At 41.0% G+C, this 230686-nt stretch carries 224 protein-coding genes, 17 tRNA genes, 3 rRNA genes and 1 pseudogene (2 of these 245 cut by a window edge); 81 read left to right on the top strand and 164 right to left on the bottom strand.

All coding sequences use genetic code 11. The annotated features are described in order from the left end of the window. Both NST09_RS05490 and NST09_RS05485 read left to right on the top strand, forming a co-directional pair. Nucleotides 1–470, top strand: partial view of a hypothetical protein gene (locus tag NST09_RS05490; RefSeq protein ID WP_008348558.1) — the 3' portion only. The gene continues 466 nt to the left of window position 1, outside the view; 470 of the gene's 936 nt are visible here — the last part of the coding sequence; its start codon lies beyond the left edge, outside the window; it ends in the stop codon at nt 468–470. Nucleotides 471–567: 97 nt separating this feature from the next. Beyond that, entirely contained in the window at nt 568–1425 is an 858-nt protein-coding gene (locus tag NST09_RS05485) for a GNAT family N-acetyltransferase (protein WP_342493417.1), read from the top strand. A gap of 45 nt (nt 1426–1470) precedes the next feature. Here the strand turns inward: NST09_RS05485 and NST09_RS05480 are convergent, their stop codons facing one another. From NST09_RS05480 to NST09_RS05455, 6 genes are read right to left on the bottom strand one after another with little or no spacing between them, the layout of a single operon-like run. Beyond that, nucleotides 1471–3285: an IucA/IucC family siderophore biosynthesis protein gene (locus tag NST09_RS05480; protein ID WP_017366993.1), complete on the bottom strand. Its 1815-nt coding sequence runs from the start codon at nt 3283–3285 to the stop codon at nt 1471–1473. A 13-nt stretch (nt 3286–3298) separates the two neighbouring features. Then, a complete protein-coding gene (locus NST09_RS05475) occupies nt 3299–4648 on the bottom strand; it encodes a lysine N(6)-hydroxylase/L-ornithine N(5)-oxygenase family protein (RefSeq protein ID WP_047945522.1) in 1350 nt (449 codons plus the stop codon). Further along, nucleotides 4623–5177 (bottom strand): GNAT family N-acetyltransferase, encoded by a 555-nt coding sequence (locus NST09_RS05470; protein ID WP_007499091.1) that lies wholly within the window; start codon nt 5175–5177, stop codon nt 4623–4625. The genes NST09_RS05475 and NST09_RS05470 overlap by 26 nt, the downstream gene beginning before the upstream one ends. Further along, complete coding sequence (locus tag NST09_RS05465; RefSeq protein WP_272755147.1) at nt 5174–6955, bottom strand: IucA/IucC family protein; 1782 nt, start codon at nt 6953–6955, stop codon at nt 5174–5176. Before NST09_RS05465 ends, NST09_RS05470 begins: the two co-directional genes overlap by 4 nt. Continuing rightward, nucleotides 6952–8448 carry an aspartate aminotransferase family protein gene (locus NST09_RS05460; RefSeq protein WP_224559549.1) on the bottom strand — a complete coding sequence of 499 codons (1497 nt, stop codon included), beginning with the start codon at nt 8446–8448 and terminating at the stop codon, nt 6952–6954. Before NST09_RS05460 ends, NST09_RS05465 begins: the two co-directional genes overlap by 4 nt. Continuing rightward, nucleotides 8435–9781: an aspartate aminotransferase family protein gene (locus NST09_RS05455; RefSeq protein WP_035392469.1), complete on the bottom strand. Its 1347-nt coding sequence runs from the start codon at nt 9779–9781 to the stop codon at nt 8435–8437. Before NST09_RS05455 ends, NST09_RS05460 begins: the two co-directional genes overlap by 14 nt. A 386-nt stretch (nt 9782–10167) precedes the next feature. Between NST09_RS05455 and NST09_RS05450 the strand changes: the two genes are divergently transcribed. Beyond that, a complete protein-coding gene (locus NST09_RS05450) occupies nt 10168–10716 on the top strand; it encodes a serine acetyltransferase (RefSeq protein WP_025207122.1) in 549 nt (182 codons plus the stop codon). A gap of 167 nt (nt 10717–10883) precedes the next feature. Here the strand turns inward: NST09_RS05450 and NST09_RS05445 are convergent, their stop codons facing one another. The 3 genes from NST09_RS05445 to NST09_RS05435 all read right to left on the bottom strand — a co-directional run bounded on the left by NST09_RS05445 (nt 10884) and on the right by NST09_RS05435 (nt 12664). Further along, a complete protein-coding gene (locus NST09_RS05445; RefSeq protein WP_017360202.1) occupies nt 10884–11159 on the bottom strand; it encodes a hypothetical protein in 276 nt (91 codons plus the stop codon). 63 nt (nt 11160–11222) lie between these two features. Continuing rightward, nucleotides 11223–11783: a GNAT family protein gene (locus NST09_RS05440; RefSeq protein ID WP_283931286.1), complete on the bottom strand. Its 561-nt coding sequence runs from the start codon at nt 11781–11783 to the stop codon at nt 11223–11225. A 14-nt stretch (nt 11784–11797) separates the two neighbouring features. After that, nucleotides 11798–12664, bottom strand: a complete 867-nt coding sequence (locus tag NST09_RS05435; protein WP_342493416.1) for an AraC family transcriptional regulator — start codon at nt 12662–12664, stop codon at nt 11798–11800. 113 nt (nt 12665–12777) lie between these two features. Between NST09_RS05435 and NST09_RS05430 the strand changes: the two genes are divergently transcribed. Next, nucleotides 12778–14154, top strand: coding sequence for an MATE family efflux transporter (locus tag NST09_RS05430; protein WP_060832222.1), 1377 nt, complete (start codon nt 12778–12780; stop codon nt 14152–14154). A 245-nt stretch (nt 14155–14399) separates the two neighbouring features. On the opposite strand, the gene NST09_RS05425 is transcribed toward NST09_RS05430, so the two are convergent. The 4 genes from NST09_RS05425 to asnB all read right to left on the bottom strand — a co-directional run bounded on the left by NST09_RS05425 (nt 14400) and on the right by asnB (nt 20210). Next, nucleotides 14400–15239 (bottom strand): phytoene/squalene synthase family protein, encoded by an 840-nt coding sequence (locus tag NST09_RS05425; protein WP_017360206.1) that lies wholly within the window; start codon nt 15237–15239, stop codon nt 14400–14402. Further along, nucleotides 15232–16707 (bottom strand): phytoene desaturase family protein, encoded by a 1476-nt coding sequence (crtI, locus tag NST09_RS05420; RefSeq protein WP_046343140.1) that lies wholly within the window; start codon nt 16705–16707, stop codon nt 15232–15234. The genes NST09_RS05425 and crtI (NST09_RS05420) overlap by 8 nt, the downstream gene beginning before the upstream one ends. Beyond that, nucleotides 16704–18221, bottom strand: coding sequence for a phytoene desaturase family protein (crtI, locus tag NST09_RS05415; protein ID WP_058213991.1), 1518 nt, complete (start codon nt 18219–18221; stop codon nt 16704–16706). Before crtI (NST09_RS05415) ends, crtI (NST09_RS05420) begins: the two co-directional genes overlap by 4 nt. A gap of 147 nt (nt 18222–18368) precedes the next feature. After that, nucleotides 18369–20210 (bottom strand): asparagine synthase (glutamine-hydrolyzing), encoded by a 1842-nt coding sequence (gene asnB, locus NST09_RS05410; RefSeq protein ID WP_024720029.1) that lies wholly within the window; start codon nt 20208–20210, stop codon nt 18369–18371. A 156-nt stretch (nt 20211–20366) separates the two neighbouring features. On the opposite strand from asnB, the gene NST09_RS05405 reads away from it, so the two are divergent. Beyond that, nucleotides 20367–20894 (top strand): DUF2777 family protein, encoded by a 528-nt coding sequence (locus tag NST09_RS05405; protein WP_320285294.1) that lies wholly within the window; start codon nt 20367–20369, stop codon nt 20892–20894. A 38-nt stretch (nt 20895–20932) separates the two neighbouring features. Here the strand turns inward: NST09_RS05405 and NST09_RS05400 are convergent, their stop codons facing one another. The 3 genes from NST09_RS05400 to NST09_RS05390 all read right to left on the bottom strand — a co-directional run bounded on the left by NST09_RS05400 (nt 20933) and on the right by NST09_RS05390 (nt 22643). Continuing rightward, nucleotides 20933–21301, bottom strand: a complete 369-nt coding sequence (locus NST09_RS05400; protein WP_007499115.1) for a YisL family protein — start codon at nt 21299–21301, stop codon at nt 20933–20935. 91 nt (nt 21302–21392) lie between these two features. After that, nucleotides 21393–22298: a fumarylacetoacetate hydrolase family protein gene (locus NST09_RS05395; protein WP_035392480.1), complete on the bottom strand. Its 906-nt coding sequence runs from the start codon at nt 22296–22298 to the stop codon at nt 21393–21395. 18 nt (nt 22299–22316) lie between these two features. After that, complete coding sequence (locus NST09_RS05390) at nt 22317–22643, bottom strand: hypothetical protein (protein WP_171465163.1); 327 nt, start codon at nt 22641–22643, stop codon at nt 22317–22319. A 510-nt stretch (nt 22644–23153) separates the two neighbouring features. Between NST09_RS05390 and NST09_RS05385 the strand changes: the two genes are divergently transcribed. The 8 genes from NST09_RS05385 to NST09_RS05350 all read left to right on the top strand — a co-directional run bounded on the left by NST09_RS05385 (nt 23154) and on the right by NST09_RS05350 (nt 26623). Further along, nucleotides 23154–24248 carry a CotH kinase family protein gene (locus NST09_RS05385; RefSeq protein ID WP_217608970.1) on the top strand — a complete coding sequence of 365 codons (1095 nt, stop codon included), beginning with the start codon at nt 23154–23156 and terminating at the stop codon, nt 24246–24248. A gap of 122 nt (nt 24249–24370) precedes the next feature. Beyond that, nucleotides 24371–24532 carry an aspartyl-phosphate phosphatase Spo0E family protein gene (locus tag NST09_RS05380; RefSeq protein ID WP_008348605.1) on the top strand — a complete coding sequence of 54 codons (162 nt, stop codon included), beginning with the start codon at nt 24371–24373 and terminating at the stop codon, nt 24530–24532. A gap of 127 nt (nt 24533–24659) precedes the next feature. Continuing rightward, nucleotides 24660–24881 (top strand): spore germination protein, encoded by a 222-nt coding sequence (locus NST09_RS05375; RefSeq protein ID WP_003211745.1) that lies wholly within the window; start codon nt 24660–24662, stop codon nt 24879–24881. Between the two features lie 14 nt (nt 24882–24895). Continuing rightward, the gene (locus NST09_RS05370; RefSeq protein ID WP_017366980.1) at nt 24896–25129 is read left to right on the top strand and encodes a spore germination protein GerPB; all 234 of its coding nucleotides are present in this window, start codon (nt 24896–24898) and stop codon (nt 25127–25129) included. 31 nt (nt 25130–25160) lie between these two features. Further along, the gene (locus tag NST09_RS05365) at nt 25161–25775 is read left to right on the top strand and encodes a spore germination protein GerPC (RefSeq protein WP_017366979.1); all 615 of its coding nucleotides are present in this window, start codon (nt 25161–25163) and stop codon (nt 25773–25775) included. Continuing rightward, entirely contained in the window at nt 25772–25948 is a 177-nt protein-coding gene (locus tag NST09_RS05360) for a germination protein GerPD (protein WP_003210893.1), read from the top strand. Before NST09_RS05365 ends, NST09_RS05360 begins: the two co-directional genes overlap by 4 nt. Further along, on the top strand, nt 25948–26382 hold the full coding sequence (locus tag NST09_RS05355; protein ID WP_025207112.1) for a spore germination protein GerPE: 435 nt from the start codon (nt 25948–25950) through the stop codon (nt 26380–26382). The genes NST09_RS05360 and NST09_RS05355 overlap by 1 nt, the downstream gene beginning before the upstream one ends. Before the next feature lie 22 nt (nt 26383–26404). Continuing rightward, nucleotides 26405–26623: a spore germination protein gene (locus NST09_RS05350; protein WP_003211468.1), complete on the top strand. Its 219-nt coding sequence runs from the start codon at nt 26405–26407 to the stop codon at nt 26621–26623. Nucleotides 26624–26670: 47 nt separating this feature from the next. Here NST09_RS05350 and NST09_RS05345 read toward each other — a convergent pair whose 3' ends face one another. Genes NST09_RS05345 through addB form a run of 5 tightly spaced genes read right to left on the bottom strand, consistent with a single transcriptional unit; the run spans nt 26671 to nt 38772 of the window. Further along, nucleotides 26671–26970 carry a hypothetical protein gene (locus NST09_RS05345; RefSeq protein ID WP_017360217.1) on the bottom strand — a complete coding sequence of 100 codons (300 nt, stop codon included), beginning with the start codon at nt 26968–26970 and terminating at the stop codon, nt 26671–26673. 17 nt (nt 26971–26987) lie between these two features. Further along, a complete protein-coding gene (gene sbcC, locus NST09_RS05340; RefSeq protein ID WP_017360218.1) occupies nt 26988–30383 on the bottom strand; it encodes an exonuclease subunit SbcC in 3396 nt (1131 codons plus the stop codon). Beyond that, nucleotides 30380–31555 carry an exonuclease subunit SbcD gene (gene sbcD / locus NST09_RS05335; protein ID WP_007499123.1) on the bottom strand — a complete coding sequence of 392 codons (1176 nt, stop codon included), beginning with the start codon at nt 31553–31555 and terminating at the stop codon, nt 30380–30382. The genes sbcC and sbcD overlap by 4 nt, the downstream gene beginning before the upstream one ends. A gap of 25 nt (nt 31556–31580) precedes the next feature. After that, on the bottom strand, nt 31581–35285 hold the full coding sequence (gene addA, locus NST09_RS05330; protein ID WP_342493415.1) for a helicase-exonuclease AddAB subunit AddA: 3705 nt from the start codon (nt 35283–35285) through the stop codon (nt 31581–31583). After that, nucleotides 35263–38772, bottom strand: coding sequence for a helicase-exonuclease AddAB subunit AddB (addB, locus tag NST09_RS05325; protein ID WP_255836053.1), 3510 nt, complete (start codon nt 38770–38772; stop codon nt 35263–35265). The genes addA and addB overlap by 23 nt, the downstream gene beginning before the upstream one ends. 166 nt (nt 38773–38938) lie before the next feature. On the opposite strand from addB, the gene NST09_RS05320 reads away from it, so the two are divergent. Then, a complete protein-coding gene (locus tag NST09_RS05320) occupies nt 38939–39385 on the top strand; it encodes a ferritin-like domain-containing protein (RefSeq protein ID WP_007499129.1) in 447 nt (148 codons plus the stop codon). Nucleotides 39386–39577: 192 nt separating this feature from the next. Here the strand turns inward: NST09_RS05320 and NST09_RS05315 are convergent, their stop codons facing one another. Genes NST09_RS05315 through NST09_RS05305 form a run of 3 tightly spaced genes read right to left on the bottom strand, consistent with a single transcriptional unit; the run spans nt 39578 to nt 41300 of the window. Beyond that, nucleotides 39578–39988, bottom strand: a complete 411-nt coding sequence (locus NST09_RS05315) for a DoxX family protein (protein ID WP_008348626.1) — start codon at nt 39986–39988, stop codon at nt 39578–39580. A gap of 57 nt (nt 39989–40045) precedes the next feature. Next, the gene (locus NST09_RS05310) at nt 40046–40885 is read right to left on the bottom strand and encodes a M56 family metallopeptidase (RefSeq protein WP_025207106.1); all 840 of its coding nucleotides are present in this window, start codon (nt 40883–40885) and stop codon (nt 40046–40048) included. Continuing rightward, the gene (locus NST09_RS05305) at nt 40878–41300 is read right to left on the bottom strand and encodes a BlaI/MecI/CopY family transcriptional regulator (RefSeq protein ID WP_007499135.1); all 423 of its coding nucleotides are present in this window, start codon (nt 41298–41300) and stop codon (nt 40878–40880) included. The genes NST09_RS05310 and NST09_RS05305 overlap by 8 nt, the downstream gene beginning before the upstream one ends. 274 nt (nt 41301–41574) lie before the next feature. Here NST09_RS05305 and NST09_RS05300 point away from each other — a divergent pair, with 274 nt between their 5' ends. Further along, nucleotides 41575–42717: an AbrB family transcriptional regulator gene (locus tag NST09_RS05300; protein WP_019743342.1), complete on the top strand. Its 1143-nt coding sequence runs from the start codon at nt 41575–41577 to the stop codon at nt 42715–42717. Nucleotides 42718–42752: 35 nt separating this feature from the next. On the opposite strand, the gene lepB (NST09_RS05295) is transcribed toward NST09_RS05300, so the two are convergent. Together lepB (NST09_RS05295) and NST09_RS05290 are read right to left on the bottom strand one after the other, a co-directional pair. Next, nucleotides 42753–43265 (bottom strand): signal peptidase I, encoded by a 513-nt coding sequence (gene lepB, locus NST09_RS05295; RefSeq protein ID WP_007499139.1) that lies wholly within the window; start codon nt 43263–43265, stop codon nt 42753–42755. After that, nucleotides 43265–43882: a TVP38/TMEM64 family protein gene (locus NST09_RS05290; protein WP_017366969.1), complete on the bottom strand. Its 618-nt coding sequence runs from the start codon at nt 43880–43882 to the stop codon at nt 43265–43267. Before NST09_RS05290 ends, lepB (NST09_RS05295) begins: the two co-directional genes overlap by 1 nt. A 159-nt stretch (nt 43883–44041) precedes the next feature. On the opposite strand from NST09_RS05290, the gene NST09_RS05285 reads away from it, so the two are divergent. Together NST09_RS05285 and NST09_RS05280 are read left to right on the top strand one after the other, a co-directional pair. Continuing rightward, the gene (locus tag NST09_RS05285) at nt 44042–44404 is read left to right on the top strand and encodes a hypothetical protein (protein WP_017360224.1); all 363 of its coding nucleotides are present in this window, start codon (nt 44042–44044) and stop codon (nt 44402–44404) included. Between the two features lie 86 nt (nt 44405–44490). Further along, nucleotides 44491–44925 (top strand): hypothetical protein, encoded by a 435-nt coding sequence (locus NST09_RS05280; protein ID WP_057079729.1) that lies wholly within the window; start codon nt 44491–44493, stop codon nt 44923–44925. 35 nt (nt 44926–44960) lie between these two features. On the opposite strand, the gene NST09_RS05275 is transcribed toward NST09_RS05280, so the two are convergent. The 7 genes from NST09_RS05275 to NST09_RS05245 all read right to left on the bottom strand — a co-directional run bounded on the left by NST09_RS05275 (nt 44961) and on the right by NST09_RS05245 (nt 51335). After that, entirely contained in the window at nt 44961–45917 is a 957-nt protein-coding gene (locus tag NST09_RS05275; protein WP_007499147.1) for an LCP family protein, read from the bottom strand. A 139-nt stretch (nt 45918–46056) separates the two neighbouring features. Beyond that, nucleotides 46057–47001, bottom strand: coding sequence for a siderophore ABC transporter substrate-binding protein (locus NST09_RS05270; protein ID WP_342493414.1), 945 nt, complete (start codon nt 46999–47001; stop codon nt 46057–46059). 22 nt (nt 47002–47023) lie between these two features. Next, on the bottom strand, nt 47024–47782 hold the full coding sequence (locus NST09_RS05265; RefSeq protein WP_048002567.1) for an ATP-binding cassette domain-containing protein: 759 nt from the start codon (nt 47780–47782) through the stop codon (nt 47024–47026). Continuing rightward, nucleotides 47773–48723 carry an iron chelate uptake ABC transporter family permease subunit gene (locus tag NST09_RS05260; RefSeq protein WP_017366965.1) on the bottom strand — a complete coding sequence of 317 codons (951 nt, stop codon included), beginning with the start codon at nt 48721–48723 and terminating at the stop codon, nt 47773–47775. Before NST09_RS05260 ends, NST09_RS05265 begins: the two co-directional genes overlap by 10 nt. Further along, nucleotides 48716–49666, bottom strand: a complete 951-nt coding sequence (locus NST09_RS05255; RefSeq protein ID WP_017366964.1) for an ABC transporter permease — start codon at nt 49664–49666, stop codon at nt 48716–48718. Before NST09_RS05255 ends, NST09_RS05260 begins: the two co-directional genes overlap by 8 nt. 158 nt (nt 49667–49824) lie before the next feature. Then, nucleotides 49825–50103: a barstar family protein gene (locus tag NST09_RS05250; RefSeq protein ID WP_249670297.1), complete on the bottom strand. Its 279-nt coding sequence runs from the start codon at nt 50101–50103 to the stop codon at nt 49825–49827. A 62-nt stretch (nt 50104–50165) separates the two neighbouring features. Continuing rightward, nucleotides 50166–51335, bottom strand: coding sequence for an MFS transporter (locus NST09_RS05245; protein WP_342493413.1), 1170 nt, complete (start codon nt 51333–51335; stop codon nt 50166–50168). Between the two features lie 143 nt (nt 51336–51478). Between NST09_RS05245 and NST09_RS05240 the strand changes: the two genes are divergently transcribed. Further along, nucleotides 51479–52918 (top strand): PLP-dependent aminotransferase family protein, encoded by a 1440-nt coding sequence (locus NST09_RS05240; RefSeq protein WP_181566834.1) that lies wholly within the window; start codon nt 51479–51481, stop codon nt 52916–52918. Nucleotides 52919–52948: 30 nt separating this feature from the next. Here the strand turns inward: NST09_RS05240 and NST09_RS05235 are convergent, their stop codons facing one another. The 3 genes from NST09_RS05235 to NST09_RS05225 all read right to left on the bottom strand — a co-directional run bounded on the left by NST09_RS05235 (nt 52949) and on the right by NST09_RS05225 (nt 55560). Beyond that, complete coding sequence (locus NST09_RS05235) at nt 52949–53431, bottom strand: hypothetical protein (protein WP_046343108.1); 483 nt, start codon at nt 53429–53431, stop codon at nt 52949–52951. Nucleotides 53432–53732: 301 nt separating this feature from the next. After that, nucleotides 53733–54839: an alanine racemase gene (locus NST09_RS05230; RefSeq protein WP_342493412.1), complete on the bottom strand. Its 1107-nt coding sequence runs from the start codon at nt 54837–54839 to the stop codon at nt 53733–53735. Nucleotides 54840–54981: 142 nt separating this feature from the next. Continuing rightward, nucleotides 54982–55560, bottom strand: coding sequence for a competence protein ComK (locus tag NST09_RS05225; RefSeq protein WP_017366958.1), 579 nt, complete (start codon nt 55558–55560; stop codon nt 54982–54984). Between the two features lie 289 nt (nt 55561–55849). On the opposite strand from NST09_RS05225, the gene NST09_RS05220 reads away from it, so the two are divergent. After that, nucleotides 55850–56086 (top strand): IDEAL domain-containing protein, encoded by a 237-nt coding sequence (locus NST09_RS05220; RefSeq protein ID WP_008348804.1) that lies wholly within the window; start codon nt 55850–55852, stop codon nt 56084–56086. Between the two features lie 58 nt (nt 56087–56144). Here the strand turns inward: NST09_RS05220 and NST09_RS05215 are convergent, their stop codons facing one another. Beyond that, nucleotides 56145–57005, bottom strand: coding sequence for an SDR family oxidoreductase (locus tag NST09_RS05215; protein ID WP_268362542.1), 861 nt, complete (start codon nt 57003–57005; stop codon nt 56145–56147). 142 nt (nt 57006–57147) lie between these two features. On the opposite strand from NST09_RS05215, the gene NST09_RS05210 reads away from it, so the two are divergent. The 4 genes from NST09_RS05210 to NST09_RS05195 all read left to right on the top strand — a co-directional run bounded on the left by NST09_RS05210 (nt 57148) and on the right by NST09_RS05195 (nt 62245). Then, nucleotides 57148–58680 (top strand): FAD-dependent oxidoreductase, encoded by a 1533-nt coding sequence (locus NST09_RS05210; RefSeq protein WP_342493411.1) that lies wholly within the window; start codon nt 57148–57150, stop codon nt 58678–58680. Nucleotides 58681–58771: 91 nt separating this feature from the next. Continuing rightward, the gene (locus tag NST09_RS05205; protein ID WP_035700157.1) at nt 58772–60067 is read left to right on the top strand and encodes a globin-coupled sensor protein; all 1296 of its coding nucleotides are present in this window, start codon (nt 58772–58774) and stop codon (nt 60065–60067) included. 61 nt (nt 60068–60128) lie between these two features. Next, nucleotides 60129–60713, top strand: a complete 585-nt coding sequence (locus NST09_RS05200) for a histidine phosphatase family protein (RefSeq protein WP_007497198.1) — start codon at nt 60129–60131, stop codon at nt 60711–60713. Between the two features lie 386 nt (nt 60714–61099). Continuing rightward, complete coding sequence (locus tag NST09_RS05195) at nt 61100–62245, top strand: S8 family peptidase (RefSeq protein WP_008348814.1); 1146 nt, start codon at nt 61100–61102, stop codon at nt 62243–62245. A gap of 46 nt (nt 62246–62291) precedes the next feature. Here the strand turns inward: NST09_RS05195 and NST09_RS05190 are convergent, their stop codons facing one another. After that, the gene (locus NST09_RS05190; protein WP_342493410.1) at nt 62292–63593 is read right to left on the bottom strand and encodes a M48 family metallopeptidase; all 1302 of its coding nucleotides are present in this window, start codon (nt 63591–63593) and stop codon (nt 62292–62294) included. Between the two features lie 177 nt (nt 63594–63770). Here NST09_RS05190 and NST09_RS05185 point away from each other — a divergent pair, with 177 nt between their 5' ends. Continuing rightward, nucleotides 63771–64187, top strand: coding sequence for a hypothetical protein (locus tag NST09_RS05185; RefSeq protein WP_007497192.1), 417 nt, complete (start codon nt 63771–63773; stop codon nt 64185–64187). Between the two features lie 15 nt (nt 64188–64202). Here NST09_RS05185 and NST09_RS05180 read toward each other — a convergent pair whose 3' ends face one another. The 3 genes from NST09_RS05180 to NST09_RS05170 all read right to left on the bottom strand — a co-directional run bounded on the left by NST09_RS05180 (nt 64203) and on the right by NST09_RS05170 (nt 67664). Further along, a complete protein-coding gene (locus NST09_RS05180; protein WP_342493409.1) occupies nt 64203–65756 on the bottom strand; it encodes a fatty acid--CoA ligase family protein in 1554 nt (517 codons plus the stop codon). A gap of 172 nt (nt 65757–65928) precedes the next feature. Beyond that, the gene (locus NST09_RS05175; RefSeq protein ID WP_008348846.1) at nt 65929–66918 is read right to left on the bottom strand and encodes a lipoate--protein ligase; all 990 of its coding nucleotides are present in this window, start codon (nt 66916–66918) and stop codon (nt 65929–65931) included. 2 nt (nt 66919–66920) lie between these two features. Beyond that, the gene (locus NST09_RS05170; protein WP_057079741.1) at nt 66921–67664 is read right to left on the bottom strand and encodes an MBL fold metallo-hydrolase; all 744 of its coding nucleotides are present in this window, start codon (nt 67662–67664) and stop codon (nt 66921–66923) included. A gap of 155 nt (nt 67665–67819) precedes the next feature. On the opposite strand from NST09_RS05170, the gene yhfH reads away from it, so the two are divergent. Continuing rightward, on the top strand, nt 67820–67957 hold the full coding sequence (yhfH, locus tag NST09_RS05165; RefSeq protein ID WP_008359029.1) for a protein YhfH: 138 nt from the start codon (nt 67820–67822) through the stop codon (nt 67955–67957). Nucleotides 67958–68296: 339 nt separating this feature from the next. Then, nucleotides 68297–69586: a cation:dicarboxylase symporter family transporter gene (locus NST09_RS05160; RefSeq protein WP_008348850.1), complete on the top strand. Its 1290-nt coding sequence runs from the start codon at nt 68297–68299 to the stop codon at nt 69584–69586. 32 nt (nt 69587–69618) lie between these two features. Here NST09_RS05160 and NST09_RS05155 read toward each other — a convergent pair whose 3' ends face one another. The 7 genes from NST09_RS05155 to NST09_RS05125 form a co-directional block, all read right to left on the bottom strand. Continuing rightward, nucleotides 69619–70668: a M42 family metallopeptidase gene (locus NST09_RS05155; RefSeq protein WP_116306665.1), complete on the bottom strand. Its 1050-nt coding sequence runs from the start codon at nt 70666–70668 to the stop codon at nt 69619–69621. Nucleotides 70669–70811: 143 nt separating this feature from the next. Next, nucleotides 70812–73121 carry a YhgE/Pip domain-containing protein gene (locus tag NST09_RS05150; protein WP_048002573.1) on the bottom strand — a complete coding sequence of 770 codons (2310 nt, stop codon included), beginning with the start codon at nt 73119–73121 and terminating at the stop codon, nt 70812–70814. Nucleotides 73122–73185: 64 nt separating this feature from the next. Further along, nucleotides 73186–73764 (bottom strand): TetR/AcrR family transcriptional regulator, encoded by a 579-nt coding sequence (locus NST09_RS05145; protein WP_057079743.1) that lies wholly within the window; start codon nt 73762–73764, stop codon nt 73186–73188. 175 nt (nt 73765–73939) lie between these two features. Next, a complete protein-coding gene (gene hemY / locus NST09_RS05140) occupies nt 73940–75352 on the bottom strand; it encodes a protoporphyrinogen oxidase (RefSeq protein WP_342493408.1) in 1413 nt (470 codons plus the stop codon). Nucleotides 75353–75374: 22 nt separating this feature from the next. Further along, nucleotides 75375–76313 carry a ferrochelatase gene (gene hemH, locus NST09_RS05135; protein WP_017366949.1) on the bottom strand — a complete coding sequence of 313 codons (939 nt, stop codon included), beginning with the start codon at nt 76311–76313 and terminating at the stop codon, nt 75375–75377. A 32-nt stretch (nt 76314–76345) separates the two neighbouring features. Next, nucleotides 76346–77404: a uroporphyrinogen decarboxylase gene (hemE, locus tag NST09_RS05130; RefSeq protein WP_008348864.1), complete on the bottom strand. Its 1059-nt coding sequence runs from the start codon at nt 77402–77404 to the stop codon at nt 76346–76348. 124 nt (nt 77405–77528) lie between these two features. Beyond that, nucleotides 77529–79664 (bottom strand): transglycosylase domain-containing protein, encoded by a 2136-nt coding sequence (locus NST09_RS05125; RefSeq protein WP_065460077.1) that lies wholly within the window; start codon nt 79662–79664, stop codon nt 77529–77531. 127 nt (nt 79665–79791) lie between these two features. Here NST09_RS05125 and NST09_RS05120 point away from each other — a divergent pair, with 127 nt between their 5' ends. Further along, nucleotides 79792–80277 (top strand): antibiotic biosynthesis monooxygenase, encoded by a 486-nt coding sequence (locus NST09_RS05120; protein WP_125589131.1) that lies wholly within the window; start codon nt 79792–79794, stop codon nt 80275–80277. 495 nt (nt 80278–80772) lie between these two features. Next, entirely contained in the window at nt 80773–81960 is a 1188-nt protein-coding gene (locus NST09_RS05115) for a M20 family metallopeptidase (protein ID WP_056705108.1), read from the top strand. Between the two features lie 29 nt (nt 81961–81989). Here NST09_RS05115 and NST09_RS05110 read toward each other — a convergent pair whose 3' ends face one another. Genes NST09_RS05110 through NST09_RS05100 form a run of 3 tightly spaced genes read right to left on the bottom strand, consistent with a single transcriptional unit; the run spans nt 81990 to nt 84697 of the window. Next, nucleotides 81990–82697 carry an EcsC family protein gene (locus NST09_RS05110; protein WP_008348873.1) on the bottom strand — a complete coding sequence of 236 codons (708 nt, stop codon included), beginning with the start codon at nt 82695–82697 and terminating at the stop codon, nt 81990–81992. Nucleotides 82698–82743: 46 nt separating this feature from the next. Continuing rightward, entirely contained in the window at nt 82744–83964 is a 1221-nt protein-coding gene (locus NST09_RS05105) for an ABC transporter permease (RefSeq protein ID WP_017360312.1), read from the bottom strand. Then, nucleotides 83957–84697: an ABC transporter ATP-binding protein gene (locus tag NST09_RS05100; protein WP_008348877.1), complete on the bottom strand. Its 741-nt coding sequence runs from the start codon at nt 84695–84697 to the stop codon at nt 83957–83959. Before NST09_RS05100 ends, NST09_RS05105 begins: the two co-directional genes overlap by 8 nt. A gap of 487 nt (nt 84698–85184) precedes the next feature. Here NST09_RS05100 and NST09_RS05095 point away from each other — a divergent pair, with 487 nt between their 5' ends. The 3 genes from NST09_RS05095 to NST09_RS05085 all read left to right on the top strand — a co-directional run bounded on the left by NST09_RS05095 (nt 85185) and on the right by NST09_RS05085 (nt 87495). Further along, nucleotides 85185–85613, top strand: coding sequence for an HIT family protein (locus NST09_RS05095; protein WP_008348883.1), 429 nt, complete (start codon nt 85185–85187; stop codon nt 85611–85613). A gap of 158 nt (nt 85614–85771) precedes the next feature. Then, nucleotides 85772–86851 carry a 3-phosphoserine/phosphohydroxythreonine transaminase gene (gene serC, locus NST09_RS05090; RefSeq protein ID WP_007497164.1) on the top strand — a complete coding sequence of 360 codons (1080 nt, stop codon included), beginning with the start codon at nt 85772–85774 and terminating at the stop codon, nt 86849–86851. Between the two features lie 125 nt (nt 86852–86976). Then, nucleotides 86977–87495, top strand: coding sequence for a tryptophan transporter (locus tag NST09_RS05085; protein ID WP_017360314.1), 519 nt, complete (start codon nt 86977–86979; stop codon nt 87493–87495). A 254-nt stretch (nt 87496–87749) separates the two neighbouring features. Here the strand turns inward: NST09_RS05085 and NST09_RS05080 are convergent, their stop codons facing one another. Then, nucleotides 87750–87941, bottom strand: coding sequence for a hypothetical protein (locus NST09_RS05080; RefSeq protein ID WP_008348888.1), 192 nt, complete (start codon nt 87939–87941; stop codon nt 87750–87752). Between the two features lie 128 nt (nt 87942–88069). Here NST09_RS05080 and NST09_RS05075 point away from each other — a divergent pair, with 128 nt between their 5' ends. Together NST09_RS05075 and NST09_RS05070 are read left to right on the top strand one after the other, a co-directional pair. Next, entirely contained in the window at nt 88070–88426 is a 357-nt protein-coding gene (locus tag NST09_RS05075; RefSeq protein WP_007497160.1) for a YtxH domain-containing protein, read from the top strand. Between the two features lie 187 nt (nt 88427–88613). After that, a complete protein-coding gene (locus NST09_RS05070; RefSeq protein ID WP_008348891.1) occupies nt 88614–89228 on the top strand; it encodes an HTH-type transcriptional regulator Hpr in 615 nt (204 codons plus the stop codon). Here the strand turns inward: NST09_RS05070 and NST09_RS05065 are convergent. Further along, nucleotides 89206–89550 carry a YhaI family protein gene (locus tag NST09_RS05065; RefSeq protein ID WP_048002577.1) on the bottom strand — a complete coding sequence of 115 codons (345 nt, stop codon included), beginning with the start codon at nt 89548–89550 and terminating at the stop codon, nt 89206–89208. The genes NST09_RS05070 and NST09_RS05065 overlap by 23 nt on opposite strands. A 234-nt stretch (nt 89551–89784) precedes the next feature. Here NST09_RS05065 and NST09_RS05060 point away from each other — a divergent pair, with 234 nt between their 5' ends. After that, nucleotides 89785–90303 carry a DUF3267 domain-containing protein gene (locus tag NST09_RS05060; protein WP_007497155.1) on the top strand — a complete coding sequence of 173 codons (519 nt, stop codon included), beginning with the start codon at nt 89785–89787 and terminating at the stop codon, nt 90301–90303. Between the two features lie 82 nt (nt 90304–90385). Then, nucleotides 90386–90571, top strand: coding sequence for a hypothetical protein (locus NST09_RS05055; protein ID WP_072368131.1), 186 nt, complete (start codon nt 90386–90388; stop codon nt 90569–90571). 53 nt (nt 90572–90624) lie between these two features. Here the strand turns inward: NST09_RS05055 and NST09_RS05050 are convergent, their stop codons facing one another. Together NST09_RS05050 and NST09_RS05045 are read right to left on the bottom strand one after the other, a co-directional pair. Further along, nucleotides 90625–90714 carry a YjcZ family sporulation protein gene (locus tag NST09_RS05050; RefSeq protein WP_017360317.1) on the bottom strand — a complete coding sequence of 30 codons (90 nt, stop codon included), beginning with the start codon at nt 90712–90714 and terminating at the stop codon, nt 90625–90627. Between the two features lie 145 nt (nt 90715–90859). Then, nucleotides 90860–90946 carry a YjcZ family sporulation protein gene (locus tag NST09_RS05045; protein WP_008361129.1) on the bottom strand — a complete coding sequence of 29 codons (87 nt, stop codon included), beginning with the start codon at nt 90944–90946 and terminating at the stop codon, nt 90860–90862. 161 nt (nt 90947–91107) lie between these two features. On the opposite strand from NST09_RS05045, the gene NST09_RS05040 reads away from it, so the two are divergent. Further along, on the top strand, nt 91108–91983 hold the full coding sequence (locus tag NST09_RS05040; protein WP_007497153.1) for a peptidylprolyl isomerase: 876 nt from the start codon (nt 91108–91110) through the stop codon (nt 91981–91983). Nucleotides 91984–92037: 54 nt separating this feature from the next. Here the strand turns inward: NST09_RS05040 and NST09_RS05035 are convergent, their stop codons facing one another. From NST09_RS05035 to NST09_RS05020, 4 genes are all read right to left on the bottom strand, one after another. Beyond that, entirely contained in the window at nt 92038–92268 is a 231-nt protein-coding gene (locus tag NST09_RS05035; protein WP_017360318.1) for a sporulation YhaL family protein, read from the bottom strand. 108 nt (nt 92269–92376) lie between these two features. Beyond that, complete coding sequence (gene yhaM, locus NST09_RS05030) at nt 92377–93330, bottom strand: 3'-5' exoribonuclease YhaM (RefSeq protein ID WP_007497151.1); 954 nt, start codon at nt 93328–93330, stop codon at nt 92377–92379. 62 nt (nt 93331–93392) lie between these two features. Next, nucleotides 93393–96179, bottom strand: a complete 2787-nt coding sequence (locus NST09_RS05025; RefSeq protein ID WP_252224904.1) for an AAA family ATPase — start codon at nt 96177–96179, stop codon at nt 93393–93395. A 16-nt stretch (nt 96180–96195) separates the two neighbouring features. Beyond that, nucleotides 96196–97410: a DNA repair exonuclease gene (locus NST09_RS05020; protein ID WP_342493407.1), complete on the bottom strand. Its 1215-nt coding sequence runs from the start codon at nt 97408–97410 to the stop codon at nt 96196–96198. A gap of 173 nt (nt 97411–97583) precedes the next feature. Between NST09_RS05020 and NST09_RS05015 the strand changes: the two genes are divergently transcribed. Continuing rightward, nucleotides 97584–97772, top strand: coding sequence for a YhzD family protein (locus NST09_RS05015; protein ID WP_008348907.1), 189 nt, complete (start codon nt 97584–97586; stop codon nt 97770–97772). Nucleotides 97773–97807: 35 nt separating this feature from the next. Here the strand turns inward: NST09_RS05015 and NST09_RS05010 are convergent, their stop codons facing one another. Further along, the gene (locus tag NST09_RS05010; RefSeq protein WP_080688154.1) at nt 97808–98623 is read right to left on the bottom strand and encodes an enoyl-CoA hydratase; all 816 of its coding nucleotides are present in this window, start codon (nt 98621–98623) and stop codon (nt 97808–97810) included. A 135-nt stretch (nt 98624–98758) separates the two neighbouring features. On the opposite strand from NST09_RS05010, the gene NST09_RS05005 reads away from it, so the two are divergent. The 3 genes from NST09_RS05005 to NST09_RS04995 all read left to right on the top strand — a co-directional run bounded on the left by NST09_RS05005 (nt 98759) and on the right by NST09_RS04995 (nt 100874). After that, nucleotides 98759–99085, top strand: a complete 327-nt coding sequence (locus NST09_RS05005) for a hypothetical protein (RefSeq protein ID WP_025207030.1) — start codon at nt 98759–98761, stop codon at nt 99083–99085. Nucleotides 99086–99149: 64 nt separating this feature from the next. After that, nucleotides 99150–99647 (top strand): cation:proton antiporter regulatory subunit, encoded by a 498-nt coding sequence (locus tag NST09_RS05000; RefSeq protein WP_008348915.1) that lies wholly within the window; start codon nt 99150–99152, stop codon nt 99645–99647. 3 nt (nt 99648–99650) lie between these two features. Beyond that, nucleotides 99651–100874, top strand: coding sequence for a cation:proton antiporter (locus NST09_RS04995; RefSeq protein WP_007497140.1), 1224 nt, complete (start codon nt 99651–99653; stop codon nt 100872–100874). Nucleotides 100875–100911: 37 nt separating this feature from the next. Here NST09_RS04995 and NST09_RS04990 read toward each other — a convergent pair whose 3' ends face one another. The 5 genes from NST09_RS04990 to NST09_RS04970 all read right to left on the bottom strand — a co-directional run bounded on the left by NST09_RS04990 (nt 100912) and on the right by NST09_RS04970 (nt 106800). Next, nucleotides 100912–102186 (bottom strand): SidA/IucD/PvdA family monooxygenase, encoded by a 1275-nt coding sequence (locus NST09_RS04990; RefSeq protein ID WP_342493406.1) that lies wholly within the window; start codon nt 102184–102186, stop codon nt 100912–100914. Between the two features lie 75 nt (nt 102187–102261). Then, complete coding sequence (locus NST09_RS04985) at nt 102262–103761, bottom strand: coproporphyrinogen III oxidase (RefSeq protein WP_125589150.1); 1500 nt, start codon at nt 103759–103761, stop codon at nt 102262–102264. A gap of 113 nt (nt 103762–103874) precedes the next feature. Next, nucleotides 103875–104741, bottom strand: a complete 867-nt coding sequence (locus NST09_RS04980; RefSeq protein ID WP_008348923.1) for a Cof-type HAD-IIB family hydrolase — start codon at nt 104739–104741, stop codon at nt 103875–103877. 446 nt (nt 104742–105187) lie between these two features. Then, nucleotides 105188–105544, bottom strand: a complete 357-nt coding sequence (locus NST09_RS04975; RefSeq protein ID WP_007497132.1) for a YlbF family regulator — start codon at nt 105542–105544, stop codon at nt 105188–105190. A gap of 122 nt (nt 105545–105666) precedes the next feature. After that, nucleotides 105667–106800 (bottom strand): DUF445 family protein, encoded by a 1134-nt coding sequence (locus NST09_RS04970; RefSeq protein WP_060832210.1) that lies wholly within the window; start codon nt 106798–106800, stop codon nt 105667–105669. 214 nt (nt 106801–107014) lie between these two features. On the opposite strand from NST09_RS04970, the gene NST09_RS04965 reads away from it, so the two are divergent. From NST09_RS04965 to NST09_RS04935, 7 genes are all read left to right on the top strand, one after another. After that, nucleotides 107015–108121, top strand: a complete 1107-nt coding sequence (locus tag NST09_RS04965) for a YheC/YheD family protein (RefSeq protein WP_035703445.1) — start codon at nt 107015–107017, stop codon at nt 108119–108121. Further along, complete coding sequence (locus NST09_RS04960; protein ID WP_342493405.1) at nt 108078–109436, top strand: YheC/YheD family protein; 1359 nt, start codon at nt 108078–108080, stop codon at nt 109434–109436. Before NST09_RS04965 ends, NST09_RS04960 begins: the two co-directional genes overlap by 44 nt. A 145-nt stretch (nt 109437–109581) precedes the next feature. Then, nucleotides 109582–109791, top strand: a complete 210-nt coding sequence (locus tag NST09_RS04955) for a YheE family protein (protein WP_008348933.1) — start codon at nt 109582–109584, stop codon at nt 109789–109791. 20 nt (nt 109792–109811) lie between these two features. After that, a complete protein-coding gene (locus tag NST09_RS04950; RefSeq protein ID WP_342493404.1) occupies nt 109812–110687 on the top strand; it encodes a helix-turn-helix domain-containing protein in 876 nt (291 codons plus the stop codon). 138 nt (nt 110688–110825) lie between these two features. Continuing rightward, nucleotides 110826–111932 (top strand): sn-glycerol-3-phosphate ABC transporter ATP-binding protein UgpC, encoded by a 1107-nt coding sequence (ugpC, locus tag NST09_RS04945; RefSeq protein ID WP_008348937.1) that lies wholly within the window; start codon nt 110826–110828, stop codon nt 111930–111932. A gap of 226 nt (nt 111933–112158) precedes the next feature. After that, on the top strand, nt 112159–112362 hold the full coding sequence (locus NST09_RS04940) for an alpha/beta-type small acid-soluble spore protein (RefSeq protein WP_008348940.1): 204 nt from the start codon (nt 112159–112161) through the stop codon (nt 112360–112362). Between the two features lie 284 nt (nt 112363–112646). Beyond that, nucleotides 112647–113264 (top strand): NAD(P)H-binding protein, encoded by a 618-nt coding sequence (locus NST09_RS04935; protein WP_116306658.1) that lies wholly within the window; start codon nt 112647–112649, stop codon nt 113262–113264. Nucleotides 113265–113375: 111 nt separating this feature from the next. Here NST09_RS04935 and NST09_RS04930 read toward each other — a convergent pair whose 3' ends face one another. The 3 genes from NST09_RS04930 to NST09_RS04920 all read right to left on the bottom strand — a co-directional run bounded on the left by NST09_RS04930 (nt 113376) and on the right by NST09_RS04920 (nt 118051). Beyond that, a complete protein-coding gene (locus NST09_RS04930) occupies nt 113376–114029 on the bottom strand; it encodes a hypothetical protein (RefSeq protein ID WP_035392539.1) in 654 nt (217 codons plus the stop codon). Between the two features lie 252 nt (nt 114030–114281). Beyond that, complete coding sequence (locus NST09_RS04925) at nt 114282–116297, bottom strand: ABC transporter ATP-binding protein (RefSeq protein WP_342493403.1); 2016 nt, start codon at nt 116295–116297, stop codon at nt 114282–114284. After that, on the bottom strand, nt 116294–118051 hold the full coding sequence (locus tag NST09_RS04920; protein ID WP_081114745.1) for an ABC transporter transmembrane domain-containing protein: 1758 nt from the start codon (nt 118049–118051) through the stop codon (nt 116294–116296). The genes NST09_RS04925 and NST09_RS04920 overlap by 4 nt, the downstream gene beginning before the upstream one ends. Nucleotides 118052–118610: 559 nt before the next feature. Between NST09_RS04920 and NST09_RS04915 the strand changes: the two genes are divergently transcribed. Next, entirely contained in the window at nt 118611–119117 is a 507-nt protein-coding gene (locus tag NST09_RS04915) for a universal stress protein (RefSeq protein WP_008348950.1), read from the top strand. 205 nt (nt 119118–119322) lie between these two features. Here NST09_RS04915 and dat read toward each other — a convergent pair whose 3' ends face one another. After that, nucleotides 119323–120177 carry a D-amino-acid transaminase gene (dat, locus tag NST09_RS04910; protein WP_342493402.1) on the bottom strand — a complete coding sequence of 285 codons (855 nt, stop codon included), beginning with the start codon at nt 120175–120177 and terminating at the stop codon, nt 119323–119325. A gap of 295 nt (nt 120178–120472) precedes the next feature. Here dat and NST09_RS04905 point away from each other — a divergent pair, with 295 nt between their 5' ends. Beyond that, nucleotides 120473–121327: a polysaccharide deacetylase family protein gene (locus tag NST09_RS04905; protein ID WP_342493401.1), complete on the top strand. Its 855-nt coding sequence runs from the start codon at nt 120473–120475 to the stop codon at nt 121325–121327. A gap of 38 nt (nt 121328–121365) precedes the next feature. Here NST09_RS04905 and NST09_RS04900 read toward each other — a convergent pair whose 3' ends face one another. The 3 genes from NST09_RS04900 to NST09_RS04890 all read right to left on the bottom strand — a co-directional run bounded on the left by NST09_RS04900 (nt 121366) and on the right by NST09_RS04890 (nt 123481). Then, the gene (locus NST09_RS04900; RefSeq protein WP_342493400.1) at nt 121366–122112 is read right to left on the bottom strand and encodes an NAD-dependent protein deacylase; all 747 of its coding nucleotides are present in this window, start codon (nt 122110–122112) and stop codon (nt 121366–121368) included. A 14-nt stretch (nt 122113–122126) separates the two neighbouring features. After that, entirely contained in the window at nt 122127–123215 is a 1089-nt protein-coding gene (locus tag NST09_RS04895; protein WP_017360337.1) for a mechanosensitive ion channel family protein, read from the bottom strand. Between the two features lie 164 nt (nt 123216–123379). Further along, complete coding sequence (locus NST09_RS04890; RefSeq protein ID WP_017360338.1) at nt 123380–123481, bottom strand: YhdX family protein; 102 nt, start codon at nt 123479–123481, stop codon at nt 123380–123382. A gap of 306 nt (nt 123482–123787) precedes the next feature. On the opposite strand from NST09_RS04890, the gene NST09_RS04885 reads away from it, so the two are divergent. The 3 genes from NST09_RS04885 to NST09_RS04875 are packed head-to-tail and all read left to right on the top strand — an operon-like array spanning nt 123788 to nt 125271. After that, on the top strand, nt 123788–124504 hold the full coding sequence (locus tag NST09_RS04885; protein WP_061418539.1) for a glycerophosphodiester phosphodiesterase family protein: 717 nt from the start codon (nt 123788–123790) through the stop codon (nt 124502–124504). Next, nucleotides 124504–124905: a fluoride efflux transporter CrcB gene (gene crcB, locus NST09_RS04880; RefSeq protein WP_342493399.1), complete on the top strand. Its 402-nt coding sequence runs from the start codon at nt 124504–124506 to the stop codon at nt 124903–124905. The genes NST09_RS04885 and crcB overlap by 1 nt, the downstream gene beginning before the upstream one ends. Then, nucleotides 124906–125271 (top strand): CrcB family protein, encoded by a 366-nt coding sequence (locus tag NST09_RS04875; protein WP_007497111.1) that lies wholly within the window; start codon nt 124906–124908, stop codon nt 125269–125271. On the opposite strand, the gene NST09_RS04870 is transcribed toward NST09_RS04875, so the two are convergent. Next, nucleotides 125268–125660, bottom strand: a complete 393-nt coding sequence (locus NST09_RS04870; protein WP_024719967.1) for a hypothetical protein — start codon at nt 125658–125660, stop codon at nt 125268–125270. The genes NST09_RS04875 and NST09_RS04870 overlap by 4 nt on opposite strands. A gap of 89 nt (nt 125661–125749) precedes the next feature. Then, a complete protein-coding gene (locus NST09_RS04865) occupies nt 125750–127132 on the bottom strand; it encodes a hemolysin family protein (RefSeq protein WP_017360343.1) in 1383 nt (460 codons plus the stop codon). A gap of 335 nt (nt 127133–127467) precedes the next feature. Between NST09_RS04865 and NST09_RS04860 the strand changes: the two genes are divergently transcribed. Beyond that, a complete protein-coding gene (locus NST09_RS04860) occupies nt 127468–127908 on the top strand; it encodes a MerR family transcriptional regulator (RefSeq protein WP_076821966.1) in 441 nt (146 codons plus the stop codon). Nucleotides 127909–127966: 58 nt separating this feature from the next. Then, nucleotides 127967–129298, top strand: coding sequence for a hemolysin family protein (locus NST09_RS04855; protein WP_007497105.1), 1332 nt, complete (start codon nt 127967–127969; stop codon nt 129296–129298). A gap of 39 nt (nt 129299–129337) precedes the next feature. On the opposite strand, the gene NST09_RS04850 is transcribed toward NST09_RS04855, so the two are convergent. Further along, on the bottom strand, nt 129338–129940 hold the full coding sequence (locus NST09_RS04850; RefSeq protein WP_017360344.1) for a 1-acyl-sn-glycerol-3-phosphate acyltransferase: 603 nt from the start codon (nt 129938–129940) through the stop codon (nt 129338–129340). A gap of 385 nt (nt 129941–130325) precedes the next feature. On the opposite strand from NST09_RS04850, the gene NST09_RS04845 reads away from it, so the two are divergent. The 3 genes from NST09_RS04845 to NST09_RS04835 are packed head-to-tail and all read left to right on the top strand — an operon-like array spanning nt 130326 to nt 132146. After that, nucleotides 130326–130817 carry a sigma-70 family RNA polymerase sigma factor gene (locus tag NST09_RS04845; protein WP_008348979.1) on the top strand — a complete coding sequence of 164 codons (492 nt, stop codon included), beginning with the start codon at nt 130326–130328 and terminating at the stop codon, nt 130815–130817. After that, nucleotides 130810–131868, top strand: a complete 1059-nt coding sequence (locus tag NST09_RS04840) for an anti-sigma factor (RefSeq protein WP_017366923.1) — start codon at nt 130810–130812, stop codon at nt 131866–131868. The genes NST09_RS04845 and NST09_RS04840 overlap by 8 nt, the downstream gene beginning before the upstream one ends. After that, the gene (locus tag NST09_RS04835) at nt 131856–132146 is read left to right on the top strand and encodes a hypothetical protein (RefSeq protein ID WP_008348984.1); all 291 of its coding nucleotides are present in this window, start codon (nt 131856–131858) and stop codon (nt 132144–132146) included. Before NST09_RS04840 ends, NST09_RS04835 begins: the two co-directional genes overlap by 13 nt. A 244-nt stretch (nt 132147–132390) precedes the next feature. Here the strand turns inward: NST09_RS04835 and NST09_RS04830 are convergent, their stop codons facing one another. Next, nucleotides 132391–133791, bottom strand: coding sequence for an amino acid permease (locus NST09_RS04830; RefSeq protein ID WP_008348986.1), 1401 nt, complete (start codon nt 133789–133791; stop codon nt 132391–132393). Nucleotides 133792–134247: 456 nt separating this feature from the next. After that, complete coding sequence (locus NST09_RS04825; protein ID WP_008348987.1) at nt 134248–135078, bottom strand: C40 family peptidase; 831 nt, start codon at nt 135076–135078, stop codon at nt 134248–134250. A 354-nt stretch (nt 135079–135432) separates the two neighbouring features. Here NST09_RS04825 and NST09_RS04820 point away from each other — a divergent pair, with 354 nt between their 5' ends. Further along, entirely contained in the window at nt 135433–136797 is a 1365-nt protein-coding gene (locus tag NST09_RS04820; protein ID WP_342493398.1) for an alkaline phosphatase, read from the top strand. Nucleotides 136798–136847: 50 nt separating this feature from the next. On the opposite strand, the gene NST09_RS04815 is transcribed toward NST09_RS04820, so the two are convergent. Beyond that, nucleotides 136848–138263: a SpoVR family protein gene (locus tag NST09_RS04815; protein ID WP_035703425.1), complete on the bottom strand. Its 1416-nt coding sequence runs from the start codon at nt 138261–138263 to the stop codon at nt 136848–136850. A gap of 76 nt (nt 138264–138339) precedes the next feature. Then, complete coding sequence (locus NST09_RS04810; protein WP_342493397.1) at nt 138340–139539, bottom strand: globin domain-containing protein; 1200 nt, start codon at nt 139537–139539, stop codon at nt 138340–138342. Nucleotides 139540–139722: 183 nt separating this feature from the next. Between NST09_RS04810 and NST09_RS04805 the strand changes: the two genes are divergently transcribed. Together NST09_RS04805 and NST09_RS04800 are read left to right on the top strand one after the other, a co-directional pair. Next, nucleotides 139723–140154, top strand: coding sequence for an Rrf2 family transcriptional regulator (locus tag NST09_RS04805; protein WP_041507532.1), 432 nt, complete (start codon nt 139723–139725; stop codon nt 140152–140154). A gap of 160 nt (nt 140155–140314) precedes the next feature. Continuing rightward, nucleotides 140315–141790 carry a catalase gene (locus NST09_RS04800; protein ID WP_041091807.1) on the top strand — a complete coding sequence of 492 codons (1476 nt, stop codon included), beginning with the start codon at nt 140315–140317 and terminating at the stop codon, nt 141788–141790. Between the two features lie 45 nt (nt 141791–141835). Here the strand turns inward: NST09_RS04800 and NST09_RS04795 are convergent, their stop codons facing one another. Next, the gene (locus NST09_RS04795; RefSeq protein ID WP_234932512.1) at nt 141836–142099 is read right to left on the bottom strand and encodes a YqzG/YhdC family protein; all 264 of its coding nucleotides are present in this window, start codon (nt 142097–142099) and stop codon (nt 141836–141838) included. Nucleotides 142100–142347: 248 nt separating this feature from the next. On the opposite strand from NST09_RS04795, the gene NST09_RS04790 reads away from it, so the two are divergent. Further along, on the top strand, nt 142348–142596 hold the full coding sequence (locus tag NST09_RS04790; protein ID WP_008349000.1) for a YhdB family protein: 249 nt from the start codon (nt 142348–142350) through the stop codon (nt 142594–142596). A 35-nt stretch (nt 142597–142631) separates the two neighbouring features. On the opposite strand, the gene NST09_RS04785 is transcribed toward NST09_RS04790, so the two are convergent. The 12 genes from NST09_RS04785 to NST09_RS04730 all read right to left on the bottom strand — a co-directional run bounded on the left by NST09_RS04785 (nt 142632) and on the right by NST09_RS04730 (nt 157286). Then, nucleotides 142632–143516: a GNAT family N-acetyltransferase gene (locus NST09_RS04785; RefSeq protein ID WP_017360351.1), complete on the bottom strand. Its 885-nt coding sequence runs from the start codon at nt 143514–143516 to the stop codon at nt 142632–142634. A 254-nt stretch (nt 143517–143770) separates the two neighbouring features. Next, the gene (locus NST09_RS04780; RefSeq protein ID WP_017360352.1) at nt 143771–144421 is read right to left on the bottom strand and encodes a response regulator transcription factor; all 651 of its coding nucleotides are present in this window, start codon (nt 144419–144421) and stop codon (nt 143771–143773) included. Next, complete coding sequence (locus NST09_RS04775; RefSeq protein WP_108611632.1) at nt 144418–145563, bottom strand: GAF domain-containing sensor histidine kinase; 1146 nt, start codon at nt 145561–145563, stop codon at nt 144418–144420. Before NST09_RS04775 ends, NST09_RS04780 begins: the two co-directional genes overlap by 4 nt. A 150-nt stretch (nt 145564–145713) precedes the next feature. Continuing rightward, nucleotides 145714–147459: a phospho-sugar mutase gene (locus NST09_RS04770; RefSeq protein WP_008349007.1), complete on the bottom strand. Its 1746-nt coding sequence runs from the start codon at nt 147457–147459 to the stop codon at nt 145714–145716. A gap of 144 nt (nt 147460–147603) precedes the next feature. Next, a complete protein-coding gene (gene glpD, locus NST09_RS04765) occupies nt 147604–149265 on the bottom strand; it encodes a glycerol-3-phosphate dehydrogenase (RefSeq protein WP_342493396.1) in 1662 nt (553 codons plus the stop codon). Nucleotides 149266–149404: 139 nt separating this feature from the next. Continuing rightward, a complete protein-coding gene (gene glpK / locus NST09_RS04760; RefSeq protein ID WP_007497075.1) occupies nt 149405–150901 on the bottom strand; it encodes a glycerol kinase GlpK in 1497 nt (498 codons plus the stop codon). 15 nt (nt 150902–150916) lie between these two features. Beyond that, nucleotides 150917–151732, bottom strand: coding sequence for an MIP/aquaporin family protein (locus NST09_RS04755; protein WP_008349011.1), 816 nt, complete (start codon nt 151730–151732; stop codon nt 150917–150919). Nucleotides 151733–151947: 215 nt separating this feature from the next. Next, nucleotides 151948–152505: a glycerol-3-phosphate responsive antiterminator gene (locus tag NST09_RS04750; RefSeq protein WP_008349014.1), complete on the bottom strand. Its 558-nt coding sequence runs from the start codon at nt 152503–152505 to the stop codon at nt 151948–151950. A 163-nt stretch (nt 152506–152668) separates the two neighbouring features. Continuing rightward, complete coding sequence (locus NST09_RS04745) at nt 152669–154006, bottom strand: aspartate aminotransferase family protein (protein WP_331832673.1); 1338 nt, start codon at nt 154004–154006, stop codon at nt 152669–152671. Nucleotides 154007–154247: 241 nt separating this feature from the next. Continuing rightward, entirely contained in the window at nt 154248–155840 is a 1593-nt protein-coding gene (locus tag NST09_RS04740; RefSeq protein ID WP_342493395.1) for a PucR family transcriptional regulator ligand-binding domain-containing protein, read from the bottom strand. A 28-nt stretch (nt 155841–155868) separates the two neighbouring features. Further along, nucleotides 155869–156786: an AEC family transporter gene (locus tag NST09_RS04735; RefSeq protein ID WP_007497064.1), complete on the bottom strand. Its 918-nt coding sequence runs from the start codon at nt 156784–156786 to the stop codon at nt 155869–155871. Between the two features lie 83 nt (nt 156787–156869). Further along, nucleotides 156870–157286, bottom strand: coding sequence for a VOC family protein (locus NST09_RS04730; protein ID WP_008349030.1), 417 nt, complete (start codon nt 157284–157286; stop codon nt 156870–156872). Nucleotides 157287–157452: 166 nt separating this feature from the next. On the opposite strand from NST09_RS04730, the gene NST09_RS04725 reads away from it, so the two are divergent. Beyond that, complete coding sequence (locus tag NST09_RS04725) at nt 157453–157869, top strand: hypothetical protein (protein WP_007497062.1); 417 nt, start codon at nt 157453–157455, stop codon at nt 157867–157869. A gap of 45 nt (nt 157870–157914) precedes the next feature. Here NST09_RS04725 and NST09_RS04720 read toward each other — a convergent pair whose 3' ends face one another. The 3 genes from NST09_RS04720 to NST09_RS04710 all read right to left on the bottom strand — a co-directional run bounded on the left by NST09_RS04720 (nt 157915) and on the right by NST09_RS04710 (nt 160782). Beyond that, nucleotides 157915–159453 (bottom strand): bifunctional GNAT family N-acetyltransferase/carbon-nitrogen hydrolase family protein, encoded by a 1539-nt coding sequence (locus NST09_RS04720; protein ID WP_268450293.1) that lies wholly within the window; start codon nt 159451–159453, stop codon nt 157915–157917. A gap of 14 nt (nt 159454–159467) precedes the next feature. Beyond that, the gene (locus tag NST09_RS04715; RefSeq protein WP_008349038.1) at nt 159468–160133 is read right to left on the bottom strand and encodes an HAD family hydrolase; all 666 of its coding nucleotides are present in this window, start codon (nt 160131–160133) and stop codon (nt 159468–159470) included. 307 nt (nt 160134–160440) lie between these two features. After that, nucleotides 160441–160782 carry a DUF5365 family protein gene (locus tag NST09_RS04710; protein WP_035392580.1) on the bottom strand — a complete coding sequence of 114 codons (342 nt, stop codon included), beginning with the start codon at nt 160780–160782 and terminating at the stop codon, nt 160441–160443. Nucleotides 160783–160890: 108 nt separating this feature from the next. Here NST09_RS04710 and NST09_RS04705 point away from each other — a divergent pair, with 108 nt between their 5' ends. After that, nucleotides 160891–161793 (top strand): RluA family pseudouridine synthase, encoded by a 903-nt coding sequence (locus tag NST09_RS04705; RefSeq protein WP_342493394.1) that lies wholly within the window; start codon nt 160891–160893, stop codon nt 161791–161793. A 34-nt stretch (nt 161794–161827) separates the two neighbouring features. Here NST09_RS04705 and NST09_RS04700 read toward each other — a convergent pair whose 3' ends face one another. The 3 genes from NST09_RS04700 to NST09_RS04690 form a co-directional block, all read right to left on the bottom strand. Continuing rightward, entirely contained in the window at nt 161828–162394 is a 567-nt protein-coding gene (locus NST09_RS04700; RefSeq protein WP_342493393.1) for a class D sortase, read from the bottom strand. Between the two features lie 32 nt (nt 162395–162426). After that, entirely contained in the window at nt 162427–165333 is a 2907-nt protein-coding gene (locus tag NST09_RS04695; RefSeq protein WP_342493392.1) for a 5'-nucleotidase C-terminal domain-containing protein, read from the bottom strand. 82 nt (nt 165334–165415) lie between these two features. Further along, entirely contained in the window at nt 165416–168778 is a 3363-nt protein-coding gene (locus NST09_RS04690; RefSeq protein ID WP_342493391.1) for a CheR family methyltransferase, read from the bottom strand. A gap of 144 nt (nt 168779–168922) precedes the next feature. On the opposite strand from NST09_RS04690, the gene NST09_RS04685 reads away from it, so the two are divergent. Beyond that, on the top strand, nt 168923–169567 hold the full coding sequence (locus NST09_RS04685; protein WP_057079769.1) for a spore coat protein: 645 nt from the start codon (nt 168923–168925) through the stop codon (nt 169565–169567). Nucleotides 169568–169596: 29 nt separating this feature from the next. On the opposite strand, the gene NST09_RS04680 is transcribed toward NST09_RS04685, so the two are convergent. Together NST09_RS04680 and NST09_RS04675 are read right to left on the bottom strand one after the other, a co-directional pair. Continuing rightward, nucleotides 169597–170472, bottom strand: coding sequence for a hypothetical protein (locus NST09_RS04680; protein WP_058213957.1), 876 nt, complete (start codon nt 170470–170472; stop codon nt 169597–169599). Between the two features lie 156 nt (nt 170473–170628). Continuing rightward, nucleotides 170629–171135 (bottom strand): YhcN/YlaJ family sporulation lipoprotein, encoded by a 507-nt coding sequence (locus NST09_RS04675; RefSeq protein WP_008349054.1) that lies wholly within the window; start codon nt 171133–171135, stop codon nt 170629–170631. Nucleotides 171136–171288: 153 nt separating this feature from the next. On the opposite strand from NST09_RS04675, the gene NST09_RS04670 reads away from it, so the two are divergent. Next, nucleotides 171289–171705, top strand: a complete 417-nt coding sequence (locus NST09_RS04670) for a spore coat protein (RefSeq protein WP_342493390.1) — start codon at nt 171289–171291, stop codon at nt 171703–171705. A 35-nt stretch (nt 171706–171740) separates the two neighbouring features. On the opposite strand, the gene NST09_RS04665 is transcribed toward NST09_RS04670, so the two are convergent. Further along, on the bottom strand, nt 171741–172121 hold the full coding sequence (locus tag NST09_RS04665; RefSeq protein ID WP_008349057.1) for a hypothetical protein: 381 nt from the start codon (nt 172119–172121) through the stop codon (nt 171741–171743). Nucleotides 172122–172215: 94 nt separating this feature from the next. On the opposite strand from NST09_RS04665, the gene NST09_RS04660 reads away from it, so the two are divergent. Then, nucleotides 172216–173307 carry a diguanylate cyclase gene (locus tag NST09_RS04660; RefSeq protein WP_148780299.1) on the top strand — a complete coding sequence of 364 codons (1092 nt, stop codon included), beginning with the start codon at nt 172216–172218 and terminating at the stop codon, nt 173305–173307. Between the two features lie 211 nt (nt 173308–173518). Beyond that, entirely contained in the window at nt 173519–173719 is a 201-nt protein-coding gene (gene cspB / locus NST09_RS04655) for a cold shock-like protein CspB (RefSeq protein ID WP_008349061.1), read from the top strand. A 111-nt stretch (nt 173720–173830) separates the two neighbouring features. Here cspB and NST09_RS04650 read toward each other — a convergent pair whose 3' ends face one another. The 9 genes from NST09_RS04650 to queG all read right to left on the bottom strand — a co-directional run bounded on the left by NST09_RS04650 (nt 173831) and on the right by queG (nt 183674). Further along, entirely contained in the window at nt 173831–174190 is a 360-nt protein-coding gene (locus NST09_RS04650; RefSeq protein ID WP_017360371.1) for a hypothetical protein, read from the bottom strand. A gap of 13 nt (nt 174191–174203) precedes the next feature. After that, the gene (locus tag NST09_RS04645; RefSeq protein ID WP_008358701.1) at nt 174204–174728 is read right to left on the bottom strand and encodes a flavodoxin family protein; all 525 of its coding nucleotides are present in this window, start codon (nt 174726–174728) and stop codon (nt 174204–174206) included. Nucleotides 174729–174745: 17 nt separating this feature from the next. Next, on the bottom strand, nt 174746–176365 hold the full coding sequence (locus NST09_RS04640) for a DHA2 family efflux MFS transporter permease subunit (protein ID WP_017360372.1): 1620 nt from the start codon (nt 176363–176365) through the stop codon (nt 174746–174748). Between the two features lie 39 nt (nt 176366–176404). Next, on the bottom strand, nt 176405–177037 hold the full coding sequence (locus NST09_RS04635; protein ID WP_007497037.1) for an HlyD family efflux transporter periplasmic adaptor subunit: 633 nt from the start codon (nt 177035–177037) through the stop codon (nt 176405–176407). A 365-nt stretch (nt 177038–177402) separates the two neighbouring features. Then, nucleotides 177403–178566: a sporulation protein YhbH gene (yhbH, locus tag NST09_RS04630; RefSeq protein ID WP_007497035.1), complete on the bottom strand. Its 1164-nt coding sequence runs from the start codon at nt 178564–178566 to the stop codon at nt 177403–177405. Between the two features lie 140 nt (nt 178567–178706). Further along, nucleotides 178707–180602 (bottom strand): PrkA family serine protein kinase, encoded by a 1896-nt coding sequence (locus tag NST09_RS04625; RefSeq protein ID WP_017360374.1) that lies wholly within the window; start codon nt 180600–180602, stop codon nt 178707–178709. A gap of 442 nt (nt 180603–181044) precedes the next feature. After that, the gene (gene trmL / locus NST09_RS04620; RefSeq protein WP_003211950.1) at nt 181045–181518 is read right to left on the bottom strand and encodes a tRNA (uridine(34)/cytosine(34)/5-carboxymethylaminomethyluridine(34)-2'-O)-methyltransferase TrmL; all 474 of its coding nucleotides are present in this window, start codon (nt 181516–181518) and stop codon (nt 181045–181047) included. Between the two features lie 43 nt (nt 181519–181561). Further along, entirely contained in the window at nt 181562–182464 is a 903-nt protein-coding gene (locus tag NST09_RS04615) for an amidase domain-containing protein (RefSeq protein WP_008349082.1), read from the bottom strand. A gap of 61 nt (nt 182465–182525) precedes the next feature. Further along, nucleotides 182526–183674 carry a tRNA epoxyqueuosine(34) reductase QueG gene (gene queG / locus NST09_RS04610; protein WP_026050065.1) on the bottom strand — a complete coding sequence of 383 codons (1149 nt, stop codon included), beginning with the start codon at nt 183672–183674 and terminating at the stop codon, nt 182526–182528. Nucleotides 183675–183757: 83 nt separating this feature from the next. Between queG and NST09_RS04605 the strand changes: the two genes are divergently transcribed. Beyond that, a complete protein-coding gene (locus tag NST09_RS04605) occupies nt 183758–184354 on the top strand; it encodes a hypothetical protein (RefSeq protein ID WP_116306631.1) in 597 nt (198 codons plus the stop codon). 96 nt (nt 184355–184450) lie between these two features. On the opposite strand, the gene NST09_RS04600 is transcribed toward NST09_RS04605, so the two are convergent. The 12 genes from NST09_RS04600 to NST09_RS04545 all read right to left on the bottom strand — a co-directional run bounded on the left by NST09_RS04600 (nt 184451) and on the right by NST09_RS04545 (nt 193718). Continuing rightward, nucleotides 184451–184524: transfer RNA gene (locus tag NST09_RS04600), tRNA-Gly, on the bottom strand. Nucleotides 184525–184651: 127 nt separating this feature from the next. Beyond that, nucleotides 184652–185332: a hypothetical protein gene (locus NST09_RS04595; protein ID WP_008349087.1), complete on the bottom strand. Its 681-nt coding sequence runs from the start codon at nt 185330–185332 to the stop codon at nt 184652–184654. Nucleotides 185333–185411: 79 nt separating this feature from the next. Next, nucleotides 185412–185693, bottom strand: coding sequence for a hypothetical protein (locus NST09_RS04590; protein WP_035392600.1), 282 nt, complete (start codon nt 185691–185693; stop codon nt 185412–185414). Next, nucleotides 185690–186595: a PqqD family peptide modification chaperone gene (locus tag NST09_RS04585; RefSeq protein ID WP_272511337.1), complete on the bottom strand. Its 906-nt coding sequence runs from the start codon at nt 186593–186595 to the stop codon at nt 185690–185692. Before NST09_RS04585 ends, NST09_RS04590 begins: the two co-directional genes overlap by 4 nt. Beyond that, nucleotides 186579–188045, bottom strand: coding sequence for a hypothetical protein (locus NST09_RS04580; protein ID WP_073415892.1), 1467 nt, complete (start codon nt 188043–188045; stop codon nt 186579–186581). The genes NST09_RS04585 and NST09_RS04580 overlap by 17 nt, the downstream gene beginning before the upstream one ends. Then, a complete protein-coding gene (locus NST09_RS04575; RefSeq protein ID WP_008349096.1) occupies nt 188023–188769 on the bottom strand; it encodes an ABC transporter ATP-binding protein in 747 nt (248 codons plus the stop codon). The genes NST09_RS04580 and NST09_RS04575 overlap by 23 nt, the downstream gene beginning before the upstream one ends. A 115-nt stretch (nt 188770–188884) precedes the next feature. Further along, nucleotides 188885–189097, bottom strand: a complete 213-nt coding sequence (locus tag NST09_RS04570) for a hypothetical protein (protein WP_003211695.1) — start codon at nt 189095–189097, stop codon at nt 188885–188887. Nucleotides 189098–189638: 541 nt separating this feature from the next. Further along, on the bottom strand, nt 189639–190781 hold the full coding sequence (gene ssuD, locus NST09_RS04565; protein WP_249670335.1) for an FMNH2-dependent alkanesulfonate monooxygenase: 1143 nt from the start codon (nt 190779–190781) through the stop codon (nt 189639–189641). 14 nt (nt 190782–190795) lie between these two features. Next, nucleotides 190796–191584: an ABC transporter permease gene (locus NST09_RS04560; RefSeq protein WP_224559741.1), complete on the bottom strand. Its 789-nt coding sequence runs from the start codon at nt 191582–191584 to the stop codon at nt 190796–190798. 44 nt (nt 191585–191628) lie between these two features. Beyond that, on the bottom strand, nt 191629–192618 hold the full coding sequence (locus NST09_RS04555) for an aliphatic sulfonate ABC transporter substrate-binding protein (protein ID WP_017360384.1): 990 nt from the start codon (nt 192616–192618) through the stop codon (nt 191629–191631). A gap of 14 nt (nt 192619–192632) precedes the next feature. Beyond that, on the bottom strand, nt 192633–193400 hold the full coding sequence (locus tag NST09_RS04550) for an ABC transporter ATP-binding protein (protein WP_202734618.1): 768 nt from the start codon (nt 193398–193400) through the stop codon (nt 192633–192635). Nucleotides 193401–193562: 162 nt separating this feature from the next. Then, nucleotides 193563–193718 carry an FbpB family small basic protein gene (locus tag NST09_RS04545; RefSeq protein WP_008349111.1) on the bottom strand — a complete coding sequence of 52 codons (156 nt, stop codon included), beginning with the start codon at nt 193716–193718 and terminating at the stop codon, nt 193563–193565. 265 nt (nt 193719–193983) lie between these two features. Between NST09_RS04545 and NST09_RS04540 the strand changes: the two genes are divergently transcribed. Next, nucleotides 193984–195276, top strand: coding sequence for a homocysteine synthase (locus NST09_RS04540; protein ID WP_008349114.1), 1293 nt, complete (start codon nt 193984–193986; stop codon nt 195274–195276). A gap of 42 nt (nt 195277–195318) precedes the next feature. On the opposite strand, the gene lepB (NST09_RS04535) is transcribed toward NST09_RS04540, so the two are convergent. Both lepB (NST09_RS04535) and NST09_RS04530 read right to left on the bottom strand, forming a co-directional pair. After that, on the bottom strand, nt 195319–195885 hold the full coding sequence (lepB, locus tag NST09_RS04535; RefSeq protein WP_017360387.1) for a signal peptidase I: 567 nt from the start codon (nt 195883–195885) through the stop codon (nt 195319–195321). 156 nt (nt 195886–196041) lie between these two features. Next, nucleotides 196042–197985 carry an LTA synthase family protein gene (locus tag NST09_RS04530; RefSeq protein ID WP_342493389.1) on the bottom strand — a complete coding sequence of 648 codons (1944 nt, stop codon included), beginning with the start codon at nt 197983–197985 and terminating at the stop codon, nt 196042–196044. 534 nt (nt 197986–198519) lie between these two features. Between NST09_RS04530 and NST09_RS04525 the strand changes: the two genes are divergently transcribed. The 5 genes from NST09_RS04525 (at nt 198520) to NST09_RS04505 (ending at nt 201314) form a co-directional block, all read left to right on the top strand. Further along, on the top strand, nt 198520–199323 hold the full coding sequence (locus NST09_RS04525) for a DUF2262 domain-containing protein (protein ID WP_342493388.1): 804 nt from the start codon (nt 198520–198522) through the stop codon (nt 199321–199323). A gap of 18 nt (nt 199324–199341) precedes the next feature. Then, on the top strand, nt 199342–200031 hold the full coding sequence (locus NST09_RS04520; protein ID WP_342493387.1) for a DUF1963 domain-containing protein: 690 nt from the start codon (nt 199342–199344) through the stop codon (nt 200029–200031). A 63-nt stretch (nt 200032–200094) separates the two neighbouring features. Continuing rightward, nucleotides 200095–200388: a hypothetical protein gene (locus NST09_RS04515; protein ID WP_024719925.1), complete on the top strand. Its 294-nt coding sequence runs from the start codon at nt 200095–200097 to the stop codon at nt 200386–200388. 117 nt (nt 200389–200505) lie between these two features. Next, nucleotides 200506–200697 carry a hypothetical protein gene (locus tag NST09_RS04510; protein ID WP_017360392.1) on the top strand — a complete coding sequence of 64 codons (192 nt, stop codon included), beginning with the start codon at nt 200506–200508 and terminating at the stop codon, nt 200695–200697. A gap of 71 nt (nt 200698–200768) precedes the next feature. Next, complete coding sequence (locus NST09_RS04505) at nt 200769–201314, top strand: histidine phosphatase family protein (protein ID WP_342493386.1); 546 nt, start codon at nt 200769–200771, stop codon at nt 201312–201314. Between the two features lie 42 nt (nt 201315–201356). On the opposite strand, the gene NST09_RS04500 is transcribed toward NST09_RS04505, so the two are convergent. The 25 genes from NST09_RS04500 to NST09_RS04380 all read right to left on the bottom strand — a co-directional run bounded on the left by NST09_RS04500 (nt 201357) and on the right by NST09_RS04380 (nt 212688). Further along, nucleotides 201357–202061, bottom strand: a complete 705-nt coding sequence (locus tag NST09_RS04500) for a hypothetical protein (RefSeq protein WP_342493385.1) — start codon at nt 202059–202061, stop codon at nt 201357–201359. A gap of 119 nt (nt 202062–202180) precedes the next feature. Beyond that, nucleotides 202181–202975 carry a phosphotransferase gene (locus NST09_RS04495; protein ID WP_138825426.1) on the bottom strand — a complete coding sequence of 265 codons (795 nt, stop codon included), beginning with the start codon at nt 202973–202975 and terminating at the stop codon, nt 202181–202183. Nucleotides 202976–203391: 416 nt separating this feature from the next. Then, nucleotides 203392–203817, bottom strand: coding sequence for a hypothetical protein (locus NST09_RS04490; protein ID WP_212339531.1), 426 nt, complete (start codon nt 203815–203817; stop codon nt 203392–203394). A gap of 363 nt (nt 203818–204180) precedes the next feature. Then, nucleotides 204181–204462 carry a transglutaminase family protein gene (locus NST09_RS04485; RefSeq protein ID WP_213406529.1) on the bottom strand — a complete coding sequence of 94 codons (282 nt, stop codon included), beginning with the start codon at nt 204460–204462 and terminating at the stop codon, nt 204181–204183. A gap of 27 nt (nt 204463–204489) precedes the next feature. Beyond that, nucleotides 204490–204960 carry a GNAT family N-acetyltransferase gene (locus tag NST09_RS04480; RefSeq protein WP_039962725.1) on the bottom strand — a complete coding sequence of 157 codons (471 nt, stop codon included), beginning with the start codon at nt 204958–204960 and terminating at the stop codon, nt 204490–204492. 158 nt (nt 204961–205118) lie between these two features. Next, nucleotides 205119–205200, bottom strand: a tRNA-Leu gene (locus NST09_RS04475). 38 nt (nt 205201–205238) lie between these two features. Continuing rightward, nucleotides 205239–205327, bottom strand: a tRNA-Leu gene (locus NST09_RS04470). A 14-nt stretch (nt 205328–205341) separates the two neighbouring features. Further along, nucleotides 205342–205412: transfer RNA gene (locus NST09_RS04465), tRNA-Cys, on the bottom strand. A 5-nt stretch (nt 205413–205417) separates the two neighbouring features. After that, nucleotides 205418–205492, bottom strand: a tRNA-Gly gene (locus NST09_RS04460). A gap of 7 nt (nt 205493–205499) precedes the next feature. Next, a tRNA-Gln gene (locus NST09_RS04455) sits at nt 205500–205571 on the bottom strand. A 9-nt stretch (nt 205572–205580) separates the two neighbouring features. Next, nucleotides 205581–205656: transfer RNA gene (locus NST09_RS04450), tRNA-His, on the bottom strand. A gap of 24 nt (nt 205657–205680) precedes the next feature. After that, nucleotides 205681–205754, bottom strand: a tRNA-Trp gene (locus NST09_RS04445). A 13-nt stretch (nt 205755–205767) separates the two neighbouring features. Next, a tRNA-Tyr gene (locus tag NST09_RS04440) sits at nt 205768–205852 on the bottom strand. A 15-nt stretch (nt 205853–205867) separates the two neighbouring features. Further along, nucleotides 205868–205940 (bottom strand) — tRNA-Thr (locus NST09_RS04435). 6 nt (nt 205941–205946) lie between these two features. Continuing rightward, nucleotides 205947–206022 (bottom strand) — tRNA-Phe (locus NST09_RS04430). A gap of 19 nt (nt 206023–206041) precedes the next feature. Further along, nucleotides 206042–206118: transfer RNA gene (locus NST09_RS04425), tRNA-Asp, on the bottom strand. A 14-nt stretch (nt 206119–206132) separates the two neighbouring features. Continuing rightward, a tRNA-Met gene (locus tag NST09_RS04420) sits at nt 206133–206209 on the bottom strand. A 15-nt stretch (nt 206210–206224) separates the two neighbouring features. Beyond that, a tRNA-Val gene (locus NST09_RS04415) sits at nt 206225–206300 on the bottom strand. A 32-nt stretch (nt 206301–206332) separates the two neighbouring features. Next, nucleotides 206333–206407, bottom strand: a tRNA-Glu gene (locus tag NST09_RS04410). 17 nt (nt 206408–206424) lie between these two features. Next, nucleotides 206425–206515, bottom strand: a tRNA-Ser gene (locus NST09_RS04405). Nucleotides 206516–206519: 4 nt separating this feature from the next. Further along, nucleotides 206520–206594 (bottom strand) — tRNA-Asn (locus NST09_RS04400). Between the two features lie 9 nt (nt 206595–206603). After that, nucleotides 206604–206719 (bottom strand): 5S ribosomal RNA (gene rrf, locus NST09_RS04395). 110 nt (nt 206720–206829) lie between these two features. Further along, nucleotides 206830–209760, bottom strand: a 23S ribosomal RNA gene (locus tag NST09_RS04390). Between the two features lie 182 nt (nt 209761–209942). After that, nucleotides 209943–211491: ribosomal RNA gene (locus tag NST09_RS04385) — 16S ribosomal RNA — on the bottom strand. The 16S, 23S and 5S rRNA genes sit together here with 16 tRNA genes alongside, the layout of an rRNA operon. A 318-nt stretch (nt 211492–211809) precedes the next feature. Further along, nucleotides 211810–212688, bottom strand: a complete 879-nt coding sequence (locus NST09_RS04380; RefSeq protein WP_017358856.1) for a nucleotidyltransferase-like protein — start codon at nt 212686–212688, stop codon at nt 211810–211812. A 189-nt stretch (nt 212689–212877) separates the two neighbouring features. On the opposite strand from NST09_RS04380, the gene NST09_RS04375 reads away from it, so the two are divergent. Beyond that, the gene (locus NST09_RS04375; protein ID WP_007496750.1) at nt 212878–213225 is read left to right on the top strand and encodes a YgzB family protein; all 348 of its coding nucleotides are present in this window, start codon (nt 212878–212880) and stop codon (nt 213223–213225) included. Between the two features lie 35 nt (nt 213226–213260). Here the strand turns inward: NST09_RS04375 and perR are convergent, their stop codons facing one another. Beyond that, the gene (gene perR, locus NST09_RS04370) at nt 213261–213698 is read right to left on the bottom strand and encodes a peroxide-responsive transcriptional repressor PerR (protein WP_003217782.1); all 438 of its coding nucleotides are present in this window, start codon (nt 213696–213698) and stop codon (nt 213261–213263) included. Nucleotides 213699–213857: 159 nt separating this feature from the next. Beyond that, complete coding sequence (bcp, locus tag NST09_RS04365) at nt 213858–214325, bottom strand: thioredoxin-dependent thiol peroxidase (RefSeq protein WP_007496746.1); 468 nt, start codon at nt 214323–214325, stop codon at nt 213858–213860. Nucleotides 214326–214454: 129 nt separating this feature from the next. Here bcp and NST09_RS04360 point away from each other — a divergent pair, with 129 nt between their 5' ends. Next, nucleotides 214455–215750 carry a glutamate-1-semialdehyde 2,1-aminomutase gene (locus tag NST09_RS04360; protein WP_342493384.1) on the top strand — a complete coding sequence of 432 codons (1296 nt, stop codon included), beginning with the start codon at nt 214455–214457 and terminating at the stop codon, nt 215748–215750. Between the two features lie 247 nt (nt 215751–215997). Further along, the gene (locus NST09_RS04355) at nt 215998–217071 is read left to right on the top strand and encodes an aromatic acid exporter family protein (protein ID WP_116307679.1); all 1074 of its coding nucleotides are present in this window, start codon (nt 215998–216000) and stop codon (nt 217069–217071) included. 29 nt (nt 217072–217100) lie between these two features. Here NST09_RS04355 and NST09_RS04350 read toward each other — a convergent pair whose 3' ends face one another. The 10 genes and pseudogenes from NST09_RS04350 to fabL form a co-directional block, all read right to left on the bottom strand. Next, nucleotides 217101–217997 carry an ABC transporter permease gene (locus tag NST09_RS04350; RefSeq protein WP_008341942.1) on the bottom strand — a complete coding sequence of 299 codons (897 nt, stop codon included), beginning with the start codon at nt 217995–217997 and terminating at the stop codon, nt 217101–217103. Nucleotides 217998–218015: 18 nt separating this feature from the next. Continuing rightward, nucleotides 218016–219017, bottom strand: coding sequence for an ABC transporter permease (locus tag NST09_RS04345; RefSeq protein WP_017358852.1), 1002 nt, complete (start codon nt 219015–219017; stop codon nt 218016–218018). Between the two features lie 61 nt (nt 219018–219078). Beyond that, on the bottom strand, nt 219079–220665 hold the full coding sequence (locus NST09_RS04340; RefSeq protein ID WP_096881158.1) for an ABC transporter substrate-binding protein: 1587 nt from the start codon (nt 220663–220665) through the stop codon (nt 219079–219081). Next, a complete protein-coding gene (locus NST09_RS04335; RefSeq protein ID WP_342493383.1) occupies nt 220640–221617 on the bottom strand; it encodes an ABC transporter ATP-binding protein in 978 nt (325 codons plus the stop codon). Before NST09_RS04335 ends, NST09_RS04340 begins: the two co-directional genes overlap by 26 nt. Then, complete coding sequence (locus tag NST09_RS04330) at nt 221586–222608, bottom strand: ABC transporter ATP-binding protein (RefSeq protein WP_342493382.1); 1023 nt, start codon at nt 222606–222608, stop codon at nt 221586–221588. The genes NST09_RS04335 and NST09_RS04330 overlap by 32 nt, the downstream gene beginning before the upstream one ends. Before the next feature lie 112 nt (nt 222609–222720). After that, entirely contained in the window at nt 222721–224463 is a 1743-nt protein-coding gene (locus NST09_RS04325) for an ABC transporter ATP-binding protein (RefSeq protein ID WP_041090773.1), read from the bottom strand. Between the two features lie 95 nt (nt 224464–224558). Then, a complete protein-coding gene (locus tag NST09_RS04320; protein WP_008341956.1) occupies nt 224559–225089 on the bottom strand; it encodes a DUF402 domain-containing protein in 531 nt (176 codons plus the stop codon). A 147-nt stretch (nt 225090–225236) separates the two neighbouring features. Continuing rightward, the gene (locus NST09_RS04315; RefSeq protein WP_035391255.1) at nt 225237–225497 is read right to left on the bottom strand and encodes a YgaB family protein; all 261 of its coding nucleotides are present in this window, start codon (nt 225495–225497) and stop codon (nt 225237–225239) included. Between the two features lie 174 nt (nt 225498–225671). After that, nucleotides 225672–225821: pseudogene (locus NST09_RS04310) on the bottom strand (gamma-type small acid-soluble spore protein); the annotation flags it as partial. A 75-nt stretch (nt 225822–225896) separates the two neighbouring features. After that, the gene (gene fabL, locus NST09_RS04305; protein ID WP_007496726.1) at nt 225897–226649 is read right to left on the bottom strand and encodes an enoyl-[acyl-carrier-protein] reductase FabL; all 753 of its coding nucleotides are present in this window, start codon (nt 226647–226649) and stop codon (nt 225897–225899) included. A gap of 81 nt (nt 226650–226730) precedes the next feature. Between fabL and NST09_RS04300 the strand changes: the two genes are divergently transcribed. Beyond that, nucleotides 226731–226955, top strand: a complete 225-nt coding sequence (locus NST09_RS04300) for a hypothetical protein (protein WP_008341962.1) — start codon at nt 226731–226733, stop codon at nt 226953–226955. On the opposite strand, the gene mutY is transcribed toward NST09_RS04300, so the two are convergent. Then, nucleotides 226942–228042 (bottom strand): A/G-specific adenine glycosylase, encoded by a 1101-nt coding sequence (mutY, locus tag NST09_RS04295; protein ID WP_212339201.1) that lies wholly within the window; start codon nt 228040–228042, stop codon nt 226942–226944. The genes NST09_RS04300 and mutY overlap by 14 nt on opposite strands. A gap of 191 nt (nt 228043–228233) precedes the next feature. On the opposite strand from mutY, the gene NST09_RS04290 reads away from it, so the two are divergent. Next, a complete protein-coding gene (locus tag NST09_RS04290) occupies nt 228234–229214 on the top strand; it encodes a metal-dependent hydrolase (RefSeq protein ID WP_035391259.1) in 981 nt (326 codons plus the stop codon). A 27-nt stretch (nt 229215–229241) separates the two neighbouring features. On the opposite strand, the gene rsoA is transcribed toward NST09_RS04290, so the two are convergent. Both rsoA and NST09_RS04280 read right to left on the bottom strand, forming a co-directional pair. Further along, entirely contained in the window at nt 229242–229463 is a 222-nt protein-coding gene (gene rsoA, locus NST09_RS04285; RefSeq protein ID WP_335357695.1) for a sigma-O factor regulator RsoA, read from the bottom strand. Beyond that, nucleotides 229411–230013 carry a sigma-70 family RNA polymerase sigma factor gene (locus tag NST09_RS04280; protein WP_035703760.1) on the bottom strand — a complete coding sequence of 201 codons (603 nt, stop codon included), beginning with the start codon at nt 230011–230013 and terminating at the stop codon, nt 229411–229413. The genes rsoA and NST09_RS04280 overlap by 53 nt, the downstream gene beginning before the upstream one ends. Before the next feature lie 166 nt (nt 230014–230179). Here NST09_RS04280 and NST09_RS04275 point away from each other — a divergent pair, with 166 nt between their 5' ends. Continuing rightward, the gene (locus NST09_RS04275) at nt 230180–230344 is read left to right on the top strand and encodes a YvrJ family protein (RefSeq protein ID WP_003217819.1); all 165 of its coding nucleotides are present in this window, start codon (nt 230180–230182) and stop codon (nt 230342–230344) included. A 94-nt stretch (nt 230345–230438) separates the two neighbouring features. Beyond that, nucleotides 230439–230686, top strand: the beginning of a protein-coding gene (locus NST09_RS04270) for an oxalate decarboxylase family bicupin (RefSeq protein ID WP_017358845.1). Its footprint extends 916 nt past the window's final position; 248 of the gene's 1164 nt are visible here — the first part of the coding sequence; the start codon lies at nt 230439–230441; its stop codon lies off the right edge, out of view.

Genomic DNA, 230686 nt, shown 5'->3' with positions numbered 1-230686 from the left:
TTAAACCAAAGCAATTATTAAATGAAGAGGACAACATGTATCGTATTGTCTTTGATAAAAGTATTGAAAAAGGCACAACCAAACGATATGGATCACCTGCCACATTGAATAGTTTCAATGAAGCCGGATCTCCCAATTCTTCTTTTGATTTAAGCAGCTTGCCGCAGGATGCCGTTGTCACTGGCCTGTCATTAGAAGCTGAAAAAGGTAGTACAAATGCATATAATTATGTATTCACGGTCTCTTCCTTAAAAGGTGGAACAGTGAACGTACCTTGGAACGGTCAAAAAGTTGACATCTCTTCTTATAAAACAAGTCAAGTGCCAGCAAAAGACCGCTTTTTTGTTTCTTTTAATGCAACCGAGGTTCCTCAATTAATCGGTGGACGGTTAATCAAAGTAGGCGTTGTCTCAATTAAGAACTTACAGCTCACCTTTGAATATGAATACAATCGTGACCTCAATTATTAAACTATACAAAAGGAAAAGGTGCTCCCTTTTCCTTTTTCTTATGCGTTCTTATGGTACGATACATGTAGAGAAATCATCGAAGAAGGAGTTGCGTGTATTGCCAAACGTTATTCAACGATCTTTAACACTTGATGACATACCAGATCTTGTCGCATTGTCAAAAGAGGTCGACTGGCCTGATTACAATGCGGAAGAGCTCACATCTCTTTTAACAAATGGACATTTTACCGGTTTTACAACAACTGACGGACAAGTCATTTCATGCGCAGGACTTTTTCAATATGACAGAGTGGCATCAATTGGAGCGGTCATTGTATCTGAGACACATCGAGGCCTCGGTCTTGCCCGTCAAATGATTGACACACTGCTTCGTCATAGTGATCCAAGTGTCCCTGTCGTTTTAACGGCTACCGTACAAGGACAGCCAGTTTATGAAAAAATCGGCTTTCAGACAGCCGGTTATATTCATACATACAAAGCACAAAAAACAAACCCTAGTGCGCTTCATCCGTCACATCAGATTCATCTTTTTCCCGCTGATGAAACGCACCTCCCGTCTATTGAAAGGCTGGATGAAAAAGGCGCAGGGACCAATCGATCAAACTTCTTAATAAAGCGAATGGAGCGAGCAGCATTTAAACTGATCGCAAAGGATGAACACCACGAAATCACCGGTTTCGCGTTTGGTGTGGAAACACCAGCTAATCTGATGATTGGCCCGCTTGCAGCAAACGATGAACAAACGGCGCTATCACTCATTCAATCACTTCTCACGTCTTATTCTGGCGCCTTTCGTTTAGATATGCAGGAAGAAACAGCTGAACGCCTGCATGCATCACTTGTAGAAGCAGGATTTACGAAAACAAACGTCGCACATTTTATGATGATTCGCGGGAACGAAAAGCAGAACGATCCTGCGCTTCTCTATTTCCTGGCCTCACAAGCATTTTCTTAAAAAATCAAAAAGCTGTAGACAGATGTTGTCTACAGCTTTTCTTATTTACTTTTCGCCTACGGATGAGAGAACTTGAGCGAGTGCATTTGTGACCTTGCCATGCTCTGATGCATGCGGCCGGTCATCTCCATCTCCATAGCCATAATCAATCATGCGATTACGGTTTAAGCAAAGCTTTGTCAGCTGAGGCTGGAATAGATCAAATAAAGCAAAACGATCTTTTAGCTGTGGAAATTGCTTTTGATACTGCTGAATTTCTTCTGCAAGCAAGCGCCAAAGCGTCGTTTCATCTAACAGATTGTGATTGTCTAACACGTTTGACACGTAACGAAGATTGCAAATAAACAGGCCCGTAAAAATAAATTGTACAAGACCCTCAGGCGGCTCACTACGCAGCACTTCCTTTAGATCTTCTTCTAATGAAGCCAATTCAGGCAGCGGTTGATCACTAATGTTCACATCATCAACAAAATCTTTGATCGCCAAACGATGCGGCTTATGATCTTTTAATACAAGAATTGTATTTTGTCCGTGCGGTGAAAACACCGTGCCATATTGATACATAAAGTGCAGAAGCGGCGGCATGACAACATGGAAGAATGACGCCATCCATTCTTTTGCTGACAGACCCGATTTTTCAATGAGCTGCTTCAGATAAGGCTCGCCTTCATGATCTTCATACGTCAGTGCCGCCAGCGTAACAGGGCTCTCCCCTTCATCTAAATACGTATAAATGCTTTCTCTAAAAATGACTCCAAGCATTTCAAGGTATTGATATGGCGCACCAGGTAGCTTGCTGTAATAAGGATGATCAACATTGATACTCGCATTCTCACCTGGTAAAATGACGCGGCATACATCGGACAAAAAGACGTCTTGATCCGCGATGCCTTTAATATGCGCTGTAATACGAGGAGCAATCACCGTACGTTCTGATGGGAGCCCCCGGTACACTAGCGTATTTAAAATACTCATTGGCAATTTAATATGATGCTTGCCTTTATTTGAGATGTTCGTAAAGGTTCTGATCGATTGCTGTGGAATATATTGATCCAGCCCTTCTCCTAAATACACAATACGGCGCATCGCTAAATCTTCGGGGAAATGTTGGATGATCATATGTGTCCACTGCCATTTATGAACAGGCATCATATAATAATCAGCCGCATTCAGCCCTTCATCCTTTAACACACGTTGGAATTGACGAATCGTGACTTCGTCTAATTCCTTGGCAATGATGTGCTCATAGTTCTCATGATCGACCGCATGGAAAGTCGCAAGCTCTCGGTGAACAGCAATCCAAGACAGCTGCACACATTCCTGCCTTTCAGGTGCATAGGCTAAGTAATCCTCGTAGCTGAACCCAATACGCCCTTTGTTATAGACGATCCACGGATGACCAGTCATCTCGCCTTCAATCCATGCGTAATCTGTATCCGTCAGCTCATCTGCACGAAGTGCTTTTTTCGACAGCAAATGAACATCAGCTAACAAGGTATGGTGAAGCTCTTTGATCAGATGGCCAGTTGTTTCAGAAGACATTGGGATGATCGGCTGAATGTCTAGTAAAAACACAATGGCACTAACATCCTTTGTCCACGTTCCGTCTTGACAGCACTCGATCGATTCAGCAATCGTATCAAAACTATCAAACAAACGAGGTTTTGCGAGATAACGATATTTCTTCTGTTCGTGAATGATTAATTCATATTGGGCGATGCCATCCTGATGATTTAGCTGAACGGGATGAAGCATATCCTCATACATATATTCGGACAGCATTTTTGCCACCATTCGCTGGTTTGCTTTTTTCCAAGCAGCAGGATTGACCGCTTTTTTCATTTCATCTTGTATACTCATCGGTTCATCCTCCTTACCCTTTGATTTCTTCAAATGTATTTGCGTGTTTATGTGTACCGAATGTCTGGAAAACATGCTTTTGATAAAGTGGATACACAGGTCGACGAGCCAGTTCATTGATAATGACACTGTTTCGGTACGCCCCTAGCCCTAAATCTGGTGCGCCTACTCCATGTGTATGAAGCTCTGCATTTTGTACAAAAATATCATTTTCACCTAATGTATTTGTTTTCAATCGATATTCACGTTCAACCTGGAAGCGTCCTTGATGATCCCACTGAATATGATGGGAAATCGGATCAATAAATGGCGGTAATACAGATTGATAGCCCGTTGCCAAAACGACAATGTCTGTCTCATGCGTAAAGGATTCCTCTTTGACCCATTGATTGCATGAAAGCGATAAGCCGTCCCTCGTTTCCTCAATCAAATTGACCTCCGTCATCGCCTGCAGCACGGTGTTCAGCTGCTCTCCGCAAGCAGAACGTTCATAAAGCAAGTGATAAATATCTCGGATCATCGCTGAGCTGATGCCTTTATACAGCAAATCTTGCTGCTTTAATAGCGCATCTTTTTTAGGCTGAGGAAGCTCATAAAAGAAATCAATATAGTCTGGAGAGAAATACTCAAGACCCAAATTTGAATATTCCATTGGGAAAAACCCTTTAGAGCGTGTAAACCAATGAATATCCTTCGCCTCATCGTCTGATAAAATGTCATAGAATACTTCTGCCGCACTTTGACCAGAACCGATGACCGTCACGGATTTTCCTTTAAAACAGCCTTCTTTCTTTCGTTTCAAGTAATCAGCAGAATGAAACACCCGATCCCCTAAAGCTGGCTGAAGAGATACTGGTACCGCAGGCTGTGTGCCGATACCTAAAACAAGATGCTTACTTTCAAACACCTCTACCGTTTGATCTTTCACATGACGGACATGCACTTCATATCGTTTTTCTCCAGCTTTTTCAACGATGGAGACAGATTCGACATTCATGCCAAATCGGCAAGAATCTAATTGATCCGCGACCCAGCGGCAATAATGACTATATTCCTTGCGCGGGATATGGAAGTCTTCTAGAAAGTAAAATGAATACAAACGGTTTTGTTCCTGCAAATAGTTGAGAAAGCTATATTTGCTTTTCACATCCGCCATACTGACAAGATCCGCTAAAAAGGGGACTTGAAGTGTAGTCCCTTCAATGAGCATACCTGGATGCCAGTGGAACGCTTCACTTCTTTCAAAAAACAAAGCGTCAATTTCATCTACTTCTTCAGATAATGCAGCAAGCCCTAGGTTAAATGGTCCAATACCAATCCCAATGACATCCACTACATTATTTTGCTTGTTGAACCGCGTCATGGTTATACTTCCTTTCAAATCGATCTCGATGACAAAACATCAAAAGACCTGTTTTATCTGGTAAAGTAACTGGTTTCACACGTTCGAATCCACACTTTTCAAAGACATGAATCATTTTTTCGTTCCGAATATCTGGCTCAGCCACGATTTTTTCTGTTCGTTTGTTCTGCTCAAACTGAAATGCTGTCATGGCTTGAAGCAGCGGAGCCGCAAATCCTTTCCCTACATAATCTGGCTCTCCAATTAACAGGTGAATGCCTTGATCATGCGGAGAAGGCTCATAGTACGATTCAATGATATCCCCTTTCACATTGTATGCTTCAAAATAGCTCATCGGCGTTCCATCAATGGTTCCTAAATAAAGGGTTTGATGCGGATCATGAATGGCCTGATAAAAGTGCTTTTCAAAAGCAGGAAATGGAATATTCAAATGCCAAAATGGGTGGACATACTCTTCTTGCATCCACTTGTGGACAAGCTGGACGTCCCGTTCATATTCAGCGCGAATGAACCCAATTCGATGCCTCATCCAATCAGCGCCTCCTTATGTAAAAAGAGCGGATTCAACACAGACGTGTACCTGGATTGAGTTTCTAAAGAACCCGTCAGCTCATCCATATCTTCAAACCGCGTGAGTAAGTTCGCTTTTGAAGGCAGCTCCTGTGACCGAAGAAGACTGTTCGTCAGCTCAGATGCACCATATGTCTCTTCATGCGCAAGCAGTGTGTCTCTAATCAGGGCTAATAAACCTTCTTCTTTTGCAAGCCCCTCTGTACCAAAACCATTCACAAGACCAAACAAATGATTAAAGAAGAAATAGTAACGCAGTCTCTCAACCGCTACATCGTCTGCACAAATGGTTTCACTTCTGACGCTTAAGTTTTGAACAAGCTTCGCAAGCTGATCCTTTTTCGATTCGCTATAATAGTAGCCTTGATTGTCACGATAATAGAATGTGTGCGGATATCCATTCTTTAGCTGTACGACAGCATTTTGCTGATGGGCTTCAAGGGCAAGACCATACGTTTCAAACAACCAAAGCATCGGCTCTAACGAAATCGATAAATATTGTGTGAACCAATCACGGCTGACATCTTCTGTTGATCTGCCTTCAGCGTCTGCTAATTCATGAATAATGCCTGAAAGCCTTGATTTTCCTCCGTATGCATGATCCTGACATAGCCCTGCAATTAAGCTTGCCCCTTTTTCATGATGCAAAAATGGATTTTGACGAATGACGACTTCAAAGCCAGATTCCGCCTCATCCCCTTGAATAGATAGATACGCAGGATCTTCAATCACACGGAATCCAGAGAATTTGTCATATAAAGAAACGCCTAATTCTGTTTTTAAGATACGAGACATCTCAACTCCGCGATCAAGTTCCTTTTGTTTGTTAACGCGTAAAGAGTTTGTGATCTTTACAGGGACAGAGAATTTGAGCATGTACGCAGAGTCTTTTTGATAGACCGTTCTAAAGGAAGATGTCGCTGTGTATTCAGACCCTAGTGGCCCTAAATACGTCAGCATCCCGTCCTCTATATAACGCTTGACGAACGCTTTCTCCATGACCACTTGGACTTGTAGCGGATGAATCGGAATCAGGACATATTCACCGCCTTCTGTTAACGTCGTCAGTCTCTCTTTTTCTTCCGGCATCTGGCGCATGAGCTCCTCAAACATGAGACTTGCCGCAGATTCTGAAAGAGAAGAATCCTGAAGCACAATTGACGGATGCGCTTTAAAGTAATGAAGCTGGAAAGAGCCTTTCAGCTCAGGAGAATAAATCGCTTCCTCCTCTTCTGTCATTCCTTGTCTGCTTTTTGGTGTAGGATGCGTTAAATGCCCAAGAAGAAGTGACTGCTCCGCTTCGATATATTCAAAATCAGCTGAAGAAAGAGCTGCTCGATCACTTTCTCTCTCTCTGATGAATCGTTCAATATTCCGGCAGCTTAAAATGATGCGAAGCATGAACTCATCCTCTGCATCTGTGCGGCCGTATTCAATGAGAAGTTCCTTTGAACATAAAGCAACAAGTGTGGTGTAATCGACGATCGTTCCCTGTTGCTCACTGCCTTGCGGGCGAAAGCGAACGGGAAAATCAAAGAGATGACGGCCTACAGGCGAAAAATATCGAATCGGAATGACAAGCTCAAGATCTTGTTTTGCTAATGCTGCTACAAATACAAGTGAGCCGTCTGCTTTTGTCTCTTTCTTTGCAGATCGATCAATTCCTGTTTCACGTAAAAAACAGTTTAAAAAACTTTGCATCGTTGCATTTTCAGCCATTTGTTTATATTGACTCAACGTAGTACCCTCCCGGATTGAATATGAGCGATCCCGATATCAACAATGTCAGAAAGGATTTCCTCAATATGTGTAATAGTCGTTCTCGGATTTAACAAAGTGAATTTTAAGCAAGTTTGACCATCGGCTACTGTTTTTGCTACGACAGCCGTTCCTGTTTGGAAAAGTGTGCGATGAATGATTTTATTGATGTCCTCTGCTTGATGATCATCTATAAAACGAAACACGACTGCATTGATTTCTGGATCAGGATTGATCACCTCAAGATGATCATTTTTCTCAATCAACGTAGCCACATCTTTCGCAAAATGGATGGTATGGTCAATGATACTTGCAAATCCTTCTTCTCCAATCATACGCAGAGAGAGAAGGAGTTTTAGCGCATCAAACCGGCGCGTCGTCTGAACAGATTTATTCACGAGATGCAGAATGCCTTCCAGTTCATCTTCCTTTGGATTGAGATAATCTGCATGGTAATCAATCAAACCAAAATGTCTTTTATCCTTTAGTAGAAATGCCCCGCAGGAGATCGGCTGATAAAATTGCTTATGAAAGTCGATCGTGATCGAATCAGCAAGCTCGATGCCATCTAATTTTCCTCGGAAGGTTTTGCTTAATACAAGCGCTCCTCCATAGGCAGCATCTGCATGAATCCACAAACCGAAAGGCTTCACCATGTCATATATGTCACGTACAGGATCAATACTGCCAAAATCAGTTGTCCCGCAAGTCGCCACGACTGCAAATGGAAGCAAATCCTGCTCCTTAAGCTCCATAAGCTTCTTCTGCAAATCATGCAGGTCCATTCGGTGATGTTCGTCTGTCTCAACTAACACAACAGCCTGTTCACCTAAACCTAGCTGAGATGCTGATTTTTTTACAGTGAAGTGGGCATTCTTGGAGCAAAGAATCCGCATACGATTTGCCTCGCTCGGCAACCCTTTCTGCTGTACATTCCATTGCCAAGTGTTTTCACAAAATGCATCTCTTGCTAAAAGCAGTCCCATGTAGTTAGATTGGGTTCCACCGCTCGTAAAGGTCCCATCTGCTCGTTCTCCATAAGAAAACTTTTCACATAACCACTTGAGGATTTCCTCCTCAACCAAAGATGCAATGCCGCTTTGATCAAAGGAATCCATTGATTGGTTAAAGGAACTTACGATCACCTCTGCTGCCAGAGCAGGGATAAGAGGTGGGCAATGCAAATGTGCCAGGCATTTAGGATGTGACACATCAACCAAATGCGGTAAAAGGTGATTTTTTATATCTTGAAAAACAGACTCAATGGATTCACCAGCCGGTTGAATCTGGAATAACGATTCGACATGAGTCGCTAATTTCCCAGGCAATATTCCGCTATACGGTCCTCTGCTTGTTTGCCACTCTGCCAGTAAGCTGTCGATGGATGTGTAGAGAGCCGCTTGGAAGGACTCCCTCCCAAGCTGGCTTTGTTGAATAAATAATGAATCGACAGATGGTTTAGTTGACTGCATCGTAAACTGCCTCTTTAAAAATCGTGATGACTTTTTCAAGCTGTTCTTCTGTCATGGTCAAAGGCGGTAAGAATCGAATCACACTTCCAAAACGGCCTCCTGTCTCCACAATTAAGCCTTTATCAAAACAATTCTTTTGAATGAGACTGGCTAGCTCTGGATTTGCTGGATAACTGCCGTCCACATCCTGTTTCTCATCTGGATTCACAACTTCAACACCAATCATTAATCCTCTTCCTCGCACATCACCGAGAGCAGGCACTTGTTTTTGAATGTCTTTTAGATTGGCCTGCATACGCTGACCAAGCGCTTCTACATGATCAAGCAGATTGGTTTCTTTTATATATTTAAGCGTAGCAGTTCCAGCTGCCATCGCCATTTGATTTCCTCTAAACGTGCCAATGTGTGCACCTGGATTCCATTGATCTAAGTCTTTGTCATAAATCACAACGGATAGCGGAAGGCTTCCCCCAATTGCTTTTGATAACACAATGACATCTGGCACAATACCAGCATGTTCAAAGGCAAACATCTTACCAGTTCGGCCGATGCCTGATTGAACCTCATCAATAATAAGTGGAATTCCTTTTTCTTTTGTGATTCGTCTCATTTCTTGTATCCATTCAATTGATGCCGGGATGGAGCCGCCCTCCCCTTGCACCGCTTCAAAGATCATGCCTGCTGGCGGGAGAATTCCACTCTCAGGATCATTTAATACACGCTCAATATAAGAACTGGAAATGCGATGTGAGTCTTTACCGCCGATTCCAAATGGGCAGCGGTATTCATATGGATAAGGCAGGAAGTGAACATCTGGCATTAATCCTTGTACTTTTTCTTTTGGCGATAAGTTGCCGCTTAATGACATCGTGCCATGTGTAGCACCATGATATGCTCCGTGGAATGATAGAATGGAACGATTTCCCGTCGCTGTCTTGACTAATTTAATTGCTGCTTCTATAGCATCACCACCAGTTGGTCCACAAAATTGAATTTTTGCTCTTTTTGCAAACTCTTCTGGCAAGTGAGAAAAAATCTCATTCACAAATTCTTCTTTAATCTCTGAAGTGATGTCCAGCGTATGCAACGGTCTTTTTTCATGAAGCATACGTTCAATAGCATCTATAACAACCGGGTGATTGTGACCAAGGGCAAGTGTTCCTGCACCTGCTAGGCAGTCATAAAATTCTCTACCATCTGCATCTGTCACGATCATACCTTCGGCTTTTTGCATGGCTAATGGGAACCGTCTCGGGTAAGACCTTGCATTAGATTCTCTTTGACTTTGCTGCTCTAAAAATTGCTGATTTTTAGAAACGGTTTTGATGGACATAATAAAACACTCCTCCAATTGATAAAGATTATCATTTTCATTTACTAGCCTAGAGGATGTAAGATACGAAAGTCAATTGTATTCAAAAAGATGATTCTAAAAGCATATGAATGCTATATTCTCTTTTTAACGAGTAATTTCGTGTATTTTTTACAAACATCTACAGCCATAAGGCGATGTAACGTTTGAGTATGAAAAATGTTGAAAAAAATTACAAATCAATTCTCCTGGTTCTTTTGCTCTATGCGTTGTAGCTCCCTTGTTTGATACGGGACGGCCGAATGAAATGAATGTAGTAAAACAAAAAATGAACGTCATTTTATCTTGATATAAATGGTTATAATGGTATAATTTCTCTGAAACGAAAGGGAATCGAGGGAGATCTGATGATTTTAACGAAGCATGACCTTCACCACTATTTGGCACAAGATCAGAAAGCACTTGCCATCAATCGAAAAAGACCAAAGTGGCTTGGGGATGATATTTGGAAATATCAAAGATATTTACGAAAATATGAGTACTATACGAATAGCGGTGCTACGTTACGCAAATGGTTTTATCGTTACTTACATAAAAAGAAAGGCATGCAGCTTGGCTTTGATATCCCAATTGGTGTATTTGGACCTGGGCTCAGAATCAACCATACTGGGCTGTTGATTGTAAACAAGCATGCCAAAATCGGCGCGTTTTGTGATATTCATCAAGGTGTGAATATCGGTCAAAACCATCATGAAAAAGATGTGCCCGTCATCGGAGATCATGTATGGATCGGCCCTGGCGCTAAACTGTTTGGAAACATTTATATTGCGAATCATATTTCCATCGGAGCAAATGCTGTAGTGAATCGCTCCTTTCATGAAGAGCAGATTGTCATTGCAGGTGTCCCTGCTCAAAAAATAAAAGAAAAAGCCCTTCTTTATGAAGGACTTACTTGATCAAAACAGTGAGCCACATGAGATAAAATAAGATGGTTAAACATGAGGATCATCCTGCCCGAGCCCACCACCTTTTATCCTTATGATGCTATGGCGCCATCAAACCATCAATCGGTAGCAACTTGAACTAAAAAAAATCACCTATGATGTATGTACAGCCGTACTCTCTAATTTGCGTTGGAGTACCCGAAGACCAGCATGAGAAAGTACAAGACAAAGACGAGGATGGCAATCGCATAGATGAAAACGGACACAACCAGTACTGTCCAGCCCAACCCTTTTCTTCCTGTTTGAATGAGATATATTCCAAGTGTGAAGAGCCCGAGTAAAAGGCCTAAGATGGCCCATAACCATTTATTTTTCCCGTGTTTTGGTGCATCAACGAATAGGTAGATTGCGACTAATATGGATACAAACCAACCTGTAATCCATTTCACATTCATCCGCCACCCTTCTTTTTCAATTTATTGAATCTTACTATACTTTTTTCCTAATCTTAAAAACAACTATTCAAATGAATGGTGCGGAAGGCTTTGCCATTCTTCTCTTAGCATCCCATACCGCATCGAATCATAATAATCCCCTTGATAGTAACGAACCTTACGCAGTCTTCCCTCAAGGATAAACCCGCATTTCTCTGCGCAACGCATCATGCGTTCATTTCCAGACCAGGTGGTCAGACCGATGCGTGGGATATCGATGTGTGAAAAGAGTTCATCGATCCATAGACGCAATGCCTTTGTTCCAACGCCCCCATTCCAAAAACGTGAGTCATAAATAAGAATCCCGCACTCCAGCCAGCGTGTGCGTTCATTCTCCCAATAATAAGAAACTGTGCCCTTTAATTCACCTCCGACATCAATGCCAAATAGTTTTGGCAGGACAGAATCATCCTGTAAATAGCGTTTTTTAAATGCAGCAAGCGATATGTCATGTTCAATAAAATACGGTGCATTCCACTTTCGATAGGCCTGGTCTGGGGCTTTAAACCTTAAATGCCATACCACTTCTAAATCGGTTTCGTCTAATGGACGTATGCTCACAATCTCTTCTTTTTTTCCTTTCATCTGTTCACGTTCCTTTACTTTGTCGTTCTTTTAGCAAGATGACGATACTCGATAGGCGTCATGCCTTCATTTTGCCGAAACAGCTTTGAAAAATAAGTAGGGTCATCAATGCCTACATGTTCTGCAATGAGAGCTATTTTTTCATTCGTTGAAGCAAGCAGGCTTTTGGCTTTTTCAATTTTGAGTCGATTGATGTACTGGCTCGGCGTCAGTCCGTACACGGTCTGCATGCACCTTGTCATGTAATCAGGATGATAATGGAGAATCTCTGCCAGCTTCTCCATCTGTAATTTTTGCGTAAAATGACGTTCAAGATAGTGAACCACTTCTGAAGCGACAGTCTCCTTTGCACTTGGAATATGAAATGCTTCTTTTTGTAACTGAATGAGCATTTCCTCAAATTGAAGCTGCTTTTTGAGCTGAAGTTCAGACGCATCATCATTTAAAGCGCGCATCGCTGAAAGATGCTTCTGTAGCACGCTTTCCCCTTTCACTTTTCCTTTTCGGGGCAGACGAAATTCATAGCTTGCTGCTTTTTCAAAAGTGGCTTGATTTTGCTTCATGTCAAACCAGTGTTCTCTCGGCCGATCTGTAAACTCAAATGAATCAATTGAAAAATGCAGCCACTCATAAAGTGTTTCTTCTTTGCATGGAAGATGTCCACCATGGGCAAGTCCCGGTGATAAGATGATATATTCTCCCTCTTTTACGTGATGAGGCACCTCGTCTTCTGTGATCCACAGTTCACCTTTCGTGACATAAAGAAGATCAAATACGGTGAAAATTCTGGAGATATGTCGTTCTCCTGGGTGGAATACACCTTTGCCTGAAGCAATATAGACTGGAAATGGCGGTACAGTAAATGTAATAAACGGACCCATATTCATCCCCTTATGAAGTCGGATTTCTCCAATAAGTTTCGGTTTCATCTCTTCTTATTATAGTCGATGCAAGGTACACTATAAATCGGATTTATACGAAAGAAGGTGATGTGATGAAACCACAAGCACTCACAATACAAAAGGTTCAAGCCAAAAGTGAAAAATCCCACCCTTCATTATTTGCATTAACTTGGCCTATTTTTATTGAAATCTCTTTATATATGCTGATGGGCAGCGCAGATACACTGATGCTCAGCCAGTATTCTGACAATAGTGTTGCCGCAGTAGGGGTAAGCAATCAGCTATTAAATCTATTGATTGTGATGTTCAGCTTCATTACGACTGGGACGACGATTGTCATTGCGCAGCTTTTAGGAGCGGGCCGCAAGCAGGAAGCGACCCTAGTTGCCTATGTATCACTAGGCACCAACTTCCTCATTAGCTTTGTGATCAGTCTTCTTATGTTTGTGTTAGCTGTGCCCATCCTGCATATCATGGGATTATCAAGCGAGCTCATGCCAGATGCAACCGTCTTTTTACAGATTGTCGGCCTGCTGTCTTTTATACAGGCGCTCATTATGACCTATAGTGCTATTTTAAAAAGCTATGGATTCACGAGAGATACGATGTATGTCACCATCGGTATGAATCTGTTAAACGTTGCTGGTAATTATTTGGTCATCTTTGGACCATTTGGCTTCCCTGTATTAGGTGTCATGGGTGTTGCTCTTTCCACATCATTTGCACGGTTGATCGGTCTAACAGCCATGATCCTCATTGTTCGACACCGCATTGGATTGCGGTTTTCATTCAAGCGAATGTTTTACATCCAGCGAACGCATTTAAAAAAACTGCTAAAAATCGGCATTCCTTCTGCTGGAGAACAGCTTTCTTATAATGGCTCTCAAATGATTATTACGCTGTTTATCACATTTATGGGCACGCAAGCACTGGCAGCAAAAGTCTATACCCAGAATTTGATGATGTTCATTATGTTATTTGGTGCCGCCATTAGCCAAGGAACGCAAATCTTAATTGGGCGCCTGATCGGGGCGAAAGAATTTGATGCGGCCTATCGAAGATGCATGAAAAGCTTATACTGGGCCATTGCCATCTCGCTTCTTTCTTCGACTGCTTTATCTTTATCATCGACGCATTTACTTACTTTTTTCACTAGCAACAGTGAGATCATTCAAATCGCGAGCGTCCTCCTCATATTGACGATTATTTTAGAGCCTGGACGTTCTTTTAATATGGTCATCATCAACTCCTTGCGGGCAGCTGGTGACGCGAAGTTTCCAGTCTATATGGCGATGATTTCAATGTGGGGCATCGGCCTTCCGATCGCTTATTTATTAGGCATTCAACTTGAAATGGGCCTGATCGGGGTTTGGATTTCTTTTATCGTAGATGAATGGATAAGAGGTATCTTCATGTATAGGCGGTGGCGTTCAAGAGTGTGGACGGAGTACCGGTTTACTTCCACATAAAAAGGACTGCGGGTGCAGTCCTTTCAGATTGTTGACAAAGGGCTAAAACGAACTTTATTTTAGCCCTTTGTCTTCTTTTCAGCGTGATAGAAAACCTTTGCAGCCCTAGGAAGGACGAGCATCGGCGCGGAGCGAATTTGACATTCGTGAGCACCGAAGCGCAGGACTGACACCGAATGCGAGGGTTTGTCTACACGCTGAAAGGGCTAAAACGAACTTTATTTTACCCCTTTGTCTTCTTTTCATTACGTAATATCTTCTAAAATAAGTGCTTTTTCTTGTGTTGAAATATATGACCGCTTCGTAAAGACGCGGTATTCGTTTTCTCTAGTTTTATCTAAAATAGCCTTATAAAAGTGAGCAGCTGCTTTCACTGGTATCCTTGAATAAAGTGGGAATTCATGGAGATGGTCAAAAAATTCCTCATAGTACGCCTCTGCCTCAAACGCAATATATTCCCATACATGCTGGAAGGCTTGATTAACGATCCCTTCTTGTAATTCTTGCTCTGTATACCCAAATTGATCCATGACTTGTTTTGGCAAATAAATGCGATTCCTTTCCGCCTTATCCTCACCAATGTCTCGAAGAATATTGGTCAACTGCATGCCAATCCCAAGGGAAATCGCGGCTTCTTTTAGCTGTTCTTTTTTACGCGGTGCAATGATCGGAAGCAGCATTAATCCAACTGTACTTGCGACATGATAGGAATAGATGAGCAGTTCATCTAACGTTTCATACCGGTGCTGCTCTAAATCCATCTCCTGTCCACGCAGCAGGTCACGGAATGGGGATTCATCCATACGAAACTGTTGAAATGTATACTCCAGCGCCACCCACATTGGATCATCACGATCTACTTCTCCTTGCAAGAAACGATCAAATGCCTCCTGAAAAGACGCCAGTTCTTCCTTTGGTGAAGGAGACTCATCTACAATGTCATCCGCTCTCCTACAAAAAGAATAAACAGCCCAAACAGCCTGTCTTTTCTTTTTAGGCAGCATGGAAAAGGCACGATAAAACGTTTTTGAATGGGTTTGAATGGTCTCTTCACATATTTTCAATGCTGTTTGCACATCAACCACTTAGCTTCACTTCCTTTCTGTTGTTCAGCTCTTTAAGCAGTACAGAAGCCATGAGCTTTGCACTTTGCATCACGATCGGTACCCCGCCGCCGGGATGGATGGAAGCACCTACCGCATATAGATTGTCTACATCTGCAACCTTTACTTGCGGGCGAAACACACCTGATTGAAACAAATTAGGAGCGAGTCCAAAGCTGCCGCCTTCAAACAATCCTTCTCGCATTGAATCATTCGGTGTTCTCACCTTTTGCCAGACAACCGCCTCTCGCAGTTGCGGAAAGCCTCTTTTCTCAAGACGCTCCACCATTTTATCCACAAAGTCTGTCTCTTGTTCCCAATTGATGTGATCTCCTGATGGAACAGGAATGAGCATATATAGTACACTGCTACCTTCTGGGGCAAGGGATGGATCGATGGTCGATGGATTAAACGTATAAAATGATGGATCTTGAGGTATCGTTTTCGTTTGGAACACCTCTCTCATATGCCGATCAAAGTGTTCTCCCATGAAAAATTGATGAACAGGTGCTTCATCGTATACTTTGTTTAACCCTAGATACACCATCACGCAGCCGGAGGATGGAACGTATTTACGCCGGTCTTGTTCACCTAAACCAAGCTGTTTTAACGCCGCTGGATAATCTCCGTTCATCACAAATGCATCAGCTGCTATGTGCTCATCATTTATTTTTGCCTTGACCACACGTTTCCCCTCAAACTCAAATTGTGCGACTTCTTCACTTTTTCTTATGTGTACACCCGTCTTTAAGAGCTGTCTCTCCAATATATCTACTAAACTCGCATATCCTCCTTTTAAATAGTAAATTCCGTGTGCGTGCTCACTATATGAAACAAGCGAATAAATGGCGGATGCTTCATACGGATTTCCTCCGACATAGAGGGTTTGAAGTGCATATGCATCTCGGAGGCGCTCATCTGAAAAATATTTTTTGAGAGAACTTTGAACGGTTCGATATGCTTTTAATTTCATTAAAATCTTCATGTTCGCTTTTGTAAAAAAGGTTCGTTTTTCATGAAATGATTTTTCTAGAAAAGCTTCCTGCCCTTCTTGAAACCGATCCGTCATTTCTTGCATAAATGTTAAATATCCTTGTTCTTCCTTTGGAAATACACGTTTGATTTCTTCTAGTTGTCGCCGTGTATCAGAGTATTTCGTATAGGAGGTTCCATCTTGATAGTGGATCGTATACAGCGGATCGAGCTGCAAGAGATCAAGAGATGTTTCATCAATGCCTACGTCATGTAAAATGCCTTTTAACATATCAGGAAGTAGGACAATGGTCGGACCTTCATCTACTTTATATCCTTTCTCACGTACAAAAGCAAGTCTCCCGCCGAGCCGTTCATTTTTTTCAACAAGGGTGACATCATGTCCAGCTTTTTTTAAATAGAGGGCTGAGATCATTCCGCCAATACCGCCGCCAGCAATCAATATATGTTTTTTCATGAGGCGCTCCCCTTTTCTTGATGTGGCACTCTTTTGTGCGTATGTTTCTCTTTTGCCAGAATCGCATTTGTCGTAATACGCGCTGATTCTAAAATGGTTGGCAATCCACTGCCTGGGTGGGTTCCTCCACCAACGAGCCAGCAGTGTTTCAACTCATCAAATTCATTATGCGGCCTGAGTACCATCATCTGCGTCAACTGATGACCCAGATTAAATGTAGCTCCTTCATATACATACAGCTCTTCTTCCCAATGCTTCGGCGTGATCATCCGCTCGACTTCAATATGCTGCCTGATATTCTTAAAGCCCGTTTTCCGCTCCAGTGTATCCAGCACAAGCTCTCTAAATTCTTCTTGATGCGCTTCCCAGTCAATACCGCTTTGATTATTGGCAACGGGTGCTAACACATAAAGAGCGGACTTGCCTTTTGGCGCAAGCGAATCATCTGTCACACTTGCATTTTGAATATAAATGGACGGATCATCCGGCAGCTCAAAGGTTTTCGTAATCTCTTTGACGAACTTCGCATAGTCATCGGAAAAAACGATGGTATGATGCGGCTCATCATATATCGTATCTAAACCTAGGTACAGCATAAAGGTGGAGCATGAGAATTTTTTCTTTTTCAGTTTCTTCTCGCTATATTTCTTTAAAAGACCCGGCTCTACAAGCTTTGTCATCACGTGTGCAAAATCACCATTTACGACGACCTCATCTGCCTGTATTTCTTCACCAGTTTCTAAGCGAATGCCCTTCACTTTCCTGCCTTCCGTCAGCAACTTGTCAACTCCAGTTGATAGATGAAGGGTAGCCCCAGATTCAACAGCTGCCTTTGCCATCGCTTCTGACAGCTGATTCACTCCGCCTTTCGGATGATAAACGCCTGTGTCATGCTCCATAAAGGAAAGAATTGAGAACGCTCCTGGGCATTCCCAAGGTGACATCCCTAAATATTTTGATTGGAATGTAAAGGCATATTTCACTGATTCATTTGAGAAATAATCCGACAGCACATCATATAAGCTTTTATTTAATGAGAGCTGTGGAAGTGCTTTGATGACTTTTGGACGCAAATAATGATGGAAACGATCCATTTTACTTTGTAGAATCGGCGTTAGGCGGTCCATTTTTCGTTTTGTATCATTCATAAAACGTACATACCCCTCGCCCTCACCAGGTGCAAAGGCTTCTAGCCGTTTGTACATTTCGTCTCGATCTCGAATCATATCAAGCTTCTCATCTTGAAAGATTAATCTATACATTTCTTTTAATTCAATCACATCTATATAATCATAGAGATTTTTACCGGCAAAGGTGAATAGTTCCTCTGCAATATGAATCATACTGAGAAAAGTAGGACCTGTATCAAACGTGAAATCACCAAGTTGAAACTTAGAGTTACGTCCGCCAACAAAGGACTGTTTTTCATATATATGAACATCATGTCCTTTGCTTTGCAACATCATAGCTGCTGCAAGTCCCCCTGGTCCTGCTCCGATCACAATGATTTTCATTATCCTTTTTCCTCCAAATTAATTCACTTTAAGTTAATTATACAAATTGAAGCGGTTAGATCAACTTTTGATGTGCTCTAAAAGTCTCATGTTATGTATCAAAAAAGCCGACTTCCTTTCAACAAGTGCAAGAAAGCCGACCCTTTGTTATGCTTCTATATCAATTCGATATGTTTCAAACCAATGATGAATCTGTGCCAAATGGGCAATGAGCTGTGGGCCTTTCATTAACTGACCATACCAAGGAACCTGGAAAGAAGCCCCTTCTGTTTCAATCAGCTGTTTTAATTGATGTGGATCTAAAAATTCATGAAGCACAGAATCCTTTTGCGCGAGACAATCTGTTAACATCTCTTTTACCGCCTGAGTATAAGCAGGATGATGTGTTTTCGGATAAGGGCTCTTCTTGCGATAAAGCACTTCATTCGGTAAAATTCCCTCTAATGCTTTTCTCAAAACCCCTTTTTCCCGATTTCCATACATTTTCATTTCCCAAGGAATATTCCATACATACTCAACAAGACGATGATCTGCGAATGGTACACGTACCTCAAGGCTCGCCCCCATGCTCATACGATCTTTTCGATCCAGCAGTGTTGTCATAAACCAAATCATATTTAAGTAAAAAAGTTCTCTTCGGGCTTTATCTACTCCAGTTTCCCCATCTAAAAGAGGGGTTTCTGCCACGGTTTCTTCATATTTGCTTTGCGCATATTCCTTCAGTGATAATTTCTTTTGCCATGAGTCTTGAAGAAGCTGAATGCGTGCTTCCGTTGATCTCATCCACGGAAATCCATTGGTTTCGCTTGCCATGTGAAACCATGGGTAACCTCCAAAAATTTCATCTGCACATTCACCTGATAAACCAACAACAAAATCCTTTTTAATTTCTCGGCAGAACCATAGTAAGGAAGAATCAATATCTGCCATCCCCGGCAAATCTCGTACTTCAACCGCTTCTTTCAAATAAGAAGCCAGCTCTTTTTGCCCGATGATACAGCTGTGATGATTCGTTTGAAACGCTTTGGTCATTCGATCAATCCACGGCCCGTCAGCATTGGGCTGGAATTGACTTGCTTCAAAGAATTGATCATTTCCGTCGTAATCAACGGAATACGTATGCAGCGGGGCTTTCCCTATTTTCTCAAAGTGCTTGGCGGCAATAGCTGTAATGGCACTAGAATCCACTCCACCCGATAAAAACGTACATACAGGCACATCAGAGACGAGCTGTCTTGTAACAGCATCCGTAAAGAGTTCCTTCACGTGCTGAGCGGTGTCATCAAGCGAATCTGTATGCTGCTTACTTTTGACATTCCAGTACCTCCACACACGCAAACCATCTTTTGAGAAGGTTAAAGCATGAGCAGGTCTCAGCTCTTTCACCCCTTTAAATACGCCTTGCCCTGGTGTTCTAGACGGCCCTAAACCAAAGATTTCTGATAACCCTTCATGATCGACTTTGGCTTTCATCTCAGGATGAGCCAGAAGTGCTTTGATTTCTGAGCCAAACAAAAAGGAATGATGACGTTCTGTATAGAAAAATGGCTTGACACCGAGCCGGTCTCTCGCTGCAAATAATAATTCACGCTCACTATCCCAAATGACAAATGCAAAAATTCCATTAAAATGGGTCACACACTCTTCCTTCCATTCTGTATAGGCGTGAAGAAGAACCTCTGTATCAGAATGCCCAAGAAAGCGGTGCCCCCTTTTGAATAATTCTTTTCGTATATCCTCTGTGTTATAGAGTTCTCCATTGTATACCACCGTATAATCATGGTGTTGATGGGTATATGTCATCGGCTGCTTTCCGCCTTCAACATCGACAACGGCTAACCGTTTATGGCCGAAAAGAACGTGCTCACTTTTCCACGTATTTGTATCATCCGGCCCTCGTTTAGATAATGTATCTGTCATTTGATTGATTACATGATCCTGTTGGATGAGCTGCTTTTTAAAGTCTGCCCAGCCTGTTATTCCACACATCATCATCAGCTCCCATCCGTTTTTCATCAAGTGTTCTCATTTAGCCTTTCTTAGTTTATGCATCGTCTCCTTGATAGTTGATTTGTCCTTTTTTCCTCCTGTGTATAGGACAAGCTTCATTTGGTAAGAAAAGAAAGAGGAAAGGAGGTTTTGCGAATGGAGAACCGCATGACATATCTTCAGCAAAACCACCCAAAATGGTGTAACGGGTACTTACTGATGGAAAACGGTCATTGTCTGATTGAAGACGAAGAAGGAGACATCATGCTGCCTGAAAGCCTTCAAAGTTCTATGATCTGTTTGAAAGAAAAGGATCGATGGACAAAAGGAGAATTGCTCGGGTCTGTCGTTCTTTGTGAGAATGGGAAGTTGATGGAGGTAAAAGGCGGTGAACGCATTCAATATACAGCGTCTCTTTCTAAAGGGTGGCTTGATTTGCTCATGTTCGTACCGGAAAGTGTCTTTTATCAGATCATTGACTATGTAGAACAGCTTGGCTTTTCCGTCTATGATTGTGTCTTCTCTTCCTTCCATCCTTCTCATCGCGTGTCTTTTTTTCAGTTTTCAGGAGACATGCAATCACTTGCCCTTCAATGCCACCATCATTCGGACGAAAATCAAGTTCACTTGGAATGGACGACGTCTGACGGTCACCGGCTGATGTCTCAGTTTGATCTCACATAAAAAGGGCACTGCTTTTGATAAGCAATGCCCTTTTTATCTTAAAAGATATGGAAACCGATCGGCAGACGTAAGCCGAGAAGAATGGTCACAATAGCAACCACAATAAAACCAATGAATACACCCGTCACCGATTTTCCTTTTTTCTTGCGTACAAGGACCATTTCCATGAAACCAATCACAAGAATACCAAGTATCATTTTTCCAACATACTCGCCCCCGTAACCCGGGATTTTCATTCCTGTGCGAACATACAGCTCTACGCCTGTTGCAATAATAATCAAGTAGAACAGTCGTACGATCATATGCACAATTTTAGCGCCTTTATCGTTTTTACCTGCTAATGCAAAGGCAACGAAAAATAAAATAATACCTAGCACCCACGCTGTAATATGTAAATGTGTTCCCATTTGTGATTTCCCCCTTTATCAGAACAATTACCTTCTCATCGTACCACGAAATAAGTCGAACACAAAGCGACAATCCTGTGTCAACACGCCTTTATTTGACGCGATTTGATAACGTCCCAATTGGTTCAATTGTTACTTCAACCTGATCGCCTGAGGCTAAAAATTTTGGCGGTTCAAAACCTTTGCCGACTCCAGAGGGTGTACCTGTTGCAATGATGTCTCCCGCTTCCAGCGTCATCCCTTTTGAAAGAGTTGACACAATGTCTTCAATTGGGAAGATCATTAATTCCGTACTGGCAGACTGACGAACCTCTCCGTTTACCTTTGTTTCTACATGGAGTGCTCCATGATCCTCGATCACTGACTTGTGAACAATATAAGGTCCCATTGGACAAGTTGTATCTAAGCTTTTTCCGATGAAAAATTGTTTGTGTTTTTTCTGCAAATCTCTTGCCGTTATATCATTTAAAATGGTGTAACCGAAAATGTAATCGTGGACCTCTTCAGGAGCAATATTCTTTCCTGTTTTGCCAATGACAATGGCAAGCTCCCCTTCGTAATCCAATTCACTTGTCACATCTTCATGTAGAAGAATGTCCGCTTCATGCCCTACAACAGAGGTAGGCGCCTTTGTAAAGATCATCACGTCTTTAGGAATATCTGCCGCACTTCCCATTTCCATGACGTGATCTTGATAGTTTTTCCCAACACACATGATGTTTTTCGTTGGTTTTGGAATCGGTGCATGGAGTGTCACGTCCAAAAGCGGATAGACATAAGAGCCGCGGTCTTCTTCTTTTTTCTCCGCCCAATCAAGAAGCTGTTTGACGTGTTCGACAAACTTGTCCCCCATGTTGATGCATTCAAATAAAGAGTTTGGCAATGTTTCTAGCTCAAATAGTTTTGCTTCTGCCTTTTTGACGTCCATCACCCATTCATCATCAATGACGACCCCGATAAACAATCTGTTATGTATCTCACCTGTAAAAAACTTCATGTTTTCCCCTCACAATCTTCATTTCACTACATTATGATGTCTCATTTTTATTTCTCTACGAAATAAAAAAAACCCTTTTTTATCATACTCTCTTTTAAAAAGGGTTTCAAAAATGAAGACCTGACATTTAGCGGTAGCGTCGATACTCCCACATATTCCCTTGATCCCATTTACGATCAACATTTCCTTGATGGCGGGAATGATGTTTTTTCTTTCCGCATCTTCGGCAAGAGTGACTCCGTTTATGGTGATGAGAACGTTTAGATCGATGGCTGCGGTGTGATTTGCGGCAGCTTTTCTTATGATGTGATCTGTGTTTGCTGCGGCATGATTTTTTTGGTTCACTCTTTTTGCTACGGCAAGACTTTTTGCTTTTATACGACTTTTTACTTTTGCATGGTTTCTCGCTCTTTACACTTTTCTTTGAGCAGCGACTTTTTTTAGAGCGATAGCTTTTATGGCTTTTTTTGCTGCGATGTGACTTACGGCAGCCTCCCCCACCAAAGAACCAGTGACGGCGATTTGAATGACGAGAACGAGATGATTTGTGCGAATGTCCCGATTCAGGTTCACGATCTAAGTGATGATCACGCCCCTCACTTCGAAGTGAATCAACTGCATGTTCAATATGCGAATGATCAAATGTGCTCACGAACAATTCCCCTCCCAATCTGTGCTCTGACAAAACAAACAGACAAAGCTGTTTATCTTCTCTGCTTTATGTTACGAGACTCGATAGACAAGTGTTCTTGGCGAATGCCTCTTTCTTAGAAAACTCCATGAATACCTACCAGCAGGTACAGGACATTCCTTCATTTTCATATAGTGGAGGAGATATAGGAGGGTGATGAACGCATGGACACAGAACCTTTAAAACAACTGGATATCTGGATTCATCCAAAAGATCTCATGGATTTAAAAAAGGACGTATGGAACGATGAACCCGTCGAGGCCATTCTGAAAACCGGCCAAACGAAGTCACATATTTATGCCTCATACCGAGGATCACACATCCGAAAGCTTAAGAAAAAATCCTATCAAATTGAATATCGAAAACCAAAGCAAAGACAGGGCGAATCCCTTTTTCACTTAAATGCAGAGTACAATGATCCTTCTTTCATTCGCAACAGGCTGTCTTTTTATTTCTTTGAACAAATGGGTGTGTTCAGCCCGTCCGCTTCTCATGTGTTTCTGACCATTAATGGAAGAAAAGAAGGCATATATTTAAAAATAGAATCTGTAGATGAGCTGTTCCTCCAAAAACGACAGCTGCATGGTGGCGGCATTTATTATGCTGTAGATGATGACGCCAATTTCTCTCTTTTAAGTTCATTTGATAAAAAGCCAAAAAAACATCTTCTTCTCGGTTATGAGAAAAAAACGGGAACTCCTGAACACGACAAGCAGCTGAGTGAATTTATTTACTTTTTGAACACCGCAAGGGACGACACGTTTGCAAATAAGATTGAGCAGTATCTTGATGTGACACAATATTTCCGCTGGCTCATTGGTGTCGTGTGTACCCAAAATTTTGATGGCTTTGTTCATAACTATGCCCTTTATGTGAATGATCAAGGAAGGTTTCAAGTAATGCCTTGGGATTATGATGCGACTTGGGGTCGTGATATTCACGGAGAAGAAATGGCGTTTGATTATATTCCAGTCAGCGGTTTCAATACATTAACCGCTAGATTACTAGACATCCCTGCATTTAAAATAGACTATTATGCCCTTTTCCAGCACGTACTAGATACACATTTTTTAGAAAAACGGCTTCTCCCCATCATTGAGACATGGCATGCTTCGATTGAGCAGCGAATTGGAGATGATCCATATACGAAAAACCGACAAGACATGCTGCGTTCAGAGCGAGAATTAATCCGACAGTATATCAACAAAAGACGACGTTATTTACAAACTGAGATTAAAAAAGAGACATCGCGCCTGTAAAGACACTTTCGAATTTTGTCACTTTAGTTCTCATATTGACGAAAGAGCTTTTTTTATAGAAAAATAGGGTATACTAACCATATCCTTCTATTTGATAAAAAATGTGAGAGTTGGCGTCCGTTATGATCAATTATGAAATTGAACAAAAAAGATTACATTTAATTGAGACCGCAAAAAAATTCGGAATGAATGCCGAAGAAACCATCAGGTGCAGTCAAGAGCTTGACACACTCTTAAATAAAGGCATCAAAACCACCTCTAAAGAATGCTCGAATAAAGGGTAAACCATACACTTCATTCCTCTCATCAAAGTTCTTCAAAAAGACAATCACATATTAAAAGACCCATCATAAGCTATGGTGAAACGCCCAAAAACGAAGTGCCCTATTTTTCTAAAGGATGTGCACCGCTATGCCGGCTATTGTTGGAGCCTTTAAAGTAAATGCCGTCGGAACGAGCGGAGTCGTTCATGTTGGAGACTGCATCACCATTTCTCCAAATAGTCAGGTTAAAACGTTTGCCGGCGCAGGCAGTTTTAACACTGGTGATCAATTACGCATTAGCAACTATAAAAGTGTGACAAATACGTATGATAGTGATGTCATTGATCAACCGCTTGTTGGTAACTTGTAAGGAGTGAGAATCCGTTGAACTTCTATATTAATCAAGCGATACAAATTAATTACTTACGTGTGGAGTCTGTGAGTAACTCATCCGTTCTGCAAATCGGAAGTGCTGGATCAATCAAGGCACTCTCCAATCTGTATAACACTGGAAGCTACGTAGAGTCAGCACCTGCCGCAGCAGGCACACAAGGAATTCAAGAATCTCAAGGCGCAAGCACAGCACCTTTTGTACCGCTTCAGTCACCAACAACATAAGTTCATCTGCAATCCCCGGAGGTGTATGCATATGTATGACTATCAAAACAACGCTTCACAATTGTATGGCATCATTCAAAAGCAAACACAGCAAATCATGATGCTTGAAAAAAGGCTTAACGAGCTTCAGCAGGAAATGCAAATGATCAAAGATAAACCGACAACAACGATTGAACGGATTGATTATCAATTTGATCAACTGAAAATCGAGCGGCTGGAAGGCACATTAAATATCGGCCTCAATCCATCTGATCCAAATAGTGTTCAAAATTTTGAAGTGGGCCAAACAACAACCCCGGGAATTGGAATGATGCAGCAAGAAATGGCTGATCAATCTTTCAATCAAACACGCCAGCTTGTCGATGCATTCTTAAATGAAGAAGCTCCACAGCTTCTTGAAGAACTAGAGCAGCGATACGAAGGCTCGCTTGATGAAAGCAACAAACACCATATCATTGAGGACATTCGAAAACAAATAGACAGCAGAATCAAATATTATGCGGGGCAGCTACCACAAAGGGAAGATATGACCCCGCTTCAACGTTCCGAGCAAATTGCTGAATATGTGAAACATGATGTCAAACGGGCAATCGAGCACTTTTTAGCCCATATTCCAAATGAAACGAAAGGAGAGGAAAACGGATGAATTTCACAGTCGTCAACCGCAACATCGAAACCGGAAGCATTAAAGTAGTTGGGGTATCGTCCTCTTCCCTATTTATTATCGGGGACACGGATCACGTACAACTGTCATCGATTTTCGATACACCGCCAGAATCATTAATTATTGGACCGTTTGTTCCTCTAGCCCCTCGATAATGATCAAGCGCACATCTCAAGTGAAGTTCTCGAAGGTGAATTCTGTCGGGATTTCAAGTGTTGTTCAAATTGGTGATACACAAGAGCTATGTCCGAACGTGAAGGTGTTAGCTGTTCAGCGAACCATTAGTTTGTTTTATGGAAATGAAGCTGAAAACCTAGATGCAAAAGAATTTGAAGTGTATTATGAGCCGATCCCATTGATGCTGCCAGAACGAGCGGTTAGAACGGCCTTTTATCATGAAAAGCCTCTCATTAAAGTGTCGTCCATTCATGTAGAAGGGGTCTCTTCCTCCTCTATCTATCAAATTGGCTCTACGTGCGGAATAAATGCCGTTGCGCGAGTGAAGCATATTCGAGAGTTATTTAGCAACAATGACGAACAGCCGCCAAACTCACAATTGGACCTACCTGCGCATATGATGGTGATATGACTTCGAATAAAGGATGTCGATTATGCCAGCAATTGTCGGACCCATTTACATTAACTCGATTTCTGGGGGCGTCGTAAACGTCGGTGACTCATTTTATCTTTCGCCTAAAAGTTCTTCAAAATCTGCTTTAGGCTCTGGAGCGGGGAATACCGGAGATTTCTTGATTTTAAATAATGGCATTAGCGCCACCAACTATGTGGATCCTGACTTAAATGATCAGAATATGGTAGGCAATGCATAAAGCGGCTCCTCTTCACTCATTTCATTTAGAGGAGCGCTTTTTTATGTTTATTTCTTTCTGCGTTGTCTTGATTTCTTTGTTTTGACCAGCTTGCTTGCCGGCTGCTTTCGAATCCATTTGATGTACGGAACAAGCTTTTCATCTTGTCTTAGTGCATCCAGCGTATTCAAACGTGCGGCAAGCTCCTGGTTTGTATAAAGAGCATGTACCTGTTTATGGCAAGGGATACACAGGAAGGCAGTCGGTAGAAAGGCCCCTCCCTCTTCTCTTGGCGTCAAGTGATGTTCCGTAAGGACGACCTCTTGTCTTCCGCACAGCTCACATAATCCAATCGTTTGCTTTGCCATCCTGAGATCACCTCACTTTACATTAATTCCATCGAGACTGTTGTTCCTTTCCCGCTTGGATCTGCTGGGTGGACAATCAGTTTCTTTGGCAGTCTCATCTTTAATTCTTCCACATGGCTAATCACACCAACGGCCAAATTTTGAGACTGTAGCTTCTCTAATGCTGTAATCACCGTATCTAACAAGTCTTGATCGAGCGTACCAAATCCTTCATCTAAGAAGAAGAATTGCAGCGGGAACTCACCTCTCAGCTGAATTTGTGCAGACAGAGCAAGGGCAAGTGCTAAAGACGTCAGGAAAGTTTCTCCCCCAGACAAGCTGGATACCGGACGTCTGACACCTCCATTGGCATCATCCCGCATCACAAAACCGCCCTCTGAATCGACTTCAATGGCATACCTTTGTCTTGTCAAAATCCCAAGACGATGAGAAGCATCACGGCTGACACTTTCTAGCTGTTCTTCTGCTAGGAACTCAACAAATGTATTCCCTTTAAACACAGTTTGAAGCTTATCCAGCCGGTCAATTTCTTGCTGCAGTTCTTCAAGGCGTTCATGAATGCTTGCAAAGCGCTGATGGTTTGCTTCAATCACTCGCAGATGCTCTTGTGCAGATCCACTCAGCGCTGTCGCTTCTTCAAGCGCTTTTTCCGCCGCTTCTTTTTTTAGTTGAATGTCTGTCCACTCGTCTTCATCCAGCGACTCACCTTTTAACAGTTCAGAAATTCGCTTTAAGTTTGCTGCACATTGCTTTCTTTTATCCTCAAATTCATCAATTTCCTGTTTGACTGTAAGACGTACAGATCGATCCATTAAAGCAGGTGCTATCTCCTGAGGATGAGCAAAAGGAGTAGATGCTGTTTCTTTTTGCCACGCTTTCTCAGCTTCTTGTTTTCGCCGCTTCGCCTCTTGGAGCTGACGTTCACTGCTTGAGAAATGGCTTTGTGCCTCACTAAATAATTGCTGTGCATGCTTAAATTGCTCGTACGATTGCTGTTCTTTTTCATTTAAATGAGCAAGAGATTGTTGAACTTCGTCCAGTTCATCAGAAAGAGAAGCGGCTTTTAAAGGATATCGCTGTAAATCTGTTTCATATTGATCGATCAGGTGTTGCTGGCTTCCCAGCTGATGCGCCAGCTTATCGAGTTCCTTCTCTAGATCGTATATGGCTGTTTGCAGATGCTCTTTTGCCTGCTGTTTTTCCTCTAGAAAAGAAATACTCTTCTCAATACGCTCTTGATAACCTTCCGCTTGTTGATCCTTTTCATCAATTTGTTGCTGCATTTCCTGCACTTGGTTGATTGTCAGGTGAGGAAAGGTCTGTTCAAATTGCGTCAGTTGTTCGGAAAGCTCAGATCGAAGCTCCTTGATCAGCATGTCTAGTTCTTGTATGCGCTGCTGCTCAAATGTCAGTTGATCTTTGACTTTGCTCATTTCTGCCGCTTGATCATAAGTGACGTCCATTAAACGAGCTCGTTTGCTTTCGATTGCTTGAATATCTTGTTTTACGCCTTTCCATTCTTGAATCAGCTGGTGCAAAGACTGCGGATTCTGTACTGCTTCTACTGCTGCAGCTACTTCAGAATCGGGGGCTTTTTGAGATAAAAAGGAGAACTGTTTAACTAATTGATTGGCATGCGTTTCAAGCAGCTGCTTTGCAGCAAACATGTCTCTAGCATATTCCTCTGCCAGCTTGAGCTCTTTATCCATTTTTACAATCCATTCATCAATTTGGGCAACCGTTTCTTCATGGACATTGTCTATCACAGCCTTTGGATCATGATGAATCGATCCACAAACAGGACATGGTTCACCGTCTACTAGCTCTGCCGCTAATTCTTTTCTTAATTCTGCCGATCTGACAACATCACGCTGTTTTAATTTTTCTTGTTTTTTGTCCTGCTCTTTATGACTCCATTCTGTAAGACCTCGTTCAAATTCACATACATAAAAATACAATTGCTCTATCGCTTGAAACGATTGATTTATTTTTTCATGATGATCTTTTTGCTGTTTTTGAAGCTTTTCATACGATTGTGTCGCCTGTGCTGAACGCTGTCTTAGCTCCTCAATCTTTTGTTCTTCCTTTTGAATGCTCACATTCATTCTTTGAACATTTTCACTGAAACGAAGTGCGTCTTGTACAAGTTTCCGCTCTTTGACAGAGACTTGTAATTGTTCCAGCTCATGCTTCAACTGTGTTTGTTTCGCAAGCGCACGCTCTAATAAAGATTGCACGTTTTCGGCTTCCGCTTTTTTTTGAGTCAATTGCTGCGCTTTTTCATGGTTTTGCTGCTCTAGTACGGTCTTTTCCTGAAGAGCTGTTTCTTTTTTTCGTTCAATTTCTTTTAATTGAATCAGCTGCTCTTTCTTTTGAAGAAGCTCTGGCTCATTTTCCATTTTCTTTTGCCGCGTTTGCTCATACTCCTGCGTCATTTGATCATAGATCGTTCGTTGATGAAGTAAATGTTTTTCTGCTTCCTGCTTCTCTTTTGATGCTTGAGAGAGCTGCTTTTCAGCCTTTGTTAATGCATCCGCATAAGGCTTTAATGTCTCTGCCTGCTCTGCAATGTGAAGTTGATTCTTTTTCTCTTCCATCGTGGATGCCAGCAGATTGAGGTTGTGTTGTTCCTTCTCGTACGCTTCTTGTTCCTTTTGATACTGCCAGATGGCTTGCGCTTTTGTAAAAGCAGTGAACGCTTCGTCCCGCGTTTGTTTTTTCTCATGAAAAATAGCTTGCGCCTGCGCAGCTGCTTCTTTAGCTTTCGCTAATGCCTCTGGACCAGCTTCTCCTAATCCAGTCAGTTCAGCCAGCAGTTCGTTTTTCTGACCATAGTGTTTTTGAGCCTTTGCGCGTAAACGTTTGACGAGCTGATCACCATATTTCTCCAAATTAAACAAACGCTGCAGCATTTGGCGTCTGTCGGCTCCTTTCAATGAAAGGAATTCCGCAAACTTTCCTTGGGGTAAAACAACCGCTCTCGTAAAATCGTCAATGGTTAAACCAAGTAATTCTTCTATTTTACGATTGACCTCACTTGCTTTATCTGCAAGAACTGTCTGCGTATCACCAATTTCAATCAATCGGCATAACGTCGTTCTAACCTTCATTTCATCTGCCCTTTTAAAGGCACGTTCCACTTTATAAGAAATATGGTGTTCCCTTTGCAAAGCGAACGTAAAGGAGACAGACAGCTTTTCTTCAGCTTGGTTCAAAATACCATGCGTATTATTGAGTGCACGTTCGACCTTGCCATAGAGTGCTAGTGTCATGGCATCTAATATGGACGATTTTCCGCTTCCAGTCGGTCCAAAAATACCAAACACACCTGCATCACATAAGGAGCTAAAGTCAATGGTTTGCTCTTCTCTGAAGCTATGAAGTCCTTTAATGGTTAGCGTGATCGGCTTCAATTCGCTTCCTCCTCTTGCATGTCATTGGCAAGCTCTAAAAATAGCTTGACGGTTTTTTCATCAGGTAGACCTCCACCTGTCTGACGCTCATAAAATTTCACGAACCGCTCTTCAATCGAGAGCTTTTCCACTTGTTTTTGTTCTTCTTTTTGCTGTAACTCTTTAAACTTTGGTCTAATATGGACAAATCCACTATGCTGTTTTCTAAGCTGATGAATTTGTTCGATCGACAGCTGATCTGTTAAGTGAATCTCTAAATCAATCCAGGCTTGAAGATCCCGCTTTTCATCCAGCCAACTGTGTACTTGGCTCAGCCCTTCAGTCGCCTTCCACTTCATAAGTGGTTTACCGCTTGATAAAAACACTTCTTTCCAGCTTGCTGTTTCATTCGGTTTTGCATCCACAATGGTGACTGATTTGGCGTAGCCTGCTTCAGAAAAGCTGTATGCAAGTGGAGAGCCAGAATAGCGGGCAATCGTTTTGGCACGTTTAATGGTTTGGGGGCGATGCAAATGCCCCAGTGCGACATAACAAGCCGCCTCAGGCAGACTTTCGGCCGCAACGGTATATGCGCCTCCCACTTCAATCGGCCTTTCCGAATCCGTTTGACTGCCACCTGCCACATAAATATGACTTGTTGCGATATTAACCGTATCCGCCTGAAATTGGTTGCTTAAATGTTGAAACATTTGTTGTATTTTTAAATTGTACTGATCACGGAGCAGTTTCTCTTCAAATGTTTCAGCCAGCACCTCGTTTAGCCTTGCTTCGGATGGGTAAGCGAGTGCGGCAATAGATAGACGTTCACTTGCAGAAGGAACATCGACATGAATTAAATCATTTGTCGGATATCCAATTAAATGAATCCCCTGCTCATTCGTTAAAGGAGATGCGGCTGATAAACGGTCTGGGTTATCATGGTTGCCAGAGATCACAACCACCTGACGCTTTCCTTTATCAGATAATGCAGACAGACTTTCATAAAAAAGCTGTTCTGCGCGAGCAGGAGGGTTCACTGTATCAAAGGCATCGCCTGCCATCACAATGACATCAATGTGTTCATCCTTGACGATTTGATTTAATTCATCTAAAAACTCCGCTTGCTCCTCAAGCCTGCTTCGGCCTTCAAGGGTTTTCCCTAGATGCCAATCCGCTGTATGCAGAATCCTCATGTGATTCACCTCTCATTCATTCCACCTATAAAGAAATTTCTAGATTTCCATCAAAGAAATAAAGGATTTTCTCCTCTAATGTTCTGTTTGTTAAACGCTCTACCGCTGCTGTATACAACGATATTTGCGTTTCATAGCGTTTTTTTAACATCGCTTCAGCTTCCTCTAAGCCACCTGAGAATCTGCCAGTCACTCGATCTGTTTTATAATCAAGTAAATAGAGCTTGCCATCTGCTTCAAATAAACAATCAATCATTCCTTGAATGAGCACAGGTTCACCTTCTGCATCAATATGGCTGTATACCTCTTTAACCGGTAAAACCATACTAAACGATACTTCTCGTTTCACCCAGTCCGCTTTCCGCAGTTTTTGACCAATAGCAGTAGAAAAGAAGGCCACAATTCCTTCTCGATTGATGGACTGGATTTGTTCATCTGTTAGTAAGTCTTTCTCTTTTAAAGAATGGAGCAGCTCTTCTACACGAGATTCATCATATGGTTCATTTGAAGGAAGAGGGATATGCTGCATGACTGTATGCATGGCCGTCCCTTGTTCTGCGGCTGTGAGTGTTTTTTTCTTCATAAAAGCCGGTCGTTCGTACAATGTCACACGAGCTTTTCGAACGGAAGAAGGCACACTGTATTCATCCTGTATTTCTTTCATTCTTTTGATCTCAGAAACTGACTGCTTTGTCCCTACTTGGGAGGCCGCTAAATATGGATAACGCCATGTAAGTCTTTCTTTTACTTCCTCCTCGTAATCGCCATATCCTTGAACAGGCACACCTTCCATTAATGCTTGTACCACTTCGTCTTGTTTTTGTTTTTCAAGTAACATGTCTTCTTTTAGAAGATCGGACGCTTGATGAAAGGTGATAGAAAATGATGATGGATGAGAGAGAACGACTTCTCTCGATTCTTCTAAAAGAGATGACATCGCTTGATGACGGATAAGAGCAGGGCCAATAAAATCTAAGTATGTTCTCGCTTGATAACGTTCAAAATCAGGGAGGAGCCAGTCGTCTCCGTTTGCGGCATTTTGCCACTTGCTTAAAGCTTTCACTTGATTTTTGACAGAACCGACTAAAAATAATTTTTCTTTCGCCCTTGTGAGCGCCACATATAGAACCCTCAGTTCTTCAGATAATAGTTCTTTTCTCATCTTTTTTTTCATCGCGATCAGCGGTAATGTTGCATAACTAATTCTCAGCTCAGGATGAATATATTTGCTGCCAAAACCTAGTTCTTTATCGAGCAAGTAGGACTGATTTAGATCCATCATATTAAAGTTCCTGCCAAGTCCTGCAGTAAACACAACAGGGAATTCGAGTCCTTTACTGCTATGAATGGTCATCATGCGGACAACATCCTCTGTTTCACTGAACGTTTTTGCCGCTCCAAGATCATCTCCACGCTCTTGCATTCTTTCAATAAATCGAAGAAATCGAAACAGCCCTCTAAAAGCAGCCTTTTCATACTGTTTTGCTCGATCATATAAAGCCCGAAGGTTTGCCTGTCTTTGCTTGCCTCCTGGCATCCCGCCGACATAATCTAGATATTGTGTATCTCGGTACACTTCCCAAATCAGTTCTGCTACCGAATGCTGAATAGATAAATCACGCCATTTGCGTAATTGAAGGAAGAAACGCTCCAGCTTTCTGCACGTCGGATGATCAGAGTGTGTCACACTCATAAATGCCTTCACAGCATCATAATAAGTGCCTTTTTTATCACTGGTTCTAATCAGTGCCATCTCATTTTCGTCTAAATGAACAATAGGTGACCTTAAAACAGCAGCGAGCGGAATATCTTGATATGGATTATCAATCACTTTTAACAAAGAAAGAATGACAGATACTTCTGTAGCTTCGAAATAACCTGAGGAAAGATTCGCATAAACAGGGATTCCCTGCTTCTTCAACTCTTCCATCATTTGCGGAGCCCACGGCATTGATCGAAGCAAGATCACAATGTCTCGATACTGCAAGTTGCGGGTCAGCTGCTGTTTTGCATCGTACACTTGAAAAGGCTGTTCTACCAATTCTTTTATTTTCTTTGCAATCACTCTCGCCTCAAATTGAACCGTCTCTAGCTCTTCTCGTTCTTCATCGCTTTCTGTGTCGTGCTGATCTAAATGAACAAGAAGCATTTCTGTCGTCGTGTCTTCGCTTTGCGGATAACTCGCTCCAAGCTTTAATTCAGCTTGTTCGTCATATTCAATTTCTCCAACTGTTTCTCCCATCAGCTGTTTGAACAGAAAGTTGGTACTGTCTAATACATCAGCCCGGCTACGGAAGTTTTTATTTAGATCAATTCTTTTACCTGTTTCATTGCTGTCTGCTTTAAATTGTTTATATTTATTTAAAAAGAGCATCGGCTCTGCAAGTCTAAAGCGATAAATGGACTGCTTCACATCACCAACCATAAAGCGGTTGCCTTCGGCAGGATGTTTCCCTTTAGACACAAGCTTTAAAATCGTTTCTTGGACAAGGTTTGTATCCTGGTATTCATCCACGAGTACTTCTTCAAATTGCTGTTGATAGTACTTAGCCGCTTCTGTTTCAATGAGATTTCCTTCTGCGTCCTGCTTCGCTAAAATGCGCAAACAATAATGTTCTAGATCAGAAAAGTCTACGATTGATTTTTCTTGTTTTGCTCTCTCGAAACGCTCTCCATATTGAATCACAAGCTCTACAAGTGTTTCTACAACTGACTTCATTTCAGCCAAGCTTTTTAAATGCTGATCGGGACTGCGCATAAAGTATTCATCTTTTAGCTTTTCTAATTGTTTTTTGGCTTGATTGCGTGCATCTGTTGCTTTTTCTAACAGAGCCGGGTCATAGTCATCCCCTTTGCAAGTCTTTAACCTTTTAAAATTGATGTTTGGCAAAAGCTCATAAAGTGTCCCAAAATCATCTTGATGCCTTATTAATTCATTTACTTGCTCTAAATCATCTATAAAATTCTCTGCTCTCGGTGCTGGACCGCCCGGCTCTTTTGATAAAGTGAGCGCTTGTTCCAGCAGTTCCTGACAGCTTCTTAAAACGAGAGAAAGGTCCTCTTTGATATATGGATAAAAGGGTAATTCTTCTACCTTTGTCTGTGTATCCACATCATAAAGAGAAAGGAATGCCCGCATCCATTGTTCGGGAGCTGGATGTGACCTAGAAAACTCATAAATTCTTTTGACAAGCCATTGAAGATCTAAATCATGCCGATCAGATGTGTAACGATCAACGAGTTCAAAGAATGACGGCTTTCCAGCCTTATACTCATCCTCAAACAGTTCATCTAACACTTCATCTCCTAATAATTCTCCTTCTGTTTGATCAGCCAAACGAAAACCTGGATCAAGGTCAATCTCATAATAAAAGGTACGGAGAACTTGCAAACAAAAAGAGTGCAAGGTAGAAATATTGGCACGATTCATAAGTGACAGCTGTCTCCGCATATGAAGTGATCCAGGGTTTTTAGATAGTTCTTTTTCAAGTGCTTCAGTGATCCGGTGCTTCATTTCTGCTGCTGAAGCATTGGTAAAAGTCACTACGAGCAGCCTGTCCACATCAACTGGCTGCTCCGGCCGAGTCATTTTTCGAATGAGTCGTTCAACCAAGACCGCTGTTTTCCCTGACCCTGCCGCCGCAGCAACAAGAATATCTTGTCCTTCTGAAACGATGGCGTTCCATTGGTCATCTGTCCAAGTACTGTTATTCGGTTTTGGTATTTGCATACTGATCCCCTTCTTTTTTGATCCGGTCTAACATGACATCATCCTTCTCAGAGGTGAGCACCCTAAATTCATTATCTTCTATTGATTCATCAAATTGGCAAATAGACTTAAAGGAGCAAAAGCGGCAAGGGGTTTGATCCTTTAATTTATATGGGTTTATTTCTACCTCACCGCTTGTAATTCTTTCTCCTGCCTCTTCAAAGGTTCGCCGAACGTGTTTTGTGAGAATGTGAAAATGATCTTCACTTAATACCGCAGAGTCAGATCGGAAAGAACCATCCTTTTTCAAACCAGCTTGGATGACTTGTGATCTTCCTGATTCGAGTGTTTGATCCATCAACTTCACTGCTTCCACATCTTCGAGCAATAGACCCTTCATTTTAAATTTCTTCAATATTTCCTGCTCAATTGCATCTTCTCCAAGCGGAATAGGCGCTTGAATCAGCGGGTCATGAATATGGAAGTATAAAATTCCTGCCGGTGTCGCTTCCATGCCAAGCCATTCTTTAGAATACGTAATGGTCAGGTCTAAATAAGTGAGCATTTGCAAGGCTAAACCGTAGTAAACTTCTGCTAGATCAAGCCCCTTCTCACTGGACTTATAGTCGACAATTCTTAATAGAAGTCCTTTTGATCCTTCTGCTTTATCCACTCGGTCAATCCTTCCAACAAGCTCCATCGTGCAGCCGTTTTTTAATTGAAAAGTAAACGGCGGCAGAGGTCCTTGACCTCCAAAACCTAACTCAAGTCCAACCGGAGAGAATCCGCTCACTTTTGCATGTTCGCTTAATATAGAAGACACCCTGATGAGGATTTTTTGAAGCTTTTCTTTTATATAAGCATGCCGATTAGAGCTTAATAAAATTTCTTTTTGCAGACGTGGAGCCAACTGTTCAATTGCATGCCTTGAGTAGGTCACACAATCTTCCTTCGTTAAGTTTTTCCAATCCTTTTTTTGTTCAACAAGCGTATCTGAAATCAGTTTTAAAGCTGAGTGAAAGAGCTGGCCGATATCAGGTGCTTCTAATTTGTAAAATTGTCGATCTTTTAGTTTTAGCCCGTGGGAAGCAAAATGAGAAAATGCACATGCATTGAATTTCTCCATTCTTGAAACACTGCCCTGAATATGGTCACCGTAAAGTTCTTTTGTGACATTCGGCTTTAAACGTGTCGCTCTATTTGTAAAGAACAAGCTGGACATGATTTTTTTTGATACGTCGCGGTTGGAAGAGGTCATCAAATGATTATATACACTCCACCATACGCCGCTGATCGGATATTGGTTGAGCCATTGTTGCAGCTGCGAAACGGTATAGGATAACGAGACATGCTCGTTTGTTACAAATTTTAATTGCTCCTGATCATCCAACTGCTCTGGATCTAACACATAGAGGGCTTGCTGATGGTTTGGCATCAGTTCCTCACAATACTTGATGAGGGTCGAAGGCAAAAGAGACCGCCCTTCCGTATCTGAAGCTGAATAGGATACATACAGGTAGTGCGATGGACTGGACAGCGCTTGATATATCAAAAATTGTTCATCCAGCAGCCGTTCCTTCCCTGTCTCTGCCAGCTCTGCTCCTGCCCGTTTTAACCATTCCCGGTCGTCTTCAGACAATACACTTTCATCAGAGGGCCGTGCAGGTATAACTCCATCATTTACTCCAATGACAAACGTACACTTTACTTGATACATTCTGGATAAATCCATACTTCCGATAAACACTTGATCAAGTGAAGGGGGAATCAAAGCGAACTTGAGAGAGGACAGTCCTGTATCCATCATCTGTTGAAATAATGGAAATGAGAGCTCCTCCTCGCCCAGCATTTCAACAAATTCATCCATTAATTGAATGACAGCATCCCATACTTGCCCATGCTGCATCGCTTCAGCTAACCTGCCTGCTTCTTCTGCCTCAAGCCTTGCCTTTTCAAGCTTTTCTGGCACTTGGGCTTCCTCTAGAAAGACATACACTGCCTCCACCATGTCTCTTAGCTTTTGCGCTTTTTTCAACCTTTTTTGCAATTGAAAGAGAGGCGGAACAATCCATTCTTTTACATCATTCAGCATTTGCTCCATTTCTATTTCTTGATCGGTTTGTCCAAAATCTTCATCTAGTGATTGGAAGCGGCGATAATGAAAGCGTGAACCATTCGTCCAGCGTTCACCTTTTACACCGTAAGCAATACAATAGTTTTCAAGCTGATCCGCCTGTTCTCTCGCTTTGTTTTTGGCGAGTTCAAGCGGAAATAAGAACTCCGTTTTCACACAGCGAAACACCGCCTCATACCGCCAGTTCCCTTTTATGACATCGAGGCTCGAACGAATGAACTCAATGAGCGGATGATACTGCATCGATTCATTTCCATCAATAAAGAAAGGAATATCGTAATCTCGAAACACCTCTTTTAACGTATCTTTATAGTCGTCTACATGTCTTGCAACAATTGAGATGTCTCGTAACCTAAGACCTTCCCCTCTTACTAAATCAAGAATATCTCTCGCTACTCCCTCAATTTCAGCTCGTTTATTTGCACTTTTCGATACGGTAAGGTGAGGCGTTTCTTCTTGATATGGCTGCAAAGGTCTCTGTTCATATTGATTTTCTAAATAAGCTAGATCTGGGGTATGAAGATGCCGCTTATTTCTCTCCAAAATGTTCTCAGAAATAGCCGCTCCGCACTCTTTGGCCAACTGATAAAGCTGGGAATATGTCTTACCTGTCATGCGAAATAAATCAAGTTCATTTGGCTGCGTGTCATGATAGGAACGATCCACTGTGAATGCAGCTGTTATTTTTTCTGCATGTAGCAAAAGCTGTTCAATGACAAGAAGCTGCTGGGGGGTAAACTGATAAAAACCATCTATATAAATGTGTGCCCCTCTCAATTCTTCTGATAAAGGAATTTGCTGAGCCAGAAGTGTCAAGTAATCCTCTGAGTGCACATACTCATCTTGCAGATGCTGCTCCATCTGCTGATAAAGAACATGAAGATCATGCAATTTTTCCGCCGCACGTCTTTCTTCTGTATACTCTGAATGCATGCTGGATGCCGAGATTTTTTCAATATCCTCCGGCATCATACAGTACCTTTTGAATTCAGCCATCGTCTTTTCTATTTGCTCAACAAATCCCGGTTTATCACTCGCCTTTTTGAATACCTTAAACTTGTCTTTCTGTTCTTCTATTACTTTTCTTAAGAGCATTTGAATTCCTGTGCTTGTGACAAATTGACGGTTCGCACCGCCAGTCTGCTGTAATATAGACCAGGCAAGCCGAGTAAAACTAAAGACTTTGGCCCTGATCATTCCACCAGCTTCAGACGTTTTTGCAAGCTCATATTCCATTAAAAATGTCATTTGATCCGGGACTAAAAAAATGATTGGCGGACCCAGCGGATCAAGCCGCAGTTGTTCTTTGATTTCTTCTAGAATTGCAGTCGTTTTTCCACTCCCCGATCTGCCTGCTAAAAACTGAATCTCCACGTTCCACAACACCTTTCTTATGTACTCATATTCTAGCGAAAATAAAGGTAAATAGCTATTTTCCTATCACCTCCCCTTTCTCCTCCGATTGAAAAGAAGATAGGCACCTTTCCCGACTCTTTTCATATCATAAACCATCATGATCTAAAAGGAGGCTGGCAATATCATGTATTACGGTTATTATGACTACTCGCCATATGACATGCGCCAAAACACAAGGATCATTGCAGACCTTGAAAAGGCCATCAATGGCGAATATTCTGCGATCCAATGCTATGAAAAACTTGCACAAAAAGCAAAAAATCCTGAAGCGAAAAAAATCATTCAAGAAATACGTCAGGATGAAGTCAGACATTATCAGCTATTTACAAAGCTATACTATTCTTTGACTGGTAAAAACCACAAACCAAGCATAACAGAGCCTTGTCCAGACCAATTTAGGGAAGGTCTCTTATTTGCCTTTAAAGACGAACAAAAAACAGTCGATTTTTACTTAACGGTATCAGACTATGTCCGTGATCAAGGAACAAAGGAATTAATGAAGCGTATTGCTCAAGATGAACAGCAGCATGCTGTCTGGTTTCTATATCTTTTAACGCACCATGTTTCTTAGTTACCCCCTATTTTAATAGGAGATCGTATGTTCCGTCAAAAAATGAAATTGCTTTTTTGCTCATTCAATATGTGAAATAAAGGGCTGTCATCATCAAAACGCCTCTTCGCTTTTCCTTTTTTAATGATAAAACGACCTTTTGACCATAAAAAAACTCCTCTGCTACAAATCGCAGAAGGAGTTTTTTGTTATTTAATGAAATTTTGCTTCATTGCTTTGTTGCTGTTGTTTTAACAATCCATCAATCGATAGCATCTTGCTGCCACTAAGTGTCAAGTAAAGCGCCATGACCATTAAAGAAAGTTCAAATTCATAACCGCCTACAAATCCTCTTGCAAAACCAACTGTGATAATGGCTACAGCCATAATTGGTACAAATAAAGCTGCGAAAAGACGTGTGCCTAAACCTAGAATCAGGGCAATTCCACCAACCAGTTCAATTGTTTTGACAATATAGGCCATAAATTCAGGAACACCAATTTGACCAAAAAATGCAGCAGTGCCTCCTAGTCCACCTTGATATGCTTGAAGTCCATGTAAAAAGAAAATAATGCCTAAGATGACGCGTACAAAAAGTGTTCCTATTTCTTGATTTGTTTTCATATAGTGATTTCCTCCCATTTTTACACTACATCATGTAATGTTCATTCGTAAAAAAAATTAGTAATTTAAGTTGAGCATAATCATTAAGACCAACATGAGGATGGTTGATGTCACAATTGGGATAAGTGGTACATTGAACGGTATGTTGTATGTTGGGTTTAAGATTTTTTGGATTCTTAAATTCAATGCTCGATCTCCAAAGGACACGGCAAATTTCGTTTGTTTTTGAAACTGGGTTCTATTTTTAATGAGTTTCAAAAGGGCTTGCCCTACTCCTAGCTCAGTCCCTGTCTGTTGAATGGCATAGTCATCTGCAATGACCTCACGAAAAACGGAGTAACTTTGTCTCATATGCTTTAACACAGGAATGTACCAAATCACTTTTGTGAGCATAGAGAAAGCGAAAGTCTTTAAAGGATCGTAGCTGTATTTGTGATGTAATTCGTGATAGACAACAGCATCGATTTCCCCTTCATCCAGCATGTCTATAAGCGCTGTTGAGAGATACACTTTTGGCCGAAGCATCCCCATTGCGAAAGCAAGCGGTTCATGGCAATGAAACACAATGATCTCATTTCTATAATTGTCTGATAGACTTTGCGTTGAATGTTGATCGACTGCCATCATCATATTTCTTTTGAAATGAAGATACTTTCTGACCTGCTTCGTCATATAGAAAACGGCAAAACCAAGCGTATACAAGACGAACGCATCCAGAAAATACTTTAAAGGAGTGAATCCATAAAATTCGAGAACAGATTGACATACATGGATCAGGTTATATGCTTGATTCCAGCCAAAAAAGCTTGAGAGTACATAATAGCCCATCTGGTAAAAGATCACTAAGCCAATCAATATACCGCCTAAAAACAGCAGACTCGACTTCATTTTAATCATGTCGTTTCTCCTCTTTTTTGGATGCAAGCCTTGCTTCGAGTACCTTCAGTAATTCAGGATCAGCACTTTCAATTGCGTCCACCATATGATTGACTGCAAGGGGGCCGAAATCATCCATCAGTCCTTGAGTAATCCATTTCGTTTGCTCATTTAGAAATTCTTCTTTTGTTAAAACAGGGTTATAGATAGATGAACGCCCTTTTGTTTTCTTTTCCACAATTCCTTTTTCGGTTAATCGATTGAGTACCGTCATGACCGTGTTGAAATTAATTGGCTTCTCATCTGACAGCTTCTGCTGTACCTCTTTAATCGGCATATCCTCACCTTGATAAAGGATCTCCATAATCCTTCCTTCTAAAGGACCGAAAAAGCGGTTCAATCCCTTTTCATTATATTTAAAAGAAGGAATTTTCATGTCATCACCTCACACTAAGCATTGTAGTGTAATTGAAAATGATAGTCAACTGATAACAAAAATAGGGGAAAATCGTTGTATATTGTATTTGTTTTTGACAAAAATTATATGTCATTTATATCAAAAACAATTTTTTCTAACAGAGTTAACCATAAGATAATCTTATGAAAATACTAAAAAAATTCGTATTTTATTTATAGAGACTTTTGTATTATAGTGAAGATAACAACATTTCACTTACTGAACAAATATACAGGAAGAAGGTTTATACGTGATGAAGCAAGGAAACAGCCTTCGAACCGATCTCATTTTGATTGCGGTAAGCGGTTTAGGTGGATTCCTTTTATCTCTAACAGGGATGTCTATCGGCTGGATGATTGGCACATTAATGACAGCTGCATTTATTGCCCTGCGCCGTCCCGCCCTGTTTCAGCGTAAAGGAAAGAATACCTTACGTATTCACAGCAGATGGCTACTCCTTGGTCAATTCATTCTCGGAATCGAACTAGGACAAAAAATGAACATGAAAGTCCTTCACATTTTCGCTGAAAATTGGCTTCCCGTGAGTTTCATGCTCGTCTTTTCTATTTTATTAGCCATGCTCTCCGGGTTTGTCTTATGGAAGCTGAGTAAAACAGATATGCTGACTAGCTTTGTCGGCACTGCCCCCGGCGGTCTTTCCGCTATGCCGGGCATCGCCCAAGAGGTTGGAGCAAATACAGCTGTAGTGAGTCTCGTACAAACGATACGTGTGTTAATGGTCGTACTGACCATTCCATTTACGGTATTTTATTTAAATACAAAAAGCCAATCAGATGCGGTAGTCGCCCAAGGCAGCGCCTTCTCATCAGGCGTTTTCACAATATCAAACATATCTTGGACTGCTGCACTCATTTTAGGGGCATGGCTGATGTCACGCCTAGCCGTGCGTCTTCACTTTCCCGCCCCTTGGCTGATCGGCAGTATGTTAGGTGTAGCGGCTCTCCAAGTAGGGGCAGGCGCCTTGACAGGTCATGATTTGATTCCTTATTGGCCAGCCCAAGCGAACATTGCGTCACAGGTATTTCTAGGGGCAACCATCGGGTCAAAAATGAATAAACAAATGTTTGTCGGGTTAAAAAATACCTTGATTGTGGCCGTCGTCAGCTCAGCCGGATTGATTGCTGCGACCGTTCTCAGTTCAATTGCCATCGCAGAAATAACAGGTATTTCTGTCATTACAGCCATTCTTGCTTTTTCGCCTGGCGGTATTGCAGAAATGGCCACAACAGCTGTTACACTTCATGAGGATTCCACATTTGTTGTGGCTGTACAAGTCGTCAGAATTATTTTGGTCATCGCCATGCTGCCACCGTTTTTTCGTTTCTTACATCATGTCTGGGCAAAAAGACAGACTGATTATAAAACCGCTAAATAGAAAGAGCCGCTCTACTTATGCAGAGCAGCTCTTTTTTATTCATCATGATTCCTTTTTACACCGACTACTTGATCCTTTGAGATCGTTCCAAAATGCCGGCTGTCAAAGCTATGTATTCGATTATCTCCGATCACGAAGTAATGATTGTTTTGTATGTTCTGACGACCGGTGATGGCTTTCAGCTGAAAATCACCTGTTAGGACGTTGCCCATTTTATGTTTTTTCTGCTCTTTTAAATACGGCTCTTTCCACTTTACACCATCAACAAACAGTTGATCATCTTCATATTTGATTGTTTCTCCTGGAAGCCCAATGACCCGTTTGATCAAGATTTGATTTTTAGGGCCATGAAATAATACATAGTCAAACCGGCTAATTTTCGTGAGTTTTGGCGAGAACTTGTTAATTAATAATTCTGTTCCATCTGTAAATGTCGGGTCCATACTAACCCCTTCTACTTTGTACGTGACAAACATGAAATTCTTTACTTGGAACAACAAGACGATGCATGTAATAATCATGAACCATAGCAATGGCTTCTTTTTCATTAAGAGCCTCCTTTGTCCTCACGCTGACTCATCCGAATATTCAACCTATTTTCTACTCTCTTTCCAACATACCATAATAAAGCAATGACTAGAACCGCAAAAACACTTCTTAACGGATTCTTTACTAAAGCTGAAATGTCATAGCCGATAAAACTAATAATAAAGAGCATGACACACTTCCCTGATAAAGCAGCTAATGAGAACTGCCAGACGCTGATTCTTGATAGACCTGCTACGACATTAACTGCAGCAGACGGTGTAAAAGGAAAGCAGAGTAAAATAAACAACGGACCAAATCCCCGCTTTTCAACCCAAAGCATTAGCTTTTGAATAGAAGGGTGTCTGCTAATAAAGTTCAACATCCTCATCTGTCCAAATTTTCTGATCAGTAAAAAGACAAGGATAGACCCTGCACTTGCACCAATCCAGGTCAATAAAAAGCCTTCCCATAGCCCAAAAGCATTTGCATTGGCCACCGCAAATGCCACGAGAGGTAAAAACGGTAGAAATGCTTCTATTAAAGGGAGTAATATAGCCACAATGGGTCCAAAAGCCTTGTAGCTTTCAAAAAATGATGTGATATTTTCATGAGTAAATATAGAAAGAAATAATGGCAACTTGTTTGACTCCTTCAAGGTTTGTCTATCTTTCATTTTACATGGAAAACATAAAAATATACAAATGAATCCCTCTCAGCCCCCCCTTGAGATTTTTTAACTCATCCGATATAATAAATAAGAACAAATGTTCTATATATAAAGAAAGCAGGCATGGACATGACGAGATTATCAAGCGTACAACTTCAGATGATGGAACAAGCCATCTTTCTTCCAATGGTCATCTCCATCCTCAATCGTGATTTGACGTACCTTAAAAAACATCAAACATTCAAACTAAATGAACCATATATTCAGCTAGTCACCTCTTCATTAAAAGAAGCACAAAAAGCCCTTTATCAACTGAAACAACAGTTACGTAAAGAAAAAATGAACGTACAGCAAATTGAACACGATGAAGGATTTACGACATATTTATTTCTGATCAATGGCTATGAAGAAAAGCATAAATATTTTAATCCCCGTATACGTCATCGTGTAGAAGAAATGCTCACCCATTATTTTCTCCATTCAGGAAAATAATTTGGTTATATTTTACATTTATAGAAGGAACTCTTCACTTTTTGGCGAATTGATTATTATACCAAAAATTAGGAGGTTCCAAACTCATGTTCAAAAAAATAACAGCACTCACCTTAGCAGCAGGATTGCTTGTGCCAAGCACAGTGTCAGCATTAGAACCACTGCAAACAGGAAAACAAGGCCCAGCAGCATCTGCACAAATAACAAGTGTAGCCTATACAACGGTTTCTATCGTTGGAAAACGAGTGAAGTTTGAAGTGAAAGCACTCGAAAATCCTTTCAACATGAATTACTATAATCGAATTGCTTGGACGAGTACGGACGAAGAGCCAAGTGTATTCAATGACAATATTCTATCGGTCATTGTCGCTAAAAAAACCGGACAGTCTTATCAAGTCTTTTCATACGAAGCGCTCACTTCGGTAAAGGACAAGATTGAATCAGGTCAAAAGGTGTATGGCTGGGCGCTTGCTTTAAATGGTGTGTGGTACCCAACGATGCCTGCAACCCTCTATTATTAAAAAAAAGCCTGCCACAGCGGCAGGCTCTTTCTCCATTATGACAATTCGAGCTGTTTTCTCAGCTCTTGTCTCACTTCTTCTAATCCTGGTCCATCTAACTCAAAGTAATACACATTCCCAGGCTGGTAATCGTGCCCTTTCAACTGGATGGTATCCACTGATTTTAATGAGCTCAGTAAAGGGAATAGACCGATCAACTGTTTCATGGATAAATTGGTGGAGACGTTATCCCCAAGTGTATCAATGATGTTGTCATAAGACGGTATGGACGAAATGGATTTGGATTTTTCAAAGATGGCTTGAAGTGCTTCCATTTGGCGCTTTCCGCGCATGAGATCACTATCTGCCTTTCTCGTTCTCACAAACGCTAATGCTTCTTCACCACTGAGCGTATGCGTGCCTGTTTCCACATGAACTTTTCCTTTTGAATCCTTCTCCATTTGTTTTGCAATGCCTTCATCTTCAATCGTTACGTCAATTCCATTTAGCTCATCGACAATGTCTTGAAACGCCTTAAAGTTTCCTGCAATCACATAGTCTACCGGGATGTTTAACAAATTCTCTACCGTTTTGACTGATAAATCTGCACTCCCAAACGCATGGGCGTGAGCAATTTTATCATATCCTCTCCCCGGTATATCAACATAAGAATCACGAGGAATACTTAGGAGCTTGATCGTTTTGTCTGTTCGATTCACCGTCGCCAGTAAGACCGCATCACTTCTTGCTTCGTCTACCGTTTCACCTGGACGGCTGTCAATCCCTAAGAGCAGCACCGAAAAGCTATCCTTTCCTGGATCAAAAGCTTTCACACGCTTTTGCGAGGTCTCTCCTCTTTCTAAAGATACTTGCGCTTTATTCGACGCTTTTGAAATTTTATAGTATGCGTATCCTGTGACAGATACTGCCATGATCATGACAAATGCCATGATAAACAGCACGACTTTCACCCAAGGTCTTAGCCTTCTTTTTGATCTTGTTTTCTCCTTCATCCTTTCCGAACCCTCACTCTATCTTAGTCTCACAATGTAGGTTCCACTATAACATATTTTGACGAAAGTTTCCTGCATGCAACATATTTTTATGTATCCACAATAAAAAAGCTGCTCAAAATGAGCAGCTTATCATCCATTACTTTTGTTCAATTCCTTTTTTCACTTCATCAATCATCGCATTCAATGATTCAAGGCCGCCGCCCGCTAAATACCACATGTCAGAGTTTAAATACACCACATGATTGTTTTTAACCGCTTTGACTGATTTCACATAATCATTTTCAACAAGCTGTTTCGCAGACGTTTCTTCTCCAATTGCCGCGCCGCGATCCACGACAAATAAGTAATCTGGGTTCGTTTTGACCATATACTCATACGAAATGCTTTGTCCATGTTTATCAGATGGCTCTAGCTTTTGATCTGCTGGTGTGATGCCAAATACATCATGGATCAGACCATATCTTGACTTAGGACCAAATGCCGTCATTTTGCTGTCGTTCGCCATAATGACGAGACCATTTTTCTTTAACTTTTTGGCTTGTTTCTTTAATGCATCTACTTTTTGGTCAATGGCAGAAAGTTCTTTTTTGACTTTGTCTTCCTTATAAAAAATCTTCCCTAATGTTTCAGCATTCTTTTTAAATGATTCCATGTAGTTTGCGTTATCTACATCCATATAAATCGTCGGAGCAATTTTAGAAAATTCATCAAATGCATCTGCTTGACGATGCTGAATAATGATCAAATCAGGCTTGATTTCTGCAATTTTCTCAAAGTTTGGCTCTTTTAAGCCGCCGACATTCTCATATTTGTCACTTTCATATTTAGATAAATAGTGAGGAATCACTTGTTTTGGTAAGGCTGTCACGTTGACACCAAGCTTATCAAGTGTATCGAGACTTCCCATATCAAAGACGACGACTTTTTTCGGGTTTTTCTTGATTTTCACACCGTCTTTATTCAACATATCCTTTACTGTTACGGTTTCCTCATTCGTTCCCGCTGTTTTTCCTTGGTTACCACAGGCAGCAAGGACAGCAATCGCTGTTAATACTGTTATCATCCAAATCCATTTTTTCATGATTGATCACCTCTTCATTTTTTCAAGAAAAATATAAGCAAATACGCTCACCACGAATGACTTCGATCGGTATGCGCATGTCATAAATGTGTTCAAGTGCTTCTGTTTGAATCACTTCATCAACGCTTCCTTCTTTGATTACCTGACCCTCTTTTAAGGCGACGATGTGATCTGAATAGACAGATGCAAAGTTAATATCATGGAGAACAACAACAATCGTTTTTCCAAGATCTTTCACGAGCTGCTGAAACAGCTTCATCATTTCAACTGAATGGTTCATATCTAAATTATTTAAAGGCTCATCTAAGAAAATATAATCCGTATCCTGAGCCAGCACCATGGCAATAAAGGCTCTCTGCCTTTGTCCGCCGCTTAGTTCATCTAAATATTGATGCTGGATTTCGACGAGTCTCATGTATTGAAGCGACACATCAATCATGTTCTCATCTTCTTTTGTCAAGCGGCCTTGAGAGTAAGGAAAGCGGCCAAAGCTGACAAGCTCACGAACGGTCAGGCGCACACTCATGTGGTTCGACTGCTTCAAGATGCTCATTTTTTTCGCAAGATCCTGAGGAGAGTACGCTCGATAAGGTTTATCCTCTAAATAAGCTTCCCCAGTATCAGGTTGAATCAGGCGGCTCATGATGGACAAAAGCGTACTTTTGCCTGCGCCATTTGGACCAATGAGAGAGGTCAGCTGTCCTTTTTTTACACTGACAGTTGTTTCGTGAAGCACTGTTTTTCCGTTATATGTCTTACTGACTCCCTTCATCACGACCATGAACGACTCTCCTTTAAAAGTAAATAAATAAAATACAGTCCACCGACTAAATCAATTAGCACACTAAGCGGTGTTTGAAACGTAAATACCTTTTCCACAAGAAATTCCCCGCCTACAAGCGCAATGACACTAATGAAAAACGAGCCTAATAGCAAGTACGTGTGCCGATATGTACGAAACAGCTCTCTTGCCACATTCACAACGAGTAAGCCAAGAAACGTAATTGGGCCGACGAGGGCCGTCGCAATAGAAACAAGGACGGCAATGACGATCAGCATCTTTTTTGTGATCCTGTCATAGTCAATCCCGAGATTCACAGCCTGTTCCTTTCCTAACGACATGACATCTAATTTCGCGCGGAAGGTCCATATATAAAGACAAAGTGCCGCAAATAAAAGAGAAGCGAAGAGTAAAATATCTGTGTTCATGTGATTAAAGCTGGCAAAGGACTTGTCCTGTACGACTTGGTATTCATTCGGGTCAATGAGCATTTCCATAAAGGAAGAAAGACTTTTGAACAATGTTCCAAACACAATCCCGACAAGCAGGAGTAAGAAAATATGCTTGTTTTTGCGCTTGAACATGACCGTATAGAGCAGCACAGAAAACAGAATCATTAATCCAACGCAGAGAAAGAAATTCAGGTTCTTATTCGCGATCATCAAATTGGTCGATCCAAAAAGATAAATAATCGCCGTTTGCAAAAACAAGTAAAGCGCGTCTAACCCTAAAATGCTTGGCGTTAAGATTCGGTTGTTGGTCAATGTTTGAAATACAACAGAGGAAAAGGCAATCGCGCCTCCTGTCAAAGTCATGGCAAGCACCTTTTTTAAACGGCTCGGCACTGTGTACTCCCAGTACCCCATTTGAAAGGTGACGAAGATGACAACGAATACGGCTGCAATGGCTGCAATGAGAAATAATGTTCGTTTCTTATGCATAGCGCTTCCTCCTTAATAACATGTACAGGAAGATCGCACTTCCAATGATGCCGACCATAAGCCCGACAGATATTTCATATGGATAAATGATCACTCGTCCGAGCACGTCACATATGAGCACAAAAATGGCCCCTAATAAAGCCGTGTGAGGCAGGCTCTTTTTCAAGTGATCCCCTCGGTAGATCGATACAATATTCGGAATGATCAAGCCGAGGAATGGCAGCATGCCAACAGTCAAAATCGTTACAGAAGTAATCATCGAAACAATCACCAAACCAACTGCCATGACACGTTTATACGTTAAACCTAAATTGACGGCAAAGCTCTCACCCATACCAGCCACTGTAAAGCGGTCAGCATATAAATACGCGATGATCAATAGAGGAACACTCACATAGAGCAGTTCATAACGCCCCTGAACAATAAGAGAAAAATCCCCTTGCAGCCATGCGGATACGTTTTGGATCAAATCATATTTATAGGCTATAAACGTGGAAATTGAACTAACAATTCCGCCAAACATTAAGCCGACTAACGGTACGTAGATCGTATCGTTCACCTTAATATGGCGTAGAATTTTTAAGAATAATAGATTGCCAGCTAACGTAAATAAAAACGCAATCGCCATTTTCATCAGCGGGCTTGCCTGTGTAAAAACAAGCATAGCGGTTAAAATACCCAGCTTGGCCCAATCCATTGTTCCTGCAGTCGTTGGAGAGACAAATTTATTTCTCGTCATGCTTTGCATGATAAAACCGCATAAGCTCAGGCTCATGCCAGCAAGCACAATACTCATCAGCCGCGGGATGCGACTTGAAAATAAGGTGTTCATTTGTTCATCTGATAGATGAAACAACTGTAAAAGAGACAGGTCCTGTACTCCGACAAACAGCGACGCACATGCCAAACACACAAACAACAAACTTAATTGGTACAACTTCATACAGGGTTCACACTTTCTATCAAGCTCTCTGCCACAAATGATTATCATTATCAATTAACGGCAGTTCATATATTATCATATTTAGTGAAATATTCAATAGTAGAATGAGAAAGGGTGAAAACTGCATAAAAAAACAGCTTTTAGGATCAGCTGCTTTTTTACGCTTCAATATTCAATTGAAACTGCCCTTGCAGTTCCTCTTCAGCCTCTTGAAATAACTGCCGCAAATTCTCTGCATAACCACCAAGCTCGTCTTTGCAAACTTGATAATGAATCCACGTGAGCTCTACAGGCAAGCTCACTTCTCCTGTTAAACAGTCCCAAAGGGCATCAAGATTTTCCCCGTAATGATCAGGAAGTTGTAACACTGTTTTTAGTTGATCATGAAGCTCCTCTTGTGATCTGCACATCGCACCATTTAGCTGTACTTTTTTCATTTCCCTCCTCCTCTTCTGTCTTTATTTTAAACGAATTGGAGAGGAAAGAGAAAGAATCCATTTCACTTTTGCCTCTCTCTGAAACTTAAACTAAACAAGATCAGACAGGCAGCCAGCACGAGCATGAAAAAGAGCGTTAACACTGTCTGAGTACCGTACATATCAGCAAAGAGACCCACAAACACACTTGGTATGCCAAGACCTAGATACGCAAACAAGTAATATCCAGCAACGGCTCTAGCCGCTTCCTTCTTCCCTTTCTCAACAATCAGCTGGAGACCGCCTAAGTAAGTAAATCCATAGCAAGCTGTGCCCGCTAAAAGAGTTCCAGCAAGGACAAGGAATATGGACCCGCTATTAGCACCGAATAACAGCAGGCCATATCCACATGGAAGACAAATAAAACCGATACGAAGCGCTGCACTGCTATTCATCTTTCGGACAAAAGGCTGCATCAGAACACCTGCCATATTAATAAAAAACAGTGCCGGGCCTACCCACAATTCATAGCCATTTAATTTAAGCTGTGCTGGCAAAATCGAAATGACAAGACCGCACACAGACCATGCGATAGCAATGGCTATGTTCGCTGGCATTGTTCCTTTTGGAAACCTCGGCATGTTCATGAGCGGTTTACTTGCATCCCCTTGTACAGGCGGCACCAAAAAGAATACAGCAACAATCGTCAACATGATCAAGACCAACACAATCCAATAGCTAAGAGGCGTCAGTGACACTTGCTCAAAAGAAAGAATCGCTGTAAAAAGAGCACCTCCTCCAAATCCAATTGAACTGCATAATGCGATAAACGTTGGGATCCAGCCCGATTTCTCTGGATATAAAGCAATCAAGTAGGCAGTACATGTGCCAACACTTAACCCAAGTCCCACTCCTTGCAGCAGCCGGGCTACAAAGAGCATTTTGATGGTCGGATGCACGATCATGAGCAGGGTGGCACATAATGAAAAGCAAAGTGCGATCAATAAAATCGGTTTTCGTCCAGCCCGGTCAGACATGCCGCCAAGTAACAGTAATACTGGAATCAGTCCGAAAACATACGCAGCAAACACAAGGGCTGTTGACGCCTTTCCGTATCCTGCCTGCTCTGCATATTCCGTATAAAGAGGGACTTGCAGGTTCACTGCTGTTGTAATCATAAAAAGGCTAAATAAAACGAACACAAACGGAATCATGGATAGCTGTGCTGTTTCTTCTTTTGATGCAGGAATCATGGGACTCTCTCCTCTGTGTAAATGATATGAACCAGTGTACACATCATTTGGATTTCTTCCCACATCCAAAAATGAAGCTATTGACCAGTCCATAATTCCATGTCATCATCAATGATGACATGACAAAGGAAAGAAGGTGCACTGTGTACATTCATTTAGACCGTTCCAGCTCTACCCCGCTCTGGCAGCAAATCGTCAATGGCATCATTCAAAAAATTCATACAAACACACTGAATCCTGATGATCAGTTGACTCCGACAAGAGTATTAGCACAAGAGCTCAACGTATCTCGATCCACCGTACAGCTTGCCTATGATGAACTGCTAGCAAGAGGCTATGTCAGCACCTCTAGAAGAGGCGGGACAAAGGTCATTTCAAGTAATCACTATGCTGCTTCTCCCCCACATCAAAACGAACCGCCTTTTGCACTTCCGACAAGACCTCACTTTGACGAGGCTGAAAAACAAATGGATCACTGGCTCTCGGCCAATCAATTTCATGACACACTTGAGATTGATTTCCGCCATCAAGAACCAGCCATCGACGACCATTTTCAAAACATATGGAAACGCTCGCTTCTAAAAGCATTACAGCGTTTAAATATGAAAGATTGGGGCTATTCTTCTCCGCATGGATTATGGGAAGTGCGTTCAGAAATTCGCCAATACTTATCGGTTGAACGCGGCATTGATATAGAAGAAGACCAAATGGTGTTAACAGGGGGAACACAACAAGCCATTGACTTGATTTCACAAGTCATGCTCAAAAAAGGAGATACAGTCGCTGTTGAAGATCCTGGTTTTCCTGGAGCTAGGTTATCCTTTTTACATCGCGAAATGACTATTTATCCCGCACCAGTCGATGAAGAAGGAATGATGGTGAATACATTGCCAGAACGTACAAAGCTGATCGCTGTAACGCCCTCTCATCAGCGGCCAACCGGTGTCTGTATGAGCGTCAATAGAAGACGGGAGCTGCTGCAGTTTGCTGCGAAGGCTCAATCTTACATATTAGAAGATGATTTTGATGGGGATTATCGTTATCATGGCGGACCGCTTCCTTCTTTATTTTCAGAAGCACCCGATCATGTGATCTATATTGTCAGTTTTTCCAAGGTGCTTGCACCAGGCATCCGCCTTGCTGCCATCATCGGCTCCAAAGCAGTCATCAAAGAAATCGCTGCACTGCAATCACTTATTCAAAGACAGCTGCCGATCATGGAGCAAATCACTCTGGCCTCTTTTTTCAGAGAAGGCGAGTTTACGCGATATGTCAGGCGGATGAGACAGATGTATAAAAAACGGCAGGCAGCGATGATGGATGCTCTTTTGACACATCACTTTGACAAACACTTCCGTTTATATGGAACCGATACAGGCCTTCACGTCTTTTTGGAAGGAACATCAGACTTTGATGAACAAGGTACGATTGAGGCCGCAAAAGCGGCAGGTGTCGGCATTTATCCATTAAGCCCCTATTGTTATGAAAGCAAAAGGAAAGGGTTGCTGCTTGGTTTTGCCTGTACGGATGAAGCCATGATTCAAGAAGGTGTACGCCGATTAAAGCAAACACTGCACATCTAAAAAAGCCTGGAAGTCTCTCTTCCAGGCTTTTCATTGTGATTGCTGAACGTTTCCTACTTCTTCAATGAAAGAGGCTGTCTCTTGCAATCCATCTTGAAAATATTGAGTGGCTGACATAAACAGCTTTTCTTGATCAGGACGCTTCAACAGCTGCTCTACCTTGCTCATTCCTTTTTCAAATGAAGCAAGACCTGTCTTTAATTGTTTGTCTGCCTTTTGATACACAGCTGGCACTTCTTGATGAGTAAGCCCTTTTTGAATGACACGGTCGAATGCTTTCGTTGCTTTTGTCAATTTTTCATTGACTTGAATTTTTCCATGTCCATCCGAAATAAATTGATCGGTCATGTTTTCATATGCTTCATTTAACTCATCCATATAACGCTGAACCCATTGTTCATACGCAGCTTCTTTTGTGTTTTGTTTTGAAGGCGGCTGACCTGCTTGATTGCAGGCCGTGAGTAGTGTCACTGTCACGGTAAATAGCAGCATCAAATGCCATCGTTTTTTCATACACGGCCCCCATTTCTCTTTCCCATTTGTTCATATCGGTCAAATATGATCAACTTTTACCTCATACGAACACCTTGCAAGAAATGACTTATTTTTATTGTAACAGACCGCATGTATCACTTCTGTGATTTATGCGGAAATGAATGAAAATCCTTCTAATGGTTCACATTTCCCTGCCATTTCATGATGATACAGTCAATAGACGACGAGAAAGGCACATTTGGTTTCAATCTAATTCATCTTCGCCATTTTTTCTCCAATAAAAAAGACCCCTTTCGGCGCCTTTTATGATCCTACCAATTTATTGCAGCTTTCCTTTACAAGCAATCTCCAGCTCTTCTACCACTTCGCCATCTTGAATGAGGTATGCTTTTTCATGAAGATTCACAGCAGGACAGATGTGATTCGGAATAATTTGCACCTTCTCACCGATCTGTACACTTTGACGAAAGCCTTCATGATAGATAATGGCATGCTCGTCAAATACGCTTGAAACAAATACATCATCATATTCTTTCACTTTGCCTAAGCCCTCTGTTTTGGTCAGCCCTTTTGTACGTGTTTGTGCCGTCAGCCCCTTGGCCCCTACATCTGTAATCACCCGGCGCTCTGTCGGTTTACTAATGACCGTTGTCAGCACAGATGCTGCACAATGTGAATATGTGCCGATTACATTGGACTGGGAAGCATCCATCAAGATGTATGTGCCTGGCCGTATTTCTGTGACTCCTTTTGGAATATCAAATTGAAATAAAAATGGCGGTGTTGATCCAATACTGACGACCTCTAGCGGCATACCAGCTTCTTCTGCAATGTGCGCAAAACGGAGCGTTCGATTTACAGCCTCATTGTATAATGTCTGGCAATGTGCTTTACTTTCGGCTTGATACGTATGACCATCATGAGAAAAAATCCCCTTTAAATGAACGGCATCACTTGTTTGAATCGCCTCTAATATGTGGCAGAAATGACGTTCTTCAATGACACCAGACCTTCCCTCTCCAACCTCTATCTCAATTAAAACCTCCGCTTTTTTCTCTGATTCACGAAAGACTTGCTCAATCTGCTTCACATGCTCAACACAATCTATACCGAATGAAATCTGTATCGACTCTGCCAGTTTACGAATCCGCTTGAGTTTAGTCTCACCTACAATTTGATTGGCGATAAAAATATCCTTGAGCCCATGGGCTGCCATTACTTCAGCCTCTCCTACTTTCGCTACCGTAATGCCAGATGCACCTTTCTCTTCCTGCAGCTTGGCAAGTGCAGGCGTTTTATGCGTTTTCGTATGAGGGCGTAATTTGACATGCTGACGGTCTGCGTATTGCTGCATCGCCGCTACATTCTCCATCATCACCCTTTTATCAATGAGTAGTGCCGGCGTATCCAGTTCTTCATACATCATCCCCATGACCCCTTTCATTATATAAAAAATTATACATTATAGATAAATTATATATTTTTTTATACGATAATCAATGTTTTTTTCTGCAAAAAAGTGATGGCAATGGGTAAGCAGTCCAGCGGCTTCTGCCGCTGGTCTCTCACTAATAACGATTACGAAGTTCTCTTAAGATAAAATCATACACAAGGTTGAGCTGCTGTTCCTTTGGATACAGCATAAATTCTTGTTTCTTAGGAAGACCTCCATCAAGTCGATCTTGAAATTTCGTTCGGAGATACGCTGTTCGGTGTACCTGACTCTCAAATGACTTATATGAGACATCTAGTTTGACCGATTGCTCATTTGTAAAAGTAACAACCGTGTCTCCGAGGGATGATTCCTGAAAGATATGAATGTATTTGTGGGAGATCCATCCGCATTGAGGGCGGTTGGATGAATAGGTTGGGAAGAAATACAGATGATTGGATGAGTCAATCACGATGGGAGGCTTATGAGATATTCCTGTTACTTCGTATGTTCCCGCTTTTCTGCCTGCATAGCTTGAGCCAAAGAACCTGCAACTGCGTTCTATTATTTGCAGCGGCTTTAATTCAACGTAAAAGCTTGTCTCTCTTTCGATCACTTTTGAATATACTCGTTTTCCTTCTTCAACCGGAAGGACCGCCATTGTTGTTTGATTAATGACGTATGAATCTAATGGTGTTTCACTAATTCCTGACACTTCATTTCCTCCTGTGTTAATTTTTGGTTATTTTAGATACTATTAATCTATCACCAACGTATAAGAAACGACAGGATTTTTTCAATATTTATTTAAAATTATCTTTTTATCATATTTTTTAGTACATTCGATCTATCTAAAAGCCATTTTTAAAGATATATCGCATCTTGTCGACTGGACAAGGGGTGTCGATATGGCTCAAAAATAAATTGTCTAAAAATTATAAATTCTTGTTGATTTTTTCTCCGCCAATCCATATACTATAAAAAAGGCATCGGGGGGATTCTTTATGAAAGAGAAAAAAACGTATGCTGAGCTCATGAAGTCCCGCAACACCCAAAAAACCGAAGAGAATGGCGTTACTATTTTAGACATTTATATTCAAATGGTTTTAGATGAGGCGCTTTATAAACAGCGCTTAACCTTCCTTAGAGAAGAGATTGACAAGGCGCTAGATCAGCGTGATGAAAAGCGTTTTAATGACCTGTCAGCTCAATATGCAGAACATTGCTTACATCAATCATGATGATTTTACTTGCGGCAGAGAGACAGAAACTTGTCTCTTTACCGCAAGTTTTTTGTTTTTATCCATTTAATATGGTTCCGCCATTCACATGAATCATTTGTCCATTCATATAAGAAGAGTCTTCGCTCGCTAAAAATAAATAACTCGGCGCTAACTCTACTGGCTCACCAGGCCGCTCCATTGGGACATCTCCACCAAATTCAGACACTTCCTTTTCCGTAAATGTGGATGGAATCAGCGGTGTCCAAATCGGTCCAGGCGCTACCCCATTTACCCGAATCCCTTGTTTGATAAGAGATAGAGATAATGATCTTGTAAACGTTACAACCGCCCCTTTTGTCGATGAATAATCAATTAAGGTTTCATGACCTTTATAAGCAGTGACCGATGCTGTATTAATAATACTGCTTCCTTTCTTTAAATGAGGGAGCACCGCTTTTGTTAAATAGAACATGGCAAATATATTCGTTTGAAATGTCCGAAGAAGCTGGTGAGAGGTAATCTGTTCAATGCTTTTTTGCGGATGCTGTTCACCTGCGTTGTTGACCAAAATATCAATCGAACCGAAAGCATCTTTTGTTTGTTTGACGACCTCGTTTGAAAAAGCTTCATCCCCTAGGTCACCTGCTATTAAGATGACGCGGCCTCCCATCTTTTCAATATAGTCCTTCGTTTCTTCCGCATCACGATGTTCATTCAAATAAACAATCGCTACATTGGCTCCTTCTTTCGCAAATAAGACAGATACTGCTCGTCCAATCCCGCTGTCTCCACCTGTGACAATCGCCGTTTTCCCTGTCAGCTTTTTGCCTTGCACCTCTCGATCAAAGATAGGTCTAGGGTTCATTTTATATTCAAGTCCTGGACGTTCGTTCTGATGCTGAGGCGGTAACGTTTTCTTTGGCTGCTTTGTTGACACGTCAGTCCACTCCTTCCTTTTTATCTCGTTTATTTTTATGTGTTGCTCATTTTTTTATGTATTTCGCTCTTGTTTTCACTAAAATGTATGATTTTCAGCATCGTGGAAAAATTATACACAACAAGTGACTGGAGGCGACAACATGGAACAAGAACATAAAGGATCGGAGCAAGCAAAGTCGTTATGGCTAGCTGATAGTGAGAAGCCCTCTTTTCCTACTGTTAGCGAAGATCTTACAGCAGATGTCATCATTGTAGGTGCCGGTATTACCGGTATCGCTACTGCATTTGAAATGACAGAACGCGGACTGGATGTCATCATCATAGATGCTGATCAAGTATTGCAAGGAACCACTGGACATACGACAGCGAAAATTACCTCCCAGCATGATGTGTACTATCATGAGTTGATTCAGCATATTGGTATGCCGAAAGCCCGTTTATATGTAGAAGCAAATGAAAAAGCAAAGGAACTCATCCAAGCACGTGTGAAAGAGTATGACATTGATTGTCATCTTGAGGTAAAAGATGCTTACCTTTATACAACAGAAGAAAACGGCGTCAAAAAGTTAAAGAAGGAATTAGATGCGTACAAACAGCTCGGTATCGATCGCGAATGGAAAACAGCGCTCCCGTTTGATGCTGGCATCAAGGCATCCCTCGCCATGACGCAGCAGGCACAATTTCATCCTCTTCATTATCTTCATGCACTGATCGATCAGCTCATTGACCGAGGCGTGCGCATATTTGAACAGACAACGGCAGTCGATGTAAAAGAAGGAAAACACCCTGCTGTCGTCACAAAAAGTGGCCATCATCTGATGGGGCGCTCTATCATTTCATGCTCACACTTTCCTTTTTACGATGGCAAAGGACTGTATTTCACGCGAATCCATCCTGAGCAATCTTATGTCGTCGCAGCCAAAACAAAAAAACCGCTTCCTGACGGCATGTACTTAGGAATTGATCAGCCTGCCCATTCATTAAGAACGGCGAAATTCCATGGAGAAGATGTCGTGCTCATCGGTGGACAAGGCCATAAAACCGGACAAGGCGGAGATGAATCCGCACACTATGAAGCACTAGAAAGGTTTGGTGAAGCCACCCTTGGTATAACGGAAGTCCTTTACCGCTGGTCCACGCATGATATGGTCACAATGGATCAAATCCCTTACATTGGCCGCCTGACATCACATCATTCGAATATTTTTGTGGCAACAGGCTTTAGAAAATGGGGCATGACCACAAGCCACGTAGCAGCGACACTGATCGGAGATTTGATCGAAGGAAAATCGAATCCTTACGAATCCCTCTTTACTCCATCAAGACTCGTGTCAGACGCATTCGTAAAAGACTTTATCAAAGAAAACACCAATGTTGCAGCGAAGCTGATCAGTGGTAAATTAAAGCGAGCTGATCAAACAATTGATGATTTAAAACCGGGGGAAGGCGGGATTGTGTCTTATGAGCATAAAAAATGTGGCGCTTTTAAGTCAGAGGACGGAGATATCTTTCTTGTCGATACAACCTGTACTCACTTAGGCTGTGAAGTCGCGTGGAATAATAGTGACCGCACGTGGGACTGTCCTTGTCACGGGTCTCGTTTCTCCATTACGGGAGAAGTAGTAGAAGGTCCGGCGAAAAAACCACTAAAAAGGTCATATAAAGAACAGTAAAATTTCACTGTTTTCCCTTTAAAAAATCCAATATTATCCGATAAAAAACATAAAGTCTGATATTTTTGATGATCATGGGGGGACAAACACATTGTTATTTAAAAAAGAGAGTAAAAAGAAAAACACTGCTTTTTTCACACAGCAGGATGATGGGATAAAACGAATCAATTTTCCGGAGAATACGGACATTGCCAAACAAATTAAAATGATTGATTTGACGCAGCAAGACCTTTTTATCTTGAAACAGCTGAATCCAATCGTTCAAGATGAAATTGAACATATCGTCGATAAATTTTATAAAAACCTAGAAGTCGAGTCTTCCTTGATGCACATCATTCAAGATAACAGCTCAGTCGAGCGTCTAAAGAAAACACTACGCATTCATATTAGTGAAATGTTTGCTGGTGTGATTGACGAATCTTATGTGGCCAAAAGAATTAAAATTGCACAAGTTCATTTAAGAATTGGACTTCAACCTAAATGGTATATGGCAGCCTTCCAAGACCTATTGCTATCCATTATGGATTTATTTGCCCAGCATATCCAAGATTTCAAAGAATATCAGACGGCAGTGAAAGCGACGACGAAAATTTTAAATCTAGAGCAGCAGCTTGTCCTAGATACGTTCCAAAATGAATACTCTAAAGTTCGTGATGAAGCAGAACTACAGCAAAAAGAGCTTCATACAAAAATTACAGAAACATCTAATTCACTTGCTTCTCTCTTCTCAAACACAACAAATGCAGTGGACAAACTTGTATCAAAATCTGATGAGATGGCGGATATGTCACAGGCTGGCACAAAGATTTCAGCACAAGTTGAAGAGAAATCAATTGGCGGTAAAAAAGAGTTAGAAATTCAGCAGACGCAAATGAACCAAATTGACGGCAGTATGACAAAGATTGAAACAGAAATTAAACGCTTAGAAGAAATTGCGAAACAAATTGAACAAATTTTTGGGATTGTCACAGGTATTGCGGAGCAAACGAATTTACTATCTTTAAACGCTTCAATCGAATCAGCTCGAGCAGGTGAACATGGCAAAGGCTTTGCTGTCGTTGCAAACGAGGTTCGCAAATTATCAGAGGATACAAAGAAAACGGTTTCAACTGTATCTGAGCTCGTCAACAACACAAATTCACAAATCTCCATTGTGTCACAGCATATTGCTGATGTGAATTTACTTGTGACAGACAGTAAAGAAAAAATGACCCAAATCAACTCGCTATTCGATGATATCGTCAGCAGCATGAACTTAAGCAAAAACCAAAACGGAAAAATTGAAATAGATTTGCAAACATTCCTAAACGAATTGAAAGAAGTCAAACAAACAGTGTCCCAAGTGGCAAGTTCGGTCGAGTCCTTAACGAGTCTGACAAATCACTGATCCAGTCATTCTTCTTCTGTTTTAGTATAATAGAAGAAAAGATAGAAAAGGCGGGATTTGATTGACAGCAATTTGCCTAGTCAGACACGGAGAAACCGATTGGAATGCAGCAAAACGAATTCAAGGACGAACAGATATCCCTTTAAATGACACTGGTAAATGGCAAGCGGAACAAACCGGTCTTTACTTAAAAGATGCCCACTGGGATGTTGTCATTTCCAGCCCGCTATCAAGGGCAAAAGAAACAGCTCATTTGATTTTACAGCATGTACATGCACCGCTCGTGATCATGGACGATTTTATTGAACGTGACTATGGCGACGCTGAAGGCATGTCATTTGAGGAACGTCAGAAACTGTTTCCAAATAAACAGTATCCAAATATGGAACCACTATCGGCACTTCAAGATCGAATGCTAGAAGGTATCGAAAAAGTGAGAGCAACCTACCCAGATCAACGGGTACTAATCGTAGCACACGGTGCTGCCATCCATGCCTTACTCACCTCACTAGCTGACGAACAGATGGGTATTAAGGATACAAGACTTGAGAATGCCTGCTTAAATTATGTGGAATGGACAGATGGTGAATGGAAGGTGAACGATTACAACGTGGTCAGCCATTTAACACAATCTGCCCCTTCTTAAAGAACCTGTTTTCATAACAGGTTCTTTTTCATGTCAAAAATAATGATAAAATAATATTTTTTTATATCGAAATTCGAAATAGATGATAGCCTTTTCTACCTATTTTATGGCATTTCGGGTATCGAATGTTTATCCTCAAATGGATCATGAGAAAAAAAGCACGATTCCTTTTTAATAGAAAACCGTTGGAAATACAGAATAAACATATTTTACCATCATTTCCAAGCGACTTAATTCCCTATTTTTCGCTAGGACTTCCACAAAAATTCGGGTCTACTCTTATTTGCCTATCTCTATTAAACTGAAAATACAGAATAATCAAACGGATCATTCTAATAGACTACGGATGATTATTCTGAAATAAGAAAAAGGGATGTGGAATGTGCGTGAAAAAGAAAAATGTGATGACAAGTGTTTTATTGGCTGTCCCTCTTCTGTTTTCAGCAGGGTTTGGAGGCTCGATGGCAAATGCCGAGACTGCCTCAAAGTCAGAAAGTGAAAAAAGCTATATCGTTGGCTTTAAAGCTTCTGCCACCACAAACAGCTCTAAGAAACAAGCAGTTACACAAAATGGTGGGAAATTAGAAAAACAATACCGCCTCATTAATGCTGCACAAGTGAAGATGTCTGAACAAGCCGCAAAAAAACTTGAACACGACCCTAGCATTGCTTATGTAGAAGAAGACCACAAAGCAGAAGCATATGCACAAACCGTCCCTTATGGTATCCCTCAAATCAAAGCTCCAGCCGTACACGCTCAAGGTTATAAAGGTGCTAACGTCAAAGTAGCTGTCCTTGATACTGGAATCCACGCCGCACACCCTGACTTAAATGTTGCAGGCGGTGCTAGCTTCGTCCCTTCAGAGCCAAATGCCACACAAGACTTTCAATCACACGGAACTCACGTAGCCGGAACCATTGCTGCCCTTGATAACACGATTGGTGTTCTTGGGGTTGCGCCAAGCGCCTCCTTGTATGCCGTTAAAGTGTTAGATCGTTACGGCGATGGACAATACAGCTGGATTATCAGTGGTATTGAATGGGCTGTTGCCAATAACATGGATGTCATCAATATGAGCTTAGGCGGACCAAACGGCTCCACAGCGCTTAAAAATGCTGTAGACACAGCGAATAATCGCGGAGTAGTTGTCGTTGCCGCAGCAGGGAATTCAGGTTCAACTGGCTCTACTAGCACCGTTGGCTATCCTGCAAAATACGACTCTACGATTGCTGTTGCCAACGTGAACAGCAACAATGTCAGAAACTCATCCTCTAGCGCAGGTCCTGAATTAGATGTTTCTGCACCTGGTACATCGATTTTAAGTACAGTACCAAGCAGTGGATATACATCTTATACGGGAACATCGATGGCATCTCCTCATGTAGCAGGAGCAGCAGCGCTTATCCTTTCTAAGTATCCGAATCTATCGACTTCTCAGGTTCGTCAGCGCTTAGAAAATACGGCAACACCGCTTGGTAATTCGTTCTATTACGGAAAAGGATTGATTAACGTTCAAGCAGCTTCTAACTAAAATAAGTGTGACAAAAAAATCCGGCTAACTGAGCCGGATTTTTTATTTATTGCTTTTTCGATGTTTCCTCTTTTTTCGATGTTTCCTCTTTTTTCGCCGCTTTTTCCATATCGATGATTCTCTCCATCATCGTCGGGTGTCCATAGCGGAATATTTTCACTAAAAGTGGCGGATTGACTTGGGAAAGCCCTGATTTTGCAAGCTTTTGAAATGATGTTACCCCCGCCTCTCCATCTTTCGTCAAGTTCACGGCGTATTCATCAGCTGCACGTTCTTGATGCCTTGACACAGCATTTGTAAAAGGAGAAGCAGCAAATGACAGCATAGATACAATGATCAAAAGAAGCGGAAGAGCAGCAACGTCATATGGTGCCTTCAGACGAAATGGAGAAGCGCCTTTTTGGTAAAGGGAAAAATAAAGACGATCAATGGCAAAAAATCCAACCAGAGACAACACTAAATATCCTGCTAAACCAATATATACATGCTTCATCACGTAATGTCCCATCTCATGCGCCATGATAAATAAGATTTCACGGTCTTTCAGCTTTTGAAGTGTCGTATCCCACAAAACAATACGCTTATTTTCACCAATTCCTGTGACGTAAGCATTCATCGTGTTTGTTTTCTCTGACATGTTGACTTCATATACATGATCTGCTGGAATGTGCGCTTTCTCTGCAAGAGTTAATATCTTTTTCTCAAGCGCTTGATCCTTCAATGGGTAAAAATCATTGTAGAGTGGATCAATAACGACCGGCTGTATAAAGAAGAGAAATAGTGTAACTGGAACGGTTAAACACCAAGCATACAGCCACCAATATTTCCTTTTCTTTTGAATGAGCCAAAAGAACACAATCGCGCATAGAACAAGCAGTGGATATTGAATCCAAAAATCAAGCGTTTGGTCTTTTAGCCAACTTGCCGTGCTTTGTGCTGAAACACCGTAGTGCAAGGACAACTGGTAGCTCACCCACTTGACCGGCAATGTGATCAGCATCGTCAAAAGTGACAGCACAAACACATACACAAGTTTGCTCAAAAGATGAAAACGAGCTGCTGCCAAGCTCCAATCTGCTAATTTCCTTGAAAACCCTGAAATGAGCAAAAGGAAAAAGACATACCAATCTAAAGGAATTGTCATAAAGTACAACAGGTTACGAATGTTCGAGTAACTTCCACTAATCACAAGCTCATGGCTTGTCATAAATGTATGCGGGTCTGCACTTGTCCCTTTCACACTGTCAGGGACAGATGAATCCCCCATTAGAAATAAGTAAGAATAAATAAAAAGACCGTACAATATGTATGCTACCGTTGCAAGAGCTACCCATTTGCGTACTCGCACTGGTCAGCCTCCTTTCCATTTCTCTCTCTATTGTAATCACGCACGTTTTTGTTTAGAACCTGTCTCATGTGGCTCCATCATAGCATGCCCTATCTGAAAAAGCTTGAGTGAAAAAAATGATTATGCTGTTCAAAAATCGGAGAAACTAACCATAAAAAAGTGAGTTGGAGGTTCATCATGAAGAAAATCCTTGCAGGAATTGTGATCTTTGGGCTTTTACTGATTACCTTCTTTTATGTGTTCAGCCGGACAAGTGACATCTTCGATGAAAATCGAGCAGAGAAATTATTGCTTTCACCGACGAACCAGTCCATTTCTTATGAAATAGATGATAAAGATACAACTGAGGATCTAATTGAACAATTAAACAAAGGGAAACAAACAAGCAGCCATCTCAAAAAGAATGTAAAAAAGCCAGATTATATCGCCAAGGTCATGTTCGGACGGACAAATGGCACTTCTTTTCAGCTATGGACCAACCGCTCTCAAGTTGTTTTTTTAGTAGACGGCACCTATTATGAATTAAATCAAAAACAGTCAAATTCCTTTCGAAAACAGGTACAAGAAGCGATTCAAAAAGGAGCCTCTTCATAAGAAGAGACTCTTTTTTTATTTACTTGTTTCTGCTTGGTACTTATCCTTTAGCGCTCTTCTTAAAATTTTACCAGTCGTGTTTTTTGGAATATCATCAATGAAATGGATCGTTTGGGGCTGCTTATATTTCGCCAAATAGCGTGAACAATGTGTGATGATGTCTTCTTGATTGATGTGAGCATGTTTCTTAGGGGAAATGTAGCAGACAACAGCCTCTCCTGTGTTTGGATCGGGCACACCGATGACAACGGCTTCTGCTACAGCTTCATGTTGATAAAGCACTTCTTCTACTTCTCTTGGATAGACATTATACCCGCCAACGAGAATCATGTCCTTTTTTCGATCGACGATATAAATATATCCGTCTTCATCTCTTCTCGCCAAATCTCCTGTGTACAGCCAGCCATCTTTCAGTGCTGCTTCTGTGTCTTCTGGCATTTGATAATAGCCTTTCATAATGTTTGGCCCTTTTGCAATCAATTCTCCGACTTCGTTTGGTCCAACTTCCTCTCCAAGTTCATTCACGATCTTATTTTTCACATTCATAATATCAGTTCCGACTGAACCTGGTTTTCTTTTTCCATCAAGGGGATTGAATGCCGTCACTGGGGAAGCCTCTGACAATCCATAGCCCTCTAACACCGTGACACCGAACTTTTCTTCAAAACCGTGAAGTAAAGCAACAGGCATGGACGCACCGCCTGATATACAAATCCTCACCGACTTCATCGCTTCCTCATGACCGTCCTGACGATATAAATAGTTATACATGGTTGGAACACCAACAAATAGCGTTGGTTTTTCTTTCTCCATCATTCGTAAAAGCTCTGATGGGCTGAAATGCGGCAGGACATAGATGGTCGCTCCATGAATCAAGGGGGCATTCATACAGACGGTCAAACAAAACACATGGAACATCGGCAATGCAGCAATCACCTTGTCCTTCTCATCAATTGACAGGTACTCCGCAATGTCTCTTGCATTTGAATATAGGTTAACATGAGTGAGCATTGCCCCTTTTGGTTTTCCTGTTGTGCCAGATGTAAATAAAATAACGGCCGTATCGTCAGGTTGTATGGAAGGATGCTCAGTTTCCGGCGCATCTCCAGACACAAGCTTTCCGAAGAAAACAAGACGATCAGATACTTCTTTTAAACTTGACCTGCACGCAGTTTCATTTTGTGCACAAATAATGACTCGTTCAATAGCTGGAAGCTGTTCATACACCTGCTCGTATATCGGCAGAAGCTGATCCGGTGCAACAATCCCTTTTACATCACCAGTGACCAGCATATAGCCGATTTCACTTGGCGTATATGTTGGATTGACAGGTACAACAACAAGTCCTGCCTTTAATGCACCAAAAAATGAAATCACAAAATGCGGTGAATTTCCTAAAATCAGCGCGATATGATCTCCCGCTTGAAACCCTTCGCTCACTAAACCATCTGCAAAACGTTCGATACTTGTCATCAGTTCTCGATAGGTCCACTTGTCCCCTTCAAAGATCAGTGCGACGTTCTCTCCCTTGGTCATCGCAGTCTGCTCAAGATTTTTGATCAAATCCATTCTCCCACCCCTTATACTTCATCAATGAATGAATAGCCATTCATTTTATGACCAAACATTCCTCCTTTCTATTATAATAGACAATCGAAAAAATCCACAAGATCAAATGTAAACCGCTTTCATCCCTTTCATTAGAAAAAGCACCGCTATCTCTAGCCGTGCTTGTCCTTGCTTAATAAATCAAATCCAGAAAATCTTCTTTTGATACGTTACCAAAATAATGGCGCATATCCATGTCTTCTAATACATCACTAATGGTTTTGCGATCATATTGCTGCCCAATGAGTCGTTTCTCAATATCAGCAATATCCCCTACACCGAAGAAGTCACCAAAAATTTTGCAGTCTTGAATGATGCCTTTTTTCACTTCTAATCGAAGATCAATCGATCCAGCTGGAAAACGCTTAGAGTGCTGCAAGTTAAACTTAGGTGAACGGCCGTAGTTCCATTCCCATTTTTGGTATCGATCACGAGAAATCTCATGAATCTTCTCCCAATCCTTTTCTGTCAGCTGATACTCAGGCACGTCTCCGTTCGTGTCAAAAATATAGCTTAAAAGAATTTTTCTAAATTCTTCTGTTGTCATTTTTTGATCCATCAGTTCACTAATGTTGGCGACCCTGCTTCTAATGGATTTAATCCCTTTTGATTCGATCTTTTCTTTCTTCACATTTAATGCCGAGACAACATGTTCGATTTCTGAATCAAATAATAGGGTGCCATGACTGAAGATACGTCCTCGTGTAGCAAATTGAGCATTCCCCGAGATTTTACGTCCATCTGCCATGATGTCATTTCTGCCGCTTAATTCCGCTTTGACGCCAAGCTTTTCAAGCGCTTTGATGACTGGCTCGGTGAATTTTTTAAAGTTATGAAAGCTGTCCCCATCGTCTTTTGTAATAAAACTGAAGTTCAAGTTTCCTTTGTCATGGTAAACCGCACCACCGCCAGATAACCGGCGAACGACTTTGATGCCATTGTCTTCCACATATTTTGTGTTGATTTCTTCTATTGTATTTTGGTTCTTTCCAATAATAATAGACGGCTGGTTGATGTAAAACAGCAAATACGTTTCTTCTGGATCTAAATATTTTAAGCAATACTCTTCAATTGCTAAATTAATCATTGGGTCATAATGTTGCTCGTTATCGATAAACAGCATCTTTATCTTCCTTCCTTGTTCCATCTAAGCCCTGAATGGGCAAGCTGTATATTGCCAGTATATAACGCCTGTGCTTCATTGACTAGGTCTTTATGCCGACCGAAATGAGGCAGATGGGTGATGATGAGCTCCCCAACATTTGCTTCACTAGCCAGCTTCCCTACTTCAGTACTGTTCATATGTCCTGCACCCGATCCGTCTTGTCCGGCGTAAAAGTTGCTTTCGGCAATAAGTAAGTCTGTATCCTTGCTAAAAGGGATAAATGCATCTTGATAGCTGGAGTCAGCTGTATACACCACTACAGCCTCATTTGCCTGAATTCTCATCGCATAGCATTCTGCCGGATGAACCGTTTTCAAAAAATCAATTTGAAATGGTCCGATTTGAATGCCCTCTTCTGGGTGATAAGGTTTTGTCTTTGTATGTACATCATCAGAGAGCCGCTGAAATGCTGCTTGATCCCCGGTATGTCCGTAGATCGTCAGCGGACCACTGCTATTTCCTAAATGATAACCCACTAGCTTCGCATATTGGAGAGGTCCGATATCTGCAATATGATCGTGATGATAATGAGAAAGGAGTACAGCATCTAGTTCTTCTATATCAATGTATTGCTGAAGCTTTGACAGAACTCCACTCCCGCAGTCGACAAGCAGACGAAAACCATCTGATTCAAAAAGATAACCTGATGTGGCTTCACCAGCTGCTGGAAATCCTCCGTAGCAGCCAATCACGGTTAATTTCATCGTCATATTTCCTCCTTTTCAAAAAATCCCCTTCTTACAATATACCCATTTTTCATAAAAAAAGCATTCTTCTTGCCTATTGTTACAAAACAGATTGACAATTACCAATCTGTTATAATACAATGATAGCAATAAAACGTATTGGAGGATGACAAATGCTAGGAAAAATCACTGAGTTTTTTAGAAATTTGCCTTCAAAAAAATGCACAAAATGTGGAAATGATTTAATGGAACAGCACGAGTGTTACGGTAATGAATGTGAGGAATGCTCACAAGTAAGTTATCTTAAATAAGGAAATAAATAGAACAAAAAAGCACTTTTTTCCTCCTTCGTCAGTTGGAGTCAAAAGTGCTTTTTATTTTTTCTGAAAAATAGGTAAAAAGGTAAAACCCTTGGTACAGAAGGGTTTTTTAGTATTTTCATATGATGACTTTTAGTTCTGAAGGCACTTTTTATTGACTTAAAACAACGAAGGGGGTTCGAAGTGTCCATTTTTTCAAATAATTTTGTATTTTCTTAATATAATTTAATCGTGGACGAACCTCTTTAATTTTAGTTATACTTTAATTCATATATTAAAACTTAATATAATGGGAATATTCCTTTAATGAATATGTTAGGGAGGAAATCTATGAAAAAATTAAAATTTGGATTAGCTACTCAAATCCTAATCGGTCTTATTCTCGGTGTCGTGGTTGGTGCGATCTTTTTCGGTAACCCTGGTGTTGAGACATATTTAAAACCAATTGGAGACTTCTTCTTACGACTCATTAAGATGATTGTCATTCCGATTGTCGTATCTAGCTTAATTTTAGGTGTTGCAGGTGCGGGTGATGGTAAAAAAGTAGGGAAGCTTGGTTTTAGAACCATTCTTTATTTTGAAATTATCACAACGTTTGCGATCATCCTTGGTCTTGTGCTTGCGAACTTTGTTCAACCAGGTGCAGGCGTTGACTTTGGACATACAGAAAAACAGGATATTAGCCAGTATGTTGAAACGGAAAAAGAACAAAGCAGTAAATCAGTTGCTGATACGTTCCTTCATATCGTTCCGACGAACTTCTTCCAATCATTGGCGGAAGGTGATTTGCTTGCGATTATTTTCTTCACTGTATTATTCGCACTTGGCGTTTCAGCAATTGGTGAACGCGGCAAACCAGTGCTCGCCTTCTTTGAAGGTGTGTCACATGCGATGTTCCATGTCGTCAATGTTGTGATGAAAGCTGCACCATTTGGTGTGTTCGCGCTCATTGGTGTGACAGTATCAAAATTTGGTCTTGAATCTCTTGTTTCATTAGGTAAGCTCGTAGGTCTTGTTTATTTTGCGCTCGCTCTCTTCCTTATCGTTGTATTCGGAATTATTGGAAAGATGATTGGCGTCAATATTTTCAGATTTCTTGCTTACATGAAAGACGAAATGCTTCTCGCCTTTAGTACATCCAGCTCTGAAACAGTTTTACCGAGAGTCATGGATAAAATGGAGCGCATCGGGTGTCCAAAAGGAATTGTTTCTTTTGTTATCCCAATTGGTTATACGTTTAATCTAGACGGCTCCGTCTTGTATCAAGCCATTGCGGCGCTTTTCTTAGCGCAGGTATATGGCATTGACCTCACAATCGTACAGCAGCTCACACTAATCCTTGTACTGATGGTGACATCAAAAGGAATGGCTGCCGTTCCTGGTACATCCTTTGTTGTATTACTTGCAACACTTGGAACGATCGGTGTTCCTGCTGAAGGTCTAGCCTTTATTGCAGGTGTTGATCGTATCATGGATATGGCAAGAACCGTTGTCAACTTAACTGGTAATGCACTTGCAGCTGTCGTGATGTCTAAATGGGAAGGGCAATATGACCCTGAAAAAGGACACCGCGTGATGACTGGACAAGATGTACCTGAGCCAACACAACTTTCAAGCTAATCAAAAAGAACCCCGCGATGGGGGTTCTTTTTTTATACTGTGATTAATTTGCTTTGAACATAGTGGTACAGTAGATTGGCTGTATGAATCAATGAGTCTTCATGGGTTCTTTCAAAGGCATGCGAAGAGTCAATGCCAGGTCCAATCAGTCCATGAATGATATCATGCCCTGCTCGAATCGCTGCTGACGCATCTGAGCCATAATAAGGGTATATATCAAGGCGGTAATCGATTTTATTTGCCTCAGCTAATGCTGCTAGATGTTTGCGGAGACCATAGTGATAAGGACCGCTAGAATCCTTCACACATATCGACACACTGTATTCATCGGTTGATTGACCGTCACCGATGGCTCCCATATCAACGGCCAAATATTCCACCGTTTCTTCCGGGATATTCGAGTTCCCACCGTATCCGATTTCTTCATTATTTGAAATTAAGAAATGTGTCGTATGCGGCAATGTGATGTTCTCTGTTTGAATGCGGTGAATCAATCTCAGCAACAACGCCACACTTGCCTTATCATCAAGGTGTCTTGATTTAATAAAACCTGAAGACGTCACTTCCACTCTAGGATCAAATGAGATAAAGTCTCCTACTTGAATGCCGAGTGCTTGCACATCGTCTGCATTTTTCACTTTCTCATCTAAGCGAATCTCCATATTTTCTTGATTTCGCTTCGCTTTTCCAGCATCCTCATATACGTGAACGGACGTTTGATGCATCAGAATGGTACCTGTGTATGTACGGCCTATTACTGTTTCAATTTCACAATACTCGCCTTCTATCGAGTTATATTGAAAGCCTCCAATGAGTGCAAGACGCAGCCGGCCATTTGATTTAATTTCTTTGACCATCGCACCGAGCGTATCGACATGTGCTGTCAGCATGCGGTGTTCCTTGTCATCTGTTCCTTTTAGGGTGGCAATTAATCCGCCTTTTCGATTTCGCTTCGTTTCAATATGTAAATCTTGTAAAAAACGTTCGACAAAGCCAATCACTTTCTCAGTATTTCCTGATGGACTTGGGATTGACACAAGCTTTTGAATAAGCTGAACCGTTTCATTTACTTCCGTTGTCATTCGGCATATCCTCCTTCATCTAAAAGAAATTCTTTCCAAGCATGCCTTTTTTCAGCATCCTTCTTAAAATATATCGCTTCGGGTTCCTGATGTCTAATTTCTAATCAAAAAAACCTTTCTCATGAAAGAGAAAGGTTTTTCAATTAAGCTTCTTCTTGTTTCATTTTTCTTATGTTCCAAGCAAAGTATGCTGTTGTTGCAGCCATCATGATGATGGCTACTGTTCCAAGAATCGCTGCTTGGTGCCATAAATAACTGTTATCACCGCTTGCAATGATCGTTCTAAATCCGTTGATGGTATACGTCATTGGAAGCAGACTGTGAATGACTTGGAAGAATTTTGGTACAAGCTCAAGCGGGAATGTACCCGCACTTGCTGCAAGCTGAAGAACCAAGATAATGACGGCAATGAAGCGTCCTGGATTCCCCATCGTCGTCGCAAGAAGCTGAATGATCGCTAGGAATGTCAGACTGACGATGATTGCAAAGAGATAGAAGCGCCAGAGGCTTTCCACTTCAAGTCCAAGCCCAAAGATCAGCATGGTGCTTGCAATCACTGCCTGCAAGATACCGACTAAGAGAAGCACACTATATTTGCTGACAAACCATTCAAACGCATTTCTAGGGCGTCCTGCAGGATCTTTCATTGGGAATACAACAGTCAGCATAAGAGCTCCAACAAAGAGTCCCATTGATAAAATATATGGTGTGAGCCCTGTTCCATAGTTATCAATTTTTTTCGCTGTATCATTCTCTGTTTTGACTGGGCTTGCAATCATATTGTAGTTGTCCTGCCCCGCATCAATGTCTCCTGTTTCATCTGCAGCGCTTTTTAGCTTATCAGAAAGCTTTCCAGTCCCACTTTTTAAGTCACCTAATCCTTTATCAAGGGATTTTGACCCTTCAGCTAGTTTAGAAGAGTTGCTTTGGATACTCGCTGATCCACTTTCTAGTTTATTCAATGCTGCACTAAGCTGACTTGATCCGTTTGCCAGTTTATCCGCACCACTTTTCGCTGTATCAAGCTTTCCATTTGCTGTTTGCAGGCCATCTTGTAATTTCCCTTGTCCCGTTTGAAGCTTCAGTGCACCTTGATACAATTTATTCGTACCGGATGTCATTTGATCAATCGCATTTTGTATGGCGACTGTCGATGTATACAGCTGTTCTGTTTTCTCTGGCAGCTGCTTGACTTGCTGTAGCTGTGCTTTTGCAGATGCAACCGCAGACTGAACTTCACTTGCGTCAGGCAGTTCCTGCAGCGCCGCTAAGCTTTGCTCAAGACCAGACAAATCAGGCAGTTCGATTGTAGGAAGACTGTCTAGCTGATCCATTGCCGCCTTTTTCTCTTCATCTGTCATCGAGCTGTTTTGAATAATACTTTTTACTTTTGCATCTCGATTAGATAATGCTTCTTTTAAAGAAGCAAGTTTGGTACTAAACGTTTTTGCATCTTTTTTCACCTGATCAATCTTAGGCGCCATCTTTTCAAGATTCGCTAATTCAGGTGAAGACAATACTTTCTCCACAGCAGCGATTTTTTCTGAAAATGACTGTGCTTTATTGTTCAGCTGCTCAATGCCTGCTGTAAATTGCGGCATTTTAGAAGAAAGCTGCTCATGTCCTTCACGGCTTGTGTTTAACCCTTCGGTCAATGTATCAATTCCTGTGCCAAGCTCACCAAATTTCTGATCAATCGTTTGATAGCCTGTTAAGAGCTGACCAAGACCGCTATCAAGAGATTGAATTCCAGTGTTCAGTTCACCCATTTTTCCTGCAAACTGATGAACACCTTCGCTATACGTTAACGTTCCTTCTGCCAATTTCGCCAGATTGTCTTTTAACTTTTGGCTACCGTCTTTTGCGCTTTTTGTTCCGTCATCAATTTTCTTCGCTCCATCGCTTGCTTGATCTAATCCTTTTGCAATCGTTTTGAAGTTATCAAAGATGACCTCTGCATAATTTTCTGTGACTTCCTTTGAAACCGAATCTTTTAATTTGATAATGGCGTTATTCGCAATTTGAGACGCAGCATAGTTTGCGCCTGGATTCGTATAATATTTCAGATTCGATTTTTTCGGATGTTTGTCTAGTACTGTACTCGCATTTTTCGAGAAATCTTTCGGAATCTCGACGACGAGATAATAGTCTTCGTTATTTAACCCTTTGATGGCCTTTTCTTCACTATCAACAAAATGCCATTTAAAACTATCGTTTTTCTTCAATTCCTTCACTAAATCATCGCCCACTTGAAGGGTTTTGCCGTCATAATGACTGCCTTCATCCAAGTTGACAACCGCTACAGGTAATTGATCAACTGTACCATATGGATCCCAGTAAGCTTTTAAAAATACACCACTATAAATCAGTGGAATAAATAAGACAGCTAAAATCGGGATCAGTAGTTTTTTGCTCGTCACAATGTCTTTCCATTGATTCCGAATTACATTCATTGCTGTTTTCCTCCCATTGATGAATGACTAAATTAAGAATTCGGTCATTTGAACTTAAAAAAAATTAGGTTGTTGCAGACAGTCCTTTTAGTACATAAAGCTCGAGCGATTCAGCGACCTCTTCTTTTGTTAAAGGCTCATATCGCTTTTCCCAGTCAAAAATAAGTGCAATATATAGTTTCACCATCACAAATGCCGTCAATTCAGGATCACAGGGCTTAATGTCGCCTTTTTCAATCGCTTCTTTTACTTTTGCTTTAATATAGCGAATGATCATCTGCTCCATTTTTTCAATCATTTCTTTCACTGCTGATGTGCCAAGCTCCGCATTTTCCTGAAAGATTTTAATTGTAAGCTGGTGGTTTTTTCGAAATTCTAATATTGCAAAGAGTGCTAAGTGAAGGTTTTCAGAGAAACTATTCTTCTCATCTATTGCTTCATCTGCAATTTTCTTCATCTCCATTAACAGTGATGTGAAAATTTCATCGAACAGCTCTTCTTTGTTTTTGAAAAAGGTATAAATCGTTCCTTTTCCGACGTTGGCAAGCTTTGCTACAAGGTCCATTGTCGTGGCTTTATACCCGAACTGGGTAAATGCCTTTGTTGCTCCATCTAAAATCATTTGTCTCCTATCAACACTCATGATCTCACTCCCAAAATGACTATTTGAACGTTTCGGTCATTAAGTACAGAAAGTAATATACCACATCTTTTTCGTCAGATGCAACAACTTTGTTCAATTTTATTATTCACCACTCTTTTCTAAACATACGAACATGAAAAACTCCCTTTCCATGACAGAAAAGGGAGTTTATTTTTTATGAAAATAGATAAGATACAGCTTCTGAGATGGCAGCTTTTCCTTGATCAATACAATCAGGAATCCCAACACCTTCAAATGCAGCACCCGTGATATAAATACCAGGATATGATTGCTTAAACGTTTCTCGCATCGTCGAAATCTGTTTTTGATGACCCACATGATATTGCGGCATGCTTGTTTTCCAGCGAGTCACTGTCGTCAGCTCTGGATCTGCTTTAATATCCATGATCTTCTTCAAATCCTCCAGCACGATGCTCACGATTTGATGATCAGACTGTTCAACAATTGATTCATCGCCAGCTTTCCCAACATATGCACGAAGCAATGTTTTTCCTTTAGGTGCAGTGTGAGGCCATTTCTTATTTGTCCACGTACATGCTGTAATGGAGAAATCACTATTTCTTGAGATGACAAAACCAGTACCATCATATTCATTGTGAACATCCTCTTCTTTAAATCCGAGTGCAACTGTTGCAACAGAAGTCGATGTCATGTCATGCAAGTACTCAAGCCCTGCTTCTTTTGGAAACATGGAATAGATCGATTGGTGAGGAGTTGTCACAATGGCAGAATCTGCAAAAAGCGTTTGACCGCTGTCTAATTGAACGCCATAGCCTCCCTCGGCTTTTTCGATCTGGGTCACTTTTGTCCCTTTGTAAATCTTCGTCAGCTTGAGTTTACTTTCGACCGCTTCAACAAGTGCTTGCAGCCCTTGATTGATTGTCTGGAACTGTCCTTGCTTTTTCGCTGTCACTTGTTGCGCTTTTGCATGCTGCTGTGATTTTTTCATCCCAAGAATCAAACTGCGATGCTTCTGTTCTGTTTGATAGAACTGCGGGAAGGTAGACATTAAGCTCAGGCGATCAATGTCACCAGCATAAATGCCTGATAGTAGCGGTTCAATTAAATTCTCCACCACTTCATCACCCACACGTCTTCTAAAAAATTCCCCCAGAGACTGATCTTCTGTCTGTTTGCTTTTTGGCAAAACGAAATCCATCGCTGCACGTGCTTTTCCGGCAACTGAAAAAAGCCCAGTTGTAATGAAAGGACTGATATGAGTTGGAATGCCCATGACAGCGCCCTTTGGCATCGGATGAAGGGTTTCATTGACTAATACATACGCTTGCCCTGTTTCATTATTGACGAGCTGATCAGATAGACCAACATCTTTTGCCAGCTGGGGTCCACTAACCTTTCTTTCTAAAAATGAATCGGGTCCACGTTCAATGATATAACCGTCTTTATATAATGTTTGAATTTTTCCACCTAGCCTAGGACTCGCTTCAATAAGAGATATTTGGATAGGAAGGCCTTTTTCTTCAATTTCCTTTTCCAAATAGAAGGCGGCGGCCAAACCCGTGATGCCACCGCCAATGATGACAAGGTGTTTTTGATTGTCATGCATAGGATCGCCTTCTTTTATATGATTACTTGCTTTCATTAAGCTTCTTTAATACGACTGCTGCCAGTGCATCAATAAATGCTGGTTTCGCATTTGGCATTTCTGGACGATAGTAGGCTGCGCCAATTTCATCCGTGACGACTTTACATTCATAATCATTGTCGTATAACACTTCAAGGTGATCAGCGACAAATCCAACAGGCACGTATACAAATGTTTTATAGCCTTTTTGTTCAAATAGGTCACGTGTGAGATCCTGTACGTCTGGTCCAAGCCATGGATCAGGCGTATTGCCTTCACTTTGCCAGCCAATTTCATAATGCTCAATTCCTGCACCTTCAGCAATCATTTTTGCAGATTGTGCAAGCTGATCAGGGTATGGGTCCCCTGCTGCAATAATTTTTTCAGGAAGACTGTGTGCAGACACAATCAGCACTGCTGAATCTCTTTCTTCCTGACTCATAGATGCATACGTCTCTTTCACTTGTTTCACCCAATAGTCCACAAACTTCGGTTCATCGTACCAGCTTTCAACAGAAGTAATGTTCAGATGGCCAAGCTTTTCTGCTTCATCTTGTGCACGTTTGTTATACGATTTCACACTAAATGTGGAGAAGTGCGGTGCAAGGACAATACTCACCGCTTCTGTGATGCCATCTCGGTGCATATCAGCGACCGCATCTTCAATGAAAGGCTCGATGTGTTTTAACCCAATGTATACATGAAATTCAATCTCGTCTTGGATCTCATTCAAATGTTCACACAAGCCATTTGCCTGCTGTTCTGTAATTTTTGATAAAGGAGAAATGCCGCCAATTGCCTTGTAGCGGTCCTTTAAATCTTGCAGCATCTCCGGCTCTGGCTTTCTGCCTCTACGAATATGTGTATAGTAACGTTCAATGTCTTCTTCTTTATATGGGGTGCCATATGCCATGACAAGTAGCCCCATTTTCTTTTTCTCCACAACCAACACTCCTTCAGATCATTTGAAATCATTTAGATGGATGTCTTTTTATGTTTAGCTGAATAATCGTGAATAAAATCTGTCAGCTTCTTTAACGTGTCTGGTGAGACATCAGGAAATACCCCGTGACCTAAGTTAAAGATGAATTGATCTGATTTCATCCCTTGATCTAAAATCGCTGTTGCTCTTTCTTCAATCACTTCCCAAGGAGAAAGTAATATCGTTGGATCAAGGTTTCCTTGTAACGTTTTTGTTAAGCCTTCTTTTCGCGCTTCGTCTATACTCATACGCCAATCCAGTCCAACGACATCAAGCGGCAAGTCATGCCAATCTTTCGCCAGATGGCTCGCACCGACACCATACATAATCATTGGTACGTTTTCAGACTTCAGCTCTGTGAAAATACGCTGCATGACAGGCTTAATGAAGGTCCGGTAATCTGCTGCATTTAAAGCGCCAACCCAAGAGTCGAAGATTTGAAATGCTCGGACGCCTGCTTTTACCTGAGCGCGTATGTATGTGATTGTCATATCAGCTAATTTATTCATCAAAAGCATCCATGTCTCTGGCTCACTGTACATGAGCGCCTTTGTTTTATGATAATTTTTAGATGGACCGCCTTCGATCATATAGCTTGCCATCGTAAAAGGTGCGCCTGCGAAACCAATCAGCGGAACATTCAACTGCTCCTCTGTTAACAACTTGATCGTATCAAGCACATACGGCAGGTCTTCTTCAGGATGAAGCTCTCCAAGACGCTGGATATCTGCCTTTGTCCGAATAGGCGAGTCAATCACTGGTCCAATTCCATTTTTAATTTCAACATCCACTCCAATAGCTGGAAGCGGCGTCATAATATCTTTATATAAAATAGCGGCATCTACACCATATTGTTCTACAGGAAGTCTTGTTACGTAAGCACATAGCTCTGGCTGATGCGTAATTTCAAATAGCCCGTATTTTTCTTTAAGGGCACGATATTCAGGCTGCGAGCGTCCTGCCTGTCTCATATACCAAACCGGTACATGGTCTGTTTTTTCCCCTTTGCACGCCTTTAAGAACGTGTCATTAAAAGCCTTCGTTTTTCCCATTACCTTTCATTCCACCTTTCGCCTCACACTCTCTTTGTATAAGGCTCAAACACTGCTTTTACTATACCGCTTTTTCAAGGCTCGGTATACTAAAGCGGCTCAATGTTCAAAAAATCGCCGAATATTAACGTCCAAAAGCCTCTGGCTTGATATAAGCACTACCTTCGCCTTCTTCTTGTGTTTGAGTATTGTATGGAACAACCTTATACTGCGCATCTGAAAACACATTTGCATACGGCATTGTGTAGCTGTTTGTTCCCGTTACAGAATCGATCAGGGTCTCGCTTCCATTTCTCTTTTCATAAATACGATATTCAACGCGTTTGTCTTCCTGTTCATCCCATGACAGCTCCAATGTAAAGAGCCCTTTGATTTTAAATGCATAACGTGCTTCAAAGCCTGACAGTCCTTCTAAATGGATTGGCGATTGAAGTTCTTTAATTCCCTCTGGTTTTTGGAATGTTTCATTGGTTATTTGGGCTGTCGTTAAAATATCTTTCATTAACTGCACTGGATACTGACTGCCGCCAGTTAAATAATGACTGTTATCCGTTTTGTCATACCCCATCCAGATTGCCCCTGTTGTACTAGGCGTGTAGCCAGCAAACCAAGCATCTTTCGTTGCCCCTTTGACACCGGCATACGTAGTTGTGCCTGTTTTACCAGCCAAATCTCCAGCGTATGATCCGCTCTGAGCGGTTCCGCCTTTGACGACCTGTTGAAGCATTCTTGTCATATTCCAAGCATTTTGTACGCTAAACACTCGTTCTTCTTTGTTTCGATTTTTTTCAACGGTTTCTCCATCATCATTCGTGATTTTTTGAATGAAGAACGGCTTTTTATAGACGCCTTCATTTGCAAATGTATGAAATGCTCCAGCTATCTGCAACGGAGAAACCCCTTTTTCTAAACCGCCAAGCGCTATGGCAAGTCCTTTATCCGAAATATCCATCCCCATTTTCTCAAGATAGGATTTAGACGTATCGATGCCAAGCTGGCTTAACGTCCATACGGCAGATGTATTTTTACTTTTCATGAGAGCCTCTACCATCGTGACCCTGCCCTCGTACTGTCCATCGTAGTTCTTTGGAGAATAGCCGTCATAGCTTTTTTCCTTGTCCTCAAGCAGTGAATATGGTCTGAATTTTTTCTCCTGAATCGCTGGACCATATACTGCGATCGGCTTAAAGACAGAACCAGGCTGTCTAACAGCTGTGACTCTGTTATAGCCTCTTGCCTGATATTCTCGTCCGCCTATTGCTGCTTTTACACCACCAGATGCGTTGTCAATAAACACAGCGCTTCCTTCAGGTGACCCGCTTTTTCCCGGGAAATAACGATTGTTTTTCATCGCATCATAGGCAACTTTTTGCAAATTCATATCGATTGGTACCGTAATGGTATAGCCGCCTTGAAGCAATTGTTCATGCGAAATCGAATACTGTGATTCTGCTTCTTTAATCATGAGATCTACATAACTGTCCACCCAAGGGGTTTCTGATTTCTTTTTTAAATGAATACCAAGTGTTCTTCCTTTTGCTTCAACTGTTTCTGTAGAAGACAAATATCCTTGTTCATTCATTAAATTCAGGATGGTATCCCGTCTTTGTTTATTTTTATCTGGGTGTAGAACAGGGGAATACGTTGAAGGTGCCTTTGGCATGGCAGCAAGTGTAGCTCCTTCACTGACAGTGAGATCTTTTACATCTTTACTAAAATAGTAATTGGCCGCTGCTTGGATCCCATAGACGCCATGACCAAAGTAAAGCTGATTCAAATACATTTCAAGCAGCTTGTCCTTTGAATAATCTCTTTCTAAATTGATCGCAATAATGACTTCTTTTGTTTTTCGAAGAAACGTTTTATCATTTGTGAGAAAGATATTTTTGGCGAGCTGCTGGGTGATGGTACTGCCGCCTTCTACCTTTCCACCTGCTAATATATCTCGATAAACCGCCCTTGAAATCGATTGTGCATCAATTCCGTGGTGCTCATAAAAGCGCTTGTCCTCTACAGCAACAAAAGCTTTCGCCACTTTATCTGGGACCTCTTTTAATGACACAGGGTCCCGATTTTCTGAATACATGCTTGTGAGTTCTTTTCCATTCTGATCAATGATTTTCGAGGAAGCGTGAAAAACGAGCTTCTTCTCATCTATGACATAATGTCCTAAAAATAAAATGGTCAGATAGCCAATAAATGAAAGCACGATTGTACTTCCTGCAATGACTAATGGAATGATTATCTTCTTTTTCTTCAAATTAGGTCACCTCATTCCTTTATACGGATAGTATGGGATGTATTGCTTCATAATATGTTTTATGGATTGACTACCAAAGAATTATATATCATTCTTTTGTTATACTATCAAGCAGGAGGCGGTTTAGATGAATTTCTATATTACATATGGAACAGCAGACTTTTTGCAAAAAATCGCAAAAAAACATCATCTTGAAAATCTGCTTTATACGGTCGGTAAGGAACAAGCGGCTCTTTTTCATGAAACGGAGGGTGAGACAGTCTTTAAAGCACCCCATTCCTATGATGTGATTTATACAAAAGGTGAGCTCGTCCAATCTGGCTTTGTCACGCTGAATCATATCCCTGTAAAGCTCGAAAGCAGAGCACTTTTTGAATCCACCTTTCAGAAAAAAACAAACATATCAGAGCACCAGCGCGGCTTTCAGGCGCTTCGTGTGTTAAGACCAAAAAAGGATGAAGAAGTGTACTTAATTTTGACCCTTTGGGAATCTGAAGACTTATTTCAAGACTTTCAAGAGTCAGAAGCATTCTTTCAGCCGCACGAGGATACTGGCTCCATCTTCTCTCGTCCTGCCTATCTGACATCCTATCATGCCGTCATAGACCATTAAAGAAGTGCTGCTCTTCGCACTTCTTTTTTTCATAAAAAAAAGCCCTTCTGCTGGGCTTTCAACGCTTATCTCTAAGCTCGTACCGATGAATGATTGGCTGAAGTACATAAAAATTCAGCAAGATCCATCCTAATAAGATGGGCCATTTTAACATAGGTGAAGCACCTTTCATCTGAATAAGTAGTACCAACAGTGGAATCAAACAAATCATCAAAAAGCTCATCTTCGAAACGAACGTTTCTTTGATTTGATGCCGGCAGCTTGGACAAAGCATCATTCTCGTATGTGATAAATGAAATTTTTCGACGAAAGAAAATGCTTTTGAACAATTTGGACAGCTTCCCAATGCCACTCCCCCTTTTTCAAGCTTCATACTTAACCTTCGACTTTTATGTAAAATGACCTTTTCTGTCATTCTCAACATCCTCTTCTGTTGAAAGATTCTAACAATTACCATACAATCAGTAAAAGAGCCTAAAGGAGGTTTTCGGATCAATGACAGTATCCACTTTACACAAAAGGATCAATGAACGTCTTGATGAACAATATGAGGAAATGGTTGAAATTAGACGCCATCTCCATATGAATCCAGAACTTTCTTTTCAGGAAGAGGAAACAGGTGCTTACATCGCTCAATATTATGACAGATTACATATCCCAACACGCACACATGTAGGCGGACATGGTGTACTCGCTTTTATTGAAGGAGCTTACCCTGGACCGACCATTGCACTGAGAGCTGATTTTGATGCACTTCCCATTCATGATGAAAAGGATGTACCTTACCGTTCAACAAAACCTGGCGTCATGCACGCATGCGGTCACGATGGCCACACAGCAACACTTCTCGTCTTAGCGAAGATCTTACATGAGCACCGAGATCAATTAAAAGGAAAAATCGTCCTCATTCATCAACACGCTGAAGAATATGCCCCCGGCGGTGCGAAACCAATGATTGAAGATGGCTGTTTAGACGGTGTTGACGTCATTTTCGGCACCCACCTTTGGTCCTCAGAGCCATGCGGCACTGTTCTTTATAAAAGCGGGAACTTTATGGCAGCCGCCGATCGTTTCTCTATTCAAGTGCAAGGGAAAGGCGGACATGGCGCACAGCCGCACCTGACGAAAGATGCCGTACTCATCGGTTCACAAATTGTAGCCAATCTTCAGCAGGTCGTGGCCCGTAAAGTCAACCCGATTGATTCTGCGGTGGTATCTGTAGGGGGATTTGTCGCTGAAAATGCCTTTAACGTCATTGCAGATTCGGCCGTGCTAACAGGTACTGCACGTTCCTTTGAAGAGAGTGCACGCCATATCATTGAACGTGAAATTGAACAGGTGGTGAAAGGTGTCTGCCACATGCACGATGCCTCTTATACTTATGAATATGTAAGAGGCTATCCTGCAGTCAAAAATCACCCTGCACCAACTGAATATATAGCAGAAATAGCCAAACAGACAGAAGGAGTCACAGAAGTAAAAGAAGCAGAAACCCAAATGGGCGGAGAAGACTTTGCTTACTACCTTCAGCATGTTCCTGGTACTTTCTTCTACACAGGCGCTATGCCAGAAAACAGCCAAGATGTGTATCCACACCACCATCCGAAATTTGATATTAACGAAAACGCAATGCCTGTCGCAGCAAAGGTACTCGCTCATGCCGTCCTTTCCTACGATGAATGAAAAAAAGCCGCTGCCCAACAGCGGCTTTTCTATTTCAATTCCTTCAACACACGCAAGTGAAACACATGGCGTGCGACTTCACCAAGCTGTCCTGTCAGCTGATGATTTGCCACCCCACCAACAGCGGCACCGACCACAGGCATTAATTGAAACAGCTTCACAAGGTCAATATAATCTCGATATTCCTGCTGAAAGCTATACCAATCCATTTCTTCCCGGGTTGTTTCCCATTCTTCAATGAGTTTCATCATTTTTTGACGGTGTGTACTGCTTGAAAAGGCGAGTTGAAAAATACAAAGCAAAAAGAGTCTTTCCTCTTTTTGAGACAAATCGAATCCATATATACAAGCAAGCTCATATAGACATTTCATTTTAATACTCAAAAGGAGAGGGAAATCCGCCATTCCGAGAAACAATCCACCCGCACCTGTGCCAATTCCTTCAATCGCAGCGGCCTTTTGATAATATGTCACCTTTTCCTTTGCCAGCTCATTTCGCTCTACAATAGACAATTGTTCATCAATGACTGTAAATGAAGTAAAATGGCTTCCTGATACGGTGGATTCAACCATTGTTTTCACCGCACTTGTGATGACTTGATGAAATCGAGCAGGGATTCGGCGATTCACTTGCTGCTGAACGCCTTTTGAAAACCGCTCGATCTTGGATGGTTTTCTTAAAAAACGCATTTGAAAAAAAATGGCCTCTTCATACAGTTCCCGTTCAGCTGCATTCATCCCAGTTCCCTCCTTGGTGACATCATACACACGCTGTAAAAAATGCTTATCTCATCTTTTTTAATCTACTTTGTACGTAAGGCTTAAATAGGACAAGCACAAATACCAATGAAATGAGAAGAGCAAGTCCGCTTCCCTTCCATCCACCTGCTGGGAAAACGGCGGAGCTCAGTAAAATTGACTGGATAATGAGTACATTTCGTACGAGAACAAAAAAGCTTCGATCTTTTTCTTGCTGAGACACAGGATAAAGTGCCTGTAACGACAGATGAGCAAAGTGCTTTGTTAACGGGACAAGCTGTACACCTGTGATAAAGACTGTAAACAAGACAAGTAATGCCCCCACCCAGCCTGCTGCACCTGTATACAAGAGGATGAGCACAAACACGACGGTTAACCTAAACACAAGACCAAAATAGTCATTTGAACGTAAAAACGCCCTCACATACATATAAGAAAAAGCTTTACGCTGTTCATAAGGAACAAACTGCAAGACCCAGTCCATATACGCCCTTCTTTTCACTTGTTTCTTTAAATGAGGGACATCCGTAAATAAGTTTGCCAAGCGGTAAAAACGCTGTTTTCGTTTTAACTCATCAGAAATATGCAATTCCCATTGAAAGGGCTGTTTTTTTACTGCATTTGTTAGATAAATGAGATAGACAGCATATAAAAGATAAAAGACGATGGCAATGGCATAAGCTGCTTGTAAAACGGTATACATTAACATTGTATTGAGCAGAAAACGAATCACTGCATCAATCCATCTGACATGTTTCCCTTGAAAATAAGTGATTCTCCACTGAATCGCTGTATTCAGACCTTTTATTAAGATCATTTGCGCCAAAATGAGCACATATAGCATCAGATCGCCTGAGGAGACAGCCGAATATAGCGGAAGTGCAATAATGGACACGGCAATCAAAGGAAATAACTGAGAAATGAAGCTAAAGTTAAACGCTTGTTTTAAATAAGGGTCCATCTTAGCTTCCAAAGGAAGCATAAACACAAGATCTGCCTCTTTGATCAACGTTCGCACGTAAGAACTAGTCAGGACCAATGAGAAAACAACTGCCATGACCCAATAGGATGGGAAGTGAGCTGGAATATGCTTCAGCCAATTACTGTACCAGCTCGCCCCGCCTGCAAGGAAAAAAATGAGCACAATCACAAGATGATCGTTGAACATATATTTTAAATATTTTCTTGTTTCTTGTACGTGTTCTTCTAATCGTGATTTCCAAATGGTTTGCGTTGTTTTACTCATAGCTTTCTTCCTTTGTTAATTCCAAATAAAGATCATCGAGTGTCGCATCTCTCATGTTGAACTGCTCTCTTAGTTCTGTCAGTGTTCCTTTCGCTCTAATTTCCCCTTCATGCAAAATAATAAAGGAATCACAATAACGTTCCGCTGTGGCTAAAATATGCGTTGACATCAGAACACTTGCGCCGTTTTGTTTCGCCGCATTCATCCGTTCTAATAATGCGTTGATCGCAAGCGGATCAAGCCCTAAAAACGGCTCATCGATAATATACAACTCTGGCTCCACAAGAAACGCACACATAATCATCACCTTCTGCTTCATCCCTTTAGAAAAATGAGCAGGGAACCATTTCAATCGCTTCTCCATTCGGAATTCCTTCAGCAAAGACGGCAGACGTTCTTCTAATTGTTCTTTTGAAAGGCCGTAAGCCATCGCTGTCAGCTCTAAATGCTCTTTTAACGTTAATTCTTCATATAAGACAGGTGTCTCTGGAATAAACGTAAATTGTGAACGATACGCCTCTTGATCTTCTTGAAGGGTTCGTCCGTTCAGCTCAATGACCCCTTTATGAGGTTTCATTAATCCAATAATATGACGAATGGTTGTACTTTTTCCCGCCCCGTTTAAGCCAATGAGACCAACGATTTGGTTTCTTTCTAATTCAAATGAAATATTTTTCAGAACGGGATTCTTTGTATATCCACCCGTTACATCTTTTACAGTTAGAAGGGACATCAGTTCGTTCCTTTCTTTCTTTTTTCCTTTATAGTACCAAAAACGAAAGACAATTTGAAATGTTTACCTATAGACAACTCATGAATAAAACATCGGCATACTGGTCATCATAATGTATGTAGAAGAAATGAACTTGATGACCAATACGTAAATGAGGTGTTTGTTAAAGGCAATAACCGCATGACAAGTTGGTTTTTCATCTAAAAACCTTAGCTTCTGTTTTGCTTCACTGATTCTTGATTTTTGTGTCCTATACAAATATGTATACGACGAACCAAAACGTCAAATGAGGTGTTTACGGCAGAAATAGCAGGCATATGAATTCTTTATTTCAGTAAATAAAGAATTCAAAAGGCATATCAAATGAAAGCATCAGCATTTCTTCTGCAGGAGCAGGATGAGCGACCAAAGGAGTTCGCTTGTCCTGTTTTCTTTTTTGCTTCTTTTTGTGATACGATAAAGGAAAAATAATGAGGAGTGACATGGCGTGAGCGACTGCATTTTTTGCAAGATCATTGATGGAGACATTCCATGTGCAAAAGTATATGAAGACGAGCATGTATTGGCTTTTCTTGATATCAGCCAAGTAACAAAAGGACATACCCTTGTAATCCCGAAAATACATAAAGAAAACATTTATGACATGACACCAGAAGTGTCTAATCATTACTTCCAAGCGATTCCAAAAATCGCTAGAGCCATCAAACAAGAATTTGAACCAATTGGTTTAAACCTTCTGAACAACAACGGTGAAAAAGCCGGACAATCTGTGTTCCATTACCATATGCATATTATTCCGCGTTATGGCAAAGGCGACGGCTTTGGTGCCGTATGGAAATCTCACCAAGATCAATATACATCAGAGGATTTAAAAGACATTTCTTCTGCCATCCATACGCGCCTTACCTCATCTTAATTGATGAGGTTTTTCTTTTTTTCGCCTCTTTTCTGAGCTTATCCTCTGAATCGTAAGATATTTAGGACGATTCAAATTTTTTGTCCAAATGCTTCAAATTTGTGATAGGATGGTTTTATCTTTTGATCCATTAACGCGAGAAATAGGGAGAGATTGTGATGAAGCGAACGACGAATTTTAATGCTGGTCCGGCGGCGCTGCCGCTAGAAGTGCTTCAAAAAGCACAGGAAGAACTTGTTGATTTTAAACAAACCGGGATGTCTGTGATGGAACTTTCTCATCGCAGCGGTGAGTATGAAGAAGTCCACAATAAAGCGAAAGCACTCTTGGTAGAATTGATGGACATTCCAGAAGATTATGAGGTCCTCTTTTTACAAGGCGGGGCAAGTCTTCAATTTGCAATGATTCCGATGAACTTCTTACATGAAGGCGAAACGGCTCATTTCATCCAAACAGGTGCTTGGTCAGAGAAAGCCTTGTCAGAAGCAAAAGGGTTTGGTGAAACATCAGTGTTTGCCTCAAGTGAAGACGACAACTATTCGTATATTCCAGATGTAGATGCGTCCGTTTTAAATGACGGTGCTTACTTGCACATCACATCGAACAATACCATTTTCGGTACTCAGTGGAAAACGTTCCCGAACACGTCACTCCCGCTTATTGCCGACATGTCCAGTGATATTCTCAGCAAAAAAATAGACGTGTCTTCATTTGATTTCATTTATGCCGGGGCACAAAAAAATCTAGGGCCTTCTGGTATCACGATTGTGATCGCGCGCAAACGTTTATTAGAGAAAGAAAAAAGCGGCACACCTAAAATTTTAAAATATTCAACACATGCCAAAGCCAATTCTCTTTATCACACACCACCAACTTTTGCGATTTATATGCTGTCCCTTGTCCTGGAGCATGTGAAACAGGCGGGCGGTGTAGAAGCAGCAGAAAAACGCAATGAACAAAAAGCAGCGCTTCTGTATGATACGATTGATCAAAGTGGCGGTTTTTACAAAGGGCATGCACGTGCTGACAGCCGTTCACATATGAATGTCACGTTTACCCTGCGTGATGATGCACTCACTGCATCCTTTGTGGAGAAAGCAAAACAAGAACAAATGGTTGGACTCGCCGGCCACCGTTCTGTTGGCGGATGCAGAGCCTCGATTTACAACGCCGTCTCTATAGAAGACTGCCAAAAGCTTGCGGACTTTATGAAAAAGTTCCAGCAAGAAAATGAGTAAAAAGGCTTTTCTATCGTGAAATAAATTTGTTATAATAACGAGAAATATAAAGTCATGACTCTTGCAATAAATGATCAGCCATATTATTGGAGAGTTCTAAGAGCTTAGCAGAGGAGAGCATAGAAATGAAAACAAAAGAATTAGTAATTATGTCATTGCTTGCAGCAATGGGAGCTGTTTTGCATACGATTTTCCCGCCCATCTTTTTTGGAATGAAACCTGATATGATGCTGGTTATGATGTTTTTAAGCATCATCCTTTTTCCGAAAGTACAGCATGTCGTTGTGATCGCCCTAGTTACTGGGGTCATTTCCGCTTTGACAACAGGTTTTCCAGGCGGACAAATTCCAAATATGATTGATAAACCGGTGACAGCCTTTATCTTCTTAGCCCTTTTCTTATCTTGCCTGAAGATCAAGAACAAAGTCGTTCTGACCGCTGTACTCACCGCTGTTGGGACCGTCGTATCAGGCGTGATTTTCCTATCTGCCGCTTTACTGATTACTGGACTGCCGGCTGCGTTACCAGCACTTCTTGTAGGTGTTGTCCTGCCAGCAACTGTGATCAATACGATAGCTATGGTATTTGTCTTCCCGATTGCTCAGTCCATATTAAAGCGCGCAAGAATGATTGAAGTCGCTTAACGAATAACTGAACCTCTTCATTAGATGAAGAGGTTTTTTTCATATTGTTGACAAAGGGCTAAAATGATTCTTTATTTTAGCCCTTTGTCTTCTTTTCAGCATGATTGAAAGCCCTTGAAGTCTAGGAAGGACGAGTACTGGCGCGGAGCGAATTTGACATTCGTGAGCACCAGCACGCAGGACTGACAAAGAATGCGAGGGTTTGTCTACATGCTGGAACCTCTTCATTAGATGAAGAGGTTTTTTTCATGCTTCTATAAAAGAAAAAGGGTAAGCAGCAAAATGGAGAGCGAAATCCCTGCACCTGCCGCACACACAATTGCTTTTTGTCTTAATACATGTTTTGGCGGATAAGATCCTGCATACCCAAGCTGCCTTACATAATGAATAGAACCACCTGCGAAAATCACACACATACACGTAAAAACGAACAGAAAGACAGACAACCTTCTCCCCTCCCTTTTCTTCAAAAGTATGCTAAAATAAAGCAAGCTATGTATGGAAGTTCAATGAAGCTGATCGTCAGCTCAGAGAGAACATGCGAATGTGTAAAATTTGACTAGAGGTGATTGGAATGGCTAGTGGACGTTCTTTATTAACAGGATTATTTGTAGGCGGTCTCCTCGGAGGTGCGGCAGTGCTCCTGACGACTCCCTCTTCTGGCAGAGATGTACGCGGAAAGATGAAAGACGGCTATGACAAATTTGAAGATACGCTGACAAGATTAAAAAGAGATGGACAAGCTTTAAAAGAGCAGATTGTTGAAACCGCAAAAGAAAGTGCTGAGGTCATTAAAGAGGTTGGGACTGAATTGCAAACATCCATTCAGCAATGGCGCGAGGAAATCAAACCTCATCAGCAGGACTTACAAAAGGAAATTCAGGAAATTGAGGAAAAGCTCAAACAACTGGAGAAAACCTTACAAAACTAATATACTCACAAAAAAATATTCGTTTACAAAAGTGTGCGGGGTGCGTATCCCGCACTTTTTTTGCTGAAAAAAGGTTATTTTGTCAATGTTTTTCATGACTTTTAAAAATTCTTGAATTTTCAGCTTTATTAATCTTTATTTTATTGGCATAATAGAATTACAAGAAAAAGAGAAGTAGGTGAAATGGATGAATCATTCGGAACAGCCTTTCGATGTAAAAGAAGCACTTTTATTCAGTCAAAGAATGGCCCAATTGAGCAAAGCTCTTTGGAAATCCATTGAAAAGGACTGGCAGCAGTGGATCAAACCGTATAACCTAAATATCAATGAACATCATATTTTGTGGATTGCGTATCAATTAAAAGGAGCTTCAATATCAGAAATTGCAAAGTTTGGCGTCATGCATGTATCAACGGCGTTTAACTTCTCTAAAAAATTAGAGGAAAGAGGATTTTTAAAATTTTCTAAAAAGTTAAACGATAAACGCAATACGTATATTGAACTAACGCCAAAAGGCGAAGAGACATTCCATAAACTACTCGAAGATTACGACCCGGCCCGAACTGGTATTGTCAAAGGCGCACAGCCGCTTCATGACATTTACGGAAAGTTCCCTGAAATTTTAGAAATGATGTGTATTATCCGAAACATTTATGGTGAGGATTTCATGGAGATTTTTGAGAAATCGTTTTCAAACATTGAGAAGGACTTTTTGAATGAACGTGGGAAAGTCACGAAAAAGCCTGAAGAACTTGAAGACTCAGCAGAGGAAAAAGCGGCTAAAGCAAATCAAATTGTTTAATGATCTTTATAAATTCATTCATTAACGGCTGAAACAGCCCTTGATCATGCAAAGCAAAAATCGTCTCATGAACATCCAGCTTTTCAATTAACTGTCCCGCAAACAGCGCAAGGAGATCGTCGAACATGACGTAGCCTTGTGCTTTTTGCTTGTCCATTTCATCTGAGAGCTCAACACAAATACGCTCAATGTCCTTTGCCTCTTCTTTCGATACACGCTGCCGGATCAATAGCGCATAATATGGATAACGGCTCATATCTGTCGCCGTCAGTAACAGTTCCATATAATATTCGAGCTGGCTCATTCGTTCCTCAATACTCATGTACGTTCCCTCTTTCTCTTAGTCACTCTATTTTAGCCGAAATTACTCATTGACGAAAGAGACGAACCTCCCTCTTATGTCTTTTTTTCTTGAAAAACCCAAAGTTTCCTCTCTTTACTCCATATGAATGTAACAATTTATTTTTTTTCTTGAAAACCATTGATTTTTATCCTCAGGAAGAGTAAATTATCTTGAGATATTCAATTAGTTTTTTTGAGATTGGAAGGATGAAAAATGAATTGTTGGAAGACCATTAATCTTGAAAAGGATTATGGTTATACGAGAATGATGATTTCAGCCATATGTCTTACTGTATTTTTTTTCATTATGGCATTTTTATGTTTTCAACTGACTCATCCTGAAACGAGACTCAGCAGTCACAATGCACCACTTTTTGTCGTGCTTTTACTTGCGACATTGCTTGTCCACCGCGTGGTTCACTTGATCCCAGTCATGAAACATAAGAAAAAAATGACGTTATTTAAACGAAATTGCTGGCAGCGCGTGCCTAAGAGAGTGATGCTTTTCTCACTGCTCAGCCCGTTTTGTGTCATCTCACCTGTTTACTTTGTTTTAGGAATGGCATTTCCAATGTACGCACACTATTTTATCATGATCGCAAGTATTCATGCAGGCTATTGTTTGCCTGACTTTTTATTTGCTTGGAAACTGCTAAAAGCGCCAAAATCATGCATCATTGATCAAGCCCAAGACGAGTTTGATATTTTAGTTGACCCAACTTCCTCATCATGAGGTTTTTAAAGCCAACTTCTATCTTTTTCATAAAAAATTTGGTAATGTAGTATGGGAATAGCATAGAGAGGGGGGATCTCCGATAGTTTTATTTTACTTCATCGTCTTTGCCGCGTTTATTGTGTATTCAATAAACAGGCTTACTAATACATTATGCCTTGTCAGAGAGATTCCTGAAGAACGGCAAGATAAGGTGTTTCGCTTTATCAATGTATCGATACTGATCTTACTGATCTCATCATTTGTTGAAATTACCATATCTATTTAAGATCAAAGCAAAAGCTGCCTGTTTGATGGCAGCTTTTTGTGTATGATGATCTATTAGCAAATCCAAGATGCACCGATAATGATCAATAAGATGAATAACACGACGACTAGTGCAAAACCGCCAGCAAAGACTTCTCCTCCCATGTGAAAACACCTCCTGCCAGTTCTTCCTCTGTTCTAAGCTCAGTGTATGCAGAAAATTTTAAAACGTTTAGGCACTTGTCATCGTTTTAAAAAAGAACCGCCCGCACGCATGGCAGGACGGCTCCTTTCTGTTACAGCGATTTAATTAATAAAGATATGCTGCACCAACGATGATCAGCAAAATGAATAGCACGACCAATAAAGCAAACCCATTAGAATATCCTGCTCCCATATAATTCAGCCTCCTTTTTGTGATCAATATATGTGTATGTTGGTCGCAAAAATTTGACTAGACGAATGCCCTCCCATTTGCATTTCTTTTTACAGCATGTCACAATATGTTATGATACAAGCAATGATAAATAAATTGGAAAGATTAGGAGTGTTTTTTGAATGAAAAAAATGGCTTTAGCAGCTGTAACAGCAGTAAGTGTTTTAACTCTTGGCGCATGCAGTAGCGGTGACAAAGAAGTGATCGCAACAACAAAATCAGGAGATGTCACAAAAGAAGAGCTTTACACAACACTTAAAAAACAAGCAGGTGGAGATGCTTTAAACCTACTTGTTCAACAAAAGGTTCTTGCTGACAAATACAAAGTATCAGATAAAGAAATTGATAAGAAATTGGAAGAATATAAAAAGACACTTGGTGAAGATCGTTTAAAACAACTTCAAGATGAATTCGGAAAAGATTACATCAAAGATCAAGTAAAATATGAGCTGCTGACTCAAAAGGCTGCCAAAGCTAACATCAAAATCACTGACAAAGAAGTAAAAGCGTATTACGATGACCTAAAAGGGAAAATCCGTGCAAGCCACATTTTAGTTGCTGACAAGAAAACAGCAGATGAAGTAGAAAAGAAATTAGATAAAGGCGAAAAATGGGATGACCTTGTATCTGAATATTCAACTGACACTGCTTCAGCAGCACAAGGCGGCGATGTAGGCTGGTTCGCAAAAGATGGCCAAATGGATGAGAACTTCAGTAAAGCTGCCTTCAAACTAAAAGTAAATGAAATCAGCAAACCAGTAAAATCTCAATTTGGTTACCATATCATTAAAAAGACCGAAGAACGCGGTAAATACGATGACATGAAAGCAGACTTGAAAAAAGAACTGCTTGATCAAAAACAAGCAGATAACAATGAAATTCAGACGATCTTAAACAAATTGGTGAAAGATGCTGATGTGAAAGTAAAAGATAAAGAACTTGAAAATACTTTCAAAGAAAAATCTGAGCAAACCACACAACAAACAACAAACCAATAATGAACGAAAACCCCCTCTACATGAACTTGTAGAGGGGTTTTTTATTCTTATTGATTATGCAATCGAATGGTCCTCATGCTTCGCCGTTTCCTGTGATCGTTTCATTTGCTGTCCTTGACGTCTACGCTCTCTTTCCTGCTCCATTCGTTCGATAAAGATTTCTCCCTCTTTTTCAATAAAGGATTGATCAATCTCTTGCTCCTCTTTGGCTGTCGTCATTAATTTATAGGCACAAAAGATAATACCAATGATACATGCATATACCCACCATGGAAAAAATAACATTGTCTTCGCCTCCTTTTTTAGGACTAATCTCTCTTCCTTTGTGTTACATGCTTATGCGAAAAGAAGACAAGTTATGAAAAAAAACGCCCGCATCAAACGGGCGTTTTATCATGATGATTCATTGTGAAAGGTTGGTTTATAAAACGAACGATTCTCTAGTGCAAAAATACGCTCTGTATATTCTCCTGGCTTCACATGCTCAAGCGCACGATCCATCATGTTCATTTTTGCATCTAAATTATCTATATAGTGGAGAATTTCGGCTTCCTTCACCATTGGTGGTTTAGGACTGCCCCACTCCCCTTTTCCATGATGACTCAGCACTAAATGCTGCAGAATCAGAATTTCCTCAGAATCAATGCCAAGCTCCTCTGCGGCTTTCGCAATTTCTGTCACCATAATAGAAATGTGGCCAATTAAGTTCCCTTCTACTGTATATGTGGTGGAGACAGGACCCGAAAGCTCTTTGACTTTCCCTAAATCATGTAGAATGATCCCTGAATATAAAAGATCTCGATCTAGTGATGGGTATAGATCAACAATGGATTTCGCTAAATGAAGCATCGATACCACGTGATAGGCAAGACCCGAAACAAACTCGTGATGGTTTTTCGTAGCTGCTGGGTAATCAGCGAATTCCTGTCCATATTTCTTCAGCAAATGTCTTGTGACACGCTGAATATTAGGGTTTTTCATATCAAAAATATATTGCATGATGGTATCCATCATATCGTGCTTTGGAATAGGAGCTGTTTCTAGAAAATCATCAATGCGGATTTGCTCGTTTTCAGCAACAGGACGTATATTCCTAAGCTTCAGCTGATTCCTTCCGCGATAATGATGAATATCACCTACTACCTTCACAATGGTTTGCGCAGCATATGTGAGTTCATCATTCTGCTTTGCATCCCATAGCTTCGCCTCAATATCTCCACTTTGATCTTGAAGAATTAACGTTAAAAATGGTTTGCCATTACTCGCAATCCCTTTAGTAGATGATTTAATTAATAAATGCAGGTCAACTTGTTCGCCGACGTCATAGGTCATGATCCCTTTAGCCATTCAATAAATGCTCCTTCCATGTTTCTGCTCATATAAGTATAACATAAGTCATAATTTGTCAATCATTCCACTACTAAACTCGTAATCTGCCCGTCTTCCGCTGCTTGTTTCATATAATGATGACAAGTGAAATAAAACAGCTGTGATTCAAAACGAGTGAGTTCACTCATCAGCTCCAGCACCCTGTCTAGACGGACATGATCAAAGTGAACGAAACTGTCATCCATCATAAATGGGAGCTGACACTCTTGCTGGTGGGACAAAGCAAGTGCAAAACGAATCGAGAGATAAATCTGCTCACATGTTGCTTGTGAAAGCTCCTCCGGGCGGAATAGGCGTCCATCCCTCCGTTTCACAATCAGCCGGTCATCTTCGGCAGAAAATAAAATCACTTCATAACGATCATTCGTCAACGGCTGAATAAATCGGGAAGCTGTTTGGAGGAGTGCTGGTAGCCTCGTTTCTTTATGCTCATTGAGTTTCTCTCGAATGACGGAACGAACGAGCTGAATAGCCGCCCATTTTTTCGCTAGATGCTTTGCCTGCTCCTGCTCTACAGCAAGCTGATGAGTCAAATCAGACACCGTACCTGATGCTTCTATTTGGCGTATTTCTACTGCTAATTCTGCCAAGCGTCTTTTCATATTCGTCACATTCTCTTGCATGTCATTCAGACGCCTTTTTGCTTGTGCACACTGCTCCTCAAGGGTGCGTAAACCTTTACGGACAATGACCTCTTCCTCATCTATATAACCGCTTTTGTGCAGCTCTTGGTTCAGCTGCTGCAAATTGTACAGCCGCTCCCGGTATTCTTTGGATAGATGAGATAGGACATGATAATCTTCTTTTGACGCTGCTTCTACTTTTCGAAAAAGCTCGTCCGTTTGTTTTTCATAATATTGAACTTCTCCTTCTAATGTTGTCAGCTGGTGCTCTACATGCTGAATGGATACGTGCAATGTCTGACGTTCTTTTTCTCTTTTTTCCTCATCTTTCAATATCTCTTGAAAGGCTGAGATATTCTCTTGAATGGTCCCTTCTTTTCTTTGAAGGAGACTCATGAGCGCTGAAACTCTTTGCTCGTAGGTCGATTGCTGCTGTGTGAGCATCTCTATTTCCTTGTTAAGCGCCTCATATGCCGCTGTATTCGCTTTTAATTGTTTCAAGATATGGAAAGCTTCCACAAGGAATGAGAGCTCTGAGGACAAACCCAGCTGCCTTCTCATATCTTCTACTTGCTGCTGTACAGGTTCCAGTTCCCGCTCCCAGTCTTCATATTGCTGTATCATTCTTTCGTATAAAAGCTCCTTTTGCTTCACTAGCGTTTCAGCTGAAGCTGTTTGAACTTGAAAAGAATGATAGGCGTTACTGTCGTTTGCTTCCTTCATCTGAGTCTGTTTAAGCACTGGATAAATAGCAATCAAGATAAATACGGAAAATCCTGCAAACAGTAACGTCACCCAGCTCTCTGCTAAAACGAATAAGACCGTGAGAATGACAGCACATAGCACGAACATCAGCGGGAATAACCACACTCTGGAATGATTCTGTTTCACTGTAGCCCTTGTGCCCCTGACATCTTCTGCATCTTGCTCTTTAACGGGCTGTTCCTTTAATCCTTTTAGAGCGGTTTCCGCTTCTTCCAGCTCATGTCTTGCATGATCAAACCGGTCATCGAGCTGTGTTTTCCTATCCATTAAACGAACGTATTGGCTCACAGCCTCTTTTAATTCCCACTCAAAGTCAAGTGAATCATCCAGCTGGTCAAGCTTGATTGGACGCTGCCACTTCAGCTTCGCTGATGCTTCTTCTATTTTTTGTTTCAAAGAATTCTGCTCTGTTTTCCCTTCTGCTAAGCGTTTCTTCACAAGTTCAGCATCAGATGATTCAGCTATGACCTGCTTCATCTCCAATACCGTATCCTTGTCATAGAGTGGCTGAACTTGCGTGAGCGACGTTTGCAAATGATCTAATTTTTGTTTCAGTGCCGTCAATTGCGCCTTTTTTGGGTGAAGGTGTGATTCTAATTTATCAAGTTCATGCGCGGTTTCCGGTCTAAACCGTTTGACTCGTTCTGGATAACTAGCCAAATCTTTTTTTAACTCTATCTTTTTTTCTATCATAGGATAAAGTCGAATATGTTCAGTCAAATGCCGAATCTCTTTTTCAGTCTGTCTCATTTCATGCTGAAGCATTTCTACCTTCTCGGTTAATTCAGCTTGTTCTTTTTTCTTTTCGGTATAACGACTTTCTACCAATTTGGTCTGTTTCAACTTACCTGACAGCTCTTTTACATGATCAAGCTGCTGATTTAATTCAGGCTTACGTCCATTCGGTTTAAAAAGCTGCTCCTGCTGTTTTAGTAGCCTGCTGTCCATTTTAGATGCCGCATCTGAGCCAAACAAACTTGAAAAGAGTAGAAATTCCCCTATTTGATCTTGATTTAATGCTTGTACATTTTGCAGACCAAACACGTCAAAAGAATAGATCGATTGGTATAATCTGCGATCCGTTCCCTTTAACATCGCATGTAGAAACGCTTCATCTTTCACTTCACCATTTGGCAGCAACACCTGAGCTTGGCCGCCATGATCAGATGTTCTTTCAATATGAATCACACCTAATTCCTCATCTAAACATGTAAGAGACCCGCCATAAAATGAGCCATGCTTCGGCTTATACATATGGCTTTTGGAAAAACCAAATAACATCGATTCAATAAACGCCTTCAATGTCGTTTTCCCCGATTCATTCAGGCCATAAACTAACTGAAAACCGTCATCAGAAAAGTGGAAGGTTTGATTGGAAAATTTCCCGAAATTCGCAATATGGAGTGAACGTATTTTCATCATGCCTCTCCTTTTCTCATAATTGCTTCAGCTGTTCTGCCAGCAGCCTTTGTGCCTCTTCTTTAATATCGATCTCGTCCTCTTTTGTAAAAGCTCTTCCTGCCTTTCTATAGGTTGGATGACGCTTGATCGGTGAAAGCAGCTCATCATACGCATCAAACTCGGCAATTTCTGCTGTTAGTTCTGTCAAAAAAGAATCTTCTGGATAGACGGCATCTACATGTGTCCGGCAGTCAATCGACATCACCCAAACGAACAAGTCTTCATCTTCCTCCTGTTCATGAAGAACAGCCATCAGCTCCTCAAGCACTTCAAGCTGCGTGAGCTCCATATAAGCAGGAGCATCGCCAGTTAGTTCGATTTTCACAAAATGAGGAACACCTCTCTCTTTCAGTCCACTCATCTTTTTGTCCACAAGTATCACAAGATCGGTCATATGAGCGGTATGTGTGATATCTATTGTCAATGTCTCAAAGATGACATCTGAACAGCTCACAAACTCCGCTCTTTGAGCATCTTCAGATAGGTAAACGACATAACAGCCTTTCTCTCCTGTTTCTTTTATATGTCTTCCTTGCACGTTTCCAGGATAAATCACCATTGGATCTTCATGCAGAAGAGCCCGCTTATGAATATGTCCAAGCGCCCAATAATCAAAATCCCGCGCTAGAAGCTGCTGAAGCTGAAATGGTGCATACGCATCATGCCCTTCTTGACCTGCTAATGTGCCGTGAAGCATGGCAATATGATAGGGGGCATCTGTTTTTTTTTCATAATAAGGTGTCATATTTTCATGGACAGCCCGCTCTTTGTAGCTGAACCCGTAAATACTTGCCACAAGCTGACCTTCTCTATAAAAGGCTTGCTCACTTGGCGTACTGCTCAAAAAAACGTGAACATTCTCTGGCCACTCAATTGGTGTCCATTCACCACCTAAATGATCATGATTACCATAAATAATAAACACTTCAATCCCGTGTGATTGCAGCTTAAGAAACTGATTTCTTAAAAAAAGTTGTGCTTTTAGGCTGCGATTCGATTCGTCAAATAGATCTCCGCTTAGCAGCATAAAGTCTACTTCTCGATCAATTGCAAGTTCAAACATGTTCTTGGCACTTTGAAATGTACTTTCTTTCAACCTCTTAAAAATTCGGTTCGGTATATTGGACATTCCCGCAAACGGACTATCTAAATGAAGATCTGCGGCATGAATAAAAGTGAGCTTCGTCAAACGTCTATCTCCTTGTACGTTACTGTAGTTGTCCATATTTTATCACGCCGTTTTTACGAATGCACGTTCTATCGCTCTTATTCTAAAAAACACATTTTTAGGGGTAAAAAAAGAGGTTTTAACTTCCTCCTTGTATAATTCATTAAAAAACAAGAAGAAAGGGAAGATCAGAGATGGAGAAAACCTACTTTTTGACTGTATTTGATTCGTCAGGTGAAACCTTATTAAACGAAAAAATCACCACAGATAGTGATGAAAAAGCAAAAGAATTAGGACGTCATCGTTTAATCGAACAACAATACACAAAGCATTCTCACCGGCTCGTAAATGATGCAGGTAAACTTCTTTTATTTGAACGTTAAAAAAGCCGGCATCCGCCGGCCATTCATTCTTCTATTTAATGAAACACAGGACGTCTTTTTTCCAAAAACGCTTGAACACCCTCCTGATGATCACGGCTTTGTCTCAGTCTAGCTTGTGCAGCACGCTCTTTTTGAAGAACGGCTAACAGCTGTGATTCTGACTGCTGAAAATAAATCATCTTTGTTTCAACAAAGGCTTGAAGCGGCATATTTAAAAACGGCTTGACGCACGCTTTCTGATACGTATCCACCTCATCTTGAAACACGCCGTCTGCAAGGCGAAGCTTGAGCGCTTCTTCAGCCGGCAGCTTTTGCCCGCTCCAAATCAATTGTTTAGCGGTTTGTTCACTAACTCTTTTGGTGAGGAAAAAATGCCCTCCGCCATCTGGGATTAACCCGATTCCATTAAAGTTCATGGCAAGTTTAGCATCTTGATGCATAAACAAATAGTCACAGCTAAGGGCAAAGCTAAAAGCAAGACCAGCCGCTGCCCCGTGGACAAGTGCAATCGTCACTTTTTTCATACTGGCTAAAGAAAGTGTAATTCCCTCGATCAGATCCATCACGCGATGAAAATCTTCTTCACGATCTTGCTTTAGCATCATGCCAATATCTCCGCCTGCTGAAAACCCTTTGCCCATCCCCTTGAGTACAACAATTTTCGCACTGCTCTCACTCGCTGTATCACACGCTTCCTTCAATTCAGCAAACATGTCAACATGAAACGAATTATACGCTTCAGGCCTATTGAAAACGATTTCAAAAATATCCCCATCTACCTGACAATTGATATACGTCATCATCCATTCCCCCTCTTTCTTTTCAAGCTCATCACTTACTTCAATTTCCATCAAGCAATTCCTTTTCCTCTACACAAAAAATTTCAAGATCAACTGATACTAAAATAAGCATAATTGTTGAAACGAGAAATATATTTTTATATAGTAAAATAAGAAATAAAACATCATATGAAAGGGGGAGAATGATTGATAAGAAGTTCCATATGTATATTGATTAGCTGCATCGTCATGTTTTCTCCCTTTTCAAATGTCGTTTTTGCTTCACAAGCAGAAGCGAGCACACCGAGCCTGATTTCTCCATCGATTTATGATGAAGAAATCAATGCTGTGAAGACACCTCCGTTTTCAAAAAAACATGCCGCATCTCTTCTGTTAAAACAGAGGTTATCAATGGGCGCTTCAAAAGCTTTTCTTGTAAAGCTTGCATCAACCACAGCGTTATCTATTGATTTATGTTTTTTAGAAATGAAGTGTGCAATCCCCATTATGTACCAATCAAATTACCTCGACTGATTCATTTTATTTCATCCGTACTCACTATATGAAAAACAAAACCTATCATATTCGGAGGGATAAAATGAACATTAAAGAAAATGATCTTCCTGGGATTGGAAAGAAATTTGAAATTGAAACGAGAAATAGAGAAAAGATGACGATTGTGATTCATGATGATGGCAGACGGGAGATTTATCGTTTCGACGATGAAGATCCAGATGAAATACTGTCCACCATTTCTCTCGATGATGCTGAAGCCCGGCAAATTGCGGCCATTATTGGCGGTATGGTGTATAAGCCGCAAGCACTTGAAACGATTGAAATGGCATTCAATGATTTGATCATTGAATGGTTTAAGGTAGAAAAAGACGCAAAAGCGGTTGGACATACACTCGGCGATTTAGATGTGAGACAAAATTATGAAGTCACCGTCATTGCGATCATTAAACATACAAATGAAAAATTACTCAACCCCGGTGCCGATTCGATTATTCAAGCAAATGATACGATGGTCATTTCAGGCGAAAGAAAACACTTGAAGCGATTGATACGTGATTTTCTTTCTAGAGGGGGAGAGTGATGAATGGATCATTTAGTCTTTGAAGTTGGAACGGCGCTTATTCTCATCGCCATTGCCAGCTTAATCGCCAATAAAATTAAATTTTCTATCATTCCTTTTCTCATTGTCCTCGGGATGATTGTTGGTCCGCATGCACCAACCATCGGGATCATTGATTTGAAGTTTATCGAGAGCACCGAGATTATTTCGTTTTTTGGTAGAATGGGTGTCCTGTTCCTTCTATTCTACCTTGGGCTTGAGTTCTCTGTCGGCAAACTCATAAAATCGGGTAAATCCATTGCAGTCGGCGGATCTATTTATATTTTGATCAACTTTAGCTTAGGATTGCTTTATGGGTTTATCACAGGCTTTGGATTCCTTGAAGTTCTCATTATGGCAGGCGTTATCACCATTTCATCCAGCGCCATTGTCGCCAAAGTCCTTGTCGATTTAAAACGGACAGCGAACCCTGAAACAGAGTTAATTCTTGGGATTATTATGTTTGAGGATATTTTTCTCGCCGTCTATTTATCTGTCGTATCCGGTCTTGTCCTTGGAGATGCCACGTCCGTTGGCGGTGCCTTATTATCTATTTTAATCGCTTTTGGTTACATGATGATTTTCTTTATCATCGCACGTAAGCTGCCAAAACTATTAAACAAACTATTCGATATCCGTTCAAATGAAGTATTTATCATTGTCATTTTTGCCGCTTTGTTCTTCGTGGCTGGTTTTTCAGAGACGATTCATGTCGCAGAGGCCATTGGCGCTCTCTTACTCGGTCTTGTGTTTTCAGAAACAGAGCACTCAGACCGCATTGAACATCTCGTTGTTCCTTTTAGAGATTTCTTTGGCGCCATGTTCTTCTTCAGCTTCGGATTAAGTATTGATCCATTTACATTAGGAGATGCCTTCTGGCTTGCGATCGGCGCTGTCATTCTTACCTTAATTGGGAACTTCACCGCCGGGATGTTTGCTGGAAGAAGAGCCGGTTTCTCTCATAAAGCTTCTTCTAATATTGGATTAACCATCGTATCAAGAGGAGAGTTTTCCATCATTGTAGCCGAACTTGGGATTGCAGGCGGGCTTGCCGCTACATTGAAGCCATTTGCTGCATTATATGTATTAATCCTTGCGATTTTAGGACCGCTAGTGACGAAAGAATCAAAGCGTATCTATCAAATCCTAAACAAAATCTTCAAATGGAAAACTGAAAAACCAAAAGTAAAAAGAGAAACAACCATTTAATTGAAAAGGGCCCTGTGCTGGGGCCCTTTTTTTATATCTATTCAAATTGCTGAAATGCCGTTTCTTGCTTCACTTGTTCTTTCGTATCCCCGCGAATGGTTCGGATGACTTTCTGATTGCGGTAGATCGATAGTTTTAAATTGGTCGCCGCTGTTCCATGAGAGTGATCGAGGTTCGTGAATGTAAAGAAATGATGAGACCGTTTGTCTTTAAACACAAGCCTGAAGTCGTCTGTCACTTTAAAATGCTTATCGCTCTCCCATTCAATCAATGGTTCATATGCGCTAAACCATTCCGGAATATTAGGCGTATATCCTGTAGCCAATACCACATGATCGGCTGTGATTTTCTTTTCTTTCTTGAGCTGCCATTGTTTCAAATGCAGCTCTACCTGCTGCTCATCCTCCATATGTATCGCTTCAAGCTCCGTCATTGGCTGAATGAGTACAGATGGCTCTTCTCCTGAAACGGAGCGATGGTACAATTCCTGATAAATACGAGAAAGCGTCGATGCATCTATACCATTCCTTAATCCTGCCAGTCTAGGCAATGTGTTCATCCGTTCTTCATAAGGAAGGGAATGAAAATATTCAACATACTTAGGTGTAAATAGCTCCTGACCAAGCTCCGCTGTCTCTAGTTCTCTAAATTCACTTGAACGTGTAAACCACGAAAGCTGCTGTCCTTTCTTCTGATGCTGAAGCAGGTCTAAGAAAATTTCAGCTGCACTCTGACCTGAACCAATCACCGCCACCGTTTCAGCTTCATGAAGTTCTTTTTGTTGATCCACATAACGGCTGCTATGGGTCACATGCGGCAACGCAGCTTCTGGCACATCGACAGGAATCATCGGCTTGCTTCCAGTACCAAGGACGACATGCTTTGCACGATATTCAGAAAGCACCCCATCTTTCAACCGCCGAACTTTTACAAGATACCCGTCTTCACAGTCGGTCACTTCTTCCACCTTCATCCCGAACTGACAGCTATCCAATTCACCTGCAACCCATGATAAATACTCATTGAATTCTCTCCGGGGGATATCAAATTGTTCAAATGTATAAAAGCGGTGAAGCCTGTTTGATTCATGTAAATAATTTAAAAATGTATACTTGCTCCTTGGATTAGCCATTGTCACAAGGTCCGCTAGAAAGGAAACTTGTAAGTCCGTTCCTTTGATGAGCATACCAGGATGCCAAGCAAATTCGGTTTCCTGTTCAAAAAAACAGCATGTCACATCTTCATACTCCTCTAATAAAGCGGCCAATCCTAAATTTGCTGGCCCAATCCCAATTCCGATCACATCCATCATATGTACACCTGCTTTATCTTTTTACCCCCTATATACCCTTTTACAAATGAAAAAAACACTGCGTCACCGCAGTGTTTACATGTGAGAAACAAATAATGACTCAAGAAACTGAATCTTCTCCTCCGTATAGTGCTCATAACGATCATTATAAGACTTTGGATCTTTTGGATTGGCATACTGCGTAATTTTTCCGGTTCGCGGATCAATGAATTTACTCGCAGCGCCGCATCCAATGCCAATGATCGTCTGCACCTCTTCCATAATGATAATATTATACAAACTTTCCTGTCCATCTAACGAATACCCGACATTTTCGAGATTCCCCAAAATGTTTTTTTGTCTGTATAAATAGTACGGATGATAGTCATGTGCCTTTGTCCAAGCAACCGCTTCATCCATCATACGTGTGATCTCTTCTCGGTCTGCCACTTGATACTTTTCCTTATTGCGGGTCATTTCAGACGCTCTCTTAAAGGAAAGGGTATGCACCGTTAAAGATTCAGGCTTCAGTTCTTCTGTCTTGTTCAAGGAATGTTGGAATTCCTTTAGCCCTTCTCCTGGCAGCCCAATGATTAAGTCCATGTTAATATTATTCATGCCATACTGCCTTGATAAATGATACTTTTCAATCGTTTCTTCCACACTATGGTGCCGGCCAATCGCTTTCAATGTTTCATTCTCATATGATTGCGGATTGATACTAATCCGGTCAATATGATAACGGTTGAGCACTTCCAGCTTATCAGGTGAAATCGTATCAGGTCGTCCCGCTTCTACAGTGACTTCCCGAATATGTTTCACATCTGGAAAAGAGCGATACATCTCCTCATATAGCAAATCCATTTCTTCTGCTGTAATACTCGTTGGAGTACCTCCGCCAAAATAAACAGTCGTCACTTTAATCCCATGTTCCTTTAACCATTCGCCCATTTTTTGCATCTCATAATGCAGCCCAAAAAGAAACGTTCCCACTCTTCCAACTTGTCCTTGAATGGCATAAGCAGGGAACGTGCAATAAGCACATTTTGTTGGACAGAAAGGAATACCGATATAAATACTCACTTCCTCCTGTAGATCGTACAGATCTGGAATGGCTTTGATTTGACGATCAACAATCTCCTGCATCAAATGGATCTTTTCATCATGAATCAAGTAATCGCGCTTTAACGCAGCATGTGCTTCTTCCTTTGTCATGCCTTCTCTTAGCATCTTATGAAGTAATTTCGTAGGGCGTATCCCCGTAAGAATCCCCCATTTTTGCGTCATTCCTGTATATTCCTGAAGCAGATGTAAATAAACAGACAGCACAGTGTTTTTGATTTGCTTCCAGCGCTCTTTATCGTTCAAGCCCTCTGGCATCTCTCTTGTAAAACGACTCGTCATATCTGATCCAGCAATATGGCCAGAAGCCTCCACCATACCGCCAGTTTCTTTCCAATCAAACACCATGACCAGGCCAGCGTTTGCTTCACCTGAATCAAACAGCACTTCACTATCTTCCTCGAATAAATTGGCTATATTGACAAGCGGTCGATGAAATCGTTCATCAGACAGCCCTTTAACTAAAATTCGCATCGTATCACCTTTATCTTCAAACTTGTTTCATTTTACAAAATTCATCTAGGAAAAGCAATGAAGAGAACAGACGAAGGCCCTGCCATTTCTTAATAGACAGGGCCTTCACTGTATTATCGTTTAATATCAAATTGATGTAAAAAACCTTCCCTTTGCTGCATTCTAAAGTATTCTTTGATCATATAAGCAACACCCTGTTCATCATGAGAACGTGTCACCCAATCGGCTTTACGTTTGACCGAATGAGGTGCATTCCCCATCGCAACGCCTAAGCCAGCTAACTCAAGCATCGGGATGTCGTCTGTCCCGTGACCGATCACGACCGTATCTTCTAATGTAAAACCTAGTGCTGAAGTTAAAAGAGAAAGTCCTGCTTCTTTCGATACCCCTTTGCATACAATGTTCATTTTCTCATCACTGATCTTAATCAGATCAACAGATGGGAATGCTTGTTGAATGGTTGTGTGGATTTCAGGTTGAAGTGCTGCCGTCGAATACACTTCAATGACAGGTGTGCTAACCGGTTCATCCATGAGCATATCACTTAATGATTCAACAAATTGAACGGGATAGAAAATGGGATCAGACGGATGAATCAACGTTTTTCCCATCAATTGAGACTGTGTTTTTTTCCGATTGCCGATTGAGAATTTTTCATGTAACAAGCGAACATTACAATCAAAGCTTTCAAGGATCTGCACAAGATTAAATGTTTTCTCTTCCGTTAATTTCTTCACATGGAGCGGCTCATCAAGCTTATCCGCGATAAATGCACCACTATGCGTCACAAGAGTTGAAGTTGGTATTTTCAACGCCTTGGCAATTTTTTGTGCAGATCGAAAATGACGGTTGGTGACAATCGTCACGTAAACCCCTTTTTTCTTAACATATTCCACAGCTTCTTTTGTAGCGGAATGGATTTTCCCATTGGAACGAAGTAACGTTCCATCTATATTGAGTGCAAGTAGCTTTTTTGACACTGAGGCATCCCCCTTCTTGATGACTGTACTTACGATGAGGATATGCCCTAGCTTATCGCTTTAGAACATGCAGTTGAAGCAGCCCTTGTTTTATGCCTCAATCGCAAATAAAAAAAGCCTACCCCTAGGCTTTTTTTTATGTATGGTTTGGATGCGTAACAATGGCGTGATGAAGCTCCCCATGATCCCCTCATCTTTCACACACCAAAGCATTGCTTATATCATATCCCCTTATGCTTTGCTTTTCTCCCAGAAGCGCTTCTCTCTCATTTGACTCATCGTCGTAAATCCAAAGTGGAACGCACCCAATTCATCACGATAGCGCTTTTTGAAAGCACTTTCAATAAGTATTATCGCAGAATTTACGAGCTTCGACAACCCTTTTTTTAAAGATATACAAGCGGCGATATGAATGAAAAAAAGGGCGAATATGATCGCCCTTTCAATTAATTTTCTTCTGCATTTCCATAAAGCTCTTCAAGAGGCTTCATGATAATTTTATTTAATTCACCGATGAGAACACTTACGCGTTGTTCTGCTTCCATCAACTGAGAGATTTTATCGTGCTGCTGCACAAGTGCAACCGTTTTTTGCGCTTGCTCTACTTCTTCTTGTGTAATCTCTTGACCAGTCATTTGTTTTTGTTGAAGGTTTACTTGAATGTCACGGAAGTTCTCAAACATTCTTTTAGAGGACTCATCCCCATTTACCTCATCATAAAGATTTCTTAAAGCTGAATATTCTTCGCTATGACGCAGTGCTTTTTCAAGGTCATATGCAACATCATAAAGATTTACAGACATGTTATGTCTCCTTTCTATCCGTTATCACCGATATGGATCGGCGGACACCACTCCACTATAACAAACTATGGCTTTCGTTTCACATATATACAATAAATTCATCGAAATTTCTCGATCTTGCCTTAGAATAAGGTGACAAAAATCGCTTGGACAGCACCGATCAATCCACCTAAAAGACCGCCTAAAAATGTGATCATCTTCAGCTCCTTATTAGATATGCTGATCACAAGCTCTTCCATTTTTTCAAGCGGGAAAAGTTCAATTTGTTCACGAATAATTTCTTCAAATTGGAGCTTTGCGAGCAGTCCCTCAAGCGCATTAGATGCGGCTTCAATCCCTTTATCAATGAGAGATGGAGCAAATTTGGTCTTAAGATCATCCGCTACTGCACTGATGTAAACTCCTACTGGTCTATCTAACAGCACCTTTGTAGAAAAATGTGAAAGCAATTGCTTTTTCACACTAAATAGAAGCTCTTTCACATTCCATTTTTTATCAAGCTCATGTAAAGAAAATTGCTTTACCTTGTCCCATTCTTGAACAAGTAAATCTGATAAAAACCTTTTTGTCTCTGCATTCTTTAAGAACTTCATCATTTCAGGATGTACGCGATCAATTAAGCTTGAATTCCCTAAAAACATTTGGACCATACTGCCAAGCATTCCTCGTTCTTTTAAGAAATCATCTATCATATGACCGAGTCTTGCTTTTCCCTCATCACTTTCAAAGTAATGAATGCCTCTCTTTAAAATATAATCTGCGGCATCTGGAATTTTGGATGCAAGCTTATTTTCTACATCCTGTGGCAGCAGCTCAGACAACGTTTGCTGATCATACTTTTCAAGCAGTGAGTGGAGCTTATGATCAGTCCACTGATGAAGCCATGCGTCAGCTTTAACGTCAGCCTCTGAAAAACCGTATTTTTCTAACATAGAGAAAACCGTCATTTCCATATCAGCACCTTTATCAATATATCGGTGCACTGCCTGCAATATCTCTTGCTTTGCCTCTGATGATTCAAATCGTTTTTTAATACCCTCTGGCGTTAGTAAATGCTCCATCACCATGACGCCAACCTGCTTGGCTACTTCATCTCTTCTTTTAGGAATGAGACCCGGTGTAAAAGGGAGCTGCTTCCCAAATAAATAATATGGCTTATACGGACGAAAAAGCATTTTAATTGCGAGATGGTTTGTTGCTGCCCCTATCACTGCACCTATCACAATCATAAAGAGAAACGTTGTGAATATATCCAAAGTCGTCATCTACCTTTCAAACAACACCTGAAGTTTATTGTTTTTATCTATACGTATTATAGTTGTTGTCAAGAGTCCAAGCAAATGAAGCATTCAATGTGACATATGAGACAACGATCTGTCGTAATGATATAGGAACGCCAAGTTTATGTAAAATCAACAAAAAGTGTTTTTCAGATGTTAAAAAATGAATTTGAAAAGTAGGTGTTGTTTCATGATGTCAACGCTCGGCATTGTCACTCTTTCTCCGAAGCATGAAGAAGCATTCACACATCAGCTTGCCAAAGCAGCCTCTTCTTTTGAATTAGAAGTTGTTCGTTTTTCACCTCTAGATTTAAAGCCTGCTTCAAATGTCATTCACGGTCAAAAATTTAAGACTGGCAAAGGATTTGAAGCGTCAGAATTTCAGATTCCTGACTTGATTTATGATCGTTGTCTTTATCAGCATGACGCACAATCAAAAAAAGCAAAACCTATCATGAATTGGTTAAAAAAGTATCCAAAAACCGTTTTTTTGAATACTGGAATTTCAAATAAAATGCGGCTATTCGAGCAGCTCCGTCTCCTCCCTTCTTTACAACCATACTTACCTGTCTGCTCTCTATTGACAGAGCCTTCAGACCTTCTCAACTTGGTCAGAAAGGGCGGATATTGTAAAATACAGCCGCTTTCTCAACAGCACGCAGCACCCTCTTGCTTCATTTCTTTAAGAGACAAATCACTCATTACTGTGCAGCTAAACGCTAAGCAAATCATCACCTTTTCACATTCAGAAGAGGTTGAGCGTTGGTGCAAAAAGTATATCGGCCGATCTTTCCTTCAATTTTTTAACACGAATGATCAAAAAGACGTTATTTTCAATGAAATTAGGATTTTTCTTATAAAAAATTCACAAAACCAATGGAATAGCATGGGGATTCATACAAAACCATCAGTAGAAAACAGCCTTTTAAGCAATACACAAAATTCCATTCATGTGGTAGCCTTTGATCACTATTTAAACTCATTAAAGCCACACATCAAGGAGCTGCTGTTAGATGATATTGCCTCCATTCAGTCATCTCTTCCAGCGTTTATAGACAAAACTTTCTCACCGTGTATTGAATTCGCTATAGACTTGCTTCATACAAATGAAGGCAGACTTTTCATCTCAAATGTAAGATCAAAGCCAGGACGATCCTCTTTTTTAAAAGCTTACCCTGAGAGGGAGAATCAATTGATTCAGACCATACTTGAACATGCCAAATCGATGATGGCTGAAGAAAAGGAGGTTCCTTATGAAGAGAAAACGCTACATCATCGCTCCTCATTCAGCAAGTGAAAAAACAGTACATCTCCCTGCTCAGTTTAAAGAGCAGGGGGCAATTTTATCTATTGCTTTAGGTTCTTGTTTAGTAAATGATTTCACCATTTCCTATCATCATCAATCACAAAGGATTTTATTATCAGAAGACCTTTATCGCGCTTTACTCATTCCATACAAAACGAAAGCTGATGTCATATTAGTTCAACATACACTCTATATAGGACCTCTCATCGGCATTTTCACTGCAGGATTCGAACAAAATACAGCACCTTTAGGCACTAGGTCTTCCTATTTTATGAAACTGTTGCAATCTTGCAGGCAGCATGCTGGTTTTGCATATCTTTTTGGTACTCATTCTATCGATTGGGATAAAGGAATAGTAGACGGTTTGCTTTACCAAGAGGAGCGATGGGTAAAAAAGAAGATGCCCCTCCCATCCGTTGTTTATGACCGGCTCCCTAATAGAAAGGCTGCTCAGTCGGCATTCATTCAAGAAACAAAACGAAAACTCACTCAAGACTACGATATCCCTTGGTTCAATCCTTATTTTTTTAATAAATGGGACATTCATGAGCAATTATTAACAGATGAAAAAACAAGCTCTTTCTTACCACATTCCATACGATTAGATCCTGTTGATGCTTTAAATAAAATAGAAACACTCCTTCATCTGCATCATGTCATTTATTTAAAACCAACAAACGGCAGTCACGGAGACGGTATTTATCAGTTAAAGAAGACGGAAAACGGGATCACTGTCTGCTCAAATAAAGGGAAATCCACTTCATATCATTCCGTAGATCATTTCGTGAAAAAACTGCGGGAAGATTGTGCAATTCACGACTTGATTGCACAACAAGGCATTGAGCTTCTTCAAATAGACAATCAACCACTGGATTTTAGAATTCATACGAATAAAAATAAGTATGGTCATTGGACTGTTACAGCCGCTGCTGGAAAAGTTTCAGGAGATCACACTGTCACAACCCATCAACTGCATGGTGGTTCAGTAAAAACACTGTATGATATCTTTCCTGATGCAGAGAAACGTTTGAAGGTTTTGCAAGAGCTCTCTGATACTGCCCTCGCACTTAGTCGTGTGATAGATGAAAAAATGCCCGGTCTGATTGGCGAAATTGGTTTTGACTTAGGTATTGATCACTTAGGTGCTATCTGGATGTTTGAAGCCAATTCTCGTCCAGGCCGCGAGATTTTTCTACATGCACCATTGAAAAACTCAGAATGGCTGATTGGGAAAAGAATCGTTGAATACGCATCTTACCTAACACAAATGGCTCTTACTCCTATAGACCATGCAAACGCCTACTGATGATTTCTTTTCATGTCTCTGAAATCTGTGCTTTCCCTATGCTCTTTTCATCAGATGAGATACAATAAAACCAAGTTCAAGGTTGTTTCCGTATTGTCGTGTGTATTTATTGTTTCATCAATAAAAGCAAGGAGGCAATGATGATATGATTTCTCATTTTCAATGGAAACCTCTCTTTAAAAAAGCGCAATTACCTGGTTGGAAAATATCCTTTTTTCATAATGGTTCACACTATGAAGGCATTTATCACAAAACGGGTGATATTGAATGGGGCTCTCAGCTTCCGCCTCATGAAGTTGAACCAACCTTAAAAGAAGAAATCCACGAATTAATGCTATTCCATGTGTATGATTAAACTGTTTAAGGAGCCTCGCCATGTTAGAAAAGCTAAAACTTGTTTACGGACACCATATCATCAGTTCACCAACAAATGATAAACAAACTCTCTGGTATCAAACAGACGAAGGCGAAATTTTCGGAGTAAACAAAACGGAGCTAACAGAAAGAGAAACGCTTCTTCTCAATTCATTCCTCACACCAATTGATGTACCTCATACGCAGGAAACGGAAGAAGAACAGAAATGGTACAGCTATCTCTTTGAAAACAAATCAATCACCATCGATCAATCCGTCCGTGTTCATTTTTTTAAAATGGAGCACCAAGCAGAACAAAGGCAGCAAATAAAAGAGGCTGTGAACAGCAGCCTCGAACATATTCATTTCATATGGACAGGCACTGAAACAGCTATGCTCATTCAAACAAACGCCACATCAGAAAATGGTCAACTTGAACAGCTACATGATTTGTCTCAAGCCATCACAAGTGATTTTTTAACAGACGTTGTCTTCATGCAAGGACAGCTGCATTTGCCAAATGAAAATTTAAAAAAGAGATTATTGAATGAACATCAGCTCTTTTTATGGCATCTGAAGCAAGGAAAACTTAGGTCAGGGGTTGCAACATTTTATCAATGTCTACCTGCTTTCATTCGCCATGATACAGACATGGTTTCTGCCGCTATATCAGATGCATTTATAGAAACAATCTTTGATCGGGACGTTTACAGAACTCTCATGACCTATATGCAATGTAATTTAAATGCATCGCAGGCAGCAAAAGCTTTATATGTTCATCGAAACAGCCTTCAGTATCGGATTGATAAATTTATTGAACGGACAGGACTAGATATACGGCATTTTCAAGAAGCGTCAGCTGCTTATTTCATGATGAATCTTCTCGATCTTTCTTAAATGATCCTATCATGAGCACCTTGCCTAAAAATGAAAATAAGATATTGTGCACGTTGTCCATTTACAGACACCCTTCCTTTTTATACACTTCATTTATAAGTAAAGCGCTTTCAAAAAAGGACTGGGAGGCTACCACCTATGGCTGAAATGATGCTGAATCAAATTTATAAAGTGTACGATAACAAAGTAACAGCAGTAGATAACTTTAATCTACATATTGAGGATAAAGAATTTATTGTGTTTGTTGGTCCATCTGGGTGCGGAAAATCAACAACCCTCCGCATGATTGCAGGCCTTGAAGAAATTTCACAAGGGGATTTTCTATTAGACGGCAAGCGAATGAATGATGTGGCACCAAAAGATCGGGATATTGCGATGGTTTTCCAAAACTATGCCTTATACCCTCATATGAATGTGTACGATAATATGGCTTTTGGATTAAAGCTTCGAAAATTTCCTAAAACAGAAATTGATGAGCGGGTACGAAACGCTGCAAAAATATTAGGGCTTGAACAATACTTAGATCGAAAACCTAAGGCATTGTCTGGAGGTCAAAGACAGCGTGTTGCACTTGGAAGGGCCATTGTGCGCGATGCAAAAGTCTTTCTTTTGGATGAACCTCTCTCTAATTTAGATGCTAAACTTCGAGTTCAGATGCGTGCCGAAATTTCTAAACTTCATCAGCGGCTGCAGACGACATTCATCTATGTCACACACGATCAAACAGAAGCCATGACAATGGCTACTCGGCTTGTTGTCATGAAAGATGGCTTTATTCAGCAGGTTGGCGCACCAAAGGATGTGTATGAAAACCCAGAGAATGTCTTTGTAGGAGGATTTATTGGCTCTCCAGCGATGAACTTTTTTACAGGAAAACTGTCTGACGGAGCCATTGCCATTGGGAATACGCACATTCGTGTACCAGAAGGAAAAATGAAAGTATTACGCAGTCAGGGCTATATCGGAAAAGATGTGATTCTAGGCATAAGACCAGAAGATTTCCATGATGAGCCTGTGTTTATAGAGGCTTCAGAAGGAACAAAAATTGAAGCAAACGTAGAAGTGGCTGAATTAATGGGAGCGGAAACGATGCTTTATTCTTCTCTCGCTGGTCAAACGTTTATTGCACGTGTTGATTCTCGCACAGATATTCAGGCAGGTCAGACGATCCCTCTTGCCATTGATATGAATAAAGCTCACTTCTTTGATACAGAGACTGAGCTCCGCATTCGCTCAGCTGAATGAGAAGACGTTCCACAAACCATCACCATTGGGTGGTGGTTTTTTGTATATGAAAACAACATTTACCATGTTCTTTTTCCGTATGTTTTTTTCGATGCGAACCATAATATTTAGTACAAAGCAGTTACCGCATTGGGTTTCGCCAAGTGGCAAATGACTTGGTCATTTCGCTGGTGCGACTCCAGCAAACCCAACCAAAAAAATCTTATATAAAAAGGAGATTCACATCATGGCAAATTCTAATAGTTCAAATCAATTACTAGTTCCTGGAGCAGCGCAAGCAATCGATCAAATGAAATACGAAATCGCTTCTGAGTTTGGTGTAAACCTTGGAGCAGAAACAACAGCTCGTGCTAACGGTTCAGTTGGTGGAGAAATCACAAAACGTCTTGTATCTTACGCTCAGCAAAACCTTGGCGGAACAAAAGCTTAATTTCATATCTGGATCATAGAAGGCACCTCTTATGGTGTCTTCTTTTTTTGGTTTTATCCCTCACCGATTCCTTTTGAATTCATATGATGTATTAGAAAGGAGCGGATCTTCATGGACATTATTTCAGGTGTGAATTTTGAACTTCTACAATTTGTCGGTCTTTCTCTATTATGTGAATATGCTCATAGTATTCGGTCCTTTCATCTTTATAAAAAAAGCATGACATAAAACTGTACCATTTTAAGTTCTTTTCACTTATAGTATGTAGTGGAGGGATCGATCAGATGAAAATAGCTCTTTTCGGTGCTCATGGACGTGTAGGACAAGCATTTCTTCGTTTCGTAAAAGAAGATGATCGTTACATGGTTCGTTCGTTAATTCGGACAAACCGGGAAGAAATGCTTGCGGGTATGTTTCAAGTCACCGGCAATTCCAGAAATCAAGAGGATGTTCTTGAAACAATTAAAGGATCAGATATTGTCGTGAGCTGTCTATCAACAGATGGTGATGATACTTTATCTGTTTCAATGGAGCATATCGTACAATCCATGAAGCAAACAGGAACATCAAGAATTATAACAATTGGCACTGCGGGGATTTTGAAAGCAAGGCAGCAGCCTGAGCTTTACCGCTTTGAAACAAATGAATCAAGGCGAACCACTTCCCGAGCTGCTAAAGAACATGCCAAAGCATTTGAAATTCTTCAATCAACGGAACTAGATTGGACAATCATTTGCCCAACCTATTTACCAGATGGAGAAGTGACACGGTCATATCGCTATGAAAAGAATTTTCTCCCTATAGATGGACAGAAAATTTCAGTTGAAGATACCGCACACTTTTTGTATCAGCAGTTAAATTCAAAAGAATTTGTGCATCAACGCGTCGGTATCGCTTATTGATGGAAACACACCCAATTTAACCAGAGAAATTCAAAAAGTCGAGGTGAAAATCACCTCGACTTTTTAATATGAGTATAAAAATAAATTAAATTGAATATTTCAAAAAATCAATTAAAGAGTAATCCAGCCTGATTTTGAATGAACTCTTTTTACTACACCTTTTCCTGTAACAAATCTAATTCTTTTTCCTTTTACTTTGTACTCAATGAAAGGCAATTGAACATCTATAAGATCGTATTTTTTATTCTTAGTTAAAAAGTCTTCTAAATACCCCATTTGCCAATATCCATTATAAACCATATTCTTAAGAGTACCTCGAGCACTAGGAGCTAAGGTAGTTATTAAACCAGACACTCCCGCAACTACTCCTGCAGGTGTACTAGTTACAAATACCAATCCAAGTACAGTCGCACTTGTGCCTAGTGCATCTTTTAGCTTGCTGTAATCTTTTTTATTAAATCCTTTATCAAAAATATTACGCTGAGCAGATGTCATTTTTCTAACTTGGCTTAAATTAAGAGTAACCCTTGCAGCATATTCTGAAGAATCAATATTACCTAAAGCATGAACTTGTCCAACCTGATTAGCAGTCTTAAATGATTGAATTTGTGATGATAAATCAGTTTTTGTCTCGACTACTTGTTTCTTTGGTACTTTTTGTTCAGCTGCTGATGCAGATGATGTAATTTCACTAAATCCAGAAATAATTAATGTTGTTGCAGCAATCAAGATGACGTTCTTAAATAACCTTTTTTTACTCTTCATATTCAATCCTCCTGTTTTTTGATACAAGAATATAATATCACAAATAAGAGAAAATCATATATTTTTGGATAAAAAAACTAAAAAATATGTATAAAAATTCATTAATTAACCATTTTACATATCTTATTTCACATATGTGATATTGATTCATAATTACAAAAATATACCTTCCTATTAATATTAAAGTTACTTGAGTTTCACCACTGAAAAAAGCCTCTTTCAAATTGAAAGAGGCTTTTTCTACTCATCCTATCAGCTGCTCGTCACAGCTCCCTTTTGTAATTCGTACATTTGCGCATACAGTCCGCTTTGCTCCATGAGCTCTTCGTGGCTGCCGCGTTCGACAATCTCACCCTTTTCTAACACCAAAATCATGTCAGCTTTCTTAATAGTAGATAATCGGTGTGCAATGACAAAAGTGGTTCGTCCTTCTTTGACGACATCTAGTGCCCGCTGAATGATGGCTTCTGTTTCTGTATCAATGTTAGCCGTCGCTTCATCTAGAATTAAGATCGCTGGATCGTATGCCAGTGCACGGGCAAATGAAATCAATTGACGCTCCCCAGAGGAAAGAGTACTCCCCTTTTCAACAACTGGTTCATCAAAACCTTCAGGCAAATGCTTTAATAGTTCTGCTGCGCCCACTTGCTTTAACGATGTTTCAATCGTTTCTCTTTTAATGTCTTCATTTCCTAAACTGACATTGGATGCAATCGTTCCAGAGAACAAATAAGGATCTTGAAGTACAATGCCCATTTGCTTACGCAGCGTTTGGCGCGACTGACCATAGATGCTTTCTCCATCAATGAGGATGTCCCCATGCTGAATATCATAAAAACGCAGCAGCAAATTCATGATCGAACTTTTCCCAGAACCGGTATGTCCAACGAGTGCCACCGTCTGACCTTTTTTCGCCTCAAAGGTGATGTTCTTTAATACATTTTTCCCTTCATTATACGCAAAGGTAACATCCTGAAATTGAACGTGCCCCTCGATTTTCTTCTGAACCGGTTCTTCCACTTCAGTACCAGGCTCATCTAATAATCGAAAGACCCGTTCAGATGAAACCCTTGCTAATTCTAATCTAGAAAATTGATTCACAATGCCTGTAATCGGCTGGAACAAACGATTTAAATAATCGACAAATGCATAGAGCACCCCAATCGACACAATGCCCGTCGCACTTAAGGACGCGCCGCCAAAATACCAAATGAGTGCGACATATGCTAAGTTCCGAAGCAGATTCACCAAGTTATGTGAGAGCAGTGAATTTAAATGAAGCATCTTTCGCTGATATCGAAAGTGATTGTTATTCAGCTCATCAAACTCTTCTTTCGTTGCTTGTTCATGTCGAAACGCCTGAATGATCGTCATTCCTTGAATGGCTTCATTTAGCTTGGCATTAATTTCACTAATGATGGAACGAATGCGGTGATTGTAAACCGACGCAAACTTTCGGTAAGTCATCGACCATAGGAAAATAATCGGAACAGCCACTAAACAAATAAGCGCCAGCTTCACATTTAATAAGAACATGGCGATATAAATTCCAACCATGTAAATGGCACTTGTGACGAAATTAGCGAGTACTGTTACATATAAATCACGAATGGTTTCTGTGTCATTCGTAATCCGCGCGACAACCTTTCCAGCCGGTAAATTATCAAAATACCGAATCGGAAGCGTTTGGATATGTTCAAATACGTCCACTCGCATTTTTTGAATAATGCGATTTGCAATACGCTGGAGTAAATAGTGCTGCCCATATTGAAAGAATATCGCAATGACGAGCATCCCAAAATAAAATAGAACAAGCTGTACCAAACCACTGATTTCCGGCTGATAAAAAGCAAAGATTTCCTCTTTGGATAAACGCTGTACCTGATACGTCTCACGCTCGCTCCCATTTTCAATGGTGAGCTGATCCCCTTTTATTGTCCGGCTCCCGTCAAATCGAATCGGTTCATTCACAAAATAGTACCCAAATCCGACTTGCACGACATTGATTTGCTTTCCAGCTTCATTTTGATTCTGTAGCCGGTCACTTCTTATATAGTTATTTCCCTGGTAATAAACCGTTTTATTTGTTTTTTCATTTACCTCAACATACGGTTTTTCTACACCTAAAATATGATCATCAATCATTTTTTTCCCAATGAAAGGTCCTGTCAACTCAGCACCAACTGCAATGATCAGAAAGATCAAAGCAACAGACAATACTTTTTTATACAGGAGTGCATAGGCAAGAAGTCTTCTCCCTGTTGTCATGCCTCATCCCCTCCTTCCAGCTGATTTGTCAGCTGTTGACGCAGAAATTGCTCTTTATACCATCCATCTTGCTGAATAAGCGCTTGATGGGTTCCCTTTTGAACAATACGTCCTTCTTCCATGACAAGAATGAGATCCGCATGCTCTACAGCTGATAGACGGTGGGTTGTAATAAATGTCGTTTTTCCATGACGATTTTGTCTTAAATTCTCTAAAATAGCCGTTTCTGTTTTTGCATCAACTGCAGATAACGAGTCATCCAAAATCAAAATGTCTGGATCAATTAATAAAGCACGTGCAATGGAAATCCGCTGCTTCTGTCCTCCTGACAGCGCCACTCCCTTTTCTCCAACCATGGTTTCCAAGCCTTCTGGTAAAAGGCGTAAATCCTTTTCAAAGTAAGCATCTTTAATCGCTTGTGCTAATTCAGCTTCTCTCGCGTCTCTATGACCGAAACGCATATTCTCTTCTACACTTTTTGAGAAAAGGACATGATCTTGCGGAACATAGCCAATCCATTGGAACAGTTGATCCAATTCAATGTCCTCAATTGGAACACCTGAAAGCAAGATCTTCCCATCACCTGTCGGATACTGACGAAGAAGCTGTTTGACAATCGTTGTTTTTCCGCTTCCCGTTTTTCCTGTAATACCAATCGTTTGCCCTTTTCGTACAGTAAAGGAGACATCCGTTAGATTATCTTTAGAGGAAGTTGGATACCTAAATGTCACATGTTCAAATTGAATATCGCCAGGCTCTTGTAATGTTTTTGGCTTGGCTGCGTCAGTTACATCCGGTTGATAACTGAGTGTATGATTCAACCGGTCTAATGAGGCATTTCCTCTTTGCATGATATTAATCAATTCACCAATGGCAAACATTGGCCAGATCATCATCCCCAGATAGACGTTAAATGCAACAAGCTCACCAATGGTTAAATCACTTTGGAACACAAGATATGCGCCGTAACCGATACCGATTAAATAACTGATCCCCACAAGCAATTTCACGGTCGGCTCAAACAATGAATCAATGATCGCCACTCTCATATTTTTTTGAAAAACATCATCTGTCATTTCTCGAAAGCGATTCACATCTTGTTTTTCCTGTACAAAAGACCGAATCACCCGAACGCCGGCAACTGATTCTAATACACGATCATTCATATCACCAAATGCATCTTGAGCGACTGTAAAGCGTTCATGAATTTTACTGCCATAAAACGCTATCAAAATCGCCATCAGCGGCATCGGAATAATGGCCATTAAAGTTAATTTCCAGCTGATCGTCAGTCCCATCGTAAAAAAGATCATCAGCATGTAAGCAGTGGAATCGACTAATGTTAAAACGCCAAAGCCTGTTGTTAAAGCCACAGCATTCAAATCATTTGTACCTAACGCCATTAAATTTCCGGTTTTTTTCTTTTCATAAAAGGTGGGTGTCATCTTAAGTAAGTGGCGCATTAATTTTCCGCGCATCACACGTTCCATGACATTCGCGCCGCCAAATAACTGGTACATCCAAAAATAAGTGAGCGCATAGACACTGACACCAAGTAAGCAAAAAATGGTTACGTAAAACAGAATACTGGATGTTGTAAATTGACCAGACCGAATGTCATCAACTGCTTGACCTAGATACCTCGGTGGCAGCATTTCAAGTACATTCACAATGAGCAGCAGTGTAATGGCGATTGTATAGCGCCTCCACTCTTGTTTAAAGAACCAGCCTAATTTCACAAATACTGAAAACATGTTTGTCTCTCCTTTTAAAGCTAGCCGCTTTCTATATTTTCCTGATTGTCACCTTGTTTCGTTTTTTGAGCTTTTGTCATTTGTCTTGCCTTTGGCATGTTCACATGCTTTCACTCCTCTTCATTTAGTTGTTGATGCATTCCATTATTTCGAGATGCGAAATGTATACAACAAAAAAAGAGGCAACCAGCTGACTGGTACGCCTCTTTTATACATGATAAAAAGGCGCATGTTGACAAATACGCAACATACGCCTTGATTCATCCGATCAATTGGAACATACGAGTCCCTTTTCAATGACCAATGAAGGTGTAATTGTCACGTGAATCAACCCATTCATGCAGTTTGATTTCATTCTTCCAATGATGTTGCACATGACATTTCCTCCTTTTGGCTCTTGAATCTTTTTTTATCTTATAGTGGCTGTCACTATTTTGTCAATAAATATTTTTCAATAAATGAAATTTTCTAACAAAAAGTTCACACCCTTTATGTGTATCTTTTTCAGATATCGGGTATACCATGAACGTATAGACTCCTTTTGAAAGGAATGAGGACATTGTTTCAAGCTGATCGGATGGTCGTTGCGTTTGATGGACATGAAGACAGTAAGAAAGCATTAAAGAAGGCAATCGCTTTAGCCAAAACTTTGCATGCCAAGCTGACCATTGCCTACGCTCATGATGGGAAATCCAGCAGACAGGTGTTTGATGCACCTCGCCCAATGACTGGCGGCGCTTATATCGGAGGCGGCATGGCAGACCTTCAAACACCCCCTGTGTATGTACCTCATGATGAACAGCAAAGTCCCTTGATTTTTGAAGACCATACAGAAGAGGTTGTTGCAGAAGCAAGAATGCTGTTAAATGAAGAGCAGTTTGAAGCTGCAATTGAAATTGTTGAAGGGGAGCCTGCAGAAGCGATTATCGAATACGCTGAAGAGATTTCAGCAGACCTCATCGTCATGGGAGCACGTGACCAAAGCAGATTGAAAAAAATGCTCTTTGGCAGTGTGAGTGAAAAGTTATCGTCCAAATCAGATATACCTGTACTGATCGTGAAATAAATGTCATCACAAAAGGCTAAAAGAACTTGATTTTAGCCCTTTGTCTTCTTTTCAGCGTGATAGAAATTGCAGCCCTAGGAAGGACGAGTACTGGCGCGGAGCGAATTTCACATTCGTGAGCACCAGCACGCAGGACTGACAAAGAATGCGAGGGTTTGTCTACACGCTGAAAGGCTGTAAACATTGGTTTACAGCCTTTTTCCTTTTACGAAGAAATAGATGCTTCGCTTTCATGCTCAATTTTCTTCTGGAACCCTTCCTGTACACGCTTCGTGATCTCTCCTGGAACACCTTCCCCAACTGGCTGACCATCTATCTCTACAATTGGAATCACTTCAGCTGTCGTTGAACTGATGAAAATTTCCTGTGCATGCAAAAGTTCGTCTTTACTCATGCGGGTTTCTTCCACACGACATCCTTCTTCCTGACAAACCTCTAGCAGCTTTCTACGTGTAATGCCGTTTAAAATCAGGTTATTTGCTGGGTGTGTACGAATGACACCGTCAATGACGGCATATACATTCGAGGACGTCCCCTCTGTCACAAAGCCGTCTCTTATTAAAATCGCTTCAAACGCACCAGCTTCAGACGCTTTCTGCTTTTCCATGACGTTATATAAAAGGTTTAAGCTTTTAATATCACACCTTAACCAGCGAAGATCTTCAGACAATAGAGCTTTCACACCAGCTGTCTGCTCTTGAATAGGCTTTTTCACTTGAAATGTATATGCCGTAATTTGAGGGGTAAGCGAACCATATTGATGTTTACGAGGTGCGACGCCTCGCGTGACTTGAATATACACGCCGCCATCAATCACTTGATTATCTGCGACTAGCTTCTTCAAATTCTCTTCCATATCGGATACTGTACCTTGCAGATGAATGCCGATTTCCTTTGCACTCTTGAATAGACGCTCAGTATGCTCTTTTAATGTAAACAAAGTCCCATTATATACGCGGATGACCTCATAGACTCCGTCGCCAAATTGATAGCCTCTGTCTTCAATATCAACATGTGCATCTTTTTTTTCAATAAAATCCCCATTGTACAATACTTTCATATGGAATCTCCCCTTCGCTTTGCTTAATGGTTGAATCTGATGCTATCTTAGCGGATAAATGTAAACGTTTCAATGATTATTCAGAATTATTTCATATCCATTTGACTGGATAACCTTCTATTGTAACAAATATAGATTCATAACCAAAAAGATTCCAATTTTTTAGCATCTTCTATATTCATAGGCTCTTTTTTCCTGTATACTTACTCCATATGAGCACGACAAAAAACAGCGAAAAAAGACAGAATCCACTACATGATTCGACACAAACTACTGATTTATTGGAGCGATTGTAATGCAACGGGTTACGAAAAAACAGACACCTTCAAACACGATGCTGCTCTCAAAGGCGATTGGTCTAGTCATCCTGACATTGATCCTTTTTTTCATTTGGGATATGTCTAAAACCAATATGCAGGCAGCAGATCAACCAAATGAAGTGTCTACGAGCAGTCCATTTCGAGACACAAGTACAAGTCTGAAAGCAAAAGATGATTCGCCAAAAACATTAGATGCACATTTTAAGATCAATCCAAACAAACATGTAACGGATCAAACGATCTTTTTGACCTTTGATGATGGCCCTTCTGCTACATCAAATCAGCTGTTAGATGTGCTAAAGTCACAGCAAGTGAAGGCCACATTTTTTATGCTCGGTCCGCAAATCAAAGAACACCCAGCAGCTGTGAAAAGACTTCATCAAGAAGGTCATCAATTAGGACTTCATGGCATCACTCATGATGTGAAACGCTTTTATCAAAAAAGTGATTCTCCTGTAAATGAGATGAAAGAAGATCAACGTATATTGGCTTCTGTTACTGGTGAATATACACATCTTGTGAGAACACCTTATGGCAGTTCTCCAAACTTAACAGACCAGCAAAAAACACGTTTAAAACAAAAAGGCTTTGTATACTGGGACTGGACCATTGACAGTCTTGACTGGAGATATAAAAGCTCAAAATATGTACCAGAAGTATTAAATCAGCTGCAAGTGCTTGAAACCAAGTACCCGAAAGAGCCAAAAATCATCTTAATGCATGATCAGCCAGCTACCGCAAAATACTTAAACAGTCTGATCACACAATTAAAGGCGAAGGGCTACACGTTTGAAGTCCTTGATGAAACAATGAAGCCACTACAGCAATAAAGCAAACCCGCACCTGTTGGATGCGGGTTTTTTATGATTTATAAAGCATTCACAAGCTCGCCAATTCGTTCGTGAAAGACAAGATCAAACAGCGGATCGAATTCCGTTTCACTTAAATTCATCATGACCTTAAAGATGGAAGGATGATGAGCAGCATCTTCTGGAATATATCGTGCTGGTGCCACTTCTAAGGAAGTTCCCATAACGAGCAGCATGTCCGTTTTTTGGAGCGATTTCTCCACTTGGTCAAAGTGCTTCACCATGTCCCCAAAAAGGACAACATCTGTTTTGAGCACTCGCCCACATGTGCGGCCGTCTGATGAAATCCGCTCACAAACCGGTACCTCTTCTTGTAATAAATAAGGCAGTTCGTATGTTGACCCGCATGATGGACATGTAGCTGTTTGAATGGAACCATGCAGTTCATACACATGCTGGCTTCCCGCTTTTTTATGCAGACCATCGATATTTTGCGTGAAAATATCCACGCGGTTTCCTTGCTTTTCTAAATTGGCTAAAAAAGCATGTCCAGCGTTTGGCTCGTACTCTCCACTCATCTTCATTTGAAACAATTCTTTGAATTTCGGCCAAAATTGATGAGGATGTGATAAAAAGTAAGACCGGCTCATTGCCTCCATGCGAGAGGTATCTTCTGTCCATAGTCCACCCGTTGATCTAAAATCGGGAATTCCCGATTCTGTGCTCATCCCAGCACCTGAAAGGACCGTAATATGTGAGGCCTTTGATAATCTCTCTCTTAGCGCTGCCACTTTTGTTTGATCCAACCACCATTCCTCCTTTATTCACCGAGCTGTTTCTCACCTTTTTGTTTCATATAAATGGTCTGTCCAGGGAAAGCAAATTCTACCCCTTCTTCATGGAAAATATCAATAATGCGATAGTTAATATCCTGCTTAATATCCAGGTTTTCAGACCAAGCGGTTGTGTTTGTATAAAAGTTAAAGAATAAGTTTAAATAGCTGTCTGCCAGCACATCGAAATTCACCATAATCGTTTCCTTATGAACACCATCATGCTCATAAAGCATTTGCTTCAGACGTTTGATGCACTTATCAATGTTTTCTTTCGGTGTATTGTAAGATACGCGAACGGAGAACGTAATTTGACGTTTATTCATTCTCGTCCAATTTGTGATCGGCTCCTTTGAAAGGGTCGAATTTGGCACGGTCACCACCGCTTCAGCAGGTGTTCTAAATTTTGTGCTTCGGAAGGTAATGTCCTCTACAGTTCCAAGTACACTTGGAGTCTCTACAAAATCGCCCATTGTAAAAGGCTTCTCTGTAATAATCACAATTCCTCCAAAAAAGTTCGCCACTGTATCCTGCGCAGCGAGCGCAAAAGCAAGACCACCTAGACCAAGCCCTGCCACAAGTCCGTTCACATCATAATTAAACTCTTGTGCAATGACGCTAATACTCAGTGCAATAATAATAAAACGAAGAACCTTTGATAAAAATGGCGCTAAAATATCATCCATCTCTAATTCAAATTTTGAATTCACTTTTTGAAATAAGAAGGAAGAAGCTGCGGTTAGATTACAAAGTCCCCACGTCAGCATCAAAATAATAGAGGATCTATACAATTTGACAATGACATCCATATGGTGCTCAAAGTATGGGGCTTGTCTTAACGCAAAATATAAACCTAGTGCCACAAAAAACAGCCTCGCAGGTTTTTCAAACGCCACGACAATTTGGTTAATGACTTCGGTTTTAGACCGGTTTGTCAGCTTAAAGAGCAGGTGAAACAAGTATTTCGTAAATACTTTTCGAAGTAATAAAAAAAGCAATAAAATACAAAGGCTAATGCCTATTTGGATCGCAATATCGACTGTAAAATATGTATCCATCCATTTTTGTGTAAACATCTCTGTCTCTCTCCTTTAAAACAATCCTCTCTAGTTTATAATATAACCTTCGTTTATGTCCTCTCTTAAATGTCTGACCTCTATATAAAAAGCCTCGGGACCTATCCCGAGGCATGATGTTCAATTATGAAATTTTGGCTTGAGACATATCGACGGGCAGCAAACTACTTTTTCTTCTGAGCCTGATCAAGGAGAGTCGCTTTAAACATTTCAGCATCCGTTTCGGCCTTAATACGTTCTTCCACTCTAATTCTCCCTTTACCCAATCATCTCGCCTCCTTTTCATCATTATAAAACATCAGAATTTTCAGTCAACATGACGAAAGCACTAATATTTTGACGAACGCTGACGATTTGGACAAAATTGATCGAAGAAAAATTGATGTAATTCAGGTTTACTCAATCAAAGCTTGCTCTATTCCTGTAAACTTTTCAAAATGATACATCAAGCTTTTTCAGTACATGAGGTTCCATGATAATACGGCGCTCTTCTTCTCCATATAGTAAAGAAGGAAAACCACCAAAGCATTTGATATGATAAGACCAGAACTTATGTCAGGGAGCTGGAGCAAGTGTATATTATCGCACATAGAGGGTCATCAAGCGCAGCCCCAGAAAATACAATCGCTGCGTTTGATGTAGCTGTCGAGCAAGGAGCAGATTATATTGAATTAGACGTACAAATGACAATGGATCAGCACGTCGTCGTCATCCATGATGATACCGTTGATCGAACGACGAACGGAAACGGCTTAGTCAAAAGTTATACACTTGATCAGTTGAAAAAACTGGACGCAGGAAGCTGGTTTGACCAACAGTATACGAATGAACGAATTCCAACATTACAAGAAATTCTTGAAAGATACAGTCAGCGGATTGGAATATTAATCGAGATCAAACACCCAAAACGGCAGATAGGAATCGAAAAGGCCGTTGCCCGCATCATCAATCGGTTTGCCTATTCTCGTCATATCATCATTCAATCTTTTGATGTTCATGCACTGCAAAGAATCAAAGCATTCGCCCCTTCTCTTCGCACAGCTTTGATTATCAAGCCTGATGCATTTAAACTAACGAAACGAAAGTTAACGACATACAGCTCGTTTGCAAATTGTCTTAATATGAAGAAAACGATGATCAATAGATGGTGGATAGACCGCATCCACACATTCGGGATGGATGTGTTTATATGGACTGTAAAAGATCAAAAAACAGCGGATCGAATCAAAAAATACCCAATTGATGGTGTGGTAACCGATAACCCGCTATTTTTTCAAAAGGAGAAATGATGCAGATGAAAACTTATTTCGCCGTTTTTATCGGTGGATTGATTGGTACACTTTGCAGATATGAACTAAGCCAAACTGTCATCAGTCAGACATTCCCCTATGCAACGATAATTGAAAACATTTCCGGCAGCCTGCTTCTTGGTTTTGCGACAGGATACTTTCTATTTCAGAAAGGAAAAAAAGATCTTGCAGCTTTGATTGGAACAGGGTTTTGCGGCGGGTTTACGACCATGTCCACCTTTTCTAAAGAGACAGTTCTTCTGTTACAGGCAGGGCAGTTCAATTTAAGTATGTTGTACATCCTGCTCTCAGTCATTGCTGGAGTAGCCGCTGCTTTAGCTGGCCTGATCCTTGCTGAACGGCTCTTTCATCAAAATAAGCAGCAGAAAGGAAGCAGATAAATGATTGTTTTTTGTACAGCTGTAGCTGGAGGGATCGGTAGTGCATGTCGTTTCTTCATCAGCCAAACAATCCAGAAAACTCCATCCCATGCCCTTTTCCCGTACAGTATTATTTTCATTAATTTATTAGGTGCAGCCGGTTTAGGATTTCTCACAGGCGCTGTAACGTCCAATCATCCACTGCTAGTGATCATAGGAACCGGTTTTTTTGGCGGCTTTACCACATTCTCTACGTTTAGTGTAGAATCTGCGACGATGCTGATGCAGCGTCAAATAGGAAAGCTTGCTGCCTATTTACTTGTGACAATTATCGGCTCTTTATGCCTTTTTGCGGCGTTTTATCAAATAGGACAACTTCTGTTTTAAATATCTGTGATGGCAGCTAGGCTGATGAGCAGTTGATCCATCAGCTGGCGCTTCATTAAAAATAGTGTCTTCTCACTATAGCCGATTTCGATTGCACATTTTGCCATGCGCCAATCTCGAAAATACTTATAATCAATGAGCTGCTGCTCTATCTCATCCAATTCTTTTAAAGCCGTTTCAATACAAGCAACAATCAGTTCATACTGACTTTTCTGCTCTTCTAATTTTTGACGTGCCATATGATGATGTTGGAGAGAACTTCGCTTTTCAAGCTGTCTTTCAATATTTAAAATGGCTGCTTGATAGTTCTTGAAATTTTTTAAATGAAACTCAATACGTTTCATTGAGGTTTTTTTCTCCGCGATACTTGCTGTTTCATACCAGAGCATGTCCATCCCCCTTTTACGAACGTTTGTTCTTATTATATACGAACATATATTCTTAAAAAAGAGGCTAAATACCTAAAAAAACCTTGAGCTTATTTTTCGCTCAAGGTCATTTCATTTACTAACAGCGGCTCTTTTATATCAAGCCCTGTGCGTGTATTTTCTTTTTCTGATGATGTGACGCCTTTTTTCAGGTCGATCTTTTTCACATAGCGTCCATCCATCTCCAAGACCTTCATCCGAATATCATCAAGATAAATGGATTGTCCTTCTCGGATATCAATGTTCTCATTTAAGATTAGCCCACCTATCGTATCAATTTCTTCATCATGATATGACATTTCGATCAAATCTTGAACTTCCTCTAATCTCACTTTTCCATCTAATATATAATGATGCTCCGCTCTCTTTTGAATGACCGGCTGCTCATCTTCATCGAATTCATCTCGAATGTCTCCAACAATCTCTTCTAAAATATCCTCCGTTGTGACAAGTCCAGATGTCCCGCCATATTCATCCGTTAAAATCGCCATATGCATTCGATCGCGCTGCATCTTGACGAGAAGCTCTTGAATTGGAATCGTGTCAATCACTTCAATCACTGGATAAATATAATCTTGAAGCTTCAGTTGATCTTTTTCTCCTTGGTACACAATATCTGCAAAGAGCTGCTTTTTGTTGAGCATGCCAATGACATGGTCTTTATCCCCTGAAAACACGGGGAAACGTGTGTACTTTTCCTTTGTCATGATCGCCAGTATTTCGTCTAACGGCATATCTTCTGGAATCGCACAAATTTCTCTTCGCGGTATCATAATTTCTCTTGCGATTCGATTATCAAAATCGAATATCTTGTTCATATAATTATACTCTGATGAGTTGATTTCCCCATTTTTTAAGCTTTCAGATAATAAAATCTTTAATTCCTCTTCGGAATGGGAATGTTCTTTTTCAGACCCCATATCGATACCCATCATTTTCGTTAGTACACGGGCTGACCCGTTCAACACATAAATGAAAGGGTACATAAGGATATAAAATGCATGCAGCGGTCCTGACAGCCAAAGCGTCATTTTTTCTGCCTTTTGTATGGCAAGTGTTTTTGGTGCAAGCTCGCCAACAACTACATGCAAAAAGGTAATAATAGAGAACGCAAGTGTTGCTGAGATCAGGCTGATTGCTGAATCAGGAATGTTTGTCAAACCAAAACCTCGAACTAAAAGTTCTTTTACTGCCGGTTTACCGATCCACCCTAAACCAAGGGATGTCACTGTAATACCGAGCTGGCAGGCTGACAAATATTCATCTAGCCTTGATGTCACCTTTTTCGCCATGATAGCCTTTTTGGACCCTTCGGCAACAAGCTGATTAATTCTTGAACTTCTCACCTTTACAATGGCAAATTCAGATGCAACAAAGAAAGCTGTTAAAGCAATCAAAACTCCGACTATACTCAGATTAACAATATCGTCCATTTAACCTTGCTCTTTCTTAGAAGAACAAGGAGTCACCTCCTGATTGATGATGTTGTCTTTTGCAAAACGGTTAACTGATTAAATAAGACTACTTTGAGGGCCCCACTTAACCACCTCCGGTTCACGTAAAATCCGTCTCTCTACATATATATGAAACGGTATTCATTTTATCTTACCATAAATAATCTGAAAATTCCTGTATCGCTACAGTATTTTAGAGATGACAACCTAAATTGATGGAAATGCCCTTTGTTTCTTCATATTGGCAGGAAATCTGAACAATTATCTTGTATTTCAGACTCGAATTATATTAAACTATTTTCATAAACTATAACGTGACGGTTAGGAGGAGATGTTCAGATGGGGCTGAGAAAAAGTATCGTATTGGTGAACTAGCACAGATTGCACAGGTGACGAAACGAACTGTAGATTATTATACGAATCTAGGGTTGCTTGCGCCTGTTAGATCTTGCTCTAATTATCGTTATTACGATGAACATGCTTTAAAACGATTACAATTAATCGTTCTTTGCAAACAGCAGAGATTGGCTCTTTCTGACATCAAATCCAGATTAGATGAACAATTCCCTTCTCAAAAGGAAGAACATGACGAACTTGTCCATTTAACCTCTGATATCGATCGGATGAATGAGCATATGGACCGCATTTTGGCACGTTGTAAGCAGCTTCAGCCAGAACAACGTGAAAAACTAAAAGAGCAGCTTACTCCTGAAAAAATGACGGCTGTCCAATCATTTTTACTGCTGTTAAGTTAAAATTTTTACTAAACAGGAGGTGTTACCTTCGTTCTCAAAGTCAGAACGAAGGCCTTAATTGGACATAGTGAATTTACTCATAGTTGCTTTACTTATAGCTTTAACCGCGTTTTTCGTTGCATCGGAGTTTGCGATCATTCGCTTAAGAAGCTCAAGAATTGATCAATTAATTGCAGAAGGTAATAAAACAGCAGTTGCTGTCAAGCACGTCACGACTCACCTTGATGAGTATCTGTCGGCCTGTCAGCTCGGTATTACCATTACCGCCCTTGGGATTGGTTGGTTAGGGGAAGAAACAATTGCGCACATGCTTGCTCCACTATTTGTAGAGCTGTCGATTCCTCAATCAGCCAGTCATATTGTCACTTTTATTATTGCGTTTAGTATTATGACGTTTTTACACGTCGTGGTTGGAGAGCTTGCACCAAAAACACTCGCCATTCAAAAGGCTGAGCAAGTGTCCCTTCTATTTGCTAGACCGCTTATGATTTTTTACAAAGTGATGTTCCCTTTTATCTGGGTATTAAATGGATCTGCTCGTTTGTTAACAAAAGCATTTGGTCTTCAACAAGTTTCTGAGCATGACATGGCGCACTCTGAAGAAGAATTGCGGATTATTTTATCTGAGAGCTATAAGAGCGGCGAGATTAACCAGTCTGAATTCAAATATGTGAATAAAATTTTTGAATTTGATGACCGTCTGGCGAAAGAAATTATGATTCCTCGTACCGAAGTCGTCAGCTTCCCTCATGATATTACGATTGAGGAAATGCTGAAAGTGACAAAGGTCGAGAAATATACACGTTATCCAATTGAAGATGGCGATAAAGACAACATCATCGGTGTTGTGAATATTAAAGAAGTACTCACTGCATGTATTAGTGGTGAATGTTCCACAAGTGATACGATCGAACATTTTGTAAACCCGATTATTCATGTAATTGAAACAGTTCCTGTTCATGATCTACTGCTTAAAATGCAGCGTGAGCGTGTACACATGGCCATTTTATCAGATGAATATGGCGGTACAGCAGGACTTGTAACGGTTGAAGACATCCTTGAAGAAATCGTCGGTGAGATTCGTGATGAATTCGATATTGATGAAATCAACGAAGTGCGTAAACTGGGAGAAGACCACTATATCTTTGATGGAAAGGTCCTTGTAGATCAAGTTAACCTGCTACTAGGTATTCAGCTTGATAACGAAGAAGTCGACACAATTGGCGGCTGGTTCCTTACACAAAAATATGAAGTCGAGAAAAATGACGCGATTCGTGAACAAGGCTATGAATTTATCATTAATGAAGTCGATGGACACCATGTGGCATACATCGAAGTCAAAAAACTAAACGAACAACTATTAGAAGCAGCTGAAGAAGGCGCTTCTTAAGAAAAAAACGACCCTTGCCTTAGCAAGTGGTCGTTTTCTTTATCCCTTTTCGATTAACTTAGCTTCAAGTTCTTTGATTCTTGTGTTTAATACTTCTGTCATCGCACCTAATCTTTCTTTTGGCGGCAGATGATCAAATTCAGACAGCTCAATCGGTTCACCAATGATTAAGCGCATTTTCCCCTTCTTAAAAAGGCTTTTCGCATTAGAAGGTCCTTTGTACGCTGCTGGTACGATTGGTGATTTGCCGAGCTGCGCAATCGTAACGGCCCCTCTTTTTAAAGGAACATCTTCTGTTGTACGTGTTCCGCTTGGAAAAATCCCAACGATTTTCCCCTCTTTTAATAATTTAATGGGCGTTTTAATACTGCTTGGCCCAGGATTCTCTCGATCAACTGGAAAAGCATGAATCTTCTTTAAAAATCCGCCGATCCATTTATTTGCAAACAATTCTTTTTTCGCCATGTAGTGGATCTCAAACGGAAGAATTCCTGCGCCTAATGCAAGAACATCCACAAAACCCTCATGCGTACAAGCAATGACAAACCCTCGGTCTGTTGGCAGATTCTCTTTTTGATATACTTTGATTCCGCCTCGGAGAGCAAAAAATGCTTTGACGGTATAGCCTGAAAATTTATACATAGTGCACTTCCTTTGTTTGAAGAATGAAGGATTTGTTTCTATTATAACAAATTTTTTATTACCTGGTACTAAAAATTTTCTCCTGCTGATAAAATAGAGACGGTTCACTAAAATCATCTTTTCACTTAAGAGACCGCTCCTTCTGTATTCAAGTATGTGTTTTTAGGAGAGAATAGAGGAAGAAATGTGTCCAAAATTGTCGTTTTTTGAGTTTTTTTCCTGATTTGTTCTATTGAAAACACTTTATAAATGATGCAAATTTCGCTATGATAAGGAGAAATGATTTTGATTCGGTGAAAGAGATGAGTAATGTACGGCCTATGAGAAGTTTCGTGCAACTTTATGCCTTTCTTATGCGTGTATAACATAGAGGGGAGAAAAATCAGTGACGATCGATGAAATTTATCAAATGTATATGAACGATGTTTACAGGTTTCTGCTCTCCATGACAAAAGACAAACATTTGGCAGAGGACTTATTGCAGGAAACCTTTATGCGTGCTTATATACATATTCATTCCTACGACCATAGCAAAGTGAAACCTTGGTTATTTCAGGTGGCACGAAATGCTTTTATTGATTATGTCAGGAAACATAAAAAAGAAGTGACCATATCGGATGATCTCATTGGCGGCCTTTTACAAACGTCTGTACAAAGTCCTGCTGAACAGATTGAAATAAAAGAAGTCCTCAACATGTATTTGGAGCAGCTTCCAGATAACTACAAGGAAGCGTTGACATTGTATTATTTAAAAGAACTGAATTACAAAGAAGCATCCAAGGTCATGAATATTACTGAAGCAAATTTTAAAAGTGTTTTATTTCGTGCAAGGCAGCGCCTAAAAGCACTATATAACAGAGGTGTTAATGATGAATGAAGAGTTTAATAAGCGATGGGAACAATATAATAATGGCGAGATGAACGAAGAAGAAATGATGGCGTTTGAAGAAGAGCTCGAAGAAAATGAAAAACGCTTAAGCCAAGAACTGAATGACTCAGATTGGACAGACTTCTCCATCAGTCCTGAAAAACAAAAAGCCATTTTACAATACGGAAAAAGAAAGTCCTATTTACGTATTTCTGTGCTTGCTGTTATATCTACGCTGATTATTTTACCGCTTTGTACACTAGGTAGTTATCTATACTACGGCGTTGGCGGAGCAGACAGTAAAGGCAATCATTTTATGGAAACGGCCGCTGTAACAGTCGCCCTAACAAAACCGAATGTCGCCATTGATATGAAGGATTTAAAAGGGCAGGTCAAACTGTTTGGTATGAACACAGAACTTAAGCTGCAAAAACAAATTGGCAATAAAACAGAAGCCATCGGTAGTGAACAAATCGAAATGTTTTTCGATAAATTAAAGCAGCCTACGATCTCTTATTATGGCGACAGCGCACGTAATACGGAGGATTTCTTTACGCACCCTTCGTCGCAGGCAGATACATCTAAAAAACAAACACTCACCACTTTAGACAAGTTACCTGAAGGAACAGTGAGTGAAGTGTATGTATCCTATGACAAAGCATACACACCGAAAGACGTGTATTCATTTTCTAAAAAATATGATATGAAAGTGCTTTGGAATGCGATAAAAACAGAAGATTCATTAAGTGGAAATCAGCGTCCAATCGGTTTTCCCGGGAAAGACTCTGAATTTTTAAAAGAGCTTCAGCACACATCAAAAACAGAGGTTGATCAGTTCAAAGATGCCCTCGCCTATGTCAACCAGCATCCATCCTGGGCAAAAACGATCTCTGGCAGACCTGAACTTGACCTCTCTAACCGAATACGCTACATCAATCAAAATGGTGTCACGGTTTACGGTTCTGTTGTCACAGGTCCTTCTAAAGAAATAGAGAAATTTGTGAAGACAAAACGCATTAAAACGGCCAAAGTGAGCGAGGTGGAATTATGGAATTGGTAAGAATTTTTAAAGAGCATAATGTGTTTGGCTGGATTTCGGTCGGCACCGCTATTTTATCGCTGCTCATGCTGAACCTCGCCATTATCAGCAATGTGACATTTTATTCGTTTCAAATGCTTCCTTTTGCAATGGCCGCAGTTCCATTCGGTGTGATTGAACTGTTCATTAAAAAAGGCCGCACTGGACCAGGTTTCCTAGGCGTCGTTCTGAATATTTTTGTCATCGTTTGTGTCTATGCGATCGTCTCCATTGATGTCGATCTTCAATTAGGTTTTTAATACTAAAAAGCCAGTCATACTTGACTGGCTTTCAGATTGTTGACAAAGGGCTAAAATGTTGTTTATTTTAGCCCTTTGTCTTCTTTTCAGCGTGACCTGAAAACCTTTGAAGTCTAGGAAGGACGAGTACTGGAGCGGAGCGAATTTGACATTCGTGAGCACCAGCACGCAGAACTGACAAAGAATGCGAAGGTTTGTCTACACGCTGAGCCAGTCATACTTGACTGGCTTTTTCTGTACACTCTTATTTTTTGTTTAATTCGGAGTGCTTTCTTGAATATAAGAAATAGACAACAAGTCCAATGGCTAGCCAGATTAAGAAACGAACAAATGTGATGGTACCAAGCTTATAAATGAGCAGTCCGCAAGATAGAATAGCCAAGATTGGAATGAGCGGCACTGCGGGGCATCTGAATGCTCTCGGTAAATCAGGCTGTGTTTTTCTCATGACAATGACAGCAACTGAAATCAAAATGAAAGCTGAAAGTGTTCCGATGTTCACTAGACTTGCCAGCTCATCAAGCGGAATGAATCCACCCATTAATGCTGACAATGTTCCAAAGAAAAGAGTATTGATATAAGGTGTTTTATGTTTTGGATGAACCTTTGAAAGAACCTTTGGTACCAAGCCATCACGAGACATGGCAAACATGACACGTGTTTGGCCGTACAGCATGACAAGCATGACCGTGGTCATCCCTAAAATCGCCCCAACATCTACAATACCCGCCACCCAATTTTGACCGGCTACTTGTAAAACAAGAGACACTGGATGGGATACTCCCTCAAAGTTCATAAATGGAACAATGCCTGTCATGATCGCACTGACTACCACATACAACACGGTACAAATCAATAAGGAAGTGATGATTCCTCTTGGCAAGTTGCGGGATGGATTTTTTGTTTCCTCTGCCGCAGAAGCAACTGCATCAAATCCGATAAATGCAAAGAATACGAGAGCTGCTGCACTTAACACGCCTGAAGTTCCAAAAGGAACGAATGGTGTCCAGTTTTCAGGTTTTACATATTTCACAGCGACTAAAATAAAGAGCAGAATCACCGCAATTTTCATAATGACCATAATGTTGTTGACTCGTTTTGATTCTTTAATACCGAAGTACAGCAAGAAGGTGATGATCATTAAAATAATAAATGCAGGAAGATTAAAATATGTCACTTGACCCTTTAAACCACCTGGTGCTGCTGTTAATTCAACCGGTATATGAATCCCTATCCCATTTAAAAACGACACAAAGTAGCCTGACCAGCCTGCTGAAACGGCACTAGCGGCTAGCATATATTCTAATATCAAATCCCAGCCAATGATAAACGCTAAAAATTCTCCCATAGATGCGTACGTAAATGTATAAACAGATCCTGATACTGGCACTGTGGAAGCGAATTCCGCATATGACAATGCCGCAAATAAACATGCAAGACCTGCAATCACAAATGATAAAACAAGTCCTGGTCCTGCTGTGACGGCGCCTGTACCTGTCAGAACAAATATCCCTGTACCGATAATCGCTCCAATACCAAGCATCGTTAAGTCAAATGAACCTAATTCCTTTCTTAACGCTTTTTCCCCTTGTGTTGCCGCAATTAGCTCTGAAATGCTCTTCTTTCTAAACAACGAATTGCTCATACCATCACTCCCAAAACTTAGTATCCGTCTAAAGACGCCACCACTTCGTAATTCACTTTATTTTCTGAATATTTAGATTTAATTTAGCGCAATAAATTAGTGGCGTAAAATTATTATATATGAAAATTAAAAAATGAAAACACTTTTTTTCGAAATAGAGTGAAAATTCTTATTTATCAACAAAATATTTGTCAATCATCAGGGTAGATTTTCTTCAATCTTTATTCAAATCATAGCTTGGCTTCTTCTATTTATTATACAACATACAAAATTATACTTTTTTGATATAATTTTTATAAAGTGAAAATAAAATTATTCTTTTGATAACTTGTCTTCACTTTTGCTTATTTAAAAGCCTTTAGACTCATAGAGAGCTATGATAAAGGACTGATTGAGCTGCGCAAACGATATACAAAAAAAGAGACTGCCTAGTAAGCAGTCTCTTAAGATCCATTATTAGTTTACAAATGTCTTTGCGCCAAGGTAAATTGGCTTCCAATAGCTTGAAGTCATATCGCTGATCGTCACACCATCAGAAGCAGCGTGGATAAACTTGTTGTTCCCAAGGTAGACACCCATGTGAGATGGGCCAGATTTATAGGTTGTAAAGAAGACAAAATCTCCAACTTTAGGTGTTGAGACGCTTTTCATTGATCCCCAAAAACCTTCAGTTGTTTGTCTTGAAATCTTTGTTTGTTTGTTAATGATATACCACATAAAACCGCTGCAATCAAAGCCTTTCGGTGTCGTTCCACCCCATTTATATGGTGTACCGTTTTGTGCTTTCGCATCTGCTACGAGTTTAGACGTGTTTAAAGAAGAAGTAGCAACTGTTTTTTCTTTGACAGGTGTTGGTTTCACTTTGGATGTCTTTTTCACTTTCAGCTTTTGTCCAATTTTAATCAGGTCTGTTTTGAGTTTATTTAACGATTTCAGCTCTTTCACTGTCATTCCATATTTTTTGCCGATTTTAGATAAAGTATCACCTTTGACAACTTTATGAGTGGCTGTCGCTGAAGACGCTTTTACTTTTGTTGTTGTTTTTGATGTTTTCGTTACCTTTTTTGAAGAAGTACCATTCACTTTTAAAGTTTGTCCAACATAAATCGTGTTAGATTTCAGTTTATTGTCTGATTTAATCTTACTCACGGTTGTTTTGTATTTTTTCGCTAGAACAGAAAGAGAGTCACCTTTTTGAACCTTTACTGATTGTGCTGAGGCAGCTCCGGCAAATAATGTCGTCCCAAGTAGAACTGCACTTGCAGCTGTGATCAATTGTTTTTTCATTTGTTCCTCCTGTATGTATCTATCGTGATCCGAATTTTTATCTACTTTCTATTATAAGGATCGAATACCAGAAGAAATAGTCTTGACTTCCTACGACATTATGCTTATTAATTCGGCAAAAATTATTTTTTTTTAGGGTTCTTTTTATTTCATTTTTATTACACAATCATGACAAAACAAATGCATCTTGTCATAGATAAATCATACATTCATTTCTCTTTTTGGTTCATTCTATGTAAAGTGGACCTTTACAATTTTAAAGTGAACTTTACGGTGCTGTCATTTGGAATCCACACTTCTGCTCTACCATTGTAAACGTGAGAGCGATACATAAACAATGAGGAGGCAAAATGAATGAGTGTGTTGAAAAGCTCGAAAACGAAAATAGCTGCAATCGCAGCCGCATCAGTGTTATCGATTGGTATTTTTTCAGGAATTGAATTTGGACAGGCTGACAAAGCTGAGGCTAAAAAGAAACCAAAAAATGACGTACAAAATGTGATCGTGCTCATTGGAGATGGCATGGGAACACCTTACCTTTCAACTTACCGCTCATTTAAACACAACGGTGATCTTTCCAAGCAAACAGCGTTTGACCCTTACCTCACTGGCATGCATAAAACATACCCTGATGATTCTAAAAGTAACATTACTGATTCAGCAGCAGCTGGTACAGCCATGGCAACTGGTCAAAAGACATACAACAACGCCATTGGTGTAAACAAAAATGGCAAAAAACTAAAAACAGTATTAGAAGAAGCAAAACGCAAAGGAAAGTCTACTGGTCTCGTCGTCACATCTGAATTAACCAATGCGACACCTGCTGCGTATGCCGCCCACGATGTGTCTAGAAAAAACACAGCAGCCATTGCTGATGATTTCTTCGATGAGAAAATTGGCAAACAGCATACAGTCGATGTCATGCTTGGCGGAGGACTGATCGATTTTGTCCGCAAAGATCGTGATTTGACGAAAGAATTTCAAAAAGCAGGCTATCGTTACGTAACCAATAAAGCTGACTTACAAAAAAACAAACAGCAAAAATTGTTAGGCATTTTTGCTGACGGTGGTCTCGATAAAGCAATTGATCGTGATAAAACGACCCCTTCCTTGCAAGACATGACATCCTCAGCCATCAAACAGCTGTCTAAAAACAAAAAAGGATTTTTCCTCATGGTTGAAGGCAGTCAAATTGACTGGGCTGGACATGACCACGATATTGTCAGTGCGATGAGTGAGATGAAGGATTTTGAAAAAGCATTTAAAGAAGCCATTCGTTTCGCAAAAAAGGATAAAAACACATTAGTCATCACGACCGCAGATCATTCAACTGGCGGCCTTTCCTTCGGAGCAGACGGCTCGGGCAGCTGGGATTATCAGCCTGTCAAAGCAGCAAAAAAGACACCTGATTTCATTGCAAACAAAATTGTAGGGGGTATGACGGTCGAGACTGCGCTTCAACAATACATCGACCTTGATTTCACAAAAGAGGAAATCGCCTCTATTCAAAAGGCGGCTGAAACAAAAGATCCTGTTCAAATCGATGATGCCATCGAAAAAGTCATCAATACGAGGTCTCATACAGGCTGGACCACATCGGGTCATACAGGGGATGAAGTACCATTTTATGCTTATGGACCAACAAGTGAGCAGCTAAAAGGGCTTATGGAAAATACAGATCAAGCGAAACACATTTTCAAACTGCTGAGAAACCAATAAAGTGCTAATCACAAAAAAAGATGTCTAGTCGTAGACATCTTTTTTGATCATTAAGTGAGATACTTCCTATGAACCCCTTTTCCATCGTATGAAAACATCACTTCTTTTCCTTCAAGAACTGACTCGATGTGCACACTTCTTCCCCATAGCTGATACAAATATGGAAGCACCTTTTCTAAGTATTTGAGATCGAGTTCAATGCCTTCATACCAATGTTTAATATAGAGTTCATTGTTTTTTAAATAGTCACCATCGATGACTGTCAAATACGGAAAGCCGCCATTGACCCTCATGCTGACTAGCTGATCACGGACTGCCTTCCATTCTTTATCAATGACTTTATAGTCTCTCCCCTGCTTTTGAAACAAGTACAAATCTTCCCTCATCACAAGGTCTTTCGTTAAGTAATTTCGAATAAAAGAAATGTCTGATTCAATTTCTCGCACTTCAAACATTTTGCTGCGACCGGACCCTTCCGTCACTCCTGCTTTTTTTAATTCCTCGCATGGATGATCGTAGCGCTCTTCAATATCTTCAAAAATCTTCAGCCCTAAATAGTAAGGATTGATTCCTGTCTTAGATGGCTGCACGACACCTGCATTTAATTTGGCAAATTCAATCGATTCACTTGAATCTAAATCAAGTTCACGCATAATCCGCTGGTGCCAATACGATGCCCAGCCTTCATTCATGATTTTCGTTTCTAGCTGTGGCCAAAAATAGAGCATTTCCTCTCTCAGCATCGTCAGCACATCCCGCTGCCAAGGCTCTAGCTCCCGGGAGTGTGCCTCGATAAAGAGCAAAATATCTTTTTCTGGCTTTGGGGGGAATTGCTTGATCGTTTTCTTTTTCTCACGTGTTTTTGATTCATCCATTCCCCACAAATCATCATATGGCGTTTGACGTTTTGGTTTGTCCTCTTCATATTCATCTTCATCGTCGAGATTCCAGCTTAATTTTGAACGAACAAGCGACGGATCAATATGCTCCTGCAATGCCAATACAGCATCTAAAAAGGACTCGACTTCTTTTGTACCGTGGATATGTTCATATTCTTTAATTCGCTCTGCTGCCGCTGACATACTTTCCACCATATCTCGTTTTGTGTTTTGGAAACGGCAGTTGTTTTTAAAGAAATCGCAGTGTGCCAAGACATGAGCCACAATTAGTTTATTTTGAACAAGCGAATTGTTATCAAGGAGAAAGGCATAGCAAGGATTTGAATTAATCACCAGCTCATAAATTTTGCTTAATCCTAAATCATAATGAAGCTTCATTTTGTGAAATTGCTTTCCAAAGCTCCAGTGGCTAAATCGTGTTGGCATGCCATATGCACCGAATGTATAAATAATCTCCGCGGGACAGATTTCATACCTCATCGGATAAAAATCTAGACCAAACCCTTCTGCAATTTCTGTAATTTCATCAATGGCTCGTTGTAAAAGACGCTTTTCAGATACGCTCAAGGAAACCATCCCTCCTCATCGGACTTATCCCTACTATATGAGCGTACCTAAAAAAACATGATGTTCAGCCAGTTGTTTAGACGACTTCCATTTCTTTCATGGACTGCCCGCCGAACGCTTCAAAATGGATATTCTCTTCCGGAATGTCCAACGCTTTTAGAATAAGGATCATCTCTTGAGTAAATACTGGGGAACCGCAAACATAAAATTGGCCTTTTCCTTCACCAATGACTGATTGAAGGAAAGGTCGGTTAATCCGCGTAGCCACCTTCTCAACCAGCTCACTCTTTCCACTCTTTTCAAATTGTTCGTTACAAAGGATAATACGCCCCTCTGGAGATGAAATAAGAACGTGTTCAAACTCTTGTTCAAAAGCAGTTACATCCTCTAGTCTGTCTGCATGAATCATCGTGAATGGCTGATTGTTATGCGACGCTGTTTTCACTAAACCAATCATTGGTGTGACACCAGAACCGGCACTAATCAAATAAACGGGTTCTTTGGTGTCATCTTGCAAGCAGAACATTCCCTGCGGCATACTCACGTGAAGAATATCGCCTTCTCTCATTTCATCATGCAGGAATGTGGAGACATGCCCATCTCGTTTCACGGTGATGCGATAGTAAGATAGGTGATATTGATCTGATAAACTGTATTGTCTGCTGCATACATAGGCTTCACCCGGCATATCTACCTGCACCGTAATGTATTGACCAGGTTCATACATTGGTAGCTCAGATTCATCTTCTGGTACTAAATAAAAGGAAATGAGTGATGGAGATTCTTGTTTCTTTTTCTTCAGAATAAACGGTTTGACATCTGCCCATCCACTAGTTTGTTTCACATTTTCAGCCATCATTTCTGCCTCAATGGTGATGAATATATTCGCAATGATGTCATATGCAGCCTTCCAAGCCAACAATGTGTCATCTTCCTCTGATAACCCAAATACCTCTTTCATTGCTTCAAGAAGGTGATATCCGACGATTGGGTACTGCTCTTTTTTCACCATGACACTGACATGCTTATGGGCAATTTGTTTCACAGCAGGTAACAAGTCTGCCAAGCGATCAATGTGCAGTGCAGCTTGATAGAGTGTTGCGGCAAGCGCCTCTGGCTGGCTTCCATTCATGAGATTTGTTTTATTAAACTGATTGAGTAGCTCTGGATGCTGTCTGATCATATTTTGATAAAAAACAGTCACAAGTTTTGTTCCCTCAGCTTTTAGAAGAGGGGCTGATTGTTTAATGGCATTCATTTGATCTGTGGATAACATCGTTATTCCTTCTTTCAAAAGATGTATTTTAAATACATCTTTATCGTAATGGAAGACAACGTATAAAAGCAATATTTATAATACATGTTTTAAATGTTGTCACATTTAGTACTTTCTCGAACAGTTTTTGTCTAAAATGTGTTACGATGATACAAAACTCTATTAGGTTTAGAGGTCGTCCAAATGAAACTTACGAATTATACAGATTTCTCATTAAGGGTACTCATTTATTTAGCTTCGAGAGAAAACAATGAACTGTCAAATATTCAGCAGATTGCCGATATTTATGGCATTTCGAAAAATCACCTGACAAAGGTCATTTACCATCTTGGAAAACGTGGTTATGTAGAAACGATCCGCGGAAGAAATGGTGGGATTAGGCTGGGGAAAAGCCCAGAAAGCATTAATATTGGTGAGGTTGTCCGCTATACAGAGGATGATTTAGTCATGGTTGAATGCTTTGATCCGAAGAAAAACAGCTGTATTATCTCCCCGATTTGTTCATTAAAGCACGTACTTCATGAAGCACTCACTGCTTATTTACGCGTTCTTGACCAATACACATTAAATGATTTAACACAAAACAAAGATGCTCTAAGAGAGCTTCTGCTCTAAGGCGAAAGAATTTATTTCTTTCGTCTTTTTCTTTACCTCCTTGTAATAATAATTTATTTAAAATTATTATAAATAAATATTGACTATCATGTTTGATTCAATATAATTAGGGTATATAGATTGCTAGAAACCATTTTTTGTTTACAGGAGGAGAAAAAGAATGACAAATTCTAATCATAAAAATTTGACAACGAATCAAGGCGTGCCAGTTGGCGATAATCAAAACTCAAGAACTGCTGGTCACAGGGGGCCTTCATTTCTTGATGATTACCATTTGATTGAAAAACTTGCACACTTTGACCGTGAACGTATTCCAGAGCGTGTCGTTCATGCAAGAGGCGCCGGCGCTTATGGTGTATTTGAAGTAGAAAATAGCATGGAGAAACATACAAGAGCAGCCTTCTTAAGTGAAGAAGGAAAACAAACAGACGTTTTTGTCCGTTTCTCAACGGTTATTCACCCTAAAGGTTCACCTGAAACATTACGTGACCCTCGTGGTTTCGCTGTCAAATTTTATACAGAAGAAGGCAACTATGATCTAGTTGGGAACAACTTGCCGATCTTCTTCATTCGTGATGCACTCAAATTCCCTGACATGGTTCACTCTCTTAAGCCAGATCCTGTAACCAACATTCAAGATCCTGACCGTTATTGGGATTTTATGACGTTAACACCTGAATCCACTCACATGCTCACATGGCTCTTCTCTGACGAAGGTATTCCTGCGAACTACGCTGAAATGCGCGGTTCTGGTGTTCATACGTTTAGATGGGTAAACAAATACGGAGAAACAAAATATGTGAAATACCACTGGAGACCATCAGAAGGCATTCGCAATTTATCAATGGAAGAAGCTGCCGAAATTCAAGCAAACGATTTCCAGCATGCGACAAGAGATTTGTATGATCGTATTGAAAAAGGAAATTATCCAGCATGGGATCTTTACGTTCAGCTTATGCCGCTCAGTGATTATGATGAACTAGATTATGATCCATGTGATCCGACGAAGACGTGGAGCGAGGAAGATTATCCACTGCAAAAAGTAGGCCGCATGACACTGAACCGCAATCCAGAAAATTTCTTTGCTGAAACAGAGCAAGCTGCTTTCACGCCAAGTGCCCTAGTACCAGGAATTGAAGCATCTGAAGACAAACTGCTTCAAGGTCGTCTGTTCTCTTATCCTGACACGCAGCGTCACCGCCTAGGTGCAAACTACATGCGCATCCCAGTGAACTGTCCTTATGCGCCTGTTCACAATAACCAACAGGATGGCTTTATGACAACAACTCGTCCAAGCGGTCATATTAACTATGAACCAAACCGTTATGACGATCAGCCAAAAGAAAACCCTCACTACAAAGAAAGTGAACCGGTTCTTCACGGTGACCGTATGGTGAGACAAAAAATCGAAAAACCAAACGATTTCAAACAAGCTGGAGAAAAATATCGAAGCTACTCTGAAGAAGAGAAACAAGCATTGATCAAAAACTTGACAGCTGACTTGAAAGACGTAAATGAAAAAACGAAATTACTTGCGATCTGCAACTTCTATCGTGCAGATGAAGATTATGGACAGCGTTTAGCGGATTCACTCGGTGTGGATATTCGCTCATATCTTCAAGGAAGCATGAAATAAATCTTCTTTTCAGCTGGAGCACCTCTTTTTAAAAGAGGTGCTTTTTTATAGCCGAAATACGTTAATACTAATCAAATGACCCGTCACTGGATGAAAATAAATTTCTGCATGTGCTGGAAATCGTGTGGAGCCTTCCTTCACGGTCACGCGAAACACATCTTTTGTTTGATCTTCATTCACTTGTGTACGTCCAATGTAATGATAATCGTTTAAAGCGGCGCCTTCATATTCATCTTGCAAGGCAGTATACGCAAGTCTTTCCCAATTCTCTGCCGGCTGCACAGCTGCTTGTGAAGATGGATGAATCATGAGACTGCCAAATAAAACAATTCCTGCTGCAAAAAGCATCCATAATTTCGGGTGCATAATATCAATATTCTCACTTTCATGTCTATTTTGTTTAGGTTTTGCTGGTTGGTTCTTTTTCATACATCAAGCATTTATTCAGCCTATAATTCCCGGTACCCAGTTTATGCAGACACCAACTTTTCCCCTGAAAAAGTCGACCTGATCCGAGCAAACTAATGAGGACTTCTCAAGGGAAAGGAGAAGGTTTAATGAATGTGGCAGATTATGATAAAGCACTTTATTATACGCATCGCTCGCAATGGGATAATTTACTTATTCTTATGGTCCGTACGCAAGATGATTTGCTCTCGAAACGTATTGAGCATTTCTTACATGCGTATCAATTTAACCGGAACGATGCAGATGTTGAAAAATGTTTATATGGACTCCTGCAGTATATCGACCATGCTTCAGAGGCTGCCGTTGCTGAAGCATATGCAGAACCGATGTACACATAAAGAAAAAGGCTGATGATCAGCCTTTTTACATACATTTAGCAGTGCGCAGTAATTGGAAGCATGAAGTGGTCTTTGACCCAATCTTGTTTTGTATAAACAAACAGCGCATCCTCATCATTTGGCGCCTTCACCGTGTGTAAGCCGTCAATTGACGTATCAGGAGTAAAATAGAACATCACTTTTATCGTCGTTTCATTCATAATATGTGCAACAACTTCCTCTATATTTTGTGGCTCAAGAGAAATGATATCAAAGACATGTATGGTTTCATTTTCTTCATTCATCAGGACAATCGTATCCAACGCTTCAATATAAAAAATTGCATCCGGCCAAACCAATGTAAAGTAGAACATTAATAAGCTGCCATGATCCTCAGCATCTAATTTCATTGAACCCGTTTGACGTTTTTCTGCGAACTGTTCAAGTAATGGCAGGTCATGTTCCAATGTTAGCTGCTTGAGGCGCATATCCTTATTTATTTGAATGACGCTTTTGCCGATATCGAGACTAAATTCACTTTCGTGGTAACGGGTAAAGCCGAATTTCGGATAAAAATCCAGTACAGTTTCATTGGCAAAAAGAAAAATCAAATCACTGTCATGTTCGTACGCATCCATAATATGCTGCATTAACTTTGTCGCTAATCCCTTGTTGCGGTAGGCTTGATCCGTCATGACCGTGCCAATTTGAACAGCTCGATACGTTTCGCCATCAATGACCAGTGACAGAAGATAAACGGAAGCATTTGAGATGACTTTCCCGTGATGGACAAAAGAATAAGGAATGTATTTTTCATCCCAATATCCTCTTTTGTACCAGTCACTAAAATCCAAATCAAAAGTTTTGATCGCTAATTGATTAAAGCTTTCTTTCAATTCGTTATCATGGCGATAATCACTCACTAATTCATATGTGTCCATGCTCATTTCCTCCTTTTATCATTTCACCTTTAGTCAGCCGGTTTGGCTTATCACCTCCTTCAAATAAAAAAGACTTAATGAACATATACTCATCAAGTCTTTTAACGTTTTATCTAATAGACATCAGACTGAACATACATCTCTTTTCACGCAAAAGGGCACATCAAATAAACCAACAACTGTGCTCTTTTTATTCAATTCATTGAACTAAATGTGTGCTTAAAAGTTTTAGCATACGACTAAATTCCCTTCTGTTATAGCAGCTCTTTGGGCTGACTTTTTTGATAATCCACTGCATACAGAGCCGCTTGGGTACGATCTGCCAGCTCTAGCTTTGATAATACATGAGATACGTGCGTTTTGACAGTCTTTTCAGAAATGAACAAAGATGAGGCAATTTCTTTATTGCTTTTGCCCTTTGCAATTTCGAATAAGACATCTCTCTCTCTATTGGTCAGCTCTTTCATTAACTCCCATCTTTGCTCTTTTGGTTCAGTCAAATGCTGCACAAGAAAATTGGTGATATGACCATCTAATTGATAGGTGCCCTTTTGTACGTCAATCATTGTCGTAAGAAGTTTTTCTGGCGCTACATCCTTGAGCTGATAGGCTTTTGCCCCTGCTTGAATGGCGGGAATAACATAATCTTTATCCGCATAGCTTGTCAGGATCACAATGCGGGTATCAGGCATTTCCAGCGTCATTTGTTTCGTTGCCTCAATGCCATTCATTACAGGCATCGATAAATCCATGAGAACGATGTCAGGGCGCGTTTGTCTGACAATTACTAATGCTTCTTCTCCATTAGAAGCCTCACCAACGATTTCAATGTCAGACTGTGTCTGCAGGAAAAACACAAGCCCTTTTCTCACAATATGATGATCATCTGCAATGACGACTCTCATGAAGATCCCTTCCTTTCTTGAGAAAATGGCACCTTTACTTGAATAGTGGTTCCTTTACCAAGCTCAGACTCTATACAAAATGTCCCTCCAGCTCTTTTGATGCGGTCAGACATACCTTTCAGACCGAGTGAAGGAAGGCTCATTTGTTCATCGTACTGAAATCCTTTTCCCTGATCGATGATTTTCATACCAAACGTATCTCCTGATTGCTCCAGTTTGACCTCTACTTTCTCAACACCCGCATGCTTTTGGCAATTATTTAGAGCTTCTTGGCATACGCGAAATAAGGTTTCGTGCTTTGAATGATCTATTTCCATACAGCCTGATAAAGACAATGAACAATTTAGACCTAAAAGCTGTGCATACTCTTCAATCGCTGTCGTAAATCCTTTTTCAAGTCCTTTTGGTCTTAACTGCCATATGAGTGAGCGCATTTCAATGAGGGCATCTTGTGATAAATGCTGAATAAAATCAATCATTTCACCTAATTTTTGATCACTTGTCATTTGACGCGCTGCCTTTGCAGTCAAACTCACGGAAAACAGCATTTGATTCACAGAATCATGTAAATCCTGCGCAAGCCGGTTTCGTTCTTCTAGCAGTGCATGCTGCTGCTCATTTTGCACAAGCTTCATACGCTGAATAGCCGTACCAATTTGCAGTGCAATACTTTCAAGCAGATTCAGCTCCTCCTGTGTAAATGTGACCTTCCCTTTTGCCGCCACATTTAATAAGCCAAACGTACGCTTACATGCTTGGAGAGGAACGGTTGCATGATGGGTAATTCCTTCTGTATCTCCAAGCTTTTGCTCAATCGCCGTTTCAATCCGTTTACAATTGATGATATTGGTCGCTGATTGCAGTGAGCCTTTTGTGTAGCGGTTGATGCAATAGCAATCGTTTTGACACATCAATTGCTTTCGATCCTTTGCCAGCGCTTCAGGTAAACATACTTCTGCCATTAGTTCATACGATCCGTCTTCTTCTATAAAATAAATCCATGCTGTTTGAAAGCCTGTCACTTCCATAAGCATATGAAGCACTTCATGAAGCGTTTCCTTCATTTCCATCCCTTCATTTAGCTTTTCAGCAATTTCTTTTAACGTTTTTAATGTTTTGACTTTTTCTTGGTAATCTCCCATCGTGTGTACCCCCGGCTTTTACTGCCTCTCTGATCAATATGTTGATTATACCATGAGCATCTGTGCGGCTCTTTCTCAAAAAGGATGATTTTTTCTCATCCTTTCGACTGAGAAAAGCCATCATGCATGACATGATGGCTTTGTGATATTTTATTTAGCTGTTTCTTCCACAATGTCATAGACGACTTTCATGACTTCTTCTGATAAGTGTTTCAGCTTTTCTTCGCTGTCTGTTAACGATGTGCCTTTGACTGCAATATAAAATTTGACTTTAGGCTCCGTACCAGAAGGTCGTAAACAAAACCATGAGCCATCTTCAAGGAAATATTTCAGGACGTTTGATGCCGGCAGATGAATCGTTTCTTCTTTCTTTTCAGCCACAAGGTGCCTTTGACTTGATTGATAATCCTCAATGACCGTAATGCGCTGACCGGCGATAGAAGCTGGCGGGTTTGATCTAAAGGTATGAAGAATAGCAGAAATCTGCTCTGCTCCTACTTTCCCCTTTAAGGTTAATGACTTTAACCCTTCTCTATAAAATCCAAATTCCTTAAAAATATCAACAAGCGCATCGTATAATGACTTGCCTTGTTTCTTATAAAAGGCTGCGACCTCAACTGCTAATAGCGCCGCTTGAACTGCATCTTTATCTCGTGCAAAATCACCGATCAAATAGCCGTAGCTTTCTTCATAGCCAAATTGAAACGTGTATTCTCCGCTTTCTTCAAACTGCTTGATTTTTTCTCCGATAAATTTAAAGCCAGTGAGCGTATCAATCGTGTCAGCTCCAAATGCTGAGGCAACAGCACGCCCAAGCTCACTTGTCACAATCGTTTTCATCACAACGGGGCGAGGCGGTAGCTGACCTAGTTTTTGTTTTTCAGATAATAAATAATGAAGTAGTAAGGCGCCTGTTTGGTTGCCCGTCAAAACGGTAAATTCTCCATCGTGATTTTTCACAGCGATACCTAATCGATCTGCATCTGGATCTGTCGCAATCAACATATCAGCATTTTGCTTTTTGCCAAGCTTGATGGCGTATTCAAAAGCGGCATGCTCCTCTGGATTTGGAGATGTGACCGTCGAGAATTGCGGATCTGGTTTTTCCTGTTCAGGTACAACCGTCACATGCTCATAACCAAAGGCCTGAAGTCCGTTTCGGACAGGTTTATTCGCCGTCCCATGAAGCGGGGTAAACACCACTTTGACATCGACTTCTTTTGCAAGCTCAGGGTGCACACGAATGGTTTTTAATTTTTCCATATACGCTTGATCGATTTCTTCACCAATCATGCGGATCAAACCATTTTGCTTCAATACTTCTTCTGATTCCACTGAAATGGCTAATTCATTTTCGATGGCATCTACTTCTTTAATGACTTGATCTGCTTCAAATGGGGGCATTTGGCCTCCATCTTCTCCATAAACTTTATAGCCATTATATTCTGGCGGATTGTGACTTGCTGTCACAACAATCCCTGCAAAGGCATTCAGTTCTCGAACTGCAAAAGAGAGTTCTGGTGTCGGACGCAGTTCATCAAATACGTATGTTTGAATGCCATGTGAAGCAAGTGTTTTGGCCGCTTCCATCGCAAATTCAGGAGATTTATGGCGTGAATCATAGGCAATGGCGACGCCTCTTTTTTTTGCATCCTCTCCATGTGCTGCAATATACGCAGCAAGACCAGCGGATGCTTTTCGAACAGTATAAACATTCATTCGGTTCGTTCCAGCACCAATTTCTCCGCGCATTCCTCCAGTACCAAACTCAAGGTTTTTGTAGAAACAGTCTTCAAGTGCTTGATGATCATCTTGATGTGCCTCCAGCCATTCCCTTAGTTCAGTATCCAGGTGCTTCTCATTGATCCAACGCTCATAATTCGTAATCCAACTCATGGTCGTCCTCCCAGTTCTTAACATCAATAAATTAATATCTACTGTTATTTTATATGGAATTATCCTTTATGTCATGTTATATCATGAACATATGAAAAAACGATGAACAAAATAAAAAAAGCCGATACACGATCGGCTTTTTACTTATTCAGCATCAAGCGGTACGACTGCTTCATGGAATAGTCGGTCTAATTCAGTTTGATGTTTCTGTTTTGTCGCTTCATCCCAGCCAAAACGATCTGCCATATAGTCAACAACAGGCTGTGCATACGTTTTTGCCCAATTGATATTAAATAATAGGCTGCCTGTTCTTCTCAAGAAGAAATCAACAGGTGTAACAGCCAATTCTTCTTCGATCGCATAGACAAGTTCAGCCAACACATATGCGGGAATATTTCGTTTGTCTGCTTCCCCCTGAAGCTGCTCTACACGCTTGAAGACATTGCTGACGTTTGAGCCATATTTCTCAGCTAATTTTTGTGCAATCGGTTCTGTCAAACCAACGGATGCTCCTTCTGCCGTTTTCGCTTGAACAAAGGATGCCATATTTTTCGAACCGCCTACATGCCCACCTGAAATTGGCATATGTTTCGTTTTACATGGTCCGAAATCTTTTCCAGTTTCCTCTTTAAGTCCATCACGTACAAGATCCACAATATGTTCAGCCATTTTACGGTAACCTGTTAATTTACCGCCGGCAATCGTGATTAAGCCTGAAGATGATGTCCATACCTCATCCTTACGAGAAATTTCTGAAGGATCTTTCCCTTCTTCATGAATGAGTGGACGAAGACCAGCCCAGTTAGATTCAACGTCTTTTTCTGTAATATGAAGATCTGGGAACATATATTGAATGGCTTTGATCACGTAATCACGATCTGCTTTTGTCATACGCGGATGTTCCAGCTGTTTTTTGTAAACGGTATCTGTTGTTCCCACGTACGTTTTTCCTTCTCTTGGAATCGCAAAGACCATTCGTTTATCAGGTGTGTCAAAGTAGATTGCTTGTTTTAATGGGAAAACAGATTGATCAAATACTAAGTGAATTCCTTTTGTATGCTGTAAATGTTTCCCCTCTTTTGAGTGGTCCTTGTCTCTTAGCTGATCGACCCACGGACCTGTCGCATTGACGATTTTTTTCGCATATACATCGTATGTTTTCTGTGTTGTGACATCTTCAATGACAACACCGACAACTTTGCCTTTATCATAAATAAATTCTTTTACTTTCGCATAGTTGACCGCTTCTGCCCCGAATTTCACAGCCTCTTTCATGACTTCAATTGTCAGGCGTGCATCATCTGTACGGTATTCAACATAGTAGCCCCCGCCTTTTAAGCCATCCTTTTTCACAAGCGGTTCTTTTGCAAGTGTTTCTTTCGCACTTAGCATACTTCTGCGTTCACTATGCTTAACGCCAGCTAAAAAGTCATATACTCTAAGTCCAATTGAAGTTGAAAACTTACCGAATGTCCCGCCTTTATGCATCGGAAGAAGCATCCATTCTGGCGTTGTCACATGAGGACCGTTTTCGTATACGATGGCACGCTCTTTACCGACCTCTGCGACCATTTTCACTTCAAATTGTTTTAAATAACGAAGTCCACCGTGTACAAGTTTCGTTGAGCGGCTAGACGTACCTGCTGCGAAATCCTGCATCTCCGCAAGACCGACACGCATTCCGCGTGAAGCCGCATCAAGTGCCGTACCTGCGCCTGTAATACCCCCACCAATGATAAACACATCATATGGTTTTTTTGTCATGTCCTGAAGCATTTGTTCTCTTTCTAAGCTAGAAAAAGTCATCTCTTGTTCCTCCCATGTTGTACGGTAAAGAAAAAGAGACCGCAAACACCCAAAGCGTATTTCTACACTTCGGTGCTTGCGGTCTCTCCAGTTCTCCAACCGTTCTATTAACTTACTTGAAGTATACCATACTTTTTGTTTATTTGAAAGCTTGAGCTGCTTTTACAGCCTTTTTCCACCCGCTGTATAACGAGTCACGGCTGTCTTCTTCCATTTTAGGTTCAAAGCGCTTGTCAAGGTTCCATTGTTTTGCAATGTCTGAACGGTCGTTCCAGAAGCCAACTGCTATTCCCGCAAGATAGGCCGCACCGAGTGCCGTCGTTTCATTAATTTCTGGACGTTCTACTGGTACATCGAGCAAATCACTTTGGAAGCCCATTAAGAAATCATTCTTTACAGCCCCGCCATCGACGCGCAATGTTTTAAGTGAGATGTTTGAATCTTTTTCCATCGCATCTAAAACATCTTTCGTTTGATAAGCAAGTGATTCTAACGTTGCACGAACAAAGTGCTCTTTAGAAGTACCGCGTGTTAAACCGAATACAGCGCCTCGGACATCACTATCCCAATATGGTGTGCCTAAACCAACGAATGCTGGTACGACATATACGCCGTCTGTTGACTCAACGCGCTCAGCATAAGCTTCACTGTCTTTTGAGTCTTTAAACATTCTAAGTCCATCACGCAGCCACTGGATCGCTGAGCCAGCAACGAAAATACTTCCTTCTAAAGCATATTCAACTTTGCCGTCAATGCCCCATGCAATCGTCGTTAACAATCCATGATCCGACTTAATTGCTTTTTCCCCTGTATTCATCAACATGAAACATCCTGTACCATATGTGTTCTTCGCCATTCCTTCTTCAAAGCAAGCCTGACCGAATAACGCAGACTGCTGATCTCCTGCCGCTCCTGCAATCGGAATATTTTTACCGAAGAAGTGATAGTCTGTTGTTTCACCATAAATGTGTGATGATGGTTTGACGTCTGGCAGCATGGAAGCTGGAACACCTAAGATATCAAGTAGTTCTTCATCCCATTTCAGATCGTAAATATTGAACATTAACGTTCTTGATGCATTTGAATAATCTGTCACGTGTGATTGACCGCCAGTCATTTTCCAAATGAGCCATGTATCAATTGTGCCAAACAGCAAGTCACCATTTTCTGCTTTCTCACGAGCACCTTCTACATTGTCTAAAATCCATTTCACTTTAGTACCTGAGAAATAAGCATCAATCAGAAGACCGGTTTTATTTCTAAACGTTTCATCGTGTCCTTGCGCTTTTAGCTCATCACATATACCCGATGTTTGTCGTGACTGCCAAACAATTGCATTGTAAACAGGTGCGCCTGTATGTTTATCCCAAACAACAGCTGTCTCACGCTGGTTCGTAATTCCGATACCGGCGATTTGATCTGCTTCAATTCCTGATTCGATTAAAGCAGTTGAAATAACTGATAGAACAGAGCTCCAAATTTCATTTGCATTGTGTTCTACCCAGCCTGGGTTCGGAAAATATTGATTGAATTCCTTCTGAGCTGTATGTGCAATTTTACCTTCTTGATCAAATAAGATCGCTCTTGAGCTTGTTGTCCCTTGATCTAATGCGAGAATATATTTTTCTTTTGCCATGGTGTTTTCCTCCCCTTACATACTTTCATTGACAGCATTTGTCTGGTTTTTCGTAGAAACATAGAGTCCTAACAATACCACAACTAAAATAACGCTTACAATCCAAAAGGCTGGTGTGACGTTCGCTTTAAAGGCTGCATTATAGAAAACACCGCCAAATGCACCGCCCAAAATTGGACCAACAACAGGAACCCAAGCATATTTCCAATTTGATGGACCTTTACCTGGAATCGGCAGAATGGCATGTGCGATTCTTGGACCTAAATCACGTGCAGGGTTAATTGCGTAACCAGTTGTACCACCTAATGAAAGACCAATCGCAACAATTAAGAAACCAACAATCAACGGATTGACTCCGTCTGCAAATTTATTTGCACCAATCGCTAAAATTCCTACCACCAATACAAATGTACCAATGACTTCACTGAGCACGTTTGCAAAAGTATGCGGAATCGCAGGACCAGTTGAGAATACGCCTAGTTTTGCACCTGGATCGTCTGTCGCTTTCCAGTGTGGTAAGTAATGTAAGAAGACAATAATAGCTCCGAGTAATGCGCCAAGCATTTGACCGACAATATACATTGGAACATCAGCCCAAGGAAAACTTCCTTCTAATGCAAGACCTATTGTCAGCGCCGGGTTTAAATGTGCACCGCTAATTCCTCCAGTGGCATAAGCTGCAATCGCTACTGCAAATCCCCATCCGAAAGCGATTACAATCCAACCGGACTGATAAGCGAGCGATTTCTTTAAACTGACTGCCGCACACACACCGCCTCCAAAAATAATCAGAAGCATTGTACCAACGACTTCACCCCAAAATGGTGTCATGAAAAATTCCTCCTCTGGTTCAGTTGCCATCCCCTATAAATGTGTAGAAAAGATAAAGAAAAAAGATCCACAACAAACATACTTTACATCAGGGTCATTTGTCACCTAGTAAAGCGTCGTTGTGGATCTCCGTTTCTCCATCACATGATATTAACTTAGTGCTATAGTATCAGAGGATGAAAACGTTGTCAATCAATTTTCACATTTTATCTTTTTCACTTTTGGAATGCTTTCCAAAGCTTTGTATTCGATGTGGTGACAGCTGTCGCCCCTGCTGCAAGCGCCCTTTCTACATCTTCTTTTGTTCGGATAAATCCTCCTGCAAATATTGGTATTCCAGCTCTTTCGCGCACTTCTGTAATTAAATCTGGCACGACACCCGGCAATACTTCAATAAAATCTGGACGATGTTTCCCGACAAACTCCATGCTTTTTTCCATCGCACTTGTATCAAGTAAAAACATTCGCTGGATGGCATATACCTTTTTCTGCTTGGCTTTTACTATGACAGAAGACCTAGTAGAAATAATGCCAGCTGGTTTCATTTCCTGACAAATAAATTCCGTTCCGTACTCATCATGTTTGATTCCGTGAATGAGATCGACATGGACAAACATTTTTTTATGATGCGCATTCGCCTCATTCATGATGCCCTTAAGCCGCCCTAAGTGAACATCTAGTAAGACCCCATATGTAAATGGACTTTTTAAAAATTCCTCAAATTGCTTCATATTGCGAACAGCAGGTAGAATGGGTTGATCATGAAAACTCATATGCCGTCTCCTTCTCGTGTGTATTGGTTCTATCTTCTCCTTACAGTAATAGAATCGCATGTTTTTTTCAATACACCTAGTGTGCCCATTGACCATTCAGCCTAGCAGATCGATTAAAACCTGATCCTTTCTGGACATAGAAAAAAGCAGAGAAACCTCTCTGCTATAATTGTGCCATGCTTTCTTTTAAAGTATGAATAATGAATGAGGCGTCTTCATCAGTGATATTTAGCGGTGGGGCGAGCTGTGCCACGTTATTATAGCCAGCCACTGTATCGCCATTTTTCCCGATGATCAATCCTCGCTTTTTACATTCTGCAATCAATTGACCGACTACACTTGGATCAGCTGGCTTTTTTGACGCCTGATCCTGCACAAGCTCAATCCCAAACAGCAGACCTTTTCCTCTCACATCACCGACAAATGGATGCTCTTTTAACTCTTGCAAACGTTCGAGCATGTCTTGGCCAAGCGTGCCTGACCGCTCCACTAATTGCTCGTTTTCCATGATCTCTAGGTTAGCAAGCGCCACCGCACAGGAAGCAGGGTGACCGCCAAATGTATTCACATGCCGTAGCCTGTCATACGTATCTTCTCCTGCATACGCTTCATAAATGTCTCGTTTCACGCACGTTGCAGATAGCGGTAAATATCCACTTGTGATCCCTTTTGCCATGGTGATGATATCTGGCTTCACTTCCTCATGCATAAATCCAAACCGCTTTCCTGTCCGGCCAAAGCCGCATATCACTTCATCCACAATGAGGAGCGCCCCATGATCTTCACAGATTTCTTTCACCTTCTTCAAATATCCTTTTGGCGGCATTAAGATACCTCCTCCTGTAATCATCGGCTCCATGATGACGCCAGCAATGGTCTCACTTAATTCCCACGTCATCGCTTGATCGATTGCATCAGCACTTGCCAAGCTCTCTTGATCTTCAGGATGCCGGTACATATCAGGCGGTGCGACATGGATGAACCCCTGCCCTAACGGTTCATATTTGTACTTGCGCTGCGCTTGACCCGTTGCGGCTAGAGCTGCTGCTGTATTGCCATGATACGATCGATATCGGGAAATAAATTTTGTTCGTGTACTCTCTCCCTTTTGCGCATGATATTGTTTGGCAATCTTAAATGCCGCTTCATTCGCTTCAGAACCACTGTTAGAAAAGAAGATCACATAGTCCCCGCCTAGCCATTCATTGAGCTTCTCAGCCAGCTGAATCGCTGGCACATGGCTTTGTGTCAGTGGGTAGTAAGGCATCGTATTTAATTGCCTATACGCCGCTTCTGCAAGCTCTTTACGTCCATATCCGGCATTTACACACCATAGTCCTGACATCCCGTCTAAATAGCGATTTCCATGAATATCTGTCACCCATGCGCCTTCTGCCTCATGAATCACCATACTTTCATTTTCTTTGTTTGTCCCTTTCATATGATGCCAAATGAACTGATCATCTTTCGCCTGAAGATCTTGTGCGTTATGTGTTTTCATCTTCCCACGCCCCCATGTATCCGTTTTCATCACCAAAGAAGCTTAAACCGGTCCTGCATATGACCTCTCCATTCATTATATGGATAAAAAGTGAGGCATATGAAACTGAAACAAGACCGCCCGTGTCGTTACTCTCATTATAAAAAAGGGGCCAGACACATTACATTAGACAGATCGTCAACTGATTGAAAAGAACCATGAGACACTCTACTTGATCCCTTGGAAAATCTAACATATAGCGTTAATGGCGATTCCCCTGTAAAAATTCATAAGCAAGGATCGCAAATTCAAGCGCTTGACGTTTTGGCGCTTGCATCATATCCTCACCAAGTAAAGCATGAAGCTTATCCAATCTGTGATAAAGCGTCTGCCTCACAATATAGAGCTGGCTTGCGGTTTCTTTTTTAGAACCGTTTGTCTGTAAAAAGATATTCAGCGTCTGATAGAGCCTGCCGCTATTTTGTTTATCATATAAAATCACCGGCTCCAAATACTCTTTCACCATGCATTCTAATAACCCGCTTTCTTTCATGACAGGCATCAATCGAAGCATATGTAAATCTTGATAAAATGGGCTTTTTATCCGTTGCGGCATCACTTTCTTTAAATGCAGCACTTCTTTCGCTGCTTGAAAACTTTTTCTCATGTACTGAAATTGCTCACAATATGAACCGATTCCATAATTGATGACTGCCTCGCCGGTCTTCTCACGGTCATATAATTGCGTGATGTCGTTTGCCGCTTTTTCTGCACGCTCTTTCCAGTCCTCAACTTTTCTTGTATTCAATAAAATAAATAAGGTTTGTCCTTGATGCTCGTACACAATCAAATAGAAACCAGCACGCTGAAAAATAGAACGGCAAGAGACAAGAAAATAAAGATTCCCTGCGATTTCTTCTATTTGGTGGTTTTTTTGAAAGAGCATCACCACACAGCCGGTCGGTTTTTTCAGTCCTTCTGTCTCCTCAAGGTGTTCTATGATCTCTCTTTCTGTATGATCTTCATGAAACCATTTTTGCAGCCATTCATTCTCTTTTGTCTTCTTCAGCTCTTCTGTATACAGCTCTCTTAATGTTTGCTGGGCAAGGGCATTCGCTCCTTTATCCATCACAAGCAGTTCAAATTCCGAGAGCGTGTTCGATTGATGAATGAGGACGAGGTCTGCAAAGGTTTGTTTGAGTGCAAGGACTTGTTTTTGCGTCACTTCATATCCTTTTGGTAATGAAGCATATTGCAAATAATTCATCACAAGCTCTTCTGTTTGTTTGGAAGAATCACATAAAATAATCGGCTCACCTTGAACAGGGATCAGCAGTAGTATCCCTCTCACGTGCTGATACACTTGATCCAAAATATCCATCTGCGGATGAGGAGTTAGTAAAAGCTCATTCAGCTTTGACGACAAGGCTTCTAAATCTGCCATCATCTGATACTGACGTTCAATCATCATCGTATGGAGATGCTGTGTAATATTGACGAACTTCACTTCTTTTGTAAACAGAATTAGCGGAAAATCACGTTCTTCTGCATAAATAATCAGTTCTTCCGGTACATCAAACCGGAGCGGTACAAACTCAATACATAATCCAGCCGCACCTGAGTCAATCAACTGCCTTAAAAACGCCTGAAAGACTTCCAATTGATCATGGAAGCCTGCGGCCGTCGTTAAGATCAGCTCGCCTCCGTTTAACAAATCCTCTACAGCAGGCACTTCAAGTACATGTACCCATTTTACCTGCCGAAACAATCCCTTTTCCCCAGCTAACACTTTCGCATGCGTAAAATGCTTCGTTTTTAACACATCACTTACTTGAAAATGAACATCTACATTCATTCATAAGTCCCCCTTTGTTTGCCGTCCCCTATCCCAGAGGGTGCATGGATAAAATCCATAATAAAACAGGTAAAGTCACAATACTTAAAATCGTACTGAGAAACGTTGTGCTTGAGACAAACTCAGGCTTCGTTCGAAATTGCACAGCCATCAGCGTTGTATTCGCCGCTGTCGGCATCGCTGCAACTAAAATCATAATTTGTTTCACCAAATCATCAACAGGTAAAATAAGTGTAAAACCAAAGGCGATGAGAGGTGAAATAAACAGCTTCAGCAGCACCGCATAGGAAATATTACGATAATCCACTTGTTTAAAAGAAATCACTGCGAGCTGCATACCTAAAATCAGCATAATCGTTGGTATCGCTGCATCCCCGACCAGCTGAACACCTGTCATAAGCTCTTTAGGTAATGAAAGGTCAATGAGCTGAAATAATAGACCAAGAAGAGCCCCATAAGCAACCGGCATACGCAGCACTTTTTTTAGAACGACCTTCAAGTCTCCCGCGTCCTCTCCACCTTTTGCTGCATAATACATGCCGATCGTACTCATGACGAGCTGTTGAAGGACCATTAGCACAATCGCAATATCTAAACCAGCTGCTCCAAAAACAAGAAGGACAACAGGCGTGCCATAATTTCCATTATTCATAAATGCTGATGACAAAATCATGGCACAATACGTTTCATTCGAATACCCGTAAATTCGAGATAAAATGAAGACACATAAAACAAGTGAAAGACAAAGCCCTACGACAAATATTGATAAGTACACATAGTCCATCGATACTTTATTTTGATAAAAGGTTTCAAACGCAAGAAATGGTGACATTAAATATAAAGACATTGATGAGAGCGTATGTATATCAAAACCAATTGTCTTCTGCCCAATATACCCTATAAGGAATATGCCGAACACTGGCATTAAGACAAGTAAAAACTCCATGTAGCACCTACTTTTCTCTAGATGAATTCCTTCTTTTTTACCCTCTTATCATACCACTGATCATCAATAAAAAAGAAGCACCCTTATGAAAGGTCGCTTCTCTCCTCATCCATATAAAACACTTCCCATAAATGACCATCACGATCCTGAAAGCTCCAGCCATACATGAAATCATGGTCTTGTTTTTCCTTAAACGGTGAACCACCAGCTGCGATCGCACGCTCTACAAGCTCATCAACCTCTTCCCTCGTCTCGACCTGTAAAGAGATAATGACCTCTGCGCCATTTCTGGCATCTACCAATTCCTTCTCTGAAATGGATTGGAAATGCTTAAGTGATAACAGCATGACGGTAATCGTCTCATTCATCACAAAACAAGCAGCATGTTCATTCGTCAGTTCTTGTTGAAAGTCAAAACCCAGCTGTTCAAAGAAAGCCTTTGACTCATTTACATGCTTAACCGGCAAATTGATATACAAATGTTTAGATTGTCGCCCCATATCCCTCTCCCTTTGTAAAACATCATTTCCATTCAGTATATTCGTCTTTTCATTTGGCATCCCTTTGTCGCATGAAAAAATAAGCGGTAAGTCTCATTACCTTATTTTAACAAAAATGTATAATAAATCTCGTGCACAATACTAAATGAACTAGGAGGTTTTCTTAATGAAAACAATCGCAAAATCTTTGATGCTCTCCACCACTGTCCTTTTATTCGCTTCACCTATTACACAGACAGCTGATGCTGCATCTATTCAAACGAAGCAGGTGACAGCAGAAAGTGATTTTCAGCTTCCTTCAACAACAGACACCATTAAACAAAACATCGAACAATCTTTCCAAAAACAAGAAAAGTGGCTACAAAAATTAGAAGTGATTGCCGGACAAGAAAAACGTGAACAATTTGAACAGTTTTTCAACCAGCATGTAGGACCTGATTTAAAAAATCTTTTAGAAGAGTCTGATCTTACATGGAAACAAGTAGAAAAAACGATTTATCAATCTCTTGTTAAATCAGACGTTCCATTTTTAGCTGCCAAAAGCATTGCCCATTTTGCTACAGTGGCATTAAAGAAAATGTAAACATACAGAAAAGCGCCTCGCATAACTGCGGGGCGCTTGTTTTGGTTATTTCTTATATTCAATATGGTACACGTCTCTTCTTCGGTCTTTCAGCTGACGAACCGTCCCATCTTGACGCTGCCTTCTTAATATTTCTAAGTCGACATCACCGACAACCACCATTTCAATATTCGGGTTGCATTCTCCTACAATGCCATCTCTTGCGAATTCAAAATCAGATGGTGCAAAGATGGCTGATTGTGCATATTGGACATCCATGTTTTCTGTTTGCGGAAGGTTTCCGACCGTTCCAGAAATGACCGTATATATCTGATTTTCAACCGCTCTCGCCTGCGCACAGTAACGCACACGTAAATAGCCTTGACGGTCTTCTGTACAGAATGGAGTGAATATAATTTTCGCTCCTTTGTCAGCTGCAATTCGAGCAAGCTCAGGGAATTCAATATCGTAGCAAATTTGGATCGCAATTTTACCGCAGTCCGTATCAAATACCCGGACTTGGTCACCAGCTGAAATCCCCCACCATTTTCTTTCATTCGGCGTGATATGCAACTTATATTGCTTTTCAATCGTTCCATCACGTCTAAATAAATAGGCGATATTATAGATTTTCCCTTCCTCTTCAACGAAATGAGAACCACCGATGATATTAATGTTGTACTTGACCGAGAGATCTGTAAACAAATTGATGTAGTCCTCGGTATATTCTGTGATCCGCTGCACTGCTAGACTTGGTGATCTCTCTTCTAAATATGACATAAGCTGGGTTGTAAAGATTTCCGGGAAAACGGCAAAGTCAGCTGACGCATCTGATGCCACATCCACGTAATACTCCACTTGATTCATAAACTCCTCAAAGGAATGAATTTGCTTCATTGCATATTGAATGACACAAATTCGCACTGGGAACGCCGATTTATAATATCTTTTCGATTGCGGGCGATAATCGACATTGTTCCATTCCATTAGCGTTGCGTACGTGCTGGAAGCTTTATCATCCGGCAAGTAATTCGGATTGATCCGCATCAGGCTAAATTCATTTAACAGCTGAAAAGATAGCACAGGATCATAAATTTGGTGCAGCATGACTTGCTCTACATATTGGCGAGGCGTCATTTCCTCTTGATATTTATGATAATTCGGGATACGTCCACCAATAATGATGCTTTTTAAATTTAATCTTCTCGCCAAGTCTTTTCTTGCTTCGTATAAACGATGACCGATTTTCATCCGGCGGTACTCAGGACTGACCATTACTTCAATTCCGTACATATTCATCCCATCTGGATTATGGTTTGTGATATATCCATCATCTGTGATGTCCTGCCATGTGTGACGATCATCGTATTCATCAAAGTTAATTAATAAACTTGAACATGAGCCAATAATTTCCCCCTCGAATTCCGCACAGAATTGACCTTCTGGGAAATGTTCAAGGTGGCTTTCAAGGTGCTCTTTTTTCCAAGGGTCCATGCCTGGAAAGCATATCTCTTGCAATGCAATGATTCGGTCGATATCTTCTTCTCTAATATTTCGAATCACCATTCTTTTTTCAAATCGCGTTAAATCTAGTTTTTCTGCCATGATGTATTGCCCCCTTACTGATCCTCTTTTTCAAGCTGATGGAATAGCTGGAGCAATTCGATTTCAGCCATGGATTCTAATCTCGCGTCATATTCTTCAAACTGCAGTGTGCTCGTCACTTTATTTGGCACGATGACACATTTCATACCCGCTCGTTTGGCAGCGATTGACCCATTCACAGAGTCCTCAAATGCCACGCAATCTTTTGGCTCAACGCCTAAGCATTGTGCGGTTTGCAAATAAAGTTCTGGGTGAGGCTTCACTTCTTCCACATCGTCTGACGTGCGGATACATTCAAAGTAATCGAAAAGTCCAATTTGTTTCAGGTGATCAGACACCCATTTATAATCTGAGCTGGAAGCAAGTCCAATCTTAATTCCAAGCTCCTTTGCCGCTTCTAAATAAGCTTCTACACCAGGTCTTGCTGCTTCGTCCTTCATTCTCTTTTGAAAACGTGAACGCCGATCTTCTGTGAGTGCCTCATGATCTAATGTCTTTCCTAACTGCTCTTCCAAATATTTAAAAGGCTTAAAACCTGCCTGCGTTCCAATCACATTTCCCCATACAGACAGAGGCAGCTCCGATTCATGCTCCGCAAACATTTCCTGCAGAACCTCATATTCATGTGTTTCTGTATCTAAAATTAATCCATCAAAATCAAATATAATCGCCTTTACCAAAGAGGCCACTCCTTTTTTCCGAAAGTCTGAAATATCTTCCATACTGCTATCATATCGTGAATAAAATTGACTTTCAAAGATGAATGTCTGCTAAAATGATTATGTATAAAAGGAGCCTGCATCGTTTTGTCAGGCTCCTGTCATGTTCGATTCTTTCTGCAAGAGATCCAAGCGCTCCGATTCGTGGAGAATAGACATTGTTGAAAAAGAGCGGAATTGGTATTACAGATCTTGAAGGTTTCTCCGTTCCCTTAAAAATAGTATGTGCGACGACCTTGTAAGTTAACAAGGAAGTTCACACCAACTTTTACGCATTTTGAAGGTGACGGCCTGCAAAATCATCTAAATCAAACGGGAAAGAAAAGCCGCACGCATTAACTTGTTCACGGTTGAGTTCAAATAACTCACGATCTCGTTTTGTGATATGTCGCTTCGGCTTTAAAATAATGGTATGTAATAGCTGAAGACCTGATAAGATACGAAAAGCATCATCCATTGTCCCGTTATACACACCATCAATGAATGTAAGCGGGGATTGTTTTTCCTGCTCTTCTCCATTGACAGAATGGGATAAAAGATCTTCAATTTCCTTTGATACTTCTTCAATTGCCTGCTCTTGAAGGTCTGTCGCAGCTTTCATTAATCTCACGTGGCATCTACCTCTCTGTCGTTATTACTCCATTCAGAATAGCACAGAAAAAAAGTCATTCGCTAAGGTAAGTGTTTCCTATATATACCCAAAGAGAGGACGAATATCATGATCATAAAAGGACACACGCTCTCCCTAAAAGTAGGTGAGCAGCAAAATGGCATTTCCTTAAGTCAATTTTTAAAAGGCGAAGTGTCTGCCTCTAAACCGATTATCCATTTTTGGATGGAGCACCAAAAAGTCCGTCTCAATCAAAAACCTGCCCACCATGCTACAAAAGTGAGTACAGGTGATCAGATTATCATTGATTTATTTGAGACGGAAGAAAGTGATGTGTCGCCAGAATACGGTGAATTAGAGGTACTTTTTGAAGACGAGCATTTATTAGTTGTCCAAAAGCCTGCTGGAAGACCGACGCATCCAAATGAAAAAGGACAAACAGGTACGCTGGCGAATCTAGTCGCTTTCCATTTTCAAGCAAATGGAGAAGAAAAGCGGGTCAGACATATACATAGGCTGGATCAAGACACAAGTGGCACCGTCATTTTTGCCAAACACAGGTTGGCACATGCTGTACTCGATCAAATGCTTTCAAAAAAAGCGATTAACAGAACGTATCTTGCCATCGCACAAGGACTGTTTAAGAAAAAGAAAGGAACGATCCAAGCAGCCATTGGACGTGATAAACACCATGCTGTCAGAAGGAGGGTTTCTCCTACTGGTCAAAGCGCCAAGACTCATTATGAGGTCTTCCATCTCAATAAACGTTTACAGGTGACGGCCGTTAAGCTGCGATTAGAAACTGGCAGAACGCATCAAATACGGGTCCACCTTAGCAGTCTCGGGCATCCTTTAGCTGGCGATACATTATATGGCGGGAAGCGTGACCTGATAAACAGATGCGCCCTTCATGCCAAACAAGTAGACATGAACCATCCATTCACAGGTGAAAAGCTGACGATAGAAGCACCGCTCCCACCTGATATGGCTGAATTAATGGACAATATGTAGAAAAAAGAGCCTGATCATCCAGGCTCTTTTGACGTTAGACAGATGCTCTTTTCGCATAAATAATGTACCGCTCTGGTGCGTTGCCGACAAAATGAAATGGATAGCATGTGGTTAACACAAGCTCTTCTTTTTTATTTTGTAAGGTAATAATGGATGTATCATGCTGATCCACAATTTTCGTATGCGTGATTTCATAAACAAACTCACCATACGGTACAGTGATTTTCAGCTGATCCCCAATATCCAGTTCACCAGTCCGGCGGAAGACCGTATCCCTGTGTCCCGACAAAACGATTTGTCCATTTTGATCAGGATAATAACTGCCTTTGTAATGACCGACGCCTTTGGCAAGGTCGTCCGCATCTGTCCCTTCAACAATCGGCAAATCGGCTTTTAATTTCGGAATGGTCAGGATGCCAGAGGCTTTCTCCATTTCAGGTGAAAATTTTTCCTTTGTCATCCCTTGATCAGTTTCTACGACCTTCTTTGCTTCCTCTAAAGAATGTGCTGTTTGTAAGTGAGTAGAAGCGATTTGCCAGATTCCCCAGCCAAGCACCACAATTCCCGCTGACATGACAATCACTGCAAGCCATTTTTTCATGCGTTAACTCCTTTGTCTTTGCTGATGATTCTTTAGCTTGCTGCTGCCTTTTCTTCTTGTTTCGCTTGTTGAATTCGGCCCTCTTTTTGATACACAATAGAAGCTCCCTCGAAGCTCTTTACAAAAGCAACCGTTGCTTCTAAATCTTCTGGGCCTGTTTCCGGATTTTTCCCTAGCCGCCCAATCGGTGCATACTTACTTCCAGTGGCAGTCGCCATGAAGTTGTTCACTGTGAGTGTATACGTTTTATCGAAATCAACGGAAGAACCATCAGGCAGTTTTAAGTCGACTACTTTATATGTTAACGGATCGTACGAATAAGAAAAGCCTGAAATGCTATAATCTGGTCCAAATTGAGGAGATATTTGAGCTTCAATGATATCAACTAAATCTTTCCCCTTGATGTCCAGCTTTACTAACACATTTCCAAATGGCTGAATATTAAAGAGGTCTCCCCAAGTAATGGGTCCTTTTTCGAGATTTTGTCTGATACCGCCGCCATTCATCATGGCAAAGTCACTTTTCATTGAATATCTCATGCCATCCGCAATGAGGTTGCCAAGTGGTGTATCACCATCATTGGAATAGCCACCTTCCATCTTGACGCCAGCTTCTCCAACAACCTCACTAATAATCGGCTCCACTTCTTTTCCGTAATGGGCTAAAATGTCCGCTGCTTCCTGATCCTTTTCAATACCAGCCTGGTCTACATACTGGATGTTTGCACTCTTTTTGACAATATCCTTTGTTTTCCGGTCAAGTGTGACATTGACTTCTCCAATTGCCTTTCCGTATTCAAAGGCTTGGACAATTAATTTTCCATTCACTTCTCCATTGACCACTTCGTGATTATGGCCAGCGAAAATGACATCAATTTCGTCATCACCTTCTTTGGCGAGCCTTGCGCTTTCTCCAGTAATGGTATCACCATTTTGAGAGGCGGTCATATGAGCCAGAACTGCGATCGCTTTAATCCCTTTTTGCTTTAATTCTTTCGTTGCTTCATTGACAGCTTTGACTTCATCAGTAAATTGAATATCTTTAATTCCTTCTGGCATGACCATTCCTGCCGCTGATGTTGTCACTACCCCGATAAAAGCCACAGGAATTCCTTCGACATCCATGATTTCATAGGCTGGTAAAAGTGGTTTGCCAGTATCCTTGTATTCACAGTTTGCACAAACAAGCGGGAAGTTCTGCCCATCGTACCCTTTTGTGCCTTTAGGATGATCTCCACCTTTTAAGATGCGCAATAATTCATCTACACCTTCATCAAACTCATGGTTGCCGACTGTCCCAACATCAAAGCCGATGTTCTCCATTAGTTCAACGGTTGGTTCATCTTGTAAAAGAGAAGATATTGGCGAGCTTCCGCCTATCATATCTCCTGCATGAACTGTTATCGTATTTTTTTGCGCAGCCTGCTTTTGTTTTATATAAGCCGCCACATAATCCATCCGTCCATACGTTCCTTTACTGCCATCACCTTTTACATCCAGCTCATATTGCTGATCAATTTTACCATGCAAATCATTCATGCTTAAAATGGTTAATGGGACTTCACTGGATGATTCTGACGCCTGATATCCAGCCTGCTCTGCTTCTTCTTTAGAAGCAAAAAAGATACGTTTATCCACATCGATCTCATTCCAGCTGTCAGGTGATACGTAGGTTTTTGCAGATGAATCACCCACATAACGAGTGAGCCCTTTTTTCTGCTCGCGTGCTCTAAATTCAAACGGCTGTTCTAGCAGAGGATCTTCTTCATTCCAAATACCAAGCCCTTTTTCCTTGGCATCTTTCACTGCTTGCTGGAACATCAGATACTCTTTTTCATCTCCAACAGGCCAAATGAAATAAGTAGGGGCATATCCTTTTTTCACAAGCTCTAGGTTCGTATTCAGCCCTTTTTTGGTTTTGACTTGAGCTAAAAGACGTCCATATCCATCCTTTGCTTCCGGGCCAATCTTTAATGTGACTCGATCACCACTTGAAAGAAGGGTTTTTAAATAATCCGTCGCTTTTTGTCCAAAACGTAGCTGGTTTTGATCTAATTCATTTTTTGGCTTGTGGTAGGTTTCTGGTGTGTCCATATTCACGAAGCGTACCTTTGTTGTGCCGAGCACAGGCTTCTTCAAATGAATGGTATCTCCATCCACAACACGATCTACCGTTGCCTCATATTCTTTTTTGATTTTTGGCGGCTTTGGCTGGTGCTTCAGCAATTTGACATCGGTTTTGTGTCTTGGAAGTACTTGCAGCGTATCGTATCTGCTTAAAACGCCAGTAAACTCATACCATTTTCCGGTCTTCACTTGATCAATGGCACCCGTATCAACCATGACTCTAAGGACTGTGCTATGATATTTTTTATCGATGATGGCCACATTGTATCCACCGCCAGCCGGCTGATCTGGCGCCTGTTCTACATAGCCTTTTACCGTCACTAATCTCCCTTCATATTTGCTTGCCTGATCCGATTCCAATTGTTTAATGGAAACTTTCTTTGGCGAAGGCAATGGCTGATTCACAGCATCAATCTTCAGATGGTCTTGATCTGGCACAATTTCAACGAGCCCTTTATAAGTCGTGATCTTGCCTGTCACCGTGACCTTCATGCCTGCTTTCAGTTCTGGAAAATTCTTAGGCTGCGCAGAATAAATATTGAGACCAGCTGTTTTGTCTTGAATATATGTTGATAGTTTCCCATTCCCTATAGCGGATTGATCTGCTGTTACGATTCCGCTCACCGTTACCGTTTCTCCTATCAGTTTTCGGGCTTTTTTTATGTTCATCGGCTTTGTTTGTTTCCATAAAGTCTCCTTTTTCTCAGAAGAAGAAAACGCCTCAGCTGTCATCATACTAGGCAGTAAAGATTGCAGACTAAATATCACCAAAATCAAACAACAGACCATTCGAATAGATTGTATACGTTTCATTAGATTTCTCCCCTTTGAACTTCATCTCTTCTAGTGTACAAAGCAATTATTAAGACTGGATGGATTTCATGTAAAACTGATCTCAATTACTTGGAAACGTAATAATCACACGTGTCCCTTCAAAGCTTTTGCTCTCAAAACGAATGGTACCGCCATGGCTTTCAATAATCTTAATGGTCATCATTAATCCAAGACCCGTGCCTTTTTCTTTCGTTGTGTAAAAAGGTTCACCTAATTTTCCAATCTCGTCTTCTGGTATGCCCTTTCCTTGGTCTTCAAATATCAGCATCATTTGGTCGTTTTTCAATAATGAAGTCACTTGGATCACACCTGTTACTCCATCCATCGCTTCAATTCCGTTTTTAAGAATGTTAAGGAACACTTGTTTTAGTTCATTTGGAATGCCTTGAATATGAGGCAGAGAGGGAGCCAGATTCTTTTGAATCGACACTCCTTTTAAGACCGCCTGAGATTCAACGACCATAATGACTTCTTCGAGCAGAAGATTCACATTCACCGGTTCAAATTTAACAGATTTGCTTCTAGAGAGCACAAGGAACTCGTTAATAATAGACTCAAGCCGATTAAACTCTGACATCATCACATCGGCATAATCCTTCTGATACTTTTTACTTTGAATCATTAGCTGTAAAAAGCCTTTTAACGACGTAAGTGGGTTACGTATCTCATGGGCAATACCAGCTGCCAGCTGTCCAACTGCTGACAGCATTTCAGACTTCATCAGCATTTTCTCAGACTGTTTTTGACTTGTAATATCCTCTGAAATCCGCATGACAGTAGACTGCATTTTGTCAGGGTCATCGATTCGGTGTAAAGAGACTCTTTCCCATCGCTCACGCCCTGATAAGTCCTGAAAATACAACTCACCTGTCCAGCTGCCCTCTCTTAAACACACGTCCCATTGTTTCGCTAGATCATCACATTGACACAACGCATAATAAACAGAAAAAATATCTTTTCCGATCAAGTCATATTCATGCTGCTGTACAAACTGACAAAAGCGCTGGTTGACACACTGAATGACACCTTCTCCTGTTGCAACCACAATATGAATATGGCTGTTATCAAGTGCTGTCACCGCAAGATGAAGAGCCTGCTTCAATTTCGTCATTTCGGTCATTTTGATCCAGGTCATCACTGCTCCCTCGCGATCTTGATCATAGAAAGGCGTCATATGAACCGTGAATTGTTCTCCTTCGTTCGTTTCAATTTCACGTTCGATCACGCGCCTATCTGAAATGACAGATTGAATATCATGATAGAGCATTTCCTTCGATAGCTTCTTCACCATCGACTGAAAAGTTTGCTGGTGCCGGGTTTGAGCTGAAGTAAATAAAGAGGCAGCTGTAGGAGTGTGATAGCGAATATTCATTTCCCGGTCCACAAACAACGTGGCAAGTTCTGGCTTCACAGACGGCCGGTACAGTTCTTCTCTTGTCACCTTTAAGTTGTTGATGATATTAATAAAATGCTCGTTTGTTTTCTCGCGCACTTCTATTTGCTTGTTTTTTTCTTTTAATTGAGCCCTTGCTTCTTGCTCCTTTTGTTTGACCTCATTGAGCTCGTTTTCTAAATCGACAATTCGCTGTTGATAAACCGAATTCTGCTCTGACATCCCTTTGTCCCTGCCGTTCTTTTGATTTTTTCCTCTCTCACTCATCCGAATGAGAATGACGTATACTCCTTTAAAACGGCGATCAAAATGTTTCACTGTAAAATCAGCATACTGCTTTCTGCCATTATCCGAAATGAGGACATGTTGAAAGACAACCTCAGTCTCTTCAGTCCACACCTTTTGAAAGCTTTGACTTAGTATCTCTTTCATATAATCAGGGGTTACATATTCACATAATTCATCTGAGACTTCTGCATGCGCTAAGAAAGAATAGGCACCGTTTGATATCGCGAGAATTTGCTCGCAATCGTCTATGATGAAACATGCATCATACTCCTGCTCTACTTCTTTCATATATTGGACAGCTCGTTCTTTTAACTCCGTACGACCTGCATTGTATTTAGGAACGTTTGAGTGGGTGTAAATGTTCCACTTTTCATTTAACAAATGAAATAAACGAGGGATATTGGGTACCTTTTCATTCGGTCCTAATATCAACATCCCTTGATCCTTTAGTGCATATTGGAATCGAGATAAGACTCGTTTTTGTACTTCTGGCTGGAAGTACATCAGAACATTTCGGCAACTGATAAAATCGAGGTGGATAAAAGGTGAATCGATCAATAAATTGTGAGGAGCAAAGACAATATGTTTTCTAAGCGACTGCTTCACAATAAAAGCGTCACCTTTTTTTTCGAAATATCGCGCCCTCCATTTTTCTGGCATCCGTGCCATAGACTCAAGCGAATAAACACCTTTGCTTGCACTTCGGATGGCTTTCCGGTTGATGTCTGTTGCAAACACTTGAAGTTCAATGGACACTTGTCTTCGTTTCATTTCTTCTAAAAATAACATCGCAAAAGAATAGGCTTCTTCACCTGTAGAACATCCTGCAATCCAAATGCGGCATCGAGATTTCCCATTTTTCATTGTGTTTTCAATGATCGACGGAATGATGTGATGTTCACATACTCGAAAGGCTTCCATATCTCTAAAAAAGGAAGTCGTTCCGCTTAAAAGCTGTACATGCAGGCGATCAAGCTCATCTGGTTCTCTCTCTAATAAACGATCGTACTCGGACAATAAGGAGATCGATTGGTTCGCACTCCTCATTCTTTTTTGAATGACAGAGAGCAGCCTGCGCTTCTCATAGGTTGAAAAAGCAATTCCTTTATGCATTTCAAGACGTTCAATCATTCTGATCAAAACAGGGTCTGCAACATCTGTATGCGGAATGTTGATGATGTTGGCTATATATGACGCAAGTGCAGAAGGGTCTTGAAATGTTTGATGATACATACGATCAAACCCACTATTTGTCTCACTGCACGATATGGCTGTACCGCCTTGCACAACGATTTGAAGCAAGCCACTTCCTACACAATAGCCTTTTTGAAAAAAGATCGCATAGGCCTCTTCCTTTTGCACATTGGCAAGTGACTGAAACAACGAATTCACAGCACACGCCTTGTTCGTAGGATGCTGCTCTGTTATGTGTAGCCGTTTGTCTTCTGTCAATGTCACAGCTGCATGCTGCGGACAAAAATAAATCGTATTTTTCATGACTTTCTCACCATGCTTAATCGGCTTTGCTCGGTAGCCAATCGGTAAAACAAGTGCTTCCAAATCAGTTACACAATCGCCTGTCACATGATTTTGCACAACAATAAAAGAGGCATTTAATTCCTGCGGAAATGATTGAAAAAAAGCCTCAAGATGATGCTGTTCAAACGGCGAAACACCGATGCCAATCACTGGTGCCTGCACATGTTCGTCTTCTATCAAACGATTAATGATTTTGTCCTGCATCTGGTACCCCCATGTTCATTCGTCTGATACATTTTTTCGACAAAAAGGAAGAAAACCCTCTAATTGTAAATAATGTTTTTTGCATGAAAGGAGGAAAACTTCCTCACATTAAAACAGACTGTATAAACAGAAGGAGGATTCTTTATGCAAAACGATCAGCAGACAAACGTTCAAGGACATGCCCAGCAGCCCCAATTCAATCATGGCGGGCATGAGTTATTTGATTTACATGAGGTATTGGCAGGGACCATTAATATTTTGGATCAATACATGATCTTTCGGCAATTTATCCAAGATCCCGCATTATCCGACATGTTAGATCGACAATATCAATTTGTATTGTCCCAGTACAACGTCACGGTAGATTGCTTTTCTACTGGTCAAAAGCCTAGTGAAGAAACATCTACTTATATGATGAAAGAACAGACGCAGGTGACATACGGAATAAAACCATCTCAGCCTAAAAAGCCAAATCAGTCATTACAAGATGTAAAAGATGCGGGAATTACAGGACATATGCTTGGTCTCGTGAAATCTCATGCTGGATTACTCTCAATGACTGCATTAGAGGTCACAAACCCTGTGGTGCGACGTGTGCTTGCAGCGCAAATTCCGAACTTTATTGAAATGGCATATGAAATTTTCTTATATCAAAACAAACATAGCTATTATCAAGTTCCACAGCTTACAGCTCAAGATATGCAGGCGATGACGTCTACATTTGCCCCTATGCAAGGACAAGTGCAGATGCCGCCAAGCAAAGCCAATCAGCAAAAACCGCTTCATTAAATAAAAACAACGGCCGACCTATTTACAGGTCAGCCGTTTTTTCTTTGATAATTCAGTTTAAATTGCTCTTCAAAATCTGTGAGACGTTGTCCTGTCGCTTGTTCAAACCCTCTATCAAAACGACTAGTTTTCGCCGTTTCCTCCATGATCTCATGTATGACATCTCGTCCATAAAGCTGCACAAGCTCATAGATCATATAGTAGCTTTGTAAATAAACATCTGTCTCATACGTCGTGCGAGATTCTTGCCAGTCTTGATCAGAATAAAGAGATTTAAAAGGAATGACGTCAAACCGTTCAGACGTAGCGTTCAGCACATCATAGGCCGTCCATTCTGCTGTCCCTTCATGGAACCAAAGGGGAAAGACGACTGGAGATACCTTATATGCATGCACCTTTTCATAGAAAACGAAATGGGCATACTCATGAATGAATAACGTGTTGAAAAAGTATAAAGGCAGTGTCTCTTTCTTCAACAATTCTTCCCGTTTATCTGGGTATAATCCAATCATATGATCAACATCAGAATAAAAACCTGTAATATGCTTGATGCCAGCAAATTGCTCAATCGTCTCTTTATCATCAAAATAAATGATATCTAACGGTTTATCAGCTTCATACTGAAACACTGACATCGTCCTCTTCTTTGCCTGCTCAAGCGCTTCTATGGTCAGATCGACAAAGGCGCCCTCATCCTCTGCATAGTAGATTCGAATATGTTCATAGACTTGCTTATTGAGTCCTTCCGTTAAGACCGTTTTAGGCGAAGAATGCTCCTCTAGATATTGCCCTGCCAGCTGGAACGCTACATAAATCAAGTACGCAGTGAACGCATAAAAAATCAAACCTGCTGCAATCATTCCGCTTACAAGTTTTTTATGAATTAATGACGGTTTTGCTTTCATTTACTCCCCACCTGAATTCATCCTGCAACCTCTTTCTCTTTCTATGAAAAAACAAAGATCAACAAGAGGTGATATATTTTTTACTTTATGCAGTCAGGTGCGCAAGGTGCGGTTCCAAACAAAAAAGCCGCATATGACATACGGCTTTTGTCGTAGCTATTTTGATTCAGGGAAGACACGTCGAACCGTTTCAGTAAACTCGTCGAAGAATCCTGAAATTGGCTCTCCACTTCTAATACGTTTTCCGTACCCTGCCATACGATCGACAAAGTCTGGATTAGCAGATACATACACATTATCAATTTGTTGATCCGTCGATTTGACTTTGTCTGAAATTTTCTTTTTCAAATCGTCTGTTACATCTCCGCTTTTATTGCCTTCAAGCACGACAGCAACAAATGCATTTTTCCCTGTGACAAGTACGTTCGCTGTTTTCACTTCAGACATGTTGGCAACAAGCTCTGATGCCTTATCTGCCACTTTCACCTTCTGAGGTGTCTGCACATTTGGTTGATCCTGTCTCATGTTGTCGTTCTTATATGTGACATTTTCATACTGTCGTTTCATTGTTCCTCTTCGTTCATCGCCCTGGTTGTTCATTCCACACCCAGCAGTGATCAATGTTGGAACGAGTAATAAAGATAGCATCCATTTCTTATTCATCAATTGATTCCCTCCTTTTGCTCATAGGTTTTTCATCCAGCAGACTTTTTATGCACACATCCTCTATTTCAGCAATGAATTCATAAATCAGCCTTGATTGGTCATCCTAAACATGATGAAGAAGTATCATCACGATCAAATGGAGGGATTCGTTTGTTTAAAAAGAGAAAAGGTATGAGTACTGGTGCAATGATCGCAGCATCAACAGCCATCATTGCATTATTTTCACCACTATTACGGAGAAGACTTAGCAGCATGACTCAAATGAATTTGTCCTCAATGATGAAAGGGCAAGATCAACACCATCATGAGCCATCTCGTCATGAGTCCCATTCACATTCACGTAAAGACTCAAAAGGCACAGCTGAAGTAGGACAAATGATCAAGCAAGCATTCAGCGCTGTCCAGCCAAATGAAACAAATCAGCATCAAACATCATCAAAAACATACCAAACTCATCAGCCGCCGAGAGAGTCTTACGCCCAGTCTCTTCACATTGATGAAAGTGTCATGAATGTAATGGATGATGAATCTATTCAGCAAGTACTCAATGACATCGAGCACAAATAACTAAAACAGGAGCCTTTTTTCAGAAAGGCTCCTGTTTATTCTCCTGAAAAATGCTCTTTCACCATGATGCAGAAGGAAGGCAAGAAGGTGATTTCGATCGTGATAACAAACCGTTCCACACCATCTAATAGTATCAACAGCTCTTTTTCATGCTGCCGATCCTTTTTTATTTCTACATGTCGCACAGTTTTAAAGGCATATACTCCTAAAACAGATGCGTCCTTTTTTCGAACAGCCTTCAAAGAAAATTCTTGTACTCCAAGAGACATCGTCACCACAAATCGCTCTTCCTCATTCTCAAACCGAAACGTTAGATCTTGATATTCAATGGGCATATCTCGTTCAAATCCTTCATCAGGCCACGTCTCAAAAAAAGAAAGCCAGTCCGTTCGATCTGGAAATTGTTTTCTCCTCATTTTAAACCCCTCATAAGTGAAATTTTTATTAATTATCTTGTTTCCCCTTTTCTTTTGCAACAAATTTTAGTAATTTTAAAAAGGTGATTTTATTTTGCTAAGAGACCTCTTTATTAATTTAACAATTCTTGTCACTTTCCATTATTTATTGATGCTTGTGTTTAAAGAGAATTTTTTAAAAAAGGAAGACACCTTGCTCAGACAAATTTTTAAAGGAATGATTTCTGGGTTACTCGGTGTCCTCTTAATGTTTTTCTCTATTAAAGCAGGACCAGCCATCATCGATTTAAGACATATCCCCCTTATTTTAACGGCATTTTATGGAGGCATTGCACAAACGTTCATTGCAGCCTGTGTGATCATTATTGGCCGATTATTAATCGAAGCCAATGTCGCTTCTTTCATTAATATTTTTTCCATGATATTTATCGCCACAGCTTCCTTTTTAATTGCTGAGCGTCATATCAATCACGTCGTAAAAATGCTGTTATCTATTACCATGAGCAACGTCATTGCGACGATTTTATTTATCATCATTGTCAATGAAAGATCGTTTGAACTGCATACTGCCTATTGGATTTTCTCGTATATTGCCGGTTTATTTAACTTTTATGTCATTGAGCATCAAACAAAAGCGTATCAGATGTTAAATTTGTATAAATTCCAAGCTCATTATGACTTTTTAACTGGTGTTTTAAATAAACGGAAATTCGATGAAATATTAAGTGATGCTTTTTCTCTGAACTTAAAGCAACCTATCCATCAAATGTCCTTGATTTACCTAGACATCGATTATTTCAAAACCATCAATGATCAGTATGGACATCATGAGGGAGATATTGTTTTAAAAGAAATCGGAACAAGGCTGATTAAGAACACAAGAAGCTCTGATTATATTGGGCGGATCGGCGGTGAAGAATTTGCTGTGCTTTTACCGAATTGTTCCGTTGAAAAAACATGGCAAATTGCGGAACGTTTACGAAAAAAAATGGCGGATCAGCCAATTTATTTACAAAACGGAACATCGATTCACATTACGGTGTCAATTGGATGTGCTTATGATGCAGGAACAAGTGAAAACATGAAACAATTACCGATTATTGCAGACCAGGAGCTCTATAAAGCGAAGCAGTCAGGCAGAAACCAAGTGAGCTTTTCTGGACGTAAAAGAGAACACTTAACATAGGCTTTTTCCTCAATTTGTTAGCGCTAATTATTTTTAAAAAAGTTTTCGTATAACAGTTGTTTTTTCCCGCAAACACTGGTAAAGTAAAGGTAATTATTTTTGTTCGTATCATCTTTAAGAAGAAAGTTTTGAAAGAGTTTTCGTCTTTGAAGTTTGTGTAAGAGCAAGAATAGTGAATTTAAGCGTTAAGATCGCTTTAGGAGGAAATTTCATGTTAGAAGGTAAAGTAAAATGGTTCAACTCTGAAAAAGGTTTCGGATTCATCGAAGTAGAAGGTCAAGACGATGTATTCGTTCACTTCTCTGCTATCCAAGGCGAAGGCTTCAAAACTTTAGAAGAAGGTCAATCAGTTTCTTTCGAAATCGTTGAAGGTAACCGTGGACCACAAGCTGCTAACGTTAACAAAGCGTAATTTAAGAGCATCTGCTCTTTTAGCACTTTATAGAGTGAAGGAAAACCGCTCGGCTTATGCCGGCGGTTTTTTTGTGTAATAAAAAAGAGAACCTGACGAGAGGTTCTCTTTTTATTTGTCCTTCTGCTTTAGTTTCTGTAAAGCAGAACGATACATATCATCATTCATTTTCGTCTCTGGTTCTTCTTCTTTGACAGGTGGTTCTGGCTGCTTAAACTTTTGAAGCGCCTGTCTATAGAAATCATCACCTGACGGAGCATCATCTGTCTGAGAAGGCTCTGACGCTTTTTCTTCCACTTCAGGCTCTACAGGTCTCGCCGCAACTTCTGGCTCGCTATGCGGCACGTCAGGATGATTCGAAACATCTTCTTTGATCTCTTCCTTCTCGGCCGAAGCGTGTCTGACATTGAACGCTACTAATCCGATAATGACTAGAACAGCAGCTACTAACGCTACAATAATCGTCGCCAAAAGAACCCTCTCCTTATCGCTTAAATGACGCAGTGACTGATGCTACACGTCTTCCTAATGCTTTCCCCAGCTCAATGCCTTCTGCAGAAATCACTTCATCAGAATCAATCGGGCACGTCACACCTGCTCCATAATAAGAGCCGTATAACGCATTTTCTGGAACATTTCCAGGAAGGCCGACCACAAGCATCCCTTGATGGAACATTGGCGTAATCAAATTATGCATCGTCATTTCTAATCCGCCATGTGTTGTTGCAGTGGTACAGAAAACGGCACCGACTTTATCGATAAGTTTTCCTTCTGCCCATAAATACCCAAGACGGTCAATCCATGTCTTTAATCCAGAACTAATGGTACCAAAGTGACCAGGGCAGCCCCAAATGATTGCATCCATTTGATCAAGCTTGCGGATATCCGCATCTTTCACATGATCAATGAACACTTCAGCTTGCTCTGTTTCACCTGCGCCAGCTGCAATCGCTTCTGCAAGTGCTTTTGTATGGTCACCTTCACTATCGTATACGACATAAATTTTCATGTACGGTCCCTCCACACTTATCTTGCATCTTGGTTTGCTTCCTTAGGTGCTGGAAGCAATGTCATTTCTTGTTTCTTATCCTGCTTTTCTTTTCGCTTTTTATCCTTACGTACATCTCGCAGGAACAAGCTGAGAATCACACCAGCTGCACAGAATAATGTCACCCACATGTAAGCATCATTGATGCCCATCACATTGGAATCGACTTGTGCTTTCGTAAAGAGCTGGGTCGACACATATTTTTGAGCAGCTTCTGCTGTCATGCCCATATGGTGCATCACATTAGAGACAGCCGCCTGGAATGAATTCATAAAGAACGGGTCAGCCGTATTCGTTTGATCTGCCATATTGGAATAATGGAATGTCGTGCGATTTGTATAAATCGTCGTGATCAAACTCGTACCGATCGAACCACTGATTTGTCTCAGTGTGTTTGACATCGCTGTACCATGACTGTTTAAATGCTGCGGTAATTGGTTCATCCCAGCAGTCATGACTGGCATCATCAAGAGTGACATACCAAAGGCACGTACTGCATACATGAGCACAATGTGACTATAAGATGTATCAATCGTCAGCCTTGTAAACTCGTATGTGGTGACAACTGTAATCAGCATCCCCACAATGGCAAGTGGACGAGGTCCAAATTTATCAAACAAGATCCCTGAAATTGGAGACATAATGAGCATCGCAAGTGCCCCTGGAAGCATTAATAACCCCGATTGCAGTGCAGTAAACCCAACGAGGTTCTGCAAATAGATCGGAAGTAAGAACATCCCAGTGTATAAGGCAACGGTAATAATAATGTTAATAACACTTGATAATGAGAAAATGCTGTATTTAAACACGCGGAAATCAAGCATCGGATTATCCGCTTTTAGCTGTTGGAAAATAAAGAGAATGATCGCAATCGCACCAATGATAATCGTAGATAAAACGATTGGATCTGTCCAACCATCACTTCCCGCTTCACTCACTCCGTATAGAAGCGAAGCAAAACCAACGATCGACAGAATCGCACCAAGGCTGTCCAGCTTGATTTTTTTAGGCTCTACAATATTTTTAAACATAAAGAAAGCCGCGATAATGACAATCGCACCGATTGGTACAAGTCCATAAAACATAATACGCCATGAATAGTGTTCAATAATATAACCAGATAACGTTGGTCCGACAGCTGGCGCAAACATCATCGCAAGACCAAAAATCCCCATTCCTTTCCCTCTGTTTTCTGGAGGGAAAATAAAAAGGATTGTTGTCATGACGAGCGGCTGTAAGATACCGCCACCGACTGCCTGAATCAAACGACCAATCAGCATCGTAGAAAAGTTTGGCGCAATACCGCAAATAAAGGTCCCTAGTGTAAATGAAATCATCGCCACGAGGAATAAGCTGCGCTGGCCAAAACGTGTGATTAAAAACGCAGATAACGGAATGAGCACACCGTTGACAAGCATGTAACCTGTTGTAAGCCACTGAATTGTCGTCGCACTCACATTAAATTCAGTCATTAAATGGGGCATGGCTACGTTCAAAAGCGTTTGGTTTAAAATCGCTACGAACAAACCGGCCATTAAAATGATCAGTAAAGACAAGGAGCCTGCTCCCTGTTTTGTCGCTGCAGGTTGATTTGCCATCTCAGACAACCTCCTTTCATTTTTTGATATCAGTCATCATTAAGATGAAATTTTGACAGAAGCATTCATACCTGGAAGTACTTTGTCAGATGGATTTTTAATTGAAATTTTCACTGCTACTTTTTGTGTCACTTTCGTGTAGTTACCACTTGAGTTTGTTGCTGGCAGCATATTGAATGTTGAGTTTGTTGCATAACCAATTTGTTCAACTGTTCCTTCAAATGTTGTATCAGGATCGCCGTCTACAACGATGTCCACTTTGTCACCTTTTTCAATGTTCTTAATGTCTGTTTCTTTAATATTCGCTGTAATGTAAAGCTTGCTTAGGTCAATCGTTTCACCAAGAACTGTCCCAGGCTGCACTTGTTGGTTGTTTTGTACTTCTTTTTTGACTAATGTGCCATCAGCCACTGCTTTAATGTTTGTTTTTGCTTCTCCTTCAACTTTTGCAACTGTGCTGTCTTTTTGCACTTCGTCACCTTCATTGATGTCCCAGCCTTTGATTTGTCCAGCTGCTGGCGCTGTAATTTGGTACATGTCACCTGTCACTTTTGCTTCATCAGTTTTTACGAAGTTTGTGCTTTCGTAGTAGTAATAAGCACCTCCGGCAATAATGGCAAGAATCACAATAAGGCCAATAATATTCGTTAGCAATAAACGCCCTCTGTTCATGTTTTGTTTCTCCTTTCATGTATAAAAATATAGTGTCATCTGCTTTAGCAAACTTAGAATGCCCATCATCTGACAGATTATGAAACAAGCTCATAGAGCTGGGCCTGTTTCCCCTTTTTCTACTCTGCTGAAAATGGTGTGCAGCCCATTTATACTTATTGTTCACTTATGAGCAAAAAGCAGAAAAAGAAGAAAAGACGATCGGCATCTTTTTTTGAAAAACTTATATTTAACAAGATTAAATATTAATAAATGAAAATTGAAATGTCAAAGAGAAAGTTTTACTTTTTTTCTGGTGATCCCTTCCTTCTCCACACAAAAAACCTTTCAGCCCTTATGCTGAAAGGTTTTTTTGAATGTTCTCTTTAAGAAAGAACTTCTTCCTGCTGAAAAAATTTTTTTAATGCGAGAAAAACGTCTGATTTTTGCTTCAAAATATAATGCTTAAATTTCTCATCCTGAATATGTTTATATGCTGACATTAACGTAGAATGCCGATTATATTGATTCACTTCACCATAACAAAATAAATTGGCTTTTTTCATAATTTCAGAAACGAGCTTCACGCACCGTGCATTATCAGAGGTCAAATTGTCACCATCAGAAAAATGGAAAGGATAAATATTATATCGTGACGGAGGATATCGTTCGTCTATGAGCTCTAGTGCCTTTCGATAGACAGAAGAACAAATGGTTCCCCCGCTCTCTCCCCGAGAAAAGAAGTGCTCCTCATCTACGACCTTCGCCTCTGTATGGTGGGCAATGAATTCGATCTCGACTGTCTCATACTTTGTCCGCAAGAAACGTGTCATCCAAAAGAAAAAGCTTCTCGCCATATATTTTTCCCAAAGCCCCATACTTCCGCTCGTATCCATCATCGCTAGGACAACCGCTTTTGATTCTGGTTTGGTGACTTCATTCCACGTCTTATACTTAATATCCTCTGGATAAATAGGATAAAAGGAAGGGCTTCCTGTCATGGCATTTCGTTTAAATGCTGACAGCATTGTGCGTTTTTTATGGATATTACCGGTTAACCCCGTTTTGCGAATATCATTAAACTCAATTTCCTCGACAACGATATCATCAAGTTCCTTTTGTTTAAGATTTGGTAGCTCCAGCTCACGAAACAACGCTTCCTCTAAATCCATTAATGAGACTTCTGCTTCGTAATAATCATCACCGGCTTGATCTCCAGCACCTTGCCCTTTTCCCTGCCCTTGCTTACTGTCAGATCCATCCCGAGCGACCACATCGCCAACCTGGCTGTCTCCATCCCCCTGACCTACATGCTTATTCTTATCATAGTTGTACCGAATTTTATATTCATCTAAAGAACGGATCGGAATTTTGACCACATCTTTGCCATTAGACATAATGATGCTTTCCTCTGTGACAAGATCCGGCAAATTGTTTTTAATCGCCTCTTTGACTTTTTTCTGATGACGCTGCTGGTCATCAAAGCCTTTTCGATGGAGGGACCAGTCTTCCTGAGACACAATAAACTGACTTTTTTCTTGCCGGGACATCCATCCCCCTCCTCACCTTTTTGGACAATTCTTGTAACCATCGATTCCATTATCGTATGCTGGCCGTCGTCGAAATGACGACGATTTCTAAAAAAGACATTACTGGTGCTGGTTTGCGCCAATAATGCCTCCTTCATTTATTAACGATTCAGAAGACTACCTACATATTTTAAGAGTTCATTTGCACTTGTGGAATTATAGCCATGCTCATCAATCAATCGCGCCACTACTTCATTGACCTTCTTCAACTGCTGCTCATCCGGGGTTTTCGTCGATGTCGTAATTTTCACGACATCTTTCAAATCGGCAAAGAGCTTCTTCTGAATGGCTTCTCGTAATCTCTCATGAGAATTATAATCAAAGCGTTTGCCCTTTCTCGCATAAGCTGAAATCCGAATGAGGATTTCTTCTCTGAATGCCTTTTTGGCGTTTTCAGAAATGCCGATCTGTTCCTCAATTGAACGCATGAGCTTTTCGTCAGGATTCATTTCTTCACCTGTTAACGGATCACGCAGTTTGTTTTTATTGCAGTACGCCTCAACATTATCTAAGTAATTATCCATGAGAGTTTTCGCAGACTCCTCATAGGAATACACAAATGCCTTTTGAACTTCCTTCTTCGCCATATCGTCATACTCTTTTCGTGCGACAGAAATAAAATTCAAATAACGTTCCCGATCTTCACTTGAGATCGATGGATGCTGATCGAGTCCTTCTTTTAAGGAACGGAGGACATCCAGTGCATTGATGGATTCCATGTTCTTTCGAATAATGGTGGATGAAATGCGGTTAATGACATATCTCGGGTCAATTCCGCTCATTCCTTCGTCATGAAATTCCTTTTTCATCTCATCAATATCAACAGATTGGAAACCTTCGACACTTTCCCCATCATACAGTCGCATTTTTTTCACCAAATCGATATCAGACCGCTTCGGCTCTTTCAGCCTTGTCAAAATAGAGAACATCGCAGCCACCTTTAGCGTATGCGGTGCAATATGAACATCTGAGACATCACTTTCTGAAATCATCTTATGATATATGCGTTCTTCCTCTGTCACCTTTAAATTATAAGGGATCGGCATCACAATAATTCTTGAGTGTAAAGCCTCGTTCTTTTTATTCGAAATAAATGATCGGTACTCCGTTTCATTCGTATGTGCAACAATCAATTCATCCGCACTAATCAACGCAAAACGCCCCGCCTTAAAATTTCCCTCCTGCGTTAATGAAAGAAGATGCCATAGAAATTTCTCATCACACTTTAACATCTCCTGAAATTCCATCATTCCACGGTTCGCTTTATTGAGCTCTCCATCAAACCGGTACGCACGCGGGTCTGACTCTGAACCAAATTCAGCAATCGTTGAAAAATCAATACTTCCTGTTAAGTCAGCAATGTCCTGAGATTTCGGATCAGACGGGCTGAAGGTACCAATGCCGGTCCGTTTGTCCTCTGAGAAAAAAATTCGTTCCACTCTCACATCCTCAATGCGGCCGCCATATTCCTCTTCGAGCCTCATCAAGTTCAAAGGTGATAAATTCCCCTGCACACGTATGCCGTATTCTCTATAGAAATCCTCCCGCAGATTTTGCGGAATAAGATGAAGCGGATCTTCATGCATTGGGCAGCCTTTAATCGCATAGACTGCGCCATGATCTGTTAGTGAATACTCTTCCAGCCCTCTTTTCAGCCTTGTGACAAGCGTCGATTTCCCGCCGCTGACTGGACCCATTAACAATAAAATACGCTTTCTGACATCTAAACGTTTAGCCGCAGGGTGAAAATACTCTTCCACTAGCCTTTCCAATGATTCCTCTAATCCAAAAAGCTCCTGATCAAAAAATTTGTAGGTTCTGACCCCATTCTCCTCTTCAATCCCGCTGTCCTTAATCATATGATAAACGCGAGAATGAGCAGATTGAGCGACAAGTGGATTTTCTTTAATAATATCTAGATATTCGCTGAATGTACCTTCCCATTTCAGTCGCTGCTCTTCTTCTCTGTGCTGTTCAATTTTCTTTAAAATATCCATATGAACCTCCTCTTTCAAGATTGAAGCTAGAAATCAGATACTGTTTTACAATCTATGCGGAGGCGTCCTATTACATGCTTTCGTTCTTCAAAATGACGAATTGGCAAACTGAATTGACAACCATCCGCAAGAGCCTTCATAATAAAGGAAAAACAGGAGAAAAATGAACTTCATCTCCTGCTTTTCAAGGCGAACTTCACAACATATGAAACCGGCAGCAAAGGAACAAAGGGATAAGGGGGAGCTTAAATGAGAACGGTCATTATGATGGGCGTCATCATTACGTTTTTAGTATCCATTTTCACAGCTGGCTACGAAGGCAAGCCTGGTAAATGAAAAAAAGGATGTTCCATCAGCGGAACATCCTTTTTCATTTCGTTCATATTTTCAGTACTTACATATTCACTGAAAGCGAGATCGGATCTCGGCTTTTATCATGTTCTTATATCAAATCTCGGTATTGCTGCTGGCGAAGCGCCTCATACACAAGAATCGCTGCCGTATTCGATAGATTCAGTGAACGAACATGCTCTGTCATTGGTAAACGTAGACAGCGATCCATATTCCGTTCAATCAAATCTTTTGGCAATCCACTCGTCTCTCTGCCAAATACAAAGAAGTAGTCTTCATCTAGCTGCGAGTAATCGAACGTTGTATGCGGCTTTTGCCCAAACTTTGTGATATAGAAAAATTGCCCCTTCGGATGAGCCTCAAACAATTCATCTAATGAATCATGATAGACGACATTGGCATATTTCCAATAATCGAGTCCTGCACGCTTCAGCATTTTATCATCTGTCGAAAAACCAAGCGGACGAATCAGATGAAGTGTTGTATTTGTTGCTGCACATGTTCGCGCAATATTTCCAGTATTAGCTGGAATTTCTGGTTGATATAAAACGACATGAAGTCCCAAAAAAGTTCACCTCTAATTTTCTTTTCCGCTCAACATTATACCATTAACTATCCTTTGGAGCATCGTCCAAAATGTGAAAAAACGTATAACGAATACTAGGTGTATAAGCCGTTGAATCTTCATACGACCAGTAACGCATACGGCTGTCATACGTTTGTGCATTCACAAGAGGCATTCCGCCTTTATCATGATCAACGACAATGGTTGTATGATTATACCTACCGTCACCCTCAAAATCGTAGCAAATCACATCACCTATTTGAAGCTCCTGCGGCTCCTTGAGCTTCTTCGCTCTCAACCCCGCTTTGGAATTCGCTAAATAATTTTTCATCGAATGTGCCACCGTCCAGCTGTAGCTCCACGTATGTGGACGAACCCACCAGCCAGATCCACGGTTCGGATATCCTCTCGTTGGCGCATTCCCTGCTTTTAGACATTGTGAAATAAAATTCGTACAGTTATCTTCGAAATTTTTATAGGCTGGATTTCGTTTATTCCAATACGTTTCAGCATATTGAACAGCTGCACGCCGGTCATAGTGAAAAGCTCTTCCAAATTGGTCTTCATTTTGGAAGCGCTCATCCACCTGATCTTCCTTTTGTCGTTCTTCTAACATCATCCGATCTTTCACAAGCATGTCGTTATAAAGAAACGCTTCTCTTTTCTCAACCTGTTCCTCTAAATAAAAAGAATCGTCTATATCCTTACAGACATAAGTGAGGTGCGCGAGATATTGTACTTGCTGAGCTCCATCATCTTGAATAGCTGAATCAAGAAGTTTTGCTTTTGCTTTCGCCTTGACAATCTCAACTTGTCTTCTTGCAAACAGCTCTTTCTTTCGCTCCACAGCGTCCACATCAGACATCAGCTGCGGCTGTTTGATCGTACTGCCATTTAATAAATATGCCAGTCTGTCTTCTAACGTTTGTTCTAATAATTGTTTCACACAGACACCACCAAACTTTTTTTAACATCTCTGTTTGGTTCATTCTATGTTCAATGGGAGGTTATTTAGTATTTAAAGGTGTTTGTAACAATTCAATCCCTTTGATGATCTCTTGTTTTGCTTCTTCATCACTTTCCCGCTCAAGGGCTTTTTCCAGTTCTGAAAGCTGCTGACCATCGCCAATTTTACCGATTGCCCAAGCAGCCGTGCCTCGAATGACCGGTCTTGGATCTTTATGCATCAGGTCAACCAAATCCGGCAAAGCAGATGTATCTTTAAAGTGAGCAAGTGCCAAAATGGCATTCCGCTGAATAGGCTTTTTCCCTCGCCATGATCCAGAAACATGACCATACTTCTCTTTAAATTCACGATTGCTGATTGTCAGCAGTGGCTTTAAGAGCGGCTTTGCAATTTCAGGGTCCGGCTCCATTTCAGGATGTAGATGAAAGTCTTTCCCTTTATTAATTGGGCAGACCGTTTGGCACGTATCACATCCATACAACCGATTCCCTATTTTCGAGCGAAATTCGTCAGGTAAAAACCCTTTTGTCTGTGTTAAAAACGAAATACACCTTTGAGAATTGAGCTGGCCTGGATTCACAAGAGCACCCGTTGGGCATGAATCCACACATTTATTACAAGTTCCGCACTGGTCTTCTATTTTCTCATCCGGTTCAAATGGAACATTTGTGATCATCTCAGCCAAATAGACATAAGATCCGAACTCTGGTGTGATAATCATACAGTTCTTTGCACTAAAGCCAATGCCAGCACGTTCGGCTACAGCACGGTCAGACAATTCACCTGTGTCCACCATTGATTTTGTCCGTATATCTTCGTGTTTACTGCGCAAAAATTCTTCAAGCATGTCGAGCTTTTTTTTCAGCACAACATGATAATCAGTTCCCCATGAAGCCCTGCAAAAAATCCCTCTTCTTGCATCCTTTGTACTTCGGGGAGCATCTTTCATTTTAGAAGGATATGCGAGCGCAATGGCGACAATTGATTTTGCTTTTGGAAGCAGCAAAGCAGGATTTGTTCGTTTTTCGATATCAGGCTCTTCAAAACCGGACAAATACCCTAACGATTCATGTAAGATGAGGCGGTCCTTTAATGAATCAAATGTATCAGCACTTGCAAATCGAATTTTATCGACACCAATTTCGTTCGCATATTGAATTAACTCTTCTTTTAATTGTCCAACATGAATCACCTTGCAAACCTCCTTTCTTTGTTTCTTCAGTTGTTTTCAGTATAATACGAGTGTATCATGACCGATTGGAGTGAGTCACTGTGAAGATACAAATGGAAATCTCCCAACCTAAAAGCCCGTCTATCCATGTTGGACAGATTGAATATTCACATATTGAGATAGGAAAATCCCCTCAAATGTTAAAAGGCCGACTGCGCCTGTTTCAAGAATCTTTGTTTTTTGAATATGAAGATCAAACTTTGGAAGAAGTACCAGCGATCAAAGAATGGACGAACCTTCTAGAAGGTATCCCCTTTCTTCCGCTTCTTGCTGATATTCAAAAAGAACAATTTATTGACTCGACCAATTCCGTACAGGATTTGTCGATATTTTTTTCACTAAAATATTTCTTGCCTATCCTTACATTAGATGCCGATCAATTGAAAGGGCCTCTTTCATTATCCAAAAATGAAACTGGTCATATTGAATGGCAGGATGGCGCAGAGCTTAAAGGGTTATTTTCTCAAGCAAGTAAAGCTCAAATTTCTCAAGACACAAAAAGCATTCTTCAAATCATTCTCTTCCCACCATCTATTTCCCGGGAAAAGAGTGAGGCACTTATACAATCCTTGACGAAGATGTTTATACAAATACATGGTGGAGAAAGTGAATATGAACTCATTGAAAAAGCACTGTAGGTCACAGTGCTTTTCACATTATACTGACATAATAAAAAACGCAACACTTCGTTTATCTATGAAACGAAATACTGCGTTATAAACAAAATTATGTATTGGAGCGGGTGATGAGAATCGAACTCACGACATCAGCTTGGAAGGCTGAGGTTTTACCACTAAACTACACCCGCATCAATCTTTTAGAGACAACGTCATTGCGTTGACTTTTATTATGTTACAACTTTCTTAACAATTCGTCAAGAGAATATGAAGATTTTTCGTCAAAAAATTTCATATTCTCCATATATATTACGATAGTTATTTGTCTAGTTGCAAATACACCAAATAAGCCTGCTTTACATCTTTTAATTCCTCTTTCAGATTCTTTTCAGAACCTGTTAAACCAGAAAACTCATGGTTCATTCCAGTTGTGATGGTAGTAGAAATTAATTTTTTCTCTCCAGGAGACATGTGAAAAAGATCTGAAGCTGATATCGTTGTGTTTCCTCCCACGTCCTGTTTGAAATCCATGCTAGTCGAGAGTTTCGTTAGTTCGCTTTGCTCTTTATCTTTCCATAAGCTATACGTTACTTTTAACAGATCATCTTTTTCATCTTCTAGCTGATAGATAAAATTCACACTGTTATCGACGCCATTTTGATGAAGGTCAATGGTGATTTTTTTTGTATCTTCTTTTAATAATTGTCCATCTTTGTAATGCATACCGATCAAGGATACACTTTTATTACTGCCTTTTAGTCCTTTCACTGTCATCGCTTCAAACGGCTTATCTGATAATGCTTCCAAAAGACTTTTTTCATTTTTTGTTAGTTTCATAGGTTCGACAGTTACTTCATCGTGAGTTGCTGTTTCCTTATTTTTCTCTGTTGCAGGTTTTTCTGAGACCGTTTTCTCTGTCGTTGTTGTTTCTGCAGCCTTCTCGCCGCATCCAGCTAATAGAAAAACAGTAAATAAAAGAATGCTCCATTTCTTAATCATTGATATCCCCTTTTATATATTTATTTTTTATTATACTAAAATTTGGTTTAATATACAAAAAAAGATTAGGAGAATTCTCCTAATCTTTCGCTTTTTTCTGTTTCATGGCTGATAGGAATGCCACAATGAAAAAACTGACAGCAAAAATGACAACCATATAAATAAAAAAGTTTGGTTTGATTTGGAACGTAAATGCTGACGAACCTTCCATCTCAAAAGCAAGACTGTTAAATAATAATTCATTATTTGTTTTTGATTGAAATAAGTGATAGAACAGAACACCAATAGTCAGCATCGGAAAACCTAAGAAACCTAGGAAACTACCAACAATTGCACCTTGTTTCATTGCCTGAACGTTCATGATCGTTGTCCTCCCATTCCACCAAGCAATAACTGCTTCATAATAGACTTACCATCCCCCATAAACGGAAGAAGGTAGAGCAATTGAATAAAATACGTGATTGAAAAAATGAAAAACCCTGTCGAAATTGGATTTTCTTTTAGAAATAAAACAGTCACAATGATTCCGATTGCGCCAATGAGCCCCGGCAAAAGCGGACCAAGCAGTGTAATCCACACCTGTTTTTTCTGAAACGGGTCTAAAACAGGCCTCACAAATTTCACAGACATCATATCGCTCGCAAAAAAGCCTTGAGGACCATCCCGGCCGGCGAACTTCCGATGTGCATACCCATGTGCCGCCTCATGCAAGGCAGTTCCAGTAATTAATCCGAAATAAATAATCGTAAAATAAATCGCAATGGCCGCAATCGATGAATCAGGAATAAATAAAAAGGCGATTCCCGCCATGATCATAAAGAGCACCCAGAAAAAGATGATTTTGCGCGTCACCATCAGCAGAGCCGTACCCAATATGTGAAGAAATGAATGACCCGTGCAGTCAAACCGCTCTTTCATTTTTACTTGATACTGCTTAAAAAATTGACAGAAGGCTGTGACAGTCCGATATGGCGATTGATAATGAATCGACAGCAAGTGATGCTGATTCAGCCCCATCATCAATTGATAAAAATCACGGGCAATCACAGACTCATCGACCTGAAACAAATCGGCGAGCTCTGCCGTAATACTCGCCTCTGTCCTTTGACCATCCACTTTCGTTAACATATGATATGCACTTTCGTTAATCGGAAGCGAACTTCCGTACTGCGTATCAGTCAAATGTCTTTTTTGTAAAGTCACATATGGCGCAAGTGCCGGCACCCGCTCAATCTTTAGCTTATTGTTAAGAAGTTGAATCATGTGAATACCTCCATGAAAAACCTTTATATATGGCAAAGATGAGCAGACATTCAAATCCTGCCACAAGCAGCCACTGAAGCATTTGACTCGATTCCCCTATCACATAGTTTCCAATAAAAACAATCGGAATCATGATTAAAATAAGCGCTCCAAACGAGAAAATGCCTGTGTATGGATTATTTCGATCAAGGGGCAATAAAATACCAACCACATAAAAGAGAGCCGTTGCATTACACAAGACAGCAGCGCCAATCAACACGATCCAGATCTGATCCGGGAGCGTCAGTGTTGTGATCATAAATAAAACAATTTGGATCACACCAACGAGCAAAAGCCCAAGGAACTTATAAAGAGCCACTTCCCACGGCCTTAGACCGAACGTTTTATACATCCCAAGCATTCGTTTGTCATTGCCAAATGAATTAAAAGCTGTTAACCCAGCTAGCGCACATAAGACAAAAAAAGCTTCTCCTTCAAAGCGGAAGGCAAACTGATAACGGACAAATAAAATGACAATAAGGAGGATGAGAAAGTTTAAAATATTTTCTTCATTTCTCACTTGTGACTTTATTTCCTTTACAATGAGTGACCACTTTTTCGAAGATGAAAATGGTAGTTTGTGCAGAAAGGTTAACGCTTTTTTCTCAGCCATAATTGGCATTAAAGCAAGAGAAATAAATGCGCCTCCCGCAGATAATAAGATGAAGAGGATCAAAAACGCATAATTCACCCCGTCAGGAGACATCCCTTGTGCCGCTAAGAAAAACGGTGCTGTAAAATACATCAAATGATAATCAAACTGTACATATGATTGCTGTATTTGATTGATGTCGAAATGTGTCATTCCATAGGCTACAACTAGCGCTAATAAAACAAATATCGCTGCAAATTTTTGCAACGGTAATTTTAATTTTAGTACGAGTAAATAAGTCACGTTGTAAATGAGCTGAAGCAGTGTTAAGACAAAGAGCGATTGCAACAGCACCATCAAAAAGAATGTAAGAATAAAGAAAATACCGATCCCTTGTGCAATAAAATTAGGTAAAAGCAAGATCCCGATGAAAAATAAAACAAGCCCTGTCACGACTGTCACCATCGGAATGAAGTAACCAAGACTTTTTTGAAAGGTAGACAGCGGAAACCAGCTGAGCTGCATAGAGAAGCGGTCTTGTTCAGGTGTTCTGACTTTGATCAGCACAAATAACAAGCTTGTAAAAATGGATGCATTGATTGCCATCGACACAACCAACAACCCAAGTGAACGTTCATCTCCATTTAAGAAAGCCTTCATAAAGACACCCGTAAAACTGTATCCGATGATGGCTCCCATTGTGACTGCAAACAAAAAGAATAAGACCACAATGATTCGCTTCGTTTGAGTATCAAAGAGCTTATACATCTCCTGCTGCCACATTTTAAGCATCATTTTAGAAATGATTAATGATTTCATCAAAATGTGCACCCCTATCACTTAACATTGAAGCTTTCAGAAACACCTGTTCCAATGTGCTTGATTGATACTTTTCTTTTAAGGCTGAAACCGTCCCTTCATCCATTTTATTTCCTTTAGAAATAATGGCGATCTTGTGGCACAGCTCTTCCGCTGAAAGCATATCATGCGTTGAAAGCAAGATTGCACCATGGTGCTCGGCATAACGTTTCATTAGTTTCTTTGTGTTTATAACCGCTTCAATATCAAGTCCTCTAAAGGGCTCATCCATGATCACTAATTGACTCTCAAGCATAAAGGCAGCAATCAGCTGTGTCTTTTTTTTCATTCCATGGGAATAGGTTTCAATCGGTCTTGATAAAGCTGATTCCATATCAAACAATTCAATTAGTTGATTTCTTCTTTGAATTGTTTTACATTCATACATAGAAGAAACAAAATCTAAATATTCAGCACCAGTCAATGCTTCAGGGAGCAGCAGATCATCTGGAACATAGGCGACTTGTTTTTTAAAGGATGGATCATCATTTGTGACGTCCTTGATATGAATGGTTCCTTCTGTATGCTTAATGATGCCGAGTACACAGTTAATCATCGTTGTTTTACCGGATCCATTTGGTCCAGCAACAGCAACGATTTGATGAGGGGCAATTTTCAAATGAAAATCATTGACAGCAGTCACGTTATTTTTATACGTCTTGGTTAAATTCTCGATCGTAAACATATAACCTCCAAGTGTCTGCATATTCTTTAAAAACAGATCAGGCTAAACCGCCCGCCACAGACGGTTTAGCCCTGGTGTCTTATCTAAGAAGTAAAAAGATGAATCCTAAGTATAGCTACTTACATTCAATTTGGACTTTTAAGCCACTTTCCCACTGAACGGCTCCTGTAAAGCTACCCTTGCCGTTTGCTAAACACCAAACTGCTGCTCCTAGAACAACTGTTGCTCCCAATCCAAGAAGGACAGCAACAAATACTAAGAACCAAGCTTGGTCCATAATAGCAGGTTCCATAGTGGAATAGTCAACTTGCGGCGCTGCATAAGTCATACTTTTCACCTCCCAGCTTATGATGATCGTATCATAGGCGTCACACTCCAAACATCAACAGAAGATCCCATTTTTGACCGAACATATTTTCGTGTAAAATGTGACTTTTTATTCAATTATTCATGTTCAACTGTATAAATTCTCCCTTTTTTACTATTTTTCACCACAACGTAAGAACCACCAAACCCATATAATGTCAATTAAACCATCTTTTTTCTGCCTTTTTTCAAATAGTTCATTTTCATCATCTCTTCTATTTAATCTTTCATTTTTTTGAGATAGAAAGAATTCCCCCGATATATCAGATATAAAAGTCCTAATTATATGTCGTTAACACATCAAATACGACATATTAACTGATAATTCCGACAAAAGAGTGAGCATATTTTCCTTCTTCTCTTGTCTCTTAAAATATGTATATACAAGAAAACCTGTTGGGAAAAAAGCCCTTGCCTTCTTCCACAGCACATATCATTTTACTTGCTTCTCTTTCTATAAAAAAAGCAAAGCAGCCCGACAAGTATGACTGCTTTGCTTTCATTTATGAGGAACTTGCAGCAGAGGCTGTATCAGGAAAGTAATTGTTCCCAATAATTTCACCAGCAGGAACGTGTGGTCCTGCATCACCATTTCTTTTAAATGGGAGAAGCGGGAAAACAAGTTCTGCTAAATAATAAGATTCTTCTAAGTGCGGATAACCAGAAAAGATAAATGTATCAATACCTAGAGACTGATATTCTATTACACGTTCTGCTACTGTATGCGGGTCCCCGACGAGCGCTGTTCCTGCCCCGCCTCTAACTAAGCCAATGCCTGCCCAAAGATTAGGGCTAATTTCAAGCTTCTCTTTATTCCCTTGATGTAATTCAACCATTCGTTTTTGCCCTACTGAGTCCATCCCTTGTAAAGTCTTTTGCGCCTCATCAATAGTCTCTTGATCTAAATGACGAATCAGATGTTCCGCTGCTTGCCAAGCTTCATCTTCCGTTTCCCTCACGATCACATGAAGTCGAATACCAAACCTCACCGTTCTTCCTTCTTTTTCAGCCTGCTTTTTCACTTGTGCGATTTTCTCTTTTACTTGTGCAGGAGGCTCGCCCCAAGTTAAATAAACATCTGTATGTTTTGCAGCGGCTTGAATGCCTGCTTCTGATGATCCTCCAAAAAAAACGGGTGGATGTGGTGTTTGAGCTGGTGGAAATAGCAGACGTCCATTTTGTGCTTGCAGATGCTTCCCTTGAAACTGAACATTCTCTCCTTTCAATAACCGCTTCCAGATGGTCAAAAATTCTTCTGTTGCCTCATAGCGTTCATCATGAGAAATGAATAGCCCGTCTCCTTCAAGTTCTTCTTTACTTCCTCCCGCTACAACATTGATCAGCAGTCTCCCGCCTGAAAGCCGATCAAATGTGGAGGTCATTCTAGCAGCAACAGACGGCTGCATCAACCCTGGCCGAAGAGCCACAAGAAACTTTAAATGAGTTGTCTCTGCAGCTAAAGCGGCCGCTGTCAGCCATGGATCTTCACAAGATCTACCTGTAGGCAGCAAGACCCCTGTGTACCCAAGCTGATCGGCAGCTTGAGCAATTTGTTTAAAATACGGATAGTCTGCCTGTCTTGCCCCTTTCGATGATCCTAAATAACGCCCATCCCCATGCGTTGGAATAAACCATAGAATATTCATCATATCGCCTCCTATTATTTTTCACCTTGATAACTTGTGCGCCATTTGAGCAGTCGCTTTTCTAACAGCCGTACAAATGAATCAGTCATCTTACCAACTACCGCAAAGATGATAATCCCTACAAACACTTTATCCGTTTGCGAGAATTGTCTTGCATCCATAATCATGTAGCCGACTCCACTACTCGACCCCATCAATTCAGCCACCACTAAACCAAGCCAGGCAATGCCTAATGAAAGCCTCACGCCCAGAAGAATATGAGGAAGGGCAGCAGGTAAAATGAGCTTTGTGATATTTTGATACAGATTAAACTCTAAAGCGCGAGCCACATCGAACAGCTTGTTATCTACACTGCGAATTCCTAGAAAGGTATTGATATAGATCGGAAAAAAAGCCCCAAGTGCAATCAATAAAATTTTCGCTGATTCATCAAAACCAAACCAAAGAATAAATAAAGGAGTCACCGCTAAATGAGGAACTGTTCTCAGCATTTGCAAGGTCGGATCTACATACTGCTCGGTTTTCCTAGAAAAACCGACACACAGACCCATCACAAGTCCTAAACCTCCCCCAAGTAAAAACCCGCATATTGCTCTGTAGAGACTGATGTAAAGATGGCCAAACAGCTCACCGGAACGAATCAACTCACGAAAAGATTCCGCAATGACAGTGGGTGCAGGTAGTACAGTAGAAGAAACGATTTGGGAAGCAGCAGCTCCCTGCCAAATCGCAATGAGTAAAGCAGGTAATACAAGTCCTTTTAACATGATGAAGGATGAAGCTTTTCTCCTTTTTTTCTTCATTCGCTCGGTTTTAGTCACAAGGGCTGGGTTAGATGCAGCTTTCATCAACTCTTCTCCTCTTTCAGCATTTTTTCAATAAACGAATTATCTACCACCTGATTGACATCAATCTTCCGCTGAATCGCCTTTGTTTGATATTGAAAATCAGCTGTATGCTGCTGGGCGTTTATGATCTTCTTAGAAATGGGCTCATTGAGCGGCTCTGTATTGTTTAATACTTGTGTCACCACCTTCTGATCTAATTGTTTCAAACGAGCATAAAGTGTAATGGCTTCCTGTTGATGGTCTTTCTGCCATTTCACCGCTTTGTCATATACTTTTAAAAATTGCACCACTAGTTCAGGGTACTCATCGGCAAACTTGGTTCTGACAAGTGTGAATCCAGGTGAATATAAATCGGTCGCTTCTCCATTAACCAGTAGCTTTGCTCCCTTTTCTATCGTTTCAAGTGATAAGAACGGCTCCCAGATCGACCAAGCATCAACTGACCCATTTTCAAACGCAGATATTGCCTCATCCGGCTGAAGCTGAATGATCTGGACATCCTTTGCAGATAAACCTGCCTGATCTAATACTTTGTATAAAAAGTCAAAACCACTGCTTCCTTTGGCAACGGCGATTTTTTTCCCTTTTAAATCTTCTACTTTTTGAATCTCACTGTTCTTATTCACTAAAATCCCATTCGCCTTTAACCCATCCTGAGATAAACCAATTTCCTTAAAATCAATACCTGCTGCCTGACCAGCTATAACAGGTGAATTACCAACCTGTGAAAAATCTAATTGATTGGCGGCGAGCCCTTCGAATTGGGGAGGACCACTTTGGAACTCCACCCACTTGACTTTCATACCTTCTTTTTCAAATGATTGCTCAAACCACCCTTTTTCCTTTGCTAAAAGAAGTGGGCTTAGACTTTGCTGAATCCCAATCCGAATCTCTTTCGGCTTGTCTTCTGATCCATTCGCTGCTTGACCACACCCAGCTAATACAAGGAGGATACCCAGAAAGAGAACGATCCTTTTTTGCCTTTTCATTCGATTTGACCTCCTTAAATTCCTGAGCCATTCGTCAGTAACAGCTCATCTGTTTTCTCAAATTCTGAAAGCACCTTTTGTCTTAAGCTCTGAAAAGCTGTTGACGTTCTATTCCGCGGGAATGGTAAGTTCACGGGAAGGATTTTATGAATTCGGCCGGGTCTTGCTTGTAACAGCACAATTTCATTGGCTAAATAAATGGATTCGTCAATATCATGAGTGACAAGCACCATCGTTGTTCTTTTCTCCTGCCAAATATCCAGCAGCACATCCTGTAAGTGTTTCCGTGTAAATGCATCTAGCGCACCAAAAGGTTCATCAAGCAATAAAATCTCCGGATCACGCAGGAGTCCTCTTGCAATAGCAACACGTTGTGACATCCCGCCTGAAAGCTCATGTGGATAGGCGTGTTCAAAACCTTTTAACCGAACAATTTCAATTAATTCATCCACTTTGCGGCGAACAGCTGCTTGTTTTAAATTGAAATTGGCAGCGATATTTTCTTCGACCGTCAACCATGGAAATAAGCGATGCTCTTGAAAAATAAAGCCCTGTTTCATTCCTGGTTCTGTCACACGCCTTTCTCCTATCACGATCTGCCCATCATAATCTGTATCAAGCCCTCCAATCATCTTCAGCAATGTACTTTTCCCGCAACCGCTCGGACCAATCACCGTCACGAATTCACCAGGAACGATGGTGAGCCTTACGTTTTCAAGCACTTGAATGGTTTGTTTGTCTTTCCAAAAAGACTTATCCACAATATCAACGGAAATAGTCAATGCAAGTTCACTCCTCTTGTCATCAGATAGATACACAGAAAGGCCCTTATCCCAAAAGAGAGATAAGAGCCTTCGTTTTGTCCGATCAGCTTTTCATATTGAGTTGTTAGCACCATCCTAAATCATATTATTCCTATAAATCAACTACATTTTATAAAATGGTTATTTCGACCTTGTATGTTTTTCATCAATACGATCGTAAATGGCTTCTATTCGTTCTTGATTGCTGTAAATCTCATATTTGTTACGCTCAATCAAAATGTCTAATGTGATATCCATATGTTTTCTGTATTTTTTTCGTTTTTTCTTTTTCTCCATCTTCAACTTCCCTCCTGATTAAAATAAAAAAAGGCCCTTCACTCATGCCTGAGTGAACGAGCCTTCGGTTGACCGATCAGCGATTCTTGTTGGTATTTTCAGTATGCTTATGTTAATACATACTATTCCGACATGTCAACTATATTTATTGTTTTTTCAGATTTATCTAAAAAATGATTGACCGGGCACTAAACAAGATTTATAGTCTTATTAAATATTTCTTATTAAAGTAGTTGGTTTTATCTAACAAAAGGAGGATACACACATGTCAGAAGAACTTCAATTTCGTTTAGAAACAAAAGCAATACACGCAGGTCAAGAACTGGATTCAGCCACCTATTCAAGAGCTGTACCTATTTACCAAACAAGCTCTTTCGGTTTTAGAGATAGTGAGCATGCGGCGAATTTATTTGGCCTTCAGGAACCCGGTAATATTTATTCACGTATTATGAACCCGACAAATGATGTGTTTGAAAAACGGATCGCTGAGCTTGAAGGTGGAATTGGTGCACTTGCTGTCTCCTCAGGACAAGCAGCGACCACTTACTCCATTTTAAACATTGCAGGAGCTGGTGACGAAATCGTATCCTCCAGCAGTCTGTATGGCGGCACATATAATTTATTTGCTCATACATTAAAAAAGCTCGGAATTACAGTGAAATTTGTGGATTCCTCAAACCTTGAAGAACTTGAAGCAGCCATTACAGATAAAACAAAAGCAGTGTATGCAGAAAGCATCGGGAATCCAAAAGGCGACATTTTACATATTGAAGCCGTATCAGCCATTGCACACAAGCACCATATCCCTCTAATTGTGGATAACACACTTGCCAGCCCTTATTTGTTAAGACCGATTGAATTTGGCGCAGACATTGTTGTCCATTCAGCGACGAAATTCATCGGCGGCCATGGCACATCCATTGGCGGAGTCATCGTCGACAGCGGCAAGTTTCCTTGGAGTGATAGTGATAAGTTCAAAGGCCTGACGGAACCAGACCCTAGCTATCATGGTCTGACGTATACGGAAGCGATTGGCGAAGCAGCTTATATCACAAAAGCACGTGTACAGCTCTTACGTGATCTAGGGGCGGCTTTATCACCATTCAACTCATTTTTACTCTTGCAAGGCTTAGAAACATTGCATCTTCGCCTTGAACGCCACAGTGAAAATGCATTGAAGACAGCACAATTTTTACAAGATCATCCTCTTGTAGAATGGGTCAGCTATCCAGGTCTTGAAGGCCATGAATCCTTTGAGCTGGCTCAAACTTATTTACCAAAAGGGCAAGGCGCCATCCTCACATTCGGCATTAAAGGTGGCAAAGACGCAGGAAAAAAACTCATTGATTCGGTTCAGCTTTTCTCACATCTTGCAAACGTAGGCGACTCTAAGTCACTCATCATCCACCCTGCCAGCACAACGCATCAGCAATTAAGTGAAGCAGAGCAAAAAGCCACAGGGGTGACACCAGAACTTATTCGTTTATCTGTTGGAACAGAAGCGATTGAAGATATTCTGGCAGATCTAGAACAGGCGATTTCAAAAAGCCAGTCTTAACCAAACAAAAAAAGCACACACCTGTGTGCTTTTTCTTATTGACTAGTGATTGATTAATCGAATATCTTGGAAGGGATAAAACACGAATGATGTTGTCCCTTGAATATCACTCTTTGTAAAAAGACCTAAACCGTTGCGACTGTCCATTGAGTTTTGGCGGTTGTCACCCATGACAAAGTACTTTCCTTTAGGAACTGTAAGAGGACCGAAATCAGGTGTCAGCAAGGTGCCATCTGCGGCAGCTTTCTTTTTGTTTGATGCTAAATAAGGCTCCGCCACTTTTTGACCGTTCACATATAGCTGGTCATTTTTCATTTCGATTTTATCACCAGGTAAACCAATCAATCGTTTCACATAGTGAGTACTGCGGTCTTCCCCATCAAGAACGATGATCTGTCCGCGTTTATAATCGCCGAAGTAATCGACTGTTTTATTCACAAACACCCGCTCTGTATTATGCAGTGTCGGTTCCATAGAAGTCCCCTTTACAATATACGGTGCGAATAAAAAGTTACGAATGATAAAAACAGCAATAAATGCGATTAAGATGGCTTTGATCCAGCCCCATAATTCTGATTTCTTTTTTTGTGTTTTTGTATTTGTTGTCATAAGCTCCTCCTGAAATCCCCTAGGACAAAATGAGTTATCGCCAGCTGACCGCTGACGCCACGCTTGTTTCTCCCTAAATATAAACATATTTTGCCAACAAATCAAGCTGTAAGAGAGAAAAAGGCAAGCACCTTTCTGTGCTTGCCCAAAACTCAGTTAGTTAGCAGAAGAATCCGCTTCTGTCTCTTTGTTTGTTTTACCATAGAAATAATCAGATGGATTCACTGGTTTAAAATCAGATAGCTTATGGAATCGAAGAAGATCCCTGTATAGTACTTTATCTGACAAGCTTAACTGATTATCAACACGGGCTTTAATCGCTTCTGTCTTTTTGTTTTGTTTCACCACTTTACCCGTTTTTGTATCGTAGACCGTATTATCTACAAGGGTATATTTTGGTGTCACATAGTTTCCGTTACGGAATGCAACAGTTTGATCATGCTTCTTAGAGAATAAATCTGTTCCAAAATTCACGTACTCATTTGAATCAATACCTTGTAAGTGAAGAAGCGTCGGCATCACGTCTACTTCACCGCCATACGTATGATTCACGCCGCCTTGTTTCCCAGGGATCCGAATCATGAGCGGTACACGCTGATTTTGTGCATTTTGATATGGCGTAATTTCTTTCCCTTGAATCTCACTCATTGCACGGTTATGGTTCTCAGAAATACCGTTATGATCACCATATAATAGAATCACTGAGTCTTTATATAGACCTGATTTTTTCAAGTCCTTAAAGAATTGTTCTAATGACTCATCCAAGTATCTCGCTGTTTGGAAATAATTATCCACTGTTTTATCGCCAGTTGTTGCCTTAGCGATTGTCGCATCTTTCTCATCTAAATTAAATGGATAATGGTTGGTCAATGTCATTAAGTGTGCGTAAAATGGCTTTTTCATTGATTCTAACATTGGGATTGATTCTTTAAAGAATGGTTTATCCTTCAGACCCATGTTTACAAGGTTTTCTTCATCCATGTTGTAATAAGATGCATCGAAGAATTGATCAATTCCCATATGTTTATAAATCGTGTCACGGTTCCAGAAAGATTTATAATCCCCGTGAAGCACTGCACTCGTATAGCCTGCTTTTTGATCTAAGATGGCAGGAAGTGATTGGAAGGTATTTTCACCTTTTGTCACAAACGCTGCACCCTCTGGTAAGCCAAACATACTATTATCCATCATGAGCTCAGCATCAGAAGTCTTCCCTTGACCAGTCTGGTGGAAGAAGTTATCAAAATACGTAAAATCTTCTTTCCCATGAGCTAGTTTGTTTAAAAACGGCGTCACTTCTTCTCCATTTAACTTGTAGTCAATTAAAAATGACTGGAAGCTTTCTAAATGGATTTTGATGATGTTTTTCCCTTTAGCTTGACCAAAGTATTCTGCATTTGGTTTCGCATAGTGAGAAGTCGTATAGTTCACGACATCCGTTAAATCATCACTACTCGCATTTGCTACCTGCGTTGCATTTTGTGCAGTTTGCACGCCGTCATAAATCGCATAGTTATAAACACCTAAATATTTCACAATGTACTTATGATCAAATGTTCTCGTCAATAATTCTGGACGATCTTTTTCAGCTAAGTGTAGGTTAACGAAGAACAGTCCAACACCTGCAGCCACAATTAGCAGTGCGAAAGTTTTTTTCATTTGGAACTTCTTCACTTCTGGTCTCCAAATGACAATGGCAATTAAAATCATGATATCAAGGAAGTACAAAAGGTCATGCGGCTTAATACTTGCTAATACACCGCCAGTCATACCTCCCCCAAGATTACCGGCTTGTTTCATTGTCGGGAAGGTTAAAAAATCATCAAAGAAACGATAGTACGCTACATTCGCATATAAAAGTGCGGTCATAATAAAATCAATGACAATTAAAACAATGGCCGATTTACGCCCCTTCAAAAAGAGAGCAAGTCCTAAAAACACGATGGCTGAACTGAATGGATTTAATAAGAGAAGACCCTCTTGAAAAGATCCCTTCACTCCTAAATTAAAGTCCATTTTGTAGGCTGTGTACGATTTTGCCCAAAATAAAAGGACAGCCAAAACAAAAAAGCTATATTTGTTCGCAAATATTTTATTCATAAAACCTCTTCTTTCTTATTTTCGATCTGATATAAATGAAATCATAAAAAATTTACATTGATTTTGCAAATGTAAATCTTCTGCACCAAGCATTCCGATGCTCTTTTCTCCGCAGGTTACATGTGCTCCTTTAATATAACGAATAAGAAGCATCATAAGTTTCAAAAAAAATACGAGTAAATAAAAGGAAAAATATCCATTTACATTAAATTTACTGCCACTTCATGTTTCAGAGAATGATGAAGGTTTTGTAAATCACTCAGTACTACTTTACTTTTTTCATCTAATCGTGTCAAAGTAATTATAAAGAAAAGGAAGAATCACCTAGGCTTTTCGACTCACTCAGCCAAATTTATACAAAATCCGAACCGATTTGCTTTTTTATTGTGACTCAACCTCCAGCAATCCATGTATCCTCTCTGTTGCCACAAACCTAAAAAACAGTTTTAAACAAAAAAAGCTTGATTTCCTCTGCCAATGTACGGTGTGATAAAGGTATAGCTCCATCAAATAAATCAAGCTGGGGGACATCCTATGAAATCAAACAAACAAATCAACATATTTGAACAAAGATTCTCAGAAGAAGTGATAGACATCATGGCTGTTACAGGACCTTCTGGAGTCGGCGCAGGAAAAGCAGGAAAAGAAACTCTTTGGACTGCTTCAATCCCACTCATTGCATGGAAGGAAAAAGACCGCATCATAACCGAAAAAGTGAGACTGTGCTGGTTAACAGATGAAAAGGGATTACGAGAAAAACAAGCGCAATTACATAAAGAATCTATCGTCACACTTCAAGTACGTAAAGGTGAAGGTGAATTTATGCTCGTTTCACTTGTTGATACAGATACTGAAGATAAGGAACTTCAAGAAATATTAGAAGAAGCTCAACAACCTATCTTTTACCACGATGACAAGCTGGGTACTTTTGAATTAGTGAAAGGACTGGACTTATTTGAAACAACCATCCAGTGGGGCAATGAGGAGTGCCTTCTTTACTTCAATCTTGAAGAAGAGGAAGAAATGAATGACTCTCTGAAAACGGCTAGACAACTCGTAGAAGAGCAGACAACATGGGATGCCTCCATGAAGTCATATGCAGCAAATCAGCTGCTTGAACTAGCAAAAGATTGGCAGGAACAAGACGACTCCGCTGAAAATTCAGAAGAGATCACACCGGATCAATTTATCAGCCGCATCTCTCTTGAAAGCCTCCATGCTTATCCAAATGGAGAATTCGAAGCCTACTATCATGACGGAGATTTATTTTGGGGACATGTCATCATTGTCTCTGGCAATATGAATGGAACGTTTCAAGATGCACACATTGCTGGCTAAAGAAAGGGGGATGGATAAATGAAGATCAAAGCTTTTGACGAATTAAATCAACTAGGAAAAACACCTATTGTAGCCAAAATAGGCGGGTTTCGCCCTGATCCATCTAAGTACAGCTGGTTTGCTGGTCATTTTTTCATCCAACGTGATAAAGGGTGGCCGGCAGATCAAGATGGAGCTATGATTCCCATTTTACAAATGTATTTACCCGAAGTACCAGGGGGAATGAATGGCTTTGATGAATGTAAGATGATTCAAATTTTCATCAACAAGAAAACCCTTCCGATCGATATCGCCAAAAACGGTGAGGGCTGGAAACTCATTGAATATTCATCAATGGAAGGATTAGAAATCGCTGAGACCCCTGAAGACGTGAAAGGAATGAAACCTTTCCAGATAGAGTGGCTCGAAGGGGAACAACCGGATTATCCATGCTGGGAGGAAGCTTGGTCATACGTTGACTTATCAGAGGTTAATGATAGTGAAGAAGCGACAGATCATTTCTTCGAGTATTACTCAAACTACTCGTTCACAAAAATCGGTGGATACGGAGCTTACATCCAATCTCCTCCCCACCAGATGTCAGGAGAATTCATGCTGCAAATCGCCTCTGAAGAAAAACCTCGGTTCATGATTGGTGATAACGGCACGATGTATTTCTATTACGACAAAGACAATAAAGAATGGTTCATGCACTGGGATTGTTTTTAAACTGATTGAATGGAACCTTTCCCCTTTCTAACCGTAATAAACGATATGAAGTGGGCCAGAGGTATGGGATTCATTTTAGACATCTTCAATCTTGCTCTGTATATCCCTTTTTTACAGGTAGATGAAGATGATATATCACGGAATGCAGCACAGCTAAAAAAATACAGCTGGTTTCAAGCGTTATTAAGTGATCAAACGAGCAGAGAGCTGATCATTTATGATCAAGGAGTCCGGCGTGTAATTGGTCAATTTAAGACGAGTAAACTCCATAAGAAGCCATACAACATCAGATGCGAACGAAAGGTACAACAAGCCATACACCGTGCCATGTCAAAACACGGAAAGATCCGCACTTAGCTGTGGCTCTTTCCGTACAAATGTAATAAATCCTTTTGAAGAAAACAATTGACGCTCGGACAACTCTCCCCGTATATTATGTATAAATCCATCTTTTTTTAGAAAAGGGGGCCTCACATGCGCTTGTTTAAGAACTGGAGAAAAAAGCAGCACAAACAGCCGATTACTTCAGAAACGCAAGAAGACAGCATCCCAATTAACTTTTCCACCCTTCCCTTTGGCACAGACACCATAGATGATTTTTTGTTCAACTTAGACCTAACCTCAAAACTGATAGATCCATACAAAGAAGCAGACACGAACAAATAGAACCTCAACTTTCGTGAACACTCATCCAATATTGGATGATTTTTTTATACTTAGAGGAAGGTGTACCCCCTATGAAGACATATTATTTCGTCAGACACTGTCAAGCAGATGGACAATCCGAGGATGCGTCTTTAACGCCTCAAGGCATCACACAATCGCAAGAACTCGCACAGTTTTTTTCCGGCATTCAGCTCAACCACATCATCTCAAGTCCTTATAAACGAGCGATTCAAACCGTTGAGCCCCTTGCTCATGCCAAACAGATCAAGGTACAAATGGATAAGCGTCTCTCTGAACGTAGGTTAAGCAGTCAACCAATGGAAGATTGGTATGAAAAACTAAAGCTCAGTTTTTCGGACATGCATATGACCTGTGAAGGCGGAGAGTCGAGCCAAGAAGCGATGAATCGTATTGTAGAGGCACTCTATGAACAAATAAAATTAGGAAGAGATCATACTTTATTCGCCACTCATGGCAATATTATGAGCCTGCTTCTAAAACACGCCGATCCCGCAATTGGATTCAAGGAGTGGGAACAACTAAGCAATCCAGATGTCTACATCCTGAAATATTTTAAAGCAGACCATGTAGAAATAGAAAGAATATGGCATAAATAAAAAAGGCAGGGTTGACCCCAGCCTTTTTCTTATGAAAAACAACTATTGATTATAGTAAAATGTCTGTACCCACTCATAGGGCTTCTTACGATCCGCACACCATTTCACAAAGCCTCTTGTCTCCGTCTGCTGAAATTCCTTCCAGTCCGATAAAAGCTGGTTATAGTAGACTGCTAGTTTTTCAACATTGCTTTGAACATTTTTATCTTCGATCAGTTTCATGACATCTTGAATCCCTTGAATTCGCTCATGATCTTTCTCATAGATGCTTAAATAAAGATCTTCATGTATATGGTGAAACGAATACCACAAAGCCGAGAAATAGGTTTCGCAAATTTGAACAATCACTCGCTGCTCTTTGCTGCCACCCATCTCTAGTGCCTTCAATAAATAGGGCAGCCCTTCCCCCTGATGCACAAACAAGCCTTGCCAGCGATACGGTCTCACATCCATTGGATCAATATTTTCCCACTCTCGAAGAACAGGGTGGATCACCCCATGTACCAATGGATACACAAGCAAATGATGACCATCCTCAAAACGTTCAATGTAATCAAACAGCCAAGCAACAAATGAACGCCGTGCTGTAAATTCGTTCTTATTCATCTCTTTAACAAAAGACTGAAGAACCTTTAACGCATCTTTACGCAGACCCTGTTCTTTCCTTACACAGTACTGTCTAAAAAGCGGATAATCATGTGATCGCTCATCTTCAATAATAGTCTGTAATATCGTCTTCGTTTGCAAAATAACAACTCCGCCTCTTTACATTCATTCTATTGATATATTATAACCAATTGTAACATCCACATGAAACTAGTAAAAAGATGAGTTGGCCTTTTTCTTTTATAAAACCCTTGGCATCCTCAAATCCATTCTTTTCTGTGTTCATGAATGAATTGAATGTCTTTTTGATAATGTTCAAGGTGCCCGTCATGAATCATTTTTTGAAAAGCTCTATCCCCTTCATTCGCTTTTCGCTTCATGTATTGACATAGACCTTCTAAACGCAGTAACACCATGTCCACATAATCTTCTGGTATTTCCTCACCATAAGCTTCAAAAAACAGTTTGACTCTATACTTTATATGGGCTGCATGCTCTAATGTATGATAATTTACGACCTCCCCTGTTTCAGTACGAAAAAACCTACTGAGAGGCACACATGTATAAAGGGTATATGCAATATCCCAAAGCCTTGGACCAGGGGCAGCTACATCAAAATCAATGATTCCCACTGGCTTTTTATTGTTGAAAATAATATTGTACATCGCAAAATCATTATGGCACACAACCTCTATGTTGTTAGGCGTATTGTCCATTCGTTCCCAATCGTCTGAAATGGGAAAATCACATACAGCATCATGGTACAGTCTAAGCATTTTCGCTATATCTTTTAAAGCATTGTGAGAGCACATGTATTCTTTTAAGGGATCATGACCGGCCTCACCTTCAATGAAGGACAAGATCTCTCTACCTTTTTCATCAACCCCTAAAAACGTTGGAGCATAGGAGAAATTCTTTTTTTCTAAATGCTTTAGCAGCTTTTGTATATTCATATTGTCTGACTTTCCCTCTCTGCGAACCGTATCTCCCGAACGATATACGTTGGAGACATTTCCACCTGTCAATAACTCTTCATGATCATTTTGTTTTTTCATAAATTCTCCCCCAAACTTGGGTCACAATGATGATGCCAGCTAAAGATGTGCATGTACCCACAAATATTCATTTAGTTACACAAAGGTAATTCACTGTTTTATGTGAATGCGCCAATCCATTCTGTTTCCTTATATGGTTAAATGTATCGTACCAAATGTTGCAAATCATCAAAAGTTTATTCTGTTAAAATTAGTACATGCTCATTCTATTCTAATAGGATTCTATTTTCATCTAAATAACTCATTTAAACCACAAAAAAACGTTTCACCACGAGGGTGAAACGTTAGGTTCACGGTAAAAACCAAACTTTTAATAGATACCGGTGGCCGGAGTCGAACCGACACTACGTGATAAATGATTCCAAAAAGGCAAGGTATACCCTCTTAAAGTAAAGCAGCCGTTAATGAAATAAGAATTAAAGTTCTTCTTGATATATTGCTGATTTTATCGGCTTTAAAGTCAAAGGAATTTTAAACTCATGAATACTTTCAATATGATTAAAAAAATGATCTATATCGTCATAATCCATTGACCATTCTTCTACCACCTTTAACTTTTTTAACTCGCTTGTTGGTTTAAATAAAAATTCACAGTGCAGTTGTTCCATGTGAGAATAATCATCTTTTTCATAAATTGTAAACTGACGTACAAAATCAAGATGAAATAGTTCCTCTCCTGTAAAATCATAGACACCACACTGAAATAAAATTTCTTTATCTTCTTCGCCCTCAACGGTCTCCTTTGAAAAAGCCTTAAATGTTTCCCAAACCTTATTTATCTCATCGGTCTCTTCACCGATGCTATCTTTAAGATAACTTTCAGCATTTTTAACCGTAATCATTACAACACCTCCTATGTACAATTGATCCAATCCATCTTCAATTGTCCTGCCCCTTTAGTTTAATCATAAGGTAACCATCAATAAAGTAAAAGTTAATCTCCTTTGAACACGATTTGAAGTAATTTTTCCGTGTGAAAAATCAGCTAAACAACAAATAAAAAACGCCCTCCTACAATTTGTAGAAAGACGTTTTAAACGTTAATATTCCTTAATTCTTCTGTAATTGACGATAATAAAGAATATCTTAAACTAGATACCGGTGGCCGGGGTCGAACCGGCACTCCGTGAGGAACACGATTTTGAGTCGTACTTGAACGTCTGAACCCTTGAACCATTGGCATTATGCTATTTATTCAACATTTCTTAAAATAAAGATGCTAACAAATTAGATTTTGCATAGCATATTCCTTCTTTATACACTAATACATCCGATACATTACATGTTACCCGTTTCCCTAGTATATCCCAAGAATGAGATATTTCATCACGAACATACTCATAAGCAAGTTTTGTCTTTTCAATTTCAGTTTGAGCCGGATTAAAAAGTTCATCTGCATTAGACCTAATAATAGGATTAGTATAATTGACTTGGTTTAATTCAAGCAAATAATCTTCTATTTTTTTTCTTTCACATATCAAATGCATGAAATTCACCCTCCAATCGATAATTTTTTAACCAAGTTTTTTCATCATTGAAACAATTTTTATACTTAAACCATTTGGCTTATGTACAACTTCCTCATCGTAGATGCTATATCCCATTGAACTATACAATTTTATGTTTCTAGTCACGGTCATACGAACTTTGCAGAATATACTAGTTAATTCTTCTTGTACTGCAAAATTTTCTAAAAAACTTAATAATTTTTTGGCAATACCATGACCCTGCATTTCTGGAATTACTGATAGTCTATAAAAATATAAACTATCTTCTTTTATTTTAAAGCGAACCATTCCAACTGGCTGATTATCAATATAACAAATTAAACTCCTCTCTCCGTCTTTTAAGGCAATTAAAACGGATTGCACAGTTTCCTCCAAAGCACTTGAAGGTGGCACTTCGTCTTTATACTCCAAAAATGCCTTTATCATTAAATCATGTATTACCGATGTATCTGATAAATTAGCAAACCTTATCTCCAAATGTATCCCTCCTTTAACATTCTTGTTTAATGACAGGTAAGCACACGATTATATGTACACGATATTTTTATAAGAATCGTATTGAAGATAAATAAAAAACGTTCCTTACAAAGTGTAAGAAACGTTGATTTCATCGTATTTACTACCGATGATATAGATACCGGTGGCCGGGGTCGAACCGGCACTCCGTGAGGAACACGATTTTGAGTCGTGCGCGTCTGCCAATTCCGCCACACCGGCATGATCATTAAAGAGCGCAACTTATAATAAATAAAAAATGGTGCCGAGGGCCGGACTTGAACCGGCACGGTAGTCACCTACCGCAGGATTTTAAGTCCTGTGTGTCTGCCAATTCCACCACCCCGGCAGTCTTTTCAAAAAAGGCGACACCCGGATTTGAACCGGGGATAAAGGTTTTGCAGACCTCTGCCTTACCACTTGGCTATGCCGCCATAATTGGAGCGGAAGACGGGATTCGAACCCGCGACCCCCACCTTGGCAAGGTGGTGTTCTACCACTGAACTACTTCCGCATATCAACTGGGCTAGCTGGATTCGAACCAACGCATGACGGAGTCAAAGTCCGTTGCCTTACCGCTTGGCTATAGCCCAATAATAAAATGGGGCGATTGATGGGAATCGAACCCACGAGTGCCAGAGCCACAATCTGGTGCGTTAACCACTTCGCCACAACCGCCATAAATGTTATGAATCATATAATTGGCAGGGGCAGTAGGAATCGAACCCACACCGGAGGTTTTGGAGACCTCTGTTCTACCGTTAAACTATGCCCCTATGAAAATAAAAATGGTGGAGGGGGGCGGATTCGAACCGCCGAACCCGGAGGGAGCGGATTTACAGTCCGCCGCGTTTAGCCACTTCGCTACCCCTCCACATTTGAAAAACAGTGCCGGCAAGAGGACTTGAACCCCCAACCTACTGATTACAAGTCAGTTGCTCTACCAATTGAGCTACACCGGCAAATAGTGGTGGCTCGGGACGGAATCGAACCGCCGACACACGGATTTTCAGTCCGTTGCTCTACCAACTGAGCTACCGAGCCAAGTATTCTTTTTAAAAAATGGCGGTCCGGACGGGACTCGAACCCGCGACCTCCTGCGTGACAGGCAGGCATTCTAACCAACTGAACTACCGGACCAATAAAGAGAAATTTGGTTGCGGGGGCAGGATTTGAACCTGCGACCTTCGGGTTATGAGCCCGACGAGCTACCGAACTGCTCCACCCCGCGACGATATAAAAGATATGGTGGAGGATGACGGGCTCGAACCGCCGACCCTCTGCTTGTAAGGCAGATGCTCTCCCAGCTGAGCTAATCCTCCGAATAAAATGCTGGTATGTATTTCTATAAAAATGGTGACCCGTACGGGATTCGAACCCGTGTTACCGCCGTGAAAGGGCGGTGTCTTAACCGCTTGACCAACGGGCCCTTTATTATGTAAATTGTGGCGGAGAGCAAGGGATTCGAACCCTTGAGACGGGGTTACCGCCTACACGATTTCCAATCGTGCTCCTTCGGCCACTCGGACAGCTCTCCAAATTGGCTCCGCAGGTAGGATTCGAACCTACGACCGATCGGTTAACAGCCGATAGCTCTACCACTGAGCTACTGCGGAATGAAGAAAGCCTGGCGATGTCCTACTCTCACAGGGGGAAACCCCCAACTACCATCGGCGCTGAAGAGCTTAACTTCCGTGTTCGGTATGGGAACGGGTGTGACCTCTTCGCCATCATCACCAGACAATTTAGTGACAAAAGATATTATACTATGTATTACAAATAAATCAAGAGATATTTCAAAAAATGTTCTCTCAAAACTAGATAACAATGTTCATTTTTCACATTAGAATATAGGTTAAGTCCTCGATCTATTAGTATCTGTCAGCTCCACGTGTCACCACGCTTCCACCTCAGACCTATCAACCTGATCATCTTTCAGGGATCTTACTTCCTTGCGGAATGGGAAATCTCATCTTGAGGGGGGCTTCATGCTTAGATGCTTTCAGCACTTATCCCGTCCGCACATAGCTACCCAGCGATGCCCTTGGCAGAACAACTGGTACACCAGCGGTGCGTCCATCCCGGTCCTCTCGTACTAAGGACAGCTCCTCTCAAATTTCCTGCGCCCGCGACGGATAGGGACCGAACTGTCTCACGACGTTCTGAACCCAGCTCGCGTACCGCTTTAATGGGCGAACAGCCCAACCCTTGGGACCGACTACAGCCCCAGGATGCGATGAGCCGACATCGAGGTGCCAAACCTCCCCGTCGATGTGGACTCTTGGGGGAGATAAGCCTGTTATCCCCGGGGTAGCTTTTATCCGTTGAGCGATGGCCCTTCCATGCGGAACCACCGGATCACTAAGCCCGACTTTCGTCCCTGCTCGACTTGTAGGTCTCGCAGTCAAGCTCCCTTGTGCCTTTACACTCTGCGAATGATTTCCAACCATTCTGAGGGAACCTTTGGGCGCCTCCGTTACATTTTAGGAGGCGACCGCCCCAGTCAAACTGCCCACCTGACACTGTCTCCCTGCCCGATAAGGGCAGCGGGTTAGAAGGTCAATACAGCCAGGGTAGTATCCCACCGATGCCTCCACCGAAGCTAGCGCTCCGGTTTCCAAGGCTCCTACCTATCCTGTACAAGCTGTACCAACATTCAATATCAGGCTGCAGTAAAGCTCCACGGGGTCTTTCCGTCCTGTCGCGGGTAACCTGCATCTTCACAGGTACTATAATTTCACCGAGTCTCTCGTTGAGACAGTGCCCAGATCGTTGCGCCTTTCGTGCGGGTCGGAACTTACCCGACAAGGAATTTCGCTACCTTAGGACCGTTATAGTTACGGCCGCCGTTTACTGGGGCTTCAATTCGCACCTTCGCTTACGCTAAGCGCTCCTCTTAACCTTCCAGCACCGGGCAGGCGTCAGCCCCTATACTTCGCCTTACGGCTTCGCAGAGACCTGTGTTTTTGCTAAACAGTCGCCTGGGCCTATTCACTGCGGCTTCTCGGGGCTTTAACACCCTAAGAAGCACCCCTTCTCCCGAAGTTACGGGGTCATTTTGCCGAGTTCCTTAACGAGAGTTCTCTCGATCACCTTAGGATTCTCTCCTCGCCTACCTGTGTCGGTTTGCGGTACGGGCACCTCTCACCTCGCTAGAGGCTTTTCTTGGCAGTGTGGAATCAGGAACTTCGCTACTAAATTTCGCTCGCCATCACAGCTCAGCCTTCACGGGAAACGGATTTGCCTATTTCCCAGCCTAACTGCTTGGACGCGGATATCCAATACCGCGCTTACCCTATCCTCCTGCGTCCCCCCATTGCTCAAATGGTGAGGAGGTGGTACAGGAATATCAACCTGTTGTCCATCGCCTACGCCTTTCGGCCTCGGCTTAGGTCCCGACTAACCCTGAGCGGACGAGCCTTCCTCAGGAAACCTTAGGCATTCGGTGGACGGGATTCTCACCCGTCTTTCGCTACTCATACCGGCATTCTCACTTCTAAGCGCTCCACCAGTCCTTCCGGTCTGACTTCACTGCACTTAGAACGCTCTCCTACCACTGTTCGTAAGAACAGTCCGCAGCTTCGGTGATACGTTTAGCCCCGGTACATTTTCGGCGCAGAGTCACTCGACCAGTGAGCTATTACGCACTCTTTAAATGGTGGCTGCTTCTAAGCCAACATCCTGGTTGTCTAAGCAACTCCACATCCTTTTCCACTTAACGTATACTTTGGGACCTTAGCTGGCGGTCTGGGCTGTTTCCCTTTCGACTACGGATCTTATCACTCGCAGTCTGACTCCCAAGGATAAGTCATCGGCATTCGGAGTTTGACTGAATTCGGTAACCCGGTAGGGGCCCCTAGTCCAATCAGTGCTCTACCTCCGAGACTCTTACCTTGAGGCTAGCCCTAAAGCTATTTCGGAGAGAACCAGCTATCTCCAGGTTCGATTGGCATTTCACCCCTACCCACACCTCATCCCCGCACTTTTCAACGTGCGTGGGTTCGGGCCTCCATTCAGTGTTACCTGAACTTCACCCTGGACATGGGTAGATCACCTGGTTTCGGGTCTACGACCACGTACTCATGCGCCCTATTCAGACTCGCTTTCGCTGCGGCTCCGCATCTTCTGCTTAACCTTGCACGGGATCGTAACTCGCCGGTTCATTCTACAAAAGGCACGCCATCACCCGTTAACGGGCTCTGACTACTTGTAGGCACACGGTTTCAGGATCTATTTCACTCCCCTTCCGGGGTGCTTTTCACCTTTCCCTCACGGTACTGGTTCACTATCGGTCACTAGGGAGTATTTAGCCTTGGGAGATGGTCCTCCCGGATTCCGACGGAATTTCACGTGTTCCGCCGTACTCAGGATCCACTCTGGAGAGAACAACATTTCAGTTACAGGGCTGTTACCTTCTTTGGCGGGCCTTTCCAGACCTCTTCGCTTATATCGTTCCTTTGTAACTCCGTATAGAGTGTCCTACAACCCCAAGAGGCAAGCCTCTTGGTTTGGGCTGTTCCCGTTTCGCTCGCCGCTACTCAGGGAATCGCATTTGCTTTCTCTTCCTCCGGGTACTTAGATGTTTCAGTTCCCCGGGTATGCCTTCTCATACTCTATGTATTCAAGTATGGATACTACTCCATTACGAGCAGTGGGTTTCCCCATTCGGAAATCTCCGGATCAAAGCTTGCTTACAGCTCCCCGAAGCATATCGGTGTTCGTCCCGTCCTTCATCGGCTCCTAGTGCCAAGGCATCCACCGTGCGCCCTTTCTAACTTAACCATTTCTTACTTTAGAAAGAATCACTATGTGTGATGAACTTTGCATTGCATTCAATGTGAATGTATTACTTATTGTTATCTAGTTTTCAAAGAACAATCCTGTCTCGCTAGAGACATGTTTGAAGGAATGATCCTTCAAAACTAAACAAGACGAAAAACGTACGCTGCTCCATATATCCTTAGAAAGGAGGTGATCCAGCCGCACCTTCCGATACGGCTACCTTGTTACGACTTCACCCCAATCATCTGCCCCACCTTCGGCGGCTGGCTCCATAAAGGTTACCTCACCGACTTCGGGTGTTGCAAACTCTCGTGGTGTGACGGGCGGTGTGTACAAGGCCCGGGAACGTATTCACCGCGGCATGCTGATCCGCGATTACTAGCGATTCCAGCTTCACGCAGTCGAGTTGCAGACTGCGATCCGAACTGAGAACAGATTTGTGGGATTGGCTAAACCTTGCGGTCTCGCAGCCCTTTGTTCTGTCCATTGTAGCACGTGTGTAGCCCAGGTCATAAGGGGCATGATGATTTGACGTCATCCCCACCTTCCTCCGGTTTGTCACCGGCAGTCACCTTAGAGTGCCCAACTGAATGCTGGCAACTAAGATCAAGGGTTGCGCTCGTTGCGGGACTTAACCCAACATCTCACGACACGAGCTGACGACAACCATGCACCACCTGTCACTCTGTCCCCGAAGGGAAAGCCCTATCTCTAGGGTTGTCAGAGGATGTCAAGACCTGGTAAGGTTCTTCGCGTTGCTTCGAATTAAACCACATGCTCCACCGCTTGTGCGGGCCCCCGTCAATTCCTTTGAGTTTCAGTCTTGCGACCGTACTCCCCAGGCGGAGTGCTTAATGCGTTAGCTGCAGCACTAAGGGGCGGAAACCCCCTAACACTTAGCACTCATCGTTTACGGCGTGGACTACCAGGGTATCTAATCCTGTTCGCTCCCCACGCTTTCGCTCCTCAGCGTCAGTTACAGACCAGAGAGTCGCCTTCGCCACTGGTGTTCCTCCACATCTCTACGCATTTCACCGCTACACGTGGAATTCCACTCTCCTCTTCTGCACTCAAGTTTCCCAGTTTCCAATGACCCTCCCCGGTTGAGCCGGGGGCTTTCACATCAGACTTAAGAAACCGCCTGCGAGCCCTTTACGCCCAATAATTCCGGACAACGCTTGCCACCTACGTATTACCGCGGCTGCTGGCACGTAGTTAGCCGTGGCTTTCTGGTTAGGTACCGTCAAGGTGCAAGCAGTTACTCTTGCACTTGTTCTTCCCTAACAACAGAGCTTTACGATCCGAAAACCTTCATCACTCACGCGGCGTTGCTCCGTCAGACTTTCGTCCATTGCGGAAGATTCCCTACTGCTGCCTCCCGTAGGAGTCTGGGCCGTGTCTCAGTCCCAGTGTGGCCGATCACCCTCTCAGGTCGGCTACGCATCGTCGCCTTGGTGAGCCGTTACCTCACCAACTAGCTAATGCGCCGCGGGTCCATCTGTAAGTGACAGCCGAAACCGTCTTTCATCCTTGAACCATGCGGTTCAAGGAACTATCCGGTATTAGCTCCGGTTTCCCGGAGTTATCCCAGTCTTACAGGCAGGTTACCCACGTGTTACTCACCCGTCCGCCGCTAACATCCGGGAGCAAGCTCCCTTCTGTCCGCTCGACTTGCATGTATTAGGCACGCCGCCAGCGTTCGTCCTGAGCCAGGATCAAACTCTCCGAGGTATGCAGGATGCATATCACACATGCGTTGCTACACGATGTAGCGAACTTAGCATGTGATCATTTCCTGCCTCGTCAGCGTTTGACTGACTACCTATGATCTATCATAGGATTTTTTTATAAAAACTCGAATTAACAGGTACGTTTTGTCTTGTTTAGTTTTCAAAGATCATCTTCATTGTCGCTCAGAGGCGACTTTCTTAATATAACATTCGAGCACCGTGTGCGTCAAGTGTTTTTTTGAACTTCTTTTTGTCAGCTTTTCTTTCAAAGCAACTCAGTTGCTCATTAGCGACGTTTAATAATATACCATCATAATATTCATGCGTCAATATCTTTTTTAACAAAATATCCTCGATGATAGATTTTTTGCCCCTTCGTCTCAATTGGCTCTACTAGCACAATTCCTTTTTCCACAAAGAAATCAATCATCACACTAAGATCAGGCGTGAAATGTTTGAGATCAGGATGTGCAAGAAGCTCGCCAAACAGCCAAATATCCTGCTGTTCCATGACATGACGCAAATGAGCCGCACCAATTTCTGCTTTTGAATGAATCAAGAAATCATTCGCTAGGAATAAAAGTTCTAACCGCTTATGAAGACTTTCGTGGCTTTCAATCAACTCTGAATAAAGTTTATATACTTCCGGTTCCATATGTCGTACTTGGTTCCAAACGGTCACTTCTGGGTGGAAGCCTTTATCAATCACTTCAATACGCGCCAGATGATGCAGGGCATGCACAATGGAATTATATGCATCGAGGAATTGATTTGATTCAAAAAATGCTTTTCCTTCTATATATCTTCGAATGAGCTTGCCATATTCTAAACCAATTTTGAGCTTGCGGTTAGAAAACGGGAATGTACTCAGTTCATCAATCAAGTTGAAAATATATTCATTTCGATCAAACAGGACTTTTCCGTTTAAAATCCAATCAATAATCCGTCTGTTGGTACCTAAGGTAATCCATTCCTTCAACTGATCATCTGTGACAACATTTAAAGAAGCTGTTTGGTGACCGGATTCATAGTGCTTAATAAATAACGGTTCTTCCGCATCCTTTACGATGACTAGAAGCGCTGCATCAAAGTTATCCGTCTCAGAAGATACTTTATGTCTTCTTTCTACTATAATCACAGCTAATGTATCTGGATGACTTGCTCTCTCTTGATAAATAGGACGGAGAAGATTTTCCATAGTGATTCCTCCAATACTCGGGTGTAAGGTTCTTCTCTAATGCTATGTATTTCTCCTCATAGAATCAAAATTCCTTCAATACATGAAAAAAGATCGTTGAATCATTATAAGCAATTTATTCACAAAACTCTATAACTAATTCAAACAGAAAGGTAAAATGTGCTATATTGGAGATAAGGGGGACTAGGGATGGCGAAATACTCCAGTAAGATTAATAAAATCAGAACATTTGCACTTAGTTTGGTTTTTGTTGGTTTTTTGATCATGTATATCGGTGTGTTCTTCAAGGAATCGGTCTGGCTGTCGACCTTCTTTATGCTACTCGGCGTGTTATCGATTGGTTTGAGTACAGCCGTTTACTTTTGGATCGGTATGCTTTCTACGAAGGCAGTCCGTGTCGTATGTCCAGGCTGTGAGAAGGAAACAAAAGTGCTTGGGCGAGTGGACATGTGCATGCATTGCAGAGAGCCACTTACACTCGATCCAGCATTAGAAGGCAAAGAGTTTGATGAATCCTACAATCGAAAAAAGTCATAAAAATAAGCTGACCATTCAACTGGTCAGCTTTTTCATTAATGATTTTCTTTTTTTGCACATTCTTGACAAGTGCCATAGATCTCCAAGCGATGATGACTTACTGTAAAGCCTGTCACATGGGATGCAAGCTGTTCTACTTCATCAAGGCCAGGATAGTGAAAGTCCACAATCTTTCCGCAGTTTTCACAAATCGCATGGTAATGGTCAGATGTCGCAAAATCAAATCGGCTTGAGGAATCCCCATACGTTAATTCTTTTACTAATCCAGATTCCCGGAAGACTCGTAAATTGTTGTAAACCGTTGCTACACTCATATTAGGAAATTTTCCTTCAAGTGCCTTATATATATCGTCCGCGGTTGGGTGTGTCATAGAATTTACGAGAAACTCCAAGATGGCATGGCGCTGCGGAGTAATTCGAACACCGGTTTCTTTTAGAGCATCTAAAGCGTCTTTTAGTTCGTGAGCAGCCATTTCATCATGCACCTCTCTTTTCAAAAATATTCTTATATTATAATCTTTATAAATAGTGTACCCCCAGAGCCGAAACTTTGTCAATTACAATCCTCTTTTTTACCTATTCTTCTATACAAAAAAGACCGGCACGACTGCCGATCTCATCACGTCAACATATTAAGCGTGAGCTTTCAGTTCCTCAAGCGCTTCTTCCACATGATCTTTCACCTTTACTTTACGCCACTCTTTCACAAGCTTTCCTTCTTTATTAATAAGAAACGTTGAGCGTTCAATTCCCATGTATTCCTTACCAAAGTTCTTTTTCAGCTTCCATACACCGAAAGCTTCAGACAATTTTTGTTCGTCATCTACAAGAAGCAGGAAAGGTAAGTCATGTTTTTCTTTAAACTTTTGGTGCTTGTCTTGACCGTCTGGGCTTACGCCGATAATCACAGCATCTAATTCCGCAAAGCTTTGATGGCGGTCACGGAAATCACAGGCTTCCGTTGTACACCCTGGCGTCATATCTTTTGGATAAAAATAAAGGACAATGTGTTTCCCTTTAAAATCAGAGAGCTTTACTTTCTCTCCATTATCACCGAGTAATTCAATATCAGGTACTTGCTGCCCCACTTCGATTGTCATGATACAATCCCTCCAACCTATTTTTTCATTAGCCTATCCAATTTCGAGAAGATATTCAACTAAGGACGCTTGCATCGGCATGTTAAAATAATGATAGACGACGTGATACGTTGAGATAGGAGGCTATTTATGAAATTCACCGAATCAGAAAAATTACACCAAGAGGCGCTGGAGCATATTGTTGGAGGGGTTAACAGCCCATCTCGTTCATATAAAGCAGTGGGCGGCGGGTCACCTGTTGCAATGGAAAAAGGCGAAGGCGCTTATTTTTGGGATGTTGACGGAAACCGTTATATCGACTATTTGGCAGCATACGGTCCAATTATTACGGGACATGCTCATCCTCATATTACAAAAGCCATCACGAAAGCAGCCGAGACGGGTGTCCTTTACGGAACACCAACGAAGCATGAAGTTACTTTTGCTAAGATGCTGAAGGAAGCGATGCCTGCTTTGGATAAAGTTCGTTTTGTCAATTCAGGTACAGAAGCTGTGATGACGACAATCCGTGTCGCTCGCGCTTATACAGGTAGAACAAAGATCATTAAGTTTGCCGGATGTTACCACGGTCATTCTGATCTTGTGCTAGTTGCGGCTGGCTCTGGACCTTCCACTTTAGGAACACCAGATTCAGCGGGCGTGCCTAAAAGTATTGCAAATGAAGTCATTACCGTTCCATTCAACGATATAGACAACTACAAAGAAGCATTAGACCGCTGGGGTGATGAAGTAGCAGCTGTTCTTGTTGAGCCCATTGTCGGAAACTTTGGCATCGTAGAGCCTAAAGACGGTTTCCTGCAGCAGGTTAATGACCTGACTCATGAAAAAGGGGCTCTAGTCATTTATGATGAAGTCATTACAGCTTTCCGCTTTATGTATGGTGGTGCACAGGACTTGCTTCAAATAAAACCTGACCTCACTGCATTAGGTAAAATTATCGGCGGCGGTCTTCCAATCGGCGCTTACGGCGGCAAAAAAGAAATTATGGAGCAAGTCGCCCCGCTTGGACCAGCCTATCAAGCTGGTACGATGGCAGGAAATCCCGCCTCCATCCTTTCTGGTATTGCATGCTTGGAAGTGTTAAAAGAAGACGGAGTCTACGAACGTCTGGATCAGCTCGGGGCCATGTTAGAAGAGGGAATTTTAGCCCACGCAAAAAAACATCAAGTAGATATTACAGTGAATCGCTTAAAAGGTGCTCTCACCATTTATTTTACAAAGGAAACGATTGTGAACTACGAGCAGGCTGAAAATACGGATGGTGAAATGTTCGCCCGTTTCTTTAAATTCATGCTCGCACAAGGTATTAACCTCGCTCCTTCTAAATATGAAGCGTGGTTCTTAACCATTGCGCATACTGAAAATGATATTTCTGAAACGCTCAAAGCAGTAGATCATGCGTTTGAACAACTGAAACAATCATAATGAAGAGAAAAACAGACGTAAATTCATGCGTCTGTTTTTTTATTTACCAGCTCTTGATTGTCAAAAGCGAGTGAATCTGTTACATTTTTTCTCAATACCTTCTTTTGATGTTTTCATGAACTTTCAAAAATCACTTGAATATTTCGGAAGACCGCTGTATATTACTTAGTTGTTTCATCAAAATATTTATGATATATGACAAGTGGTCATCTATTATCGAAAAGAAAGGAATGCAGGGACAAAACCAATGAAACTTGGAGCCCGTATTTTAAAAACTGGTATTGCCATTGTACTCGCGCTTTACCTGGCAACATGGCTTGGGTTGCCGACACCCGTCTTCGCGGGAATTGCAGCTGTATTTGCTATCCAGCCATCTATTTATCGATCATTTTTAACGATTGTTGATCAAGTGCAAGCCAATATTATTGGAGCAGCACTTGCCATTACGTTCGGTCTGCTTTTTGGCACAGGACCCGTCATCATCGGCTTAACTGCCGTCATGGTCATTGCGATTAATTTAAAGCTGAAGATTGAACACACGATTCCGATTGCACTCGTAACCGTCATCGCGATTTTAGAAAGTGCAGGGGATCATTTCCTTTCCTTTGCCTTAATTCGAACAGCAACTGTGGTGTTAGGCGTACTTTCTTCATTTTTAGTGAATTTGATTTTCCTGCCGCCAAAGTATGAAACAAAGCTTGTTCATCACATTATGGAAAATACGGAGGAGATTTTAAAATGGATCCGTCTGAGCTCCAGACAGTCAACTGATCATTCCACTTTAAAGGATGACATCGATCAAATAAAAGAACGCATGATCAAATTAGATCACATTTACTTGTTATACAAAGAAGAACGAAGCTATTTAAAGAAAACAACTTATGTCAAATCTAGAAAGCTTGTTTTATTCAGACAGGCAATCATGACGTCTAATCGAGCGCTGTACTTGCTGAAAAAGCTTCATAAGTTAGAAAATGAAATTCATTTGATGCCAGAGCATTTCAGAGAGAGCTTAACAGATGAGATTGATTATTTGCTTTATTGGCATGAACGTACCTTGATGAAGTTTGTTGGAAAAATGAAACCGCAGGACGATGATTTTCAGAATGAATGCTCTCTTCGTCTTGAAGCATTAACGAAATCATTTATTCAGCACCAGCAAAATCAAGAAAACAACTTGCTGGATTACAATATGCTGAATGTGATGTCGAGTATTATTGAATACCGTGATGAATTGGAGCATCTAGATACTTTGATTACAAGCTTCCAAACGTATCACCCAAAAGATAGTGAGATTGAGACAGAAGAAAAAGAAGCTTAAATAGAAAAGACCGATTCTTAGAATCGGTCTTATTTTATTTTCTTCATTTTAGGATCAAGGGTGTCTCTTAATCCATCTCCCATCAAGTTAAAGCCAAGAACCGTCAGCATAATCGCAATCCCCGGGAAAAATAAAGTCCATGGCGCTTGTACGAGATAAGGTCTCGCATCTGCAAGCATTTTCCCCCACTCTGGACTTGGCGCTTGTGCACCTAATCCTAAAAATCCTAAAGCCGCCGCTTCAATAATGGCAGTACCAATCGCAAGCGTCGCTTGAACGATGACCGGCACCATACTATTTGGCAGAATGTGACGAAGAACAATGCGGCGGTGTGACATCCCAACTGCTTTTGCTGCTAAAACATATTCTTCTTGCTTAATGCTCAGCACCTTTGAACGAACCAGCCGCCCAAAAGTCGGGACGTTAATAATCGCTATGGCAATAAGGGCATTTTGTAAGGAAGGGCCTAAGATGGAAACGATCGCAATCGCTAATAGAATGCTAGGAAAAGCGAGTAAAATATCAAATAGTCTTGAGATGACAGCATCCAGCAATCTGCCGCCGTAACCTGCCATCAATCCAAGCAATGTCCCTAAAATAACCGACCCGAGAACGGAGAAGAAACCCACCCATAATGAAATCCGAGCTCCATGCACGACTCTAGAAAATATGTCTCTCCCGAAATCATCCGTACCAAACCAATGTGCAGCCGAAGGGGCACTAAATCGTTCGCCTAGTGACTGCTCGTTGATTCCATAAGGAGCAATGAGCGGTGCAAAGATTGCTAGGATAAGAAATAAAAAGACAATCACAGTGCCAATGACCGCCAGCTTGTGCTGAAAGAACAGTTTCATCGATTCAAGAATCAGTGATTGAGAGCGTTCTTCCTTTTGTTCAGGTGCTTGAAGCTCTTTTTGCGCTTCCATGTCGTCACTCTCCCTTCTCTAGTATTTAATCCTCGGATCAATGACTGCATACAAGATATCCACAATGAAATTGATCAGCACAAATATGAGCGCAACAACAAGAATGCCAGTTTGAATGACAGGATAATCACGATAGCTAATGGCATCGTAAATATATCGCCCAATTCCCGGCCAAGCAAAGATCGTTTCTGTTAGAATGGCTCCGCCTAGCAAGAGACCTGTTTGAAGACCAATAATCGTTAAAATCGGAATGAGCGCATTTTTCAGCCCATGCTGATAAATGATAAAAAATGAACGTACCCCTTTTGCTTTTGCTGTTCGAATAAAATCTGAATGAAGAACTTCCAGCATACTTGCCCTTGTAATCCTTGCAATAATCGCAGCAGGAATCGTTGCGAGAGCGGTACTTGGTAAAATTAAATGCTTGATGCTGTCAAAAAATTGATCAAATCGTCCTTGCAAAATCGTGTCCAGCGTATGGATATAGGTGATCGACTCTACCGGATTTCTGACGTTTTCTCGTCCTGTAGTCGGCAAAATACCTAATTCAATCGAGAATAGCCATTGTCCCATTAAGCCTAACCAGAAAATCGGCATGGACACCCCAATGAGCGCAATAAACATGGCCACATAATCAAAGAAAGAATGTTTAAACCACGCACTAATGATTCCGGCATTCACACCGACAATAATCGCCAGCAACATAGCGAAGAAAGTCAATTCTAATGTAGCAAATAAGTAAGGCTTCATTTCCTGGGCAATAGCCGCTCCTGTTCGTATGGAAGTCCCTAGATCGCCTTTTAAAAGCCCCAGCATGTAGTGACCATATTGAACGTACCACGGCTGGTCTAAACCAAGCTGAATCGTCAATTGCTCTACTGCTTCTTTCGTTGCCCGCTGTCCTAAGATGACCTGCGCCGGATTTCCAGGGATAAACCGAATAATAGAAAATACAACTAAGGTCATTCCGATCAGTACTGGAATGAGCATTCCTGCTCGCTTCATACAATAAGCAAACAAACAGCTTTCACCGCCTTTTCATTGTTTGGATAAGGGAGATCGAACGATCTCCCTTATTTGCTTATTCGAAATATACGTCAGTCAATGCTTCGGAACCAGTCGGATGCGGCTGGTAGCCTTTTAAATCTTTAGATGCAGCAAGCATTGGAATTGAATGGACTAATGGAATCCAAGGCGCTTCATCATGAATGATTTCTTGAGCTTCTTGATATAATTCATTTCGCTTCTTTTGATCCGTATCGGTCTGCGCTTCAATGAGGATGTCATGCATTTTATCGTTTTGGAAGAATGTATAGTTGTTGCCGCCAATACTGTCTTTATCTAATAATGTATAGATGAAATTATCAGGATCGCCATTGTCCCCTGTCCATCCTAATAAGAACACATCTGCTTCGCCTTTACTTGCTTTATCTAAATAAGTCGCCCAATCATATGTGACGATTTCGGCTTTGACACCAACTTTTTCAAAGTTTGACTGAATGACTTCAGCTACCTTCATCCCGTCTGGCATATATGGACGCGGCACAGGCATTGCCCAAAGCTTGATGCGAAAACCGTCAGGGAAGCCTGCCTCTTTCAATAGTTCTTTTGCTTTTTCCGGATCATATGGATATGGCTCAATCTCGTCATTGTAGCCTTCTAATGACGGAGGAAGTGGATTTTTTGCTGGTTCAGCAAGCCCTCCATAAAACGACTCGATGATTGATTCTTTATCAACTGCATAATTGAGTGCCTGACGAACCAACTTGTTATCAAGCGGCTTTCTAGTCACTGTCAACCCGATATAACCTACGTTCATGGATGGTCTTTCAATCAACTGGAGCGCTTTGTCTGTTTTAATGCCATCTAAATCGGACGGATTGACGCCATCCATTAAGTCGATTTCGCCTGTTTTAAGCGCATTTAAACGAGCAGAGTTTTCAGGAATAGAGCGGAAGATGATTTGTTTCAGTTTTGGTTTATCTTTTTGCCAGTAATCTTCGTTCTTTTCTAAGACAATACGATCGTTCTGCTTCCATTCTTTAAACTTAAATGGTCCTGTGCCCACTGGGTTTTCTCTAAATGAATCACCGCTTTTTTCAACTGCTGCAGGACTAGCGATACCAAATGGTGACATGGCGATGTTTTTCAGAAATGTTGCTTGCGGGCGTTTGAGTTGAAATTCAATTTCATGCTCTCCTTTGACGATGATGTCTTTAATGACATGCCCTTTATCTTTTTTATAGCCGCCAAACATGCCGTAGTAAGGAAATTTTTCGGCATCTCCATTCATCCAGCGGTCAAAGTTGAATTTTACAGCTTCTGCATTAAAGTCTGTGCCATCGTGAAATTTCACACCTTCTCTTAAGTAGAACGTGTACGATTTTCCGTCCTTTGCAACATCCCATTCTGTTGCGAGGCCCGGATGGATGGTCGTGTCTTTTTCACCGTAATTCAAAAGCTTTTCAAACATATTCTCTGTGACCTTGAAGGTTTCGCCTTCTGTTGTTGTAATCGGATCAAGTGACGTAGAGTCCCCTCCTCTGCCGAATACGAGAGTGTCTTTTGTGGCTTTTTCTTCTGATGTTGATGAAGATGAACAGCCCCCTAAAAATAACGCAAGTGCTAGCACAAGAATGAAACTACTGAATAACCATGTCTTCTTCATTGTGTTCCTCCTTTTGATATAAATAGCACGCAGCTGCATGACCTGTTTCCTCCTCATACAAAGGCGGAACAGCTTGCAAGCATTGCGCCCACCTTTTTGGACATCTTTTATAGAAAGGACAGCCATCTTCTGACAACAAGGTGGATTCTTCTGCTGACACATCCTGCGTTTCCAGCACGTGATCCATATGTGGAATGGATGTCAGAAGAAGCGATGTATAAGGATGAAGCGGCTTGTGAAAGACGGCCTCCGCAGGACCCATTTCTACAATACGGCCAGCGTACATCACTGCAATTCGGTCGCTCATATACTTGACAACGCCTAGATCGTGAGAAATAAACAAGTACGTCAGAGAAAGCGTCTTTTGCAATTCGAGCATTAAATTCAAAATTTGCGCTTGAACCGATACATCTAAAGCGGAAACTGGCTCATCGGCAATCACAAGACTTGGATGAGTAATCAGTGCCCTAGCAATTCCAATACGCTGCCTCTGGCCGCCGCTGAATTGGTGCGCATATCGATCTCCATAGGATGGGTCAAACCCAACAATGTGCAGCATCTCTTTTACCCGCTTTTGTCTTTCTGCTTTTGTTCCATGTTTATGAACAATGAGCGGTTCTTCTAAAATGTCTTTGATTTTCATTCGTGGATTTAAGGAAGCGTATGGATCTTGGAAAATCATTTGAATGTCTTTTCTGAAGGAACGCATGTCTCGTTCTTTAAGAAGCATCACTTCTTTTCCTTTCATTTGGATTGAGCCAGAAGTCGGTTCGATTAATCTCATTAAGCTTTTGCCAAGGGTTGATTTCCCGCAGCCAGATTCGCCCACAATGCCGAGCGTCTCTCCTTCTTTCATGTGAAAGGACACTTGATTTAAAGCCAAAGTCGTCTGTTTGTGTTTAGAAAAAAATGCCGATGTGTCATAACGCTTCGTCAGTTGATTCACTTGCAAGAGTGGGTGATTCAGTGTCTTCTCCTCCTTCCATTAGAAAACATGCGACGCGGTGATTGTGTGAAATGGATTGTAAAGATGGGTCTTTTTCAAGACATTGCGTCATTTGATATGGACAGCGTGGTGCAAATTGACAACCGGACCGAATAGCTCCTGGCTTAGGTACATGACCCGCAATGGACATGAGTTTTTCTTTTTTCTCTTTAAATGATGGAACAGAGGCGAAAAGACCTTTCGTGTAGGGATGGAGAGGTTTTTGGAAAATACGGTCAACGGTTCCTTCTTCTACGATTCGACCGGCATACATAATCATGACACGCTGGCATATTTGCCGCACGACGCCTAAATCATGAGTAATAAATAAAATAGCGGTGTCCATCTCTTCATTTAACTTTTTGAGCAAACGAAGAATTTGTGCTTGGATGGTGACATCAAGTGCAGTCGTTGGTTCATCTGCAATCATGAGCTTTGGGTGACACAGCATCGCCATCGCAATCATCACACGCTGACGCATGCCGCCCGATAGTTCATGTGGATATTTTTTGAGTAATGACGCTGCTTGTTTCAGGCCTACCGTTTGAAGCAAATCTACTGCCTTCACTTTTGCTTCTTTTTGGCTGATGGCCTGATGTGTGAAAAGGGCTTCTGTCATTTGCTTGCCGATGGTCATGAGTGGATTGAGAGAAGTCATGGGTTCCTGGAAAATCATTGAGATGTCATTCCCTCTGACCTCTCGCCATTGTTTCTCCGAAAGTGACAGCAGGTTTTGACCTTCAAATTGTATGTGACCTGTTGTTTCTGTTTGGTGATTCAGCCCCATTAAAGACATCGATGTGATGCTTTTCCCGCAGCCAGATTCGCCCACAATACCTAAGGTTTCTCCTTTTTGAATAGAGAATGAGATGTCATGGACGATCGGCACTCTCTGCTTTTTTTGCTGAAAGGCAATGGACAGCTGTTTGACATCTAGCAATACTTCTTGTTCTTTCACATCTTCACCACCCCGTCATACTTTTTAAAATTGTATTGAGACAAGCTGGGAAATATGTCATGTTTTTGACAAGCATAAAAAAGCCTATCCGCTAGAATCGGATAGGCTTCTACTAATTTAATGTTTGAATGGTAAATAGATGGCGATAGTGGCTGTCTCGGTTCATTAATTCTTCATGTGTTCCTTTTTCCACAATCTCGCCTTGTTCCATGACCACAATGAGGTCCGCATGTGTAATCGTTGATAAACGGTGCGCAACTATAAAAGTTGTGCGATCTTTTGCCAGCTTTTGCATCGCTTCTTGAATGTAATGTTCACTTTCTAAATCAAGTGCAGACGTCGCTTCGTCTAAAATAAGCAGCGGTGGATTTTTAAGAAATACCCTTGCAATTGAAATTCGTTGTTTTTGACCGCCTGATAGCTTTACGCCACGTTCTCCTACTTTCGTGTCATATCCTTCAGGAAGAGACATGATAAAATCATGCGCATTAGCCGCTTTGGCAGCCGACACAATTTTCTCAAAGGATGCTTCCGGGTCTCCCACAGCGATATTTTCTTTTATGGTGTCACTGAATAAGAATGTATCTTGGAGCACCATTCCGACTTGATTACGCAGGCTTCTTGCCTTGTACTCTTTAATATCAATGCCGTCAATTTCGAGTGATCCGCTTGTAACATCATAAAATCTTGGAATTAAGCTGACGAGTGTCGACTTCCCTCCGCCGCTCATTCCTACAAGCGCAACAGTTTGACCTTTTTCTACTTTCAAGGAGATATTGTGTAAAATCTCTTCCTGTGTATGTTCGTAACGGAACGTCACATCTTTAAATTCTACCTCTCCTTTTAAGTGATTGGCTTCTTTTGCATTGGGCTTGTCTGTTACTTCATACGGTTCATCAATAAACTCAAAAATACGATCCATTGAGGCTACTGACTGAGTTAAAGTCGTCGATGAGTTAATGAGACGACGAATCGGGTTGTACATCCGGTCAATGTAGCCGACAAAGGCAATCATTGTCCCAATTGAAAGCGACCCGTTAATGACGGTATAGCCAGCAAAAGCAATGATGAGCAGCGGCGCAATGTCTGTGATCGTATTGACGACGGCGAATGTTTTGGCATTCCAATTCGTATGATTGATCGCTTTGTTTAAGAAATTTTTATTTTCATCGTGAAAATTCTCTTGTTCGTATTCTTCAATCGCAAAGCTGCGAATGACAGGCATTCCTTGTACTCGCTCATGCAGGTGCCCTTGTACCTCAGCGAGTGCCTGCGACCGCTCTTTTGTCAGTTTGCGAAGCCGTCCGTAAAAATACTTCACTGCTAACGCATACAGCGGAAAAATAATGACAGACACAATGGTGAGTTTAAGATCCAGTGTACACATAATGGCTATCACAATCAGGACGGTCATCAAATCAAGCCAAATGTTCATAAGCCCTGTGATGACAAATTCCTTTGTTTGCTCCACATCGTTGATGACCCTTGAAATAATTTCCCCTGTTCTCGTGTTGGCGTAATAACGAAGGCTTAGCTTTTGAATGTGCGAGAACAGTTTTTCCCGAATATCAAATAATACTTTACTGCCTGTCCACTGCGCATAGTATTGTCTGTAGTACTCAACAGGCGGTCTCATCACTAAAAATAATACAAGCATGATTCCCATAATAATAAAGAGAGTGGATGTTTTTTCTTCAGCCGATCCAGAGCCTTGAATGACATCATCAATGACATACTTTAAAAGCAGAGGCAATGTTAAGGGGATCGAGAACTTAATCATTCCGATCACCATTGTCAATGCAATCTGTTTTTTATACGGTGTTACAAAAGCCATGTAACGTTTTATGACCCCCATGTAAATCTCCTTCCCAATCTATCAGTGCCTCTTATCCGTACGCAGTCAAAAACCTGTTGGCTTTGAAAAGCCAAACAGGTTTTAGCTGCTGTTACTTATTTTGTATAACGCAAAAAACGTTCATACCACATATCCACAAATTCTGGAGCAAACGGTCCCTTCCGCTGGTGAATCCAATGCAGTAATGTATTTAGATGCTCTCGTAAGATACTATCGATTTCTTTTGGATAATTCATCTGCCTCTTATGATCTGCATATTCATCCTCATCCAAAATATTATACGTCATGTCCGGAAAGACTTTGACATCTAAGTCGTAATCAATATACTTAATCGCCTCTTCATCTGTCGCAAAAGGAGAGCTGATGTTGCAGTAATAATACACCCCATCATCTCGAAGCATCCCAATGACATTAAACCATTGTTTTGCATGAAAATAGCAAATAGCCGGTTCTCTTGTCATCCATGTTCGGCCATCGGATTCAGTCACCATTGTTCGATCGTTTGCACCAATGATACACAATTCCGTTGCTTTCAGAATGGTGGTTTCATTCCAAATCCTGTGGATCAAGCCATTATGTTTATAGCTTTGAATTTGGATGGTTTCTCCTTCCTTGGGATAGCCCATATTTTCTCCCCTACTTTCTATAACAAACAAACCTAACAGTCCAAAGACCTAATTTCCCAACTAAACATGTCTCTATTATATTATACCGTTACATCATTAAAAAATGAAATGAAAAAGCCATTCAACCCAATTGAACGGCACACTCTTTTACATCACGGTTGAGCTCTTCTCCATTTGTTTATACGAATTGATGACTTGTTTAGTCTGTTTTGTAAATAGTGTCTGGACTTTTTGCAGTTCCTCTCGTTTCTGTTTGATTTGATCATGAAGCTTATGCCGCTCTTCCTTTTTTTCACCTTGCAGCAATTGTTTTTCTGTCTCTAAGTACAGATCAAGTTCTCCTTGTACATCGAGCAGCTGATCCATAAGCTGCATTTGTTCTTTGACAAGCTGATCGAAATCAGACATCTAACTCCTCCCTTTCCTTCGATTCCACTTTTTGTATCTATACCATTTCTTGAAAGAAGGAAGAAGTCCTTTGACTGTTTATGTAGAGGTTTTACAGGTTTTGTCGGATGGTGGAAAGAGGCAAAAAGAAAAGCACTTCATTCGTAGATGAAGTGCTTCCCTTTGTTTCAGTGATTAGCTGTTTTGTTGTTTGTTTTGCTCAGCTTTTTGGTTGTATTTTTTTACGTGCTGTGCGTCAGTCTCGCTAGCAAATTCAGTGCCATATTGACCGCCTTGTGCAGCAGCTTGGTTTTGTTTTTTCACTTGTTGTGCGTTTGTTTTGTTTTGTTGTTTATCCATCATTATCACCTCCACGCACATTAATTTGTGCAGAAGGTGTACATCTTATTCATCATTTTTTTAAACAAGCAAAGAACGTCCGCCATCGACGATAATCGTCTGTCCTCTAATCATATCTGCTTTGCCTGATACAAGGAATTCTACACTGTCGACCATGTCTTTAATTTCCACCATACGGCCTGCTGGTGTATTTTTCTTAGCGTCTTCTAATAACTCTTCACGATTTGGGAAGTGCTTGAGTGCATCTGTATCAATGGCGCCGCCTGATACGGCATTTACGACGATATTTTTTTGTGACAGCTCAACGGATAGGTAGCGTGTCAAAGCTTCTAGTGCTGCTTTAGATACACCGACCACCGTGTAGTTTTCAAGGTAGCGAATAGAGCCTAGTGAGCTAATGCTGACGATATGTCCGCCGCCGTTTTTCTCCATTAATTTGGCTGCTTCTTGTCCGCAGAATAACAAGGCCTTCGCATTGATATTCATGGTCCAGTCCCAATGATTTTCTTCAAGATCCATGATTGGGCGCTGAACGCCAGATGCCGCATTGTTCACAAATACGTCTAAACGGCCAAACGTTTCGTCAATTTGCTGGAACATGTCTTTGATTTTCTCTGGCTGACCAACGTTGGCTTTGACAACTAATGTTTTAACACCCATCGCTTCAATTTCTTCAGCTGTTTCAAGTGCTGCTTTTTTGCTTCTTGCATAGTTAATGACAATGTCATATCCTTTTTCAGCCAGGCGAAGGGCTACTTCTTTCCCGACACCTCTACTGCTGCCTGTAATTAGTGCACATTTACGCTTGTTCATTATGGTTCATCTCCTGATTTGAATAGTTTTCGTCCATTCGCTTCACACTAATAGGAAAGTTCCTATTAGGAGGTTACATTCATGTATGTCGGACGCGATTTAAGCCAGCTTGGCATGATGTCAAAGGATCAATGGAAAGATACTGAGCTTGCTTTTTTTCATCATGCTTTCCAACAAATTTTACCTTATTTAAACGAAGAAGGGCAATCTAAGTATCGAGAAATCATTTCTGAAATTGAAAACCGCGGGGGTCTGCACCGAAATGAAGCCGATTATACCCATGGTACAACGGTTAAATATGACTAGGCTGTTCAAGTGCCATCTTCCATATTTTTTGATGTGAGACTGGCAAAGCATATGCCTCAAATTCTTCTGTTGTGACTTTTTTCAGCATCGTGTCATCAGATACAGAGGTCACACGTCCAAAGAAAACAGAAATATTCCAGATGAGGTGGGTAAATACATGTTGAATGGTGCCTTCTAAATCACCAAGTTCTGCTTGTACACCCGCTTCCTCTTTTAAGAAATCAATCAGCTGCTCTTTTTCCGTTTTTCTTCCCTTCATTGTTTCCATGTTTGGGAACTCCCATAAATTCGCAAGCAGACCTGTACTTGGACGTTTATGAATATAAAGATGGCCTGCATCGTCAAATAGCACCGCTGCTGCCATTGATTTCGCAGTCGGCTTTTTCTTTTTACTTTTCACCGGCAGCTCATGCTGAACGCCTTCCTCCAGTGCTGAGCAATGCATGTTTACAGGACAAATGAGGCATGCAGGAGAGGTTGGGGTGCAAATAAGTGCACCTAGCTCCATTAGCCCTTGATTGAATTCTGACGGCTTTTCCCGGGAAATGAGCTGATCAACCGCAAATTCGAAAATGTTTCTCGTTTTTGGTTTTGCAATATCATCCCATATGGACAAGATACGGGAAATGACCCTCATCACGTTGCCGTCTACCGCAGGGTATGGCTTGTTATAAGCGATACTCAGCACTGCGCCGCTCGTATACGGACCTACACCTTTCAGCTTTGAAAATTGCTCTTTCGTATCAGGGACAACGCCCTCGTAGGATTCATATACTTCTTTCACAGCAGCCTGTAAATTACGCACTCTTGAGTAGTAGCCAAGACCTTCCCATGCTTTCATGACCTTTTCTTCATCAGCTAGTGCGAGATCTTTCACCGTCGGGAATTGCTCCATAAACCGATTGAAGTACGGAATGACCGTATCCACTCTCGTTTGCTGAAGCATCACTTCTGATACCCAGACGCGGTATGGATCTTGATTTTCACGCCATGGAAGTGTCCGTTGTTCTTTTTCATACCAATCGATTAAATCATACTGAAAGCCCGCAATATCTTTGCGGTCCAGCTTTTCTTGAATGTCTTTCATCTCTATACTCCTTCTTATCGAACCGAGAGCTAACGTTCTGAAAAGAACCTTATTTGTTGTATACTGTTTGTAGATACGTTAACATGTTACATTAAATCGGGATAAAGCAAAAGTGATTTTGCACATAGTCTTGATGAGAAACGTATACTTTGTATGATTGTTCCTAAGCATGACAACTAGGAGGTAATCAATTGGACACTGGTACTCATGTAGTAATGGGCATTTCTCTTGGGGGACTTGCGCTTTTAGATCCAGCCGTCAGCGCAGATCCACACATGGCACACGCTGTGATGATCGCGACCATCGCCGGCTCCCAAGCACCAGACATTGATACTGTGCTAAAACTAAAAAATAATGCAGTTTATATAAGAAATCACCGAGGATTTACTCATTCCATTCCGGCTGTACTGTTTTGGTCATTGCTGATTCCGGCTGTGATTTTCCCATTTGTGCCGGGGGCAAATTTACTTCACCTTTGGTTATGGACACTATTAGCCGTCGTGCTTCATGTGTTTGTCGATATTTTCAATGCTTACGGCACGCAGGCCATTCGTCCATTTTCAAAAAAATGGGTAGCGCTTGGGATCATTAACACGTTTGATCCGTTTATCTTTTTTACACATCTTGTCGCCATTGTCGTTTGGGCGATTGGCGGGCATCCCGGCTATACGTTTATTACGCTGTATGCCGTGATTTTCTGTTATTATATCGTCAGAGTCATCATGCAGCTTCAGATTAAACGCCAGCTGCGTGCACGATTCGATGAGATTGAGGAAATAATCATTTCGCCTACAATGAAGTTTAGACAATGGCGTATTGCTGTGAAATGTAAATCCTCTTTCCATGTTGGACGCAGTATGAATGGTGAGATCATCATTTTAGACACCTTTAACCGTGTGCCGGTCCCTGATACAGAGATTATGAAAATTGCCAAGCAAGATGAAAACATATCAGCCTTTCTCTCCTTCTCCCCTGTCTACCGGTGGGAAGTGGATAAATACAAGGATCATTATGAAGTACGGTTCATTGATTTGCGCTACCGCAGCAAAGGTCACTATCCTTTTGTCGCGATCTGCCATATCGACATGGACCACCAAATCAAAAATTCCTATACCGGCTGGATTTTCAGTGAAGAAAAACTGCAAAAAAAATTAAGACTCGGCTCTGTGTGAGCGAGTCTTTTTTTGTGCTTACAACTCTTACATCTTCGTCATATATTCCACAATAAACTCCCAAAAGCCAGGTCCTTCTTGGTAAATCAGCCAGTCTACTTTTTCGATGAGTTTGATATAAAGTTCTTGTTCGAGGTCTTCTCTTTCTTGATATGCCGTGTTTTGTAGTTTCTTTTTGATCATGGGTGTGAAGGTTTCAATGAGTTCTTCCATTTCTCCATTGGTCATTTTGTCTTCGGGCACGGACATCTCCCCCTGTTTCTTCTTTTAGTTTGTTGAGCGCTTTTTTGTGAATGTTTGAGATGTTTTGTCTTGTTTCGCCTAACTGATCGGCTATTTCTTTCATCGTTAGGCCTTCGACATAGATTTGGGTTAAGACCATTTTTTGTTTGTCTGTGAGCTGCTGGTAGGCCTTGTACAATCTTTTGTCTTGCAGGTGCTCCCCTAAGTCTTGTTGGTTAAAGAGCACAGCTTCATACGTATCTGTTTGAACAGGGTCTTTCACTTCTTGCGTATCAGGATGATCGAGTATGAGCGGAAAACGCTGCTGCTTTTTTTTCACTCGTTTGTCAAAGTCGACTGAAAAGATGCGGATCATTGTGGAAATATACTTGATGATGCGGATTTTTTGATAAAACTGCTTGAACTCGGAATCTAGTTTTTTCGCATTTTCTTCGTTTGGCTCTTCCATGACTTGCCTAAGCAGTTGCTGGTTTTTAGGATTGCTTAAAAATTGCTGAATGAGCGGGTGGTCAACGATTTCCTTCCATTTTGCTTTCAATAACAGCCGATAATCCATGTGCATCCTCCCCTTTGTTCTCTCTACTTGCATTAAGTGGACAAAAGTTAAAAAAAGTAAACTTTGTGAAACGGGTCTAATGGTTCATTTTCTCCCCCTTTGATTTCCTATTTCTTCTTTCATACCACTTATAGAGAAGACGAGCATCCGCTGGGAGGTGAGACAAATGGAGACCTTTTTTTCGGAGGAATGGCTGAAGCAGCTCGGTCAGGCTGGCTTTCCTGCCATTTTGACAGTTTACTTGCTGACACGTTTTGAACGAAAGTTTGATGAATTAAGCAAACTCATCCAACGATTGGTCGCTGTTCAAAAAAATGATGAATCAGATTGACATCTTCTTGATTCGTTTCACCTTATGAAAACGAGGGCGAAATGAAAGGCCTTTTGTCACCTCACACAATACGATGTTGAAAGGGGATTTTATCATGAGTGAAAAGCAAAATGGTGTACCGCAGCCGATTCGAGGAGAAAAAGGAGCAACGGTCAAAATTCCACGTAATCTCGAGCGAGACAGACAAAACCCAGATATGCTCACGCCACCAGAAACCGATCATGGAACGGTTCCCAACATGAAATATTCTTTTTCTGATACGCACAACCGTTTAGAAAAAGGCGGCTATGCCCGCGAGGTAACGGTGCGTGAACTGCCTATCTCTAAAAGTCTTGCCTCTGT

Origin of the sequence: Bacillus sp. FSL W7-1346 (assembly GCF_038593335.1) — a bacterium.
GTDB lineage: Bacteria > Bacillota > Bacilli > Bacillales > Bacillaceae > Bacillus > Bacillus altitudinis.
This window is presented reverse-complemented; position numbering and strand designations above follow the sequence as displayed.

Coding starts and splice junctions, on each gene's coding strand:
- NST09_RS05480 (WP_017366993.1), bottom strand. CDS start 3,285: ATGAGTATACAAGATGAAATGAAAAAAGCGGTCAATCCTGCTGCTTGG.
- NST09_RS05475 (WP_047945522.1), bottom strand. CDS start 4,648: ATGACGCGGTTCAACAAGCAAAATAATGTAGTGGATGTCATTGGGATT.
- NST09_RS05470 (WP_007499091.1), bottom strand. CDS start 5,177: ATGAGGCATCGAATTGGGTTCATTCGCGCTGAATATGAACGGGACGTC.
- NST09_RS05460 (WP_224559549.1), bottom strand. CDS start 8,448: ATGCAGTCAACTAAACCATCTGTCGATTCATTATTTATTCAACAAAGC.
- NST09_RS05455 (WP_035392469.1), bottom strand. CDS start 9,781: ATGTCCATCAAAACCGTTTCTAAAAATCAGCAATTTTTAGAGCAGCAA.
- NST09_RS05450 (WP_025207122.1), top strand. CDS start 10,168: ATGATTTTAACGAAGCATGACCTTCACCACTATTTGGCACAAGATCAG.
- NST09_RS05445 (WP_017360202.1), bottom strand. CDS start 11,159: ATGAATGTGAAATGGATTACAGGTTGGTTTGTATCCATATTAGTCGCA.
- NST09_RS05440 (WP_283931286.1), bottom strand. CDS start 11,783: ATGAAAGGAAAAAAAGAAGAGATTGTGAGCATACGTCCATTAGACGAA.
- NST09_RS05435 (WP_342493416.1), bottom strand. CDS start 12,664: ATGGGTCCGTTTATTACATTTACTGTACCGCCATTTCCAGTCTATATT.
- NST09_RS05430 (WP_060832222.1), top strand. CDS start 12,778: ATGAAACCACAAGCACTCACAATACAAAAGGTTCAAGCCAAAAGTGAA.
- crtI (WP_046343140.1), bottom strand. CDS start 16,707: ATGAAAAAACATATATTGATTGCTGGCGGCGGTATTGGCGGAATGATC.
- crtI (WP_058213991.1), bottom strand. CDS start 18,221: ATGAAAATCATTGTGATCGGAGCAGGACCAGGGGGACTTGCAGCAGCT.
- asnB (WP_024720029.1), bottom strand. CDS start 20,210: ATGTGTGGAATAACAGGCTGGGCAGACTTTAAAAAGCAGCTCATCCAA.
- NST09_RS05405 (WP_320285294.1), top strand. CDS start 20,367: ATGGAGAACCGCATGACATATCTTCAGCAAAACCACCCAAAATGGTGT.
- NST09_RS05400 (WP_007499115.1), bottom strand. CDS start 21,301: ATGGGAACACATTTACATATTACAGCGTGGGTGCTAGGTATTATTTTA.
- NST09_RS05395 (WP_035392480.1), bottom strand. CDS start 22,298: ATGAAGTTTTTTACAGGTGAGATACATAACAGATTGTTTATCGGGGTC.
- NST09_RS05385 (WP_217608970.1), top strand. CDS start 23,154: ATGGACACAGAACCTTTAAAACAACTGGATATCTGGATTCATCCAAAA.
- NST09_RS05380 (WP_008348605.1), top strand. CDS start 24,371: ATGATCAATTATGAAATTGAACAAAAAAGATTACATTTAATTGAGACC.
- NST09_RS05375 (WP_003211745.1), top strand. CDS start 24,660: ATGCCGGCTATTGTTGGAGCCTTTAAAGTAAATGCCGTCGGAACGAGC.
- NST09_RS05365 (WP_017366979.1), top strand. CDS start 25,161: ATGTATGACTATCAAAACAACGCTTCACAATTGTATGGCATCATTCAA.
- NST09_RS05360 (WP_003210893.1), top strand. CDS start 25,772: ATGAATTTCACAGTCGTCAACCGCAACATCGAAACCGGAAGCATTAAA.
- NST09_RS05355 (WP_025207112.1), top strand. CDS start 25,948: ATGATCAAGCGCACATCTCAAGTGAAGTTCTCGAAGGTGAATTCTGTC.
- NST09_RS05350 (WP_003211468.1), top strand. CDS start 26,405: ATGCCAGCAATTGTCGGACCCATTTACATTAACTCGATTTCTGGGGGC.
- NST09_RS05345 (WP_017360217.1), bottom strand. CDS start 26,970: ATGGCAAAGCAAACGATTGGATTATGTGAGCTGTGCGGAAGACAAGAG.
- sbcD (WP_007499123.1), bottom strand. CDS start 31,555: ATGAGGATTCTGCATACAGCGGATTGGCATCTAGGGAAAACCCTTGAA.
- addA (WP_342493415.1), bottom strand. CDS start 35,285: ATGCAAATACCAAAACCGAATAACAGTACTTGGACAGATGACCAATGG.
- NST09_RS05320 (WP_007499129.1), top strand. CDS start 38,939: ATGTATTACGGTTATTATGACTACTCGCCATATGACATGCGCCAAAAC.
- NST09_RS05315 (WP_008348626.1), bottom strand. CDS start 39,988: ATGAAAACAAATCAAGAAATAGGAACACTTTTTGTACGCGTCATCTTA.
- NST09_RS05310 (WP_025207106.1), bottom strand. CDS start 40,885: ATGATTAAAATGAAGTCGAGTCTGCTGTTTTTAGGCGGTATATTGATT.
- NST09_RS05305 (WP_007499135.1), bottom strand. CDS start 41,300: ATGAAAATTCCTTCTTTTAAATATAATGAAAAGGGATTGAACCGCTTT.
- NST09_RS05300 (WP_019743342.1), top strand. CDS start 41,575: ATGAAGCAAGGAAACAGCCTTCGAACCGATCTCATTTTGATTGCGGTA.
- lepB (WP_007499139.1), bottom strand. CDS start 43,265: ATGAAAAAGAAGCCATTGCTATGGTTCATGATTATTACATGCATCGTC.
- NST09_RS05285 (WP_017360224.1), top strand. CDS start 44,042: ATGACGAGATTATCAAGCGTACAACTTCAGATGATGGAACAAGCCATC.
- NST09_RS05280 (WP_057079729.1), top strand. CDS start 44,491: ATGTTCAAAAAAATAACAGCACTCACCTTAGCAGCAGGATTGCTTGTG.
- NST09_RS05275 (WP_007499147.1), bottom strand. CDS start 45,917: ATGAAGGAGAAAACAAGATCAAAAAGAAGGCTAAGACCTTGGGTGAAA.
- NST09_RS05270 (WP_342493414.1), bottom strand. CDS start 47,001: ATGAAAAAATGGATTTGGATGATAACAGTATTAACAGCGATTGCTGTC.
- NST09_RS05265 (WP_048002567.1), bottom strand. CDS start 47,782: ATGGTCGTGATGAAGGGAGTCAGTAAGACATATAACGGAAAAACAGTG.
- NST09_RS05260 (WP_017366965.1), bottom strand. CDS start 48,723: ATGCATAAGAAACGAACATTATTTCTCATTGCAGCCATTGCAGCCGTA.
- NST09_RS05255 (WP_017366964.1), bottom strand. CDS start 49,666: ATGAAGTTGTACCAATTAAGTTTGTTGTTTGTGTGTTTGGCATGTGCG.
- NST09_RS05250 (WP_249670297.1), bottom strand. CDS start 50,103: ATGAAAAAAGTACAGCTAAATGGTGCGATGTGCAGATCACAAGAGGAG.
- NST09_RS05245 (WP_342493413.1), bottom strand. CDS start 51,335: ATGATTCCTGCATCAAAAGAAGAAACAGCACAGCTATCCATGATTCCG.
- NST09_RS05235 (WP_046343108.1), bottom strand. CDS start 53,431: ATGAAAAAACGATGGCATTTGATGCTGCTATTTACCGTGACAGTGACA.
- NST09_RS05230 (WP_342493412.1), bottom strand. CDS start 54,839: ATGATGTATGAAGAACTGGATACGCCGGCACTACTCATTGATAAAAGG.
- NST09_RS05220 (WP_008348804.1), top strand. CDS start 55,850: ATGAAAGAGAAAAAAACGTATGCTGAGCTCATGAAGTCCCGCAACACC.
- NST09_RS05210 (WP_342493411.1), top strand. CDS start 57,148: ATGGAACAAGAACATAAAGGATCGGAGCAAGCAAAGTCGTTATGGCTA.
- NST09_RS05185 (WP_007497192.1), top strand. CDS start 63,771: ATGAAGAAAATCCTTGCAGGAATTGTGATCTTTGGGCTTTTACTGATT.
- NST09_RS05180 (WP_342493409.1), bottom strand. CDS start 65,756: ATGGATTTGATCAAAAATCTTGAGCAGACTGCGATGACCAAGGGAGAG.
- NST09_RS05175 (WP_008348846.1), bottom strand. CDS start 66,918: ATGCTGTTTATCGATAACGAGCAACATTATGACCCAATGATTAATTTA.
- NST09_RS05170 (WP_057079741.1), bottom strand. CDS start 67,664: ATGAAATTAACCGTGATTGGCTGCTACGGAGGATTTCCAGCAGCTGGT.
- yhfH (WP_008359029.1), top strand. CDS start 67,820: ATGCTAGGAAAAATCACTGAGTTTTTTAGAAATTTGCCTTCAAAAAAA.
- NST09_RS05160 (WP_008348850.1), top strand. CDS start 68,297: ATGAAAAAATTAAAATTTGGATTAGCTACTCAAATCCTAATCGGTCTT.
- NST09_RS05155 (WP_116306665.1), bottom strand. CDS start 70,668: ATGACAACGGAAGTAAATGAAACGGTTCAGCTTATTCAAAAGCTTGTG.
- NST09_RS05150 (WP_048002573.1), bottom strand. CDS start 73,121: ATGAATGTAATTCGGAATCAATGGAAAGACATTGTGACGAGCAAAAAA.
- NST09_RS05145 (WP_057079743.1), bottom strand. CDS start 73,764: ATGAGTGTTGATAGGAGACAAATGATTTTAGATGGAGCAACAAAGGCA.
- hemY (WP_342493408.1), bottom strand. CDS start 75,352: ATGCATGACAATCAAAAACACCTTGTCATCATTGGCGGTGGCATCACG.
- hemE (WP_008348864.1), bottom strand. CDS start 77,404: ATGGGAAAAACGAAGGCTTTTAATGACACGTTCTTAAAGGCGTGCAAA.
- NST09_RS05120 (WP_125589131.1), top strand. CDS start 79,792: ATGAATTTCTATATTACATATGGAACAGCAGACTTTTTGCAAAAAATC.
- NST09_RS05115 (WP_056705108.1), top strand. CDS start 80,773: ATGACAGTATCCACTTTACACAAAAGGATCAATGAACGTCTTGATGAA.
- NST09_RS05110 (WP_008348873.1), bottom strand. CDS start 82,697: ATGAATGCAGCTGAACGGGAACTGTATGAAGAGGCCATTTTTTTTCAA.
- NST09_RS05105 (WP_017360312.1), bottom strand. CDS start 83,964: ATGAGTAAAACAACGCAAACCATTTGGAAATCACGATTAGAAGAACAC.
- NST09_RS05100 (WP_008348877.1), bottom strand. CDS start 84,697: ATGTCCCTTCTAACTGTAAAAGATGTAACGGGTGGATATACAAAGAAT.
- serC (WP_007497164.1), top strand. CDS start 85,772: ATGAAGCGAACGACGAATTTTAATGCTGGTCCGGCGGCGCTGCCGCTA.
- NST09_RS05085 (WP_017360314.1), top strand. CDS start 86,977: ATGAAAACAAAAGAATTAGTAATTATGTCATTGCTTGCAGCAATGGGA.
- NST09_RS05075 (WP_007497160.1), top strand. CDS start 88,070: ATGGCTAGTGGACGTTCTTTATTAACAGGATTATTTGTAGGCGGTCTC.
- NST09_RS05070 (WP_008348891.1), top strand. CDS start 88,614: ATGAATCATTCGGAACAGCCTTTCGATGTAAAAGAAGCACTTTTATTC.
- NST09_RS05065 (WP_048002577.1), bottom strand. CDS start 89,550: ATGAGTATTGAGGAACGAATGAGCCAGCTCGAATATTATATGGAACTG.
- NST09_RS05060 (WP_007497155.1), top strand. CDS start 89,785: ATGAATTGTTGGAAGACCATTAATCTTGAAAAGGATTATGGTTATACG.
- NST09_RS05050 (WP_017360317.1), bottom strand. CDS start 90,714: ATGGGAGGAGAAGTCTTTGCTGGCGGTTTTGCACTAGTCGTCGTGTTA.
- NST09_RS05045 (WP_008361129.1), bottom strand. CDS start 90,946: ATGGGAGCAGGATATTCTAATGGGTTTGCTTTATTGGTCGTGCTATTC.
- NST09_RS05040 (WP_007497153.1), top strand. CDS start 91,108: ATGAAAAAAATGGCTTTAGCAGCTGTAACAGCAGTAAGTGTTTTAACT.
- NST09_RS05035 (WP_017360318.1), bottom strand. CDS start 92,268: ATGTTATTTTTTCCATGGTGGGTATATGCATGTATCATTGGTATTATC.
- yhaM (WP_007497151.1), bottom strand. CDS start 93,330: ATGGCTAAAGGGATCATGACCTATGACGTCGGCGAACAAGTTGACCTG.
- NST09_RS05025 (WP_252224904.1), bottom strand. CDS start 96,179: ATGAAAATACGTTCACTCCATATTGCGAATTTCGGGAAATTTTCCAAT.
- NST09_RS05015 (WP_008348907.1), top strand. CDS start 97,584: ATGGAGAAAACCTACTTTTTGACTGTATTTGATTCGTCAGGTGAAACC.
- NST09_RS05010 (WP_080688154.1), bottom strand. CDS start 98,623: ATGGAAATTGAAGTAAGTGATGAGCTTGAAAAGAAAGAGGGGGAATGG.
- NST09_RS05000 (WP_008348915.1), top strand. CDS start 99,150: ATGAACATTAAAGAAAATGATCTTCCTGGGATTGGAAAGAAATTTGAA.
- NST09_RS04995 (WP_007497140.1), top strand. CDS start 99,651: ATGGATCATTTAGTCTTTGAAGTTGGAACGGCGCTTATTCTCATCGCC.
- NST09_RS04990 (WP_342493406.1), bottom strand. CDS start 102,186: ATGATGGATGTGATCGGAATTGGGATTGGGCCAGCAAATTTAGGATTG.
- NST09_RS04985 (WP_125589150.1), bottom strand. CDS start 103,761: ATGCGAATTTTAGTTAAAGGGCTGTCTGATGAACGATTTCATCGACCG.
- NST09_RS04975 (WP_007497132.1), bottom strand. CDS start 105,544: ATGTCTGTAAATCTTTATGATGTTGCATATGACCTTGAAAAAGCACTG.
- NST09_RS04965 (WP_035703445.1), top strand. CDS start 107,015: ATGATGTCAACGCTCGGCATTGTCACTCTTTCTCCGAAGCATGAAGAA.
- NST09_RS04960 (WP_342493405.1), top strand. CDS start 108,078: ATGAAGAGAAAACGCTACATCATCGCTCCTCATTCAGCAAGTGAAAAA.
- NST09_RS04955 (WP_008348933.1), top strand. CDS start 109,582: ATGATTTCTCATTTTCAATGGAAACCTCTCTTTAAAAAAGCGCAATTA.
- NST09_RS04950 (WP_342493404.1), top strand. CDS start 109,812: ATGTTAGAAAAGCTAAAACTTGTTTACGGACACCATATCATCAGTTCA.
- ugpC (WP_008348937.1), top strand. CDS start 110,826: ATGGCTGAAATGATGCTGAATCAAATTTATAAAGTGTACGATAACAAA.
- NST09_RS04940 (WP_008348940.1), top strand. CDS start 112,159: ATGGCAAATTCTAATAGTTCAAATCAATTACTAGTTCCTGGAGCAGCG.
- NST09_RS04935 (WP_116306658.1), top strand. CDS start 112,647: ATGAAAATAGCTCTTTTCGGTGCTCATGGACGTGTAGGACAAGCATTT.
- NST09_RS04930 (WP_035392539.1), bottom strand. CDS start 114,029: ATGAAGAGTAAAAAAAGGTTATTTAAGAACGTCATCTTGATTGCTGCA.
- NST09_RS04925 (WP_342493403.1), bottom strand. CDS start 116,297: ATGACAACAGGGAGAAGACTTCTTGCCTATGCACTCCTGTATAAAAAA.
- NST09_RS04920 (WP_081114745.1), bottom strand. CDS start 118,051: ATGTTTTCAGTATTTGTGAAATTAGGCTGGTTCTTTAAACAAGAGTGG.
- dat (WP_342493402.1), bottom strand. CDS start 120,177: ATGAAAGTATTGTACAATGGGGATTTTATTGAAAAAAAAGATGCACAT.
- NST09_RS04905 (WP_342493401.1), top strand. CDS start 120,473: ATGCAACGGGTTACGAAAAAACAGACACCTTCAAACACGATGCTGCTC.
- NST09_RS04895 (WP_017360337.1), bottom strand. CDS start 123,215: ATGTTTACACAAAAATGGATGGATACATATTTTACAGTCGATATTGCG.
- crcB (WP_342493399.1), top strand. CDS start 124,504: ATGCAGATGAAAACTTATTTCGCCGTTTTTATCGGTGGATTGATTGGT.
- NST09_RS04875 (WP_007497111.1), top strand. CDS start 124,906: ATGATTGTTTTTTGTACAGCTGTAGCTGGAGGGATCGGTAGTGCATGT.
- NST09_RS04870 (WP_024719967.1), bottom strand. CDS start 125,660: ATGCTCTGGTATGAAACAGCAAGTATCGCGGAGAAAAAAACCTCAATG.
- NST09_RS04865 (WP_017360343.1), bottom strand. CDS start 127,132: ATGGACGATATTGTTAATCTGAGTATAGTCGGAGTTTTGATTGCTTTA.
- NST09_RS04850 (WP_017360344.1), bottom strand. CDS start 129,940: ATGTATAAATTTTCAGGCTATACCGTCAAAGCATTTTTTGCTCTCCGA.
- NST09_RS04840 (WP_017366923.1), top strand. CDS start 130,810: ATGAATGAAGAGTTTAATAAGCGATGGGAACAATATAATAATGGCGAG.
- NST09_RS04835 (WP_008348984.1), top strand. CDS start 131,856: ATGGAATTGGTAAGAATTTTTAAAGAGCATAATGTGTTTGGCTGGATT.
- NST09_RS04830 (WP_008348986.1), bottom strand. CDS start 133,791: ATGAGCAATTCGTTGTTTAGAAAGAAGAGCATTTCAGAGCTAATTGCG.
- NST09_RS04825 (WP_008348987.1), bottom strand. CDS start 135,078: ATGAAAAAACAATTGATCACAGCTGCAAGTGCAGTTCTACTTGGGACG.
- NST09_RS04820 (WP_342493398.1), top strand. CDS start 135,433: ATGAGTGTGTTGAAAAGCTCGAAAACGAAAATAGCTGCAATCGCAGCC.
- NST09_RS04810 (WP_342493397.1), bottom strand. CDS start 139,539: ATGTTATCCACAGATCAAATGAATGCCATTAAACAATCAGCCCCTCTT.
- NST09_RS04805 (WP_041507532.1), top strand. CDS start 139,723: ATGAAACTTACGAATTATACAGATTTCTCATTAAGGGTACTCATTTAT.
- NST09_RS04800 (WP_041091807.1), top strand. CDS start 140,315: ATGACAAATTCTAATCATAAAAATTTGACAACGAATCAAGGCGTGCCA.
- NST09_RS04795 (WP_234932512.1), bottom strand. CDS start 142,099: ATGATTCATCCATCTTCACAAGCAGCTGTGCAGCCGGCAGAGAATTGG.
- NST09_RS04790 (WP_008349000.1), top strand. CDS start 142,348: ATGAATGTGGCAGATTATGATAAAGCACTTTATTATACGCATCGCTCG.
- NST09_RS04785 (WP_017360351.1), bottom strand. CDS start 143,516: ATGGACACATATGAATTAGTGAGTGATTATCGCCATGATAACGAATTG.
- NST09_RS04780 (WP_017360352.1), bottom strand. CDS start 144,421: ATGAGAGTCGTCATTGCAGATGATCATCATATTGTGAGAAAAGGGCTT.
- NST09_RS04775 (WP_108611632.1), bottom strand. CDS start 145,563: ATGGGAGATTACCAAGAAAAAGTCAAAACATTAAAAACGTTAAAAGAA.
- NST09_RS04770 (WP_008349007.1), bottom strand. CDS start 147,459: ATGAGTTGGATTACGAATTATGAGCGTTGGATCAATGAGAAGCACCTG.
- glpD (WP_342493396.1), bottom strand. CDS start 149,265: ATGACTTTTTCTAGCTTAGAAAGAGAACAAATGCTTCAGGACATGACA.
- glpK (WP_007497075.1), bottom strand. CDS start 150,901: ATGGCAAAAGAAAAATATATTCTCGCATTAGATCAAGGGACAACAAGC.
- NST09_RS04755 (WP_008349011.1), bottom strand. CDS start 151,732: ATGACACCATTTTGGGGTGAAGTCGTTGGTACAATGCTTCTGATTATT.
- NST09_RS04750 (WP_008349014.1), bottom strand. CDS start 152,505: ATGAGTTTTCATGATCAACCCATTCTACCTGCTGTTCGCAATATGAAG.
- NST09_RS04745 (WP_331832673.1), bottom strand. CDS start 154,006: ATGAAAACACATAACGCACAAGATCTTCAGGCGAAAGATGATCAGTTC.
- NST09_RS04740 (WP_342493395.1), bottom strand. CDS start 155,840: ATGAATGTAGATGTTCATTTTCAAGTAAGTGATGTGTTAAAAACGAAG.
- NST09_RS04735 (WP_007497064.1), bottom strand. CDS start 156,786: ATGGAGTTTTTACTTGTCTTAATGCCAGTGTTCGGCATATTCCTTATA.
- NST09_RS04730 (WP_008349030.1), bottom strand. CDS start 157,286: ATGGGGCGACAATCTAAACATTTGTATATCAATTTGCCGGTTAAGCAT.
- NST09_RS04725 (WP_007497062.1), top strand. CDS start 157,453: ATGAAAACAATCGCAAAATCTTTGATGCTCTCCACCACTGTCCTTTTA.
- NST09_RS04720 (WP_268450293.1), bottom strand. CDS start 159,453: ATGGCAGAAAAACTAGATTTAACGCGATTTGAAAAAAGAATGGTGATT.
- NST09_RS04705 (WP_342493394.1), top strand. CDS start 160,891: ATGATCATAAAAGGACACACGCTCTCCCTAAAAGTAGGTGAGCAGCAA.
- NST09_RS04700 (WP_342493393.1), bottom strand. CDS start 162,394: ATGAAAAAATGGCTTGCAGTGATTGTCATGTCAGCGGGAATTGTGGTG.
- NST09_RS04695 (WP_342493392.1), bottom strand. CDS start 165,333: ATGAAACGTATACAATCTATTCGAATGGTCTGTTGTTTGATTTTGGTG.
- NST09_RS04690 (WP_342493391.1), bottom strand. CDS start 168,778: ATGCAGGACAAAATCATTAATCGTTTGATAGAAGACGAACATGTGCAG.
- NST09_RS04685 (WP_057079769.1), top strand. CDS start 168,923: ATGCAAAACGATCAGCAGACAAACGTTCAAGGACATGCCCAGCAGCCC.
- NST09_RS04680 (WP_058213957.1), bottom strand. CDS start 170,472: ATGAAAGCAAAACCGTCATTAATTCATAAAAAACTTGTAAGCGGAATG.
- NST09_RS04675 (WP_008349054.1), bottom strand. CDS start 171,135: ATGAATAAGAAATGGATGCTATCTTTATTACTCGTTCCAACATTGATC.
- NST09_RS04665 (WP_008349057.1), bottom strand. CDS start 172,121: ATGAGGAGAAAACAATTTCCAGATCGAACGGACTGGCTTTCTTTTTTT.
- cspB (WP_008349061.1), top strand. CDS start 173,519: ATGTTAGAAGGTAAAGTAAAATGGTTCAACTCTGAAAAAGGTTTCGGA.
- NST09_RS04645 (WP_008358701.1), bottom strand. CDS start 174,728: ATGAAAATTTATGTCGTATACGATAGTGAAGGTGACCATACAAAAGCA.
- NST09_RS04640 (WP_017360372.1), bottom strand. CDS start 176,365: ATGGCAAATCAACCTGCAGCGACAAAACAGGGAGCAGGCTCCTTGTCT.
- NST09_RS04635 (WP_007497037.1), bottom strand. CDS start 177,037: ATGAACAGAGGGCGTTTATTGCTAACGAATATTATTGGCCTTATTGTG.
- yhbH (WP_007497035.1), bottom strand. CDS start 178,566: ATGTCCCGGCAAGAAAAAAGTCAGTTTATTGTGTCTCAGGAAGACTGG.
- NST09_RS04625 (WP_017360374.1), bottom strand. CDS start 180,602: ATGGATATTTTAAAGAAAATTGAACAGCACAGAGAAGAAGAGCAGCGA.
- NST09_RS04595 (WP_008349087.1), bottom strand. CDS start 185,332: ATGATTAAGAAATGGAGCATTCTTTTATTTACTGTTTTTCTATTAGCT.
- NST09_RS04590 (WP_035392600.1), bottom strand. CDS start 185,693: ATGAACGTTCAGGCAATGAAACAAGGTGCAATTGTTGGTAGTTTCCTA.
- NST09_RS04585 (WP_272511337.1), bottom strand. CDS start 186,595: ATGATTCAACTTCTTAACAATAAGCTAAAGATTGAGCGGGTGCCGGCA.
- NST09_RS04580 (WP_073415892.1), bottom strand. CDS start 188,045: ATGAAATCATTAATCATTTCTAAAATGATGCTTAAAATGTGGCAGCAG.
- NST09_RS04575 (WP_008349096.1), bottom strand. CDS start 188,769: ATGTTTACGATCGAGAATTTAACCAAGACGTATAAAAATAACGTGACT.
- NST09_RS04570 (WP_003211695.1), bottom strand. CDS start 189,097: ATGACTTATGCAGCGCCGCAAGTTGACTATTCCACTATGGAACCTGCT.
- ssuD (WP_249670335.1), bottom strand. CDS start 190,781: ATGAATATTCTATGGTTTATTCCAACGCATGGGGATGGGCGTTATTTA.
- NST09_RS04560 (WP_224559741.1), bottom strand. CDS start 191,584: ATGAAGAAAAAAAGGAGAAAAGCTTCATCCTTCATCATGTTAAAAGGA.
- NST09_RS04555 (WP_017360384.1), bottom strand. CDS start 192,618: ATGAAAAGGCAAAAAAGGATCGTTCTCTTTCTGGGTATCCTCCTTGTA.
- NST09_RS04545 (WP_008349111.1), bottom strand. CDS start 193,718: ATGGAGAAAAAGAAAAAACGAAAAAAATACAGAAAACATATGGATATC.
- NST09_RS04540 (WP_008349114.1), top strand. CDS start 193,984: ATGTCAGAAGAACTTCAATTTCGTTTAGAAACAAAAGCAATACACGCA.
- lepB (WP_017360387.1), bottom strand. CDS start 195,885: ATGACAACAAATACAAAAACACAAAAAAAGAAATCAGAATTATGGGGC.
- NST09_RS04530 (WP_342493389.1), bottom strand. CDS start 197,985: ATGAATAAAATATTTGCGAACAAATATAGCTTTTTTGTTTTGGCTGTC.
- NST09_RS04525 (WP_342493388.1), top strand. CDS start 198,520: ATGAAATCAAACAAACAAATCAACATATTTGAACAAAGATTCTCAGAA.
- NST09_RS04520 (WP_342493387.1), top strand. CDS start 199,342: ATGAAGATCAAAGCTTTTGACGAATTAAATCAACTAGGAAAAACACCT.
- NST09_RS04515 (WP_024719925.1), top strand. CDS start 200,095: ATGGGATTCATTTTAGACATCTTCAATCTTGCTCTGTATATCCCTTTT.
- NST09_RS04510 (WP_017360392.1), top strand. CDS start 200,506: ATGCGCTTGTTTAAGAACTGGAGAAAAAAGCAGCACAAACAGCCGATT.
- NST09_RS04505 (WP_342493386.1), top strand. CDS start 200,769: ATGAAGACATATTATTTCGTCAGACACTGTCAAGCAGATGGACAATCC.
- NST09_RS04495 (WP_138825426.1), bottom strand. CDS start 202,975: ATGAAAAAACAAAATGATCATGAAGAGTTATTGACAGGTGGAAATGTC.
- NST09_RS04490 (WP_212339531.1), bottom strand. CDS start 203,817: ATGATTACGGTTAAAAATGCTGAAAGTTATCTTAAAGATAGCATCGGT.
- NST09_RS04485 (WP_213406529.1), bottom strand. CDS start 204,462: ATGCATTTGATATGTGAAAGAAAAAAAATAGAAGATTATTTGCTTGAA.
- NST09_RS04380 (WP_017358856.1), bottom strand. CDS start 212,688: ATGGAAAATCTTCTCCGTCCTATTTATCAAGAGAGAGCAAGTCATCCA.
- NST09_RS04375 (WP_007496750.1), top strand. CDS start 212,878: ATGGCGAAATACTCCAGTAAGATTAATAAAATCAGAACATTTGCACTT.
- perR (WP_003217782.1), bottom strand. CDS start 213,698: ATGGCTGCTCACGAACTAAAAGACGCTTTAGATGCTCTAAAAGAAACC.
- bcp (WP_007496746.1), bottom strand. CDS start 214,325: ATGACAATCGAAGTGGGGCAGCAAGTACCTGATATTGAATTACTCGGT.
- NST09_RS04360 (WP_342493384.1), top strand. CDS start 214,455: ATGAAATTCACCGAATCAGAAAAATTACACCAAGAGGCGCTGGAGCAT.
- NST09_RS04355 (WP_116307679.1), top strand. CDS start 215,998: ATGAAACTTGGAGCCCGTATTTTAAAAACTGGTATTGCCATTGTACTC.
- NST09_RS04350 (WP_008341942.1), bottom strand. CDS start 217,997: ATGGAAGCGCAAAAAGAGCTTCAAGCACCTGAACAAAAGGAAGAACGC.
- NST09_RS04340 (WP_096881158.1), bottom strand. CDS start 220,665: ATGAAGAAGACATGGTTATTCAGTAGTTTCATTCTTGTGCTAGCACTT.
- NST09_RS04325 (WP_041090773.1), bottom strand. CDS start 224,463: ATGGGGGTCATAAAACGTTACATGGCTTTTGTAACACCGTATAAAAAA.
- NST09_RS04320 (WP_008341956.1), bottom strand. CDS start 225,089: ATGGGCTATCCCAAGGAAGGAGAAACCATCCAAATTCAAAGCTATAAA.
- NST09_RS04315 (WP_035391255.1), bottom strand. CDS start 225,497: ATGTCTGATTTCGATCAGCTTGTCAAAGAACAAATGCAGCTTATGGAT.
- fabL (WP_007496726.1), bottom strand. CDS start 226,649: ATGAACAAGCGTAAATGTGCACTAATTACAGGCAGCAGTAGAGGTGTC.
- NST09_RS04300 (WP_008341962.1), top strand. CDS start 226,731: ATGTATGTCGGACGCGATTTAAGCCAGCTTGGCATGATGTCAAAGGAT.
- mutY (WP_212339201.1), bottom strand. CDS start 228,042: ATGAAAGACATTCAAGAAAAGCTGGACCGCAAAGATATTGCGGGCTTT.
- rsoA (WP_335357695.1), bottom strand. CDS start 229,463: ATGTCCGTGCCCGAAGACAAAATGACCAATGGAGAAATGGAAGAACTC.
- NST09_RS04280 (WP_035703760.1), bottom strand. CDS start 230,013: ATGGATTATCGGCTGTTATTGAAAGCAAAATGGAAGGAAATCGTTGAC.
- NST09_RS04275 (WP_003217819.1), top strand. CDS start 230,180: ATGGAGACCTTTTTTTCGGAGGAATGGCTGAAGCAGCTCGGTCAGGCT.